Source organism: Agrobacterium sp. MA01 (assembly GCF_009650195.1).
GTDB lineage: Bacteria > Pseudomonadota > Alphaproteobacteria > Rhizobiales > Rhizobiaceae > Allorhizobium.
The window spans coordinates 4222501-4450886 of record NZ_CP045854.1 but is presented as its reverse complement, the minus strand read 5'-3'; the positions used below and the strand labels follow the sequence as shown (position 1 = coordinate 4450886).

The 228386-nt window shown below is 61.3% G+C and carries 215 protein-coding genes, 3 tRNA genes, 2 rRNA genes, 1 other RNA gene, 2 pseudogenes and 1 riboswitch (2 of these 224 only partly in view); of the genes and pseudogenes, 125 read left to right on the top strand and 98 right to left on the bottom strand.

Features of this window, described 5'->3' with window-relative positions:
- Positions 1 to 1463, bottom strand: the 5' portion of a protein-coding gene (locus GH983_RS21215; protein WP_153763421.1) for an N-acetylglutaminylglutamine amidotransferase. 313 nt of this gene lie to the left of the window's left edge; 1463 of the gene's 1776 nt are visible here — the first part of the coding sequence; it begins with the start codon at positions 1461 to 1463; the stop codon falls past the left edge of the window.
- On the opposite strand from GH983_RS21215, the gene GH983_RS24175 reads away from it, so the two are divergent.
- The gene (locus GH983_RS24175) at positions 1396 to 1596 is read left to right on the top strand and encodes a hypothetical protein (protein WP_194842845.1); all 201 of its coding nucleotides are present in this window, start codon (positions 1396 to 1398) and stop codon (positions 1594 to 1596) included. The two genes, GH983_RS21215 and GH983_RS24175, sit on opposite strands and share 68 nt — an antisense overlap.
- A 41-nt stretch (positions 1597 to 1637) precedes the next feature.
- On the opposite strand, the gene GH983_RS21210 is transcribed toward GH983_RS24175, so the two are convergent.
- The 6 genes from GH983_RS21210 to GH983_RS21185 all read right to left on the bottom strand — a co-directional run bounded on the left by GH983_RS21210 (position 1638) and on the right by GH983_RS21185 (position 7499).
- Positions 1638 to 3050, bottom strand: a complete 1413-nt coding sequence (locus GH983_RS21210) for a PepSY domain-containing protein (RefSeq protein WP_153763420.1) — start codon at positions 3048 to 3050, stop codon at positions 1638 to 1640.
- A gap of 28 nt (positions 3051 to 3078) precedes the next feature.
- Complete coding sequence (locus GH983_RS21205; RefSeq protein WP_194842764.1) at positions 3079 to 3759, bottom strand: Crp/Fnr family transcriptional regulator; 681 nt, start codon at positions 3757 to 3759, stop codon at positions 3079 to 3081.
- A 99-nt stretch (positions 3760 to 3858) separates the two neighbouring features.
- Entirely contained in the window at positions 3859 to 4251 is a 393-nt protein-coding gene (locus GH983_RS21200) for a hypothetical protein (protein WP_153763418.1), read from the bottom strand.
- Positions 4252 to 4388: 137 nt separating this feature from the next.
- A complete protein-coding gene (locus tag GH983_RS21195; RefSeq protein ID WP_054149465.1) occupies positions 4389 to 5375 on the bottom strand; it encodes a GlxA family transcriptional regulator in 987 nt (328 codons plus the stop codon).
- A 171-nt stretch (positions 5376 to 5546) separates the two neighbouring features.
- The gene (locus tag GH983_RS21190; RefSeq protein ID WP_153763417.1) at positions 5547 to 6704 is read right to left on the bottom strand and encodes an osmoprotectant NAGGN system M42 family peptidase; all 1158 of its coding nucleotides are present in this window, start codon (positions 6702 to 6704) and stop codon (positions 5547 to 5549) included.
- 96 nt (positions 6705 to 6800) lie between these two features.
- A complete protein-coding gene (locus GH983_RS21185; protein WP_054149463.1) occupies positions 6801 to 7499 on the bottom strand; it encodes a FadR/GntR family transcriptional regulator in 699 nt (232 codons plus the stop codon).
- A gap of 154 nt (positions 7500 to 7653) precedes the next feature.
- Between GH983_RS21185 and GH983_RS21180 the strand changes: the two genes are divergently transcribed.
- The 5 genes from GH983_RS21180 (at position 7654) to hydA (ending at position 12667) form a co-directional block, all read left to right on the top strand.
- On the top strand, positions 7654 to 8448 hold the full coding sequence (locus tag GH983_RS21180) for an ABC transporter substrate-binding protein (RefSeq protein WP_069042567.1): 795 nt from the start codon (positions 7654 to 7656) through the stop codon (positions 8446 to 8448).
- 63 nt (positions 8449 to 8511) lie between these two features.
- Positions 8512 to 9183, top strand: a complete 672-nt coding sequence (locus GH983_RS21175; protein WP_054149461.1) for an amino acid ABC transporter permease — start codon at positions 8512 to 8514, stop codon at positions 9181 to 9183.
- A complete protein-coding gene (locus GH983_RS21170; RefSeq protein WP_054149460.1) occupies positions 9183 to 9932 on the top strand; it encodes an amino acid ABC transporter ATP-binding protein in 750 nt (249 codons plus the stop codon). The genes GH983_RS21175 and GH983_RS21170 overlap by 1 nt, the downstream gene beginning before the upstream one ends.
- Before the next feature lie 28 nt (positions 9933 to 9960).
- Positions 9961 to 11232 (top strand): cysteine desulfurase-like protein, encoded by a 1272-nt coding sequence (locus GH983_RS21165; RefSeq protein ID WP_153763416.1) that lies wholly within the window; start codon positions 9961 to 9963, stop codon positions 11230 to 11232.
- Positions 11233 to 11257: 25 nt separating this feature from the next.
- Positions 11258 to 12667 carry a dihydropyrimidinase gene (gene hydA, locus GH983_RS21160; protein ID WP_153763415.1) on the top strand — a complete coding sequence of 470 codons (1410 nt, stop codon included), beginning with the start codon at positions 11258 to 11260 and terminating at the stop codon, positions 12665 to 12667.
- Positions 12668 to 12684: 17 nt separating this feature from the next.
- Here the strand turns inward: hydA and GH983_RS21155 are convergent, their stop codons facing one another.
- The 4 genes from GH983_RS21155 to dctP form a co-directional block, all read right to left on the bottom strand.
- Positions 12685 to 13614: a dihydrodipicolinate synthase family protein gene (locus GH983_RS21155; RefSeq protein WP_153763414.1), complete on the bottom strand. Its 930-nt coding sequence runs from the start codon at positions 13612 to 13614 to the stop codon at positions 12685 to 12687.
- Between the two features lie 32 nt (positions 13615 to 13646).
- Positions 13647 to 14942 carry a TRAP transporter large permease gene (locus GH983_RS21150; RefSeq protein ID WP_054149456.1) on the bottom strand — a complete coding sequence of 432 codons (1296 nt, stop codon included), beginning with the start codon at positions 14940 to 14942 and terminating at the stop codon, positions 13647 to 13649.
- Positions 14939 to 15502 carry a TRAP transporter small permease gene (locus tag GH983_RS21145; protein WP_069042571.1) on the bottom strand — a complete coding sequence of 188 codons (564 nt, stop codon included), beginning with the start codon at positions 15500 to 15502 and terminating at the stop codon, positions 14939 to 14941. Before GH983_RS21145 ends, GH983_RS21150 begins: the two co-directional genes overlap by 4 nt.
- A 78-nt stretch (positions 15503 to 15580) precedes the next feature.
- Positions 15581 to 16597, bottom strand: a complete 1017-nt coding sequence (gene dctP, locus GH983_RS21140; RefSeq protein ID WP_069042572.1) for a TRAP transporter substrate-binding protein DctP — start codon at positions 16595 to 16597, stop codon at positions 15581 to 15583.
- Between the two features lie 206 nt (positions 16598 to 16803).
- Here dctP and GH983_RS21135 point away from each other — a divergent pair, with 206 nt between their 5' ends.
- Complete coding sequence (locus tag GH983_RS21135; protein ID WP_069042573.1) at positions 16804 to 17481, top strand: GntR family transcriptional regulator; 678 nt, start codon at positions 16804 to 16806, stop codon at positions 17479 to 17481.
- A gap of 35 nt (positions 17482 to 17516) precedes the next feature.
- Here GH983_RS21135 and GH983_RS21130 read toward each other — a convergent pair whose 3' ends face one another.
- Positions 17517 to 19406 carry a bifunctional sugar phosphate isomerase/epimerase/4-hydroxyphenylpyruvate dioxygenase family protein gene (locus GH983_RS21130; RefSeq protein ID WP_069042574.1) on the bottom strand — a complete coding sequence of 630 codons (1890 nt, stop codon included), beginning with the start codon at positions 19404 to 19406 and terminating at the stop codon, positions 17517 to 17519.
- A gap of 213 nt (positions 19407 to 19619) precedes the next feature.
- Complete coding sequence (locus GH983_RS21125; protein ID WP_069042575.1) at positions 19620 to 20507, bottom strand: shikimate dehydrogenase; 888 nt, start codon at positions 20505 to 20507, stop codon at positions 19620 to 19622.
- Between the two features lie 185 nt (positions 20508 to 20692).
- On the opposite strand from GH983_RS21125, the gene GH983_RS21120 reads away from it, so the two are divergent.
- Complete coding sequence (locus GH983_RS21120; RefSeq protein WP_054149450.1) at positions 20693 to 21340, top strand: TetR family transcriptional regulator; 648 nt, start codon at positions 20693 to 20695, stop codon at positions 21338 to 21340.
- A 193-nt stretch (positions 21341 to 21533) separates the two neighbouring features.
- Complete coding sequence (ppsA, locus tag GH983_RS21115) at positions 21534 to 23945, top strand: phosphoenolpyruvate synthase (protein ID WP_069042576.1); 2412 nt, start codon at positions 21534 to 21536, stop codon at positions 23943 to 23945.
- Positions 23946 to 23980: 35 nt separating this feature from the next.
- On the opposite strand, the gene GH983_RS21110 is transcribed toward ppsA, so the two are convergent.
- Positions 23981 to 24070 (bottom strand) — tRNA-Ser (locus GH983_RS21110).
- Positions 24071 to 24241: 171 nt separating this feature from the next.
- Here GH983_RS21110 and GH983_RS21105 point away from each other — a divergent pair.
- From GH983_RS21105 to deoA, 10 genes are all read left to right on the top strand, one after another.
- Positions 24242 to 24562 carry a hypothetical protein gene (locus GH983_RS21105; RefSeq protein ID WP_153763413.1) on the top strand — a complete coding sequence of 107 codons (321 nt, stop codon included), beginning with the start codon at positions 24242 to 24244 and terminating at the stop codon, positions 24560 to 24562.
- Positions 24563 to 24737: 175 nt separating this feature from the next.
- Positions 24738 to 25397: a peptide-methionine (S)-S-oxide reductase MsrA gene (gene msrA / locus GH983_RS21100; protein WP_153763412.1), complete on the top strand. Its 660-nt coding sequence runs from the start codon at positions 24738 to 24740 to the stop codon at positions 25395 to 25397.
- Positions 25398 to 25652: 255 nt separating this feature from the next.
- A complete protein-coding gene (locus tag GH983_RS21095; protein WP_069042577.1) occupies positions 25653 to 26645 on the top strand; it encodes a BMP family protein in 993 nt (330 codons plus the stop codon).
- A 68-nt stretch (positions 26646 to 26713) separates the two neighbouring features.
- On the top strand, positions 26714 to 28234 hold the full coding sequence (locus tag GH983_RS21090; RefSeq protein ID WP_153763411.1) for an ABC transporter ATP-binding protein: 1521 nt from the start codon (positions 26714 to 26716) through the stop codon (positions 28232 to 28234).
- A gap of 7 nt (positions 28235 to 28241) precedes the next feature.
- A complete protein-coding gene (locus tag GH983_RS21085; protein WP_054149444.1) occupies positions 28242 to 29345 on the top strand; it encodes an ABC transporter permease in 1104 nt (367 codons plus the stop codon).
- Between the two features lie 10 nt (positions 29346 to 29355).
- Complete coding sequence (locus tag GH983_RS21080) at positions 29356 to 30327, top strand: ABC transporter permease (RefSeq protein WP_054149443.1); 972 nt, start codon at positions 29356 to 29358, stop codon at positions 30325 to 30327.
- Between the two features lie 2 nt (positions 30328 to 30329).
- Entirely contained in the window at positions 30330 to 30722 is a 393-nt protein-coding gene (locus tag GH983_RS21075) for a cytidine deaminase (RefSeq protein ID WP_069042579.1), read from the top strand.
- Entirely contained in the window at positions 30719 to 31525 is an 807-nt protein-coding gene (locus GH983_RS21070) for a purine-nucleoside phosphorylase (protein WP_069042580.1), read from the top strand. Before GH983_RS21075 ends, GH983_RS21070 begins: the two co-directional genes overlap by 4 nt.
- Positions 31512 to 32288 carry a deoxyribose-phosphate aldolase gene (gene deoC / locus GH983_RS21065; RefSeq protein WP_371418390.1) on the top strand — a complete coding sequence of 259 codons (777 nt, stop codon included), beginning with the start codon at positions 31512 to 31514 and terminating at the stop codon, positions 32286 to 32288. Before GH983_RS21070 ends, deoC begins: the two co-directional genes overlap by 14 nt.
- Positions 32289 to 32291: 3 nt before the next feature.
- Positions 32292 to 33608 (top strand): thymidine phosphorylase, encoded by a 1317-nt coding sequence (gene deoA, locus GH983_RS21060; protein ID WP_153763409.1) that lies wholly within the window; start codon positions 32292 to 32294, stop codon positions 33606 to 33608.
- Positions 33609 to 33620: 12 nt separating this feature from the next.
- Here the strand turns inward: deoA and GH983_RS21055 are convergent, their stop codons facing one another.
- The 7 genes from GH983_RS21055 to GH983_RS21025 form a co-directional block, all read right to left on the bottom strand.
- Positions 33621 to 34142, bottom strand: a complete 522-nt coding sequence (locus GH983_RS21055) for a TIGR02281 family clan AA aspartic protease (protein ID WP_054149438.1) — start codon at positions 34140 to 34142, stop codon at positions 33621 to 33623.
- Positions 34143 to 34265: 123 nt separating this feature from the next.
- Entirely contained in the window at positions 34266 to 34895 is a 630-nt protein-coding gene (gene upp / locus GH983_RS21050; protein WP_006725188.1) for a uracil phosphoribosyltransferase, read from the bottom strand.
- A gap of 106 nt (positions 34896 to 35001) precedes the next feature.
- On the bottom strand, positions 35002 to 35970 hold the full coding sequence (locus tag GH983_RS21045) for an adenosine deaminase (RefSeq protein WP_153763408.1): 969 nt from the start codon (positions 35968 to 35970) through the stop codon (positions 35002 to 35004).
- On the bottom strand, positions 35967 to 37187 hold the full coding sequence (locus GH983_RS21040) for a phosphopentomutase (protein WP_153763407.1): 1221 nt from the start codon (positions 37185 to 37187) through the stop codon (positions 35967 to 35969). Before GH983_RS21040 ends, GH983_RS21045 begins: the two co-directional genes overlap by 4 nt.
- A gap of 90 nt (positions 37188 to 37277) precedes the next feature.
- Positions 37278 to 37901, bottom strand: coding sequence for a TadE/TadG family type IV pilus assembly protein (locus tag GH983_RS21035; protein ID WP_246727451.1), 624 nt, complete (start codon positions 37899 to 37901; stop codon positions 37278 to 37280).
- Complete coding sequence (locus GH983_RS21030) at positions 37898 to 38536, bottom strand: TadE/TadG family type IV pilus assembly protein (RefSeq protein WP_054149435.1); 639 nt, start codon at positions 38534 to 38536, stop codon at positions 37898 to 37900. The genes GH983_RS21035 and GH983_RS21030 overlap by 4 nt, the downstream gene beginning before the upstream one ends.
- Positions 38537 to 38645: 109 nt before the next feature.
- Positions 38646 to 39017 carry a pilus assembly protein N-terminal domain-containing protein gene (locus GH983_RS21025; RefSeq protein ID WP_245280847.1) on the bottom strand — a complete coding sequence of 124 codons (372 nt, stop codon included), beginning with the start codon at positions 39015 to 39017 and terminating at the stop codon, positions 38646 to 38648.
- A gap of 502 nt (positions 39018 to 39519) precedes the next feature.
- Here GH983_RS21025 and GH983_RS21020 point away from each other — a divergent pair.
- The 9 genes from GH983_RS21020 to GH983_RS20980 all read left to right on the top strand — a co-directional run bounded on the left by GH983_RS21020 (position 39520) and on the right by GH983_RS20980 (position 48447).
- Positions 39520 to 39702 carry a Flp family type IVb pilin gene (locus GH983_RS21020; protein WP_153763406.1) on the top strand — a complete coding sequence of 61 codons (183 nt, stop codon included), beginning with the start codon at positions 39520 to 39522 and terminating at the stop codon, positions 39700 to 39702.
- 140 nt (positions 39703 to 39842) lie between these two features.
- Positions 39843 to 40355 carry a prepilin peptidase gene (locus tag GH983_RS21015; RefSeq protein ID WP_153763405.1) on the top strand — a complete coding sequence of 171 codons (513 nt, stop codon included), beginning with the start codon at positions 39843 to 39845 and terminating at the stop codon, positions 40353 to 40355.
- 116 nt (positions 40356 to 40471) lie between these two features.
- Complete coding sequence (cpaB, locus tag GH983_RS21010; protein ID WP_153763404.1) at positions 40472 to 41284, top strand: Flp pilus assembly protein CpaB; 813 nt, start codon at positions 40472 to 40474, stop codon at positions 41282 to 41284.
- Between the two features lie 13 nt (positions 41285 to 41297).
- Positions 41298 to 42857 (top strand): type II and III secretion system protein family protein, encoded by a 1560-nt coding sequence (locus tag GH983_RS21005; protein ID WP_153763403.1) that lies wholly within the window; start codon positions 41298 to 41300, stop codon positions 42855 to 42857.
- A 59-nt stretch (positions 42858 to 42916) separates the two neighbouring features.
- Positions 42917 to 43594 carry a CpaD family pilus assembly protein gene (locus GH983_RS21000; RefSeq protein WP_054149429.1) on the top strand — a complete coding sequence of 226 codons (678 nt, stop codon included), beginning with the start codon at positions 42917 to 42919 and terminating at the stop codon, positions 43592 to 43594.
- 33 nt (positions 43595 to 43627) lie between these two features.
- Positions 43628 to 44917 carry a CpaE family protein gene (locus tag GH983_RS20995; protein WP_153763402.1) on the top strand — a complete coding sequence of 430 codons (1290 nt, stop codon included), beginning with the start codon at positions 43628 to 43630 and terminating at the stop codon, positions 44915 to 44917.
- A 26-nt stretch (positions 44918 to 44943) separates the two neighbouring features.
- A complete protein-coding gene (locus GH983_RS20990; RefSeq protein ID WP_153763401.1) occupies positions 44944 to 46428 on the top strand; it encodes a CpaF family protein in 1485 nt (494 codons plus the stop codon).
- Positions 46429 to 46433: 5 nt separating this feature from the next.
- Complete coding sequence (locus GH983_RS20985; RefSeq protein WP_054149426.1) at positions 46434 to 47450, top strand: type II secretion system F family protein; 1017 nt, start codon at positions 46434 to 46436, stop codon at positions 47448 to 47450.
- Positions 47451 to 47460: 10 nt separating this feature from the next.
- On the top strand, positions 47461 to 48447 hold the full coding sequence (locus GH983_RS20980) for a type II secretion system F family protein (protein WP_054149425.1): 987 nt from the start codon (positions 47461 to 47463) through the stop codon (positions 48445 to 48447).
- An 18-nt stretch (positions 48448 to 48465) separates the two neighbouring features.
- On the opposite strand, the gene GH983_RS24170 is transcribed toward GH983_RS20980, so the two are convergent.
- The 11 genes from GH983_RS24170 to GH983_RS20930 form a co-directional block, all read right to left on the bottom strand.
- Positions 48466 to 48621 carry a hypothetical protein gene (locus GH983_RS24170; RefSeq protein ID WP_167494934.1) on the bottom strand — a complete coding sequence of 52 codons (156 nt, stop codon included), beginning with the start codon at positions 48619 to 48621 and terminating at the stop codon, positions 48466 to 48468.
- Positions 48622 to 48713: 92 nt separating this feature from the next.
- Positions 48714 to 49175: a CoxG family protein gene (locus GH983_RS20975; RefSeq protein WP_153763400.1), complete on the bottom strand. Its 462-nt coding sequence runs from the start codon at positions 49173 to 49175 to the stop codon at positions 48714 to 48716.
- A 103-nt stretch (positions 49176 to 49278) separates the two neighbouring features.
- Positions 49279 to 50583: a nicotinate phosphoribosyltransferase gene (pncB, locus tag GH983_RS20970; RefSeq protein WP_054149518.1), complete on the bottom strand. Its 1305-nt coding sequence runs from the start codon at positions 50581 to 50583 to the stop codon at positions 49279 to 49281.
- A 139-nt stretch (positions 50584 to 50722) separates the two neighbouring features.
- Positions 50723 to 51019 (bottom strand): hypothetical protein, encoded by a 297-nt coding sequence (locus GH983_RS20965; RefSeq protein WP_054149423.1) that lies wholly within the window; start codon positions 51017 to 51019, stop codon positions 50723 to 50725.
- 92 nt (positions 51020 to 51111) lie between these two features.
- Positions 51112 to 52074, bottom strand: a complete 963-nt coding sequence (locus GH983_RS20960; protein WP_153763399.1) for a glyoxylate/hydroxypyruvate reductase A — start codon at positions 52072 to 52074, stop codon at positions 51112 to 51114.
- 12 nt (positions 52075 to 52086) lie between these two features.
- On the bottom strand, positions 52087 to 53715 hold the full coding sequence (locus GH983_RS20955; RefSeq protein ID WP_153763398.1) for an ABC transporter ATP-binding protein: 1629 nt from the start codon (positions 53713 to 53715) through the stop codon (positions 52087 to 52089).
- The gene (locus GH983_RS20950; protein ID WP_246727593.1) at positions 53712 to 54119 is read right to left on the bottom strand and encodes a PIN domain-containing protein; all 408 of its coding nucleotides are present in this window, start codon (positions 54117 to 54119) and stop codon (positions 53712 to 53714) included. Before GH983_RS20950 ends, GH983_RS20955 begins: the two co-directional genes overlap by 4 nt.
- 80 nt (positions 54120 to 54199) lie before the next feature.
- Complete coding sequence (locus tag GH983_RS20945; protein WP_069042597.1) at positions 54200 to 54448, bottom strand: hypothetical protein; 249 nt, start codon at positions 54446 to 54448, stop codon at positions 54200 to 54202.
- Between the two features lie 67 nt (positions 54449 to 54515).
- Positions 54516 to 55652, bottom strand: coding sequence for an ABC transporter permease (locus tag GH983_RS20940; RefSeq protein ID WP_054149418.1), 1137 nt, complete (start codon positions 55650 to 55652; stop codon positions 54516 to 54518).
- Positions 55652 to 56746 (bottom strand): microcin C ABC transporter permease YejB, encoded by a 1095-nt coding sequence (locus GH983_RS20935; protein ID WP_054149417.1) that lies wholly within the window; start codon positions 56744 to 56746, stop codon positions 55652 to 55654. Before GH983_RS20935 ends, GH983_RS20940 begins: the two co-directional genes overlap by 1 nt.
- 142 nt (positions 56747 to 56888) lie before the next feature.
- Positions 56889 to 58727: an extracellular solute-binding protein gene (locus tag GH983_RS20930; protein ID WP_153763396.1), complete on the bottom strand. Its 1839-nt coding sequence runs from the start codon at positions 58725 to 58727 to the stop codon at positions 56889 to 56891.
- Positions 58728 to 58914: 187 nt separating this feature from the next.
- Here GH983_RS20930 and mepA point away from each other — a divergent pair, with 187 nt between their 5' ends.
- The 6 genes from mepA to GH983_RS20900 all read left to right on the top strand — a co-directional run bounded on the left by mepA (position 58915) and on the right by GH983_RS20900 (position 64907).
- Entirely contained in the window at positions 58915 to 59988 is a 1074-nt protein-coding gene (mepA, locus tag GH983_RS20925) for a penicillin-insensitive murein endopeptidase (protein ID WP_153763395.1), read from the top strand.
- 141 nt (positions 59989 to 60129) lie between these two features.
- The gene (locus GH983_RS20920) at positions 60130 to 60456 is read left to right on the top strand and encodes a methylglyoxal synthase (RefSeq protein WP_371418502.1); all 327 of its coding nucleotides are present in this window, start codon (positions 60130 to 60132) and stop codon (positions 60454 to 60456) included.
- Between the two features lie 27 nt (positions 60457 to 60483).
- The gene (locus GH983_RS20915; RefSeq protein WP_153763394.1) at positions 60484 to 61524 is read left to right on the top strand and encodes a glucokinase; all 1041 of its coding nucleotides are present in this window, start codon (positions 60484 to 60486) and stop codon (positions 61522 to 61524) included.
- A gap of 131 nt (positions 61525 to 61655) precedes the next feature.
- Positions 61656 to 63419 carry an ABC transporter ATP-binding protein gene (locus tag GH983_RS20910; RefSeq protein ID WP_371418501.1) on the top strand — a complete coding sequence of 588 codons (1764 nt, stop codon included), beginning with the start codon at positions 61656 to 61658 and terminating at the stop codon, positions 63417 to 63419.
- Between the two features lie 18 nt (positions 63420 to 63437).
- Complete coding sequence (gene dapB, locus GH983_RS20905) at positions 63438 to 64250, top strand: 4-hydroxy-tetrahydrodipicolinate reductase (RefSeq protein ID WP_371418500.1); 813 nt, start codon at positions 63438 to 63440, stop codon at positions 64248 to 64250.
- Positions 64251 to 64271: 21 nt separating this feature from the next.
- Positions 64272 to 64907: a 2,3-bisphosphoglycerate-dependent phosphoglycerate mutase gene (locus tag GH983_RS20900; protein WP_069042601.1), complete on the top strand. Its 636-nt coding sequence runs from the start codon at positions 64272 to 64274 to the stop codon at positions 64905 to 64907.
- 70 nt (positions 64908 to 64977) lie between these two features.
- On the opposite strand, the gene pcaD is transcribed toward GH983_RS20900, so the two are convergent.
- Positions 64978 to 65772, bottom strand: coding sequence for a 3-oxoadipate enol-lactonase (pcaD, locus tag GH983_RS20895; RefSeq protein ID WP_054149412.1), 795 nt, complete (start codon positions 65770 to 65772; stop codon positions 64978 to 64980).
- Between the two features lie 60 nt (positions 65773 to 65832).
- Entirely contained in the window at positions 65833 to 68817 is a 2985-nt protein-coding gene (gene polA / locus GH983_RS20890) for a DNA polymerase I (protein WP_153763391.1), read from the bottom strand.
- A 440-nt stretch (positions 68818 to 69257) separates the two neighbouring features.
- Here polA and GH983_RS20885 point away from each other — a divergent pair, with 440 nt between their 5' ends.
- The 7 genes from GH983_RS20885 to dnaJ all read left to right on the top strand — a co-directional run bounded on the left by GH983_RS20885 (position 69258) and on the right by dnaJ (position 78218).
- A complete protein-coding gene (locus GH983_RS20885; protein ID WP_153763390.1) occupies positions 69258 to 69704 on the top strand; it encodes a MarR family winged helix-turn-helix transcriptional regulator in 447 nt (148 codons plus the stop codon).
- 106 nt (positions 69705 to 69810) lie between these two features.
- Positions 69811 to 71199, top strand: a complete 1389-nt coding sequence (locus tag GH983_RS20880; protein ID WP_153763389.1) for a dipeptidase — start codon at positions 69811 to 69813, stop codon at positions 71197 to 71199.
- A gap of 316 nt (positions 71200 to 71515) precedes the next feature.
- Positions 71516 to 71974, top strand: coding sequence for a YbaK/EbsC family protein (locus tag GH983_RS20875; protein WP_069042604.1), 459 nt, complete (start codon positions 71516 to 71518; stop codon positions 71972 to 71974).
- Between the two features lie 185 nt (positions 71975 to 72159).
- Positions 72160 to 74385, top strand: a complete 2226-nt coding sequence (locus GH983_RS20870; RefSeq protein ID WP_153763388.1) for a transglycosylase domain-containing protein — start codon at positions 72160 to 72162, stop codon at positions 74383 to 74385.
- Positions 74386 to 74675: 290 nt separating this feature from the next.
- Positions 74676 to 76589 carry a molecular chaperone DnaK gene (dnaK, locus tag GH983_RS20865; RefSeq protein ID WP_153763387.1) on the top strand — a complete coding sequence of 638 codons (1914 nt, stop codon included), beginning with the start codon at positions 74676 to 74678 and terminating at the stop codon, positions 76587 to 76589.
- Positions 76589 to 77059 carry a hypothetical protein gene (locus GH983_RS20860; RefSeq protein ID WP_054149406.1) on the top strand — a complete coding sequence of 157 codons (471 nt, stop codon included), beginning with the start codon at positions 76589 to 76591 and terminating at the stop codon, positions 77057 to 77059. The genes dnaK and GH983_RS20860 overlap by 1 nt, the downstream gene beginning before the upstream one ends.
- Positions 77060 to 77063: 4 nt before the next feature.
- Positions 77064 to 78218, top strand: coding sequence for a molecular chaperone DnaJ (gene dnaJ, locus GH983_RS20855; RefSeq protein ID WP_069042607.1), 1155 nt, complete (start codon positions 77064 to 77066; stop codon positions 78216 to 78218).
- A 68-nt stretch (positions 78219 to 78286) separates the two neighbouring features.
- On the opposite strand, the gene GH983_RS20850 is transcribed toward dnaJ, so the two are convergent.
- Positions 78287 to 78538 carry a hypothetical protein gene (locus tag GH983_RS20850; protein WP_246727450.1) on the bottom strand — a complete coding sequence of 84 codons (252 nt, stop codon included), beginning with the start codon at positions 78536 to 78538 and terminating at the stop codon, positions 78287 to 78289.
- A gap of 98 nt (positions 78539 to 78636) precedes the next feature.
- Between GH983_RS20850 and GH983_RS20845 the strand changes: the two genes are divergently transcribed.
- Entirely contained in the window at positions 78637 to 79251 is a 615-nt protein-coding gene (locus GH983_RS20845; RefSeq protein WP_069042609.1) for a TetR/AcrR family transcriptional regulator, read from the top strand.
- Here GH983_RS20845 and GH983_RS20840 read toward each other — a convergent pair.
- Both GH983_RS20840 and GH983_RS20835 read right to left on the bottom strand, forming a co-directional pair.
- The gene (locus GH983_RS20840; protein ID WP_054149513.1) at positions 79245 to 79454 is read right to left on the bottom strand and encodes a SlyX family protein; all 210 of its coding nucleotides are present in this window, start codon (positions 79452 to 79454) and stop codon (positions 79245 to 79247) included. The genes GH983_RS20845 and GH983_RS20840 overlap by 7 nt on opposite strands.
- Positions 79455 to 79533: 79 nt before the next feature.
- On the bottom strand, positions 79534 to 79821 hold the full coding sequence (locus GH983_RS20835; RefSeq protein WP_069042610.1) for a hypothetical protein: 288 nt from the start codon (positions 79819 to 79821) through the stop codon (positions 79534 to 79536).
- Between the two features lie 161 nt (positions 79822 to 79982).
- On the opposite strand from GH983_RS20835, the gene recF reads away from it, so the two are divergent.
- From recF to GH983_RS20820, 3 genes are read left to right on the top strand one after another with little or no spacing between them, the layout of a single operon-like run.
- A complete protein-coding gene (recF, locus tag GH983_RS20830) occupies positions 79983 to 81110 on the top strand; it encodes a DNA replication/repair protein RecF (protein ID WP_054149401.1) in 1128 nt (375 codons plus the stop codon).
- Between the two features lie 42 nt (positions 81111 to 81152).
- The gene (locus tag GH983_RS20825; protein ID WP_153763385.1) at positions 81153 to 81911 is read left to right on the top strand and encodes a molybdopterin-synthase adenylyltransferase MoeB; all 759 of its coding nucleotides are present in this window, start codon (positions 81153 to 81155) and stop codon (positions 81909 to 81911) included.
- Positions 81908 to 82384 carry a GNAT family N-acetyltransferase gene (locus tag GH983_RS20820; RefSeq protein WP_153763384.1) on the top strand — a complete coding sequence of 159 codons (477 nt, stop codon included), beginning with the start codon at positions 81908 to 81910 and terminating at the stop codon, positions 82382 to 82384. The genes GH983_RS20825 and GH983_RS20820 overlap by 4 nt, the downstream gene beginning before the upstream one ends.
- 6 nt (positions 82385 to 82390) lie before the next feature.
- Here the strand turns inward: GH983_RS20820 and GH983_RS20815 are convergent, their stop codons facing one another.
- Entirely contained in the window at positions 82391 to 83395 is a 1005-nt protein-coding gene (locus tag GH983_RS20815; RefSeq protein ID WP_054149512.1) for a D-glycerate dehydrogenase, read from the bottom strand.
- A 200-nt stretch (positions 83396 to 83595) separates the two neighbouring features.
- On the opposite strand from GH983_RS20815, the gene GH983_RS20810 reads away from it, so the two are divergent.
- The gene (locus GH983_RS20810) at positions 83596 to 84138 is read left to right on the top strand and encodes an SH3 domain-containing protein (RefSeq protein WP_150127470.1); all 543 of its coding nucleotides are present in this window, start codon (positions 83596 to 83598) and stop codon (positions 84136 to 84138) included.
- On the opposite strand, the gene GH983_RS20805 is transcribed toward GH983_RS20810, so the two are convergent.
- On the bottom strand, positions 84131 to 85123 hold the full coding sequence (locus GH983_RS20805; protein ID WP_153763383.1) for an adenosine kinase: 993 nt from the start codon (positions 85121 to 85123) through the stop codon (positions 84131 to 84133). The genes GH983_RS20810 and GH983_RS20805 overlap by 8 nt on opposite strands.
- Positions 85124 to 85444: 321 nt before the next feature.
- On the opposite strand from GH983_RS20805, the gene GH983_RS20800 reads away from it, so the two are divergent.
- Entirely contained in the window at positions 85445 to 86389 is a 945-nt protein-coding gene (locus GH983_RS20800; protein WP_153763382.1) for an AEC family transporter, read from the top strand.
- 76 nt (positions 86390 to 86465) lie between these two features.
- Here GH983_RS20800 and GH983_RS20795 read toward each other — a convergent pair whose 3' ends face one another.
- Positions 86466 to 87191: a cytochrome c family protein gene (locus GH983_RS20795; RefSeq protein WP_069042614.1), complete on the bottom strand. Its 726-nt coding sequence runs from the start codon at positions 87189 to 87191 to the stop codon at positions 86466 to 86468.
- Positions 87192 to 87346: 155 nt separating this feature from the next.
- On the opposite strand from GH983_RS20795, the gene GH983_RS20790 reads away from it, so the two are divergent.
- The gene (locus GH983_RS20790; RefSeq protein WP_054149511.1) at positions 87347 to 88114 is read left to right on the top strand and encodes a 3-deoxy-manno-octulosonate cytidylyltransferase; all 768 of its coding nucleotides are present in this window, start codon (positions 87347 to 87349) and stop codon (positions 88112 to 88114) included.
- Positions 88115 to 88172: 58 nt separating this feature from the next.
- Positions 88173 to 88970, top strand: coding sequence for a prephenate dehydratase (locus GH983_RS20785; RefSeq protein ID WP_246727591.1), 798 nt, complete (start codon positions 88173 to 88175; stop codon positions 88968 to 88970).
- A 113-nt stretch (positions 88971 to 89083) separates the two neighbouring features.
- Here the strand turns inward: GH983_RS20785 and nudC are convergent, their stop codons facing one another.
- Positions 89084 to 90043 carry an NAD(+) diphosphatase gene (gene nudC, locus GH983_RS20780; RefSeq protein ID WP_153763380.1) on the bottom strand — a complete coding sequence of 320 codons (960 nt, stop codon included), beginning with the start codon at positions 90041 to 90043 and terminating at the stop codon, positions 89084 to 89086.
- Positions 90040 to 90447, bottom strand: a complete 408-nt coding sequence (locus tag GH983_RS20775; RefSeq protein WP_153763379.1) for an HIT family protein — start codon at positions 90445 to 90447, stop codon at positions 90040 to 90042. The genes nudC and GH983_RS20775 overlap by 4 nt, the downstream gene beginning before the upstream one ends.
- A 170-nt stretch (positions 90448 to 90617) precedes the next feature.
- Between GH983_RS20775 and ffs the strand changes: the two genes are divergently transcribed.
- The 3 genes from ffs to GH983_RS20760 all read left to right on the top strand — a co-directional run bounded on the left by ffs (position 90618) and on the right by GH983_RS20760 (position 93048).
- Positions 90618 to 90714, top strand: an RNA gene (gene ffs / locus GH983_RS20770) — signal recognition particle sRNA small type.
- 80 nt (positions 90715 to 90794) lie between these two features.
- Positions 90795 to 92675, top strand: a complete 1881-nt coding sequence (locus tag GH983_RS20765) for a DNA polymerase III subunit gamma/tau (protein ID WP_153763378.1) — start codon at positions 90795 to 90797, stop codon at positions 92673 to 92675.
- Positions 92676 to 92724: 49 nt separating this feature from the next.
- Positions 92725 to 93048, top strand: a complete 324-nt coding sequence (locus GH983_RS20760; protein ID WP_054149392.1) for a YbaB/EbfC family nucleoid-associated protein — start codon at positions 92725 to 92727, stop codon at positions 93046 to 93048.
- Positions 93049 to 93088: 40 nt separating this feature from the next.
- Here the strand turns inward: GH983_RS20760 and GH983_RS20755 are convergent, their stop codons facing one another.
- Both GH983_RS20755 and GH983_RS20750 read right to left on the bottom strand, forming a co-directional pair.
- Complete coding sequence (locus GH983_RS20755) at positions 93089 to 93979, bottom strand: alpha/beta fold hydrolase (RefSeq protein ID WP_153763377.1); 891 nt, start codon at positions 93977 to 93979, stop codon at positions 93089 to 93091.
- An 80-nt stretch (positions 93980 to 94059) separates the two neighbouring features.
- Positions 94060 to 94680, bottom strand: a complete 621-nt coding sequence (locus GH983_RS20750) for an MOSC domain-containing protein (RefSeq protein ID WP_153763376.1) — start codon at positions 94678 to 94680, stop codon at positions 94060 to 94062.
- 56 nt (positions 94681 to 94736) lie between these two features.
- On the opposite strand from GH983_RS20750, the gene recR reads away from it, so the two are divergent.
- Entirely contained in the window at positions 94737 to 95342 is a 606-nt protein-coding gene (gene recR, locus GH983_RS20745; RefSeq protein WP_069042621.1) for a recombination mediator RecR, read from the top strand.
- Between the two features lie 23 nt (positions 95343 to 95365).
- A complete protein-coding gene (locus GH983_RS20740) occupies positions 95366 to 96628 on the top strand; it encodes a lytic murein transglycosylase (protein ID WP_153763375.1) in 1263 nt (420 codons plus the stop codon).
- A gap of 9 nt (positions 96629 to 96637) precedes the next feature.
- Here GH983_RS20740 and GH983_RS20735 read toward each other — a convergent pair whose 3' ends face one another.
- On the bottom strand, positions 96638 to 98272 hold the full coding sequence (locus tag GH983_RS20735) for an MFS transporter (protein WP_153763374.1): 1635 nt from the start codon (positions 98270 to 98272) through the stop codon (positions 96638 to 96640).
- Positions 98273 to 98514: 242 nt separating this feature from the next.
- On the opposite strand from GH983_RS20735, the gene rimP reads away from it, so the two are divergent.
- The 11 genes from rimP (at position 98515) to GH983_RS20680 (ending at position 111362) form a co-directional block, all read left to right on the top strand.
- Positions 98515 to 99111: a ribosome maturation factor RimP gene (gene rimP / locus GH983_RS20730; RefSeq protein WP_153763660.1), complete on the top strand. Its 597-nt coding sequence runs from the start codon at positions 98515 to 98517 to the stop codon at positions 99109 to 99111.
- Positions 99112 to 99168: 57 nt separating this feature from the next.
- Complete coding sequence (gene nusA / locus GH983_RS20725; protein WP_054149388.1) at positions 99169 to 100782, top strand: transcription termination factor NusA; 1614 nt, start codon at positions 99169 to 99171, stop codon at positions 100780 to 100782.
- Positions 100782 to 101462 carry an RNA-binding protein gene (locus tag GH983_RS20720; RefSeq protein WP_069042624.1) on the top strand — a complete coding sequence of 227 codons (681 nt, stop codon included), beginning with the start codon at positions 100782 to 100784 and terminating at the stop codon, positions 101460 to 101462. Before nusA ends, GH983_RS20720 begins: the two co-directional genes overlap by 1 nt.
- A gap of 101 nt (positions 101463 to 101563) precedes the next feature.
- Positions 101564 to 104275 (top strand): translation initiation factor IF-2, encoded by a 2712-nt coding sequence (gene infB / locus GH983_RS20715; protein WP_054149386.1) that lies wholly within the window; start codon positions 101564 to 101566, stop codon positions 104273 to 104275.
- Positions 104276 to 104430: 155 nt separating this feature from the next.
- Positions 104431 to 104835: a 30S ribosome-binding factor RbfA gene (rbfA, locus tag GH983_RS20710; RefSeq protein ID WP_054149385.1), complete on the top strand. Its 405-nt coding sequence runs from the start codon at positions 104431 to 104433 to the stop codon at positions 104833 to 104835.
- A 12-nt stretch (positions 104836 to 104847) separates the two neighbouring features.
- Positions 104848 to 105777, top strand: coding sequence for a tRNA pseudouridine(55) synthase TruB (gene truB, locus GH983_RS20705; protein WP_006725259.1), 930 nt, complete (start codon positions 104848 to 104850; stop codon positions 105775 to 105777).
- 150 nt (positions 105778 to 105927) lie between these two features.
- A complete protein-coding gene (gene rpsO, locus GH983_RS20700) occupies positions 105928 to 106197 on the top strand; it encodes a 30S ribosomal protein S15 (RefSeq protein WP_006725260.1) in 270 nt (89 codons plus the stop codon).
- Positions 106198 to 106513: 316 nt separating this feature from the next.
- Positions 106514 to 108658, top strand: coding sequence for a polyribonucleotide nucleotidyltransferase (gene pnp / locus GH983_RS20695; RefSeq protein ID WP_069042625.1), 2145 nt, complete (start codon positions 106514 to 106516; stop codon positions 108656 to 108658).
- A gap of 76 nt (positions 108659 to 108734) precedes the next feature.
- Positions 108735 to 109751 carry a class I SAM-dependent methyltransferase gene (locus GH983_RS20690; RefSeq protein WP_069042626.1) on the top strand — a complete coding sequence of 339 codons (1017 nt, stop codon included), beginning with the start codon at positions 108735 to 108737 and terminating at the stop codon, positions 109749 to 109751.
- 116 nt (positions 109752 to 109867) lie between these two features.
- Positions 109868 to 110890, top strand: coding sequence for an AraC family transcriptional regulator (locus GH983_RS20685; protein ID WP_069042627.1), 1023 nt, complete (start codon positions 109868 to 109870; stop codon positions 110888 to 110890).
- A 283-nt stretch (positions 110891 to 111173) separates the two neighbouring features.
- On the top strand, positions 111174 to 111362 hold the full coding sequence (locus tag GH983_RS20680; protein ID WP_236759254.1) for a LuxR C-terminal-related transcriptional regulator: 189 nt from the start codon (positions 111174 to 111176) through the stop codon (positions 111360 to 111362).
- Positions 111363 to 111449: 87 nt separating this feature from the next.
- Here the strand turns inward: GH983_RS20680 and fabB are convergent, their stop codons facing one another.
- Positions 111450 to 112673, bottom strand: a complete 1224-nt coding sequence (gene fabB / locus GH983_RS20675) for a beta-ketoacyl-ACP synthase I (RefSeq protein ID WP_054149381.1) — start codon at positions 112671 to 112673, stop codon at positions 111450 to 111452.
- Positions 112674 to 112717: 44 nt separating this feature from the next.
- On the bottom strand, positions 112718 to 113233 hold the full coding sequence (gene fabA, locus GH983_RS20670; protein ID WP_054149380.1) for a 3-hydroxyacyl-[acyl-carrier-protein] dehydratase FabA: 516 nt from the start codon (positions 113231 to 113233) through the stop codon (positions 112718 to 112720).
- Positions 113234 to 113537: 304 nt separating this feature from the next.
- Here fabA and irrA point away from each other — a divergent pair, with 304 nt between their 5' ends.
- On the top strand, positions 113538 to 113954 hold the full coding sequence (gene irrA / locus GH983_RS20665) for an iron response transcriptional regulator IrrA (protein WP_006725267.1): 417 nt from the start codon (positions 113538 to 113540) through the stop codon (positions 113952 to 113954).
- Between the two features lie 18 nt (positions 113955 to 113972).
- Here irrA and GH983_RS20660 read toward each other — a convergent pair whose 3' ends face one another.
- Entirely contained in the window at positions 113973 to 114608 is a 636-nt protein-coding gene (locus tag GH983_RS20660) for a trimeric intracellular cation channel family protein (RefSeq protein ID WP_054149379.1), read from the bottom strand.
- Between the two features lie 125 nt (positions 114609 to 114733).
- On the opposite strand from GH983_RS20660, the gene GH983_RS20655 reads away from it, so the two are divergent.
- Positions 114734 to 115207 (top strand): hypothetical protein, encoded by a 474-nt coding sequence (locus GH983_RS20655; RefSeq protein ID WP_054149378.1) that lies wholly within the window; start codon positions 114734 to 114736, stop codon positions 115205 to 115207.
- 3 nt (positions 115208 to 115210) lie between these two features.
- Here the strand turns inward: GH983_RS20655 and GH983_RS20650 are convergent, their stop codons facing one another.
- Complete coding sequence (locus tag GH983_RS20650) at positions 115211 to 116002, bottom strand: YdcF family protein (RefSeq protein WP_054149377.1); 792 nt, start codon at positions 116000 to 116002, stop codon at positions 115211 to 115213.
- A 140-nt stretch (positions 116003 to 116142) separates the two neighbouring features.
- Here GH983_RS20650 and GH983_RS20645 point away from each other — a divergent pair, with 140 nt between their 5' ends.
- The gene (locus GH983_RS20645; RefSeq protein ID WP_153763373.1) at positions 116143 to 116340 is read left to right on the top strand and encodes a hypothetical protein; all 198 of its coding nucleotides are present in this window, start codon (positions 116143 to 116145) and stop codon (positions 116338 to 116340) included.
- Between the two features lie 106 nt (positions 116341 to 116446).
- Here GH983_RS20645 and GH983_RS20640 read toward each other — a convergent pair whose 3' ends face one another.
- The 3 genes from GH983_RS20640 to GH983_RS20630 form a co-directional block, all read right to left on the bottom strand.
- Positions 116447 to 118012: a hypothetical protein gene (locus GH983_RS20640; protein ID WP_153763372.1), complete on the bottom strand. Its 1566-nt coding sequence runs from the start codon at positions 118010 to 118012 to the stop codon at positions 116447 to 116449.
- 242 nt (positions 118013 to 118254) lie between these two features.
- Positions 118255 to 118330 (bottom strand) — tRNA-Ala (locus GH983_RS20635).
- 155 nt (positions 118331 to 118485) lie between these two features.
- Positions 118486 to 118872 carry a TIGR02300 family protein gene (locus tag GH983_RS20630; RefSeq protein WP_054149375.1) on the bottom strand — a complete coding sequence of 129 codons (387 nt, stop codon included), beginning with the start codon at positions 118870 to 118872 and terminating at the stop codon, positions 118486 to 118488.
- 220 nt (positions 118873 to 119092) lie between these two features.
- Here GH983_RS20630 and cmk point away from each other — a divergent pair, with 220 nt between their 5' ends.
- Positions 119093 to 119719, top strand: a complete 627-nt coding sequence (gene cmk, locus GH983_RS20625; RefSeq protein WP_153763371.1) for a (d)CMP kinase — start codon at positions 119093 to 119095, stop codon at positions 119717 to 119719.
- A gap of 152 nt (positions 119720 to 119871) precedes the next feature.
- Entirely contained in the window at positions 119872 to 121575 is a 1704-nt protein-coding gene (rpsA, locus tag GH983_RS20620) for a 30S ribosomal protein S1 (RefSeq protein ID WP_054149374.1), read from the top strand.
- A gap of 71 nt (positions 121576 to 121646) precedes the next feature.
- Here the strand turns inward: rpsA and GH983_RS20615 are convergent, their stop codons facing one another.
- Entirely contained in the window at positions 121647 to 123359 is a 1713-nt protein-coding gene (locus GH983_RS20615) for a hypothetical protein (protein ID WP_153763370.1), read from the bottom strand.
- 213 nt (positions 123360 to 123572) lie between these two features.
- Between GH983_RS20615 and GH983_RS20610 the strand changes: the two genes are divergently transcribed.
- Positions 123573 to 124970, top strand: coding sequence for a nicotinate phosphoribosyltransferase (locus GH983_RS20610; RefSeq protein WP_194842762.1), 1398 nt, complete (start codon positions 123573 to 123575; stop codon positions 124968 to 124970).
- A 1-nt stretch (position 124971) separates the two neighbouring features.
- Here the strand turns inward: GH983_RS20610 and GH983_RS20605 are convergent, their stop codons facing one another.
- The gene (locus GH983_RS20605; protein ID WP_069042634.1) at positions 124972 to 125223 is read right to left on the bottom strand and encodes a hypothetical protein; all 252 of its coding nucleotides are present in this window, start codon (positions 125221 to 125223) and stop codon (positions 124972 to 124974) included.
- A gap of 154 nt (positions 125224 to 125377) precedes the next feature.
- Between GH983_RS20605 and GH983_RS20600 the strand changes: the two genes are divergently transcribed.
- Positions 125378 to 125701, top strand: a complete 324-nt coding sequence (locus GH983_RS20600; protein WP_153763369.1) for a DUF6665 family protein — start codon at positions 125378 to 125380, stop codon at positions 125699 to 125701.
- Between the two features lie 14 nt (positions 125702 to 125715).
- Here the strand turns inward: GH983_RS20600 and GH983_RS20595 are convergent, their stop codons facing one another.
- Complete coding sequence (locus GH983_RS20595) at positions 125716 to 126339, bottom strand: ribonuclease D (RefSeq protein WP_054149370.1); 624 nt, start codon at positions 126337 to 126339, stop codon at positions 125716 to 125718.
- Positions 126340 to 126514: 175 nt separating this feature from the next.
- Entirely contained in the window at positions 126515 to 126685 is a 171-nt protein-coding gene (locus GH983_RS24165; RefSeq protein ID WP_171901535.1) for a hypothetical protein, read from the bottom strand.
- A 226-nt stretch (positions 126686 to 126911) separates the two neighbouring features.
- On the opposite strand from GH983_RS24165, the gene GH983_RS20585 reads away from it, so the two are divergent.
- Complete coding sequence (locus GH983_RS20585; protein ID WP_153763367.1) at positions 126912 to 128336, top strand: phosphomannomutase; 1425 nt, start codon at positions 126912 to 126914, stop codon at positions 128334 to 128336.
- 52 nt (positions 128337 to 128388) lie between these two features.
- Positions 128389 to 129144, top strand: a complete 756-nt coding sequence (locus GH983_RS20580; protein ID WP_153763366.1) for an SDR family oxidoreductase — start codon at positions 128389 to 128391, stop codon at positions 129142 to 129144.
- A 36-nt stretch (positions 129145 to 129180) separates the two neighbouring features.
- Here GH983_RS20580 and GH983_RS20575 read toward each other — a convergent pair whose 3' ends face one another.
- Genes GH983_RS20575 through GH983_RS20565 form a run of 3 tightly spaced genes read right to left on the bottom strand, consistent with a single transcriptional unit; the run spans position 129181 to position 132532 of the window.
- On the bottom strand, positions 129181 to 130398 hold the full coding sequence (locus GH983_RS20575; RefSeq protein WP_153763365.1) for a cyclopropane-fatty-acyl-phospholipid synthase family protein: 1218 nt from the start codon (positions 130396 to 130398) through the stop codon (positions 129181 to 129183).
- Positions 130395 to 131189: a DUF1365 domain-containing protein gene (locus tag GH983_RS20570; protein WP_153763658.1), complete on the bottom strand. Its 795-nt coding sequence runs from the start codon at positions 131187 to 131189 to the stop codon at positions 130395 to 130397. Before GH983_RS20570 ends, GH983_RS20575 begins: the two co-directional genes overlap by 4 nt.
- Entirely contained in the window at positions 131186 to 132532 is a 1347-nt protein-coding gene (locus GH983_RS20565) for an NAD(P)/FAD-dependent oxidoreductase (protein ID WP_153763364.1), read from the bottom strand. Before GH983_RS20565 ends, GH983_RS20570 begins: the two co-directional genes overlap by 4 nt.
- A gap of 253 nt (positions 132533 to 132785) precedes the next feature.
- Here GH983_RS20565 and GH983_RS20560 point away from each other — a divergent pair, with 253 nt between their 5' ends.
- Genes GH983_RS20560 through GH983_RS20540 form a run of 5 tightly spaced genes read left to right on the top strand, consistent with a single transcriptional unit; the run spans position 132786 to position 137141 of the window.
- Positions 132786 to 133355 (top strand): sigma-70 family RNA polymerase sigma factor, encoded by a 570-nt coding sequence (locus GH983_RS20560; protein ID WP_006725285.1) that lies wholly within the window; start codon positions 132786 to 132788, stop codon positions 133353 to 133355.
- Positions 133352 to 134029 (top strand): ChrR family anti-sigma-E factor, encoded by a 678-nt coding sequence (locus GH983_RS20555; protein WP_153763363.1) that lies wholly within the window; start codon positions 133352 to 133354, stop codon positions 134027 to 134029. The genes GH983_RS20560 and GH983_RS20555 overlap by 4 nt, the downstream gene beginning before the upstream one ends.
- Before the next feature lie 39 nt (positions 134030 to 134068).
- Positions 134069 to 134470: a DUF2177 family protein gene (locus GH983_RS20550; RefSeq protein ID WP_054149362.1), complete on the top strand. Its 402-nt coding sequence runs from the start codon at positions 134069 to 134071 to the stop codon at positions 134468 to 134470.
- Between the two features lie 39 nt (positions 134471 to 134509).
- Positions 134510 to 135523 carry a ligase-associated DNA damage response exonuclease gene (locus tag GH983_RS20545; protein ID WP_153763362.1) on the top strand — a complete coding sequence of 338 codons (1014 nt, stop codon included), beginning with the start codon at positions 134510 to 134512 and terminating at the stop codon, positions 135521 to 135523.
- A gap of 1 nt (position 135524) precedes the next feature.
- Positions 135525 to 137141 carry a cisplatin damage response ATP-dependent DNA ligase gene (locus GH983_RS20540; RefSeq protein ID WP_153763361.1) on the top strand — a complete coding sequence of 539 codons (1617 nt, stop codon included), beginning with the start codon at positions 135525 to 135527 and terminating at the stop codon, positions 137139 to 137141.
- Between the two features lie 4 nt (positions 137142 to 137145).
- Here GH983_RS20540 and glpK read toward each other — a convergent pair whose 3' ends face one another.
- From glpK to GH983_RS20475, 13 genes are all read right to left on the bottom strand, one after another.
- Positions 137146 to 138639, bottom strand: a complete 1494-nt coding sequence (gene glpK, locus GH983_RS20535) for a glycerol kinase GlpK (protein WP_153763360.1) — start codon at positions 138637 to 138639, stop codon at positions 137146 to 137148.
- Between the two features lie 81 nt (positions 138640 to 138720).
- The gene (locus tag GH983_RS20530; RefSeq protein WP_054149359.1) at positions 138721 to 140439 is read right to left on the bottom strand and encodes an ABC transporter substrate-binding protein; all 1719 of its coding nucleotides are present in this window, start codon (positions 140437 to 140439) and stop codon (positions 138721 to 138723) included.
- A gap of 83 nt (positions 140440 to 140522) precedes the next feature.
- Positions 140523 to 140804, bottom strand: coding sequence for a DUF2160 domain-containing protein (locus GH983_RS20525; protein ID WP_054149358.1), 282 nt, complete (start codon positions 140802 to 140804; stop codon positions 140523 to 140525).
- Positions 140805 to 140814: 10 nt separating this feature from the next.
- Positions 140815 to 141633, bottom strand: coding sequence for a carbohydrate ABC transporter permease (locus tag GH983_RS20520; RefSeq protein ID WP_102020519.1), 819 nt, complete (start codon positions 141631 to 141633; stop codon positions 140815 to 140817).
- A gap of 11 nt (positions 141634 to 141644) precedes the next feature.
- Positions 141645 to 142511 (bottom strand): carbohydrate ABC transporter permease, encoded by an 867-nt coding sequence (locus tag GH983_RS20515; protein ID WP_147887230.1) that lies wholly within the window; start codon positions 142509 to 142511, stop codon positions 141645 to 141647.
- 3 nt (positions 142512 to 142514) lie between these two features.
- Complete coding sequence (locus GH983_RS20510; protein WP_153763359.1) at positions 142515 to 143585, bottom strand: ABC transporter ATP-binding protein; 1071 nt, start codon at positions 143583 to 143585, stop codon at positions 142515 to 142517.
- An 11-nt stretch (positions 143586 to 143596) separates the two neighbouring features.
- On the bottom strand, positions 143597 to 144676 hold the full coding sequence (locus GH983_RS20505; RefSeq protein ID WP_069043977.1) for an ABC transporter ATP-binding protein: 1080 nt from the start codon (positions 144674 to 144676) through the stop codon (positions 143597 to 143599).
- 48 nt (positions 144677 to 144724) lie between these two features.
- Complete coding sequence (glpD, locus tag GH983_RS20500) at positions 144725 to 146236, bottom strand: glycerol-3-phosphate dehydrogenase (protein WP_069042645.1); 1512 nt, start codon at positions 146234 to 146236, stop codon at positions 144725 to 144727.
- A gap of 91 nt (positions 146237 to 146327) precedes the next feature.
- The gene (locus tag GH983_RS20495) at positions 146328 to 147116 is read right to left on the bottom strand and encodes a DeoR/GlpR family DNA-binding transcription regulator (RefSeq protein ID WP_069042646.1); all 789 of its coding nucleotides are present in this window, start codon (positions 147114 to 147116) and stop codon (positions 146328 to 146330) included.
- 74 nt (positions 147117 to 147190) lie between these two features.
- Complete coding sequence (locus tag GH983_RS20490) at positions 147191 to 148186, bottom strand: iron ABC transporter permease (protein WP_246727449.1); 996 nt, start codon at positions 148184 to 148186, stop codon at positions 147191 to 147193.
- A 68-nt stretch (positions 148187 to 148254) separates the two neighbouring features.
- On the bottom strand, positions 148255 to 149211 hold the full coding sequence (locus GH983_RS20485; protein ID WP_069042648.1) for an ABC transporter substrate-binding protein: 957 nt from the start codon (positions 149209 to 149211) through the stop codon (positions 148255 to 148257).
- Positions 149212 to 149231: 20 nt separating this feature from the next.
- Positions 149232 to 150026 (bottom strand): ABC transporter ATP-binding protein, encoded by a 795-nt coding sequence (locus GH983_RS20480; protein WP_069042649.1) that lies wholly within the window; start codon positions 150024 to 150026, stop codon positions 149232 to 149234.
- Positions 150027 to 150227: 201 nt separating this feature from the next.
- Positions 150228 to 150459: riboswitch (cobalamin riboswitch) on the bottom strand.
- A 122-nt stretch (positions 150460 to 150581) separates the two neighbouring features.
- On the bottom strand, positions 150582 to 151826 hold the full coding sequence (locus tag GH983_RS20475) for an NAD(P)/FAD-dependent oxidoreductase (protein WP_246727448.1): 1245 nt from the start codon (positions 151824 to 151826) through the stop codon (positions 150582 to 150584).
- A gap of 160 nt (positions 151827 to 151986) precedes the next feature.
- Here GH983_RS20475 and GH983_RS20470 point away from each other — a divergent pair, with 160 nt between their 5' ends.
- Positions 151987 to 152190, top strand: a complete 204-nt coding sequence (locus GH983_RS20470) for a hypothetical protein (RefSeq protein WP_069042651.1) — start codon at positions 151987 to 151989, stop codon at positions 152188 to 152190.
- An 81-nt stretch (positions 152191 to 152271) separates the two neighbouring features.
- The gene (locus GH983_RS20465) at positions 152272 to 153096 is read left to right on the top strand and encodes a manganese catalase family protein (protein ID WP_069042652.1); all 825 of its coding nucleotides are present in this window, start codon (positions 152272 to 152274) and stop codon (positions 153094 to 153096) included.
- Between the two features lie 441 nt (positions 153097 to 153537).
- Here GH983_RS20465 and GH983_RS20460 read toward each other — a convergent pair whose 3' ends face one another.
- Positions 153538 to 153717, bottom strand: a complete 180-nt coding sequence (locus tag GH983_RS20460) for a hypothetical protein (protein ID WP_054149345.1) — start codon at positions 153715 to 153717, stop codon at positions 153538 to 153540.
- A gap of 13 nt (positions 153718 to 153730) precedes the next feature.
- Complete coding sequence (locus GH983_RS20455) at positions 153731 to 154276, bottom strand: DUF4142 domain-containing protein (protein WP_069042654.1); 546 nt, start codon at positions 154274 to 154276, stop codon at positions 153731 to 153733.
- Between the two features lie 141 nt (positions 154277 to 154417).
- Between GH983_RS20455 and GH983_RS20450 the strand changes: the two genes are divergently transcribed.
- The 17 genes from GH983_RS20450 (at position 154418) to hutC (ending at position 174081) form a co-directional block, all read left to right on the top strand.
- Positions 154418 to 155371 (top strand): sugar-binding transcriptional regulator, encoded by a 954-nt coding sequence (locus GH983_RS20450; protein WP_069042655.1) that lies wholly within the window; start codon positions 154418 to 154420, stop codon positions 155369 to 155371.
- Between the two features lie 147 nt (positions 155372 to 155518).
- On the top strand, positions 155519 to 156832 hold the full coding sequence (locus GH983_RS20445; RefSeq protein ID WP_153763358.1) for a sugar ABC transporter substrate-binding protein: 1314 nt from the start codon (positions 155519 to 155521) through the stop codon (positions 156830 to 156832).
- 144 nt (positions 156833 to 156976) lie between these two features.
- Positions 156977 to 157849, top strand: coding sequence for a carbohydrate ABC transporter permease (locus tag GH983_RS20440; protein WP_153763357.1), 873 nt, complete (start codon positions 156977 to 156979; stop codon positions 157847 to 157849).
- Between the two features lie 11 nt (positions 157850 to 157860).
- On the top strand, positions 157861 to 158685 hold the full coding sequence (locus tag GH983_RS20435) for a carbohydrate ABC transporter permease (RefSeq protein ID WP_153763356.1): 825 nt from the start codon (positions 157861 to 157863) through the stop codon (positions 158683 to 158685).
- Between the two features lie 11 nt (positions 158686 to 158696).
- Positions 158697 to 159695 (top strand): ABC transporter ATP-binding protein, encoded by a 999-nt coding sequence (locus GH983_RS20430; RefSeq protein WP_153763355.1) that lies wholly within the window; start codon positions 158697 to 158699, stop codon positions 159693 to 159695.
- Complete coding sequence (locus GH983_RS20425; protein ID WP_153763354.1) at positions 159692 to 160471, top strand: L-iditol 2-dehydrogenase; 780 nt, start codon at positions 159692 to 159694, stop codon at positions 160469 to 160471. The genes GH983_RS20430 and GH983_RS20425 overlap by 4 nt, the downstream gene beginning before the upstream one ends.
- Before the next feature lie 34 nt (positions 160472 to 160505).
- Positions 160506 to 161990, top strand: a complete 1485-nt coding sequence (locus tag GH983_RS20420) for a mannitol dehydrogenase family protein (RefSeq protein ID WP_153763353.1) — start codon at positions 160506 to 160508, stop codon at positions 161988 to 161990.
- Between the two features lie 6 nt (positions 161991 to 161996).
- The gene (locus tag GH983_RS20415) at positions 161997 to 162704 is read left to right on the top strand and encodes an HAD family phosphatase (protein ID WP_054149337.1); all 708 of its coding nucleotides are present in this window, start codon (positions 161997 to 161999) and stop codon (positions 162702 to 162704) included.
- Positions 162697 to 164322 (top strand): FGGY family pentulose kinase, encoded by a 1626-nt coding sequence (locus GH983_RS20410; RefSeq protein WP_153763352.1) that lies wholly within the window; start codon positions 162697 to 162699, stop codon positions 164320 to 164322. The genes GH983_RS20415 and GH983_RS20410 overlap by 8 nt, the downstream gene beginning before the upstream one ends.
- A 136-nt stretch (positions 164323 to 164458) precedes the next feature.
- Positions 164459 to 165832, top strand: coding sequence for a formimidoylglutamate deiminase (gene hutF, locus GH983_RS20405; protein WP_153763351.1), 1374 nt, complete (start codon positions 164459 to 164461; stop codon positions 165830 to 165832).
- Positions 165833 to 165875: 43 nt separating this feature from the next.
- Positions 165876 to 167384 (top strand): histidine ammonia-lyase, encoded by a 1509-nt coding sequence (gene hutH / locus GH983_RS20400; RefSeq protein ID WP_153763350.1) that lies wholly within the window; start codon positions 165876 to 165878, stop codon positions 167382 to 167384.
- Positions 167381 to 168601, top strand: a complete 1221-nt coding sequence (gene hutI / locus GH983_RS20395) for an imidazolonepropionase (RefSeq protein WP_153763349.1) — start codon at positions 167381 to 167383, stop codon at positions 168599 to 168601. The genes hutH (GH983_RS20400) and hutI overlap by 4 nt, the downstream gene beginning before the upstream one ends.
- On the top strand, positions 168598 to 170133 hold the full coding sequence (gene hutH, locus GH983_RS20390; RefSeq protein WP_153763348.1) for a histidine ammonia-lyase: 1536 nt from the start codon (positions 168598 to 168600) through the stop codon (positions 170131 to 170133). The genes hutI and hutH (GH983_RS20390) overlap by 4 nt, the downstream gene beginning before the upstream one ends.
- Position 170134: 1 nt before the next feature.
- Entirely contained in the window at positions 170135 to 170935 is an 801-nt protein-coding gene (gene hutG, locus GH983_RS20385; protein WP_153763347.1) for an N-formylglutamate deformylase, read from the top strand.
- A 12-nt stretch (positions 170936 to 170947) separates the two neighbouring features.
- Positions 170948 to 172621 (top strand): urocanate hydratase, encoded by a 1674-nt coding sequence (hutU, locus tag GH983_RS20380; RefSeq protein WP_069042666.1) that lies wholly within the window; start codon positions 170948 to 170950, stop codon positions 172619 to 172621.
- Between the two features lie 17 nt (positions 172622 to 172638).
- A complete protein-coding gene (locus GH983_RS20375; RefSeq protein WP_153763346.1) occupies positions 172639 to 173256 on the top strand; it encodes a HutD family protein in 618 nt (205 codons plus the stop codon).
- A gap of 87 nt (positions 173257 to 173343) precedes the next feature.
- Positions 173344 to 174081 carry a histidine utilization repressor gene (gene hutC, locus GH983_RS20370; RefSeq protein WP_069042667.1) on the top strand — a complete coding sequence of 246 codons (738 nt, stop codon included), beginning with the start codon at positions 173344 to 173346 and terminating at the stop codon, positions 174079 to 174081.
- 58 nt (positions 174082 to 174139) lie between these two features.
- On the opposite strand, the gene GH983_RS20365 is transcribed toward hutC, so the two are convergent.
- The 3 genes from GH983_RS20365 to GH983_RS20355 are packed head-to-tail and all read right to left on the bottom strand — an operon-like array spanning position 174140 to position 179399.
- Positions 174140 to 177193, bottom strand: coding sequence for an efflux RND transporter permease subunit (locus tag GH983_RS20365; RefSeq protein ID WP_069042668.1), 3054 nt, complete (start codon positions 177191 to 177193; stop codon positions 174140 to 174142).
- A complete protein-coding gene (locus tag GH983_RS20360; protein ID WP_069042669.1) occupies positions 177190 to 178275 on the bottom strand; it encodes an efflux RND transporter periplasmic adaptor subunit in 1086 nt (361 codons plus the stop codon). Before GH983_RS20360 ends, GH983_RS20365 begins: the two co-directional genes overlap by 4 nt.
- Positions 178272 to 179399, bottom strand: coding sequence for an efflux RND transporter periplasmic adaptor subunit (locus GH983_RS20355; protein WP_171901575.1), 1128 nt, complete (start codon positions 179397 to 179399; stop codon positions 178272 to 178274). Before GH983_RS20355 ends, GH983_RS20360 begins: the two co-directional genes overlap by 4 nt.
- Before the next feature lie 187 nt (positions 179400 to 179586).
- Here GH983_RS20355 and GH983_RS20350 point away from each other — a divergent pair, with 187 nt between their 5' ends.
- A complete protein-coding gene (locus GH983_RS20350; protein ID WP_069042671.1) occupies positions 179587 to 180198 on the top strand; it encodes a TetR/AcrR family transcriptional regulator in 612 nt (203 codons plus the stop codon).
- 21 nt (positions 180199 to 180219) lie between these two features.
- Here the strand turns inward: GH983_RS20350 and GH983_RS20345 are convergent, their stop codons facing one another.
- From GH983_RS20345 to cyoA, 5 genes are read right to left on the bottom strand one after another with little or no spacing between them, the layout of a single operon-like run.
- Complete coding sequence (locus tag GH983_RS20345) at positions 180220 to 180924, bottom strand: SURF1 family protein (protein WP_069042672.1); 705 nt, start codon at positions 180922 to 180924, stop codon at positions 180220 to 180222.
- A 14-nt stretch (positions 180925 to 180938) separates the two neighbouring features.
- Positions 180939 to 181337, bottom strand: coding sequence for a cytochrome o ubiquinol oxidase subunit IV (cyoD, locus tag GH983_RS20340; RefSeq protein WP_054149323.1), 399 nt, complete (start codon positions 181335 to 181337; stop codon positions 180939 to 180941).
- Positions 181337 to 181960 (bottom strand): cytochrome o ubiquinol oxidase subunit III, encoded by a 624-nt coding sequence (cyoC, locus tag GH983_RS20335; protein WP_371418499.1) that lies wholly within the window; start codon positions 181958 to 181960, stop codon positions 181337 to 181339. Before cyoC ends, cyoD begins: the two co-directional genes overlap by 1 nt.
- A complete protein-coding gene (cyoB, locus tag GH983_RS20330; RefSeq protein ID WP_153763345.1) occupies positions 181954 to 183966 on the bottom strand; it encodes a cytochrome o ubiquinol oxidase subunit I in 2013 nt (670 codons plus the stop codon). The genes cyoC and cyoB overlap by 7 nt, the downstream gene beginning before the upstream one ends.
- Positions 183967 to 183978: 12 nt before the next feature.
- Entirely contained in the window at positions 183979 to 185184 is a 1206-nt protein-coding gene (cyoA, locus tag GH983_RS20325) for a ubiquinol oxidase subunit II (protein WP_069042675.1), read from the bottom strand.
- Positions 185185 to 185421: 237 nt separating this feature from the next.
- Here cyoA and GH983_RS20320 point away from each other — a divergent pair, with 237 nt between their 5' ends.
- The 3 genes and pseudogenes from GH983_RS20320 to GH983_RS24390 all read left to right on the top strand — a co-directional run.
- Entirely contained in the window at positions 185422 to 186756 is a 1335-nt protein-coding gene (locus tag GH983_RS20320) for an MFS transporter (RefSeq protein WP_153763344.1), read from the top strand.
- Positions 186757 to 187004: 248 nt separating this feature from the next.
- Positions 187005 to 187187 (top strand): annotated as a pseudogene (locus GH983_RS24395) (two-component system response regulator); the annotation flags it as partial.
- 111 nt (positions 187188 to 187298) lie between these two features.
- A pseudogene (locus GH983_RS24390) lies at positions 187299 to 187510 on the top strand (IS3 family transposase); the annotation flags it as partial.
- A gap of 297 nt (positions 187511 to 187807) precedes the next feature.
- Here GH983_RS24390 and GH983_RS20315 read toward each other — a convergent pair.
- Together GH983_RS20315 and GH983_RS20310 are read right to left on the bottom strand one after the other, a co-directional pair.
- Positions 187808 to 188203: a nuclear transport factor 2 family protein gene (locus tag GH983_RS20315; protein ID WP_069042677.1), complete on the bottom strand. Its 396-nt coding sequence runs from the start codon at positions 188201 to 188203 to the stop codon at positions 187808 to 187810.
- A 30-nt stretch (positions 188204 to 188233) separates the two neighbouring features.
- The gene (locus GH983_RS20310) at positions 188234 to 188860 is read right to left on the bottom strand and encodes a TetR/AcrR family transcriptional regulator (protein ID WP_069042678.1); all 627 of its coding nucleotides are present in this window, start codon (positions 188858 to 188860) and stop codon (positions 188234 to 188236) included.
- A gap of 142 nt (positions 188861 to 189002) precedes the next feature.
- Here GH983_RS20310 and GH983_RS20305 point away from each other — a divergent pair, with 142 nt between their 5' ends.
- The 6 genes from GH983_RS20305 (at position 189003) to GH983_RS20280 (ending at position 195236) form a co-directional block, all read left to right on the top strand.
- Positions 189003 to 190076, top strand: a complete 1074-nt coding sequence (locus tag GH983_RS20305) for a PotD/PotF family extracellular solute-binding protein (RefSeq protein ID WP_069042679.1) — start codon at positions 189003 to 189005, stop codon at positions 190074 to 190076.
- A gap of 229 nt (positions 190077 to 190305) precedes the next feature.
- On the top strand, positions 190306 to 191169 hold the full coding sequence (locus tag GH983_RS20300) for an ABC transporter permease (RefSeq protein WP_153763343.1): 864 nt from the start codon (positions 190306 to 190308) through the stop codon (positions 191167 to 191169).
- A 2-nt stretch (positions 191170 to 191171) separates the two neighbouring features.
- Positions 191172 to 191960: an ABC transporter permease gene (locus GH983_RS20295; protein WP_153763342.1), complete on the top strand. Its 789-nt coding sequence runs from the start codon at positions 191172 to 191174 to the stop codon at positions 191958 to 191960.
- Positions 191957 to 193042 (top strand): ABC transporter ATP-binding protein, encoded by a 1086-nt coding sequence (locus GH983_RS24575; protein WP_153763341.1) that lies wholly within the window; start codon positions 191957 to 191959, stop codon positions 193040 to 193042. Before GH983_RS20295 ends, GH983_RS24575 begins: the two co-directional genes overlap by 4 nt.
- Positions 193043 to 193052: 10 nt before the next feature.
- Entirely contained in the window at positions 193053 to 193790 is a 738-nt protein-coding gene (locus GH983_RS20285; protein WP_153763340.1) for an MBL fold metallo-hydrolase, read from the top strand.
- 12 nt (positions 193791 to 193802) lie between these two features.
- Positions 193803 to 195236 (top strand): aldehyde dehydrogenase family protein, encoded by a 1434-nt coding sequence (locus tag GH983_RS20280; protein WP_153763339.1) that lies wholly within the window; start codon positions 193803 to 193805, stop codon positions 195234 to 195236.
- Positions 195237 to 195300: 64 nt separating this feature from the next.
- Here the strand turns inward: GH983_RS20280 and GH983_RS20275 are convergent, their stop codons facing one another.
- From GH983_RS20275 to GH983_RS20250, 6 genes are all read right to left on the bottom strand, one after another.
- On the bottom strand, positions 195301 to 196194 hold the full coding sequence (locus GH983_RS20275; protein ID WP_153763338.1) for a dihydrodipicolinate synthase family protein: 894 nt from the start codon (positions 196192 to 196194) through the stop codon (positions 195301 to 195303).
- 26 nt (positions 196195 to 196220) lie between these two features.
- Positions 196221 to 197840 carry an ABC transporter ATP-binding protein gene (locus GH983_RS20270; protein WP_153763337.1) on the bottom strand — a complete coding sequence of 540 codons (1620 nt, stop codon included), beginning with the start codon at positions 197838 to 197840 and terminating at the stop codon, positions 196221 to 196223.
- Positions 197833 to 198750 carry an ABC transporter permease gene (locus tag GH983_RS20265; RefSeq protein ID WP_153763336.1) on the bottom strand — a complete coding sequence of 306 codons (918 nt, stop codon included), beginning with the start codon at positions 198748 to 198750 and terminating at the stop codon, positions 197833 to 197835. The genes GH983_RS20270 and GH983_RS20265 overlap by 8 nt, the downstream gene beginning before the upstream one ends.
- Before the next feature lie 9 nt (positions 198751 to 198759).
- Positions 198760 to 199674: an ABC transporter permease gene (locus GH983_RS20260; RefSeq protein WP_054149307.1), complete on the bottom strand. Its 915-nt coding sequence runs from the start codon at positions 199672 to 199674 to the stop codon at positions 198760 to 198762.
- Between the two features lie 82 nt (positions 199675 to 199756).
- A complete protein-coding gene (locus GH983_RS20255) occupies positions 199757 to 201256 on the bottom strand; it encodes an ABC transporter substrate-binding protein (protein WP_194842761.1) in 1500 nt (499 codons plus the stop codon).
- A gap of 23 nt (positions 201257 to 201279) precedes the next feature.
- The gene (locus GH983_RS20250; RefSeq protein ID WP_069042688.1) at positions 201280 to 202155 is read right to left on the bottom strand and encodes a DMT family transporter; all 876 of its coding nucleotides are present in this window, start codon (positions 202153 to 202155) and stop codon (positions 201280 to 201282) included.
- A 232-nt stretch (positions 202156 to 202387) separates the two neighbouring features.
- Here GH983_RS20250 and GH983_RS20245 point away from each other — a divergent pair, with 232 nt between their 5' ends.
- From GH983_RS20245 to GH983_RS20235, 3 genes are read left to right on the top strand one after another with little or no spacing between them, the layout of a single operon-like run.
- Complete coding sequence (locus tag GH983_RS20245; protein ID WP_153763334.1) at positions 202388 to 203578, top strand: exo-alpha-sialidase; 1191 nt, start codon at positions 202388 to 202390, stop codon at positions 203576 to 203578.
- A 1-nt stretch (position 203579) separates the two neighbouring features.
- On the top strand, positions 203580 to 204536 hold the full coding sequence (gene pdxA / locus GH983_RS20240) for a 4-hydroxythreonine-4-phosphate dehydrogenase PdxA (protein WP_153763333.1): 957 nt from the start codon (positions 203580 to 203582) through the stop codon (positions 204534 to 204536).
- Between the two features lie 5 nt (positions 204537 to 204541).
- Complete coding sequence (locus GH983_RS20235) at positions 204542 to 205654, top strand: iron-containing alcohol dehydrogenase (protein WP_194842760.1); 1113 nt, start codon at positions 204542 to 204544, stop codon at positions 205652 to 205654.
- A 76-nt stretch (positions 205655 to 205730) separates the two neighbouring features.
- Here the strand turns inward: GH983_RS20235 and GH983_RS20230 are convergent, their stop codons facing one another.
- Positions 205731 to 206456, bottom strand: a complete 726-nt coding sequence (locus tag GH983_RS20230; RefSeq protein ID WP_153763331.1) for a FadR/GntR family transcriptional regulator — start codon at positions 206454 to 206456, stop codon at positions 205731 to 205733.
- Positions 206457 to 206458: 2 nt separating this feature from the next.
- Positions 206459 to 207487, bottom strand: coding sequence for a four-carbon acid sugar kinase family protein (locus GH983_RS20225; protein ID WP_194842842.1), 1029 nt, complete (start codon positions 207485 to 207487; stop codon positions 206459 to 206461).
- A gap of 298 nt (positions 207488 to 207785) precedes the next feature.
- Here GH983_RS20225 and GH983_RS20220 point away from each other — a divergent pair, with 298 nt between their 5' ends.
- The 7 genes from GH983_RS20220 (at position 207786) to GH983_RS20190 (ending at position 215312) form a co-directional block, all read left to right on the top strand.
- Entirely contained in the window at positions 207786 to 208499 is a 714-nt protein-coding gene (locus GH983_RS20220; protein WP_153763330.1) for a FadR/GntR family transcriptional regulator, read from the top strand.
- A gap of 58 nt (positions 208500 to 208557) precedes the next feature.
- On the top strand, positions 208558 to 209532 hold the full coding sequence (locus tag GH983_RS20215; RefSeq protein WP_054149300.1) for a sialic acid TRAP transporter substrate-binding protein SiaP: 975 nt from the start codon (positions 208558 to 208560) through the stop codon (positions 209530 to 209532).
- Between the two features lie 68 nt (positions 209533 to 209600).
- Entirely contained in the window at positions 209601 to 210176 is a 576-nt protein-coding gene (locus GH983_RS20210; protein ID WP_054149299.1) for a TRAP transporter small permease, read from the top strand.
- A gap of 3 nt (positions 210177 to 210179) precedes the next feature.
- Positions 210180 to 211586 carry a TRAP transporter large permease gene (locus tag GH983_RS20205; protein ID WP_069042692.1) on the top strand — a complete coding sequence of 469 codons (1407 nt, stop codon included), beginning with the start codon at positions 210180 to 210182 and terminating at the stop codon, positions 211584 to 211586.
- 56 nt (positions 211587 to 211642) lie between these two features.
- Complete coding sequence (locus GH983_RS20200) at positions 211643 to 212713, top strand: L-idonate 5-dehydrogenase (RefSeq protein WP_153763329.1); 1071 nt, start codon at positions 211643 to 211645, stop codon at positions 212711 to 212713.
- Entirely contained in the window at positions 212710 to 213909 is a 1200-nt protein-coding gene (uxuA, locus tag GH983_RS20195; protein ID WP_153763328.1) for a mannonate dehydratase, read from the top strand. The genes GH983_RS20200 and uxuA overlap by 4 nt, the downstream gene beginning before the upstream one ends.
- Complete coding sequence (locus GH983_RS20190) at positions 213909 to 215312, top strand: mannitol dehydrogenase family protein (RefSeq protein ID WP_153763327.1); 1404 nt, start codon at positions 213909 to 213911, stop codon at positions 215310 to 215312. The genes uxuA and GH983_RS20190 overlap by 1 nt, the downstream gene beginning before the upstream one ends.
- A gap of 87 nt (positions 215313 to 215399) precedes the next feature.
- On the opposite strand, the gene otnC is transcribed toward GH983_RS20190, so the two are convergent.
- From otnC to GH983_RS20175, 3 genes are read right to left on the bottom strand one after another with little or no spacing between them, the layout of a single operon-like run.
- Positions 215400 to 216041, bottom strand: coding sequence for a 3-oxo-tetronate 4-phosphate decarboxylase (otnC, locus tag GH983_RS20185; protein WP_153763326.1), 642 nt, complete (start codon positions 216039 to 216041; stop codon positions 215400 to 215402).
- Positions 216038 to 217303, bottom strand: coding sequence for a 3-oxo-tetronate kinase (gene otnK, locus GH983_RS20180; protein WP_153763325.1), 1266 nt, complete (start codon positions 217301 to 217303; stop codon positions 216038 to 216040). Before otnK ends, otnC begins: the two co-directional genes overlap by 4 nt.
- A gap of 27 nt (positions 217304 to 217330) precedes the next feature.
- On the bottom strand, positions 217331 to 218332 hold the full coding sequence (locus tag GH983_RS20175) for a LacI family DNA-binding transcriptional regulator (protein ID WP_083229627.1): 1002 nt from the start codon (positions 218330 to 218332) through the stop codon (positions 217331 to 217333).
- A gap of 198 nt (positions 218333 to 218530) precedes the next feature.
- On the opposite strand from GH983_RS20175, the gene GH983_RS20170 reads away from it, so the two are divergent.
- From GH983_RS20170 to GH983_RS20140, 7 genes are all read left to right on the top strand, one after another.
- A complete protein-coding gene (locus tag GH983_RS20170; protein WP_194842759.1) occupies positions 218531 to 219649 on the top strand; it encodes a sugar ABC transporter substrate-binding protein in 1119 nt (372 codons plus the stop codon).
- 71 nt (positions 219650 to 219720) lie between these two features.
- Positions 219721 to 221241, top strand: coding sequence for a sugar ABC transporter ATP-binding protein (locus GH983_RS20165; protein ID WP_069042697.1), 1521 nt, complete (start codon positions 219721 to 219723; stop codon positions 221239 to 221241).
- Positions 221238 to 222206 (top strand): ABC transporter permease, encoded by a 969-nt coding sequence (locus tag GH983_RS20160; protein WP_069042698.1) that lies wholly within the window; start codon positions 221238 to 221240, stop codon positions 222204 to 222206. Before GH983_RS20165 ends, GH983_RS20160 begins: the two co-directional genes overlap by 4 nt.
- Positions 222203 to 223177: an ABC transporter permease gene (locus tag GH983_RS20155; RefSeq protein WP_069042699.1), complete on the top strand. Its 975-nt coding sequence runs from the start codon at positions 222203 to 222205 to the stop codon at positions 223175 to 223177. The genes GH983_RS20160 and GH983_RS20155 overlap by 4 nt, the downstream gene beginning before the upstream one ends.
- The gene (gene ltnD, locus GH983_RS20150; protein WP_069042700.1) at positions 223177 to 224091 is read left to right on the top strand and encodes an L-threonate dehydrogenase; all 915 of its coding nucleotides are present in this window, start codon (positions 223177 to 223179) and stop codon (positions 224089 to 224091) included. The genes GH983_RS20155 and ltnD overlap by 1 nt, the downstream gene beginning before the upstream one ends.
- Position 224092: 1 nt before the next feature.
- Positions 224093 to 224860, top strand: coding sequence for a 2-oxo-tetronate isomerase (gene otnI, locus GH983_RS20145; RefSeq protein WP_069042701.1), 768 nt, complete (start codon positions 224093 to 224095; stop codon positions 224858 to 224860).
- A gap of 22 nt (positions 224861 to 224882) precedes the next feature.
- On the top strand, positions 224883 to 225770 hold the full coding sequence (locus GH983_RS20140) for an SMP-30/gluconolactonase/LRE family protein (RefSeq protein ID WP_153763323.1): 888 nt from the start codon (positions 224883 to 224885) through the stop codon (positions 225768 to 225770).
- 91 nt (positions 225771 to 225861) lie between these two features.
- Here GH983_RS20140 and GH983_RS20135 read toward each other — a convergent pair.
- The 3 genes from GH983_RS20135 to GH983_RS20125 all read right to left on the bottom strand — a co-directional run.
- A tRNA-Met gene (locus GH983_RS20135) sits at positions 225862 to 225938 on the bottom strand.
- Positions 225939 to 226115: 177 nt separating this feature from the next.
- A 5S ribosomal RNA gene (gene rrf, locus GH983_RS20130) occupies positions 226116 to 226230 on the bottom strand.
- Between the two features lie 117 nt (positions 226231 to 226347).
- Positions 226348 to 228386, bottom strand: a 23S ribosomal RNA gene (locus GH983_RS20125) (it continues 760 nt past the right edge of the window).

Here is a 228386-nt window from a genome sequence, read left to right as displayed (position 1 = left end):
GGAATGCGGGCGGCGAGTTCGACCAGTTCGTGATCGAGGAAGGGCACGCGCGCTTCCAGGCCCCAGGCCATGGTCATGTTGTCGACGCGCTTGACCGGATCGTCGACGAGCATGACATTGCTGTCGAGGCGGAGTGCCTGATCGACCGGGCTGTCTGCACCGGCGCGCAGGAGATGTTCGCGGAGCAGGTCGCCGCTGACATCGCGCTCAGTGATCCAGCGGTCCCGGAGCTGGGTTGTCAGCGTTTCATGCGAGCGATCGCGGAAGGCGCGGCCGTAGTCGCCGACGACATCGGTGGAGCCGACCAGCGGCGGATACCAGTGATAACCGCCGAAGACCTCGTCGGCGCCCTGGCCTGACTGGACGACCTTGATGTGTTTCGAGACTTCCTTCGACAGAAGGTAGAAACCGACATTGTCATAGGAGACCATGGGCTCGGACATGGCAGCGATGGTGCCGGGAAGCGCGCCCATCAGATCGGCCGAGGGTACGAAGATCTTGTGATGGTCGGTGCCGAAGTGCTTGGCGATCAGGTCGGAATAGACGAATTCGTCGCCCTTCTCGCCATTGGCTTCCTCGAAGCCGACGGAGAAGCTCATCAGGCCCGTCTGACCTGCTTCCGCCAGCAGACCGACGATCAGGCTGGAATCGACGCCGCCCGACAGAAGGACGCCAACGGGGACATCGGCAATCATCCGGCGCTTGACGGCGAGACGCAGCGCATCGAGCAATTGCTCCTGCCAGTCCTCGCGGCTCATGCCTGCATCTTCGGCCCGGCGCGTATAGGCCGGGTCCCAATAGCGTTTGTCCTCGAAGCTGCCATCAGGCTGGTAGACCCTGATCGTTGCCGGGGGAAGCTTGCGCACGCCCTTGTAGATCGTGCGCGGCGGAGGCACGACGGCGTGGAAGGTCATGTAGTGATGAAGCGCCGTGACATCGATCGCGGTGTCGACGCCACCCGCCTTGACGATGGCGGGAAGCGAGGAGGCGAAGCGCAGACCACCGGAGACTTCGGCCAGATAGAGCGGCTTGATGCCGAAGCGGTCGCGCGCTATGGCCACGCGACCGGTGTCGCGCTCGTGGATGACGAAGGCGAACATGCCGTGGAAGCGCGATACGCAGCCCGTGCCCCAGGCATGCCAGGCCTTCAGGATGACTTCGGTGTCGCCATCGGAGAAGAAGCGGTAGCCCTTGGCTTCCAGTTCGCTGCGCAGCTCACGGAAGTTGTAGATACAACCGTTGAAGACGAGCGAAAGGCCGAGATCGGGATCGACCATCGGCTGCTGCGATTTGTCGGAAAGATCGAGGATGCGCAATCGTCGATGGCCGAGCCCGACATTGCCCCTGACCATCACGCCGGCCGAATCCGGCCCTCGTGGGGCCAGAACATCCGCCATGATCGAAACTGCTGCTACCGACGGCGACGCGCCATCGAATCTCACTTCTCCACAAATGCCACACATGAACCGGGCTGAAACCTCCGTTGAAAGACCAAACGAAAAGGTGCCGGCAAACCGTTCCTCGGTTTACCGGACACATGATTTGCAAATGGCCGAGAGGTTCCATTGTTCCATTCTTTTTTCAGAAGATGGATGACGGCGACTCGGCGCCCCGCTTTTGGGGGCGCCGATATTCAATCAGCTCAAGGCCTTTTTCAGCGGCCTGATGTGGCGAAGGACGAGGAGGTCAAGGAGAAGCACCGCCAGGAGGACGGCGCCTGAGAGCGGGAAGAGCAAAGCCGTTCCCAGCATCACCAGTGCTCCGGTCTTCCAGAGGGGGCCGGGCTCGCCAACGTTGGGGGCCATAAGACGACCGGCACCTTTGGGGCGGCGCTTCCACCACATGACGAAACCGCTGACCGAGAGGAAGATGATCGACAGACAGACGATATTGACCAGCACCAGGTTCCAGAGACCCATATCGCCCTCGTGGAAGGCGATACCGGCGGCCATGGCCTTGCCGGCTGGACCGTAATCACTGAAGCCGACATCGGCGAGGATGCGGCCGGTATACTGGTCGACATGAACGGTGCGATCGTCAAGCGGATTGGCGCTGTCATTGCTCATCGTGTCGCGCGCGATGGTCCAGACGGCCGTCTCGTCACCCGGGAAAGCCAGCTGGAAGCGCTGATCGAAGCCAAGCGTGCGGGCGAGCGTAACGATGGCATCGAGCGAAACGGGCTCGCCTGCAGGTGTGCCGGTGACACCGGCATCCGAGCCGGAAGCCGGCATCGGGGTCTGTTCCAGCGTCCACGGCACCTCCTTGACGCCGCCATGGTTCATGCTGGCATGGGTCTTATCCGACAGGGGCACATTGTCCCATTTTTCCGCCGGGAAGGTGCTCCAGGCCTGGGTGAACTTCTCGCCCCAGATGCCGGCCCAGGTGAGGCCTGACAGCAGGAAGACGACGAGAAAGAGCGAGGCATAGAAACCGATCGTCAGATGCAGCGACTTCCAGAACTGACGCCCCCTGGCGGAAAGCTGCGGAAGCAGCACCGAGCCGAAACCGCGGCCATCGCGTGGCCACCAGAGATAGAGGCCGGTGATCACCAGAACGATCCCGAAGCCGGCGGCGATCTCGATCAGACGGTCTCCGAGAGTGCCGATCAGCAGCGTGCCATGGATGTTGTCGGCGAGATCGTAGAGCCCGGTGCGCCGATCCCAGTGGCCGAGGACTTCGGCACGGTAGGGATCGACCGCCACCATATAGGAGGCGTCACCCTGGTTGATGCGAAAGAGGGCGGCCTGTTCGGGCGTGCGCGGGGCGATGTACTGGATGATCTGGCCGGGGATTTCGAGGGTCGCGGCTCCCGCCTGGTCCGAGACGGAGGAAATGGCGGCCTGCGGCTCGACGGTATAGGTCTTTTCGCCATCGCGGCCGAACAGGGTCGCCGTCCACAACATCATCAGGCCGGTGACGGCGAGCATGATCATGAAGGGCGCGACATAGAGGCCGGCATAGAAATGCCAGCGCCACGCGGTGATGTAGAAGCGGCGCGACAGATCCTTGTCTGTCGCCTGGGCGGGGGTGAGGTCGGAAATGATGGTCATCCTAATTCTCTGTTGGTTATGGGAAAATTCAATTGGCGAGCGCACGAGCGCCGGCAGCAACGCCTGAGAGCTGTTCCGGATCGAGCACGGTGACGAGATCTCCGTGCTTGATCTCGATGAGCCCTGCCTTCTTCAGACGGGTGAGGCAGCGGCTGACGGTCTCGATGGTGAGGCCGAGCCAGTCGGCGAGATCGCCGCGTGTCGGGTAAAGATGGAAGGTGACGGACCTCCGCTTCCTGTCACGCGCGGCGCGGCCAAATTGCTCCGCAAGATCGATGAGGGCGGAGGCGACACGCTCCGGTGCGGTCTTGAGACCGAGCAGCATGACCAGCCTTTGCGAGCGGGCCAGCATTTCGCTCAGCGCCAGATCACGCTCGCCCTGGGCCATGCTTTCAGACACGGCCTCCAGCCGGGTGAAACCCAGCGTTTCCGCGGAATAGCGGTTCTGATCGTCAAAACCGAGGCCGATCAGGCGTCCGGGGCCGACGAGATCGATGATCTGGCGCCGACCATCGACCAATGTCTGGGCGGTGGCGACACAGCCATCGACGACGCGGTATTGCGGGGAGCGGGCCAGACCTTCGAGAAAGACGACGGTGCGCGGTGGCAGGAGCGGACCGGCGAGCGACATCGCCCGTTGTGGCGACAAGGCTGAAGAAACAGGCGGGAACGCAGGCGGCGCCCCGCAATCGGCAAACATTTGGAGCATGACAGACATCCGATTTCGACCGGAGCTGCGCGATTGCTAGCTCACCGGCCTGACGACACGGACAGCCGGGCGCAGACATGCGCCGGCCATGGTTTTCGCTCAGGCGGTGATAGGGGGCGCGCGGGGATGGCTGTCGGGAGGGAAAAGCTGGCGAAAGTGAGCCTCTGCCGGTTGCGGCAGGGTGATGGCTGCGATGAGCGGCATGCGGATGCCGACCGAATCCGCCGGCGCAGGCAACAGCGCCGACGCTGCGATGCGGCAAGCTTCACAATCGGACGAGGCGGCGTGCCCCTTGGCCTTGCCGTTCTCTGTGGGCAGGCAGAGCTCAGGCAGACTGCCATCCGGCAGGGTAAGGGCTGCGATTTCCTGCGGGGAAAGCTGCGGTGTGGGTTGAACGGCAGGGCGATGCGCGAGGCCGAGCAGCACAAGCGCGATGACGCAGATCATGCGTATCGCCCGGTCAAAGCTCAACTCAAAGCCACGTTCGGCCATTCTATCCCCCGACAGATGTCCGCTGGATAGCACCGGCCGAGTCGGCTCACAAGCGGGCGGCCGGGGCCTTTGCGTCGCAGGCAACAGACCTAAAAAAGGCACTCCTAACGCAGCTGGTGCGCGAGCCTCGATCGCGGTCAAACCGTCGGATGACTGCGCATCTGGCCCGGTGTCCGGCCATAGGTGCCCTTGAAGACGCGGGTGAAATGGGAGGTGTTCTGGAAGCCGACCTGAAGGGCGATATCGATCAGCGACGCATTGGTTTGGGTGACCAGCATCTTGGCACGCTCCATGCGCAGCTTGGTGTAGATGCGGGCGGGTGAGACATCGATCTTCTGGGCGAAGAGGCGTTCGAGCTGGCGGCGCGAAAGGCCGACCGAGCGGGCAAGCTGATCGATGGTCAATTCGTTTTCGAGGCTCTGCTCCATCAGGATCAGAACCGCTTTCACCCGGGGATCGTCGCATTCGATGGTGAGCGGGCGACGGACCTGGATGTCCCTGTTGGTGCGGGCCTTCTCGATCTGCAGGACTTCCAGCGCGTTTCGCTCGGCATCGTGGCCGAGATACTGTCGGACGATGAAGGCAGCGAGGTCGGCGGAGCTGCTGCCGCCGGCACAGGAGCCGCGGCGGCGATCGAGATTGAACAGACGGTCGGAGCGGACCTCATGATCGGGAAAACGGTCCCGGAACTGCTGGTAGTGGAGCCAACTGACGCAGGTCTGGTGGTTCTTCATCAGACCCGCGTCCGCGAGGATGAAGGTTCCCGTGCAAAGGCCGATCAGTGGCACCTTCTGGGCATCGGCCCTTTTCAGGAAGGCGATGGTCTGATCGTCCACGGCGGCCTGGCGCCCGAGAAGGCCGCCGACCACGACGATGTAATCGAAACGGCTCGGATCGACGAAGTCGCTGGTCGGTGCGACCTGCACACCGCAGCTCGAACTGATCAGGTGGCGCGTGCTGCCGAGCACCTGCCAATCGGCGAGCACGCGGCCCGAGCGATCATATTCGTCGCTGGCAAGCCGGATTGTATCAATGAAGAGGGCAAAGGCGGACAGAGTGAAGGAGCGCGACAGCACGAAGCCGATCTTCAGCCGCGGCCTTTTCGTTGCCTCGTCGCCCGACATTGTCTCACTCTCCGCAGGTTCGGCGCATCCGCCATTCCGAACGCTAGCAGGGGGAAACAACCGCCGCAATCGGATGTCAAGCCATGCGCGAAACTTCGCAACAATCGCGCCTCAAAAGCGGCTTCAACTGTGGCGATCCGCGACGTGGGCGGATGGTTCGAAGTGCCGGAATTATGGTTCGTCGGGTTCGTTTGCTCGAAGCACCTGCTCGGCCGGTGCCACCTTCTGACGGGTGAAGCCGCGCAGACCGGAAACCTCCTCGGAATCGCGCTCGATCTGGACTTCGCTGGCGGCGTAATGGACCACCAGCTTGGCCACCGAGATCAACGCATGGAGATGGATGCGCTCGTAGCCGTGCGAGGCATCGACGCCGAAGGCGAGCAGTGCGGTGCGCACATCATGACCGGCCTCGACCGCCGAAGCGGCATCGGAGCGATAGTAGCGGAAGACATCCTTCTGAACGCGGATGCCATGTTCGCCGCACAGTTCGAAGAGCTTCTTGGACAGGTGATAGTCGAAGGGGCCGGTCTGGTCGGCCATGGCAAGCGTTACGCCGAATTCGTCGGAAGCCTGACCGGGTGCTGTGGTGCCATTGTCGATGGCGACCAGGGAGGCGATTTCCGGCACGAGCGCGGCTGAGGCGCCGACCCCAACTTCTTCGCCGATGGTGAACAGCCAATAGGTATCGACCGGTGTCTCGATTTCTTGCCGCTGCATCGCCTCGAGTGCTGCCAGCATGATCGCGACGCCGGCCTTGTCGTCGAGATGACGCGAGACGATGAAGCCGTTTTCGAGAAACTCCGGCTGCGGATCGATCGCAACGATGTCGCCGATATCGATGCCCAGCTGCACGATGTCCTTGCGGTCGCGCGCCAGAGCGTCGATGCGCATTTCAATGTGCCGCCAGCCGGTCGGCTGTGTGTCGACCTCGTCGTTGAAAGTATGCCCGGATGCCTTCAATGGCAGGATGGAGCCACGGTAGATGCCCTTGGTCGAAAAGATCGAGGCGCGGGCGCCCTCGGCAAAGCGCGCCGACCAATGGCCGATCGAGACAAGCTCCAGACGTCCGTTGTCTTTCAGCGCCTTTACCTGGGCGCCTAGGGTGTCGAGGTGGGATACGATGCCCCGGGCGGGTCTGACGGCGGCTCCCGGTCGACGGGCGCGGATCGCACCCCTGCGGGTCAGCTTGACCTCGAGTCCGAGACGCTCGAGTTCGCGAGCGGTGTGCCGGACGGCTTCGTCTGTGAAGCCTGTAGGGCTCGGAATGGCGAGCAATGCCTTCAGCCGAGACCTGAGATAATCCGGGTCGATATCGATCGGTGTATGCATCCGTGCCTTGTCGCAGTCATTGGCCAGTGGGTCAACACCGGGACGGACTTGCCGATCCAGGGCCGGGCCGCCTCTGCATGGAAGGTGGTCTGTCGCTTACGGCTCGAGGCCGGCGCAACGCGCGGTGTTGCGGATATGGGTTTCCATCTCGAGCTTGGCGCCTGCGCCGTCATTGGAGCGCAGGGCGAGAATGATCCTGCGGTGTTCGGCGATGGATTCCCGCATGCGCTCAGGATCGGTGATCGGGATCGGCTGGCGCTGCGTTTCCGTCACAAGATCGCGGACGGTCTGGTAAAGGGCCTTCAGCATGGCATTCGAGCAGGCCGAGACAATCAGCCCGTGAAACTCGAGGTCTGCCTCGACATTGGCGAGGAGATCCTGATTGGCCCAGCACTCTTCCATTGTTCGCGTCGCCTGCTCCATCTTGTCGAGCTGCAGCTGCGTCAGGCGGCCAGCCGCCAACCGGGCAATCTCGCCTTCAAGCAGGATGCGGGTCTGGAAGACATCGAAGACCGAATGGCTGTCGGAATAGCGCCAGGGGGCCATGTGACCGGTGGCAGCGGAGGCTGGCGTGGCAGGACTTGCGACGAAGGTGCCCCTGCCCGCCTCCGTCTTCAACAGACCGAGTGTTTCCAGCGTCAGCAGCGCTTCGCGCAGGGAGGCGCGGCTGATACCGAACTTCTGGGAAAACTCCCGCTGCGAAGGGATCTTTTCACCAGGCTTCAGCTGCCCGGACTGGATCATGCCCTGGATCTCGCGTGCCACCGATTGTGGCACGAGCGTCTTGTTGAACATGCGGTCCCTTCCCCGGCGGCGTGCTTCGGCACCTAATCTATTTTTTTCGGCATCCCCTTGCCAAGCGGAAAGCCGCATGCTTGTTTGGCCTGACTGGTCTGACCAGTTAGACCAATGTAGATTGAGTCATGTTCAAAAAACAAGGGGAACTCTCATGACACGTTCAACGACATTTAAAGCATCCATCTTCGCGGGCCTGCTTGCCGCATTCGGCACGTCCGCCCATGCAGCAGATCTGACCGTCGGCGCCAATATCGGCAACGTACCCTGGGAATTCGAAGACGCCAGCGGCAAGGTCACGGGCTTCGAGGTCGATCTCGTCAATGAGATCGCCAAGCGTCTCGGCAAGACGGTCGAATTCGTCAACACGCCGTTCAACGGCCTCTTCCCGGCCGTGCAGTCGGGCCGCATCAACATGGCGATCTCGTCGATCACCATCACCGAAAAGCGTCTGGAATCGGTGTCCTTCGCGCAGCCCTATTACGACAGCGACCAGTCGCTGACCGTGACTGCCGCCTCCGGCATCATGGGCCTCAAGGACATGGGCGAGAAGGTCGTCGGCGTCGACACCGGCTCGACCGGCGACATGTGGTCCGAAGCCAACAAGGGCGAATATAAACTCGGCGAAATCCGCCGCTTTGAAGGCCTGCAGCCCGCGATGCTCGACCTGGTTGCCGGTCGCATCGATGGCTATATCTCCGACATCCCGGCGCTTCTCTATTACGCGAAGGACAAGCCGGAACTGAAGGTGGTCGAGCGTATCCCGACCGGCGAGAAGTATTCGATCATGTTCAACAAGGACGATCCGCTCGCAACGGAGGTCAATGCCGTGATCACCACGCTCAAGCAGGAAGGCTTCATTGCCCAGCTGCATGAGACCTGGTTCGGCGCCAAGGCCGAAGACACGACTTCGACGGTCACCGTACTCGACATGCCGAAAGCCATGTAACGCTCAAAACGCGATCGGCGGGACGCTCTTGTCCCGCCGACGTGCCAAGGGAGCCGATGCGGCATGACACTCCTCAATACCTTCTTCAATCTGCAGGTCCTGGCTGACAGCATGCCGGCCCTCCTCTGGGGTCTGGTGGTGACACTGCAGATCGGTGTGACCAGCATTTTGGTCGGCCTTGCCGGCGGACTGTTTCTGGCCGTCGCCCGCCTTTACGCGCCGACTTTCTTCAAGCTTTTGATCCGCGTCTACATCGACATCTTCCGCTCGATCCCGCTTCTGGTCCTGCTGATCGTCGTCTACTACGCGCTGCCATTCGTCGGCATCCGGCTATCTCCATTTCTGTCTGCGGTCACGGCGCTCTCCCTGGTGTCCGCAGCCTACACCGCCGAGATCTTCCGCGCCGGTATCGAGGCGATCCCGCATGGCCAGTTCGAGGCATCGGCTGCACTCGGTCTTTCCAATCGCCACACCATGATCGACGTGATCCTGCCGCAGGCGATCCGCATCGTCATTCCGCCGCTGACCAACAACTGCATCAACGTGATGAAGGATACGGCACTCGCCTCCGTCGTCGCCATGCCGGATCTTCTGAAACAGGCGACCCAAGCGCAGGCGCTCGCTGCCAATCCGTCACCGCTGATCGGGGCGGCTTTGATCTATATCGCCCTGCTCTGGCCGATGGTTGCCATCGTCTCGCGTCTCGAGAAACATTTCAGCCGGGGGAAACGCTGATGACCGGAACCACAGCCCCGCTCATTTCGATCCGCGGGCTCACCAAGGCCTATGGCACCTTCACCGTGTTGCACGACATTGACCTCGATATTGCCGAAGGCGAAGTCGTCTGTGTTATCGGACCCTCGGGCTCGGGGAAGTCGACGCTGATCCGCTGCATCAACCACCTCGAAGCTTTTGCGCCGGAAAGCCGGATCACCGTCGACGGCATCCGCGTCGAGCCGGGCCCGGCGCTTGCCAAGGTGCGGGCAGAAGTCGGCATGGTCTTCCAGTCCTTCAACCTCTTCCCGCACATGACCGTGCTCAAGAATGTCATGCTTGCGCCGATGCGGGTGCGCGGCACCTCGGTGGCGGAAGCAGAACGCAAGGCGCGCGAACTGCTCGCCCGCGTCGGGATCTCGGAGCAGGCGGAGAAGTTTCCCGGGCAACTGTCGGGCGGCCAGCAGCAGCGCGTGGCGATTGCCAGAGCGCTCGCCATGGAGCCCAGGGTGCTGCTCTTCGACGAGCCGACATCGGCGCTCGATCCGGAAATGGTCGGCGAGGTGCTCGACGTGATGCGCAAGCTTGCAGGCTCCGGCGTCACCATGATCGTGGTGACACACGAGATGGGCTTTGCCCGCCAGGTGGCCGATCGGGTGATCTTCATGGATGGCGGTCGCCTCGTGGAAAGCGGAGCGCCCGAGGATATCTTCGACACGCCCAAACACGAACGGACGCGGGGTTTCCTGCGCGCCGTCCTCAACCACTGAACAAAAAAAGACCGGAGGACACCCTGCCATGGCAACCCCAACCCCAAAGGCGCTCGATCTCGATTATGTGCGGAGCCAGTTTCCGGGCCTCGCCCGCGGTTGGACCTTCTTCGACAATGCGGGCGGCTCCCAGATCCTCAAAGGCGCTGTCGAGCGCATCAACACCTTCCTTCTTGAGAAGAACGTTCAAATCGGCGGTTCCTATGAGGTCTCGCAGGCGGCGGCCGCAGCCCTCCATGAGGCGCGCACTGCGGCCATGCATCTGGTCAATGCCGGCCGGCCGGAAGAGATCGTCTTCGGCAACTCGACGACCGCGCTGTTGCAGAACCTCGCACGGGCTATGCATAGCCAGCTATCGGCAGGCGACGAGATCATCATCACGATTGCTGACCACGAATCCAATATCGGACCCTGGGACCGGCTGCAGGAGCGCGGCGTGGTGTTGAAGATCTGGCCGCTGAACAAGGACACGATGACGCTCGACCTTGCCGATCTCGCACCGCTGATGACAGAGCGGACGAAGCTCGTCTGCGTCACCCATTGCTCGAACCTGCTGGGCTCGATCAACCCGATCCGCGAGATCGCCGACTTCGTGCATGCACGGGGCGCCAAGATCTGCGTCGATGCCGTCGCCTATGCACCGCATCGCGCGGTCGACGTGCAGGCCTTCGACGTCGATTATTATGTCTTCAGCCTCTACAAGACCTATGGTCCGCACTACGCGCTGATGTACGGCAAATACGACCTGCTTCTCGAGCTCGACCCGATCTACCACTACTTTTACGGCAAGGATAAAGTGCCGGCCAAGCTGGAGCCGGGCAACCCCAATTACGAGCTCGCCTATTCCACATGCGGGATCGTCGACTACCTCGTGAGCCTTGGCGAACAGGCCGGCGAAACCGGCAGCGTGCGCCAGAAGATCGAAGCCGCCTATCTGGCGATCACGGCGCAGGAGGACGCCCTGACCGAGCGTCTGCTCACCTATCTGCGCTCGCGCAACGACTGCATGATCGTCGGGCAGTCAGCCAATCACGAGAGCCGCCGGGTGCCGACCATCGCCTTTCGTTTCGACGGTCGCGAGGCCGGCGAGATGTGCAGGGCGATGGACGCAGAAAAGATCGCGATGCGCTTCGGCGACTTTCACTCGCGCCGGCTCGCCGAATATCTCGGCCTGACGGATCATGGCGGCATGCTGCGCGTCTCGATGGTGCATTACAACACCCTGGAGGAAGTGGACCGTTTCACGGCAGCGCTTGACCGGATCCTGGCCGGACAAGCCGGGCTCGCCAAGGCGAGCTGAACCGCAACAGAGAAGGACGAGCCCCATGCATTTCGACACGGTGATCCGCAACGGAACGGTGGTGACCGCAAGCGACAGCTTCGTCAGCGATGTCGGCATCAAGGATGGCCGGATCGTGGCGCTGGCAACCGATCTGACGGATGCCGACGAGGTCATCGATGCAACGGGGCTCTTCGTGCTTCCCGGCGGGATCGACAGCCATGTGCATCTCGACCAGCCCTCCGGTGAGGGCATCGTCATGGCCGACGATTTCGACAGCGGCACGCGGTCGGCTGCGATCGGCGGCAACAGCAGCGTGCTCGCCTTCTGCATGCAGGAAAAGGGTCAGTCACTGCGCGAGGCGCTCAAGATCTATCACGGCAAGGCCGAGGGGAAATGTCATATCGACGTGTCCTTCCACCTCGTCCTGACTGACCCGACTGCCGAAGTTCTCGGCCAGGAACTGCCGGCGCTTGTCGAGGATGGCTACACCTCGCTCAAGGTCTTCATGACCTATGAGGGCCTGCGTCTGCGTGACGACGAGATTCTGGCCACGCTGGATACGGCAAGGCGCACCGGTGCGCTGGTCATGGTCCATTGCGAGAATGAGGATGCGATCCGCTACCTGATCGGCCGGCACGAGGAAGAGGGCAAGTTCGCCCCGAAATACCATGCCACCACCCGCCCGGTGGCGGCCGAACGCGAAGCGACCCACCGGGCGCTGTCGCTCGCCGAAATCGTCGATGTACCCATCGTGATTGTGCATGTCTCCAACCGCGAGGCGATGGAGGAAATCCGGCGCGCCCGCCAGCGTGGCCAGAAGATCGCTGGTGAAACCTGCCCGCAATATCTGATGCTGACGGCTGACGACCTCGATCTCGAAGGTCTGGACGGCGCAAAATTCGTCTGCTCGCCGCCGCCGCGCGACAAGCCGAGCCAGGATGCCTGCTGGGAAGGTCTCGAACAGGGCGTTTTCGACCTCTTCTCGTCCGATCACTGCCCGTTTCGTTTCGACGATCCGGAGGGCAAGCTGAACGAGAAGGGCAAGCGGCATTTCCGCTGGATCCCGAACGGAATACCGGGCGTGGCAACGCGCCTTCCCATTCTGTTTTCCGAAGGGGTGATGAAGGGGCGGATCGATATCAACCGCTTCGTTGCGGTGACGTCGACCAACCACGCCAAGCTCTACGGCATGTATCCGCAGAAGGGCACGATCGCGATCGGCTCAGATGCAGACATCGCGCTGTGGGACCCGAAGAAGCAGCTCACCCTTACCAATGAGATGCTGCAGCACGGGGCAGATTACACACCCTATGAAGGGCTTGCGGTGACGGGGTGGCCGGTGCGCCTGCTGGTCCGCGGCAAGACCGTGATGGATCAGGGATCCATCGTTCGTGCGGCAGAGGGACGTTATCTCAGTCGCAAACGATCGGCCTTGAGCACCGCACCGGCCTAAGTTGGGCGAAAGCCAGATCAGGCTCTCGCGATTTTCGAGCGGAAACGGTCCGCACCCGTCACGATATGATCCAGAACGGTTTCCACGGCCCAGTGGCGTTCCGTGATGTCATGCGGCACGGCGCGGCTGTGAACATTGGCGAATGTGCCGATGCGGCGATGGAAATGCTTGGCGAGCTTGGGATAGCCGTAGCTCTCCGACATGGCCGAGAGGACGAGGAAGGTGTCGAGTTCGGCGGCAAGTTCCGGATGGGATTTGCCGTGATCATAGAGCCAGCGATAGAGATCCGGGTGGAAGTTGTTCATGACACCGGAAAAGCCGTGGCCCCCGGCCTGAAGGAAGGGCCAGGCAATCGCTGCATTGGCATTGTTGATTGCAAGCGGCGTGTTTTCGACCAGAGCAAGCCGGCGGCGGATGTGGTCGAGATCGCAGGAGACATCCTTCAGGAAGGCGAAGCGACCGCTCTCGGCGCACCAGCTGACCTCATCATCGGTCAGCAATCTGCGATAGGGTGCGGGGCATTCGTAGAGCCCGAGCGTCATGTCTGCCGGGATCGCACCGAGCAGGTCCTGCATCCGCGAGCGGAAGACGGTGGCATCTTCGTCGGCAGCCGCCAGGCGGTTTGTCACCAGCACGACGGCATCGACGCCCGTCTCAGCCATGGCCCAAAGTTCTGCCTTCTGGTCGTCCATGCTCTGAGAGATATGCCCGGAAGCGACGACCGGGACGCGGCCCTTGACTTGGCGGACCGTGAATGAGGCGAGCGCGGTGCGATCCTCGAGCGTCAGAAACAGCATTTCCGAGGACTGGCACACGGCGAACAGGCCATGGGAGCCATTGTCGATGTACCATTCGATCAGCCTGGCATAGCCGTCCCAGTCGATCCCGTTGTTGTCGGTAAAGGGCGTGATCATCACCGGGACGATCCCGTGGAAGTTATGCGTCATGGAAGCGGTCCTCGAAACAGGGGCAGTTGCGGTCAGCCGGCATAACCGAGGGCACGCGGCAGCATCAGGGTGATGTCAGGAATGAGGATCAGCAGCAGCAGGGCAACCATCAGGGCCGCCAGGAAGAGCCAGATCTCTCGGATGATTTCAGCGAGCGGTATGCGCGTCACGGCATTGATGACGAAGAGCAGAATGCCATAGGGCGGCGTGATCAGGCCGATCATGCAGTTGACCACGGCCACCACACCGAAATGCACGAGGTCGATGCCGAGCGCACGGCATGTCGGAATGAACAAGGGAATGATGACCAGGATGATCGTCGAGGCATCGAGGAAGCAGCCGAGCACGAGCAACAGAAGGTTGACGGCGAGCAGGAAGACCAGCGGGTGCACATCGAGGTCGACCAGGGCGTTGGCGACGACGGTCGGAATGTTCTCCGAGGCGACGATGTAGTTCAGGATCAGCGCGCCGCCAATGATCAGGCCGACGGCAGCGGAGGAACGTGCGCTGGTGACCAGGATCTCGTAGAAATGCTTGAAGCTGAGCGACCTGTAGAAGATCGTCGCCAGGATCAGCGCATAGAAGGCCGCCACAGCCGCCGCCTCGGTCGGCGTCGTGACGCCGCCATAGATGCCGTAGAGCAGGATCGCCGGCATCATCAATGCAGGGCCGGCATTGATCGTCAGGGCCGGGAATTCCCGCAGCGGCACGGGCTCATGCTTGGCAAAGCCACGCCTGTGCGAAATCCAGGCATTCATGGCCATCAACATGGCACCCATCATCAGGCCGGGGACGATACCGCCGAGGAAGAGGAAGCCGATGGAGGTGTTGGAAACGAGGGCATAGAGCACCATCGGGATCGACGGCGGGATGATCGGGCCGATGGTGGCGGAAGCGGCCGTGATCGCGGCGGCATAGCCGCGCGTGTAGTGGCCGGACTTCACCATCATGTCGATGATCATCTTGCCGATGCCGGCGGCATCGGCAATCGCAGAGCCGGACATGCCGGAAAAGACCAGGGACGAGAGGATGTTGACATGGCCAAGGCCGCCGCGGAAGCGGCCGACCAGGGCGACGCAGAACTGCAGCAGACGATCGGAGACCGAGCCGGCATTCATGATATTGGCCGCGATGATGAACAGCGGCACGGCCAGCAGAATGAAGCTCTGGTAAAGGCCATCAAGCAGGATCTTGCCGCTGATGCCGATGCTCTGACCGCTGGCTGCAAGATAGGCGAATGAGGCGACGAGGATCGCATAGGCGATGGGCGTACCCATCACGGCGAGGCCAAGCAAAATGACGATGCAAAGGAGGAAGGCGATGCTCATGCCTGGCTTCCCGTCTGTCCGGTATCACCAGAGCCGCTGAGGCTCTCGCGCAACGCCTGCCAGACCTGCCACAGATAGCGGCCGGCGACGGCGACGAGGAAGACGATATAGATCATGTAGACATCCCGCATGCGGATCCAGTCGCCGAAGAGATCACCGAGAGTGGCCGTCTTTTTCAGGCGAAGAATGGCGAGGCGATCCCAGGTGGGCGCTACCGACAAGAGAAGCGCGATGGCGACCGCAAGGCCGGTGACGATGGTGAAGATCCGCCGGACACGCGGGGAGACGGAAACATAGAGGACGTCGAAGGTAACGTGATCCTCGACCCTGACGACGAAACTGTTGCCCCAGAAAATCAGCCAGACCCAGATGGCGAGACAGAATTCCAGCGTCCAGCCAAAGTTGGTCGGCTGGAGAAAGGGCATGTTCTCGGCGACCCAGGGCAGACGCGCCGTGTAGCGAACGAGGACCTGCAGAATGAAGGTCGCAAACATGGCGGCCATCAGCGCGGCAGCCACGGCCTCCGCCGAAGTCCGAAACAGTCTGATTAGAGAAGACACACCATCACCTTCGACAGGACATCATGTTCGACGAAGGGCCGGAGATCACTCTCCGGCCCGGTTCAGGTCAGATCGGGATCAGTCGGCGAGCGCATTGACCTTTTCGAGAACACCTTCCGGCCAGGCCTTGGCGAAGTCGGAGCCGACATACTGTGCCTGGACATGGGTACGGAACGCGTTCAGATCGGGCTCATAAACATCGAGGCCCTGTTCCTTGAGGAAGGCGACGAGTTCGTCTTCCTTCTTCAGCTGGCCTTCCCGGCCCGACTGCGCCGCGTCTTCGGCGGCCTTCTGGACCGTTGCCTGCTGCTCCGGCGTCAGCTTGTCCCAAACAGCCTTGGAAAGGGCGATGTAGTTCAGGTCAACGAGGTGGGCGGTCAGGCTCACCTGCTTGGTGACTTCGTAGAACTTCGCATCGACAACCGTCGGCAGCGGATTGTCCTGACCATCGACCGAGCCAGTCTGCAGGCCGGTGTAGATTTCGGTGAAGGCCACCGGTGTCGGGTTTGCGCCGAGCGCGCGGCCGAGGAACTGCCAGGCGTCGCTGCCTGGCATGCGCAGGTTGACGCCGGCCAGGTCGGCGGGAGTCATGACGTTCTTTTCGGAACGCGGGAAGCGCAGGTTCACATGGCGCTTGCCGAGATACATGACGGCAAGCAGCTTCACGCCGAGTTCGCTTTCGACCTTGTCCTTGAACGGCTGCATCAGCGGGTCGTTGAAGACGTTGACCTGATGCTGGGCGCTGCGATGAACATAACCGGTGGCGAAGATCGAGAATTCCGGCAGGAAGTTTGCCAGTTCCTGGGCCGAGGTGATCGACATTTCCAGATCGCCGGCTGCAATGGCCTCGAGTTCCGAGCCCTGCGGCACGAGGGAGGCATTGTAATGCGGCTGGTAGGTGGCGAACTCGCCGATCGCCGGGCCGAAGACGGTTGCCAGCGCAACGGATCGCTGATCGGTCTCGGAGGCCGGTGTGGACATGCGGATCACCGGCTTGTCCTGGGCGACGACGGTTGCGAGCGGGCCGCTCGCGGCGAGTGCCGTGAAGGTGATGGCGGACGCCATCAGGAAGCGGCGGGTCAGTGTGAGTTTCATTGCGTAGTCTCCTCCCGTTTGACTATGGAACTTCTGGTTGTTTTTCCGCCCCAGCACGCTTCCGGTCCTCCAAACCTGTGAAAACGCGCTGCTGGCAGAGATCCTGCCTTACTGATATCGAACTAACATGTTAGTGTGCTGTTATCAATCCCGAACAACGACAGTGTGACCCCATGAGAGACAAACCGAGCGCCCGGCAGGCAGTTATGTCGACGACAGGTGAAAGCTCCCTCAGGCAGCTCGCCTATAATCGAATTGAAGAACTTCTGAATTGGGGCCGGCTGAAGCCGGGCCAGGTCATCTCCCAGCGCGCGCTGGTCGAGACGACGGGTCTGACCTTGAGCGCCATCCGCGAAGCCATCCCGCGGCTCGAGGCCGAAGGCCTTTTGCAGACGCTGCCGCAACGCGGCCTGATGGTGCCGAGCCTCGACGTGACCTTCGTGCGGGAAGCGTATCAGATGCGTCGCATCATCGAACTCAGCGCCATTCCGGACATGATCCAGCGCCTCGACCGCGCCGTGATCGCGAACTGGCTCGACTGGCATATCCAGGCGCGCGAACGGCTCGGCGGCGACGACATCACCGACCTTCCCGCCTTCCTGCGCGAATTGCAGGTCTATGACTGGCAGATGCATGCCGACATGGTCGATGCCATGGAGAACAGCCTGATCGCCAATGTCTACCGTGTCACGGCGATCAAGATCCGGATGACGGCGCAAACCAGAGTGCGCGTGACCCGGGACAATGCCAAACGGGTTATCTCCGAGCATCTGGCCTTCCTCAACCCGCTGCTGGAGGGGTCTTCGGAGCTGGCTGCCGCAGCTCTGTCGCGTCACATCGACCAGTCGCTGACGATTGCACTCGGCGGCACGGTGGCGAACTGAACGGCTGCGACCGGCTGCGTGGATAATCCGGGCGCTCATTTCGGCATTCCCTTCGGACGCAGATGGCGCTTGAGGGCAGCGATGCGGAAGATCGCATTCGGCGCTCCATAGCCACGATAGCCCCGACGCTCGACGATTTCGAAGAAGAAACCCTCGCCATAGGTTGGCGAGTAAAGCTGGAAATACTCCCCCGCTTCATCCTGATCATAGAGGATGTTCGCCGATTTCATCCGCTCGACGAGATCGGGATCGAGACCGAAGCGGGCTTCGATGTCGTCATAATAATTGGGCGAGATCACGAGGGATCGGAAACCCTTGGCGGCAAGTGCCTCGGCCGTGGCGAAGATATCGTCGCTCTCGAAGGCGATGTGCTGGATACCCGAGCCGAAGGTTTCGGCGATAAAGCGGCCGGCCAGCGTGTTGCGGTTTTCAGCGCCGTTCAGGGTGATTCGCAGGCGTCCGTCAGGGGTCTCGACCACCTGGCTTCTGACGAGGCCGGCCGGATCGATGATGTCGACCATCGGCGTCTTCCGGGCATCGAGCTGCGATGTGTAGAAGAGCAGCCAGGTGAGCATTTCCTCATAGCGCGTTGTCTGGGCGATGTGATCGACCCGGGTCAGGCCGATGTCGACGCTGCTCTCCGGCGTTTCATCGAGAGGCATGAACTCGACGTCGAATATCCGCGCGAGTTCACTCTTTTGGTCGAGGAAGTAGACGAGCCCTCCCCCGACGCCGCGGATCGCCGGGACCTGCAGCTCGCCTGGACCGACGGACTGGCGGAAATCCTCGGCACCGAGCTGAAGCGCGCGCCTGTGGGCCTCTGCCGCGTCATCGACCATGAGCCCGAAGGCATAGGCATTGGCCCCATGGACGAGATAGGAGGCGTTGGCGAAACCCGTCTCTTCCCTGTTGATGACGAGGTTGATGTCGCCCTGGCGATAGAGGGTCACGGCCTTGGAGCGATGCCGGGCGGTGGGCACGAAGCCGAGCAGCGTGAAAAGGGCTTCGAGTTCGCGCTCCTCGTCCTCGCCGGCGGCGAACTCGATAAAGGCGATGCCGGATACTTTGGCGCGATCGGGCATGGCCGGCACCGGTATGCGGATCTTCGGTTCAGCGCGGGCCACCTGATCCATGAGGTTGACCAGCGAGCGACGCCCGTCCCGCGAGATCGCATCGGGTGAGCCGCCACGAAACTGGTCGTTGAAGATTTCCAGCGACAGATAGCCGTTGTACCCGGTGGCCGCGACGGCCTGCATGAAGGCGGTGACGGCCAAGTCACCTTCGCCCGGCATGTTGCGGAGATGGCGCGACCAATAGAGGAGATCCATCTCGATCAGCGGCGCATCCGCGAGCTGGACAATGAAGATGCGATCGCCTGGGATCGACCGGATCGAATTCAGCTCGATCTTGCGAGACAAGGTGTGGAAGCTGTCGAGGATCAGGCCAATGCTGGGGTGGTCGGCGCGGCGCACGATCTCCCAGGCGTCGCGGTGGTCGTTGATATGCCGACCCCAGGCGAGCGCCTCGTAACCTACCCGCAAGCCGCGGCGCGCGGCACGTTCGCCAAGCGCATGGAAATCCTCGGCGGCGCGATCGATCCCGCCCAGCGCGACCGGTGAGGCGTTCGAGCAGATCAGCATCAGATCCGTGCCGAGCTCGGCCATCAGATCGAATTTGCGCTCGGCGCGATCGAAATTGCGAGACCGGAAGGGTTCCGGCATGCCTTCGAAGTCGCGAAACGGCTGGAAAAGCGACACGGCAAGCCCGTGATCACGAACCATCTGTCCGACCTCTGCCGGCGAACGGTCAAAGGCGAGGAAGTCGTTCTCGAAGATCTCGACGGCATCGAAGCCGGCGCGCGCGATGGCGGCGAGCTTTTCCTCGAACTCACCGCTGATGGAGACTGTCGCAATCGAGGTCTTCATGCGAGCCTCCTCGCACAGGCGGGAACAGCCAGCACAGCGGATCGCATGCAAGGAGTTGGAGCATGGGACAGCGACAGGTGGCGCACAGCCCGGGAGTACAGGATGTCGATGATGCCGGACATGTCTTCCTCCTCCCTGCCCTTTCGGGCCACCAGTTTCAATCCAGACAGGCTGCCAGCGCCTGACGCCCGCACTCCAAATGCACTCTCCGCCTCAAGCCGTCTGAGGCTGGCGCGTGACACCACCCTCCGTCAGCACTTCAAAATGGCGAAGCATGCGACCGACCTCCGGCTGGAGGCCCGTGAACAACGAGAATGCGCCGACGGCCTGGAAGACGGCCATGCCGCCTCCGTTGGCCACACGACATCCGCGCTGGCGGGCGGCCTGCAGTAGCGCCGTGTCCAAGGGGAAGTAGACCACCTCGGCGACCCAGAGGCCGGGGGGCAACAGTTCTGCGGGCACCGGCAGGCCGGGATGCTTGTCCATTCCGATCGGCGTGGCATGGACGAGCCCGGTTGCGCCGCCAATGACAGCCTGAATATCGGAGGCCACGCTGACCGATGCTTCCGGGAAATGTCTGGCCATCAGGGACGCGAGTTCCGATGCCTTCTCTAGTTCAATATCGAAGATCGCCAGTGACCGCGCGCCCATTTCGAGCACGGCATAGGCCGTCGCCGCGCCGGCGCCGCCGGCACCGATCTGAATCACAGACGACAAGTCTGCGTCAGGCAGTTGGCGACTAAGCCCTTGGGCAAATCCCCACCAGTCGGTGTTGTGGCCGATGCGCTTTCCGTTTCGCAAGATCACCGTATTGACCGCGCCGAGCTTTCGCGCGTCCTCGGAGAGGTCGGTCAGCAAGGGCAGGATCTTCTGCTTGCAGGGGTAGGTAATGTTGAGGCCGCAGAAGCCGCGTTGCTCAGCCTCGGCGACAAGCGCGTCGAGGTCATCGGGGCCGAGCTTGCGCTCGTTGAGGTCGATGAGCTCGTAGCGATAGTCGACGCCCTGGGCCTCGCCTTCGCGCATGTGCATGGCAGGGGTCAGCGAGCGCTGAATGCCGAACCCGATCAGTCCGGCGCGCAAGATATCGCGCTTTTGCGTCATAACCGCCTCCCAATGTCGAAGCCCGGATCTCGTCCAAGCTTCCGGCCTCCCAACCTGGCAGGAACGATAATGTACTAACTAGTTAGTGTCAACACTGGCCGGCTTGAAGCGTGGGGCCGAGATCACTATGAACTGAAGGCGCGCTGCGTCGGCAACGGCCGCAATCGCGATCGGGGATGGAAACTATGGCGAAAACGGCGAGGGAAACGCGCAGGAACGACCCTGAGCGGACGCGGGAAGACATCCTGGATGTCGCAACGGAGGAGTTCGCCGAATTCGGCCTGTCGGGCGCGCGGGTGGATCAGATCGCCGAGAAGACGCGCACCTCCAAGCGGATGATCTACTACTACTACGGCAGCAAGGAAGGGCTTTACCTCGCGGTGCTGGAAAAGGCCTATCGCAAGATCCGATCGCTCGAAGCGGATCTGCAGCTGTCGGAACTGGAGCCCGACGAAGCTCTGCGCCGGCTGATCAGCACGACCTTCGACCATGACGAACACAATCCCGATTTCGTGCGGCTCGTCAGTATCGAGAACATTCATCACGCGATGCACATGAAGCGATCGAGTGAAATCGCTGATCTCAACATCTCCGTCATTCGCACGCTGCAGGACATCATCGACCGTGGCCTGAAGAGCGGCCTGTTCCAGCGAAGGGTCGACGCGATCGATCTGCACATGCTGATCAGCGCCTTCTGCTTCTTTCGCGTCTCGAACCGCTACACCTTCGGCACGATCTTCAAGCGTGACCTTTCCGAACCTGACCTCTACGACCGTCACAAGTCGATGATCGCCGACGCCGTGCTCGGATATCTGCGCAGCACCGACCCTTAAGCGTCCAGCATTCAGCGGCATGTTGCAACAGACCGGACAGCCAAGTGCTGGCCGCCTCGGAGTTGCATGACGAAAACCGGAGGATCCGGGCCGAGCCGAACTCTCCTTGATGTGTATCAACCGCAGGTCGGCGCTTTGCCGATAGTCTTCCCTTGGGTTCGCTTGAAACAACCCGTCCTTGGAGGAGGTAGGCATGCATCATGTAACCGCTCATGTCGTCTGGTTTGATGACCTCAAACGCTCTGATGTCGCCAAGGTCGGGGGCAAGAATTCCTCGCTCGGAGAAATGATCCAGGAGCTGGGTCTCCAGGGCGTCGATGTTCCGCCGGGCTTTGCGACCACGTCTGATGCCTACTGGCATTTCGTCGACGAAAACCAGATCCGCGAATCGATCGGCAAATCGATCGCCGACTGGACAGCCGGCAAGGCAAGCCTATCCGAGACGGGGGCAGCCATCCGCCAGCTGTTCCTCAGGGCAGACTGGCCGGCCGCCACGGCCGCTGCCATCGTCGAGGCCTATCGCGGCCTGGCAGACAGAGCCGGTCAACCTGATGTCAGTGTCGCCGTCCGCTCCAGCGCCACGGCCGAAGACCTGCCGGATGCGAGCTTTGCCGGACAGCAGGAGACCTTCCTCAATATCGTCGGGGAGACGGAACTCCTGCAGGCCTGCAAGCGCTGCTTTGCCTCGCTGTTTACCGACCGGGCGATCTCCTATCGCCAGACGAAAGGCTTCGACCATATGAAGGTCGCGCTGTCTGTCGGGATCCAGCAAATGGTGCGTTCCGACATTGGCGGGTCCGGCGTCATGTTCTCGATCGACACGGAAACGGGATTCGACAAGGTCGTCCTGATCGATGCCGCCTGGGGGCTCGGTGAAAACGTCGTCCAGGGTGCCGTCGACCCGGACGAATATCAGGTCTTCAAACCGCTCCTGGACGATCCGACGCTCAGCCCGATCATTTCAAAGAAGTGCGGCAGCAAGACCATCAAGATGATCTATGGCTCTGCCGAGCAGCCGACGCGCAACGTGCCGACATCGAAAGCGGAGCGCGCCGCCTTCGTGCTTTCAGACGCCGAGATCCTGACACTTTCGCGCTGGGCCACGACCATCGAACGCCATTACGGCTGCGCCATGGATATGGAATGGGCCCGGGACGGGCATTCCGGGCGCCTCTACATCGTCCAGGCCCGACCGGAAACGGTCCAGTCGAACCGCGAAACCGCAGTGTTCAGCTCCTACGAGATCAAGAGCAAGGGCAAGACACTGCTTAAGGGCCTGTCGATCGGCGACGCCGTCGTCTCCGGCCAGGTCTGCCTGATCGAGAACGCCCGCGACATCGGACAATTCGTCGACGGTTCGATCCTGGTGACGTCCACGACCGACCCCGACTGGGTTCCGATCATGAAGCGGGCGGCTGCCATCGTGACAGATCATGGCGGCCGCACCTCGCATGCTGCCATTGTCAGCCGGGAACTGGGGCTGCCCGCCATTGTCGGGACAGGGACAGCAACCCAGGTCCTGCATTCCGGCCAGGAAATTACCGTGTCCTGCGCCGAAGGCGACGAGGCGTCGATCTATGAGGGCCGCGCCGACTACGAGGTCCAGACACTGGACATGGAGGATATTCCGGCGACAAAGACCAAGGTAATGCTGAACCTCGCCAATCCGGGTGCCGCATTCCGCTGGTGGCGACTGCCGGCGGACGGCGTTGGCCTGGCGCGCATGGAATTCGTCATCAGCAACGCCATTCGTATCCATCCCATGGCACTGGTGAATTTCGACAGCCTGACCGATCAGAGTGCCAAGGCCGAAATCGCCGAACTGACGGCGGGCTATGCCGACAAGTCCGCCTATTTCGTCGACAAGCTCGCCGAAGGGCTGGCGAGGATCGCAGCAGCCTTCTACCCGCAGCCTGTCATCGTCCGGATGAGCGATTTCAAGACCAATGAATATGCGGGGCTTCTTGGCGGTGCCGCGTTCGAGCCGACCGAGGAAAACCCGATGATCGGTTTTCGCGGCGCCTCGCGCTATTATTCGCCGCGATACCGGGACGGATTTGCTCTCGAATGCAGGGCAATTCGAAAGCTGCGCAACGAACTTGGCTTCAAGAATGTCGTGGTGATGATCCCATTCTGCCGTTCCGTTGCGGAGGCTGAAAAGGTACTTGGCGTGATGGCCGAAAACGGACTGAAGCGCGGGGAGAGCGACCTGCAGGTCTTCGTCATGTGCGAGATCCCCTCGAACGTCATCCTTGCCAAGCAGTTCGCCCAGCATTTCGATGGGTTCTCCATCGGATCAAACGACCTGACCCAGCTGACACTCGGGGTCGACCGCGATTCCGGCGAGCTGGCCGATCTCTTCGACGAGCAGGACGACGCGGTCAAATGGATGATCCGCAGCGTGATCGGCGAAGCCAAGGCTGCCGGAGCCAAGATCGGCATTTGCGGCCAGGCACCGAGCGACCATCCGGAATTTGCGAAGTTCCTCGTGGAGTGCGGCATCGACAGCATCTCGGTCACGCCGGACAGCTTTATCGCGGTCAAGCAGAGCGTTTCGGAAGCCGAGAATGCAGGGGGAACCGCCAACACTGTGCCATCGGGGTGAATGGCATCATATAGTCGAATGGAGATGGGGAAGAATGGCGGACAGGGTGGGATTCGAACCCACGGTACGCTTTCACGCACACACGCGTTCCAGGCGTGCGCCTTAAACCACTCGGCCACCTGTCCAGGGGGAACGCGGGGAAAACCACCGCGGTTGGTCGGGCGGGATATATACCGAGGAATTTCGGCGGATCAACCGAAATCTATCAGAATTTTGACATCGGCCGACAATTCCCTATCTATAGGCTCAGTGCGGCAGGCCCTAAAGGCCGTGCCGGGCTTCAGCCGGAGACATTGGTGGTGCGCTTCCTGTTCAGGGTCTTGAGTTTGCTTGCGCTTTGCGTCGGCGTCGTATTCGGCGTGATCGATGCAATTGCCTCGGTGTCTGCATCGCAGGTCATCATGACCCCGATTTCGGAAGCCTGGATCGAGACGCATCCGGGCTCTCTGATGACACTCGAGGAGCTTGTCGTCGGGCGCCTCGGCGACGGTGCCTGGCTCGCGCTTCGCGATGTTGTCCTGCCGCAGCCGGCATTTGCCGCCATGCTGGTGCTGTCGCTCGCCTTCTGGATGATCGGCTACAAGAAACCTTCGCTGGCCGGACGATTTGCGGCTTGAACCAGGCCTTCGGCGCGCCAAAGGCTTGATAGTGCCCGGCAGATTGCAAGTTTCGGTGGGTGCCGACGACCAATGATCGAAGACCGCAGCCGGTTGACGCGGCGGGCGGTGATCTGCCGCAGTGGCAGAACAAAGTGGAAAAACAGGCCGAGAAACGGCCTCAGGAGGTTTCAAGATGTTCCTGATCGACATGTTCAACAAGAAAACCGTCATGCCGACGGCAGAAAACGCCCTGCCCGGCCGATCCGAGCCGATCCCGACCGCATCGACGCATTTCATCTCCGGCCTGCCGCTGAAGGGCCCAGTGCCCGAGGGCATGAAGACCATCTATCTCGGCATGGGCTGCTTCTGGGGCGCCGAGCGTCTGCTCTGGCAGACGCCGGGGGTCTATCTCACCGTGTCCGGATATCAAGGCGGGATCACGCCCAATCCGACCTATCAGGAGACCGTCACGGGTCTCACAGGGCATACCGAAGTGGTGAAGGTCGTCTACGACCCCGCGAAAATCTCGCTGGAAGGGCTGCTTAAGATCTTCTTCGAGGCGCATGATCCGACCCAGGGCATGCGCCAGGGCAATGATATCGGCACCACCTATCGCTCCGCGATCTATGTCGAGGATGACGAGGACATGGCGCTTGCCATCGCCGTTCGCGATCGCTTCCAGGAGGCGCTGGTGAAGGCTGGACGCAGCAGCCGGGTGACGACGGAGATCGCCCATGCCGGACCGTTCTACTTTGCCGAGGAGTATCACCAGCAGTATCTGGCGAAGAATCCGAATGGTTACTGCGGCCTGCGCGGTACGGGCGTTTCCTGCCCGATCTCGCCCGCAGCCTAAGGGCGAATGCTCAAAGACGCAGCATAAATCCTATTGATCTGACTGATTTTTCAGCGTCCTGCGCTGAAAAATCAGCAGGCTTGTGAATCTTTACCAGATGAAAAAAATCTGGTGAATTTTGAAGCGAGCCATGCAAGGATGAAAGCCAGCCAGGACCTCCGGAAAAGGGGGCGGCGGTTCCGCAGACATGTCTTTCTCATGAGGAAGGCTTGCGGGAGGACCCAACAAGATCAATAGCAACAACAGGGCTGCACCATGAAGAAAACCCTCCTCAGTCTCTTTGCCTTGGCCGCGATGTCGGCGACCGCGCTTGCGGCCGACGTCAAGCCGGCGCTGGTCTACGGCACGGGCGGCAAGTTCGACAAATCCTTCAACGAAGCCGCTTACGGTGGCGCCGAGAAGTTCAAGGCCGAAACCGGCATCGACTACCGCGACTTCGAGCCGACCAGCGACACGCAGGGCGAACAGGCAATCCGCAACTTCGCTTCGCGCGGCTTCAACCCGGTTGTCGCCGTTTCCTTCGCCTGGACCTCGGCCATCGAAAAGGTTGCCGCTGAATTCCCGGATACCCAGTTCGTGATCGTCGATTCCGTCGTCGACAAGCCGAATGTCCGTTCGGTCGTCTATAAGGAAGAGGAAGGCTCTTACCTCGTTGGCCTGCTCGCCGGCATGGCTTCCACCACCGGCAAGGTCGGCTTCGTCGGCGGCATGGACATTCCGCTGATCCGCAAGTTCGCCTGCGGCTACGAGCAGGGCGCACGCGCTGCCAAGGCCGACATCCAGGTCTTCCAGAACATGACCGGCACCACGGGCGCTGCCTGGAACGACCCGGTTCGCGGCGGTGAGCTCACCAAGAACCAGATCGACCAGGGTGCGGATGTCGTTTACGCGGCAGCCGGTGCGACCGGTCTCGGCGTTCTGCAGACCGCTGCCGACAACGGCAAGCTGTCGATCGGCGTCGACTCCAACCAGAACCACCTGCATCCGGGTTCGGTTCTGACCTCGATGGTCAAGCGCGTCGACCTCGCCGTCTACAACGCTTACGCAGATTCGAAGAACGACAAGTTCACGCCCGGTCTGCAGGTTCTCGGCGTCGCACAGGAAGGTGTCGCCTACGCTCTGGACGACAACAACGCCAAGCTGATCACCGATGAGATGAAGGCTGCCGTCGAGAAGGCCAAGGCCGACATCGCCGCCGGCACCATCAAGGTCCACGACTACATGTCGGACAATTCCTGCCCGAAGTGATCTAGAATCCGGGCGCAGGACGGCGACATCGTCGTTCTGCGCCCTTTTTGTATGTCTGGGGGACCGGAATGAACGCAACGAACCAGGCACCCGCGATCGAATTGATCGGCATCGACAAGAAGTTCGGTGCGGTGCATGCCAACAAGAATATCAATCTGACGGTCGCCAAGGGCTCCATCCACGGCATCATCGGTGAAAACGGCGCCGGCAAGTCAACGCTGATGTCGATCCTCTACGGCTTCTATCAGGCCGATCAGGGTTCCATTCAGATCGACGGAAAGCCGATCACGATCAAGGACAGTCAGGCCGCCATCAGTTCCGGAATCGGAATGGTGCACCAGCACTTCATGCTGGTCGAGAATTTCTCAGTGCTCGAGAACCTGATGCTCGGTGCCGAAGGCGGCGCCTTGCTCGGCAAGGGCACGGATGCCGCACGCGCGGCGCTCAAGAAGCTGGAAGAAGACTACGAGCTGGACGTGGATCCCGACGCGATCGTCGAGGAACTGCCTGTTGGTCTGCAGCAGCGCGTCGAAATTCTGAAAGCGCTCTATCGCGGTGCCGAGATCCTGATCCTCGACGAGCCGACGGGCGTGCTGACACCGGCTGAAGCCGACCATTTGTTCAAGATCCTCGGCGTGCTGCGCGACCAGGGCAAGACGGTCATCCTGATCACCCACAAGCTGCGCGAGATCATGGCGATTACCGATACCGTGTCCGTCATGCGCCGCGGCGAAATGGTTGCGACCCGCAAGACGGCCGAAACCACGGTCGAAGAACTCGCCGAGCTAATGGTCGGCCGCCGGGTGCTGCTGCATGTGGAGAAGAAGCCGGCCAATGCCGGCGAGATTTTCCTCTCGGTGCGCAATCTGACCGTCAAGGACAACAGGGGCGTCGTCATGGTCGACAACGTCTCCTTCGACGTGCGCTCCGGCGAGATCGTCGGTATTGCCGGCGTCGCCGGCAATGGTCAGAGCGAGCTTCTCGAAGCCATCACCGGGATTCGCAAGCCGACCTCGGGCGAAATCTGGATCAACGGACAGAACGTTGCCGGCCTCGACCCGGCCGAACTGCGCGGCATTGGCGTGGCGCATATCCCCGAAGACCGCCACCATATGGGCCTCGTGCTTCCCTTCGAGGAAAGCCAGAATGCCATTCTCGGCTACCATCGCGACGAACGCTATGGAAAGGGTCTGTTCCTCAATCCAGACCTGATGCGCAAGGCGGCGGTCGAGGAAATCGAGAAATACGATATCCGTCCGCCGAACCCCAGACTGAAGACCGCCAATTTCTCGGGCGGCAACCAGCAGAAGATCGTCGTTGCCCGCGAAATCGAGCGTGATCCAAAGCTGTTGATCGTTGGCCAGCCGACGCGCGGCGTCGACATCGGCGCGATCGAGTTCATTCACAAGCGGATCGTCGAGACGCGCGACGCTGGCAAGGCCGTGTTGCTCGTCTCCGTCGAGCTCGACGAGATCCGCTCGCTCTCCGACCGCATTCTGGTGATGTTCGCCGGCAAGGTCGTCGGCGAAAAGACGCCTGATACAGGCGAACAGACACTCGGCCTGATGATGGCCGGCATTGCCGCTTGAGGATTTGATGAGCACTGCATCCGTACCCCTGCCGAACTGGATCAATTATGCGCTGCTGCCGCTGATCAACCTCACGCTTGCCTTTCTCGTGTCCGGCCTCGTGGTGTGGATCATCGGGGAGAACCCGTGGGAGGCGCTGAAGCTGATGCTGGAAGGCGCGCTTGGCAGCGGCGAAGGCATCGGCTTCACGCTGTTTTATGCGACGAACTTCATCTTTACCGGGCTCTCCGTCGCGGTCGCCTATCACGCCGGCTTGTTCAACATCGGCTCGGAAGGCCAGGCCTATCTCGGTGGACTGGGTGCCGCACTCGCAGCGCTTGCGCTCGACCATTACGTACCGTGGTATGTCACCATGCCGTTTGCGATCATGGCGGCCGCCCTTTTCGGCGCGGCCTGGGCCTTCATCCCGGCCTGGCTGCAGGCCAAGCGTGGCAGCCATATCGTCATCACGACGATCATGTTCAACTTCATCGGCGCAGCGCTGATGGTCTATCTGCTGGTCAACGTGCTGATCGTGCCGGGCAAAATGGCGCCGGAAACCCGCACCTTCCTCGAAGGCGGCCAGCTGCCCAAGCTCGACTGGCTGATCGCGATGTTCGGCGGCACGCTCGGACCTGCCCCGTTCAACGTCTCCTTCCTGATCGCGCTCGTCATGTGCGTGCTGGTCTGGATCTTGATCTGGCGCACCAAGCTCGGCTTCGAGATGCGCACGCTCGGCATCAGCCGTTCGGCCGCCGCCTATGCCGGCATTCCCTATGTGAAGATCGTCATGATCACGATGCTGATCTCCGGCGGCCTTGCCGGCATGATGGCGCTCAACCCGGTGCTCGGCGCGTCTGCCCGTCTGCAGGTGGAATTCGTCGCAGGCGCGGGCTTTGTCGGGATCGCGGTGTCGCTGATGGGGCGCAACCATCCGCTCGGCATCGTGCTTGCCGCCATCCTGTTCGGCATTCTCTATCAGGGTGGAGCCTGGCTCTCCTTCGACATGCCGAACATCACCCGCGAGATGATCGTGGTCATTCAGGGTCTTGTGATCCTGTTTGCCGGCGCGCTGGAATTCATGTGCCGCCCGATGATCGTGCGGATCTACCAGACAATGACAAAGGCCTGAGGACGCGACCATGGAATCCTTTGACATGCTCATCAGCATCCTCGGCTCGACGATCCGACTGTCGATCCCGCTGATCCTGGCAGCCCTTGCCGGCCTCTATTCCGAACGGGCCGGCGTCTTCGACATCGGGCTTGAAGGCAAGATGCTGGCAGCGGCCTTTGCCGCGGCCTGTGTCGCCTATCTCACCGGTTCGGCCTGGCTCGGGCTCTTCTCCGGCATCGCCGTCTCGCTGGTGTTCTCGCTGATCCACGGCTTTGCCTCGATCACCAATCGGGGCAATCAGATCGTTTCGGGCGTGGCGCTGAACTTCGTCGCGGCTGGCCTCACCGTGGTGCTCGGCCAGGCCTGGTTCGGCCAGGGCGGCCGTACGCCGCAGGTCTCCGGCGACGGTCGTTTCTCCCCTATCATCCTGCCGGGTGCCGACATGATGCGCGACGTGCCCTTCATCGGGCCGATCTATTCGAACGTGATCTCCGGCAACAACATGCTCACCTATATCGCGTTCCTCGCCGTTCCGATCTCCTGGTGGGTGCTCTATCGCACGCGCTTCGGCCTTCGCCTGCGTGCCGTGGGCGAGAACCCGGGTGCGGTCGATACCGCCGGCATTTCGGTCACCTTCCTGCGCTACCGCGCGGTGCTGATGGCCGGTCTGCTCTGCGGCATCGCCGGTACTTACCTCGCAATCGCCCAGTCGGCTGCCTTCATCAAGGACATGTCGGCCGGCAAGGGCTTCATCGCGCTTGCAGCGCTGATCTTCGCCAAGTGGAAGCCGGTGCCGGTCATGTTCGCCTGCCTGCTCTTCGGTTTCCTCGATGCCCTCGCCAACTTCATGCAGGGCAAGGAGATACCGCTCATCGGGGAAGTGCCGGTGCAGCTCTTCCAGGCCCTGCCCTATATCCTCACCTGCATTCTGCTTGCGGGCTTCATCGGCTCTGCCAACCCGCCGAAGGCCGGTGGCGTCGCATACTCCAAGGAGCGTTGATCATGGCACATGATCTTTTCGAAGCCGCGCGTGACGCGATGAAATTCGCGCATGCGCCCTATTCGAAGTTCCCCGTGGGGGCTGCCATCCGCGCGGACGACGGTCGCATCTATACCGGCGCCAATATCGAGAACCTCTCTTTCCCTCAAGGGTGGTGTGCCGAGCCGACGGCGATCGGCTGCATGATCATGGGTGGCGGCAAGAAGATCGTCGAGATGGCCGTGATCGCCGAGAAGCTGGCGCTCTGCCCGCCCTGCGGCGGCTGCCGGCAGAAGATCTCGGAATTCGCGTCTGCCGATACCAAGATCTATCTCTGTGACGAAGTGGGTGTGCAGAAGACCATGACGATGGACGAGCTTCTGCCGCTCAGCTTCAAAACGGACATCCTCGGATGAAGGCGGCCGTGGATCTGCTGGTCGAGCGCCTGAACGGCCTCATGCCGCGCTTCGGCATCGTTCTCGGATCGGGCTTGGGATCACTGGTCAACGAGGTTCGTGATGCCATCCGCATCCCCTACTCCGATCTGCCCGGTTTTCCCTTAAGCGGTGTGTCGGGCCATGCCGGCGAGATCGTTGCGGGCTATCTCGGGCGCACGCCGGTCATCATGCTGGCCGGCCGCATGCACTATTACGAACACGGCGATGCGAATGCGATGCGCATGCCGATCGAGGTTCTCATGGGGCTCGGCGTGAAGTCGCTGATCCTCACCAACGCGGCGGGATCGCTGCGCGAGGACATGCCGCCTGGTTCGGTCATGCAGATCACCGATCACATCAACTTCTCCGGCAAGAACCCGCTGATCGGCGAGCCGAGCGACGGGCGCTTCGTCGGCATGACCTCGGCTTATGATGCCGAGCTGCAGGCCGCGATGCGGGCAGCTGCTGAAGCAGAAGATGTGCCGCTCGCGCAGGGTGTCTATATGTGGTTCTCGGGCCCGAGCTTCGAGACGCCGGCGGAGATCCGCATGGCGCGTATTCTGGGTGCAGATGCCGTGGGCATGTCGACCGTGCCGGAAGTCATTCTCGCCCGTTTCTGTGGCCTGAGGGTTGCAGCCGCCTCGGTGATCACCAATTATGGGGCAGGCATGACCGGTGGCGAACTCAGCCACGAAGAAACCAAAGACATGGCGCCGATCGGCGGCAAACGTCTGGCCACCATCCTGAAACGGATGATCGGCGGAGGAAATGACATTGGATAATCAAGAACTGCGCGCTGTCGCATCGCGGGCGCTTTCGCTGCTCGACCTCACCAATCTGAAAGACGACTGCACGCCCGACCAGATCGTGACGCTGTGCGGTCGCGCCCAGAGCGCGTTTGGTCCGACAGCTGCGATCTGCATCTGGCCGCGCTTCGTCATGCAGGCACGCACGCTGCTCGGTCCCGATAGCCCGATCCGCATCGCAACGGTGGTCAACTTCCCTTCGGGCGAGATGAAGACCGAGGACGTGCTGGCCGAGACGCGCGATGCGGTTGCTGATGGCGCCGACGACATCGATCTCGTCATCCCCTACCGGGCGCTGGCGGCCGGTGACGACAAGGCCGTGACGAACATGGTTTCGGCGGTCAAAGACGCCTGTGGCCCAGCGATCCTGAAGACGATCCTGGAAACGGGTGAGCTCAAGGACATTTCCCTGATCCGACGTGCATCGGATCTTTCGATCGCGGCCGGTGCCGACTTCATCAAGACCTCGACCGGCAAGGTTGGCGTCAATGCGACGCTCGAGGCGGCCGACATCATGCTGCAGGCGATCCGCGACAGCCGCAAGAAGGTCGGCTTCAAGCCGGCCGGCGGCATTGCGACAGTAATGGACGCTGGCCATTATCTAAAGCTCGCCGACACCATCATGGGCGAGGACTGGGTGATGCCATCGACCTTCCGCTTCGGCGCTTCCGGCCTGCTCGACGACATCATCGCCGTGCTCTCGGGCGAGCGCTCAACCGCTGCGGCATCGGGGTACTGAGCCATGCTTCCCCAGGAGATCATTCGACGCAAGCGTGATGGCGGGACCCTGAGCGCGCAGGAGATCGCCGGCTTTATCGAGGGCCTGTCGAAGGAAAAGATCTCCGAGGGGCAGGTAGCGGCCTTTGCCATGGCCGTCTTCTTCAAGGGCATGACGCCGGATGAAATCGTGGCGCTGACGCTTGCCATGCGGGATTCCGGCGACGTGCTTTCCTGGGCAGGCGTCGGCAAGCCCGTGGCCGACAAACATTCGACGGGTGGCGTCGGCGACAATGTCTCGCTGATGCTGGCTCCGATCGTGGCGGCCTGTGGGCTGGCCGTCCCGATGATTTCAGGGCGCGGGCTTGGCCATACCGGGGGCACGCTCGACAAGCTGCAGTCGATCCCCGGTTACGACGTGATGCCTGACAATGTCACCTTCCGCCGGACGGTCGATCGTGCGGGCTGCGCGATCATCGGCCAGACAGGTGATCTGGCCCCGGCCGACAAGCGGCTCTATGCGATCCGCGACGTGACGGCGACGGTCGAATCCATTCCGCTGATCACGGCCTCCATTCTGTCGAAGAAACTCGCGGCCGGGCTGGAAAGCCTTGTGCTCGACGTGAAGGTCGGCAATGGCGCCTTCATGGCGAAGAGCGAAGATGCGGAGGCCTTGGCGCGCTCGCTAGTGCGTGTCGCCAATGGCGCCGGCGTGAAGACCACGGCGCTTTTGACCGACATGAACGAGCCGCTTGCCGACTGCGCCGGCAATGCGATCGAAGTGCTGAATGCCGTCGATTTTCTGAAGGGCTTGAAGAGCGGTACGCGACTCGAAGAGGTGACGCTGGCGCTCGGTGCCGAGATGTTGATCAATGCCGGCGTCGAGAGCAATCAGGCGGCCGCGCTTGCCCGTTGCAACCGAGTTCTGGCATCGGGCGAGGCTGCGGAGATCTTTGGTCGCATGGTGTCGGAGCTCGGCGGTCCCGCCGATTTCATGGAGAAGGCAGAAACGTATCTCCCACGGGCCAAGGTTGAGATCGCCGTTCTTGCCGATGAGGACGGCTATCTTGGGGAATGCGATACGCGCGGTCTCGGTCTCGCTGTTGTGTCGCTCGGTGGTGGCCGCCAGCGCCCCAGCGACAAGATCGATCACGGCGTGGGCATCGCCGGCTTCAAGCCGCTTGGCACAAAGGTCGAAAAGGGCGAGCCAATCGCCTTTGTTCAGGCGAATGACGAGGCTACTGCCACTCAAGCCGCCAGGACGGTGGCGGAATGCTATCGCATTTCGGGAACGAAGCCTACGGCAGCACCGGTCATCGGGCTCAGGATCGCTGCCGAGTAACGGGCGAAAACCTCACTGGATCATCCTCAGCGTGCGCTTCTCCGCCGTATAGGACCTGAGTTTTGTCATGAAGCTCATGCCGACAAGCGTGGATGAAAGCGCCTCATCACCCAGAACGACAGCCTCGACGTTACGCACCCGGATACTGCCGATTTCAACCCGGTCCAGGGTCACGTGTGCAGCCTTGGTGACGCCGTTTGCAGTTCTCACCTGGTAACGGAAATCGAGCGCTGCCGGGCTGAACCCGAGGCGGCGGGCGGTCGAGACATTGATCGCCACCCTGGAGGCTCCGGTATCGACCATGGCATCCACCGGCTTGCCGTTCATCTTGAACGTTCCCGAATAGTGGCCATGGCGACCCATCGTGAGAACCGTCTGGCCGGATGGAACCGCTGCGGCAGGCTTTGCCACGACGGCAGCGGGTTCGGTCGTCTCACGCTCGTCCAGCATGGCCTGAACCTTCTCCGCGATCGTCGGCCATTGGCTAGCGGACAAGGCGAGCATCATGACTGTGAACAGCGTGCGAGCGAACATCTGTTATCCCCGTGAGCGACGCCGGATCGTAGCAGCGGATCCGAAGAAGTTGGATAACGCAGGACGCAAAACGGCCCGAAACCGGGGTTTCGGGCTGTCAAAGCTTGCGATCTGGTTAAGAAATCACTTCGTTCCGTACATCCGGTCGCCGGCATCGCCGAGGCCGGGCATGATGTAGCCCTTCTCGTTCAGATGGCTGTCGATCGATGCGGTGAAGATCGGCACGTCAGGATGGGCTGCGTGGAAATTCTTGATGCCTTCGGGGGCAGCCAGCAGGCAGAGGAAGCGAATGTTCTTCGCGCCGCGCTCCTTGAGCTTTTCGATCGCGGCGATCGACGAGTTGCCCGTGGCGAGCATGGGGTCGACGACGATGATCAGTCGTTCCGACAGGGCGTCGGGTGCTTTGAAGTAGTATTCGACGGCCTGCAGCGTCTCGTGGTCGCGGTAGACGCCAACATGGGCGACGCGGGCGGCTGGCACAAGTTCCAGCATGCCTTCGAGCAAACCATTGCCGGCACGCAGGATCGAGGCGAAGACCAGCTTCTTGCCCTCGAGGATCGGCGACTGCATCTCGGTGAGCGGCGTCTCGATCGTCTCCATGGTCAGTTCGAGATCGCGGGTCACTTCATAGCAGAGGAGAGTCGAGATTTCGCGCAGCAGCCGACGGAAGCTCGAGGTCGACGTTTCCTTGCGGCGCATGATCGTCAGCTTGTGCTGCACGAGGGGGTGATCGATGACTGTTACGCCGTCCATGGTCGAGCCTTCTTTTCTTGTTTTCTGAGGTGCTTCTATTTTCACGTTCTCTTGGACGCCCGCAAGAGCGATGCCGGAATTTAGCCGGTCTTCAACAGGCGTAGCATCAAAGACGGGCGAGAAGCCGCGCTCGCGTCTCCTCGTCGACGAAAGCGGCCTCGATGGCTGTGCGCGTCATGCCGTCGATCTCGGCATCGGTAAAGCCGAATTCGCTCGACGCCCAGTCGTATTCCTGGGCAAGTGATGTACCGAAGAAGGGTGGATCGTCGGAATTGATGCAGACCTTCACACCGGCCTCGTGGAACTTCTTGAGCGGATGGCTGGCGAAATCGGGGAAGACCTTGAGCGCAATGTTGGAGCCCGGGCAGACTTCCAGCACGGTGCCGAGATCAACGAGGCGGCGGACGAGTTCGGGATCCTCGATGGCGCGGACACCGTGGCCGATACGAGCGGGTTTGACGAGGTCGAGGGCATCGGTGACGCTGAAGGCACCGCAGACTTCACCGGCATGGATGGTGAGGCCGAGGCCAGCCTCGCGGGCGATGTCGAAGGCGCGGGCGTAATCCGCCACGCGGCCCATGCGCTCCTCGCCGGCCATGTTGAAACCCGTGACCAGCGGATTGTTGCTGCGGGCGGCATATTCGGCAGCGGCAATGACGCTTTCCGGGCCGAAATGGCGCTCGCCGGTGACGATGATGCGGGCCTCGATGCCAGTCGCAGCCTTGGCGGCCTCAATGCCGGCGGTGATGCCGGAGAGATAGGTGTCGGCGCCGAGACCGATGCGATCGCCATGGTCAGGCGAGACGATGATCTCGCTGTAGATCGTATCGACGGCTGCAAGCTCGCGCAGATAGGTCTCGGTCAGGAGGGCATAGTCCTCTTCCGTACGGAAGAGAGCCGCCACACGGTCATAGGCCTTGATGAACTCGGCGAAATCGCTCCAGGCATAGGTGCCGTCGCGCATGAAGGTCGTGGGATCAACGCCGTATTTCTCGGCCTGGGCAAGCGCCAGCGCCGGCGGCGCCGCACCCTCGATATGACAGTGCAGTTCAGCCTTCTTCATTCGTCTCGTCACAGGAAGCTCCGTCCGTGGCGGCCGGGGGCGATCCCCAGATGCGCCGCGATGGTTTCGCCGATATCGGCATAGGTATTGCGCACACCGATGTTGCGCGAGCGCACGCCGGGGCCGAAGCACATGATCGGTACGCGCTCGCGGGTGTGGTCGGTGCCGCGCCAGGTGGGATCGCAGCCGTGGTCCGCGGTCATGAGAACCATGTCTCCCGGCTTCAGCTTGCGATGGACCTCCGGCAGGCGGCGGTCGAAGGCTTCGAGCGCTGCGGCATAGCCCGGCACGTCACGCCGATGGCCGAAAAGCATGTCGAAATCGACGAAATTTGTGAAGACGAGATCGCCGTCTTCGGCCTCGTCCATGACCTTCAGCGTCGCGTCCATCAGCGCCATGTTGCCATTGGCCTTGATGACACGGGAGACACCCTGATGGGCGAAGATATCGCCGATCTTGCCGACGGCATGGACCTTGCGGCCGGCCTCGACGAGGCGGTCGAGCAGGGTCGGCTCGGGCGGCAGGACGGAATAGTCGCGGCGATTGCCGGTGCGCTCGAAGGTCTGGACGGTTTCGCCGATGAAAGGCCGCGCGATGACGCGGCCGATGTTCAAGGGATCGAGAAGCTTTCGCACGATCTGGCAGAGTTCGAGCAGGCGTTCGAGACCGAAATGGGTTTCATGGGCGGCGATCTGGAAGACGGAATCGCTCGAGGTGTAGCAGATCGGTTGGCCGGTCCGGATATGCTCCTCGCCAAAGCGGGCGATGACCTCGGTGCCGGATGCATGGCAATTGCCGAGGATGCCCGGCAGGTTCGCTTCGCGACAGATCGCTTCCACCAGATCTGCCGGGAAGGCTTCCTCGCCTTCCGGAAAATAGCCCCAGTCGAACATCACGGGCGTGCCGGCGATTTCCCAGTGACCAGAGGGCGTGTCCTTGCCGTGCGAGACTTCGCTTGCAGCACCATGCAGGCCGAAGACCCGCTCGGGGACGGCCATGCCGTCGGGCGCCTTGCCGGTGGCGAGCCTGGCGGCCTCGATGAGGCCGAGTGCCGACATGTTCGGCACGACCAGCGGCCCATGCCGCAGCCCCTTGCGATTGCCGGCGCCGGCAGCACAGAACTCGGCGATATGGCCGAGTGTATCGGAGCCATGATCACCATAGGCGGGCGCATCGGGCGCGCCGCCGATGCCAAAGGAATCGAGAACGAAAAGGAAAGCACGTGCCATGTGAACACCACGGCCGGGTCTGGTTTGTTGTTCTGCCGGCCTTTGATCGCATCCTTAGCGCCTGGGCGAAGGCTTGGCAAACGCCTCAGATCAGCAGTTGCCGCATTTGATTTCGGTGCCGAGGCGCTGGCGGAAGTAGTATTCCCGCGCAATGGTCAAGTTCTTGGCTTCGGTACCCGACAGGCCCGGCAGATACATCATCAGTTCGTGGCTGACGCTGAGTTCGCTGCGGATCAGAAATGTATCGGCAACGAGCATGTCAGCTGGCACGGGTGCATCCGTGCCGGCGGCATAGGGGGCGACGCCTGTGGTCGACCAGGACCACAAGACTTTCGCCGCTTTCGAGGAATCGATCTTTATCGCGCTGACGTTGATCAGCAGATCTTTCGACGGATAGGGCACGAAGATCGCGCCGGAGACATCCGCCATGCCCGCAAGGAATGTCTTGTCGACTGCCTCTTCGCGCGAAACGAGGTCTGCAATCGTGCTGCTTGCCATCGACGCCTTCTTGGCAACGCTCAAGCCCATGGTGAGCTCGAATGCCATCAGATAGAGCACGATCAGCATCGGCGCGACGAGTGCAAACTCGACCCCACCGACGCCCTGCCTGTCGCCCATCAGGCGCTTCAAATTGCAGACAACGCCGAAGCAACCCTGGCGAAGGCTGGCGATGCTTCGTTTCAGCGCGGACATATCTCTGCCGTTCGCGGTCATGGATATTTCTCGTTCTGGAAGGCGGTGGTGGCGACGATGAGGAAGTCTGACGGCAGGGACCCATCTGCGGGTCTGATGGTCGTGATGTAGGGGCGGACGAGATCGGTGATCACCTGCCAGCGATAATAGGCACGCAGCATGTTGACCGTGTCGGGCCCTCCGGGCGTGAACTTGAAGCTCGTCGGGTCGATGTCGGCGAAATTGGCCGTCGAGACACGCGGGATGGTTTGCGGAATGTCTGCAAACTTGGGGAAGGTTCGGGCGTCGATATAGAGTTTGCTCGGCGTGGCGATTTCCGCCTCCGAGCACTGAATCATGATGTCTATCTCGTCACAAAACGCCTCCCGGAATTTGGTGACATCCATGTCCGTGGCAGGGCGGTTCATCTGATAGGTGATCTGTCCGGTGCGTATCTGCCGGCCCAGCGTGTTGACCGCATTGGTCACCAGCTGCTCGGCAGCGAAAGCGACGAAGGTTTCGATGATCGCGAAGATGATGAGGAAATAGGGTACAGCGAGAATCGCGAATTCGATCGCTGCGGCGCCGTCTTTCGATCGCGCAAGCTTGCGCCACAGCCGGAAGCGTGGTCTGCGGCGCTCAATGTGATGATCTCGATCGATATCCTGGCTGGTCATAGCCTTCTTCATCCTCAAAGCTCAGGAGAAGCTACGAGCCAAATATTGATTTTCCGTTTCCCGAATATTTACACTTTGCCACGCCGTCTGAAAGCGAAACTCAAGAGTATTACGGCGTAGCGCCGGTCTTTGCGTGTTCTTCGCAGTTCGGCGTGCAGGAGAGAACGGTGCGCGCGGTGGACTTAAACACCCGCACGGTGCTGGCCTCGTCGATGGATACGAGGATGCGTTCGTCCACGATGGCATTGCCGTCGGCATCCAGCAGGACAAGGTTCGTCGTGCCGTAGGAACGGCCGGTCAGGACAATCGTGCGTGCGTCGGCGACGGTTGCATCGGCAACCTCGGCATTGCCGACGATCACCTTGCTCACCGGGCGATCCAGCTTCAGCACCCGTGCGCTGTTCATATAGACGCGCAGGATGCCCTCATCTTGCGCATGCACAACGGTTGCTGACGAGAGCGTGGCCAGGACCATGGCCATGGCGGCGGCTGCAGCAAGAAGACGATCGGACATGAACGTGCCTTTGAATACGCGCGTGGGGATGTTGCGGGAAGCATGCCGGCTTTTGGTGAACGAAGGGTTAAATGCATTTTTGCAGCGCCAGACAGAGCACTCGATCGGCTCGGCTAACAAATTTCGCCTGCGGCTCGAGAGACGGATTAATCGAATGTGTGCCATTCGGGCGCAGCCGGGCGAGGAGATGCGTTAACATTTGCTCTCAAGGGGAAAGACCTTGGAACGCCGCACCCGTCATGAGGATGGAAAAGCCCCCGACAATGCGCCGTTTTGGCTGAGATCTGCGGCATCTTATCGGTCGATGCCAACATTCATTTACCACGCCGGAGGCTTGCGCCGTTTCACGATCTGGTAACCGTTTTTCTTAAGCCGATGGCAATAGGCCGCCGCTTAGGTTGGCGACATCCGAGCAACGGCAAACAGTTGCCGGCAGTGCTGATCAACCTCGCGGAGTAGGAGAAATAACATGACCAAGCTTTTCGCACGTTTCGTCAAGGACGAGTCCGGCGCAACCGCAATCGAATACGGCCTCATCGCCGCCCTCATCTCGGTCGCCCTGATCACCGGCGCCACGACCCTGGGCGGTGCCCTGAACAACACCTTCCAGGGCATCTCTGGTAAGATGTCTACGGCCGAAGGCGGCCTGTAAAAACGTTCAATTGTGATAATGAAGGCCGCCTCGACGGGGCGGCCTTTTTGCATTTGCGGCATGTCCAGAAGCTAGAACGACGCTTTGTTTTCGGAATCTCAATACATGTCGGGTAGTGAGGCGGACAAGGAGTAACGGCCATGTATCCAGCAATCGTCTTTATCGTCCTTCCAGCCTGCCTTGTCTTGGCGGCGCTCACCGATTTTCTCGAAATGACGATCCCGAACTGGATCTCGTTGCTGCTGATCGGCGCTTTTGTGCTGATCGCACCCTTCAGCGGATTGTCCGTAGTCGAACTCGGCTGGCATCTGGCGGCGGCTCTGCTGGTATTCTTCGGATGCTTCGCTCTTTTCGCGTTCAATGTCATGGGCGGCGGCGATGCGAAGCTGCTGACGGCTGCGGCGCTCTGGTTCGGTTTCAACACCTCTCTCTTCGAGTTCCTCGTCTATACGGGATATCTTGGCGGTGTGCTGACCATCTTGGTCATGCTCCTGCGTGCCAACTGGGACAAGCTCGCGACTGTCGGCGTCCGACTTCCACAAACCTTGATGGTCGCCAACAAGATCCCTTACGCCATTGCCATTGGCGCAGCAGGTCTACTGGCCTATCCGAGTTCACCGCTTGTAGTCTCAGCCATTCAGAAAGCGCTCTGACGAGGACTGAAGAAACCTTCCGTTAACTACAAATGTAAGCGGGTCATTAACCATAAGTACACCAATTCCTGATCAACCTTGCCGGTAGAACCTATTGCGTTGCCCGAGGATCGATCATGAAACCCGCCCGCCTCATCATACTCGCCGTCGCCGTCGTGGCTGCCGGTATGGCCGGTCTGCTTGCCATGCGGCTAAGCGGCAACCAGACCGTGATCGTGCAGGATGCAGTCATCGAGAAGGAGCCGACCGTAGAGGTGCTCGTCTCAGCGGCGAACCTTCCGGTCGGTGCCCGCCTCGATGAAAACTCCATGCGCTGGATGGCCTGGCCGGAAGGCAGCGTGGTGGATGGCTTCATCACATCATCGACGCGGCCGGATGCGATCGCGGAGCTGTCCGGCGTCGTCGTTCGCCTGCCCGTCTTCGAAGGCGAGCCGCTGCGGCGTGAGAAGATTGCCGATTCCTCTTCCCGTATCCTCTCGGCGCTCCTGCCATCCGGCAAGCGGGCCGTCTCGACCGAAATTTCGGTGGCAACCGGCGCCGGCGGTTTCATCCTGCCGAACGACCGCGTCGACGTGATCATGGTCCGCAAGGGTGAGGAAGACAATTTCCTGACGGAGACCGTTCTCTCCAATGTTCGCGTGCTGGCGATCGACCAGCAGATCGAGGAAGCCCCTGATGGCTCCAAATCCGTTATCGGCACGACGGCAACCCTCGAACTGACGCCGGACCAGACCAAGGTCATCGCTGTTGCACAACAGATGGCAGATCGCCTGTCGCTTGCCCTCCGTTCGGTCGCCGACGCGCAGGAGGAAGACACCTCGGCTGCCGACCATCTGCTCAGCGGTGGAGACGGTCAGCCGATCATCCAGGTCATCAAGTCTGGCGAGGTGGTCAAGTCGACCTCATCGACCGCCAATTCCATGCAATGAGTGGAGACCCATCGTGGCCAGTCTGACACAGAAACTCAAGGTATCGCTGACCGCAAGCATCGCCTTTGCCATGGCGATCACTGGCGCTCCGAGCTCCTTCCTTGACCACGGAACAATGGTGCCTGCCGCAGAGGCTGCGCAGCAGACGGTCTTGCGCATCACCAATTCCGGTCCGGGCGCCCGCCGGGCGGTAAAGCTTGGCCTCAACAAGGCGCTCGTCGTCGACCTGCCCGCAGACGCTCACGACATTCTGGTGGCAGACCCGGTCATGGCCGATGCCGTGACGCGCTCGTCGCGCCGCATCTATCTGTTCGGCAAGATGGTCGGCCAGACCAACATCTTCATCTTCGGCGCCAATGGCGAGGAGATCGTCAGCCTGGACATCCAGATCGAGCGCGATATCTCGGGTCTTGAAACCAATCTGCGCCGCTTCATTCCAGAATCCGACATCAAGGTCGAAATCGTCTCCGACAACATCGTCCTGACAGGCAGCGTGCGTACCCCGCAGGACGCCGCCCGTGCAGCCAGCCTTGCAGAGGCTTTCCTCAAGGGCGGTGAAGCAACGACGCGCAATACGACTGCCACCAGCGAGAGCAGCGGCGACGGCGCTGTGGCGATCTATGCCGAGCAGAGACAGACGTCGCAGATCGTCAATCTCTTGACCATCGAGGGCGAGGACCAGGTGACGCTGAAGGTCACCGTGGCAGAAGTCAGCCGGCAGGTGCTGAAGCAGCTCGGTTTCTCGGGCAGTATCTCCGACGGATCGACCGGCATCAGCTATGCCAATCCGTCGAACCTCGGCAATGCCATCGATCCGACAGGGACGGCTGTGATTTCTGCTGGTATCGGCGGCCTCGGGCTCAATACCTACATCAATGCCATGGAGCAGGCCGGCGTGATGCGCACGCTGGCCGAACCGAGCCTGACCGCAATCTCGGGCGAGCCCGCGAAGTTCTATGTCGGCGGCGAATTCCGACTTGCCGGACCGCAGGAAGTGTCGAGCGACGAAGAAGACGGCATTTCCATCGAACGCACGACGCAGAGCATCGACTACGGCATCGAGTTGAACTTCCGCCCGGTCGTTCTCGCACCTGGTCGTATCAGCCTGCAGATCGAGACCAATGTCTCCGAGCCGACCTGGGAATCCTCGCAGGTCACGGGTAACGTTCTCAACCAGGTCCCGGGCTCGACCTTCCTGTCGATCCGCAAGCGCGAGGCCTCGACCACCGTCGAATTGCCGTCCGGTGGCTCGATCGTGATTGCAGGTCTCGTTCAGGACAATATTCGCCAGGCGATGTCCGGTCTGCCGGGTCTCTCCAAGGTGCCTGTGCTCGGCACGCTGTTCCGCAGCAAGGACTTCCAGCGCAACGAGACAGAACTCGTGATCATCGCGACGCCCTATCTGGTTCGCCCCGTTGCACGCGGCGCCCTGTCGCGACCGGATGACAATTTCAACCCGGAAAACGACGGCGCGACCTTCTTCCTGAACAAGGTGAACAAGGTCTATGGCCGCCGCGAGAACAACCAACCGACCGGCCAGTACCATGGCGCTGTCGGCTTCATCTACAAGTGAACGGCGTGAGGATCGAAATGAAACATTCGGCACGTCAAGTCAGGGAAAGTCGGCCAGCCATGGCATCAGTGGGTCATTCATTCCAGCGTATCCTCCTCGCCGGCCTCGTTCTCGGAACAGCCGTCGCACTTTCGGGTTGCGGCAGCACGAAGGACCGGATGACGACGTCCGCCATCCCCGACGACTACCGCACGCGACATCCCATCATGCTAAGCGAAGTGGAACATACACTCGATGTTCCGATCGCATCCGGCGACCGCAGACTGACGGTTGGCGTGCAGGATTCGATCGCCGGTTTTGCCGCAGACTATCTGTCGGCGTCGACGGGCACGATCCAGGTCATGGTGCCGCACGGCTCGCCGAACTCCGGCGCGGCGTCGGCCATGCGCAAGCAGATCCGCCAGGTCCTGACCACCCGGGGCGTTGCGGCCAACAAGATCATCGAAACGTCTTACCAGGCAGAAGCCAACAGCAATGCGGCCCCTGTCAGGATCAGCTATGTCGCGATCACCGCGATGACAAATCCCTGCGGCGAATGGCCGGAGGACCTGCAGAACAACACCTTCAGCAACAAGAACTATCACAATTTCGGCTGCGCGACGCAGAGCAACCTCGCCGCACAAATCGCCAATCCGATGGATCTCGTCACCCCCCGCGACATGGCTCCGATCGACGCCACCAGGCGCTCGACCGTGATCGGACTTTATCGCCGGGGCGCCGACACCTCCACGAATTGATGCGACTGCGGTCCAAGAGGACAGGATGAGAGCATGAACGCGATCGACTATGACATCGGCGAATCCACTGAGGGATATCGGAGCGCTTCCGAGAGCGTGATCGCAGGCGACGTCGAGAACCTGCGTCCGCTGCCGCGCATCTCGATCCATGCCTTCTGCATCAGCGAAGGCGTGCATCGGACGATGGAGCAATGCGCCGGCGACCGACGCATGGCGCGTGTCAGCATGCGCATCACGCATGGCAATATCGCCGCTGCCGCGAACATGTTCTCCTCGACGCCGACGCCGAACCTCATCATTCTGGAAACCGACGCCGGACCGCGCGACCTGATGACGGAGCTGGCACCGCTGGCCGAAGTCTGCGATCCGAGCTCGCGGGTGATCCTCGTCGGCCGGCACAACGATATCGCGCTCTACCGGGAACTGATCCGCAGCGGCATTTCCGAATACATTGTGGCGCCCTTCACCATGGCCGACATGATGAGTTCCATCGCCTCGATCTTCGTCGACCCGGAGGCCGAGCCGCTCGGCCGCAGCATCGCCTTCATCGGCGCCAAGGGCGGCGTGGGGTCCTCGACCATCGCACATAACTGCGCCTTCGGCATTTCGTCGCTGTTTTCGACGGAGACCGTGCTTGCCGACCTCGATCTGCCTTTCGGCACCGCGAATATCGACTTCGACCAGGATCCGGCCCAGGGCATGGCAGAAGCCGTATTTTCGCCAGAGCGTCTCGACGAGGTCTTTCTCGACCGACTGCTGACGAAATGCGGCCAGAACCTCTCGCTGCTCGCAGCCCCGTCGATGCTCGACCGCGGTTACGACTACGAGGGCGGCGCCTTCCAGCCGATCCTCGACGTTTTGCAGCGGAGCGCTCCCGTGACGGTGCTCGACCTGCCGCATACCTGGGCCGACTGGACCCGTGCTGTGCTCTCCGACGTCGACGAGATCGTCATCACCTGCGCACCGGACCTCGCCAATTTGCGCAACATGAAGAACATGATCGACGCCTTGAAGAAGCTGAGGCCGCAGGACAAGCCGCCGCATCTGATCCTCAATCAGGTGGGCATGCCGAAGCGGCCGGAAATCGCGCCATCCGACTTCTTCGAACCGCTCGAGCTCGATCCGGTCGCAATCATCCCGTTCGACGCCCAGCTTTTCGGCACCGCTGCCAATAGCGGCCGGATGATCAGCGAGATGGACGGGAAATCTCCGACGGCGGAGACATTCTCGCAGCTCGCACATCTCGTGACGGGCCGGGCCACGATCAAGAAACCCAAGAAGGCGGGTCTCGGCTCGTTCATCGAAAAGCTGCGCAAGAAGTAGACCGCTAACAGGAACAGGTAGAGCTCATGTTTGGCAAACGCGGAAACGACGGTTTCGGCAAGGGCGGGGCGGGCGTCGGCACGATCCTGACACAGCCGGCTGCTGCTGCGCCCGCGGCACGCTCCAGCACGCTCATCGAACCCGGCAGCCCGGAGGTCAGCACGCGTCAGCAGGTGACGCCGCCGTCGATGCAGACGCCCGGCCGCAAGAAACCGCCGCGGACAGAAGACTATTACGACACCAAGAGCCAGGTGTTCTCCGCGCTCATCGACACGATCGATCTGTCGCAGCTCGCCAAGCTCGACGGCGAAAGCGCGCGTGAAGAAATCCGCGATATCGTCAACGACATCATCACGATCAAGAATTTCGCGATGTCGATCTCCGAGCAGGAAGAGCTGCTCGAAGACATCTGTAACGACGTTCTGGGTTATGGCCCGCTCGAGCCGCTGCTGGCCCGCGACGACATCGCCGACATCATGGTCAACGGTGCCGGGCAGACCTTCATCGAAGTCGGCGGCAAGACGATCGAATCGGAAATCCGCTTCCGCGACAATTCTCAGCTCCTCTCGATCTGCCAGCGTATCGTCAGCCAGGTCGGTCGTCGCGTCGACGAATCGAGCCCGATCTGCGACGCCCGTCTGCCCGACGGCAGCCGTGTCAACGTCATCGCCCCGCCGCTGGCCATCGACGGTCCGGCGCTTACCATTCGTAAGTTCAAGAAGGACAAGCTGAACCTCGCCCAGCTGGTCAAGTTCGGCGCGATCACGCCGGAAGGCGCAGAAGTGTTGCAGATCATCGGCCGCGTCCGCTGCAACGTGGTCATATCGGGCGGTACCGGCTCGGGCAAGACGACGCTTCTGAACTGCCTGACGGGCTTCATCGACACCGACGAGCGTATCATCACCTGCGAAGACACGGCCGAACTGCAGCTGCAGCAGCCGCATGTCGTACGTCTGGAAACGCGCCCGCCGAACATTGAAGGCGAAGGCGAAATCACCATGCGTGACCTCGTCAAGAACTGCCTGCGTATGCGCCCAGAACGCATCATCGTCGGTGAAGTGCGCGGACCTGAGGTTTTCGACCTTCTTCAGGCGATGAACACAGGTCACGACGGATCAATGGGCACCATCCACGCCAACACGCCGCGCGAATGCCTCAGCCGTATGGAATCGATGATTGCCATGGGCGGCTTCTCGCTGCCAGCCAAAACCGTGCGCGAAATCATCTCCGGCTCTATCGACGTCATCATCCAGGCAGCACGTCTGCGTGATGGTTCGCGCCGCATCACCCACATCACCGAGGTAATCGGGATGGAAGGCGACGTGATCATCACCCAGGACCTGATGCGCTACGAGATGGACGGCGAGGACGCCAACGGCAAGATCATCGGCCGGCACATGTCGACCGGTATCGGCAAGCCGCATTTCTGGGATCGTGCGCGTTATTACAACGAAGATCGTCGACTGGCGGCAGCACTCGACGCCATGGAACAGAAGTCCAAGGGGATCTGACCAGCATGTTCGGCATCGATCCTACCATTCTGGCCATTGTCCTCCTCGCGGCCGTCTCGACAGGCGCGATCGCCTATGGTGTGCTCTATTCGAAGATCGAGACCGAGAAAAAGACGGCAACCCGCATCAACCGCGTGCGGTCTGCCGAAACCGACACCAACCAGATGAAGGCTGCCCGCGACCGCGTGCAGGAGATTTCCAAGCGACGCAAATCGGTGCAGGACTCGCTCAAGGAACTCGAGAAGAAACAACAGCAGGACAAGACCAAGAAGGCCAATGCCGCCAGCCTGAAGGCGAAGCTGGTGCAATCGGGTCTGGCGATTTCCCTGTCCCAGTTCTATATGGTGAGCGTCCTGATAGGACTGGTCGTACTGGCGGTGACGTTCCTTGCGGGCATGGGACCGCTGGTGATCGCAGGTGCCACATTCGTCGCCGCTTTCGGCCTACCCCGCTGGTTCGTCGGGTTTCTCGTTGGCCGTCGCCAGAAGAAGTTTCTCGAAGAATTCCCCAATTCGCTCGACGTCATGACACGTTCCATCCGCTCGGGCCTTCCGCTCAATGACGCAATCCGGATGATTGCGTCGGATGGTCAGGACCCGGTCAAAACGGAGTTTCGGCGCATCGTCGAGTCCCAGCAACTCGGCCTGAGCGTGCCCGATTCCGTGGCCCGCATGCATCAGACCATGCCGCTGAGCGAAGTCAGCTTCTTTGCCATCGTCGTCGCGATCCAGGGCCAGGCGGGCGGCAACCTCTCCGAAGCGCTCTCCAACCTCTCGCGCGTCCTGCGTGACCGCAAGAAGATGAAGGCCAAGGTCAACGCTCTGTCGATGGAAGCGAAGGCATCGGCCGCAATCATTGGCGCACTGCCCTTTATCGTGGCCCTGCTCGTCTACCTGACGTCGCCGGACTACATCATGATCCTGTTCACGGATTCCCGCGGACACCTGATCCTCGGCGTCTCGGCTGTCTGGATGAGCATCGGCCTTCTGGTCATGCGCAACATGATCAACTTCGAGATCTGAGGAGCGGGCGATGACGGAAGACTGGGCCGCACAACTGACAGATCCGACGCTGCTGATCGCCGTTCTCGTGGGGCTCGCGGTGTTCGGCACGTTCTACACCTTCGCCATGCCCTATCTGGAACGTGGCGACCTGAACAAGCGCATGCGTGCTGTCTCGACCGAGCGCGACCTGATCCGCGCACGGGAGCGGGCAAAACTTAACGCCGAAGTTGCCCAGAGCCGGGCATCACTCAGAGCGACGAACAACAAGTCGGTGCGGCATATCGTTGAACGGTTCAACCTGCGCAAGGCGCTGGTGGACGACAACACGGTCGACAAGCTGAAGGCTGCAGGCCTGAGATCACAGAACGCGTTGAACATGTTCCTCGTGGCGCGTTTCCTATTGCCGTTCGGAACACTCGCTCTTACGGCTTTCTGGATCTTCGTGCTCGGCAATCTGGCGGAAAAGGCGCTGCCGATTCGACTCTTCGTCACCATTCTTGGCGGCTATCTCGGCTTCTACCTGCCGAACATCTACGTTTCGAACCGCATCACAAAACGCCAGCAGTCAATCAAGCGCGCCTGGCCGGATGCGCTGGATCTCATGCTGATCTGCGTGGAATCGGGTATCTCGCTGGAGGCTGCAATGCGGCGCGTATCGGACGAGATCGGTGAGCAGTCGCCCGAACTCGCCGAGGAAATGGTGCTGACCACGGCCGAACTTTCATTTCTTCCCGACCGCCGCCAGGCGCTCGAAAATCTTGGCACACGCACGCAGCTCGACGGCGTCAAGAACGTGGTTCAGGCGCTCATTCAGGCCGACCGATACGGTACACCTGTCGCGCAAGCTCTGCGCGTGCTTGCGCAAGAGGGACGCGACGAACGCATGAACGAAGCGGAGAAAAAGGCAGCAGCCCTTCCGCCGAAGCTCACCGTTCCGATGATCCTGTTCTTTCTGCCGGTGCTGATCGCCGTCATTCTGGGCCCCGCAGGGATCCAGGTCTCCGACAGGTTCTGATGGGCCGACTGGCCGCTATCAGTGGACGGTCGCGAGTTCTTCTTCGAGCAGCTTCAGTGCATCCTGCAGCGCTTCAACCAAGATGTCCGTCAGTTCGTCGGATTTGTTCTCGAGAAGCATCAGCTTGACCGCCATGTCCTGCTGCTCGAAATACTGGTCAGGTCCTTCGTTCATCATCATGTCCCCTTAAGGCCGAATCATCTCGGCTGGTTCCACGATGCCGCCGCTTCCTTGTGCCGGGCTTTCACCCGATCCTGCGTCATCCGTCAAGCGTCAGTCTCGACCCCACCGGTCACTGCGGAATTGAAGTTCGAGAAAAACTCGCCTGCGAGCTTCTTCGAGGTCGATTCGATCAGACGGCTTCCCAACTGGGCGATCTTGCCGCCGACCTCGGCCTTTACCGTAAAGGTGAGCAAGGTCGCTCCGTCCTCTTCCGGTGTCAGGGTCACATCTGCACCACCCTTGGCAAAGCCGGCAAGGCCACCCTTGCCTTCGCCTGATATCGTATAGGAATGCGGCGGATTGAGATTGTGCAGCTCGACGGCCCCTTCGAACTTTGCCTTGATCGGCCCGATCTTCAGAACGACCTTGGCGGCCATCTGACTGTCAGAGGTCTTTTCCAGGCTTTCGCAGCCCGGAATGGACTGCTTGAGGATTTCGGGATCGTTCAGCGCACGCCAGACGGTTTCCACCGGCGCCTCGATGCGCTCGCTGCCTTGCATGTCCATCCGGTCGTCCTCCCTTGCAGATCGCGGGCTCCCTCCCGCAGTCCCAGACTGCATGGCGAAGGCGGCGGATGCAAGACTGCTAAAGCATCAGTGCAACCGACCGTCAGACGAGTACGGCCTGCTCGACGCGGTCCTGAGAGCCGAAGAAGCGGAGGTAACGCTCGACTTCCTGCGGATCCCCGGTCGCCTTGCGCGGGTTGTCGGAAAGCTTGACCGCCGGGCGACCGTTGGCTTCCGAGACCTTGCAGACAATGGAAATCGGCTTTAGGCCAGCGATCTCCACGGGCGCGCAGCCGGCGAAATCATTGGTGAGATTGGTACCCCAGCCGAAGGACATGCGAACGCGGCCGGCGAAATGGCGGTAGGTGTCGATGATCGCGTCGACGTCCAGACCGTCCGAGAAGATCAGGAGCTTCTTGCGCGGATCGCGGCCCATCTTCTTCCACCATTCGATGATCTTCTCGCCGCCTTCGATCGGGGGCGCGCTATCCGGTCGGAAACCGGTCCAGTCGGCGACCCATTCCGGTGCATGCTGGAGAAAGGACGTGGTGCCGTAAGCATCAGGCAAAACAATCAGCAGATTGCCGCCGTAGAGGCGATTCCAGTCTTTCAACACCTGATAAGGGGCTGCGGCCAGTTGCTCATCGGTCTTTGCCAGTGCTGCAACGACCATGGGCAATTCATGGGCATTGGTACCGACGGCTTCGAGATCGGAATCCATGGCAAGCAGCACATTGCTCGTGCCGGTGAAGGCCGGGCCGATACCTTCCTTCAAGGCTTCCACGCACCAGCGCTGCCAGAGGAAGCTGTGCCGGCGGCGGGTGCCGAAGTCGGAAATGCGCAGACCCGGCAATTCGCCTAGGCGCTCGACCTTCGACCACATCTTCGCCTTGGCACGCGCATAGAGCACGTCCAGAGTGAAATAGCCGAGCGAGCGCATGGCGGCCCGCGAGCGCAGCTCGTTTATGATGGCAAGCGCCGGAATTTCCCACAGCGTGGTTTCCATCCAGGAGCCGTGGAAGGTCAATTCGTATTGGCCATCGCGCTTGGAAAGTTCGTATTCAGGGAGCTGGAGATTGCCGAGCCAGGCGAGGAATTCAGGCTCGAAGATCTGAGCGCGACCGTAAAACGTGTTACCGGCCAGCCAGATCATTTCCTTTTTTGTCAACCGCAGCGAACGAACATGATCGAGCTGGTCGCGCAACTCCTGCTCGTCGATCTCGTCGGCGAGCCTGACCGAGGTCGTGCGATTGATGAGCGTGAAGGTCGCGTTCACCTGCGGATAGAGCTTCCAGATCATCTGGAGCATCAGCAGTTTGTAGAAGTCCGTATCGATCAGGCTGCGGATGATGGGATCGAGCTTCCAGGCATGATTGTAAACCCTGGTCGCGATATCTGTCTTGGTCATGATCGATTGCCTTGCCATCCGCAGGGGGACTGCGGGGGACGGCCGAAACGCTTCGGCCGTTTCCGCTGCAGTTATCGGCAATCACCGGAGGAATGTCCAGAGAGCGCCATTACGCCGCTCTCCGCAAGATTTAACCGAATTACTGGCTGGGTGTCGGGCTGGACTCCGGCACGATCTGACCCTGGCCGTTGTTCTCGCTCGGCGACGGGGCCGTCTGCTCGACCGGCTGATTTGCCGGCTCACTCGGTGCAATCGAATTGCCCCACCATTCGGCCGGGATCCAGACGAGCATGGCGAGGATCAGCCCGCCGAGCAGCACGATGAGGACCGGTTTGCCTTTAGAGCCCTGACGCGCATCCGTCGGCGTCATCGGTTCCGGCTTCAGGCCCCGCGTTCGGCGGTCGGTCGTGTCTGGAAGATCGGTTCGGCTGCTCATGTCGTTGCTCCCTGTGTCCTGAGGCGCGCAAAGCGCGAATTCTCAGGGGAAACGGGAGCTCCAGCGGGTTTGTTCCCGCAATTCTCGGGCGGCTAGTAACCAGCTGTCCGGTCGACAACGAATTCAAGGGGCTTGCCAGCCTCGAACAGGCCGATCTGCGCTTCGACATGGCGGAAGAGCGCACGAACATCGGAGGCGGCTGCGGCGTGGGGCGTCACGATCACGTTCGGCATCGACCAAAGCGGGCTGTCGGAATCGAGCGGCTCCTTTTCGAACACATCGAGGGACGCCGCCTTCAGCGTGCCGTCCTTGAGGCATTCGACCAGCTCTGCTTCCTTCTGGCTCCCGCCGCGACCGGCATTGAGAAAGATTGGACCGCCCAGGGGGCCGGAGCGACGCAGCTTGGAAAACAGAGCGCGGTCGTAGATGCCGCGTGTATCGTCCGTCAGCGGCAGCAGGCCGACCAGGATATCGGTGCGGCCGAGGAAGGCGTCGAGCCCGTTTGCATCGAAGGTTTCGACGCCATCGATCTCTTTTTCGCGACGAGACCAGCCTATGACATCGAAGCCGATGATCTTGAGCTTGTGAACGGCATCTGCGCCCAAGACCCCGAGGCCCATGACGCCGACCGTGACATCCCGGGCTTCCGGTTGATCGGCAATCTCATGCCAGACGCGATGCTGCTGCTGGCCAGCATAGGCAATGCCGTTGCGCAGATGATGGAGGCATTGCCAGACGACCCATTCGCTCATGCGGTCCGTCAGGCTGCGATCGACAAAACGGACGATCGGGAGATCCGGCAGTTCATAGGCCGAGAGGATGTGATCGACACCGGCACCGCCGGAGAAGATGGCCGTGAGCCCGGTTGCACGACGGAAAAGGGCCGGATCCGGTTTCCAGACCACGGCGAATTCGGCATCCGATAGGTCTCGGTCCGCATGCGCCGGGTCACCCATGTCGATAACCGGACGATCGGGGAAGGCCGAGCGAAGAGCATTGACGACGCTTTCGCGCGCAAAGCGGAGATCGACGACGACGGGGCGTTTTTCGGACATTGCAGACTCACATTATTGGCGGATGCCGCCGGCTTCGACGGCTTCGAGATTGAAGGCGGCGGCCATCAGGGCGCGGGTATAGTCGGCCTTGGGGGCGGCGAAGACCTCTGCGGCCGGACCTGTCTCCACCACCTTGCCGCCGCGCATGACGATCAGCTCATTGGCCAGCGCCTTCACGACCTTCAGGTCATGACTGATGAAGAGATAGGCGAGGTCGTGTTTGGCCTGAAGATCGCGAAGGAGATCGACCACCTGGGCCTGGACGGTCATGTCGAGGGCGGAGGTGGGTTCATCGAGCATGACGAAACGGGGTTTCAGCACCATGGCGCGGGCGATCGCGATGCGTTGGCGTTGGCCGCCGGAGAATTCATGTGGGTAGCGCCAGCGGGTGGCGGGGTCGAGGCCGACTTCCTCCAGCGCCCATGCAACGCGGCTGTCGCGCTCGTCTGCCGTCAGCTGCTTTTCGTGAACCTTCAGACCTTCCGCGATGATCTCGCCCACGGACATGCGCGGGCTGAGCGAACCGAAGGGGTCCTGAAAGACGATCTGCAGGCGATCGCGCAGCGGCCGCATCTCGCTGTAGGAGAAGGCATCGATGTCCTTGCCGATGAAGCTGATGCGCCCCTTCGAGGAGATGAGGCGTGAAAGGGCAAGACCGAGCGTCGTCTTGCCGGAGCCGGATTCGCCGACGACGCCGAGCGTCTGGCCGGCGCGGAGCGTGAGATCCACGCCATCGACGGCCTTCACGTGATCGACTGTGCGGCGCAGGAAGCCGGCCTTGATCGGGAACCAGACACGGATGTCTTTGCCCTGCATGACAACAGGCTTTGTCTCGTCCAGGACAGGCGGTTCGCCGCGCGGCTCCGAGGCGAGCAGCTTCTTCGTGTAAGCATGCTGTGGCCGTTCGAAGATATCCTCGACGGCGCCGGCCTCGACGATCTTGCCCTTGGTCATGACGCAGACGCGATCGGCGAACTTGCGGACGATGCCGAGATCATGGGTGATGAAGAGCATGGACATGCCGTGCTCGGACTTGAGGCGCCCCAGGAGTTCCAGGATCTGGGCCTGCACGGTGACGTCGAGAGCGGTGGTCGGTTCGTCGGCGATCAGAAGCTTCGGCCTGTTGGCGAGCGCCATGGCGATCATCACGCGCTGGCGCTGGCCGCCAGAGAGTTCATGCGGGAAGGCTGTCAGCCGCTTTTCCGGCTCGCGGATGCCAACCTGGTGCAGAAGTTCGAGCACGCGGGCGCGGGCGGGTGCGCCTTCGAGACCCTGATGGAGCGCCAGGATTTCGCCGATCTGCCGCTCGATCGAGTGAAGCGGATTGAGCGAGGTCATAGGCTCCTGGAAGATCATGGTGATGTCGTTGCCGCGCACCGCGCGGAGCTCGGGCTCGCTGGCGGTCATCAGATCGCGTCCGTCGAACAGGATCTGACCGGATGGGTGGCTCGCTGCCGGATAGGGCAGGAGCTTCAGGACCGAGGCGGCGGAGACCGATTTGCCGGAGCCGGATTCGCCAACCAAAGCAACGATCTCGCCGCGCTGGATGTCGAACGAGACACGGTCGACCGCCAGGCTCTCGCGGCCACCCTGGTGGAAGGCGACGGAAAGATCGCGCACGGAGAGCAAGGGTTCGGTCATGCGGTGAGGCTTTCGATCAGGGAGGTTAGAGAGCGGGCGTCCAAGCGGCAAACTTCAAACAAGTCAGGCTCTTTTGAGGACGAATTTGTCACAGAGCTGGAGATGCCTTGGTCATCGGTCAAGAAATGCGTGGTGGCGACAGCGAGAGCTGATGCGACATGGATGGCATCTGGCAGTTTCAGGCTGTTCCGGCGCGCCCGCAATTGTGCGGCGGTATCCAGAATGCTGCTCGCTACGGGAACGATCTGCAGCCACGGCAGACCCGAGCCCCAAGCCCTGTAGACTTCAACGAGCCTCATATCGCCATCGCCCAATGGCTTCACCAGCAGTTCCGAGATGGTCAACGCGCTCGTAGACAAGATCGCGCTCGGTCGAGATGATGCCTTGCTGGTCAAGTTTCGCATCAAGTCACGTAGAGGGCCATCACCCTCAACGAGCAAGATCGCAGCATTCGTGTCGAGGTGGATTTGGTGCCGTTGCGGCATCAGTCGTCCCATTCGTCGCGAAGTTCCCGAATACGCGCCACAGCTTCAGCGGCCGTAACGCGGCGGTCGTCCTGGCGACGGTAGGCCTCTACTTTTTTCATGAACTCTTCAAAGCTCGTTTTGGCCGGGCTCGGGGCGTTGCCTTCCATCTCCAGCACGACGCGCACTGTGCCGCCCGCTTCCAACCCCTCCCTCAGGTCGGCAGGCAGATTCTCAACCGGATAATGCTCTCTGACGATCTTGTTCATCGCATCATGCTCCTGATCAGGCCTGCGCCCATCATGCCACAGATGCTGTCTTTTGACGAACCCGCGCTCATCGGAAGGTTTTCCTGGGATCAAACGCATCGCGGACGGCTTCGCCGACGAAAATCAGGAGCGAGAGCATGATCGACATGGTGAAGAAGGCGGTGAGGCCGAGCCAGGGGGCCTGGAGGTTGCGTTTGCCTTGCGCGATCAGTTCACCGAGCGATGGCGAGCCGGGCGGCATGCCGAAGCCGAGGAAGTCGAGCGAGGTGAGCGTGGTGATCGAACCCGAAAGGATGAAAGGCAGGAAGGTGAGCGTTGCGACCATGGCGTTCGGCAGGAGATGGCGGAACATGATCGTCCAATTGCCAACGCCGAGCGCCCGGGCCGCATTCACATATTCGAAATTTCGCGCGCGCAGGAATTCGGCGCGCACGATGCCGACGAAGCCGACCCAGGAGAAAAGCAGCATGATGCCGAGCAGCACGAAGAAGCCGGGCGGCAGGATGGCCGCGATGATCAGCAGGATGTAGAGAACCGGCATGGACGACCAGATCTCGATGAAGCGCTGCATCAGGAGATCGGTCCAGCCGCCGAAATAGCCCTGCACGGCACCAGCCGTGACGCCGATCGCAGCGGAGGCAAGCGTAAGTACCAGGCCAAAGAGGATCGAGATGCGGAAGCCGTAGATCATGCGCGCCATGACGTCGCGGGCCTGATCATCCGTGCCGAGCCAGTTCATGTTGCCGAGCACGCAGTTCGGATCCTCGGCCTTCAGCGGATAGGCGGCGCAGCGGGTCTCCTTGTCCATCAGCCAGAAGGGCGCTGTTGGTGCCGAATGCGGGACCTCGGAATTGACCGTGCGGTAGGAATAGCGGATCGGTGGCCAGACCATCCAGCCATTCGCGTTGATCTCGTCGGATATGAAGGGCGAGCGATAATCGGTGACGGCAAGGAAGCCGCCGAACTTCTCTTCCGGGTAGTCGACGATGACGGGGAAGAGGATTTCGCCCTTGTAGGAGGCGATAACAGGTTTGTCGTTGGCGATGAACTCGGCAAACAGGCTGAGCACGAACAGAACCATGAAGATCCAGAAGGACCAGAAGCCACGGCGGTTCGCCTTGAAGTTCTCGAGCCTTCGGCGGTTCGTTGGGTTCAGCCAGCCCTTCTTCGGCGGGGCAATGATGGTGGTTTCGACGGCGGACATCAGACGTCCCTCCGGTCGAAATCGATGCGCGGATCGATCCAGGTGTAGATCAGGTCGGAAATCAGGCCGATCACGAGGCCCATCAACGAGAAGATGTAGAGTGTCGCAAAGACGATCGGATAGTCGCGGTTGACGATGGCGAGATAACCGAGGCGGCCGAGGCCATCGAGCGAGAAGATGTTTTCGATCAAAAGCGAGCCGGTGAAGAAGGCGGAGATGAAGGCACCCGGCAGGCCGGCGATGACGATGAGCATGGCGTTGCGAAAGACATGGCCATAGAGCACCTGGCGCTCGCCAAGGCCCTTTGCCCGGGCCGTGACGACATATTGCTTCTTGATCTCGTCGATGAAGGAGTTCTTCGTCAGCAGCGTGGTCGTAGCAAAGGCCGAGAGCAGGAGTGCTGTGAGCGGCAGAGCGAGATGCCAGAAGTAGTCGAGGATCTTCTGCCACCAGGAGAGTTGGTCGAAATTGTCGGAGGTGAGGCCGCGGAGCGGGAACCAGTCGAAGAAGGATCCGCCGGCGAAAAGCACGATCAGAAGGATGCCGAAGAGGAAGCCGGGAACGGCGTAGCCGACGACGATGATGCCTGATGTCCAGACATCGAAGCGGGAGCCGTCGGCGACCGCCTTGCGGATGCCGAGCGGGATCGAAATCGCGTAGGAGATCAGGAGCACCCAGAGGCCAAGCGAAATGGACACCGGCAGCTTCTCGATGATCAGGTCGATGACGGAAGTGTTGCGGAAAAAGCTCTCGCCGAAATCGAAGCGGATGTAGTTCCACATCATCTCGAGAAAACGCTCGAGCGGCGGCTTGTCGAAACCGAATTGCTTTTCGAGCTTGGCGATCAGTTCCGGATCGAGGCCCTGGGCGCCGCGATAGCGGGAGCCCCCCTCCTCTGCACCGGCGGACTGGCCCAGCATGTCCCCACCGCCTGACAGGCGCGCATCCGCGCCATCAGCCTGGCCGCTGAGCTGTGCAATGACCTGCTCGACGGGGCCGCCCGGGGCGAACTGGATAACGATGAAGGAGATGCCCATGATACCGATCATTGTGGGTATCATCAGCAGCAGACGCCGGAGAATATAAGCGGTCATGCGCGGCGCCCCCGTTCAGGATCACATCTGCCCACGATGTCCAGGCTCGTTTGGTCAGCCAATATCAGCCGCTCCGTTTTCCAGCGATTCGTTCCCTCCATTCCTAGAGTCTCACACAAGAGGCGCAAGCCCCGAGCCGGAATCACGGAGCCTTGGCCCACCAGATCGAGGGGAAGCCGGTGCTGTAGGTCGGGAGCTCGGCGGGGTGCTCGAACTTGTCCCAGAAGGCGTAGCGTGCCGTACCGCCGTAATAGAGCGGAATGACGTAGTCATGGGCTAGCAGCACACGGTCCATGGCCTTGGTTGCGGCGACCTGCTCCGCGCGGTCGGCCGGGAAGATGATCTTCTCGATCAGGGCGTCCACAGCCGGATCGGCAATGCCGGCATAATTCTGCGAGCCTTCACGATTGACGGATGTCGACCCCCAGTAGTCGCGCTGCTCGTTGCCGGGGTTGAGCGTCTGAGCCCATACGGTCCAGGTCATGTCGTAATCGAAGCTTCGAGTTCGATTGGTATATTGCGAGGGATCGACCGTGCGGACCGACATTTCCACCCCAATCTTGCGCAATTGCTGTTGGTAGGGGACCGCGACCACCTCAAGCTGGGGGCTGGACAACAGGAGCTCGAAGCGGAAGGGCTGGCCGGTCTGCGCGTTGACCATGGCATTGCCACGAAGTTCATAGCCTGCCTGTTTGAAGAGCTCGACGGCCTTGCGCAAATTGTCGCGAGACGCCTGCGGTGAACCGCCGACAGGGTTCGTGTAGGGCGTATCGAAGACCGAAGCGGGAACCTTGTCCTTAAGAGCGGTCAGCAGTTCGAGTTCCTGGCCTTGAGGCAGCCCGCTGGAAGCAAGTTCGGTTCCGTTGAAAAAGCTGCTGACGCGGAAATAGGCATTGTAAAAGACGGTGCGGTTCAATTCCTCGAAGTCGAGCGCGTAGTTGAGCGCCTTGCGGACCCGCTGGTCCTTGAACATCTCGCGCCGCATGTTCGGCACCAGCGCCTGCATCACGCCCGTCGCACGGAAGGGATTTTCATATTCCTCCTTCTTGACGCGGCCATCCTGTGCGGCCGGAAAATCGAAGCCAGTCGCCCAGCGCGCGGCCCGCGTCTCCTGCCAGAAGTCTGTGTTGCCGGAACGGAAGGCCTCGAACTCGACGTCTCGATCGCCGAACATCGTGTAGCTGATGTTCTTGAAGTTGTTGTAGCCCAGATTGACGTTGAGATCCTTGCCCCAGTAGTCGTCCCGCAGTTCGTAGCGGATGGTCGAGCCAGCCGTGAACTCGGCGATCTTGTAGGGCCCCGACCCCATCACCGGCTCCAGCGTGGTCCGTCCAATATCCCGAGACTGTCCATCAGCCCCGCTTGCCTCCCACCAGTGCTTCGGGACAACCGGGAACTGGCCAAGAATCATCGGCAGTTCCCGGTTGTTCGTCTGGTCGAAGCGGAATGTGACGTCACGATCGCCCGTCTTCTCAGCTGCAACCACATGGCTGTAATAGCTCATGTAGAGCGGGTTCAATTCCTTGAGCTTCTCAAAGCTGAAAATGACGTCTTCCGGCTTGACGGGCTCACCGTCAGCGAAGCGGGCCTCGGCGCGGAGACGGAAGGTTGCGCTCGATATGTCTTTGGGGAATGAGACGCCTTCTGCGAGCAACCCGTAGCCGGTGGAAATCTCGTCACTCGTGTCTTTCAGAAGCGTATCGAAGACGTTGATCAGGCCGGGTGCGGCTTCGCCCCTGTCGAGCACCGGGTTGAAGCTGTCGAAGGTTCCGGTCGACGACATGCGCAAGGTGCCGCCCTTCGGCGCTTGCGGATTGACGTAATCGAAATTGGCAAAGCCGGGCGCATATTTGAGCTCGCCCAGAAGCGAGACGCCATGGCGGAACGGCTCTGCGTTTTCCTGCGCCATCGCATGAGACGGCGCAAACGCCAAGACTGCCATAAAGCCCCAGATTGCGAAGCTCGACTTGTTGCGATCCATCCGCCTATTTCCCCGTATCTGCTTTTGTTGCGAAGCAGGATAGGGCAAAACCAGGCAAAAAACAGGGGACTGACAGAGATGTGAGCGCCGGGCCTTCCGCAGATTCACCCCAATTCCGTTTCAGGCTAGAGTGACCTGTGATTCACCCGGCCATCCGGCGGGGAGCGAATCCGGACCGACCGGGGACATGCACACGATGAACAAAACCAGGGGCGCACGCCCGCTCGCCATGGCACTGACGTTTGCCTGCGCATTCGCGACCGTCGTCAGCGATACGGCATCCGCCGAAGGACGTCCGGCCAAGGAGCTCTTCGGCGGCATGGCGCTGCCGGCCAAGGCTGCCCCCTCCCCTTATGGTTCCTATGCCAAGGGCTGCATTGCCGGCGCCGTCGCCATTCCAACCGATGGACCAACCTGGCAGGCGATGCGCCTGTCGCGCAATCGTCGCTGGGGTCATCCCGAGATGATCACGCTCCTCGAGCGTTTCTCAAAAGATGCAGTGCAGCTCGGCTGGGGCTCGGGCATCCTGATCGGCGACATCTCGCAACCGCGCGGCGGGCCGATGCTTTCAGGCCATGCCTCGCATCAGATAGGGCTTGATGCCGATATCTGGTTCACGCCGAAGCCAGCCAATGCGCTTTCCCCGCAGCAGCGCGAGGACCTGCCGTTCACCTCCATGCTGGAGAAGGACAAGTTCCTGACCGTCGACAAGCGTCTCTGGACCAATACCCACGCACGCCTCGTCGTGCAGGCCGCGAGCTATCCGCAGGTGGAGCGCATCTTCGTCAATCCGGCGATCAAGAAGAAGCTCTGCGACACCTGGACCGGTGACCGCGCGGTCCTCGGCAAGATCCGGCCGATCTATGGCCATGACGCGCATTTCCATATCCGCATGCGCTGCCCTGACGGTGCTACCGGCTGCAAGCCGCAGGCGGCCGTGCCGCCCGGCGACGGCTGCGACAAGTCGCTGGCCTGGTGGTTCACCAAGGAGCCTTGGGCAGCACCGAAGAAAGACCCCAACGCAAAGCCAGCGCCGAAGCCCCGAGCCATGCAGGTCGCCGATCTCCCCAAGGCCTGCGCCCTGGTTCTCGACGCGCGTGGACCGTCGAGCGAGTACGAGGTGACCTATCAGGCAGCGGGTGGGTCGATGCCCGGCAGCGCTGCGTCGGCGTTCGCGGCACCGCCGGTCGCGACGATGGCTGAGCCTTTCGAATTGCCCACCATCGTTCCGGTTCCCCCCGCTCGGCCGGCCGGTTGGTGAAGGCAGGTTCCGCAGGGTGCTTTTCAAGTGATCCTGGCTGCGCTAGATGGGTCTATCAAATCGATTTAAATCAGCTGGGGTCCCCTCTTGAGCCGCACCCGTTGCATCGCCCTGATCGCGCATGACCAGAAGAAGGACGACATGGCGGATTTCGCCCGGCGTCACCAGGCAAAGCTCATGGGCTGGCGGATCGTGGCGACCGGCACGACGGGTGGACGGATCAAGGATGCTGTCCCCGAGCTCGATGTGACGCGGCTGAAAAGCGGTCCGCTCGGCGGCGACCAGCAGATCGGCGCATTGATCTCCACAGGTGAAGTGGACATGCTCGTCTTCTTCGTCGACCCCTTGACTCCCATGCCCCATGATGTGGATGTCAAGGCGCTAATGCGGCTGGCGACCGTCTATGACATTCCGATGGCGCTGAACCTCGCAACCGCCGACATCCTGATGCAGACCCTGACTGCCTGAGCAGCGGGGCCCAAGACCGGACAGACCATGGCCCAGACACATCGCGACGACACCCTCCCCTTTCCGATTCTGATCGGTGACATCGGCGGCACCAATGCGCGCTTCTGGATCCTGCTTGACGAAAGCGGCGAGAAGATGAGCTTCCCCAATGTGGTGAACAAGGATTTCGCCACGATCGACGACGCCATCCGCGCGAGTGTTCTGGAGACGACCAGCCACAAGCCGCGCTCGCTGATCCTGGCGCTGGCTGGCCCGATCAAGGGCGACGAAGTGCCGCTCACCAACTGCCCGTGGGTGGTGCGCCCTAAGGTGCTGATGGCTGATCTCGGTTTTGCCGAAGTGCTGCTGCTCAATGATTTCGAGGCCCAGGCGCTGGCTGCGGCGACGCTCGGCGTCGACGATCGGCAGCATCTCGGTTCGCTCAGCGAGGCCCCGCTCGGCTCACGCGTCGTGCTCGGCCCCGGCACGGGGCTCGGCGTTGCCGGTCTGGTCCGGGCGCGCGACATGTGGTTTCCGGTTCCAGGCGAAGGTGGACATGTCGACGTCGGCCCGCGCACCAGCCGCGATCACCAGATCTGGCCGCATCTGACCCCGGTCCGCGACCCCAACGCCACGCTCGGCCGGATTTCGGCGGAAGAACTGCTCTCCGGGCGCGGCCTGATGAATGTCTACCGTGCGCTTTGCAAGGCGGAGGGGAACCTGACGCCGCGTTACGAGGATCCGGCACAGGTTTCGTCTGCCGGTATTGCCGGGGCAGATGCGCTGGCGGGCGAGGCGCTCAGCCTGTTTGCAACCTATCTCGGTCGGGTTGCCGGCGATCTAGCCCTGATCTTCATGGCCAAGGGCGGCGTGTTCCTCGCCGGCGGCATATCGCCGAAAATCCTGCCGGCGCTGCAGAGCGGCGAATTCCGCGCCGCCTTCGAGGACAAGGCGCCGCATCAGGCTCTGCTGCACAGCATTCCGACCTTTGTCGTGACCCATCCGCAGGCGGCCCTGCATGGCCTTGCCGCCTTTGCGACGGCACCTTCGGATTTCGGGCTTGCGACCGAGGGGCGCCACTGGCGCTGAGCGGACCTGCCCCGCTATGGTCAAAGGCGCTGCGACTGGCTATAGAGCGGCGGCGCCTGCCGAGGCGTGACAGGCAATAGGACAGGACACTCTTTTTGGACGCTCACGATAGCCAGACCCGCCAGCCAGACATGGACAGCGTCTCCGCCGTCCTGAAGCGCGTCATCGCCGAGAACGGGCGGCAGCATGTGGGCGGTTATGCCTTTGCCATAGTCTGCCTGCTCACGGTTGCCCTGACGACCGCATTTACCGCCTGGATCATGGAAGCCGTGATCAACGAGGCCTTTGCCAACCGGCGCGCCGATCTCGTCTGGATCATCTGCGGCTCGATCTTTGCGGCTTTCGTGCTTCGCGGCTTTGCCGGATACGGTCAGGCCGTGACGCTCTCCAGGATCGGCAACAACATCGTGGCGCGCTACCAGCTGCGCCTGTTTTCACATCTGATGTCGCTCTCCATCGGCTATTTCAGTGAAGCTCGGTCCGCACGGCTCGCAGCGCAGATCAACGAGAACATCAACGGGATCCGTGACGTCCTCAACATGACGATCACGTCGCTCGCCCGCGACCTCGTGACACTGATCGCGCTGCTGGGCGTGATGTTCTATCAGGACATTGTCCTGTCGTTGATCGTCTTCACGGTTGCGCCGCCGCTTTTCCTCGGCCTTCGCTACATTTCCCGTCGCCTGCGTAGCGCGACGAAGGAATCGGTCATTCTGAATTCGCATGTGCTCGGGGCCATCCAGGAGGCCGTGCAGGGGATTGCGATCGTCAAGGCCTTCACGATGGAAAGCCAGCTGGAGAACAAGATCCAGTCGACGATCGATGCCGCAGAAGGACGCGCCAACAGGATCGCCCGCCTCAGCGAACGCAACGGACCGCTGACCGAGAGCCTGGCGGGCCTGTCGATTGCCGGTGTCATGGCTTATGCCGCCTATCAGTCGATCTATGGCGGTGTGCTGCCAGGGGCCTTCTTCTCCTTCGTCACGGCCCTGCTGCTCGCCTATGAGCCCGCCAAGCGTCTGGCGCGTCTGCAGGTGTTCATGGAACGCGCCGCCGTCAATGCGCGGATGATCTACGAGATCCTCGACACGGAGCCGAACCAGCGGGACAAGGACGGCGCCAAGCAGATTTCGGTGTCCGAGGCGAAGATCGAGTTCCGCGACGTGACCTTTGCCTATGGCTCGAACGAGCCTGTCTTGCGCAAACTCAATTTCACCGCACAGGGCGGCAAGACAACCGCGCTTGTGGGTCCGTCAGGCGCCGGCAAGTCCACGGTTATTACACTTGTTCCGCGCTTTTATGATCCGGCCGAAGGCGAAATCCTGATCGACGGGCAGAATATTGCCGACATCACGAAATCGTCGCTGCGGCAGCAACTCGCCTATGTGTCGCAGCAACCCTACCTCTTCGAAGGCACGATCCGCGAAAACATTCGCTACGGACGCCCGGAGGCGACCGATGCGGAGATCGAGGATGCGGCACGGCTGGCCAATGCCCATGACTTCATTCTGGCGCAGGCGCAAGGATACGATACGCCCGTCGGCGAAAACGGCATCACGCTTTCCGGTGGCCAGCGGCAGCGGCTCTCGATCGCCCGCGCGCTGGTGCGCAACGCACCGATCCTGCTCCTCGATGAGGCAACATCCTCGCTGGACACGGAATCGGAAGCGGCCGTGCAACAGGCACTCGATGCGGCCATGGCCGGTCGCACCGTGATCGTCATCGCGCACCGCCTCTCGACTGTCGTCAATGCCGACAAGATCATTGTCATGCAGGACGGCGAGGTGGTGGAAGAAGGCACGCATGAGAGCCTTGCACAGCGGCAGGGCGGTCTTTACGCTCGCCTCAACAATCTGCAGGCCGCTCCGAACGGCCAGTTCATCAGCCAGGAATAGACCCGCATGAATACGCCCATGAAGCTCGTCGTCGTCGGTGCCGCCGGTCGCATGGGCAAGACGCTGATCAAGCTGATCAGCGAGACAGAGGGCCTTGTGCTGCATGCGGCAGTCGAACGGGCCGGCTCGGCCGTGCTCGGCCAAGATGCAGGCGAACTGGCAGGCGTGCCGAAGCTCGGCGTTGCCGTGACCGACGATCCGCTGGCAGCCTTCCTGCATGCCGATGGCGTTATCGATTTCACCACGCCGGCTTCGACCGTCGAATTCGCGGCGCTGGCGGCCCAGGCGCGCATCGTGCATGTGATCGGCACCACCGGCTGCCTGTTGGAGCATGAGGAGAAGATCGATGCGGCCGCACGGCATGCGCGGGTCGTGAAGTCGGGCAATATGAGCCTCGGCGTCAATCTGCTGTCGGTTCTGATCAAGCAGGCGGCCCAGGCGCTCGACGCAGCCGGCTGGGATATTGAGGTGCTCGAGATGCACCACAAGCACAAGGTTGACGCGCCTTCCGGCACGGCGCTTTTGCTCGGCGAGGCAGCGGCCGAGGGCCGTGGCATTTCGCTTGCTGATCATTCCGTTCGGGTGCGCGATGGCCATACGGGCCCGCGCGAAGAGGGTTCGATCGGCTTTGCCACGCTGCGCGGCGGCTCCGTCATCGGCGAACACTCCGTGCTGTTTGCCAGCGAAGGCGAGATGGTCACGCTGTCTCACAGTGCGACCGACCGTTCGCTCTTTGCTCGTGGTGCGCTAAAGGCCGCCACCTGGGCCCGGGACAAGAAGCCCGGCCGCTATACCATGCTCGACGTGCTCGGGCTCAACTCCACCCCCTGATCGTCAAGAGAGGAATTGTCGATGACCGGTACCCTCGTGCTCGTGCGCCATGGCCAGAGCGACTGGAACCTGAAGAACCTGTTTACCGGCTGGCGTGATCCTGATCTCACCGAACTCGGTGTGCAGGAAGCCAATGCCGGCGGCAAGGCGCTGGCCGACTACGGCATCAAGTTCGATATCGCGTTCACCTCGGTGCTCACCCGTGCGCAGAAAACCTGCAACATCATCCTCGAAAATGTCGGCCAGACCGGTCTTGAGACGATCAAGGACGAGGCGCTGAACGAGCGCGACTACGGTGATCTCTCCGGCCTCAACAAGGATGATGCGCGCGCCAAGTGGGGCGAGGAGCAGGTGCACATCTGGCGCCGTTCCTACGACATCCCGCCGCCGGGTGGCGAAAGCCTGCGCGACACTGGTGCCCGCGTGTGGCCTTATTACATGACCGAAATCCTGCCGCGCGTGCTGCGGGGCGAGAAGGTGCTGGTCGCAGCCCACGGCAATTCGCTGCGCTCGCTGGTGATGGTGCTCGACAAGCTGACCAAGGAGCAGATCCTCGGCGTCAATCTCGCGACGGGCGTTCCCATGGTCTACAAGCTGAACGCGGATTCGACGGTGGCTTCCAAGGAAGTGCTGGGCGACATGTCCGCCGCGCATTGAGCGTCACCACCCTCCCCGAAATGAAAGAAGCCGCCCATGAGGCGGCTTCTCTCATTTTCAGTGACTATTCTCAGTTCGCCTGCTTGCGCATGAAGCCCTGGATCAGCTCGGCGAGCGCTTCCGGCTGCTCGACCGAGGGGATATGGGCGCAATCGTCGATCACCTCGAAACGCGCGTCAGGCACCAGCTGGGAGCCGGCCTCGACAGTGGCGGGCGGCGTCGAGCCGTCCTGGTCGCCGACGACGAAGAGCGTGGGAACCGTGATGGTCGGCAGGACGTCGGAGAAATCCGTGTCGCGCAGGGCGGCACAGGTCGAGAGATAGCCGGCCTTTGACTGGCGGGTCATCATCAGGCGGTAACCGGCCAGTTCGTCGGCACGGTCGTCATGGAAGGCCGGCGTGAACCAGCGCGCCATGGCGCTGTCGGCAGCACTTTCGATCCCGTCTTTCTCGATGCCTGCGATGCGCTCGGCCCAGATCTCGGCAGAACCGATGCGGGGGGCGGTGTCGCAGAGGATGAGCTTGCGGAACAGATCCGGCCGTTCCTGCCAGAGACCCTGGCAGACGAGACCGCCGACGGAGAGGCCACAGAAGGTGGCCTTGCGGATGCCGAGTTCGTCGCAGAGGGTCGCGAGATCCGAGACCAGATCGGCCATGCCGAAGGGCTTGTCGGCACCGCCGGACAGGCCGTGACCGCGGCTGTCGTAAAACAGGACCGAGACGTCATCGCCGAGTTCATCGAAGAGCGGCAGCCAGATGCGGAAGTCGGTGCCAAGCCCGTTGGAGAAAACGATCAGGTTCTTGGCTTTCGCCTCGCCGATCAGCTCGTAGTGGACGACATTGCCGTTGATGGTGGTGAAGGCCAAATCTTTTACTCCTGTGGGGCCTGCGCCCCGTTGTTGTGGTTCCGGCCAGGCCGGGAATTCTCAGTGTGCCTCGTCCCAATTGTGGGCGGCGCGAGCGTCGACCTTGAGCGGCACGCGCATCGAGACGGCCGGCATGGCGGCATTTTCCATGATGTCCACGATCACAGGCATGGCGGTATCGACCGCCTCGTCCTCGACCTCGAAGATCAGTTCGTCATGCACCTGCAGCAGCATGCGGCAGCGTTCGGCAAGACCGGCAGCCACGAGTGCAGGTTCGATCTGGATCATGGCGCGGCGGATCACGTCGGCGGCCGAGCCCTGGATCGGGGCATTGATGGCGGCGCGTTCGTTGAAGGCGCGCATCGAGGGGTTGGACGACTTGATCTCCGGGTAATGGGCGCGGCGGCCGAAGATGGTTTCCACATAGCCGTGCTCGCGGGCGAAGGCTTTGGTGCTCTCCATGTAGTCCTTGATGCCGGGGAAGCGCTCGAAATACTTCTTGATGTAGTCGCCGGCTTCCGAGCGCTCGATGCTCAGCTGATTAGCCAGACCGAAGGCCGAGATGCCGTAGATGATGCCGAAGTTGATCGCCTTGGCGCGGCGGCGGACTTCCGACGGCATGCCCTCGACCGGCACGCCGAACATTTCCGACGCGGTCATGGCATGGATATCGATGCCGTCGGCGAAGGCCTGACGCAGCTGCGGGATCTCGGCGACATGGGCGAGCACGCGCAGCTCGATCTGGCTGTAGTCGGCCGAGAGCAGCTTGTGGCCCGGCGTCGAGATGAAGGCGGTGCGGATCTTGCGGCCTTCGGCGGTGCGGACCGGGATGTTCTGCAGGTTCGGTTCCGACGATGACAGGCGGCCCGTCGTCGTCGAGGCGAGCGAATAGCCCGTGTGGACGCGCTTGGTCTGCGGATGGATATAGCCGGGAAGCGCGTCGGTATAGGTGGACTTCAGCTTGGTGAGCTGGCGCCAGTCGACGATCTTGCGCGGCAGCGGCGCGCCCTCGGCGGCGAGATCTTCCAGCACCTGGGCTGAGGTGGACCACTGGCCGGTCTTGGTCTTGGAGCCGCCGGGCAGGCCCATGCGGCCAAACAGGATATCGCCGAGCTGTTTCGGCGAGCCGATGTTGAAGCGCTCGCCGGCGAGTTCGTAAACCTCGTCCTCGGTGGCGGCGGCCTTCTGGGCAAGCTCGCCCGACAGGCGGGAGAGGATCTGGCGATCGACGGTGATGCCGCGCTCTTCCATATGGGCGAGCACCGGCACCAACGGGCGCTCCAGACGCTCGTAGATACGGGTGAGGCCTTCGGCTGCCAGACGGGGTTTCAACACCAGCCAGAGACGTAGCGTCACGTCGGCATCTTCGGCCGCATAGGCGGTGGCGCGATCGATGTCGACGAGATCAAAGGTGACGGAGGATTTGCCGGAACCGGCGACGTCCTTGTAGGGGATCGGGGTATGGCCGAGCCACTTCTCCGACAGGCCGTCCATGCCGTGATTGCCCTTGCCGGCGTCGAGCACGTAGGACATCAGCATGGTGTCGTCGAAGGACTGGAGCGTAACGCCGTGGCGCTTCATCACCAGGTAGTCGTATTTGAGGTTCTGCGCGACCTTCAGGACCGACGGATCTTCGAGCAGGCCCTTCAATGCGGCAAGCGCATCCTTCATCGGGATCTGGCCTTCGGCATGACCGCCGCCGAGGAGATCGCCGACACCGGTCTTGTGGGTGAGCGGAATGTAGGCCGCGCGGATGTCCGTCGAGCCGGGTGACAGGACGTTGTCCTGGATGGCGAGCGAGACGCCGACGAGTTCGGCCTGCATGGGATCGAGCGAGGTGGTCTCGGTGTCGAAGGCGACGAGGCCGGTTTCCCGGGCAGCAGCAATCCAGAGCTCGAGGGTCTCGATATCGCGGATCGTCACGTATGCGCTTCTGTCGATCGGCTTGCCGGCGAATGCATTGGCGCGGCTTGCGGCGAGATCGGCGGGTGTCTTGCCGTCGGGGCTTGCTGCCGGAGCCGAAGACGATGCGGCTGACAGCGCCGAGGTCGGCGTCCCGGACGAGGCGGGAACGTCGCCGGCGTCGAGATCGGGCCCGCGGGCGGCGTCACCCCATTCGACCGGAACAACAGCGGCGTCGATGGCACCCGCATCACAATCGCAGACCTCCGCGACGCGCCGGGTCAGGGTGGTGAATTCCATCGCCTTGAGGAAGCCGATCAGCTTTGGTCCGTCCTGCGGCTCCAGCACCAGGTCTTCGAGCTTCATGTCGATCGGCACGTCGGTGCGCAGTTCGACCAACTGGCGGGAGACTCGGGCGAGCTCGGCATTGGCGATGATGTTTTCGCGGCGCTTGACCTGCTTGATTTCGCCGGCCCGGGACAGCAGCGTTTCGAGATCGCCGAACTCTTCGAGAAGCTGGGCGGCGGTCTTCGGACCGATGCCGGGGATGCCAGGCACGTTGTCGGTCGAATCGCCGGTCATCGCCTGCAGGTCGATCATCTTTTCCGGCGGCACGCCCCATTTCTCGATGACGTCGGGAATGCCGATCTGCTTGTCCTTCATCGCGTCGTACATGTGCACGTTCGCGGTCAGGAGCTGCATCAGGTCCTTGTCGGAGGAGACGATCGTCACATCGGCGCCGACGGCCTCGGCCTGGCGGGCATAGGTGGCTATGATGTCATCGGCCTCGAAGCCTTCGGTCTCGATGCAGGGCAGGTTGAAGGCGCGCGTCGCATGACGGATCAGGCCGAATTGCGGGATCAGATCTTCCGGCGGGGCCGAGCGATTTGCCTTGTAGAGTGGATAGATTTCCTTGCGGAATGTCGTCGAGGAGTAGTCGAAGATAACAGCGAGATGGGTCGGCGTGACCCCGACATCTGTATTGCGCGCATCGCGCAGCAGCTTCCACAGCATGTTGCAGAAGCCGGAAACCGCATTGACGGGCAGGCCGTCCGATTTGCGGTTGAGGGCCGGGATGGCGTGGAAGGCGCGGAAGATGAAACCCGAGCCGTCGACGAGGAAGAGATGATCGCCTTTTTTCATGTCGGCATGGATAGCGCGGGGCGGCTGAAACGTCCATGACGGTTTGGGCCGAATGCGGCGAAATCGCTCGCCTTAGCAGGCAGCCCTTTATCGTTGGATCACCGACGGATCACGGGTAAACCATCACGAAAAGCTTACCGATTTGTAATCCCGTCTTCCCTTGAAAAACCACATTCCAGATCACAAATCCTAGTCATCGGCGCCTGATCACGCCGTAGTCTGAAAGAGGCTCGTCCCCCGCCGCTTCAGACTCGGGCAAAGGCCTTATCCCCCTCTCCGGGCCTTTGTCCCCATATTCCGGAGCCGTCGTGGCAGTCCCCCCGCCTAACGCCACGGCGGCTTCCGTTCCCCTCGCATGAAAACCCAAAATTAGTCAGCCTCGGAAATGGATCGCATGCGATCATTCCCGAACGACGAACCACGACGACGTGTCGAGCGCCATGGCCAATGACCGTACGATCCCCGACCGCTCCGAGTCCGCCACTTGGCTGGCGAGCCAGCTTGCGCGCGGGTTCACACGGGCGCTGCAGGCACGGGCGGCCAAGCTCGGCTTCTCCCCGGGACAATTCCCAATTCTGCTCGAGCTCTGGGAAGAAGAAGGGTTGACGCAGCGGCAGCTGCTCGACCGGGTCGATGTCGAACAGGCGACGATCGCCAATACGCTCGCCCGGATGGAGCGCGACGGGCTGATAGAGCGACGCGTTCACCCCAAGGACAGACGCGCGCAGCAGATCTTCCTGACCGACAAGGCGCGGGACATGCGCGAGGAAGCACTGGCTGCCGCCGAAGCGGCGGAGCAGGCCATCTTCCAGGGTTTCCGGCGTTTCGAGAAGGAATTGCTGAAGGAATACATCCGCTGGGCGATCGCGAATGCCCGCAAGCTGTGAGCAGATATTGATGCGCAGTTGAGAAAAATTCGCGGTCAGAACGCCTCGAAACATCAGGAGCTTTGGTCTATCGTCCGCCGCACTTTCAAATTTGCAGGACATGACCATGACCGATCTCTCCCCCATCCTCGCCAAGGCCGACGAGGCCCTGCCGCAGAGCCTCGAACGGCTGTTCGATCTCGTGCGCATTCCCTCGATTTCGACGGATCCGGCCTACAAGGCCGATTGCCGCAAGGCCGGCGAGTGGCTGGTATCCGTGCTCACCGAGCTCGGCTTCGATGCCTCGCTGCGTGATACGCCCGGCCATCCGATGGTGGTCGCCCATCACGCAGCTGAAACGGCCGACGCGCCGCATGTGCTGTTCTACGGTCATTACGATGTGCAGCCGGTCGATCCGCTCGATCTCTGGGAAGACGATCCCTTTGCGCCTGCGATCAAGGAGAAGGATGGCCGCAAGGTCATCATCGGTCGCGGTACGTCCGACGACAAGGGTCAGCTTTTGACGTTTGTTGAAGCCTGCCGCGCCTACAAGGCGGTAAAAGGTTCGCTGCCGGTCAAGATCACCATCCTGTTCGAGGGCGAAGAAGAATCCGGCTCGCCGTCGCTGAAGCCCTTCCTCGCTGCGAATGCCGACGAGCTGAAGGCCGACTTCGCGCTGGTCTGCGATACCAGCATGTGGGATCGCGAGACGCCGGCGATTGCTGCGGCCCTGCGTGGCCTGGTCGGCGAAGAAGTCACCATCATCGCCGCCGACCGCGACCTGCATTCGGGTCTCTTCGGCGGTGCAGCGGCCAACCCCGTTCATATCCTGACGAAGATCCTTGCCGATCTGCATGACGAAACCGGCAAGGTCACCCTTCCGGGCTTCTACGAAGGTGTCGAGGAGACCCCAGCCAACATCAAGGCCTCGTGGGAGAGCCTGGGGCGGACGGCGGAAAGCTTCCTCGGCGAGGTGGGCCTGTCTGTCCCGGCGGGTGAAAAGGGCCGTTCCGTGCTGGAGCTCACCTGGGCGCGGCCGACGGCGGAAGTGAACGGCATCATCGGCGGCTATACCGGCGAAGGCTTCAAGACCGTGATTGCTGCCAAGGCCTCTGCGAAGATTTCCTTCCGCCTCGTCGGCACCCAGGATCCGGCCAAAGTGCGCGAAAGCTTCCGCGCCTTTGTACAGGCCCGCATTCCCGCCGACTGCAAGGTCGAGTTCCATGAGCATGGCGGCTCGCCGGCCATCCAGCTCTCCTATGATTCGCCTGAACTGACCAAGGCGAAGAACGCACTGTCGGATGAATGGCCGAAGCCGGCCGTGATCATCGGTATGGGCGGCTCGATCCCGATCGTCGGCGATTTCCAGAAGATGCTCGGCATGGATTCGCTGCTGGTCGGTTTCGGCCTGACCGACGACCGCATCCACTCTCCAAACGAGAAGTATGACCTCAACTCGTTCCACAAGGGCATCCGCTCGTGGATCCGTATTCTTGACGGGCTCGCAAACGGCTGAGGCCAGAAAAGCAAAAAGGCCGGTCAAAAACCGGCCTTTCCTTTACGTTTCTACGCTTGCCTGCCAGTACATCCGTGGTCAGGGACGGAAACGTGCCATTCGATGTCTCGGATGTTGGCCCACCTTCGTGAACCGCATCCCGGATCTAGATGATCGCTCTGGATGCTTAACAACCGGTTAAGCGTTTTGAAGTTCCTGAAACAGGGTCTCCGCAAACGCTCTATCGCATGGTGATCCAGAGATGGGGATGCTCGACTGCCCTTTCAAGAGGCAAGGGCGCTTGAAAAGCGGATGTGGCTGCGGATAGAGTTTCATCATGAGCCTCGAATCCGTCCGACAGTTCTTCCGGGAAAACGCACCCGACATCTCCGTCATCGTCACCGAAGCAAGCTCCGCCACCGTGGCGCTTGCGGCCGAAGCGCATGGCGTCGAGCCGGACCAGATCGCCAAGACGATATGCCTGAGGATCGGCGAAGACGTCGTGCTCGTGGTCACCGCGGGCACAAAGCGTCTGGACAATCGCAAGTTCAAGGATCGTTTCGGCGTGAAGCCGCGCATGCTCGATGCCGAAGCCGTGGTCGAGGCGACGAGCCATCCTGTCGGCGGAGTATGCCCCTTCGGCCTGCCCTCGCCTCTCAAGGTCTATTGTGATCTCTCGCTCCGGGCCTTCGACGAGGTGGTTCCGGCCGCAGGTGCGACGAATGCTGCGGTGAAGATTGCGCCGGAGCGCATGAGGTCACTGGTCGATGGCGTCTGGGCAGATCTCTGCCAGTAGCTTCACGCGTCGTTCAGAGCTTGTTTACCGGGCTTTAACCACCCCTTAAATCGCCGCAATTACTGTGCAATTGCGCGATCATCGGCTCGACGAGAGTAGATGATCGTCCGAGATTTCTTGAAGCCATTTCCGCGCCTGTCTTCCTTTGGCAGCGCATAACGAGCATCTGGAGCAAGATCACCGCAATGGTGAGCAGAGGCAAATCCCGCGACCGTATTGAACCGAGCTTCGGCGACGAGCGCGAGGACGAGGATTTCCGTCTGGATGCAGATGATCGTGTCATCGGTGGCCGGCCGGTACGCGCCGGTGGCAAGAAGACGGCGGGTGCGGCGAAGCGCGGCAAGTCCGGCAACCAGAGGAGCCGGAAAGCGAAAAGCAGTGGCGGCGGATTTGGGCTTGGAAAGCTGATCTACTGGGGTTTCGTGCTGTCTATCTGGTGTGGCATCGGTGTGGTGGGTCTGGTCGCCTACTATGGCTCGCAGATGCCGAGCGCCAGCAGCTGGTCGATCCCCGAGCGTCCGCCGAACATGAAGATCGTGTCCGTCGAAGGCACCGTGATTGCAAACCGCGGCGCGACCGGCGGCGAAGCGCTGCCGCTTGAGGAAATGTCGCCCTTCATTCCGCAGGCGGTGATGGCGATCGAAGATCGGCGCTTCTATTCGCACTTCGGCGTGGATCCTCTCGGCCTCGCCCGCGCGATCGTCACCAATGTGACGAATGGGCGGGCGGTGCAAGGTGGCTCGACGCTGACGCAGCAGCTGGCCAAGAACCTTTTCCTGTCTCCGGAGCGCACCATCGAGCGCAAGGTGCAGGAAGTGCTGCTCGCCTTCTGGCTGGAGCAGAAATACACCAAGGACCAGATCATGGCGATGTATCTGAACCGGGTGTTTTTCGGCTCGAACGCCTATGGCGTCGAAGCGGCATCGCGGCGTTATTTCAACAAGTCGGCCCGCGACGTGAACCTCGGCGAGGCCGCACTCCTGGCAGGGTTGCTGAAGGCACCGTCCCGGCTCTCGCCGGCGCGCGACCCGGAGGCGGCCGAAGCGCGTGCCCAGGTCGTTCTCCAGGCAATGCTCGAAGAGGGTTATATTACGGCCGACGAAATCAAGACGGCGATGTCGCAACCGCCGACCAAGGCGAAGCGCTACTGGAGCGGTGCAGGCCAGTATGTCGCCGATCTGGTGCGCGACGAGGTGACATTGCTGATCGGCAAGGTGACCGAAGACATCGTGGTCGAGACGACGATCGACATGACGCTGGAGAAGAAGGCCGAGGCCGCACTGACGGAATCGCTTGAGGCTGAGGGCGATAAGGTCAATGCCTCGCAGGCAGCCCTCGTTTCCATCGACGGGACCGGTGCTATCCGGGCCCTTGTCGGCGGGCGGGACTATGCCGAAAGCCAGTTCAACCGGGCGGTCAAGGCAAAGCGCCAGCCCGGTTCGGCGTTCAAACCCTTTGTCTATGCCGCTGCGGTGGAGAATGGCTTGCGTCCGACTTCGGTGCGCAACGATGCACCGATCCGCATCGGCTCCTGGACGCCTGAGAATTATGACCAGAAGTATCGGGGACAAGTGACCGCGACTCAGGCACTTGCCGAATCGCTGAACACGATAGCCGCCCAGTTGGTCATGGAAGTCGGACCCGATCAGGTGATCAAGGTCGCGCACCGGATGGGTATTGAATCGGAGTTGCAAAAGAATGCTTCCATCGCGCTCGGCACCTCGGAAGTCTCGCTCCTCGAACTGACGGCCGCCTATGCGCCCTTCATGAATGGCGGCTACAAAGCGACGCCGCATATCGTACGGCGGATCTCCAAGGCCGATGGCACACTGCTCTACGAGAACAATTATCTCGAGCCGCCGAAGGTGCTCAACGACGGAGTGGTCGCTGCGATGAATGCGATGATGCGCGATGTCATCGATCATGGCACGGGAAAGAATGCACGGCTAGCCGGATGGGAAGCGGCGGGCAAGACGGGCACGACGCAGTCCTTCCGCGACGCGCTGTTCGTTGGCTATACGAGCAATCTGACCACGGGCATCTGGTTCGGCAATGACGACGGACAGTCGATGAAGAAGGTGACCGGCGGAGGGCTTCCTGCCAAGGCCTGGCATGATTTCATGACAGCGGCGCATCAGGGGCTTGCGCCGGCCCCGCTGCCGGGTGGTGACTTCATCGAGCCGGCGCCGGCGGAAGATCCGATGACAATCGGCACGATCATATCAGACGTCTTCCAGGGTGGCGGTGAAGAGCGGTATTCCGGCGATCCCGTCTATGCCGAAGACTATCCCGCAGGTGCTGCTCCCTCGCAGGATGTGACTGGTTCGGCAGGCCCCATACCGCCGGCCGAGGTCGGCGGAGGGCAAGGCACGCGCAGAACCACTCTGCTCGACTTGATCCTGGGACAATAAGGGCCACATGAGGACGGCGAGATGCCGTCGGCCTGACGCAAGGCCGCGACTCTAGTATAGCCGGTCTGTCAAGGACCGAGGGGTGCGGCAAAGCCCATGAAAACGCTGCACCAATCTGTTCTTTTTTACGGGTTTCCAGCGGATTTCCAGCCTTGCAGTCAGAAATTCCGCTTCTTATATACGCGACATAACCGCAGCGGCGCTGCAGTGTATCCCAGACCATCCACGTCGAGGGGCTGTCAGGAATGCCTGATTGGGGTTCCGACGGCCTGCTTCAAGGAGAATATGACATGGCAAAAGTAATCGGTATCGACCTTGGAACGACCAATTCCTGCGTCGCCGTCATGGACGGCAAAGATGCAAAGGTCATCGAGAATTCGGAAGGCGCACGCACCACGCCGTCCATGGTGGCGTTTTCGGACGATGGCGAACGCCTCGTCGGCCAGCCGGCCAAGCGCCAGGCGGTCACCAACCCGACCAACACCCTGTTCGCCGTCAAGCGTCTGATCGGTCGTCGCTACGAAGATCCGACCGTCGAGAAGGATAAGGGCCTCGTGCCGTTCCAGATCGTCAAGGGTGACAATGGCGACGCCTGGGTCGAAGCACAGGGCAAGGGTTATTCCCCGTCGCAGATCTCTGCCATGATCCTGCAGAAGATGAAGGAAACGGCAGAAGCCTATCTCGGCGAAAAGGTCGAAAAGGCCGTCATCACCGTTCCCGCATACTTCAACGACGCGCAGCGCCAGGCCACCAAGGATGCCGGCCGCATTGCCGGTCTTGAAGTTCTGCGCATCATCAACGAGCCGACGGCTGCAGCACTTGCCTATGGTCTCGACAAGACGGAAGGCAAGACCATCGCCGTCTACGACCTGGGTGGTGGTACCTTCGATATCTCGGTTCTGGAAATCGGCGACGGCGTCTTCGAAGTGAAGTCGACCAATGGCGACACATTCCTCGGCGGTGAAGACTTCGACATGCGTCTCGTCGAGTATCTCGCAGCCGAGTTCAAGAAGGACCAGGGCATTGATCTGAAGGGCGACAAGCTGGCCCTGCAGCGTCTGAAGGAAGCCGCTGAAAAGGCAAAGATCGAGCTGTCGTCCTCGCAGCAGACCGAAATCAACCTGCCGTTCATCACGGCAGATGCCTCCGGTCCGAAGCACCTGACGATGAAGCTGACCCGCGCCAAGTTCGAAAGCCTGGTCGACGATCTCGTCCAGCGCACGATCGCGCCGTGCAAGGCAGCCCTCAAGGATGCTGGCGTCTCTGCAGCCGATATCGACGAAGTCGTTCTCGTCGGCGGCATGAGCCGCATGCCAAAGGTCCAGGAAGTCGTGAAGCAGCTGTTCGGCAAGGAGCCGCACAAGGGCGTCAACCCGGATGAAGTGGTTGCTCTTGGCGCCGCCATCCAGGCCGGCGTTCTGCAGGGCGACGTCAAGGACGTGCTGCTGCTCGACGTAACCCCGCTGTCGCTCGGCATCGAAACGCTCGGTGGCGTCTTCACCCGTCTGATCGATCGCAACACGACGATCCCGACGAAGAAGAGCCAGACCTTCTCGACCGCCGAAGACAACCAGCAGGCCGTCACCATCCGCGTATCGCAGGGCGAGCGCGAAATGGCGCAGGACAACAAGCTGCTCGGCCAGTTCGACCTGGTCGGTCTGCCGCCGTCGCCGCGTGGCGTTCCGCAGATCGAAGTCACCTTCGATATCGACGCCAACGGCATCGTCCAGGTTTCGGCCAAGGACAAGGGCACCGGCAAGGAACAGCAGATCCGCATCCAGGCCTCCGGTGGTCTCTCCGACGCCGACATCGAGAAGATGGTGAAGGACGCCGAAGCCAATGCCGAGGCCGACAAGAAGCGTCGCGCCGTCGTCGAAGCCAAGAACCAGGCTGAAAGCCTCATTCACTCCACCGAAAAGTCGGTCAGCGAGTATGGCGACAAGGTTTCGGAAACGGATCGCAAGGCGATCGAGGATGCGATTGCGGCCCTCAAGGGCGCCATCGAAGCCTCCGAGCCTGATGCAGACGACATCCAGGCCAAGACCCAGACCCTCATGGAAGTTTCCATGAAGCTGGGCCAGGCCATCTACGAGTCCCAGCAGGCCGATGCCGGTGCCGGCGACGCAGATGGTGGCAAGGACGACAACGTCGTTGACGCCGACTACGAAGAAGTGAAGGACGAAGACGCGAAGAAGTCGGCTTGATGCAGGGCCACTTCGGACGCCGTTCCAAGACCTGGCTGGCCTTCGGGCCAGCCGCATTTTCGTTGATTCTGGCGACTGGTGCCGTGGCACAGGACAGGGGACAGGTCAGCGCCGTTCACCGCCAGGTGAGCGCCGCCGAGGCCAAGGTGGCCAAGGCGATTTCCGCGAAGGACAGCAATTCCCTTTCCCGCATCGGCAACGATCTCGGCAAGATCATCGAATCGGCGCTTCAAAGGCGTGAGAACGGTGGCGAAGTCTCGTCCTGCGACATGGCTGCGCATTCGCTGGCCTTTGCGGCGGTGACGTCCGCAGACGGACTGATTAGCAATGGCGAAGCACGCACGCTTCTGATGCAGGATGCGATCTTGGCTGCGTCCGACTTCCAGAAAGACATGCAGGCCTGTGACAAGCAGGCCGGCAAGGCGACGGGCAGCCACACGAGCGTTGGGAAAGCTTTGAGAGCTTTGTAAAACCATGGCAAAAGCAGATTTCTACGAGACCCTCGGAGTTGGCCGGACGGCGGACGAGAAGGAGCTGAAGAGCGCCTTCCGCAAGCTGGCCATGAAATACCACCCGGACAAGAACCCGGGTGACGATGAGGCGGAAAAGAAGTTCAAGGAACTCAACGAGGCCTATGAAACTCTGAAGGATCCGCAGAAGCGTGCGGCCTATGACCGCTTCGGCCACGCCGCCTTCGAACAGGGCGGCATGGGCGGTGGCGGCTTTGGCGGCGGCGGCGGCGGATTTGCCGGTGGCGGCTTCTCCGACATATTCGAGGACATCTTCGGCGAGATGATGGGTGGCGGCCGCGGCGGGCGTGCCCGATCGACCGGCGGTCGCGAACGTGGTGCAGACCTGCGCTACAACATGGAAATCAGTCTCGAAGAGGCCTTTACCGGCAAGACTGCGCAGATCCGGGTTCCGACCTCTATCACCTGCGATGTCTGCACGGGTTCGGGCGCCAAGCCCGGAACGCAGCCGAAGACCTGCACGACCTGTCAGGGCTCTGGTCGCGTACGTGCGGCCCAGGGCTTCTTCTCGATCGAGCGCACCTGCCCGACCTGTCACGGTCGTGGCCAGACGATCTCAGACCCTTGCGGCAAGTGCCACGGCCAGGGCCGCATCACCGAAGAGCGTTCGCTTTCGGTCAGCATTCCCTCTGGTATCGAGGACGGCACGCGCATCCGCCTGCAGGGCGAAGGCGAAGCCGGACTTCGCGGTGGCCCTTCGGGCGATCTCTACATCTTCCTGTCGGTGAAACCGCACGAGTTCTTCCAGCGTGACGGGGCGGATCTCTATTGCTCCGTGCCGATCTCGATGACGACGGCGGCACTGGGCGGAACCTTCGACGTGGTGACGCTGGATGGGACTAAGTCGCGTGTGACGGTTCCGGAGGGCACCCAGCCCGGCAGGCAGTTCCGCCTCAAGGGCAAGGGCATGCCGGTTCTGCGCTCGACGCAGGTCGGTGACCTCTACATTCAGATCCAGATCGAGACGCCGCAGAAGCTGACCAAGCGTCAGCGCGAGTTGCTGCAGGAGTTCGAACAGCTGTCTTCGAAGGAGAACAATCCGGAATCGACGGGCTTCTTTGCCCGGATGAAGGATTTCTTCGATACGCTCAGCGACTGAGCGAGCGATCGTCAGAGACAAGATTTGCAAGGGGCGGTCCGAAAGGGGGCCGCCCCTTTTGCATGAGGTCAGGCCAGCAGACGCGGCTGGCGCAGGATGAACCAGGCAAAGTGCCTGTGGATCGCCGGAGCGATACCATAGACGATCGACAGCACCATGATCGGCGCCAGAAGTGCCGTGCGAGCCCAGATCGGCCAACCTTCGGTCAAGGGCATGAGGACGTAGAGAATGGCGGTGACGAAGGGATAGATGACGAGCAGCATCAGCAGGGCAAGGCGATGCTTGGACGGTGTTGGGCGGGATGCAGACGAAGTGGACATGGGAGGCTCCATAAGAACGGTACGTTCCGTTTATATTGAAACGAGCCGTTTCGTTCAATAGATTTTTCTGGTATGGGAATAGCAGAGGAGTAAAGACTGTGACGACAACTGCACCTGACATCACAAAGCGTACATCGATCGGTGCACAGCGGAACCCGGCCAGCGAGGACGCCATCCTGACGGCAGCGGCCGAGATCCTGCGCGAGGGCGGGTTGTCAGCCTTCTCGATCGAAGCAGTGGCACGACGGGCCAAGGCCGGAAAGCCGACGATCTATCGCTGGTGGCCTTCGAAGGCAGCGCTGCTTCTCGATGTGTACCACCGGCAGAAGGGCGAGACCTTCTATCCTGATACCGGAAACGCACGCGGCGACCTGATCGCCTTTCTCGAGACGTTGCTCGGCTTCTGGCAGAGGAGTGGCGGCGAGGTCTTCCGCTCGATCATCGCCGAGGCACAGAGCGATCCGGCGGCTCTGGAGGCGCTGCGCGACTACGCAGTGACGCGCTGCCGGGCAAGCGGCGTGATCCTGGAGCGGGGCGTGGCGCGCGGTGATATCCGCTCCGGCCTCGACATCCCACTCGTCATGGAACTGTTCTCGAGCTTCTGCTGGCAGCGGCTGTTGACAGGTCGGCTCAACCCGTCACGCGATCAGATCGCACACATCGTCGATGCCGTGCTGACCGGCTTTGCGACGACAGGTCGTGACGCTCAGTAATGCGGCGGGCGGGTGATGGCCGGGGCTTCCAGGCCCTGCTCTTCCAGTGACAGGAAGCGCTCCGTGAGCCGATCCAGCTTGGCCCGGGTCTGTTCGACCACCTTCCATTGCTCGGTCAGCTGGTCCGACAGTTCCTCGATGACCCGCGTCTGATGGGCGACGGTCTCTTCCAGACGCGTGATGCGCTCGTCCTGCGTGTCCATGATCTTCTCCATCGTCTCTCAAGCGGCCTAGATGCCGCAAGACGGACGCCCCGTCAAACGTGGCGCTGAAGGGATCGGATCAGCGCTGCTTCTTCTTGCGATACGGCATGGTCATGACGGCAGAGGCGGTCACGGCCGCGGCAAAGATCAGCGCCAGCGGCACGGCCATCATGACCGTCGGAAGCACGGGGTGGCTGGAGCGCGAGAGCGAGGTGCCAAGGCCGCCGAGGTCAAGCCAGACGATGGCAAAAGCGACCAGGAAACCGATTGCTGCACCGAGCGATGCGTTGAGGGCAAGAAAGCCGAGCATCTCCCAGTGGTCGCGTCGGGCTTCTTCGGGCGTGAGATCATCGGAATGCAGAGACATGGCCTGGCTCCAGAGCGGCGGCAATAACGTAAAACTAACGCGTCTGAAAAAGAGTTCCATGTCGCCAAGCGCCGCACACCTCGGCAAGTTCCAGAAAGCGCGCTTGCGCCTTGCCTTCACGACACATTCGGCCTAGCTCAAGGCGACAGCGAATCCGACCGATGACCCAGAAGACACAGATCCAGCGGCTCAAACTCACAGACTTCCGCAACTATGCGCAGGCAGGCCTTGCGCTGGACGGACGGCATGTGGTGCTGGTCGGCGACAACGGGGCCGGCAAGACCAACTTCATGGAAGCGATCTCCTTCCTCTCGCCCGGGCGTGGCCTGCGCCGTGCGGTGCTCTCTGACATTCCGCGTATTGGGGCCTCCGGAAGCTTCACCGTCTTTGCCGCCATTGACGGCATGGCTGGCGAGGCCGATATCGGCACCGGCACAGAGACCACGGAGGAAGGCAACCTCGTCCGGCGTCTCCGGATCAATGGCGGCCCGGCAAAGTCGGTCGACGAACTCACCGACCACCTGCGCATCCTCTGGCTGACGCCGGCCATGGACGGGTTGTTCACCGGCTCCTCTTCCGATAGACGCCGTTTCCTCGATCGGTTGGTCCTCTCCCTCGACCCAGCGCATGGACGACGAGCCAGCGATTTCGAGCGCGCCATGCGCAGTCGCAACAAGCTGCTCTCGGAAGGGCGCTTCGATCCGACCTGGCTGTCCGGCATCGAGCAGCAGATGGCAGCGCTGGGCGTTGCCATGGCGGCCGCACGGCGCGAGATGCTGGGATTGCTCTCCGGCCTGATCGAGGCGGACAGGGAAACCTCCGCCTTTCCATCTGCCTCCCTCGCCCTGACCGGCTTTCTCGATGATCTGGCCGATCTACCGGCGTTCGAATTCGAAGAGCGCTACATCGAGATCCTCGCACAATCCCGCCATCGGGATGCGGCAGCCGGTCGGACATTGGATGGACCGCACCGGGCCGATCTCATGGTGCGACACATCGAGAAAGACATGGACGCCGAGCGCTGCTCAACGGGAGAGCAGAAGGCTCTCCTGATCGGGCTCGTACTCGCCCATGCCCGGCTGGTGGCGACCATGACGGGCTTTGCGCCGATCCTGCTGCTCGACGAGATCGCCGCGCATCTTGACGAGGGCCGGCGAGCATCGCTCTTTGCCCGCATCGATGCACTCGGCGGCCAGGCTTTCATGACGGGCACGGACAAGGCAATGTTTTCTGCACTGGGCGACCGGGCGCAGTTCGTGACGGTGACAGACGGTGAGATCGATGCGTGAGCGCGCTTTTCATCTTCATGTTCGGGTGGCAAGGTAGCGCCCATGGACCCGCTCTCGCCCGAAGAACTCTCCCGCTATCATCGCCATATACTGCTGCCAGAAGTCGGCGGCCATGGACAGCAACTGCTGAAAGCCGCACGCGTGCTGGTGATCGGCGCTGGCGGGCTCGGCTCGCCAGTGCTGCAGTATCTGGCAGCGGCCGGCGTCGGCACGCTCGGAATCGTCGATGACGACGGGGTGTCGCTCTCCAATCTCCAGCGGCAGGTGATCCACGACACGGGAACGCTGGGTGAAATGAAGACCGAGAGTGCAGCGCAGGCAATCGCGCGGCTCAACCCCCATTGCCGTGTCATGAGATACGAGCAGCGGTTCGATGCTGACTTCGCACGCGATTACCTGCCCCGCTTTACGCTGCTGATCGACGGCTCCGACAATTTTTCGACGCGCTATTCGGCAGCGGATGCTGCGGAACTTGCGAAGGTGCCGCTGGTAACGGGGGCCGTCGGGCGCTTCGACGGAACTGTGACAGTGTTGAAACCCTATGAGAGCGGGCCGGACGGGGTGGCGTATCCGCGCTATACCGATCTCTTCCCCGAACCGCCGCCAGAGGGTTTGATCCCAGCCTGTGCAGAAGCCGGTGTCATCGGCGCGCTAACGGGTGTCATCGGCACCCTGATGGCCATGGAGGCGATCAAGGTGATCACCGGGATCGGCGAGCCATTGGTCGGACGGCTGTTGATGTATGATGGGCTTGCGGCCCGTTTCGATACCATCCGCTACAAACGCCGGGCAGGAACATGAGCATCGTCATCCGTCAGATTGATCCGAGCTATTCGCAGTACGAGGAACTGCTGGCGCTGATCATGGCGTCCTTCGCCTATATGGACGGCGTCATCGACCCTCCCTCCTCCGCGCATCGCCTGACCATCGCCTCCCTCACGGACAAGGCCCGTGACGAAATCGCACTGATCGCAGAGATGGACGCAAACCTCGCGGGCTGCGCCTTTCTGCGTCCCGAACCGGATTTTCTCTATCTCGGCAAACTCGCGGTTGCCGCAGAGGCGCAAGGCAAGGGGATCGGCGGACGTCTGCTGGCGGAGGGCGAGGCGATCGCCCAACGCTTAGGCAAACAGGCGCTGCGGCTAGAGACCCGGATCGAACTGACCGGCAACCATGACCGGTTCGGCGCCTGGGGGTTCATCAGAACCGCCGAGAGAAGCCATGCCGGCTATGACCGCCCGACCTATATCGAGATGCAGAAGCGACTGACCTGACGCGGCTCAGTTGCGGTTCGGCAGCACCCTGTTCGGCGGGCGGTGGCCGTCGAAATAGGTTCTGATATTGATGATGACCTTGTCGCCCATATCGATGCGGCCTTCGATCGTCGCCGAACCGGTATGCGGTAGGAGCACCACCTTGCCCTCGTTGGCGAGCTTCACCAGCTTCGGGTTGACTGCTGGCTCGTTCTCGAACACGTCGAGACCCGCACCGGCGATCTTGCCGGCACGTAATGCCTGGACCAGCGCGTCCTCGTCGATGATGTCGCCACGGGCGGTGTTGACGACGTAGCTTGTCGGCTGCAGCAGGGCGAGGCGACGGGCCGAGAGCAGGTGGAAGGTTGCCGGCGTCGAAGGGCAGTTGACCGAAACGATGTCGACGCGGGCGAGCATCTGGTCGAGGCTGTCCCAATAGGTCGCCTCCAACTCGTCCTCGGTCGCCGGACTGACCCGCTTGCGGTTGTGATAATGGATAGACAGGCCGAAGGCCTTGGCACGGCGGGCCACGGCAGTGCCGATGCGGCCCATGCCGATGATGCCGATGCGCTTGCCCCAGATTCGGCGTCCGAGCATCCAGGTGGGCGACCAGCCCTCCCATTCGCCAGGCTTGTCCATCAGCACGCGCGCGCCTTGAACGAGACGGCGCGGCACGGCGAGAATGAGCGCCATGGTCATGTCGGCCGTGTCTTCGGTCAGAACGTTCGGCGTGTTGGTGACGGTGATGCCCTTTTTCGCGGCGGCATCGATGTCGATATGATCCGTACCGTTCGAGAAGCTGGCGATGAGCTTCAGTTGCGGGCCGGCTTCGGCAATCAGGGTTGCATCGATTCGGTCGGTCACGGTCGGCACAAGCACGTCTGCCGATTTGACGGCGGCGATCAATTCTTCGCGCGTGCGAGGTTTGTCATCGACATTCAATTCCGCATCGAAGAGCTCGCGCATGCGCGTTTCCACGGCATCGGGCAGTTTCCGCGTGATATAGACCTGGGGTCTTTTCCTGTTCGTCATGGGCCGCATCGATGCCTTCTTCAGAACTCGTTAACCAAGTCGCGGGATACTTCGCTTCTCAGGAAGGCAATTTCTACCAAACCCGTCGGCGAAGACAAACAAAACTCGTCGGATGACGGCGGATTTGTCCCTGATACGCGCGACGCGTCTCGGGGTGGTCAGAAAGCCCTTCATTTCCACAGCTTAAGCCCGGAATGACCATGTTTCATAATCTGTGCCGCGTCAGCATTGCATTCAGCGTTCTTGCGCTGTCTCTCGTGGCCGGCCCGATCGCCGGTCATGCCCAATCCACGACCAAGGGTTCGAGCGGGCTGCCGCTGCCGCGGTTCGTCAGCCTGAAGGCCGAAAGGGTGAACCTGCGTATCGGTCCGAGCACCGACTACGCCGTCTCCTGGCGCTACATGAAGTCGGGACTGCCGGTCGAAATCATCCGCGAATACGAAAACTGGCGGCAGATCCGCGATGCTGACGGGACCGAGGGCTGGGTGAACCAGACCCTACTCACCGGGGAGCGCACGGCGGTTGCCGCCCCGTGGATGCGCGGCAACGGCGACGCTGTCTACGTCATGATGCGACGCGATTCCAACTCGTCCGCAGCCATCATTGCCAAGCTCGAGCCCGGCGTCGTGCTCAGGCTCAAGGAGTGCAACGGCAATTGGTGTCAGGCCGAGGCCGGCGGCGTCAACGGCTGGATCTCGCAGAATGAGATCTGGGGCGCCTACCCGGGCGAGGCCTTCAAATAAGGCCGATCGCCGAAGCGCCCTTCGCAAGCGACATCATCGGTCGGGGGCCGATCTGCTGGATGACGACGCCAGCCGCATAGCAGCCAAGATGGCCGCAATCCTCGAAGCTTCGACCATTGGTGTAGCCATACAGGAAGCCGGAGGCGAAGAGATCGCCGGCACCTGTCGTATCGACCACCGTCTCGACCTTGGTGGCAGGGACACGGATGCGCTGCTCCCCCTTCACGATGACGGCACCCTGATCGCCCATGGTAACGGCGGCCAGCTTGCAATCCTTCGAGATCAGATCAAGCGCGTGAGCGAAATCGTCCGTTTCGTAGAGAGACAGGGCTTCCTGCTCGTTGGCAAAGACGATGTCGACCGTGCCGGAGCGCATCAGGTCCAGGAATTCGGCACGGTAGCGACCGACACAGAAGCTGTCGGAGAGCGTCATCGACATTTCCCGGCCCGCCTCGTGGGCAATGCGGGCGCAGTCGAGGATCGCCTGCTTGGCGCGCGGCGGATCCCAGAGATAACCCTCGAAATAGGTGACCTTGGATTTGGCGACGACGTCGGGCTCGACATCCTCGGGGCCGAACTCGACGCAGGCGCCGAGATAAGTGTTCATCGACCGCTCGCCGTCTTCGGTGACGAAGATCATGCTGCGGGCCGTCGGTGGCTGGCTGCCCAGGGGACGGGTCTGGAAATGGACGCCCTGGGCGCGGATGTCATGGGTGAAGATCTCACCGAGCTGATCCTCGGCAACCTTGCCGAAATAAGCCGCCTTGCCGCCGAAATTGGCGATACCGGCCGCCGTGTTGCCGGCGCTGCCGCCAGAGGCTTCCACAGCCGGCCCCATCATGCCGTAGAGCCGTTCGGCACGCTCGGCGTCGATCAGGTTCATTGCGCTTTTGGTAATGGCATTGTCGATCAGAAACTGGTCGTCGCAGCGAGAAATAATGTCGACGATGGCGTTGCCGATCGTCAGGACATCGAACTGGCTCATGAGGTCCGGGGCTCCGTTTGCTTGGCCTGACGGTCATAGCCGTTTTTCCGCCGATGGGAAGGGAAAAGCAGGCCGACGTCATCTGGTCGTTACATCGGGCGGGTATCAAATTCGCCGTGGATGACCATCTCCCCTGGAGTCCACCGGGACATGAACGGTTCCGTACGGGAAAGCCGACCACGGATGTACTGGCGGCAGATCCCACCCGGGTGTAACCGGGCGTCGAAGCAGGCTCCCGCCTGCTTTTGTCGTTTCTGATGGATTGGCCGGGCGCGGCAAGAAGCCTAAGAAGGGCTTTCTTGCCATGACGAGTCGATTTTCATGACCACCGTTGCCCAGGACGTCCTTCCCATCTTCATTCTCATTCTCTTTGGCTGGGCGGTCGTCCGGTTGAAGATCCTGACCGCGGAGATCGGTGACGGGTTGGGCGACTTCGTGTTCAAGGTCGCGGTGCCGCTCCTTCTGCTTCGGACGATCGCCAATGCCGACTTCCACGGCGCCTCTCCGTTTCGGTTGTGGATCGCCTATTTCTCCGGGGTTCTGATCACCTGGATCATTGGCCATCTTCTGGCAACGCGCATCTTCGGACGTGACCAAAAGGTCGGCGTGCTCGCTGGCGTTTCCGCAGCCTTTGCCAACAATGTCTTCATCGGCCTGCCGCTTGTCGAACGCACCGTCGGACCGGAAGGGATCGTCGCCATGTCGATCCTGCTCGCCGTGCACCTGCCGCTGATGATGATCGCCGGCGTTCTGGCCATGGAACGGGCAGAGCAGAGAAGCGGAGGACGCAATGCCACAGGCATTCTCGCTGTTTCCAAACAGGTGGGCGGCAATCTTGTGCGCAATCCGCTGATCATTGGCCTCGCCGGCGGGGTCCTTCTGCAGCTTGTAGGCACCCCTGTTCCGGCGCTGATCGACGGCATCGTCGCTCAGGTAGCCGGCATGGCAGCACCGGCAGCACTGATCTCGCTCGGCATGACGCTGAACAAATACGGGATGGCGGGAAACATAAAAATTGCTGGCAGCATTTCGCTGCTGAAGCTCGGCTTGATGCCAGCCGTGGTCTGGCTCGCATCCACGCTGCTTGGGCTCTCACCGCAATGGACGGCAGCACTCGTTCTGACCTCTTCCGTTCCGACGGGTATCAATGCCTGGCTGATTGCAAACCGCTTCGGTGTGGGCCAGGGACTGGCAGCCTCGGTCATTACCCTCTCGACTGCTGCCGGCGTGGCAACCGTTTCACTTTGGGCGCTGTTCCTACTCTGACGCTGACAAAACAAACGCCCGACCACAAGGGCCGGGCGCGTGTCTCAGTAGCGTCAATGCCAGCGGGCTATGACGATCAGGGCGTTGCAGGCTGTGCAGGAGCAGGCTCTGCCGGGGCAGCTGGCGCGGGCTCAGCTGGAGCCGCAGGCGCCGCGTCTGCCGGGGCGGCTTCCGCCGGAGCCTCTGCAGGTGCGGCAGCGGCATCTGCCGGAGCGGCGTCAGCAGGCGCAGCAGCATCTTCAGCCGGTGCAGCAGCTTCAGGCGACGGCAGCGGAACCGGGCTGTCGGCCATGGTGTGCAGATACACGATCACGTTGGCGCGTTCGTCGTCCTTCTTGAGGCCTGCGAAACCCATCGACGTGCCGGGGATATGCTGCTTCGGAGCGAGGAGGAATTCGTTCAGGTGGTCCCAGGTCCAGAGCTCGCTGCCGCCCTGCGAAAATTCCTTGATGGCAGCCGAATAGCTGAAGCCTTCATGCGAGGCGATCGGACGGTCGACAAGGCCATAGAGGTTCGGGCCAACCTTGTTGGCGCCACCCTTGTCGACGGTGTGACAGCTCGCGCACTTCTTGAAAGAAGATTCACCCGCGGCTGCATCGGCGCTGGCCAGCAGGACTGCGATGGGAGTGGCAGCGACTTCCGGTGCTGCGTCAGTCGGAGCAGCCTCTTCGGCCACGATGGCGAAGCCTTCCTGCTCAGGCGCTTCAGAATGGAATATCCCTTCCGACGCGATGGACACAGACATCAGGACGAAGACGGTGCCGAGAAAGGCACCCACGCCCATGTTGGTATAAGAGTTCATCTGCAAAGCTCCCCGTGCAGCCGGCCGATGAGCAACCGGACGATCTTGAAATCGCGCGGAACCTATGTCTTTTGCATAACACTTGCAACACGATTATGGTCCCGCGGCTGGGACTATTTGACACTTCTGTATGGTGATTTGAAGGGGTTATGGACATGAATGAAGGCAGAGCTGCCAAAACCTTGATCCTGATCCCGGCACGCATGGCGTCGACCCGTCTTCCGGACAAGCCGCTGGCCGACATCGCAGGTCTGCCGATGATCGTGCAGGTCGCAAAACGGGCTCAGGAGGCAGAGGTCGGGCGAATCATCGTCGCCGTCGACGACCAGAGGGTCTTCGACGCCGTTGAGGCCGCAGGTTTCGAAGTGGTCATGACCCGTGGGGATCACCAGTCCGGTTCCGACCGCATATTCGAGGCGCTGACGAAGGTAGACCCCGATGGCGTGGCCGAGATCGTCATCAACGTTCAAGGCGATCTGCCGACGATCGATGCGCAGACCATCCGCGCGGCACTTGAACCACTGGAAGATCCTGCAGTCGACATCGCCACGCTCACCGTCGAAATCGAGGACGAGCAGGAGAAGACGAACCCGAACGTGGTAAAGGTAATCGGCTCGCCGCTTTCCGAGGACAGGTTGCGTGCACTCTATTTCACGCGTGCCACCGCGCCCTACGGTGCCGGCCCGCTCTACCACCATATCGGGCTCTACGCCTATCGGCGCGCCGCGCTCGAACGCTTCGTTACTCTGCGCCCGTCCACGCTCGAAAGGCGGGAATCGCTCGAACAGCTCAGGGCGCTGGAAGCGGGCATGCGGATCGATGCCCAGATCGTGAAAACCGTGCCGCTCGGCGTCGACACGCCCGCAGACCTTGAAAAAGCACGCCGCATCCTTTCCGCATCCTCCTCAAACGCAGGACACTGATCCCTTGGCACCGACGAACAAGATTTCCTTCCAGGGCGACTACGGCGCCAATTCCGACATGGCCTGCCGCGACATGTTCCCCAACATGGAGCCCCTGCCCTGCCCTACCTTCGAGGATGCCTTCGTGGCGCTGGAGACGGGAGAAGTGGATCTGGCGATGATCCCGATTGAAAATACGCTCGCCGGTCGCGTCGCCGACATCCACTACCTGCTGCCGCTGTCGCGCCTGCATATCGTCGGCGAGTATTTCATGCCGATCCGCTTCCAGCTGATGGTGCTGCCGGGCGTCAAGCTGGACGAGATCCGCACCGTTCACAGCCATATCCATGCGCTCGGCCAATGCCGCAAGATCATCCGTAGCCATGGCTGGAAGGCAGTCGTCGCCGGCGATACGGCGGGGGCTGCCAAGCTCGTTTCGGAGAAGGGCGACCGCACGATGGCAGCCCTTGCGCCGCGGCTTGCGGCACCGCTCTACGGGCTCGACATCATCGCTGAGAATGTCGAGGATTCGGAAAACAACGTCACCCGCTTCGTCGTGCTATCCCGCGACGAGGACGAGCCGAAGCGCGTGAGCGATGACGAGCACTTCATCACGACGTTCGTGTTCAACGTGCGCAACATTCCGGCAGCCCTCTACAAGGCAATGGGCGGGTTTGCGACGAACGGGGTCAACATGACCAAGCTCGAAAGCTATCAGATCGGCGGCAAGTTCATCGCCACACAGTTCTATGCCGATATCGAGGGGCACCCGGACGATGCGCCGGTCAAGCGGGCACTGGAAGAGCTGCGCTTCTTCTCCGAGAAGGTGCGCATCCTCGGCGTCTACAAGGCGCATGAGATGCGCGGCAAGCTCTGATCACTACGGTGGCGGCATAGAGCGTTCCGGCGAAAAGAAGCGCCGGAACGCTCTATTTTTTGTTTTCGCGCAATTCCGGCCGCAGAACCGCTACGCACTTTGGCGGAAATTGCTCAGTGCCGCCACTCGTACCAATCCTCGATCAGACGACGGGCGATCGTGCCGTGGATCGGCAGGGTCCTGCCATCGGCTGAACCCTCCGACAGCATCCGGCCAATCTCGTCGCGGGTGAACCAGCGGCAGTCTTCGAGTTCGGCGGTATCGAAGGTGATGTCGAAATTCATCGCCTCGCCGTAACAGCCGATCATCAGCTGGTGCGGCATCGGCCAAGGCTGTGAGGCGTGATAGCGGACGCGGCCGACTGTGATACCGGATTCCTCGCGTGTTTCGCGGCGGACGGCGTTTTCGATCGTCTCGCCCGGCTCGACGAAACCGGCGAGCGAGGAATACATGCCTGCCGGAAAGCGCGGGCTCCGCCCCATCAGGCAGCGATCCTTCTTTTCATCGACGACCAGCATGATGGCGACCGGATCGGTGCGCGGGAAGATTTCGTGGGCGCAGGCGGTGCATTTGCGCTTGTAGCCACCGATGAGCATGTCCATCGTGCCGCCACAGCGACCGCAAAACTTGTTGTCGGCGTTCCAGCGCAGGAGGCTGAGTGCCTGGGCGACTTCGCCGAGCAGTTCGTCACCGATCAGGGCATCGCGGAAAAGCGCACGGGGGTCGGCGGGCTTGTATTGGGCGGCGAGCGCTTCCGGCGCGACACTGACGGGGATTGCAAGACGCGGCTCACCAGAGGCCTGGTGGCCGAGCAAAATGGCGTCATCGAAGTTCGGCTGGAGATCCGCGAGCTCGTAAGGGGCAAAGAGCGGATCGAGAACCTGGCCATCATGCTTCAGTACGAGCTGAGTGCCGGAAAAGGCGAGGATGTGCATGCCCTCGACCTTGAGTGCCTGCTCAAGCGAGGTCTCGTCGCGATGTTCGCTGTCACGGTCGAGCTTGTTGCCGGAAAAGGCCGTAAGTTCGCTGGGTTCAAGATGGGGGGCACGGTTGAGGAAAATCGAGTTCTTCATTGGAATGCTTCAAGTATCCTGTGCTTCATGGCCTCGAAGGCCTTTTCCTCATACGGTACAGACTGGCCAAAGCCCCAGATGGGGCCGGGCCAGTTCGGGTCATTTTCGCTGCGTGCGACGACATGCACGTGAAGCTGGCGCACGATATTACCGATCGCCGCGATGTTGATCTTCTCGGCACCGGTCGCCTTTTTCAGCGCCGTGCCAACGGTCACTTGCTCGAAGGTCAGCATGGCCTGGTCGAGTGGCGTCAGGTCGAAGATCTCCGATACCTCAGGGCGCTGCGGGACGAGAATCAGCCACGGCCAGCGGCTATCCCGGGCAAGCCGCAGGTCGCAAAGGCCGAGTTTCAGGATCGACTCGCTGTCTCTGCCAAGACGCTCATCCAGGGTGAATGGCTGCACGGTGTTTCTCTCCGCTTTGTTTTTTTTGATGCCAGGCAATGCTGTCTGGCGATCTTTCTTTGTCGCAGGTTCTGATCGGAAAACCGCAGGACATTTTTCCGGAACCTGCTTAGCAGTTTTTTTGGCGCTTGGCTTGCATTTGGCGACGTTATTGCCGATATGTCTCCTTGGGAGGTTGGTGGTGGACGAGCCACTCGCCAACCGGGTCAGGTCCGGAAGGAAGCAGCCCTAACGAGCGCGGCACGGGTCATCGTGCCAGCCTCCCACCTCATCTTCATTTCCGGCCTTTGTTTCCAACACGGGCCGTGCCATGCCCGGAGCCGGGCGACGGGGAAGCTGGCAACGCGATGAGCGATTTCGAGCCGACTGCAGAGGCCAAGCCCGCCCCCGGCGGCTACCGCGTTCTCGCCCGCAAATATCGCCCCAAGGATTTCACGGACCTGATGGTCGGCCAGGAGCCGATGGTGCGGACGCTGACCAATGCGTTCGAAACCGGCCGCATCGCCCAGGCCTATATGCTGACCGGCGTGCGCGGGGTGGGCAAGACGACCACGGCCCGTATTCTGGCGCGTGCACTGAATTACAAGACCGCTGAGATCGACAAGCCGACGATCGACCTTCGCATCCCCGGCGAACATTGCCAGGCGATCATGGAAGGCCGGCATGTCGACGTGATCGAGATGGATGCGGCATCGCATACCGGTATCGACGATATCAGAGAGATCATCGAGCAGGTGCGCTACCGCCCGGTTTCAGCGCGCTACAAGGTCTACATCATCGACGAAGTGCACATGCTGTCGACGGCGGCCTTCAACGGGCTGCTGAAGACGCTCGAAGAGCCGCCGGAGCATGTGAAGTTCATTTTCGCGACGACCGAAATCCGCAAGGTCCCGATCACCGTGCTCTCCCGCTGCCAGCGCTTCGACCTGCGCCGCATCAGTGCGGGGGATCTTGTCGGGCTGTTTTCGACCATTGCGTCGAAGGAAGGCATCGAGGCGGACGAAGACGCGCTGGCGATGATTGCGCGTGCTGCAGAAGGCTCGGCACGTGACGGGCTCTCGCTGCTCGACCAGGCGATCGCCCACGGCAGCGGCGTGGTGCATGCCGATGCCGTGCGTTCCATGCTGGGTCTTGCAGACCGGGCCCGTATCGTCGACCTTTTCGACCATATCGTGCGCGGTGATGTGGCAGCAGCCCTTTCCGAATTCGGCAGCCAGTATGAGGCGGGTGCCAACCCGACCGTGGTGCTGACCGATCTTGCCGATTTCACCCATCTGGTGACCCGGCTCAAATACATTCCCTCAGCCGCACAGGATCCCTCGCTTTCCGAAGTCGAGCGCGTGCGCGGCGCTGACCTCGCAGAGAACGTGGCAGTGACGACGCTGTCGCGCATGTGGCAGATGCTGCTCAAGGGCATCCCGGAAGCGGAGGCCTCGTCGCGACCGGCAGGGGCTGCCGAGATGGTGCTGATCCGGCTTGCGCATGCCGCCCATCTGCCCTCGCCCGAAGATGCTGCGCGACGCCTGCTCGAATTGTCGAATGGTGAAGGTGGCGGAGATCGCGCGCCTTCTGCGCCGCGGCCGAATGGCGGCGGCGGTGGGGCCTCGATGGCGATGCGCGTGCAGGCCGTGGGCCAACCTTCGCAGGATAGCGCCCCGCGCCCGGCAATGAGCCAACCGGTTGCGCATCTGCAGAGCGTGCCGGCTGGTGATGCGCTGCCGCAAGCGATGGAGCGGCGGGAAGCCAAGGTCGAGGAAGCGCCGGTCCCGGGCGTTCGCGTTGAGACACTCGACGATATCGCTGATCTCTGCACCAAGAACCGGGCGCCCGTGTTGCGGGCTCAGCTTCGCCAGTTCGTGCATCTCGTGAAGATCGAGCCGGGCCGGCTGGAGATTCGCCTCGAATCGCAATGCCCGCCTGGTATCGTCAACGAGCTGAAGATGAAGCTCAGCGAGTGGACCGGCATCACCTGGTGGGTGACGCTGTCCAACGAGGCGGGCGCGCCGACTCTGGTCGAAGTCGAAAAGACGACGCGCGAGGCGCGGCTGGTCGATGCGCGGCAGGACCCCGACGTAGCGGCGATCCTCGCACGCTTTCCCGGCGCCAAGGTGACCGACGTGCGGATCAAGGCAGCTGCGATCGAGGACGACGACATCGTGGCGGCACCGCCGGCAGCAGCCGAATCCGCCGATGGCGACATCCTGCCGGGCGACGACATCGAATTCTAGGGTTCGGACCCCTTCCCGCAGAACAAGACAACAATCCAAGGAGACGGTAATGCGCGACATCATGGGCATGATGGGCAAGGTCAAGGAAATGCAGTCCAAGATGGAGAAGATGCAGGAAGAGATTGCTGCACTCGAAATCGAAGGCAAGTCTGGTGGCGGCATGGTGACCGTTGTCCTGAGCGGCAAAGGCGAGATGCGCAGCATCAAGATCGATCCGTCACTGTTCAAGGAAGACGATGTCGAGATCCTCGAAGACCTGATCGTTGCCGCCCACAAGGATGCCAAGGACAAGGGCGAAGCCCAGGCGCAGGAAAAGATGGCGGCACTGACCGCCGGCATTCCGCTGCCGCCGGGCATGAAGTTCCCGTTCTGATCAAGCAGTTCATTCTGCTCGAAAAAGGTGATCGGGTCTGTCAGCGATAGACCCGATCACCCCAAGGATTCTCCCCTTCGCGTAGAAACACCAGGCTCTCACTCCAGAAGCCACCCTCATGGCGGGCGTGGAAGAGATCGAAGTGACCGATACGGTCAAAACCGAGGTCTTGTGGTGCGAGCAGCACCTTGGTCACCGCCGCGCGGCGATAGTAACGCATCGCACGATCTATTGCCTTCGGCGTCGCGATCTCGTCATCCGACATGGCGACACTGAGGATCGGGCAGGCTGCGGTCGCGAACCGGTCGCGCATGACTTCGGCCGCCTCTCGCGACAGGCCCTGTTCCGCCCGGCCCTGCTGCAGCCCCCAGCCATAGGCGACCCCTTTCGGCAAATCCTCCAGCCAACCCAGGCGCTTGCCCGGAAAATGGCCGAGTGCAAGGGTAATGGCCGGCATCGCGACATGCCATTTCAAAAAGAGCGGCAGGCGTCGTGCTGGCAGATAGTCCCCCCAATAGCCGTATTGCCCGCCGACCGAGAGCATGGCCGAGACGCGCCCGACCGCCGGCGAATAGCCCGGCAGGAAGCCACCGATGCTGTGGCCGACGACAAGAACGCGTCCCGTCTTGTCCTCCTGCAGCGCTTGGCGCAGCGCGGCATCGAAATCCTGCTCGCCCCATTGGCGCCAGGTGAAGGTCGATCCTTCAAGGCTTTCGGGACGGGAGAGCCCTATACCGCGATAATCATAGGTGAGGACGGAGAAGCCGTTTGCCGCGAGGTAGGCGGCATAGCGATGGTAATAGCGGGCTTGGACGCCAGTTGCCGGATTGACGATGACGGTCCCAACAGGCGCTCCGTCAGCGGATCGCCACCAATGACCGGTCAGCCGCACGCCATCGGCTGCGGTCAGCTCTGTTCTCCTCGGGTCCATCACTCCTCCAAGCGGGCGGCATGATGGCGAGAAGCATGGGGCGGGTAAAGCCGGGCGGCTTTACGACCTTTGGCGGAGGCTCACATCTCCCCGGCGCGGATCGCGTCGCGAACCTTGTAGTGGACGGGAGCCGCCATGTAGCGGGCTCGATCGGCGTCGCTCAGCCTGCGGCCGAAGGTCGCCATCATCTCGCGCATCGTCACGCGGTCGCCGCTCCAGGGAGTGAATTCGACGGCCTGGCCGGCTTCGACCATGCCACCCAGAAGGACGCGTGCATAGGCGCCCGGGCGGGCTGCGCGGGTGTAGCGCTTGACGATGGTCGGATCGCCCATCTTGGCGGCGAAGGTGGCGCAGGGCATGCGGGCGGAGGTGACTTCAAGAAGCACTTCGCCGATCGCCAGCCTGTCGCCGGCCGCCAACTGGGCGCTTTCCAGGCCTTCGATCACGAGGTTCTCGCCGAACGTGCCATAGGGCAGATCGCGGCCGAGCTCGGCCTGCCACCAGTCGAGATCGATGGAGCCCTCGATATAGACGGCCTGATCGACGCCGCCATGGTGTTTGCGATTGAGGATGGCGTCTCCGACGAGGCCTTCGGCATCGACCATGATCGGACCCTGGATGGCGAGCTTGTTGATGCCGGTCTTGTATTTCTTCCCCGGCAGGATCTCGGGTCGACCAAGGCAGACGGCGAGGATTTTCATCTGGGGCGCTCCTTCGGCGATTCCGTTTGGCGTCTATATGGGCTAGAAACGCCGCCATGGCAAAACGAGTCACCGGCCCCGAAATCGAGAAACTCATCCAGCTCCTGGCGAAAGTCCCGGGGCTTGGACCACGCTCGGCACGGCGTGCAGCACTGCATCTGATCAAGAAGAAGGATCAGCTTCTCGGCCCCTTAGGTCACGCCATGGGCGAGGCCTATGACAAGGTGAAAATCTGCTCCTGCTGCGGCAATGTCGACACCGTCGATCCGTGCACCGTCTGCACTGACGTCGCTCGCGACCAGTCTGTCATCATCGTCGTCGAGGACGTCTCAGACCTCTGGGCACTGGAGCGCGCAGCCGCGATGAATGCCGCCTATCACGTGCTGGGGGGCACGTTGTCGCCACTCGACGGGATCGGGCCTGATGATCTCAACATCAAGGGGCTGATCGACCGGGTAGCGAAAGGCGGGGTCCGCGAGATCATTATCGCTGTTAATGCGACCGTCGAGGGGCAGACCACAGCACACTATATAACCGACCACCTGACAGGGCTTGATGTGAAGATCACGCGGCTTGCCCATGGCGTACCTGTCGGTGGCGAGCTCGACTATCTGGACGAGGGAACACTGTCTGCGGCGATCAGGGCACGCACTGCAATCTGACTGTATTCCGGGAGGAACGATCGATGGCACGACTTCGAAAGCCGTTTCGCTTGATACTGACCACCGTTTCACTGGTTCTAGCCGGGAGTTTCGCCTCGTCGGCCGCCGCCGCGTCGCGCAGCGCCGTCGAGGCACAGTTCCGGCAATGGATCGCCAGCGACCTTTGGCGCGCCGCTCAGGAAGGCGGGATCAGCAAGGAGATATTCGACCGGACGCTTCAGAACGTCCAGCTGAACTGGGACCTGCCTGATCTCGTGCCTCCGGGCACAGCGCCGCCTAGGGAGCGCACGCAGAGCCAGGCAGAGTTCAGCTCACCAGCCTCCTATTTCAATGAGAAGCGTCTGCAGGGACTGGCCGCGACCGGTCGGACCCTTGCAAGTCAGCATGCGGCGACACTGCGCAAGGTCGAGGCGACCTATGGCGTTCCCGGCTCGATCATCGTTGCGATCTGGGGCCGCGAGTCGGGTTATGGCCGGGCAAAGCTGCCGCATCCGGCGATCGACGTGCTGGCGACCAAGGCCTTCATGTCGACGCGCAGGCCGATGTTTCAGCAGGAGCTGATTTCGGCGCTGCATATCGTCGAAAGCGGGGATGTCAGTGCCGAGAAGCTTATGGGCTCCTGGGCGGGGGCTTTGGGACAGCCGCAATTCATGCCGGGAAGCTACCTGAAATACGCCGTCGATTTCGACGGCGACGGCAAACGCGACATCTGGAATTCGGTGCCGGATACATTGGCATCCATAGCCAACTATCTGGTGAAGAGCGGCTGGCAGAGGGGTCGCGACTGGGGTTACGAGATCACCATTCCAGACGGCGTTTCCTGTGCACAGGAAGGGCCAGACAGAGCAAAGGCTGTCTCAGCCTGGGCAAGCGGCGGGCTGACCCGGATTTCTGGTCGAGCATTCCCTTCGTCGGAGGCGTTTCAGCCGGCGATGATGCTGGTGCCGGCCGGCACCTATGGTCCGGAATTCCTGGTGACGCCGAATTTCTACGTGCTCAAGGAATACAACAATTCCGACCTCTATGCCTTGTTCATCGGCAATCTCGCTGACCGAATTGCGAGCGGTGGCGGTGCGTTCAAGGCGCCCTGGGGCGATGTCGGCAAGATGCTGCGCTCGGATGTGCTTGCCATGCAGCAGGCGCTGGTGGCGCAAAGCTATGATGTCGGCAAGGTGGATGGCCTGCCCGGTTTCAAGACGCGGCGGTCGCTCGGCGAATGGCAGGCGAAGAACGGGATGAAACCCACCTGCTATCCGAGCGCCGACCTCAAGGCGAAGCTGCGCTGAGACCCGCCATCAGTGGTGATCGATGTGCGACTGGTGGAAGACGTCGTCGGCCGGTGGGATTGCCTGACGTTCGATCATCCGGTGCACCTTGGGCGGCCTGTCGCCGCGATGCAGTTCGATCAGGCGGTCGGTGATCTCGGCATCGGCCTTGGTGCGGCGCTGGTTGTGGCGGACGTAGTCCACCCAGGTCGGCACGTGATAGGTTTCCGTCCAGATGTCAGGGTTCTCCAGATCGCGCATCAGCGTCCAGTTGCGCGCACCGTCGCGCAGGCGGATGCGGCGACGCTCGACCATGATCCTTAGGAATTCTGGAACGTCTTCGTCGGCGATCTCGAAATCGACATGAATGACGATCGGGCCGCTGCGCGGGCGGATGTCGAGCTTGAGGGCCGGCTCGTTGAAACGGTTCAGCGGATCGAGATCAAGGGTGGCGAAAGCGGGCATGGGAAGAAAGAAGCCGATGAAGACGCCGACCATCATCAAAAGGCTTGAGGCCACCAGCGCATGGTCGGACCCGTAGCTTTCGGCGACGCTGCCCCAGAGCCAGCTGCCCGTTGCCATCCCGCCGAAGGTCGCGGTCTGGTAGAGCGAGAGGGCCCGACCGACGACCCAGCGGGGTGCCGAAAGCTGGACGACGGTGTTGAACAGCGAGAGCGCCAGAACCCAGCAGGCGCCAGCGACCATCAGCGCAATCGCCGTGATCCAGACCGAGGTGCTGATGCCCGTGACGCCGGCGGCAACGGCAAAGCCGGCGAAGGCGGCGCGGACGATGTCTTCACTCGACAGCAGTTCCCGGGCGCGCTGGTTGGCGAGTGCGCCGAAGATGGCGCCGAGGCCGAAAGCACCGAGCAAGCCGCCGAAGGTGAGCGGGCCGCCCAAAAGCTGGTCGCGAGCAACAATCGGCAGGAGCGAAAGAATGGCGGTCGCGGTGAGACCGAAGACAAAGCCGCGGAACAGCACCTTGCCGAGATTGGGCGACATGGCGACGTAGCGCAGGCCGGCGCCGATTGCCGAGCCGAGCTGCTCGCGTGGCAGCGGGTTCTTCGGAATGTTCGGCTGCCAGCGGAAGAGGGCATAGGTAATGGCGAAGTAGGACAGCGTGTTGACCGCAAAGGCGGCTGCCGCACCTGCGGCGGCGACGATTGCACCGCCAATCGCTGGGCCAACGCTGCGGGTGATGTTGAAGCCCATGCTGTTGAGCGATACGGCGGCAGGCAGATCCGCCCTCGGGACGATATCGCCGACAGAGGCCTGCCAGGACGGGTTGTTGAGCGCGGTGCCGCAGCCGATGAGGAAGGTGAAGGCGAGGAGCGCCCAGGGCGTGATGAGATCAAGCAGGGCAAACAGCGTCAGAAGCGCCGAGACCACGATCATGAAGAGCTGGGCGGCGATCATGACGCGGCGTCGATCGAAGCTGTCGGCGATGGCTCCGGCGATCAGGGACAAGAGCATGATCGGGCCGGTGTTCGAGGCCTGAACCAGCGCCACCATGTTTTCGGAGGTCGAGATCGAGGCCATCATCCAGGCGGCTCCAACACCCTGGATCAGACCGCCGAGATTGGACGAGATGCTGGCAAGCCAGATCCGGCGATAGGCTTCGTTGCGCAGCGGCAGGAGCGGGGAACGGCTTTCGTGTGTGGACATGTCTTGAACTTCTCTGGCCACAACCATGTTTGGAAACAGCTGTGGCGGGTCAAACCTTGCCTTGCGCAACGCATGGATGGCAAGTTTGTTTTCACGCTTCGGCTAAAAGCTTGCAAAAGCCGGGGCGGTCGGCTATATGAGCTTCAAATTCTTGATCGACAGATGAAGGGTGGGCCCGAAAGGACCCGCTCTTTTTTATTGGCGATCACAGCCAATCGGGAGTAAAACGATTGTCCGAAGATATGCCGAAGCCGGAACTCGGCGAAGCACGGATCATCATCGAGACGGGCCTTGACCGTCGTATCGCAGAGATTATCGAGCCCGTGCTCGTCGCGATGGATTTCAAGCTGGTTCGCGTGCGTATGATGAACCAGAACGGAATGACACTGCAGATCATGGCAGAACGCACCGACGGCACGATGACCGTCGAAGATTGCGAAGCCGTATCGATGGCAGTTTCCCCGGTTCTCGACGTCGAGGATCCGGTCGACAAGGCGTATCATCTGGAAGTGTCGTCGCCGGGCATCGACCGCCCGATGGTTCGCAAGTCGGATTTCAGCCGCTGGCAGGGCCATATCGTGAAGTGCGAGACGTCGATCCTGGTCGACAACCGCAAGCGCTTCCGCGGCAAGATTACCGACGTGAACCAGGACGGCTTTACCCTGGAACGCGATCAGGTGGCCTATGGCGAAGAGCCGAAGGTGGCTATCCCCTTCAACACACTCGCTGAAGCCAAACTCATTCTGACGGACGATCTGATCCGTGATGCGCTGCGTGCCGACAAGCTCGCCAAGGCGCAGGCCGCGAACCAGAACGACGAAGACGACAGCGAAGAATAACGTTTTGACCTATAGCCCGAGGCCGATGCCCGGGCGTGAAGACGGAGACCTAAGACAATGGCAGTCAGTGCTAACAGGCTTGAGCTCTTGCAGATCGCAGATGCCGTCGCCCGTGAAAAGGTGATCGACCGCGAAATCGTGCTCGCCGCCATGGCCGACGCGATTCAGAAGGCTGCCCGGTCGCGCTACGGCAGCGAAACCAACATCCGTGCCGACATCAACTCCAAGACCGGCGAGATCCGTCTGCAGCGCCTTCTGGAAGTGGTCGAGAAGGTCGAGGACTACGCAACCCAGATCGCACTTGAGCTGGCCCGTGACCGCAATGTCGACGCCAAGCTCGGCGACTTCATCGCCGATCCGCTGCCGCCAATGGACTTCGGCCGTATTGCCGCCCAGTCGGCCAAGCAGGTCATCGTGCAGAAGGTTCGCGAAGCCGAGCGTGACCGCCAGTTCGACGAGTTCAAGGATCGCGTTGGCGAAATCGTCAACGGCACCGTCAAGCGCGTCGAATACGGCAACGTAATCGTCGATCTCGGCCGTGGTGAAGGCATTATCCGTCGTGACGAGATGATCCCGCGCGAAGCCTTCCGCTACGGCGACCGCGTCCGCGCCTATGTTTACGATGTTCGCCGCGAGCAGCGTGGCCCGCAGATCTTCCTGTCGCGTACCCATCCGCAGTTCATGGTGAAGCTCTTCACCATGGAAGTTCCTGAGATCTACGACGGCATCATCCAGATCAAGTCGGTTGCCCGTGACCCGGGTTCGCGCGCCAAGATCGCCGTGATTTCGAACGATAGCTCGATCGATCCGGTCGGCGCCTGCGTCGGTATGCGCGGTTCCCGCGTTCAGGCCGTCGTCGGCGAACTGCAGGGTGAAAAGATCGACATCATCCCGTGGAGCCAGGATCCGGCCTCCTTCATCGTCAACGCCCTGCAGCCGGCTGAAGTCGCCAAGGTCGTTCTCGACGAAGATGCAGAGCGCATCGAAGTCGTCGTTCCGGACGAGCAGCTGTCGTTGGCCATCGGCCGTCGCGGTCAGAACGTTCGCCTTGCATCGCAGCTGACCGGCTGGGACATCGACATCATGACGGAAGCGGAAGAATCCGAGCGTCGTCAGAAGGAATTCAACGAGCGTACGAACCTGTTCATGGATGCGCTCGACGTTGATGAAATGGTCGGCCAGGTTCTGGCGTCGGAAGGTTTTGCTGCGGTTGAAGAAGTTGCCTATGTCGAGCTCGACGAAATTGCGTCGATCGATGGCTTCGACGAAGACACCGCGCAGGAAATTCAGACCCGCGCCCGTGAGTACCTCGAGAAGATCGAGGCAGAGATGGATGCGAAGCGCCGCGAACTCGGCGTTGCGGACGAACTGCGCCAGATCGACGGCATGACCTCGCAGATGATGGTCGCGCTCGGCGAAGACGGCATCAAGACGGTCGAGGACTTCGCCGGCTGCGCTGCCGACGACCTGGTCGGCTGGAGCGAACGCAAGGACGGCGAGACCAAGAAGTTCGAGGGCCTGTTCTCGAAATTCGACATCTCGCGCGCCGAAGCTGAAGCCATGATCGTGCAGGCCCGCCTCGCAGCCGGCTGGATCACCGAGGAAGACCTCGCGGCCGAAGTCGAAGCTGAAGGCGTACTCGAAGGCGAAGAAGCCGAGCAGGCAACGTGATGGGCGCGCAGACGCCCGACGCGACAGAGGCCGAAGACGACTTCGACCTCTCCGACGTGAACGGACGCATGTGCATCGTCACCCGCGAAAGCGGATCGCCCGAGACGCTTCTGCGTTTCGTGGCGGCACCCGACGGGACCGTGGTCCCTGATCTGAAGCGGGCGCTTCCGGGCCGGGGCTGCTGGGTCAGCCCCAGCCGCGAGGCCGTCGACAAGGCCGTGGCGAAGAAGCTCTTCGCCCGGGCACTGAAACGGGATGTGAAGGCGGATCCGGAACTCGGGTCCGTGGTCGAGCGGCTTCTGGTCACGCAGCTGATCGGGATGATGAATATGGCCCGCAAAGCCGGCCAGTTCATCACCGGGGCGGCGAAGGTCGAGGCGGCGGTGCGCAGCGGAGAAGCCATCGCGGTCTTCCATTCGCAGGATGCCGCGCCAGATGGCGTGAGAAAGATCGACCAGGCCCGAAAGGCCTGGCACCTCGGAACAGGGGCAGAGGCGGAAGTTCCCGCCTTTCACCTGCTCACCGGGGCGGAATTGGACGAGCAGATGGGCCAGAATGCGTTTATCCATGCTTGCGTGCTTGCAGGGCAGGCAGGTGAAGGTGTAGTGAAGCGCGCAACTCTGCTCGAAACCTACCGCGGCACGCCGCGGGTATCGGGCGCTGGCCCGAAATCACAATGACGCGGTCACCGGCACAGGTCGGCCTCCGTGGTTTAGGACAGTATGTGAACGGCGAGGCCTGATGCTCGGCATCCGGCCCCGCTCGAAGGAACGGGAACGGAATGACCGACAACAAAGACGACAAGACTATCGGCGTGAAGAAGACTCTCACCCTGAAACCATCGGGGATGAGCCAGGGTACCGTGCGCCAGGACATGGGGCGCGGCCGTACGAAGTCGGTCGTCGTCGAAACGGTGAAGCGCCGGACGACCAGGCCGCTCGACGAAAAGCCACCGATTACGCCGATCACCCCTGTTCGTGCGGAACCGGCCGCGGCAGCTCCGACGCCGGCGCCGACACAGGCACCTTCGCCGGTTGCGGCACCCGTTGCAGCTGCGCGCCCGGCACCGGCACCGGCACAGCAGCATCGCCCGCAGCAGCCGCAGCGCCCCCAACAGCCGCAACGCCAGCAGCCCTCGCAGCCGCAGCGCCAACCGGAACGTCCGCGTGGTGCCGTTCTGCACGACCTGTCGGCCGGCGAGATGGAAGCGCGTCGCCGCGCCCTTGCCGAAGCCCAGATTCGTGAAGTTGAGGAAGCCAAGCAGCGCGTGATCGACGAAGCTCGCCGCAAGGCCGAAGCCGAGGAAGCCGCACGCCTGGCCGCCGAAGAGGCAGCACGCCGCGCCGCCGAGCCGCAGCCCGAGACACAGCCGGAAGCTGAAGTTGCCGCTGAGCCCGCTGTGGCGCCGGTGGCTGACGCGCCCGTCGTCGTGAACCGTACGGCCATTCCGGCACCCGGCGCACCTGGGTTCGTGCGTGGACGCAAGACCAATGACGAAGACGAGGGCCGCGCATCCCCGCGGACGATCCCCGGTCGGGGCAAGGTCGCCATGCCCGTGGCCCCCAAGGTCCCTGCCCGTCCGAAGGTCGAAGAGGACCGTCGTCGTGGCAAGCTGACCGTCACCACGGCCAATGTCGAGGATGACGGCACCGCCCGTGGCCGCTCGCTCTCTGCCATGCGCCGCCGTCAGGAGAAGTTCCGCCGCAGCCAGATGCAGGAGACCCGTGAAAAGGTCATGCGCGAGGTTATTCTGCCTGAGACCATCACCATTCAGGAACTGTCGCAGCGCATGTCCGAGCGCGCCGTCGACGTCATCAAGTACCTGATGAAGGAAGGTCAGATGATGAAGCCGGGCGACATCATCGATGCCGACCTTGCAGAACTCATCGCCACCGAATTCGGTCATACCGTGAAGCGCGTATCGGAATCCGACGTTGAAGAAGGCATCTTCAACGTCAAGGACGACGAAGGCGAGCTGGTATCTCGTCCGCCCGTGGTCACGATCATGGGTCACGTCGATCACGGCAAGACCTCGCTGCTCGACGCGATCCGCAAGACCTCGGTCGTATCGGGCGAAGCCGGTGGCATTACCCAGCATATCGGTGCTTACCAGGTCGAGCAGAACGGCCAGAAGATCACCTTCATCGACACCCCCGGCCACGCAGCGTTTACCGCAATGCGTGCCCGTGGCGCCCAGGCGACCGACATTGCGATCCTCGTGGTTGCAGCAGACGATAGCGTGATGCCGCAGACGATCGAATCCATCAGCCATGCGAAGGCTGCCGGCGTTCCGATCATCGTAGCGATCAACAAGATCGACAAGCATGAGGCTAACCCGGACAAGGTTCGCCAGCAGCTTCTGCAGCATGAAGTCTTCGTTGAATCGATGGGCGGTGAAGTGCTCGACGTCGAAGTCTCGGCGAAGAACAAGCTCAACCTCGACAAGCTGCTCGAAGCCGTGCTTCTGCAGGCCGAAATCCTCGACCTGAAGGCCGACCCGACGCGGACTGCCGAAGGTACCGTTATCGAAGCACAACTCGACCGCGGCCGTGGTGCCGTTGCGACGGTTCTCGTCCAGAAGGGCACCTTGAAGCCCGGCCAGATCATCGTTGCCGGCGACCAGTGGGGCCGCGTTCGCGCCCTCGTCAACGACAAGGGTGAGCACGTCAAGGAAGCGGGTCCTGCCATGCCGGTCGAGATCCTCGGCCTGTCGGGCACGCCTGCTGCCGGTGACAAGTTTGCCGTCGTCGAAAACGAGAGCCGCGCTCGCGAGATCTCCGAGTATCGTCAGCGTCTCGCCCGCGACAAGGCTGTCGCCCGCCAGTCGGGTCAGCGCGGTTCGCTGGAACAGATGATGAGCCAGCTGCAGAACACCGGCTTCAAGGAGTTCCCGCTGGTCATCAAGGGCGATGTTCAGGGCTCTGTGGAAGCGATCGTCGCGGCACTCGACAAGCTTGGCACCGACGAAGTGCGTGCCCGTATCGTCCATTCGGGCGCCGGCGCCATCACGGAATCGGATATCTCGCTCGCCGAGGCATCCAATGCCGCGATCATCGGCTTCAACGTCCGTGCGAACGCCCAGGCTCGTACCGCTTCCGAGCGTGCCGGCATCGAGATCCGCTACTACAACATCATCTACGATCTGGTGGATGACGTGAAGGCAGCGATGTCGGGCCTGCTCTCTCCGGAGCGTCGCGAAACCTTCCTCGGCAATGCCGAGATCCTGGAGGTGTTCAACATCACCAAGACCGGCAAGGTCGCAGGTTGCCGTGTTATCGAGGGCAAGGTCGAACGTGGTGCGGGCGTTCGCCTGCTGCGCGACAATGTCGTCATCCACGAAGGCAAGCTCAAGACGCTCAAGCGCTTCAAGGACGAAGTGTCCGACGTGCCGATGGGTCAGGAATGCGGTATGGCCTTCGAGAACTACGAAGACATCCGCGCCGGCGACACGATCGAGTGCTTCCGCGTCGAACACATCACGCGTACGCTCTGATCTCAGGCGTTTCGAACAACGATCCTTTCGGGCGCCGGATATTCCGGCGCTCGCTGTTTATGGGATCGTGACATCCGGCATTGGCCGGATGAACCACAATTACGGCATGACGCAGCAGGCAAGCGCCCCCGATGTCATGCGAAAGGCTTTGAACCATGACAAAACCAACCTCTTCGGCACCTTCGCAGCGCATGCTGCGCGTCGGCGAGCAGGTGCGTGCCGCCATCACCCAGGTCCTGCAGCGCGGCGAAGTCCGCGACGAGGTGATCGAAAAAACCGTCATCTCCATCTCCGAAGTCCGCATGTCGCCGGACCTCAAGATGGCCACCGCTTATGTCACGCCGCTCGGCGTCAAGGACCATGATACGGTCATTGCGGCCCTCAACAAGCACGCCAAATACATTCGCGGCCGGCTGGGCAACCAGCTCCGGCAGCTGAAATACATGCCGGAAGTCCGTTTCCGCGACGACACCAGCTTCGACAACTATCAGAAGATCGATGCGCTGCTGCGTTCGCCGGAGGTCCAGCGCGACCTCGGCTCCGACGAAGATCAAGACTGAGAAAAGACCTAGATGTCCAAACCCCGCAAGCCCAAGGGCCGCCCGATTTCGGGCTGGCTCATTCTCGACAAGCCGGTGGATTTCGGCTCGACCGAGGCCGTCGGCAAGATCAAGTGGCTGTTCAACGCCCAGAAGGCCGGTCATGCCGGCACGCTCGATCCGCTCGCATCAGGCATGCTGCCGATTGCACTCGGCGATGCGACGAAGACTGTCCCTTACGTCATGGACGGCCGCAAGATCTACGAATTCACGGTGACCTGGGGCGAGGAGCGCTCGACGGACGATCTCGAGGGCGAGGTGACGCAGAGCTCCGACAAGCGCCCTGCAAAGAGCGACATCGAGGCGTTGCTGCCCAACTACACCGGCACCATCAGCCAGATCCCGCCGCAGTTCTCGGCGATCAAGATTGCCGGCGAGCGGGCCTATGATCTCGCCCGCGATGGCGAGACAGTCGAGATCCCCTCTCGCGAGGTCGAGGTTCACCGCCTGACGCTGCTGAACTGCGAAGGCGACAAGGCACATTTCGAGGTTGAATGCGGCAAAGGCACTTACGTGCGCTCGCTGGCCCGCGACTTTGGTCGCGATCTCGGCTGCTACGGCCATATCTCCTCGCTCCGCCGCACCTTCGTGGCCCCGTTTGCCGAGGAGATGATGGTGCCGCTCGCGGAGCTCGTGGCGCTCGAAGCCATCGAGGACCGGGATGAGCGGCTGGCCGCTCTCGATGCATTCCTCGGCGATACGGCAGAAGCGCTTTCCGCCCTGCCGCAGCTCAGGATCACCGATGACCAGGCGCATCGGCTGCGCATGGGCAACCCGATCATCCTGCGCGGCCGCGATGCACCCGTTGCAGAGCCTGAGGCCGTGGCGCTTGCCGGCGGCAAGTTGATCGCCATCGGCGAGATCGCGGGCGGCGAGTTTCACCCGCGGCGCGTCTTCGCCTGACGCCTTCCCGCCGCCTGCTCTTTCCTTTCTTGAGGGAATGGAGTATAGGCGGCGGCAGCTGGCCCTTCGGGTGCCTGCATTCACGGCCAATGCTGGACGACATCCCGGCGTTTGGCGACCTGTTTCTCCTTATTCTAGAAAGGATTCACGATGTCGATCACTGCAGAGCGCAAGGCCGCCCTCATCAAGGAATACGCAATCAAGGAAGGCGACACCGGTTCTCCGGAAGTTCAGGTCGCAATCCTGACCGAGCGTATCACCAACCTGACGGAACACTTCAAGGGTCACAAGAAGGACAACCACTCGCGTCGTGGCCTTCTGACCATGGTTTCGACCCGCCGTTCGCTTCTCGACTATGTCAAGAAGCAGGATGAGGCTCGCTACACGACCCTGATCACGCGCCTCGGCATCCGCCGCTAACGACTTCCCGGCGGACCTTCTTCACGAAGGTCCGCCGGTTGCCTTTCCGGGTCAGGCTACAAGACCCGCGACTGGTTCCGCGCGAAGACCGCCCGGAACGAACGACAGGCCGGATGGGCCGGATCTGTCGACGACAACCGATGACCTGTCATGGGGCAGGATTGTTGGATGCTTCCGCACCCTGTCGGGTGCTCGAACCGGCCAATGCCGAAACCGAAGCCTCCCACTGTCTTGCCCGTGATTGCGTCAGCACATTGCAGACCAACCGCCCCCTGCCCATTCGGCAGGACGAAGGTCCGCATATGAAGGACAAGATATGTTTGATGTTCACAGCGTTGAGATCGAGTGGGCAGGCCGCCCGCTGAAGCTCGAGACCGGCAAGATCGCCCGCCAGGCTGACGGTGCCGTTCTCGCCACTTATGGCGAAACCGTCGTTCTCGCCACCGTCGTTTCGGCCAAGTCGCCGAAGCCGGGCCAGGATTTCTTCCCGCTCACCGTCAATTACCAGGAAAAGACCTACGCCGCCGGCAAGATCCCGGGTGGCTACTTCAAGCGCGAAGGTCGTCCGTCGGAAAAGGAAACGCTGGTTTCCCGTCTGATCGACCGTCCGATCCGCCCCCTCTTCCCGGAAGGCTACAAGAACGACACCCAGGTCGTCGTCACCGTCGTCCAGCATGACCTCGAAAACGATCCGGACGTATTGTCGATGGTTGCCGCTTCGGCAGCGCTGACGCTCTCCGGCGTGCCCTTCATGGGCCCGGTCGGCGGCGCTCGCGTCGGCTACATCAACGGCGAATATGTTCTGAACCCGCATCTCGACGAGATGGACGAGTCGGTTCTGGATCTGGTCGTCGCCGGCACCCAGGACGCCGTCCTGATGGTCGAGTCGGAAGCCAAGGAACTCAACGAAGACATCATGCTCGGCGCCGTCATGTTCGGCCACAAGGGCTTCCAGCCGGTCATCGACGCGATCATCAAGCTCGCTGAAGTGGCTGCCAAGGAGCCGCGCGAGTTCGAACCGGAAGATCATTCCGCTCTCGAAGCCGAAATGCTCTCGATCGCCGAGACCGAACTGCGCGCAGCCTACAAGATCACCCAGAAGGCTGATCGCTACACCGCCGTCGACGCCGTCAAGGCCAAGGTGAAGGCACATTTCTTCCCGGAAGGTGCAGAACCGAAGTATTCGAACGAAGTCATCGGTGCCGTCTTCAAGCACCTGCAGGCGAAGATCGTTCGCTGGAACATCCTCGACACGAAGAGCCGCATCGACGGTCGTGACCTGTCGACCGTTCGTGCGATCGTGTCGGAAGTCGGTATCCTGCCGCGCACGCATGGTTCGGCCCTCTTCACCCGCGGCGAGACGCAGGCAATCGTTGTTGCCACGCTCGGTACCGGCGAAGACGAACAGTATGTCGACAGCCTGACCGGCATGTACAAGGAACGCTTCCTTCTGCATTACAACTTCCCGCCCTACTCCGTCGGTGAAACCGGCCGCATGGGTTCGCCGGGTCGTCGCGAAATCGGTCACGGCAAGCTCGCATGGCGCGCTATCCGTCCGATGCTGCCGTCGGCTGAGCAGTTCCCCTACACGCTGCGCGTCGTCTCCGAGATCACCGAGTCGAACGGCTCGTCCTCGATGGCAACCGTCTGCGGCACCTCGCTCGCACTGATGGACGCTGGCGTTCCGCTGGCCAAGCCGGTTGCCGGTATCGCCATGGGTCTGATCCTCGAAGGCGAGCGCTTTGCGGTTCTCTCCGACATCCTGGGTGACGAAGACCATCTCGGCGACATGGACTTCAAGGTTGCGGGTACTGCCGACGGCATCACCTCGCTGCAGATGGACATCAAGATCGCCGGCATCACCGAAGAGATCATGAAGGTTGCACTCGGCCAGGCTCAGGGTGGCCGCAAGCACATCCTGAACGAAATGGCGAACGCCCTTTCGGAAAGCCGCGGCCAACTCGGCGAATTCGCACCGCGCATCGAAGTGATGAACATCCCGGTCGACAAGATCCGTGAAGTCATCGGCTCGGGCGGCAAGGTCATCCGCGAAATCGTCGAAAAGACCGGCGCCAAGATCAACATCGAAGACGACGGCACCGTGAAGATCGCCTCCGCCTCCGGCAAGGAGATCGAAGCGGCCCGCAAGTGGATCCATTCGATCGTGGCCGAGCCAGAAGTTGGCGTGATCTACGAAGGTACCGTTGTGAAGACCGCCGACTTCGGCGCATTCGTCAACTTCTTCGGTTCGCGTGACGGCCTCGTTCACATCTCGCAGCTGGCTTCCGAGCGCGTGGCCAAGACCTCCGACGTCGTCAAGGAAGGCGACAAGGTCTGGGTCAAGCTCATGGGCTTCGACGAGCGCGGCAAGGTCCGCCTGTCGATGAAGGTCGTCGATCAGGCAACCGGCCAGGAAATCGCTGCCGAGAAGAAGAAGGAAGACGGCGAAGCAGCTGAGTAAGCTGACGTCGTTCCCGATCCGAGGCGCGGGAGAATTTCCCGCGCCTTTTTTCTTCGCCGAGAAAGAAGACCGAGCCATGAGCCGCGAAACGCTGAAGACCCTGTTCCACCCCTTCGTCACCGAAACCGTCGCCCTTCCCGAAGCTGGAAGTCGCTACCTGTTTCTCGGCGCTGAAGCGGGATTTGCCAAGCCCGAGGGCTTTGCCGCCGAACTGACCGTGGTTCAGGATTTCCGCCCGGAATTCCGGCGCCTCGAAGCCAGCCACCTCCAGCCCGTCCCGATCGTCGATGGCGAGGGCTACGACGGTGCCCTCATCCTCTGCGGCAAGCACAAGGGCGTCAACGAGGACCGCGTTGCCGAAGCGCTGCGGCGGGTGAAAGCCGGCGGGATGATCCTGGTTGCAGGCGCCAAGGAAGACGGCATTCTGCCGCTGCGCAAGCAGCTGGACCGGCTCGGCCTTTCGCCGGAATCCATGCCGAAATACCACGGCGTCGTCGTCTGGTTCAGCACGCCCGAGGATTCCTCGGCAATCGTTTCGACGCTTTCCGCCAAGCCGGTCACGGTCGACGGACGTTTCGAGACGCGCTCCGGTCTCTTCTCACATGCCCATGCCGACGAAGGCTCCGAACTGCTCGCGAGCCGCCTGCCGACGGCCTTCGACGGCAATGCGGCCGATTTCGGCGCTGGCTGGGGATATCTCTCGGTCATGCTGGCTGACGCTTCGCCCCGTACCAATCGCATCGATCTTTTCGAAGCGAGCCACGAGGCACTCGAGCATGCCAAGCGCAATCTGGCGCGCAACTGCCCTGATCTGACGACACGGTTTTTCTGGCAGGATCTCGGCAACGAGCCGCCGAAGGAAAAATACGACCTCGTCATCATGAACCCGCCCTTCCATGAGGGTCATGCCGCCGAGCCGTCTATCGGCGCTGCGATGATAAAAGCTGCAGCGGATTCGCTGCGCGGCGGCGGCGATCTTCTGATGGTGGCGAACCGGGGCCTGCCCTATGAGCCTGTCCTGGCTCAGCATTTCAAGCAGCATGGCGAAGTCTGCCGAAATGCTCGCTTTAAGGTCCTCTGGGCAAAGCGCTGATGCCAAAGCGATCGTGATCGGGAGCGGGCGGCCTTAGACTACGCGCCCCTCGACTCCGGATCGCACCTACCTTAGCATCTGGCGCCATAAGCTTCACTTCTGGCGCCAGCGGTCTCATGCCTTCTCGGAATCTCACCGATGAATTGACCACCGTGGCCGGCCTCGCCTCAGCGGTGGTCGAGCATGCCCAGTCCTATGGCATCGACATAAAGCCCATTTGCAAGGCGCTGGAGATCGATCCGGAGATTTTCCAGAGCCTCACTGCGCGCATCAGCCTCGACCGCCTGTGCAGGCTCCTGGAGACCTGCGCGCTCCTGTCCGACGATGAGGCATTCGCGCTTACAAGCATCACGCGATATGAGGCAGGCTCGACCGGTCCGTTCGGATATGGATTGATGGCCGCGCCGACAGGGCTGGATTTCGTCCAGTTTCTCGACGACCACATCCAGTATGCCACCCAGACCAGCTATTCCAAGCTTACGCTTGGCGACCGAGGCGCGTATATCGCCTGGACCTTCGCTCCCATCATCGTAAAACGCGACCAGTATGTCGATATGTCGGTCGGGCTGGTGATGCAACGAGCCCAGGCGTTTGCCACCAGCGACAGTATCGAGGTACAACTGGAAAGACCGGCTCCCCGCAATCACAAGCCCTTTCGACAATTGCTGTCGCGACGCGTCAGTTTCGGGGCGCGCGTGAACTGCGTGCATTTCCCGCCAAGCTTCCTTCAAGCCCAGAATCCCACGGGCGACCGCAGGCTTTTTGAACTGATGGATCTGCAGTGTCGGAGCCTGAGGCCACCGACGCCGGAGAAAAGCGCCGACTTCCTCGACCAGGTCCGTCGCTACCTGCTGCTGCACGTGTCGGATGACGATTATCCGCTCGCCGAGATCGCACCCTATTTCGGCTTGTCGGAGAGAACGTTCCAGCGCCGTCTGGCGGGTCACGGGACGAGCCTCAACGAGCTGCGGGATCAGATCCGCAAGGAAGTCAGCTTCAATCTGCTGACCGAAAGTGAACTGCCGATTTCGGAAATCTGCTACCGGCTCGGCTATTCCGCGCCGAGCGCTTTCACGCGCTCGGTCACGCGATGGTTCGGCACCACACCAACGGAAGTGCGGGAGCGGAAGTCGGCATGAGAGCTTCAGAAACTTGACAAGTGCAGAGTGATCCGGCGTAATCAGGCTATCAAAGCGCTTGGAGCGCTGAATTTCTCTTCTTTTAGCGTGTTCGGATAAGCGGTTGGCGTGCGATGTCAACGACGCAGGTCCGGCAGAATGCTATGAGCGCCGCCTGACGACCTGATGGATATCAAGTCGACCTTTCTCCAGTGCGGCAACAAAAATCATGAAAACCGATACCAAACGGGCAATCGGAAGATCGCCTGCTATTTCGATCCTTTCGGATCGGGAAATCCTCTGCTTGCAGCTCGTTGCCGAAGGCATGCGGTCGGACGAGGCGGCGAATGCGCTCGTGCTGTCACGGGAAGAGGTGAACCAGGCTCTGGTCAGCGCTCAAGATAAGCTTGAAGCGAGCAATCTGATGCATGCGGTGAGCCTCGCCATGCTGATCGGCGTCATTGACCATACCGATCCTCATCAACCGAAGTAAGCCGTACTCCCACGGCTGGCGGACCACTTCGGATGAACGCCTGGCGCGGCAACGCGCCAGGCTTTTTTTATTCTGACGTCTCGACGATCAGCCTTGATGGCGCTGGAAGACCAGCGTCGCGTTGGTACCGCCGAAGCCGAAGGAATTCGACAGCACGGTATCGATCTTTGCGTTGTCGATGCGCTTGCGAACAACCGGCACACCTTCGAACTCGGGATCGAGTTCGGTGATGTGCGCGCTTTCGCCGATGAAGCCGGCCTGCATCATCAGGAGACCATAGATCGATTCCTGCACGCCGGCAGCACCGAGTGAGTGACCGGTTAGCGACTTGGTCGACTGGATATGCGGGATCTTGTCGCCGAAGACTTCGCGGATTGCGCCGATTTCCTTGCTATCACCCACCGGCGTCGAAGTGCCATGGGTGTTGATGTAATCGACATCGCCCTTCACAGTCGACAGGGCCTGGCGCATGCAGCGGATCGCGCCTTCGCCCGAGGGAGCGACCATGTCGTAGCCGTCGGAGGTGGCACCATAGCCGACGACCTCGGCATAGATCTTGGCGCCGCGGGCCTTGGCATGCTCGAGCTCTTCGAGGACCAGAACGCCAGCGCCGCCGGCGATGACGAAGCCGTCACGCGAGACGTCATAGGCGCGCGAGGCGGTCGAAGGTGTGTCGTTGTACTTCGACGACATGGCGCCCATAGCATCGAACAGGCTGGACATCGTCCAGTCGAGATCTTCGTGGCCGCCAGCAAAGACCATGTCCTGCTTGCCCCACTGGATCATCTCATAGGCGTTGCCGATGCAGTGCGCCGAGGTCGAGCAGGCGGACGAGATCGAGTAGTTGACGCCGTGCAGCTTGAACCAGGTGGCAAGCGTTGCGGATGCCGTCGACGACATCGCCTTCGGAACGGCAAAGGGGCCGATGCGTTTCGGGCTGTTGTTCTGGCGGACGATATCGGCAGCTTCGACGATCTGCTTGGTCGACGGACCACCGGAGCCCATGATGATGCCGACGCGCTCATTCTGCTGATAATCGGCCTCTTCGAGACCGGCATCGGCGATGGCCTGCTTCATGGCCACATGGTTCCAGGCACCGCCCTGGGACAGGAAACGCATGGCACGACGGTCAACCAGATCGGTCGGGTCCAAACCGGGCTTGCCCCAGACCTGGCACTTGAAGCCGTGTTCGGCGAAATCGGGAGAAAAGGTGATGCCCGACTTGGCGTCGCGCAGCGATGCTGTGACTTCGGCGGCATCGGCACCGATGGAGGACACGATGCCAAGACCTGTTACTACAACCCGTCTCATCTCTCAGACCTTCTTTATAAACTTCAGGTGCGGACCGGGCCGGTTCAGGCCGCCTTGTCCTTCGACAGACCGACGCGCAGGTCGGATGCCTGGTAGATAGTTTCGCCATCGGCCTTTAACCAGCCATCGGCCGTGCCGAGCACCAGGCGACCGCGCATGACGCGCTTGAAGTCGATGCCGTATTCGAGAAGTTTCGTCTCGGGGCGCACCATGCCCTTGAACTTCACTTCGCCCGTTGACAGCGCCATGCCGCGGCCGGGTTCTCCCAGCCAGCCGAGGAAGAAGCCGGTCAGCTGCCACATGCCGTCGAGGCCAAGGCAGCCCGGCATGATGGGGTTGCCCTGGAAATGGCAGGGGAAATACCAATCATCGGGACGGACATCGTATTCGGCACGAATATAGCCCTTGTCGAAGGCACCGCCGGTTTCGGAAATGTCTGTGATCCGGTGCACCATCAGCATGGGCGGCAGGGGGAGCTGCGCGTTGCCCTCGCCGAAGAGTTCACCGCGGCCGCAGGCGAGGATTTCGTCGTAGTTATAGCTGGACTGTCTCGTAACCATTGTTCTTCTTCTTCCCCCCTCTGCTTCAGATATCCGGGACCCATTAGAGCAAGACGGTGGCAAATTGAAGCCCCGCAGCCGCTCCGCCGGTTTCCTAGAGGCCTTACCGGCCTCATCCTCATATCATCGTCGCATACAGTAAGGAAAAGGGCATCACCAGACCCGAAACATCAAAAACCGCCCGACAGCAGGCGTCACAAGGCTTCTCGTTACCGTATCTATTGAAAGAGCCTGATTTTGCAGCTATATCCACACGTGTGGAAGCTCATGCATGCCACGCAACGACTGGAGTGCGTCTTTGACGATGGCAACCTGCCAAACGGGTATCGAATTGAAACTGCGCCGCTCGGGCCTTCGCCCGACGAAGCAGCGTATTGCGCTGGCCGGCCTGCTGTTCGCAAAGGGTGACCGCCACCTGACCGTCGAAGAACTGCACGAAGAAGCGATCTCCGCCGATTTTCCCGTCTCGCTTGCGACCGTCTACAACACGCTGCACCAGTTCACCGAAGCAGGGCTGATCCGCGTTCTCGCGGTTGAAAGCTCCAAGACCTATTTCGACACGAACGTGTCCGACCATCACCATTTCTTCGTCGAAGGCGAGAACAAGGTGCTGGACATCCCCGTCAACAACATCAGCATCGACAATCTGCCGCCACCGCCGGAAGGCATGGAAATCGCGCATGTCGACGTTGTGATCCGGCTGCGCCCCAAGCAGGGCTGATCTCTCCCTCGCCTCGCCTCACATGACTTCATCCGGATGCCGGCCCGGCTTGTGTTTGTAGGTCGGAAACGTCCATCCGAAGTACAGCGCGCCGCCTCTGAGCGCAAAGGCTGCCAGGGCTCCGATCGCGGAGGCTGCATAAAGCGGCATGCCGAACTCGTTCGCCGCCGTGAAGACCGCCGCACCGACCAGAGCTGCGGTGATGTAGATCTCCGGCCGCAGAAGCACCGAGGGCTCATTGGCCAAGAGATCGCGCAACACACCGCCGAGGCTTGCCGTCAGGGTTCCCGTCACGATCGCAATTGTCGGGGAACCGGTTGCAGCGAGCCCCTTGGCCGCGCCCATGACGCAATAGGCCGAGAGCCCGATGGCATCGAGCCAGATCAACAGGCGATAACGCGATTCGACGAGATGGGCGGTGAAGAATACGACGACGCCGATCGCGCAGCAGATCAGGATGTAATCCGGATTCAGGACCCAGAACACCGGCACACGACCGAGCACGATGTCGCGCACCGTCCCGCCGCCGAGCCCGGTCACCACCGCGAAGAACAGAAAGCCGATCATGTCGAGCTGCTTGCGCGACGCCGCAAGGGCGCCGGTGGCAGCAAACAGGGCAATGCCCGCATAATCGAGATAAGACAGGAGCGACATGGCTTCTTTCCTCGCTGGAGCCTCCGGTCCGGGCGAGATTTGCCGCACGCCGTTAAGGGTGAGGCAAGACGCAGCCGCTAGACTTCCCCCTCGTTCAGCACAGATTGCGATCCGGAGTCCAGACCGTGCCATTCCTATTCCGCCTCCTCCTCGTCGTCGCGACCGGCATTTTTGCCGCGCCCGCCTTCGCGCAGCAGGAATTGCTGACCGATCCCGAGATCTACGAGAAGAACCACTACGCCAAGCGCTGTGATGCCGTGCAGTTTGGCGGTCGCTTCATCGACCGAATCGACATCAACAACGACGGCATCACCGACGTCGTCACGAATAGCAGCGAAATCGTCTGCGACGGCGTGCGCGGGCCCGATTGCACAGCCGAAGGATGCCCCTTCAACTTCTATCTTCAGGTGAAGGAAGGTGGCTACTTCATGATCGCCACGGCGCAGATGTACTCCTACGACTTCATCCAGCGCTTCGGCAACATGGTCTTCATCCTGAAGATGCATCCGCGCTATTGCGAGCGGGAAGAGGGCCAGGAGCCTTGCGCGATGACGGTTCGCGTGCGTGGCACCAAATTCCTCACGATCTCGAAAAAGTGACGTTTACGGCGCGGGAAAGACGTCGTCGATCCTGCCGAGAATTCGATAGGCGGCAAGCCCCACCCACTCGCGGACGGCTGTCGACATCTGCTGCGCGTTCAGGGTCGGCTGCGTGAAGTCGAGCGCGAAGGACAGATTGCCGGCGGTGCGATAATCGACCGGCCAGGGCGCCACATCCACACCTGCCTTTCGAAACAGCCCGACGGAGCGTGGCATGTGGAAGGCAGACGTGATCAGCAGGCATTGACCCAGATCGCGCTCGGACAGAAGTTCGCGACTATTCTTTGCGTTTTCATCGGTGTTTCTGGATGTCGTTTCGGCGATGAGCCGGTCGCGTGATACCCCGAAAGCCTCGAAGAAACGGATCGAGGCCGCGGCGTCGCCCTCATAGACGCCACTCAGGGATCCGTCGCCGCCAGACACGAGAATGCTTGCCTCGGGATATCGTATTGCCAGGCGCAGCGCTTCGACGAAGCGGTCGGCCGCCTGATTGAGATCCACGCCGCCACGGGCTGTCGTGACTTCGGTCTCGAAGGCACCACCCAGCACGATCATGCAGGATACGTCTGAGGGATCCACCACCGGCCGGGGAAATCGAGCCTCGAGGCTTTGCAGCAGCACGGAGCCAAGGGTCGTATAGAGGGTGAGGAACAGAATCAGAAGCGAGAGCGACAGGGCGGCCACGGCCGACCGGAGCCAGCGGAACCAGATCAAGGCCAGCGCAAGCAGCCCAAGCAGGAAAACGAGCGAGAGCGGCTGGACGGCATTCCAGAACAGCTTGGAAATGACAAACACCGCGCGCGCTCCTCACAAACATCTCAGGCCGTTGCGCGAGTTCCCCGCCCTTAGGGGAGGAAAGCTTCGCTCAAGCAGGCGTTACTAAACCCTCGTCCCACTGTCACCCATTTCGATTCTAAATTTTCCGGGAGGAAACCATGCGATTTGCCATCGACACCGTGGACGACTCCGGCAATGACCGCCTCTACATCGGCACGCCCGTGCATGTCAGCGACGACAAGCTGCATCTGAAGCTGCGCGACGGCGAGGTGAAGCTCGACATTCGCAAGATCATCGACTGGTTCCAGATCGATCTCTCGGAGAGCGGCGAGCGGGTGGAATTGTTTCGGCGGTGAGGGGGGATTGCACGGCGCCAAAGGCTAACCCAAGCACCCCTATTCTCACGCTTTAGAACTGTTGTTATACAAGCAGAGCTTGGCGGTAATTGCTCGACATTCTAAATTACCTTTTTGCGCGACTGCGAGCCCTTGCAGCGGCGGCTCTCCTTGACCTTCGATTGCCCCCCGGGGACCCTGCTCGTCCATGCCCAGGAACATCAGGATACTCTTTGTCCCGATATGGCCGCTCCTTTATTTTGGTCCAAATTCTCAGGTTCTGGCAAAGCTCCTCGTGCTCCCGCCTGTCTTCCACGGTCCACTCCTGCTGTAGCATCAGAAGGTTGTCTTCCGAAGCACCTCCGCCTTGGCCCGGGGGCTCCATAGCCACCCCCACCACTCTCTTCAGGTGTGGCTTATCCATGAGAACGGCTTTTGCGTAGGCTTGGAGATACCCAGTTCTGACTTGGCGATAGGCATCGTAACCGCCACGGGATTTCATCCAATCCATGAACTTCAGAGTAACAATGAAAAAGCCCGTTTCCGTTGACCCAGCACTCCCGGCAACGAGGCGGAAGAAGATTTCTTTGGTGCGCCCTATCTCAAGAGCGCCTATCACTGCCCGGCTCAGGCCGCGCCTCATGAAACGATTCTCAAGTGCCATGTAGCGAACGGCTTGCTCACTGCCTTTGAGCGAGTACTCATAGCCCGGCAACACAATTGAAGTTCCGTCTAGAAGATGGGTGGTGAACGCCTCGATTAGTCGATCCCACACATACGAGACCTGATCGACCTCCTTTTTCGCGAGATACTGTGGCTCCCGCAACATCCGAGAGTAACCGCCCTCTATGCTGATGGAACCAATAGCTTCCCAACTTTCGCCGCCGGGCGCTGAGAAGTCATGCTGCCCATCGTCGTTTATACGGGTCGCATAGTAAGCAAGGAGATCTTCCTCGCCGGACGCCAGATCAAGTCTCCCCGACCGAATGAACGCGGCCCTCTTGTCGAGATACTCGGTGAAATCCGTGATGGTATCCAGCTCCTGCAACACAACATCCAAAGCGACCTCATCGAAGACATGTACAAAGTCCTCTTCCGGTTCTATGTCGCCAACAGCGAAAGGCGCAAAGCTTGGATGATCAGCATCAAGATGGTGCCGCCCCAACAGTCCAGGGCGTATAGGCAGTGTCCCTGAGCCACCTCTAAAGTAGGTGCGGGAGGCATTGGCTGCGCCCCCGGCAACGATGACGCGATGTATGCGGCGGCGATTGGGACTTGGTAAGTCGAGCGGAAACGCTTCGGTACATTCCTTGTCGAGAAAGATGCGTTCGGGAAATTCCTTGATCCAGCGCTCGGCGCCACGCAACTGCTTCGCAGCATCGAACACTGCTCGCTTCAACCAGCGCGTCCAGGCAACCTCAACCGGTGCATCTGTCCATTTGATCTGCTTCTCGCTGAAGATGACGATATGCGGATCACATACTACCAAGAGATCGCAGAGCTCTTTGCCGTCTCCTGCTCCCTGTAGCTTTTGCTCCCGGTATGGACTCGGATACGACCAGAGGTTCAGAAACGTCCGGTCACCCAGACGAGCAAGATAGCGCTCTGTTTCAGTGAAACCTGATGATTTTGTTATCGGAGGCCGCAGTTGCTCAATGAACTCCGACATGCCTTCTGGCTGGTCATCCTGCATCTAAGCGCCCTCCTCAGCCGAGAAGATCATAATCGACGCTGGCCGTCACCCTAGGCGTTACCAGAGGCGGAGGGCATCCAGAATGGTCCCGCTTATGCGATCAGCGAAACAGGCCATATCATGCTTCGTTGGAACCAAATGTGGTCGGACATTTGACGTAGGTACTTTGTTGGGTACTTACAGCGAGCCAAAAAGCCACCAATCCGTTGAAATCGTTTATGATTTATGGAGTACTGGAAATTTGGTGGAGCTAAGCGGGATCGAACCGCTGACCTCTTGCATGCCATGCAAGCGCTCTCCCAGCTGAGCTATAGCCCCATCAGGGTACCGGGTTTATTCCGGCTCCGGGAACCCGTTTGAAAGCACCGCTTCCGTCGGGGTGGCGGCTTGATACTTCCGGTAATCGGAGATGGCAAGCCGAAAAATGAAAGCCCGGGCATTTTTTTAGGCCCGGGCTCGAAATGCTTGAAATATCAGACTTCGTCGTCGTCGCCGGTGACGCCGATCAGGCCGGTCATGTCATCGTCGTCGTCGTCTTCGTCAGCTTCCAGGAAGGTGTCGTCATCGTCGCCGTCGATCTCGACGTCGTCGTCGCCCATATCAGGGATGTCGTCGCCGCTGGCCGTTTCGTCAGCGTCCTCGAGCGAGACGAGCTCGACATCGGTGTTTTCGGTATCGACTTCCGCGACGTCCTCTTCCTCAGCCTTTTCCATGATGGCTGCGACCGAGGTTTCCTCGAAATAGGAAAGCGGCCAGGACTTGTTCGTGTACGGCGACACGATCGGGTCCTTGTTCAGGTCGTAGAATTTCTTGCCGGTGTCGGGGCAAGTCCGTTTCGTTCCAAGTTCTGCCTTCGCCACTGTCAAAGCCTCATGAAGTCGTGAAGAATAAGGGCATGCGCCAAGCGCCCGGCGCGAGGCCGGCCAAACTGTAGTCGGTCCCCTTAATCGCTGATGCCCTTCCTGTCAAAGGCTATCTGCGCAGGTATTTTGGCAACCGGGGGTTCACATGCTTCGCTTGGCAAGGGCTGCCAAGATTTGTATCAGCGATGGCATCAACGATAGAGACAATGAGGACCGGATGATCATTGCAATCGACGGACCGGCCGCCGCCGGCAAGGGGACGCTGTCGCGCCGGATCGCGGAGACCTACGGGTTCCACCATCTCGACACCGGGCTCACCTATCGCGCGACCGCAAAGGCGCTGCTCGACGCCGGGTTATCCCTCGATGATGAGGCGGTGGCGGAGCGCATGGCGCTTGCCGTGGAGCTCGCCGGTTTGGACCGCGACGTTCTCTCGGCGCACGAGATCGGCGAAGCAGCGTCGAAGATCGCGGTCATGCCGGCCGTTCGCCGGGCGCTGGCCGAGGCACAGCGTGCCTTTTCGAAGCGCGCGCCCGGCACCGTGCTCGACGGCCGCGATATCGGCACCGTCGTCTGCCCGGATGCTCCGGTCAAACTTTACGTGACGGCGTCACCCGAGGTTCGTGCGAAACGCCGTTATGACGAGATCCTGTCGAAGGGCGGCAGCGCGGATTTCGACGCGATCTTCGCCGATGTGAAGAAACGCGACGAGCGGGACATGGGACGGGCCGACAGCCCTTTGAAACCAGCTGAAGACGCGCACTTGCTAGACACTTCCGAAATGAGTATAGAGGCCGCATTCTCGGCGGCGAAGGTTATCATCGACGCTGCCCTGACGAAATGAAGTGACCAGGTTTCGGACAAGCCGGAGCCTGAGGGCCGACATCCAGTCCCCGCGCCGGAATTGCTCTTCTAAAAGAGCGGATCGGTTGTTGGCCAAGATCAACACTAGCCCCCGGCGCTCACGCATCCAGATGGATGCGACCAGGAGATTTCATGTCTGTTTCTACCCCGTCGCGTGAGGACTTCGCAGCCCTCCTCGAAGAATCCTTTGCCAAGACCGATCTGGCAGAAGGCTATGTTGCCAAGGGCATCATCACGGCCATCGAGAAGGACGTCGCAATCGTTGACGTCGGCCTCAAGGTCGAAGGCCGTATCGCACTGAAGGAATTCGGTGCACGCGCCAAGGACGGCACGCTGAAGGTCGGCGACGAAGTCGAAGTTTACGTCGAGCGCATCGAAAACGCTCTCGGCGAAGCTGTTCTGTCGCGCGAGAAGGCTCGTCGCGAAGAAAGCTGGATCAAGCTCGAAGCCAAGTTCGAAGCTGGCGAGCGCGTTGAAGGCGTTATCTTCAACCAGGTCAAGGGCGGCTTCACGGTTGACCTCGACGGCGCTGTTGCCTTCCTTCCGCGTTCGCAGGTCGACATCCGTCCGATCCGCGACGTGACCCCGCTGATGCACAACCCGCAGCCCTTCGAAATCCTCAAGATGGACAAGCGTCGCGGCAACATCGTTGTTTCGCGTCGTACGGTTCTCGAAGAGAGCCGCGCCGAGCAGCGTTCGGAAATCGTGCAGAACCTCGAAGAAGGCCAGGTTGTTGACGGCGTCGTCAAGAACATCACCGATTACGGTGCGTTCGTTGACCTCGGCGGCATCGACGGCCTGCTGCACGTCACCGACATGGCATGGCGCCGCGTCAACCATCCTTCGGAAATCCTGTCCATCGGCCAGTCGGTCAAGGTTCAGATCATCCGTATCAACCAGGAAACCCACCGCATCTCGCTCGGCATGAAGCAGCTCGAGTCGGATCCGTGGGATGGCATCGCTGCCAAGTACCCGGTTGGCAAGAAGATCTCCGGTACCGTCACGAACATCACCGACTACGGTGCATTCGTCGAGCTGGAGCCGGGCATCGAAGGCCTGATCCACATCTCGGAAATGTCCTGGACGAAGAAGAACGTTCATCCCGGCAAGATCCTTTCGACCACGCAGGACGTCGACGTCGTCGTTCTCGAAGTCGATCCGTCCAAGCGCCGTATCTCGCTCGGTCTCAAGCAGACCCTCGAGAACCCGTGGCAGGCATTTGCCTTCAGCCATCCGGCCGGCACTGAAGTCGAAGGCGAAGTCAAGAACAAGACCGAGTTCGGCCTGTTCATTGGCCTCGAAGGCGACGTGGACGGCATGGTTCACCTGTCGGATCTCGACTGGAACCGTCCGGGCGAGCAGGTCATCGAAGAGTTCAACAAGGGTGACGTGGTCAAGGCCGTCGTTCTCGATGTTGACGTCGAGAAGGAACGCATCTCGCTCGGCATCAAGCAGCTCGGCCGCGACGCTGTTGGCGAAGCCGCAACTTCGGGCGAACTGCGCAAGAACGCTGTCGTTTCGTGCGAAGTCATCGGCATCAATGATGGTGGCGTCGAAGTGAAGCTCGTCAGCCACGAAGACATCACGTCCTTCATCCGCCGCAACGACCTGGCCCGCGATCGTGACGATCAGCGTCCGGAGCGTTTCTCGGTTGGTCAGGTTTTTGACGCTCGCGTCACCAACTTCTCCAAGAAGGACCGCAAGGTCATGCTGTCGATCAAGGCTCTCGAGATCGCAGAAGAGAAGGAAGCCGTTGCTCAGTTCGGTTCGTCCGACTCTGGCGCTTCGCTCGGCGACATTCTGGGTGCAGCCCTGAAGAACCGCAACAACGACTAATCCTCGCTGTTCGCTGAATGCAAAGAACCCGCCGGGAGCGATCCCGGCGGGTTTTTCTTTGGTCTTGAGTATCAGTTGAGACCGGCCATCCGCAGGTAGAGCTCGTGAGCGGGCTCGGGCGGGAGCGGCAAAGCCGTCTCTGCAGGCGCCGGGAGGGCGGACCGCTCAGCCACCATGCTCTCCTGCATATACGTCTCCGCTGGTTCACCGGCCGGGCGCTCGTCTTCGGGCATCACGACGTCTGCGGCATCCTCGTCACCATCGACAGCTTCGTCCCTGTCATCGTCCTCGGCATCCGTCTCCCCATCCCGATTGCCGGAATCCTCTTCTTCCTTTTCCTCGACGCGTTCCACGTCGAATTCGTCTTCCACTTGGTAGGGAATGAAGGGTAAAGGCATGCCTTCCCGCGCAATCGGAAACCTCGCCAGCGCCTGCTCCGACAACGGGATTGCGCCGGGCGTTGAGCGCTCCTCTGTCGTTTCCGTCAGGGCTGCATCCTGCATGCGCGCTAGCTGCTCGGCTGAATCGCTCATTTCGTCGGATGAAGCCGGCGGCGCGGCAGGTGTCGCCGCCAGTTGCGTTTCCATGCCGGGAGAGATGCCCGGCCGGGCTGTGGCTTGCGGCTCGGTCGAAAGGCTCTTCAGTTGCAGGAGTGTCCGAACGAAATCCGATTCGAGCAGTTCGGCGAGCCAGCCCGCCGGCATCGGTGGTGTCGGCCTCGCCTGCCCCGGCACGGCGATCACCGGCATGGCTGCGGGAGATCCAGCGGAGGGCGTCTGGCGATCAGGGGTGCCGATCCCACCAGGAGCCCGTTCTTCCGGCTGTCTGGCGGCCTGGCTTGCTGGCATGAGCAGTCTTTGGCCGCTTTCGGCTTGCGTGGCTGGGCTGCCGGTGGGCGATTGCGGCAGGCCTGCGAACGGTGCCGCTCGGCTCGTCTGCGGTTCCGTCCCGGCCTTCTGCAGCGGCTGGCTTGCGCCTGTCGCCACCTGCAAACTTTCGGGTCGACCGGACGCAGTACCGAGGCCCGGCAGGGAACCGGATGGCGTTGCCGTTGTGGCTCGAGCGGAGCGTGCCACATCCAAGTCTGGGCGCTGCGGCGGACCAGCATTCGCGGCGCGCACTTCGGCATTGCCTTTGGCTTCGGCGGCGGCTGGCGTGTTCAGAGGTCTGTTTTGCCCGGCTGCCGTCTGTGCGGTGCGTTGAGGGTCGTTCGGCGCACGTCCGACATCGTTTGCGGCCATGGGACGGCTGACGCTCTGAGCCGTCGGGCGAGCTTCGCCGGCCGCCTCCCGATAGGACGAGATGACCGAGCGCGCCGCTCCGTCCCTGTCCGTCTGACGATAGAGTTCGAGATAGAGTGCCAGGGTTGCCCGTTCTGGGCCCGAGGGGGTGGCCATGGCCGCCAGCAGTGTGCGCAACTGCAGTCCGGCAAATGACTGGGTCAGAAGCTTCTGCAGCTTCAGGCGATCGGCGGCCGGCAGTGCCGCGATGCCTTCGATCAAGCGACCCATGTAGTCGCCAGGCGTCTCGTCGGCCCGCCGCTCGATCTTCAGGGCGGCGCCGAGGACGTCTGCCAGAACAGAAAGATTCTGAGACATGCGCTCCGGACCCGACAGGAGCATGATGTTCAACTGACCGGCGATTGCAGCGCTCTGGTTGATGGCCGTTGGCATTGGCGGTGAGGCAAGCGCTGTTGCGCGAGAGCCGGCCGGTTGCTCCGGTCGCGGCTTTGCCTCGGTCGCAGACGTGTAGGGCACAGGGGACGCAAGGACTGGAGGAAGCATGGCAACCTCTCCGGTTCTGGTGCCTCGGGACAATAGTTTCGGGCGATGTCTTAAGCCGTACCACGGCTGCCCGATCCTCAATCCTTGCCTGATTTGGTTAATGAAGCACTAAGACGCAATCTCAACGGGCGACACCAGCCTCGCGCATTGATTGGCGTGCACGATGGACGAGGCGGCGCACTGTCGCCGATTCGATCCAACACGGACGCAGGCATGACACGCAATCTTCTCCTGAACACCGACAGCTACAAGCTTGGCGTCTTTCTGCAGTATCCGAAAGATACGCGGGCCGTCAGCGCCTTCGTCACCACGCGGGGCAACTCCTTCCGTCCCGAGGTGATGTTCTTTGGTCTGCAGATGTTCCTGAAAGACTACCTGTCGAAGCCGATCAGCCGTGGTGACATCGAGGAAGCCGAAGAGATTGCACGCCACCACGGCCAGCCTTTCGATCGCAAGGGGTGGGAGCATATTCTGAATGCGCATGGCGGACTGTTGCCGCTGCGCATCGAGGCACTGCCCGAAGGCGCCGCAATCCGCCGCGGGGTGCCCGTCATGCAGGTGGTCAACACCGATCCTCTCGTGCCGTGGCTCACCTCCTATATGGAGACCGCGCTGCTTCGCGCCGTCTGGTATCCGTCGACTGTCGCGACGACGGCCTGGCGCATCCGGATGGCGATACAACCCTTCCTGGACCGGACAACGGACGATCCAGACGGGCTGCAACCGAGCCGGATCAGCGACTACGGTTGCCGCAGCACATCCAGCGTCGAACAGGCGGCGATCGGCGGGGCGGCGCATCTCGTGCACTTCCACAGCTCTGATTCGCTTCCCGCCATTCTGCAGGCCCGTCGCTTCTACAAGGCCTCGATGCCGGCCCAGTCGATCCCGGCTGCCGAACATGGAACGATCATTGCCTGGGGCCAGCCGCACGAGACGGAAGCCTATTCCCACATGATCGACAATTTCGCGAGTTTCGGCGGCTATTCCGTTGTCTCCGATAGCTTCGACCTCCACAACGCCGTTTCAGAGATCTGGGGCAAGAAACTGCAGACCAAGGTGCGCGCTGCCGGTGGCGTTCTCGTGGTGCGGCCGGATAGTGGCGATCCGATCGAGACACCGGTCCAGGTCGTGGCCCAACTCGCCTACGCCTTTGGCACACGGCTGAACGGCAGGGGTTTCAAGGTGCTCGACGGCAATGTCCGGGTGATCCAGTCGGACGGCGTTTCGATCCAGGATATTCAGATGATCCTGGGCCGGCTCGAAGGCATGGGCTTCTCCTCCGAAAACATCTCCTTCGGCATGGGATCGGGCCTGCTGCACAAGATCAACAGGGACACGATGTCCTTCACCATGCGCACGAGCGCCGTTCAGGACGATAAAGGCCAGTGGCGTCCGGTTGTGCGCCGCCCGTCCAATCCGCAGCAGAAGGTGTCAATGGCAGGCCGTGTGGCCACGATCGCCGATGGCTATGACATCATGCCGATCCAGCTGGAAGATCTCGGGAACCGCCCCAACCTCTTGCAGCCGGTCTGGCAGGACGGGGAGCTTCTGGTGGACTGGAGCCTGGACGAAATCCGGGCGAGGGCAACGATCGCCAGCCTGCCGCGCTAGCTTAATCGACGAGACGCATGAACCGCGGATAGAGGCCAGCCTCATCCGAGGGGACTGGAACGCGCTCGCCAAAAGCCTCGTCCGAGCGGCTGCGCTCATCGACGATAAATGCGTCCAGCCAGTTGGCTGGCGCATATTGCGGGCCCTGGTCTTCAATGTCAGCTTGTTCCGCAGGCGCTTCGATCAGATCGAGATCATAGCTGGATGAACTACGCGATACCGAGTCTAAGAGGATAGTAGCTGCTTCCGTCATGGTCGCCTGATCAACGCCTTATGTGCAACGAGCAACTTGAAAGGCTCGCCGCGTCACCAATTTCCATGCGGGGATCATGCGAAGTCTCGGTTAATGAAACCTTGGCGAAATGGGCAAAGCTCCCCTCAAATCTCACCCATGAGAAGATCTAGCCATGAGCTTCAAAACTCCAGCCTCTCTGCTTTCTCCGGCGCTTCACGACAGCGTCACGCCCCTCGACCTGGAACTGGCCGGTGAAAAGGCCGATGCCTTGGCACGGGCGGGCCGGAAGGCTGAGGAGGCTCTTGAGACGCTGGCTGGCGCGCGCGGTGTGGACGGCACCCCGATTGAGGCCCTGCGCCATGCAGCAGCCGACGCGGTGTTTTGCTTGATGATCCAGCGGGAGCTTTGTGGTTTGCGAAACCAGGGCGATATGATCCGACGGTATGCCATCCCGGCCGATGTCATGTCCCGGGTCGGCATTGTCAGGCGCGGCTGAGGCCGCCAGGCAGGTCAGCTATGCGCGAAGATGTCGGTTTCTTCCCAGCCGAGAAGATCGAGCTTGGACCGCGTGGGAAGGAATTCGAAGCAAGCCTTGGCATGTTCCATCCGGTCGTCGCGCAAAAGGCGCTGCGTGAGCTTGTCGCGGAGGGCATGCAGATGCAGCACGTCCGAGGCCGCATATTCGAGCTGCGCCTGGCTCAGGGTCTCGGCAGCCCAGTCAGACGATTGCTGCGCCTTGGAGATATCGACCTCTAGCATTTCCTTGAGATTGTCCTTGAGACCATGCCGATCGGTGTAGGTGCGGGTCAAGCGGGATGCAATCTTGGTGCAGAACACGTTGGTCGTGGTCACGCCGAAGGTTTGAAACAGGACCGCAATATCGAAGCGACCATAATGGAAGATCTTCTGTCGGGCCGGGTCCGCGAGCATCGCCACGAGGTTGGGCGCATCCTTTTGATTTTTGGCGATCCGGATTACGTCGGCGGTTCCGTTACCGGGAGACAGTTGGACGACGCAGAGACGATCGCGGCGAGGGACGAGGCCGAGGGTCTCCGTATCGATCGCAATGGCGTCGATATAGCGACCGGCGGCATCGGACGAGATGTCCCCCTCGTGATAGCGGATCGTCGTCATCGGTTACTCCAGAAGTCAGATGTTGTCCCTGCCCGCTATAGACCAAAGCACACCCTTGCACCATCCCGCGCCTGCCCGGACCACTCAAGGCGGTCACAGCCTTGTGATAGGTGCATGAGAAACTGCTAAGCAGGATAGAGATTTGCTCAATTGCTACGCAAACGCGCTTTTGTTTTCAGAGAAACGCGCCGATGCGAAAGATACGAAAGCGTGTCGCTGCAAAAATCGTAGCAGCGCGTTCCTGCCCGGACATCAAGCCATGCATTTTACGCACTGCTGCGTTGCAACAAGCGCGCTTGGCAGAATCGAGCGCCGTGGATATAACCAAAGCATCGAAGCGGCGCACTCCTCCTCCCAGTGCCGCTCGGTAGGATCGGCAATACTCCTCCTCCTCCCAATTGCCGATCAAGTTTAAGAGCCTGGCGCATCCTCCTCCCGCGCCAGGCTCTTTTCGTTTCTGGACCCCCCCACAGATTTGGACTTGCCTGACGGCCAAGCGATACTTCCGCTTGATGCCTTGGGTCACAGGCCCATATAACGCCATCTGTTCGCGAGACCCTCAGGAGGCATGCATGACAGTAAAGTTCGGTACGAGCGGCTTGAGAGGGCTTTCGACAGATCTCGTTGGCTCGGTCTCAGCACTTTATTCAACCGCCTTCGCAAGACACATGCTGGAAAGCGGCGCACTGCAGCCGGGATCGCCTGTCGTGGTCGGAAGCGACTTTCGTCCGTCGAGCCCGGAAATCTCATCCACGATCATGGCCGCGATGAAGCGCCTTGGCCTTGTTCCGATCGACTGCGGCACCATCCCAACCCCGGCGCTGGCGCTCTACGGCGCCTCGATCGGGGCGGCCGGGATCATGGTCACCGGCTCCCATATTCCCGCCGACCGCAACGGCATCAAATTCTACCGGCCCGATGGAGAGGTCAACAAGAGCGACGAGGAGGCGATCACGCGTCTCGCAGCCGCATTGAAAGACGATGCAGACGCCAACAAGGTCGAGGCCGGTTCCGGAACGGCTGGCGAGGCAGAGGCAACGCAGCTCTTCATCGACCGCAATCTCGGCATCCTTGCGCCCGATGCGCTGAGGGGAAAGCGGATCGGCATCTACCAACACAGTTCGGTCGCCCGCGACATGCTGGTCACGGTGTTTGAGCGTTGCGGAGCAACCGTGTTTCCGCTGGGGCGCTCGGAGCAGTTCATCCCTGTCGATACCGAAGCGGTATCGGCGGACACGGTCACGCAGCTTGCGCATTGGAGCGACGAACTCGCCCTCGACGCGATCATCTCGACGGATGGCGACGGGGACCGGCCGCTGGTGGCCGACGAGCATGGCAGGCCGCTGCGCGGCGATCTGCTCGGCCTGATCGTTTCCCGCTTCCTCAAGGCGAAGGTTGTAGCAACGCCTGTCACATCGAATTCCGGCCTCGAGCAGGACGGCGGCTTTGCCGTGCGCCGCACGCGCGTCGGCTCGCCTTTTGTCATCGCCGCCATGGAGGACGCGCTCTCGGCTGGAGAAGCCGGCGTGCTCGGCTTTGAGGCGAATGGCGGTCTGATGCTGGGATCAGATTTCACCATCGGTGAAAAGACCATCGCGGCTCTGCCGACCCGGGACAGCTTCCTGCCGGCGCTGGCCGTGCTCGGAACCGCGGCAGAACGCGGCCTTTCGCTTTCAGAACTGGTTGACGATTTCAATCTCCCGGTGGCGCTTAGCGACCGCCTGGAGAACTACGCAAGTGAACGCAGCGCCTCGCTTATGGCGCATCTCAGGGCATCGGGAGATCACTTGTCGGCTTTCCTCAGCCCAATCGGTGCCGTCGAAAGCGTCAGCGACATCGATGGATTGCGGGCAACGCTGGCCGATGGCCGGGTTATCCACTTTCGGCCCTCTGGCAATGCGCCGGAAATGCGCTGCTATGTCGAGGCCGCCAACAAGGAAGACGCAGAAGATCTGCTGAAGCAGGGGCTTTCGGTGCTCTCCAGCTGGACGGCCTGAACCGAGCGCGCCCCCGGGGCGTATTGTTCAGGAGATCAAGCAAGAGGATATCATGAACAAGATTGCCTGGATTACGGGTTCCAGCACCGGCATTGGCCGCGCGCTCGCCGAACGCCTGCTTCGAGACGGATACCGGATCGCCGTCAGCGCCCGCAGTGTCGATGCCCTTGCGTCGCTCTCAGCCAGTCATCCCGGCAAGGTCGGCGTTTACCCGCTCGACGTCACCGACCCCGCAGCCGTCAAGCAGGCATTTGCGGCGATCGAGAGCGAAATGGGCCCGGTCGATCTCGCCGTCTTTGCGGCCGGTTCCTACACCCGCGACTATGCCGATGACTTTGACAGCGCGCGGACCCGCCAGATGTTCGAGCTCAACGTGCTCGGCACCGCCTCGTGTCTGGAAACGGTGATGCCGGCGATGATCGCGCGGCGCCGCGGACACATCGCAGTCGTCGCCTCGGTGTCAGGATATGTCGGGCTCCCCGGCGCTGCGACCTATGGCGCGACGAAAGCCGCGCTCAACGTGATGTGCGAAGCGCTCTATCCCGAGCTCGAGCGTCATGGCGTGAAGATGACCATCATCAACCCGGGTTTCGTCGACACACCGCTCACCAAGAAGAACGACTTCCCGATGCCCTTCCTGGTTTCCTCGGAAGAGGCTGCCGACACGATCGCCAAGGGGCTTGCCAAGGGCAAGTTCGAGATCATCTTCCCCTGGAAGATGGCACTCGCGATCCGTTTTCTGCACGCCCTGCCCCACGCGCTGCGCTTTGCGCTGACGCGCAAGATGCTCCGGCCGAAGGGCTCTTGACCGGAGTACAAACTGCAAATCTGGGAAACCTGACGTTCAGGCTGGCTTGTCCAGCCTGAACTGCACGACGTCGATGCGACCGAAGCGGAAGCCAACCGCGCAATAGTGCAGGTAGAGACGCCACATGCGGTAGAAGCGGCGGTCGAAACCGAGAGGCTCGATCTTCTGCCAGTTGGCCGTGAAAGCGCTGTCCCAGGCGATCAGAGTACGGTCGTAATCGCGGCCGAAGCGGAAGCGGTCACCGACCTTCAGGCCTGCAGCCTCAGCGTCCCGCTCGAAAACGGTCACCGAAGGCAGCATGCCGCCGGGGAAGATATAGGTCTGGATGAAATCGGCGCTGCGGCGGTAGTAATCGAAGCGGCTCTCATCGATGGTGATGGTCTGGATCAGCGCCTGCCCGCCTTCGACCAGCAGGTTCTGAACGGCCTTGAAATAGACCGGCCAGTTTTCTTCACCCACCGCCTCGAACATCTCGATCGAAACGATCTTGTCGTATTGCCCGCGACAATCGCGGTAGTCCTCGAGCCTGATGTCGACCCTGTCGGCGAAACCGGCCTTATCGAGCCGCTCGCGGGCGAATTTCGCCTGCTCGGTCGACAGCGTCAGCCCGGTGACCCTGCAGCCGGTCTTGCGGATCGCATGTTCGGCGAAGCCGCCCCAACCACAGCCGATTTCCAGAACATGATCCTCGGGACCGATCTTCAGCTCGTCGACGATGCGGGCGTACTTCGCCTCCTGCGCATCGGCAAGGCTCATGCTGGGTGCGCTGTAGAGCGCGGAGGAATAGGTCATGGTGCGGTCCAGCCAGAGGCCGTAGAACGCATTGCCGAGATCGTAGTGATAAGCGATATTTCGCCGGCTACCCTTCTTCGAATTGCGGCGCAGCTTGTGACGCAGGCGGGCGAGCGTCATGAAGATGGATGAGGAGGACAGAACTCGCCCGAGCTGCGCTTCGTTGGCCAGCGCCAGTTCGAGCACCGCGCCAATATCAGGAGAATCCAGATCTCCGTCCATATAGGCCTGGGCAAATCCAAGGGTCCCGCTGGTCAAGAGGCGAAAGACCGGGCTCGCATTGCGGACACACAATACGGCATTCGGGCCCGGGTTTGCACCGATCGCGACATGTTCACCATAGCCTTCGAACTGAAGTGTCAGGCGGCCCACGGCGATCCGGTCGGCCCAACGGCACATCATGCGCTGCCAGAATGTGAGAGAGCTAACCACAGGGTGCATTTCCTGCTCAGCGTGACTCATGACTTGTTCATCCCATTCTGCACGACGATCGTAGACGCTATTCTGGCTGCTGCTGGCTTATGTCGGTAGATGGGTACGCCCTTCCACCAAAGCTTCAGTGCCTCCCAATGAATGCCACCCATCACTTTGAGCGTCATCAAAGGATACTTCAGCAACATGTGCAACAAACCTTTGTCTGACAAAGGACGGCGCCGGCCGGAAAAAGTTGCAAACAAAAGTGGCCCTTCCGGATCGCTCTCGCCGATGTTGATGGTCACATCATCGGTCGGCGGGCTGATACGGAAATTGTATTCGCAGTTCATGGGCATGAATGGCGAGACATACATCTCCTTTGCGCAACGATGGCGCAGGATGCCGTTCTCTTCAGCCTCGACCGGGATCACATAGGTGTGGCGCTCATTGAACGTGTTGCAGACCTCGTAGAGGACTGCGGCAAGCTCACCTTCGGCGCGATAGCAAAAAAACACCGTGATCGGATTGAAGACATAGCCGAAGATCCTGGGATAGCAGAGCATGTGGATCTTTATGCCATCGGCCTCCACGCCGGCCGCGGCCAGGCGCTCTTCAACCCAGGCTCTCAGTTCGCCGGTGCGACCATTGCCATGGTCCGCGTCATGCACCGAATAGAGCGCCGCCCTGTTGTAGCCGAATAGGCGCAGGCCTTCATTCAACTGGTCGATCTCATCGAGGTCGACCAGAAGCGAAAACACACTATAGCGCAGGCTGTGCTTCTTGGGCCGGCTGCGGGCATGCAGCACATGCCCGGCATAGATTGCGGAGTTCAACTTCATTCCGCCGCCTCGAGCTGGCGACCGATGACGATGCGACCCGATTCGTTCTCGACCAACCATGGACGACGGACACCGCCGAGAGCTTCGGCTACGGCAAGCCCCGCCTGCAGGCCATCTTCATGGAACCCGCTACCGAAATAGGCACCGCAGAACCACGTATTGCGGCGGCCCTGAAGCTGCCAGATACGGCGCTGGGCGCGAATTGCGGCGACATCGAAGAGCGGGTGTTCATAGTTGAAAGTCTTGATGATCTTGGACGGATCGATCGGACGGCAGGGATTGAGGGTGACGAAGAGAGGCGTTGCCGGATCCAGCGACTGCAGCTTGTTCATCCAGTAGGTGACGCAAAGGGTTTCGCTCGAGTCTGCCTGTTTCTCCGCCACATAGTTCCAGCTGGACCAGACCGACTTTCGCTTCGGCATCAAAGTCTCGTCCGAATGCAGCACGGCGAGATTGGGCGTATACTGGAAGGACTCGAGGATCTCTATCTCTTCGCTGTCCGCGTCTTCCAGGAGATCGATGCTCTGGTTTGCGTGGGTGGCGAGAACGACGTCATCAAAGACCTCTACGCCACCATGTACATCGGTCACCTGAACGCCGGCAATACCACGGCGGACACCCGTCACGGCCGTTCCCAGGCGCACTTCCCCGCGGAAATCGGCCAGGATACGGGCCACATATTCGCGGCTACCGCCCTTGACCGTGCGCCATTGCGGCCGATCCTTGAGAACCAGCAATCCATGGTTTGCGAAGAAGCGGATGAAGGCATGCAGCGGATAAAGCCGCATCTCCGACGCCGTGGTCGACCAGATCGCAGCGCCCATCGGCAGGAGATGATCCTCGATAAAGGAAGGCGAATAATCGGCGGATGCGAGGTAGTCGCCAAGCGACACGCCTTCGAGTTCACGACGCTCAAGAAGGCCGGGGGCTTCCTTGTAGAAGCGAAGAACGTCCTTCACCATGCGCCAGAAGCGCGGACGCAGAATGTTCGACTTCTGCCCCAAGAGCCCCGAGAGCCCCGAACCCGAATATTCGAAGGCGCCACCGCCGAGAGAGGCGGCAAAAGACATGTTCGACGGCAGGGTTGGCACATCGAGATGCTCGAAAAGCTTCACGAGATTGGGGTAGTTCCGGTCGTTGTAAACGATAAAACCGGTGTCGACGGGGATGTCTTTCTGGGCGCCGGGGGCGATCACCGTATTCGAATGGCCGCCCGGGCGGCTCTCGGTTTCGTAAAGAACGACATCGGCGCTCTTTGACAGCAGCCAGGCGGATGAGAGGCCCGAAATCCCCGATCCGATGACCGCGACCCTGCGTTTACCGCCGGATGCGGCCTTCGTCATACCAGTGTCCATTTCCCGCCCTTTGCCACATCTTCAATTCAATCTGTTTGTCGCTGATTACGCAAAGCAAATCTCAATGGATTGATCGCAGCGAATAAATTCACAGGCAGTGATCCGAGCCGAGAACCGCGGCGTAGACCGCTGCATGATGAACGCGATACACATCTCGGCAGATGCGTGCCACAATGACCCCGGGCGAATTGCACGGCAACAGGTCGTTGCGCCGCTCAAACGAGGGAAAAAAAGCGTTTCGATGACCGAGTCGGTGGAAGAACTGGACCAGCGTAACTTCTCGCAGCTTTTGGCCGCCGTCGGCCGCGATAGAGACATCGAAGCCTTCGAGACGATTTTCAAGTTTTACGGTCCGAAGGTGCGTGCCTATATGGCGAAGCTTGCCCGTGACGGACAGGCGGCCGAAGAGCTGATGCAAGAGACGATGCTTGCGGTCTGGAACAAGGCCGAGCAGTTCGACCCAACAAGGGGAAATGTCTCAAGCTGGATCTTCACCATCGCCCGTAACCAACGCATCGACGCATTCCGTCGCGAGAGGCGTCCGACCTTTGACCCGTCTGATCCGGCCTTCGTGCCGGACGACGTACCACCGGCCGATGTCGAATTCGAAGGCAAGCAGGAGGCTGATCGCCTTCGGCGCGCCATGGAAACCCTGCCACCCGAACAGCTCGAACTCCTCAAAATGTCATTCTACAGAGAAGCATCCCACAGCACGATCGCAGCCGAACTCGGACTGCCGATGGGGACCGTGAAATCACGTATCCGCCTCGCTTTCGCGAAGCTGCGTGCAGCATTGGAGGAGCGGGCATGACCCTCCACGTCCAACACCACATCAGCGACGAGCTTCTGCTCGATTATGCGACCGGAAATCTGGCCGAGGGCTGGAGCATTGCCGTTGCGACACATCTGGCGCTTTGCCCGTCCTGCCGCAACAGGCTCTCCTTCATGGAGCATACCGGCGGTCAATTGCTCGAGGCGACCGAGGTGACCGCCGAAGAGACGCCAGCGTCAGACAGCTGGTCGTCAATGAAGGCAAAGCTCAAGTCGCAGGGCACGTCGCGGCTCGCCGCGGCAAAGCCGGTTGCCACTCCGACCGATCTTCCGGTTTTGCCTGAGCCGCTGCGCTCCTATCTTGGCGGCGACGTCGAGGCCTTGAAATGGAAGGCACTCGGCCGCGGCGCCTATCATATCCCGATCAAGACGAGAGATACTGAGAGCCAGGTTCGCCTCTTGAAGATTCCGGCCGGCAAGCCGGTTCCGGAGCACTCGCATGGCGGCCGCGAATTGACGCTGGTGCTCAAAGGCGCGTTCACCGACGGTGCGACCGTATTCAAACGCGGGGACATCGAGGAAGCCGACGAGACGCTGACGCATCAGCCGGTGGCGACACCGGACGAGGATTGCATCTGTCTTGCCGTGACCGACGCACCGCTGAAGTTCAAGAGCCTTCTGGTCCGCCTGGTTCAGCCGGTTCTTGGAATTTGATGGGAGGCCGGGCAGGCGCCCGGTCGAGAGGGAAGACAAATGCCTTACGTGATCGCCTACATCTCCACGGCCGTTGTTTTCTTCGCCATCGACTATCTCTGGCTGACGCGGATTGCGATAGGTTTTTACCGCGAGCATATCGGCAGCCTGCTGCTGGCGACCCCCAACTTTGCTGCCGCCGGGATTTTCTATCTCTTCTACGTGGTCGGACTTGTCTATTTTGCGGTCATGCCGGCCGTGTCCGCCGGAAGCATCGTCACCGCATTGTTCAACGGGGCGCTCCTTGGACTTCTGGCTTACGGCACCTACGACATGACCAATCTCGCCACGCTGAAGGGCTGGTCGCTGCAGGTCAGCCTCGTTGACATGGCGTGGGGTGCATTTCTCTCGGCAACCGCTTGCGCTGCAGGTTATCTCGCCGTTTCGCGCTTTACGCAGTGAGTGCTGGAAGGGCGTCTTCGGGCGCCCTATGTTCACGGCATGATCAAGCCGGACCTTCTCCTTCACCCAACGCCGGGCGGGCTTTACTGCCCGCTCGGCGACTTTTATGTCGACCCGGTCCGGCCAGTTGACCGGGCGCTGATCACCCATGGACATTCGGATCATGCCCGTTCGGGGCACGCCCATGTGCTCGCCACGCGCCAGACACTCGACATCATGGCGATACGCTACGGCGAGGACTTTTGCAGCACCTCACAGAGTGCGACCTTCGGAGAGACGATATCGGTGAACGGCGTGACCGTCCGCTTTCATCCGGCAGGCCATGTGCTCGGCTCCGCACAAATCGAGATCGAAGCGCAGGGGACCAGGATCGTCGTTTCCGGCGACTACAAGCGTGGTGCAGATCCGACTTGCGCCAGCTTCGAGCCGGTGCCCTGCGACGTGTTCATTACCGAAGCAACCTTCGGTCTGCCGGTGTTCCACCACCCCGATCCGCGGCTGGAGATCCAGAAACTGCTGACCTCTCTGCAGCAATTTCCGGAACGCAGCCACTTGATCGGCGCCTATGCGCTGGGAAAGGCCCAACGGGTGATCTCGCTCATTCGGCGGGGTGGCTATGAAGAGCCGATCTACATTCACGGTTCGATGGCGCGGCTCTGCGACTATTACACCGAACAGGGCGTGGAGCTCGGCGAGCTTCGCCCGGCGACGACCGAAGACAAGAAGTCTGGCGCCTTCAAGGGCGCCGTGGTGATCGGCCCACCCTCCGCCTTCAACGACCGCTGGGCACGGCGCTTCGAGGATCCCCTCGCGATCTTTGCGTCCGGCTGGATGATGGTGCGCCAGAGAGCCAAGCAGCGCGGCGTGGAACTGCCGCTCGTCATCTCCGACCACTGCGACTGGCCGGAACTGCTGGACACGATCCGCGAGGTCGGGCCCCAGGAGGTCTGGGTCACCCATGGGCGCGAGGAAGCGCTGGTGCGTTGGTGCGAACTTGAGGGTATCAAGGCTCGGCCACTGCACCTCGTCGGCTACGAAGACGAGGGAGACTGACATGAGGGCCTTTGCTCGCCTCCTCGATCGCCTCGTGCTGACCCCCAGCCGCAACGGCAAGCTGACGCTGCTCGTCGACTATCTCCGGCAGACGCCTGATCCGGATCGCGGCTATGCGCTGGCCGCGCTCACTGATGGGCTCAACATCAAGGGCGTGAAGCCGGCGCTGCTGAAAGAATTGGTCCTGGAGCGGATGGACCCGATCCTGTTTCAATATTCCTATGACTATGTCGGCGATCTGGCAGAAACCATTTCGCTAGTCTGGGAGCCGCAGACGCTTGAGGCCGAAGGCGAGGAAGATCTCGAAAGCCTGTCAAAGATCGTCGAACGGCTTCAGCGGCTCGGGCGCAACGAAACGCGCTCCGTCATGCGCGACCTCTTTGACCGGCTCGATACGTCGGAGCGGTTCGCGCTGATAAAGCTCGTCACCGGGGGGCTTCGAATCGGTGTCTCCGCTAGGCTCACCAAGCAGGCACTGGCGCTCTATGGCGACAAGGATGTCGTCGACATCGAGAGCCTCTGGCATGGGCTAAAGCCGCCTTATACCGAACTCTTCGCCTGGCTGGAGAACCGGGTCGAAAAGCCAGTTCTGTCGACGCCGGCGATCTTCCATTCGGTGATGCTGTCGACGCCGATCGAAGACAGGGATCTCCCCAATCTCGATCCGAAGGATTTCGCCGCGGAATGGAAGTGGGATGGTATCCGCGTGCAGCTTTCCTGCTCCGGCGGGAGAAGCCGGCTCTATTCGCGCTCCGGCGACGATATTTCCGGTGCCTTCCCCGATATCGTCGACGCAGCGCGGTTCGAGGGCGTGATCGACGGCGAACTGCTCGTCGGCGGGACGTCGCGGACCAATGCGCCGACGCGAACCTTTTCGGATCTCCAGCAGAGACTGAATCGCAAGACGGTGACGGCCAAGATGCTGGAAGAGTATCCGGTCTTCATCCGCGCTTACGACATCCTGTTCGATGGTGAGGCAGACGTTCGGTCCGAGGCTTTCCTCACACGCCGTGAGCGGCTAAGCGCGCTTGTCGAGCGGCAGGAGCCACGGCGGTTCGATCTGTCGCCGCTCGTTTCCTTCTCGACCTGGGAGGAGCTGGAGCAGTTGCGCGCTGACCCACCCGATCCGGTGATCGAAGGGGTGATGCTGAAGCGGCTGGACAGCAGTTACCAGGCCGGGCGGGCCAAGGGGCCCTGGTTCAAGTGGAAACGGGACCCGATGAATGCCGATGCCGTGCTGATGTATGCGCAGCGCGGGCACGGCAAACGGTCCAGCTACTATTCGGACTTCACCTTCGGGGTCTGGACGGCGATCCCCGGCGAAGGGGATGTGCTGGTGCCGGTGGGCAAGGCTTACTTTGGCTTCACCGACGAGGAGCTTGAGGTGCTCGACCGGTTCGTGCGCAACAATACGGTGGAGCGCTTCGGCCCGGTTCGCAGCCTGAGGGCAGAACCCGAGCATGGCTTTGTCGTCGAGGTGGCCTTCGAGGGGCTTGCTCGCTCGACGCGGCACAAGTCGGGAGTCGCGATGCGGTTTCCTCGCATCGCGCGTCTCCGTCAGGACAAGCTTCCGAAGGACGCCGACCGGTTGGAGACCCTGGTCGCGCTGATCGCCTAGTCGGTTAGCGCGTGGTCAGGCAACGGGACACGCTGTCCTGCCAGCCGGCAATAGCTGCTTCCCGTTCGGTCACATTCATGCCCGGTTCGAAACGGCGGTCGCGCTTCCAGGTCGCGGCGAAGCCCTTCTGGTCGGGCCAGAGGCCGGCGCGGGATCCTGCGAGCCAGGCGGCGCCGAGGACCGTGGTTTCCAGCACGACGGGACGATCGACGGGGGCGGCCAGGATGTCGGCCAGCCGCTGCATCGTCCAGTCGGAGGCGACCATGCCACCATCGACGCGGAGCACCGTCTTCGATGCGCTGCCGTTCCAATCCTTCTTCATGGCTTCCAGGAGATCATGGGTCTGGTAGGCGACGCTTTCGAGTACGGCGCGAGCGAGTTCCGCCGGGCCCGTTCCACGGGTCAATCCGAAGATGGCGCCACGGGCATCGGCATCCCAATGGGGTGCGCCAAGCCCGGTGAAGGCCGGCACAAGATAGACGCGCTGATGCGGGTCGGCCTTGCTCGCGAGCGCATCCGTCTCCGAGGCGACCTTCACAAAGCCCATCTGGTCGCGAAGCCACTGGACGGCGGCACCGGCGATGAAGATCGAGCCCTCAAGAGCGTAAGTGGTTTCGCCATTCATGCGATAGGCGATGGTCGTGAGCAGGCGGTTCGACGAAGTGACACGGTCGGGGCCGGTGTTCAACAGCGCGAAGCAGCCCGTGCCATAGGTCGACTTCATCATGCCCGGCTCAAAGCATGCGTTGCCGATGACGGCGGCCTGCTGGTCGCCAGCAACGCCGAGGATCGGGATTTCGGCGCCGAGCACAGAGGCATCGGTGATGCCGAAATCGTCGGCGCAATCCTTGACCTCCGGCAGCATGGCGCGCGGGATTTCGAGGATCGAAAGGAGTTCGTCGTCAAAGCGGTTTTCGCCGATGTCATAGATCAGCGTGCGCGAGGCATTTGTCGCGTCGGTCGCATGAACCTTGCCGCCGGTCAGCTTGTAGATGAGCCAGCTATCGACCGTGCCGAAGCAGATCTCGCCATTTTCGGCGCGGGCCTTCAAGCCGTCGGCATTTTTCAAGAGCCAGGAGAGCTTGGTGCCTGAGAAATAGGGATCGAGTAGCAGGCCGGTCTTTTCGGTGAAGAGCGGTTCCAGGCCCTTATGTTTCAGTTCGTCGCAGAAACGGGCCGTGCGGCGGTCCTGCCAGACAATGGCACGGTGGACCGGCTGGCCGGTCTCGCGGTCCCAGACAACGACGGTTTCGCGCTGGTTGGTGATGCCGATCGCGGTGACATCGCCGATCTTGATCTTGGCAGCAGAGAGTGCCTTCTCGATGGTCGCCAGCACGCTCTGCCAGATCTCGTCCGCATCATGCTCGACCCAGCCGGAATCCGGGAAATGCTGGGTGAACTCCTGCTGGGCGACGCCGACAATATGCATCTCGTGATCGAAGATCATCGAGCGGGTCGAGGTCGTTCCCTGGTCGATGGCCAGAATGTAACCGCTCATCAGGCTGAAACTCCTTAAGTGAAGAAGCCGGGGCGTAGTTTGCGCCCCGGCGATTGTCAATTCAGCGGCGATCGCCGGTCGTTACTGCCAGCTCTTGACGAGCTCGTCGTAGTTGACCGTCATCGGCTGTTCTTTTTCGTTCTCGATCTTCAGCTGTGGCGCGATATTGCCCTTGGCAACGGCATCGGCGTTCCACTCCTCGAGGGTCTTTTCCTCGGCGAGCTTCGGACCGATATCGCCCTGGACGCCAGCGCGTTCGAGACGCTCAAGGACCTTTTCCTGCTCGGCGCAGAGCGAGTCCATGGCTTCCTGCGCAGTCTTTGCACCGGAAGAAGCATCACCGATTGCCTGCCACCAGAGCTGAGCCAGCTTCGGATAATCAGGAACGTTGGTGCCAGTCGGCGACCACTGCAGGCGAGCCGGCGAGCGGTAGAATTCGACCAGACCACCAAGCTTTGGAGCGCGCTCGGTGAAGGACGGATGGTCGAGCGTCGACTGACGGATGAAGGTCAGGCCGACATGGCTCTTCTTCACGTCGACGGTCTTCGAGGTGACGAACTGGGCATAAAGCCAGGCCGCCTGGGCGCGATCGACCGGGGTCGAGGTCATCAGGGTCCAGGAACCGGCATCCTGATAGCCGAGCTTCATGCCGTCCTTCCAGTAGACGCCATGCGGGCTCGGAGCAAAGCGCCACTTCGGCGTGCCGTCCGCGTTGACGACCGGCAGGCCTTCCTTGACGAAGTCGGCGGTGAAGGCGGTGTAGGTGAACATCTGCTGGGCGATTTCACCCTGCGACGGCACCGGACCGGATTCGGAGAAGGTCATGCCCTGGGCGGCCGGAGGGGCGTACTTCTTCATCCACTCGAGATACTTCTCGATGGCGTAGACGGAGGCCGGGCCGTTGGTGTCACCACCACGGGCGACGCAGGAGCCGACCGGGCGCGAGTTTTCATCGACCTTTATACCCCACTCGTCGACCGGAAGGCCGTTCGGGATGCCCTTGTCGCCGTTGCCAGCCATGGAGAGCCAGGCGTCGGTGAAGCGCCAGCCGAGCGACGGGTCCTTCTTGCCGTAGTCCATGTGGCCGAAGACCTTCTTGCCGTCGATTTCGCGACCGGTGAAGAATTCAGCGATGTCCTCATAAGCCGACCAGTTGACCGGAACGCCGAGGTCGTAGCCGTACTTCGCCTTGAAGTCGGCCTTGTTCTTCTCGTCGTTGAACCAGTCGTAGCGGAAGAAGTAGAGGTTGGCGAACTGCTGGGTCGGCAGCTGATAGAGCTTGCCATCAGGGGCGGTCGTGAAGGACTTGCCGATGAAGTCGTCGATGTCGAGGGTCGGGCTGGTGACGTCCTTGCCTTCGTTCGCCATCCAGTCGGTCAGGTTGCGAACCTGCTGATAGCGCCAATGGGTGCCGATCAGGTCGGAGTCGTTGATGTAGGCGTCGTAGATGTTTTCGCCCGACTGCATCTGCGTCTGCAGCTTTTCAACGACGTCGCCTTCGCCGATCAGGTCATGGGTGACCTTGATGCCGGTGATGGCGGTGAAGGCCGGAGCGAGGACCTTCGATTCATATTCGTGCGTGGTGATGGTTTCGGAGACGACCTTGATCTCCATGCCGGCGAAAGGCTTCGCGGCATCGATGAACCACTGCATCTCGGCTTCCTGTGTGGCACGATCGAGTGCCGACATGTCGCCGACTTCGGCGTCCAGGAACTTCTTCGCCGCTTCCATATCGGCGAATGCGACACCCGTCATGGCAAGAAGCATGGCGGCCGTCGTCGTCAAAAGGTGCTTTCGCATTATGTCCTCCCTAAGGTTGCGATTGCATTCGGTTTGCAGTCTCGAGAATGGCGACCTCCCGCCGCCATCCCGTCTTTTCTGCTCTAGACGTAGCGGAAAACGCCGATGGCGTAGACCACGGACAGAGCAAGAGCCCACCACAGGTTCGGTCCAACGAGACCGAGCCAAGCGAGATTGATGAAAGCCGACCCGAGCAGCGACACGAAAAGGCGGTCACCGCGGGTCGTCTCGAAGCGTAGAATGCCGGTTCGCGGATTGCCGCCCGGGGACAGATATTCCCAGACCGCCATCGACAGGATCAGGCACAGAATCACGATGAAGAAGATCGCGGTCGGCGTGGTCCATGCCATCCAAGTGAAATCCATCGAACCCTCCTCAGACCCGGCCCAGGGCAAAGCCCTTGGCGATGTAATTGCGAACGAAATAAATGACGAGCGCCCCGGGTATGATCGTCAGCACCCCGGCTGCTGCGAGCACACCCCAGTCCATGCCCGAGGCCGAGACCGTGCGCGTCATGATCGCTGCGATCGGCTTGGCATCCGTCGTCGTCAGCGTGCGAGCGATCAGGAGCTCCACCCAGGAGAACATGAAGCAGAAGAAGGCGGCGACACCGATGCCGGATGCGATTAGCGGCATGAAGATCTTCACGAAGAACTTCGGGAAGGAATATCCGTCGATATAGGCCGTCTCGTCGATTTCCTTCGGCACGCCCGACATGAAGCCTTCCAGGATCCACACGGCGAGCGGCACGTTGAAGAGGCAGTGTGCAATGGCGACGGCGATATGCGTGTCGATCAGGCCGAAGGCGGAATAGAGCTGAAAGAAGGGCAGCGCGAAGACAGCCGGCGGTGCCATGCGGTTTGTCAGCAGCCAGAAGAACAGATGCTTGTCACCGAGGAACCTGTAGCGCGAGAAAGCATAGGCTGCCGGCAGCGCGACGGCAACCGCGATCACGGTGTTCATGCACACATAGATGATCGAGTTGATGTAGCCCTTGTACCACGACGGATCGGTGAAGATCACCGCGTAGTTGGCAAGTGTCGGGTTGACGGGCCAGAGTGAGAAGGCGCCGGTGATCTCTGCATTCGTCTTGAAGCTCATGTTGACGAGCCAGTAGATCGGCAGCAGCAGGAAGATGATGTAAATCGTCGGAACCAGGAAGCCGAGACCGGTGCGGTTATCAGTGCTTTTCATCGGTATCTCCCTCAGCCCTTCGCGTCACTGTTGGTCATGACGGTGTAGAAAACCCAGGACAGAGCCAGGATGATCAGGAAGTAGATGATCGACATGGCCGCCGCCGGGCCGAGGTCGAACTGGCCGACCGCCATCTTGACGAGGTCGATCGACAGGAAGGTGGTCGAATTGCCGGGGCCGCCGCCGGTCAGGACGAAGGGCTCGGTATAGATCATGAAACTGTCCATGAAGCGCAGCAGCACGGCGATCAGAAGCACGCGCTTCATCTTCGGAAGCTGAATGAAGCGGAACACGGACCAGCGCGATGCGCCATCGATCTTGGCGGCCTGGTAATAGGCATCCGGGATCGAGACGAGGCCGGCATAGCAGAGCAGCACGACAAGGCTCGTCCAGTGCCAGACATCCATCACGATGATGGTGACCCAGGCGTGGATCGGGTTCTGGGTGTAGTTATAGTCGAAGCCCAGGGCGTTCAGCGAATAGCCGAGAAGACCGATGTCGACGCGACCGAAGACCTGCCAGATGGTGCCGACGACATTCCACGGAATAAGCAGCGGCAGCGCCATCAGCACGAGGCAGACCGGAACGCCTAGTCCGGTTTTCGGCATGTTGAGCGCGATAAAGATGCCAAGCGGCACCTGGATCGCAAGAATGATCATGGAGAAGATCAGGTTGCGTCCGAGCGCATCCCAGAAACGGTCCGACGACAGGATGTCGGAAAACCAGTCGGTACCGGCCCAGAAGAACTGGTTGTTGCCGAATGTATCCTGGACGGAATAGTTGACGACGGTCATCAGCGGGATGACGGCCGAGAAGGCCACCAGCACCAGGACCGGGACGACCATGAACCAGGCCTTGTTGTTCCAGGTTTTTTCCATGGGTCAGCCCTCCATGCCTACGCGCCAGGAATCGGCGAAGATGCCGAGACCTTCTGGGACGAATGTGATGCGGGGATCGGCGGGAATATCTGCATCTTCGGGCACAACGACAGACATTGACTGGCCGGCAAAGCGGGCGCGCACGATCTTCTGTCGACCGATGTCCTCGACCTTGTCGATGGAGATCGGAATGCCTTCCCGTCCGAGGCGGATGAATTCGGGCCGGACACCGAGCTCGATCTTGCTCTGACCGGAGAGCTTCGGTGCGCCCGGCAGGTTGATCGCCTGATCGCCAATCATGGCGGTTGCGCCGCTCACCTTTGCCGGCATGACATTCATACCAGGAGAACCGATGAAATAGCCGACGAAGGTGTGGCTCGGCCGCTCGAAGAGTTCGGCCGGCGTGCCGATCTGGACGATCTGACCGTCATACATGACGACGACCTTGTCGGCGAAGGTGAGCGCCTCGGTCTGGTCATGGGTGACGTAAACCATGGTGAAACCCGACTGGCGGTGCAGCCGCTTCAACTGAGAGCGCAGGACCCACTTCATGTGCGGATCGATGACCGTCAGCGGCTCGTCGAAGAGGATCGCGTTAACGTCGGAGCGGACGAGGCCACGGCCGAGCGAGATCTTCTGCTTCTGGTCCGCCGTCAGGCCTTGCGCCTGTTTGCGGGCCATGGGCTGCAGGTCGATCATGTCGAGGATCTCGTTGACCCGCTTGTTGACCTGATCTTCGGGGACATGGCGGTTGCGCAGCGGAAATGCCAGATTGTCGTAAACCGTCATGGTGTCGTAGACGACCGGGAACTGGAAGACCTGGGCGATGTTGCGTGCGGCCGTCGGTAGGTTGGTGACGTCAACGCCGTCGAATTCGATCCGGCCGTCGGACGGATGCAACAGGCCCGAGATGATGTTGAGCAAGGTGGTCTTGCCGCAGCCCGAGGGCCCAAGCAGCGCATAGGCGCCGCCATCGTCCCATTCGTGATGGACTTCCTTCAAAGCGTAGTCTCCGGCCGCACGGGCAGCCGGGGTGTAGGCGTGGCGGATATGGTCGAGATTGATGCGTGCCATGACGTTGCTCCTCACGCGGCCATTTCGGCCGGCGCGCCGAGCGCCTTGCCGTCGGCGCCGAACGCCATCAGGTGACGGGTATCGATGAAGACATCGATCTCGCGATCGGGATCGATGTCGTGGATGCCATGGGCCAGGCACACCCAGCGGGCGGTGCCGTATTCGACATGGATGAAGCTCTCCGAGCCTGCGATTTCAGAAACCAGCGTCCGCGAGCGCATCGGCATGGCGCCAGGCAGAGCGGTGAGCGACAGATGATGTGGGTGGAAGGCGACCGTTACGGGGCCGTCCGCGATCGACGCCAGATGGGCCGGTACCGCGAGAACTGGCTGACCGTTCAGCTCGAAACTTGCGCCCCGCTTGACGAGCGCGATGGTATTGAGCGGCGGATCGGCGAAAGTTTTGGCGGCCAGGAGGTCCAGGGGGCGGCGATAGACGTCGATCGTCTGACCGAACTGGGTAATCCGGCCTTCTGACAGGGTCGCGGTGTTGCCGCCGAGCAGCAAAGCTTCAGATGGTTCGGTTGTCGCGTAGACGAAAATCGCACCGGATTCGGCGAAGATCTTCGGAAGCTCTTCGCGCAGTTCCTCGCGCAGCTTGTAGTCGAGGTTGGCGAGCGGTTCGTCCAGCAGCACAAGGGTGGCGTTCTTGACGATGGCTCGGGCCAGCGCCGTACGCTGCTGCTGTCCACCGGACAGATTGAGCGGTGTGCGATCGAGATAGGGCGTCAGACGCAAGAGATCGGCAGCCTTGCGAACCTCGCGATCGATTGTGGCCGCATCCTTGCCGGCGACCCGCATCGGCGAGGCGATGTTTTCGTAGACCGTCAAAGCCGGATAATTGATGAACTGCTGGTAGACCATCGCGACATTGCGCTTCTGGACCGCCATGCCGGTGACATCCTTGCCGTCGAAATGGACGGTTCCGGAAGTCGGCTTGTCGAGGCCTGCCATCAGGCGCATCAGGGAAGTCTTGCCCGAAAGGGTGGGCCCGAGCAGGACATTCAGCGTACCCCGCTGCAATGTCAGATCGGTCGGGTGAATGTGATATTCACCTCCCGCCATTTTCGAGACTTTACGCAGTTCCAACATATGCCCTCGGGCCTCCTCCAAACCGTCGGTCTTCATCAGGATGGGCGATCAGGCCGCCGCCAGCATCCCCAAATAGGCATCCAGCCCCTTCGCCTCCTCCGGCGTCAGGAATAGTCCCTGTTTCGTCCGGCGCCACAGCACGTCTTCGGCCGTGACCGCCCACTCCGTTTCCACCAGCCAGCGAACTTCGACCTCGTACAGCGTGCCGCCGAAATGGCGCCCGAGATCGGCCGCGCTCTTCGCCTTGCCGAGGATCGCTCTTGAATCTGTGCCGTAGCAGCGAATCAGGCGCTCGGCATGGATGCGATCCAGGAAAGGATAGGCTTTGATTAGTCCGTCGACCGTCGGCTCGAAGGCCGTGGCCGAGAAATCGCCACCCGGCAGACGGCTACCCGCCGTCCAAGAGGCGCCTTTTTCGCCGATCGCTTCACCGATCTTTTCCAGCGCATGTTCGGCCAGACGACGATAGGTGGTGAGCTTGCCGCCGAAGACATTGAGCAAGGGGGCGTCGCCGCTATTACCCTCGACCTTCAGCACGTAATCGCGCGTCGCCTCCTGAGCCTTCGAGGCGCCGTCATCGAAAAGAGGACGCACGGCCGAATAGCTCCAGACGATGTCGTCTGGGCGTACCGGTTCCTGGAAATATTCGCTTGCCGCATCGCAGAGATAGTTCACCTCTTCGGGGCTGATGCGAACGTCCTTCGGGTCTTCGGTGAAATCCCGGTCCGTCGTGCCAATCAGGGTGAATTCACCCTCATAGGGGATGGCGAATATGATGCGGTTGTCGGGGTTCTGGAAGAAGTAGGCGCGTGGATCGGTGAACTTCTTGCGAACCACGATGTGGCTGCCCTGGACAAGACGGACATTGTGCACATTGTTGCGGCCGAAGGCACCGGCCAAAACCTGATCGACCCAAGGGCCGGCCGCATTGACCAGCATCCGGGCCTTGTGAGTTACGACGGAGCCGTCGCGCTGCGACTTTGTTGTGACAACCCAGTGGCCGTCTTCGCGATGGGCCGAGACAACACGGTTACGGCTCAGGATCGTTGCGCCGCGGATCTGTGCATCGCGGGCATTGAGAACGACCATGCGCGCGTCATCGACCCAGCCGTCCGAATATTCGAACGCCTTGGAGAAGACCGGCTTCAGAGGCTTTCCGGCCGGATCGCGGCGCAGATCGAGGGTCTTCGTCGGCGGAAGCAGCTTTCGGCCACCGAGATTATCGTACAGGAAAAGGCCTAGGCGAATGAGCCAGGCGGGGCGAATGCCGCCCTTCTGGAAGGGCAAAACGAACCGCAAAGGCCAGATCACATGCGGCGCCATGGCCCAGAGGACTTCGCGCTCCATGAGCGCTTCGCGGACCAGGCGAAACTCGTAATGCTCGAGATACCGAAGACCACCATGGATGAGCTTCGTTGCGCCCGAGGAGGTGCCGGAGGCGAAATCGTTCATTTCAGCCAAGGCAACGGAGTAACCACGGCCGGCCGCGTCGCGCGCGATCCCAGTCCCGTTGATCCCGCCGCCGATCACAAAGAGATCGTATATTGGCTGCCCCGACATCATTCCTCCGCATGTTCGCACCTGCAGCATTTACTGCTATTGCGAAAGTCCAGCTATCTTTTTCGAAATTTAAACGAATGTCAAACGAAAGTTATTCCGCCGCTAGATCGCGGTCGACCGGTGCGGTTTCGATGATCCTGACATCGCGCTCGGCGCAAATGTCCCGGATGCTGCTGGACGGACAATTGTCGGTGATAAAGGTTTGAACTTGCGAAATATGCCCGATGCGGACCGGCGCGGTGCGCTCGAATTTTGATGAGTCCGAGACCAGAATGACATGCCGCGCGTTGGCGATGATGGCCTGGGCGACTTTCACTTCGCGGAAATCGAAATCGAGCAGTGCACCATCTTCGTCGATCGCCGAGACGCCGATAACAGCGAAATCCACCTTGAACTGACGGATGAAATCCACGGCCGCCTCGCCGACGATACCGCCGTCCGATCCACGAACCACACCGCCGGCGATCACCACCTCTATCGAGGGATAGACACGCAAGCGATTGGCAACATTGATATTGTTGGTGATGACCATCAATTCCCTGTGGTCAACAAGCGCTTCGCCCACGGCTTCCGTCGTGGTGCCGATGTTGATGAACAGGGAGGAGTTGTCCGGGATCAGGTTGGCGGCGGCACGGCCTATCGCCTGCTTCTCCCCGGCCGCCATCGAACGGCGCGCCTCGTATTTAACGTTTTCGTTTCCGCTCGGAAAGACGGCGCCACCGTGGATACGGTTGAGTGCGCGTGCGTCGCAAAGGTCGTTCAGATCCTTGCGAATGGTTTGTGGCGTGACCGCGAAGCGCGCAGCGAGCTCGTCCACCAGAACGCGGCCCTGCTCCTTGGCCAGCGTCATGATCTCGGCCTGTCTCGCGGAGAACATCATGCCGCCCCCTCCCCCTATTTCGTTTTTTCTTCAGTCTAGGCAAAAACGAAACAGGAGCAATAGGCAGGCTCCAACTATCGCCGTCGCAGGAGAAGAATGAAAGCGAGCCCGCCTGCCAGACCGGTAATCACCCCGATCGGGACATCCTCGGGCGCCATGATCGTGCGCGAAACGATATCGGCCAGAATGAGGATAACGGCACCGGCCAACGCCGAAAGGGGAATGACCCTGATATTGTCGCTGCCGGCGGTCAGGCGGACAAAATGCGGAACCAGCAGGCCCACAAAGCCGATGGCACCCGAAAAGGCGACCATCACACCAGTCAGAAGCGCGGTGATCACAAAAAGCTCCGCGCGGAACCGGGCGACGGGAATGCCGAGCGTCGCTGCCGTCTCATCACCCATGGCCATGGCGTTGATTTCCCGGGCGCGAACGACAAGGAAGACGAGGCAAACTGAAAGCACCGCCACTGGATAGAGAAGATGCGACCATTGGGCGAGGCCGAGCCCTCCCAACATCCAGAAGACCACCGTATGAGCGGCGCGCGGGTCGCCGAGGAAAATCGCGAGATTTCCGAGCGAGGTCGCCACGAAGGCGATGGCCACACCGGTCAATACGAGACGATCGGCGCCCGCGCCGGTGAAGCGCGTCACGGTGACAACCGCGAGCGTCGCAGCCAAGGAGCCGCCGAAGGCAAAGAGCGGTACGGTGACCAGACCGAAGACAAGGCCGGTATGGAGAAGAGCGATAATCGCACCTAGGGCGCCGCCGGATGAGACGCCGAGCAGATGCGGATCGGCCAGTGGATTGCGAGTCACGGCCTGCAGGACGGCTCCGACCGTCGCGAGTCCGGCTCCGACGAGGCCAGCCAGGATGACGCGCGGGAAGCGAACGTCCCAGACGATGCTCTCGCGACCGGGCGACCATGTCACTTCAAATGTACCGGGTGCGAGTTTGTTGGCCACGATCGACCAGACAGTGCTGACCGGAATGGGAGCCGAACCCAGGGACACGCCAGCGGTGAGGCAGAGGGCCAGCAGCACGATAGCCAGACCCATCCAGAGAAACATGCGACCGTGCATCATTCTGCCTTGAATTTCGTACTGGGCGGGACCGGTTCGCGGTCCCGCCTTGAGGATTACATGTTGCGCGGATGGAAGGTGTTCGCGAGCCGCTCGATTGCCTGGACATTGCGCGGTCCAGGTGTTGCCTCAACATATTCCAGAACCACAAAGCGATCCTGCTTGACGGCATCGAGATTCATGAAGGCCGGGTTTTCCTTCATGAAAGCGATCTTCTGTTCGGCCGTTACATCGCCGTAGTTGACGATGACGACGACTTCCGGATTGCGCTCGATGACCGGCTCCCAGGACACTTCCGTCCAGCTCTTTTCGACGTCTTCCATAATGTTCACGCCGCCAGCCGCCTCGATCATGGCTGTTGGGATGCCAAAACGGCCGGAGGTGAAGGGCTTTTCGGTGCCGGAATCATAGACGAATACGCGGACCGGCTTTTCGATGTCGCCGATGCGGGTGGTGATGTCGTCCAGTTGCTTGCGGTAGCCGACAACCAAGGCCTCGGCGCGGTCCTCGACGTCGAAGATCTTGCCGAGGTTCAGCAGGTCGATGAACATGTCGTCCATCGTCGGCTTGTTCTTCGCCATGATATGGATGCAGGATTCGGTGAGTTCATAGACCTTGATCTTGAAGGGTTCGAGCGTTTCGGGCGTCACCTCGCCGCCGACCTTCATGCCGTAGTTCCAGCCGGCGAAATAGAAATCGGCATCGGCGTTCAGCAGCACTTCCTTGGTCGGGTATTTCGGCGAAAGTTCAGGCATTTCCTTCACGCCGTCCCGCAGCCCCGCATCCAGCGTCTTCCAGCCGGAGATCCCGGTATAGCCGACCATGCGGTCCTGCAGTTTCAAGGCCAGCATCATCTCGGTCAGGTTGACGTCATTGGAGACCGCGCGCGCCGGAGGTGCGTCGAACGTAACGTCGCGATCGCAGCTCTTGACCGTGATAGGATAGGCAAAGGCCGATGAGGCGGCGAAGACCGAAGCAAAGAGCGTGGCGGACAAAAGAAGACGGGCAGCCATATGGGCGGATCCTTCTAAAATCAGGTCAAGGCAAGGGAAAAGGAAAAACGATGGGATCGAGCGCCCTCCGCCTGCTGGCGCGCGGCGAGGACACCGAAGGTTCCGGACAGGGCCTGTTCGGTCAAAACAGCTTCCGGTGGGCCGAACGCATTCATCCGGCCGCCATGCATCAGGGCAATATGCGTTGCAAACTCGGCGGCGAGGTTAATGTCGTGCAGCGTGGTGATGATCGTCAGGTTTAAAGCGCCGAGCAGATCGAGGATCTCGAGCTGGTGGCGGATATCCAGATGGTTGGTCGGCTCGTCGAGTATGAGGATTTCAGGCTTCTGCGCCAGCGCACGCGCCACCAGGACACGCTGCTTCTCACCTCCTGACAAGGTCGAGAACTGCCGGTTCGCCAGCCGCAGCAGATCGAGATGGTCGAGCGCGTGCTCTGCTTCGGCCCGGTCTTCTTCGCTCCAGCCCGCAAGGCCTTCGCGCCAGGGAACGCGCCCCATCATCACTACGTCGCGGACGGTGAAAGGGAAGTCGCCCGGCATTTCCTGCAGAACGACCGCCACCCGACGGGCAAGCTGGCGGGCACTCATCTGCCAGATATCCTGGCCGTCGACCTCGACGCGCCCCTCCAGCGGGCTAACACCGCGATACAGGCAGCGAAGAAGCGTGGTCTTGCCAGCCCCGTTCGGCCCGACGATTGCCAGCCGGTCGCCGGCATCGAGGGAAAAGGAAACGCCTCGGACCAAGTACTGGGATGGCTTCGGTCCCCAGCCGATATCGGTGACCCGGATCGGGCAGCCCTTGCTGGTACAGCTCATGGGCGTGCCCCCTCGAACGACGAAACGCCGAGCGTTACGCCATGGCCAAGGCCGATCGCCCGTCCCTGCGCTTCATGATCTGGAAGGAAATGCATGCCAGTCCTCCGCAGGATTTCTCCGGAGGCAAAATGGCATGCGGTCGGCGCGCCAGACGGCGCAGCGCAAAAGCCAGTTCGTATCCATCGGAACACCCCGTCCGCTTCGTTTTCTTCACTTGACGGCAGGTCTCCTGGCTCGCGGATATGCGCTTTCCATTTGCCTTCCCACGGTGACCCGCAGTGGCCCGGCGCTTTCACGCCGCGAGAATGGACAGCAATCCGCTTACAGTTGCGGGGGCAGCCACGGTCTTGGTCCCTATTGGGTCGTCCTCACCGTGTTCCCTATTAATCCCCTCGGAGTCATCCGGCGGGGAACCGTCACTGCTTGCATAGGACCTGCAGCCCCTGGCGGTCAAGCCTGGATCTTTTTGTTATGTAATATCGTTACGTGTATAGATCCGAATCCGGGTTGTCCACCTTCAAAGCGCATCCGCCCTCAGATTCTCAACGGAGGTCATTACCTCTCAGGGGCAACGAAGTTCTCATCGATCAGACGCGCGCCTCTCTGCCGGGTGGTGTAGCGCCAGATCCACTGAACACTGACAAGCAGGCGTTTCTCGAAATTGACCAGCAGATAGACATGGACGATGGCCCAGAGCAGCCAGGCGAGACGGCCCTTGAGCTGCCAGGAGCCGAAATCGAAGATGGCTGCGTTTCTTCCGATGACCGCCGTGTTGCCGCGATTACGGAAACGGAAGTCTGGCACAGCCGCTCCTTTCAGGAGGTTGGCCTTGAGCGCTTTGCCGAGGAACGTCCCCTGCTGTTTGGCCACCTGTGCGAGCGCGGGCAATGCTTCGCCATTTTCTCCCAAAGCCAGCGCGGTATCGCCGATGGCGTAGACCCCGTCCATGCCATCAACCGAGAGGTCGCGCACCACCGGCAGGCGCCCGCCCGGGCCCGGCGAAAGGCCAAGCCATTCCGCGGCCGGCGATGCTTTGACCCCGGCTCCCCAGACGATGCAGCTCGCCGGCAGGAAAGCATCCTTGACCTTAACGCCCTCGGCAGTCACGTCTTCGACAGGCGTGTTCAGCCTGATATCCACGCCGATGTCGCGCAGATAGTCGGCCGCATAGGTCGAGAGATTTTCGGGGAAGGTTGCCAGAATACGCGGACCGGCCTCGACGAGGACGACGTGAAGTTGCTCTGGTCGCAGGCTACGGAAATCACGATCAATCATGAATCGACCGAGTTCTGAAATGGCGCCGGCCATTTCGACGCCGGTCGGGCCGCCACCGATGACGACGCTGGTCAACAGGCGGCGCATCTCTGCCTCATCCTGGCTTCGCTCGGCCTGCTCGAAGGCGAGCAGGAGGCGGTGACGAATCTGGCGGGCTTCGTGAATCGATTTCAGCCCCGGTGCATGTTTCTGCCAGTCCTGATGGCCGAAATAATTGTACTGCGAGCCGGTCGCGAGAACGAGGCGGTCGTAGGAGATCGCTGCGCCATCGGCGAGAGAGACTGCGCGGGCGTCCGTATCGATCGACACCACCTCTCCCATCAGCACGTGGATGTTGTCCGATCGTCCCAATGTACGGCGGATCGGCTCGGAGATATCCGCAGGCGAAAGCGCTGCCGTCGCGACCTGATAGAGCAATGGCTGAAACAGATTGTGATTGCGCCGGTCGATCACGGTCACGTCGACTTCTGCGTCTGCCAGAGCCTTTGCGCAGGCAAGGCCTCCAAAACCTGCGCCGACTATCACGATGCGCGGCCGGCTCCCGATACTGGATCGTTCTTCCATCATCACCTCACTGTCTGCGCGAATTGTTCCGGGACAACCTGAAGGCGTCCGGAATGTTCCTGGGGAACTGTTCGCAGTCGGGACGGTTGGTCACGGAGAGCTCAAGAAGAGGAGACCCAAGATGGGCATGAACGCACCGAAAGATGGCAAGCCGGGAACAACGGATCAGTCGCCCCGCTGGGAAGGACCGCAGGAGAATCGACCGACGGGATATCTGCCGGCCAAGGACAATCCTAAGGTCGACCGGGATGCCGTGGGCGAAAATTTGCAGGACCCGGAAAAGCGAAATCTCGGCGATTCGCTGAAGACCCGCGACGACCAATAACCCCACTCCTGATGGTCAGAAAATCAGGAACAAGCCGGTAGGGTCCTTTTTAGGCAACCGTCAAACACGAGGAAAGATGCGATGTTCTATACCGACAATAAGTTGCAATATCCCGTCCGAGTTGAGACCCCGGACCCTCTGTTTGCCCGCGCCCTACAGCAGGCGATCGGAGGCGTGGAAGGAGAAATCCGCGTTGCCATGCAGTATTTCTTCCAGGCCTGCGGCGCCCGGGGCAACCCGAAGTTTCGCGACCTGCTGATGAACACAGCAGCGGAGGAACTGGGGCATATCGAGATGCTCGCAACGGCAGTTGCCATGAACCTGGAAGGCGCCCCCCTGTCACTCAAGGAAGAGATCGCGGCCGATCCAGTCGGTGGCGGGGTTCTTGGCGGCATCAACCTCAAGAACCTTCTCTCGGCGGGGCTCTCTGCCATGCCGGTGGATTCGGACGGTGTGCCCTTCGACATGTCGCACATCTATGCGAGCGGCAATATCGCCGCCGACATGACCGCCAATGTTGCTGCGGAATCGACCGGACGCGTCCTTGCTACACGCCTTTACACCATGACGAACGATCCGGGCATGAAGGACATGCTGTCCTATCTCATCGCCCGGGACACCATGCACCAGAACCAGTGGATGGCGGCACTGGAGGAGTTGGGCGGGCCGACAGGCGTGTTCCCGATTCCGAACAGTTTCCCGCAGGAGCAGGAAAAGCAGGAGTTCAGCTACGCATATCTCGGATTTCAGCAGAACGGCAGCGCAGCTGCAGCCGGGCGTTGGTCCGAGGGACAGTCGGTCGATGGCAAGGGACAGTTCGTGTCCCAGCCGATGCAATCTCTCGGCCCCAAGCCGGATCTGGGACGAGCGAAACCCAACAGCGGCGCTCAGACCGAGCAGCTCTGATCACGCGAGTCATAGGCCGAAAATTCTTTGTTCCATAAATGGAACAAAGCTTCTCATTACCGGTTCAGAGAGGAGATCATTGTTCCCTCCCCCGAACCTCCCCCCCGGCCGCCCCAAGGGCGCCTACCTGAACCCCGCTTCGGCGGGGTTTTTTTTGGGGATTTGCATCAGATGGATCCCCTCGACGCGCTACCGCGAGACTGGCTGGAACCAGCCTCGGAGGGAGCGGCTGCCGAAGGCCTATTGCTGAACACTGTGGGGGGGATAATCCTTGGTGTCCTCATTGTCCTGGATGCCCCCGCCGCCCAGTGCGTAAAAGCTGGCAGCGAGGATCACGAGGAGGACGACAAGAGCCAAAAGGCGTAGGGGGGACATAGCTTTTGCTCCTTATGGGAGTTGTTTGGATGGGGCGCGACTTCCCTCTGCGTTACCCGTTTGGCGTTATGGTGTGCTGATGTCTCCGGTTGCGCTGGGCGGAACGTCCGGCACGGGCGCGTGACGCGTGGGGGCGTCAGTGGGAGCGGTCTCGGTCACCTCCTGCTGAAATTCGGCCATCAGTAGCATCACGATAGCGACGAGGATTGCGCCCAAGAGGGCGGCGAGTTGCCATGTTCTACTCATCTACAGCCTTCAATCACGGATTGGTTTGGGATTGCGCTCTGACCTTGTGCATTCGGACCAGCGGATAGTTGGCAATCGCATAGGTCTTCAGACTTCCGGCCGATCCATGATCGGCATAGGCGCCCAGCAGCCTGATGGCCTGATCATGCGCCTTCATCTGGGAGGACATATAGGCGGGGTCGAACTGGCTCTCCTCTGCCTGTTCCAGCGCGGTAAGCGTCTGTTTCTGTTCCATCGACAGTTCCAGAACCATCGCGATCGAATCGGCCTTGGCGGCTTCGGTCAACTGTTTCTGGGCACGCTTGTGGTCGTCCAGCATGGTGCGGGCGAAAGCCCTCACCTCCTCGTCCTGGCTTTGCTTCAGAGCGAGTTCCGCGGACAGTATTTCGAACTCGTTGGTAGCGGCGGCCCGTTGCGCGAAGCCTTTGGGGCCCAATGCTTCAGTCTCCGCAGAAGCCTGGGGGGTCGGCAGCTGCTGGATTGGTGCCGTCTGCTGGGCCGTTGCCGTGGAGACAAGGCAAAGTGCCGTTGCGGCTGCGAGCGAAATGGAACGTGTCATGATCGTTCTCCTTGAACAATGGGGTTAAAGGTTCAACCCGTCAGCCTTCAAACCGTTCCAACACATGCACGAGCGCGGAGCCCGGATTTGACAGGAGAGGGCAAAATTGGCAGCAGTGTTTCCACACGGAGAGGAGACCGCATGGCACGGCGTGGCGAGGGGCAGACAAGACTGGACGATGCAGCACGGGCCGGATGGCTCTACTATGTCGCCGGCAAAACCCAGGACGAGATCGCGGCTGCCATGGGCATATCCCGACAAAGCGCCCAGCGCCTCGTATCCCTTTCGATTGCGGAAAAGCTGATCAAGGTCCGGCTCGATCATCCCATCGCGGCATGCCTGGAACTTGCCGAAGCCGTGAAGCGCAAGTTCGGCCTGAAGGCGGTGGAAATCGTTCCTACCGATCCCGGATCCGAGTCCGCGACAGTGGGAGTGGCTGAAGCGGGCGCGGCGCAACTGGAGCGCTGGCTGAAACAGCCCGAGCCACTGGTCATCGCGATGGGAACGGGTCGAACACTCCGGTCGATGATCGATCAGTTGTCTCCGATGGAATGTCCGCAGCACAAGATCGTCTCGCTCACGGGGAACATCAGCCCCGACGGGTCGGCTGCCTATTTCAACGTCATCTTCTCCATGGCCGATGCGGTGAAGGCACCACACTTCCCGATGCCGCTGCCGGTCATCGTCTCCTCTCCCGCCGAGCGGCAGTTGCTGCATGACCAGCCTCTGGTCGCGCCGACAATCGCGCTCGCGCGCCGATCGGACGTCACCTTTGTCGGCATCGGCGAGATGAACATGCGTGCTCCGCTTCTCGTCGATGGCTTCCTGAAGGCCGACGAGATGGAAGATCTCCTGCAGGCCGGCGCGGTTGGAGAGATCTGCGGCTGGATCTTCGGGGACAACGGCGAGTTGCTGACCCATCCGGTCAATGAGCGGGTTGCGAGCTTGCAAATTCCCGCCCGGGAAACCTCGACCGTGATCGGTCTCGCACGGGGTCGGCGCAAGCATCCGGCCATCCTGGCGGCCGTCCGGGGTCGACACATCAATGGGCTGATCACGGACGAGGACGCTGCGCGTCACCTTCTGGCGAGCTAGGCTTCTATAAAATTTTAATTCCAGAACAGTTGGTTAGCTATTTCATGCGGCAGCGCAGCATGAAATGCGGATTGACATTTTCTGCTCTACGATTGAGTAATTGCCCATGAGCAAAGCGAATGCTCATTTTTCTTCTGGGAGGAAGACATGACATTGAAGACGATTTTGCTGGGCGCGTGCTCGGCGCTGGCGCTTGCCGGCATGGCCTCGGCCGAAACCCTCACGATCGCGACCGTCAACAACGGCGACATGATCCGCATGCAGGGCCTGACCTCGGAATTCACCTCGGCCAATCCCGACATCCAGGTTGAATGGGTCACACTCGAAGAAAACGTTCTGCGCGAACGTGTGACGACGGACATCGCCACGAAGGGCGGACAGTACGACATCATGACGATCGGCACTTACGAAGTTCCGATCTGGTCCAAACAAGGCTGGCTGCTGCCGCTCGAAAACCTTGGCGCCGACTACGATGTCGATGATCTGCTTCCGGCGATTCGCTCAGGCCTGACCGGCGAAGACGGCAAGCTCTATGCTGCTCCGTTCTACGGCGAATCCTCGTTCATCATGTACCGCAAGGACCTGATGGAGAAGGCCGGGCTCACCATGCCGGACGCTCCGACCTGGGAGTTTGTGGCCGACGCGGCGCGCAAGATGACGGACCGCGCCAACGACATCAACGGCATCTGCCTGCGCGGCAAGGCGGGCTGGGGCGAGAACATGGCCTTCCTGACGGCCACATCGAATGCGTTTGGCGCCCGCTGGTTCGACGAGACCTGGAAGCCGCAGTTCGACCAGCCGGAATGGAAGAACACGCTCGACTTCTACGTCAAGCTGATGAACGACGCCGGCCCGCAGGGCGCGTCCTCGAACGGCTTCAACGAGAACCTCGCGCTCTTCCAGCAGGGCAAATGCGGCATGTGGATCGACGCCACCGTCGCTGCCTCCTTCGTGACCAACCCGAAGGATTCGACCGTTGCCGACAAGGTGGGCTTCGCACTCGCTCCCGACACGGGCCTCGGTAAGCGCGGCAACTGGCTCTGGGCCTGGAACCTCGCCATTCCGGCAGGCTCCCAGAAGTCCGAAGCTGCCGAAAAGTTCATCTCCTGGGCAACCAGCAAGGCCTATGCGGAACTCGTCGCTTCCAAGGAAGGCTGGGCCAACGTTCCTCCGGGCACGCGGACCTCTCTCTATGAGAACCCGGAATACCAGAAGGCAGCCCCCTTCGCGAAGATGACGCTCGACTCGATCAACGCGGCGGACCCGAAGAACCCGACCGTCAAGCCGGTGCCTTATGTCGGCGTGCAGTTCGTGGCGATCCCCGAGTTCCAGAGCCTCGGGACCTCCGTCGGTCAGCTCTTCTCGGCAGCGCTGGCCGGGCAGATGTCGGTCGATGATGCGCTGGCCCAGGCCCAGAGCCTGACGGAGCGCGAAATGACCCGCGGCGGCTATATCAAGTAATCCACCCTCCCAAACCCACCTGCCCGGATTGCGATCCGGGCAGGACAGGCGCCGACCGTTTGCGGCCAATGCCGGTCGTCGTCACTTTGCCTCCAACGGGCCTGCGGAACTCACCTCCGACATGCCAACTGGGCGATCTTCACCATGGCTACTCAAAACACACGCACCCTGGCCCGTCTGATGATGGCGCCTTCCCTCGGGCTCCTGCTGATCTGGATGATCGTGCCGCTGGCCATGACCTTGTGGTTCTCCTTCCAGAACTACAATCTGCTCAATCCGGCCAATGTCAGCTTTGGCGGGCTGTTCAACTATCGCTATTTCTACACCGATCCGGCCTTCTTCCAGTCCGTCTGGAATACGCTTCTGATCGTGGGTGGCGTGCTTTTCATCACCATTGTCGGCGGCATTCTTCTCGCACTGCTGCTTGACCAGCCGATGTTCGGACAGGGGATCGTGCGTATCCTCGTCATCTCGCCCTTTTTCGTCATGCCGCCGGTTGCCGCGCTGATCTGGAAGAACATGATCATGCATCCAGGCTACGGCGTGCTCGCCGACATCAACCGGGCCTTTGGCATCAGCCCTGTCGACTGGTTCGCGCAATATCCGCTGCTCTCGATCATCATCATCGTTGCCTGGCAGTGGCTGCCGTTCGCGACGCTCATTCTGCTGACCGCCCTGCAGTCACTTGATGGCGAGCAGCAGGAAGCGGCCGAGATGGATGGCGCGCGCTTCATCGACAAATTCATCTATCTGACGCTGCCGCATCTCGCCCGCGCGATCACCGTGGTCATCCTGATCCAGACCATCTTCCTGCTCGGGGTCTACGCGGAAATCCTCGTCACCACCAATGGCGGTCCGGGTTATGCCTCGACCAACCTCGCCTTCCTCATCTACCGCACCGCACTGCTCGGCTACGATGTCGGCGGAGCCTCTGCGGGTGGCATCATCGCCGTCGTGCTCGCCAACCTCGTCGCCATCTTCCTGATGCGCGCCGTCGGCAAGAACCTGGACCGGTAAGGAGATCCGCCATGGCCCGTGCCACAAGCCCCCGCCGCAAGATCGTCTTCACGGTCCTCGCCTGGAGCATCGCCTTCGTGATCTTTTTCCCGATCCTCTACACGCTGATCACCAGCGTGAAGACGGAGACGGAAGCGATCCAGGGCTTCGACCTGATCCCGACCTTCACGCTGGAAAACTACGTGACGGTGCAGACGCAGCGCGACTACATCAAGCCGTTCATGAACTCGGTCATCCTGTCTGTGGGCTCGACGATCCTGGCACTTTTCGTCGGCATCCCGGCCGCCTGGGCCATGGCGTTTTCGCCGACCAAGCGGACCAAGGACATCCTGATGTGGATGCTCTCGACCAAGATGATGCCTGCAGTAGCCGTGCTCGTTCCGATCTACCTGCTGTTCCGCGACTTCGGTCTGCTCGATACCCGGATTGGTCTGACGATCATGCTGACGCTGATCAACCTGCCGATTGTCATCTGGATGCTCTATACCTATTTCCGCGAGATTCCGGGCGAAATCCTCGAAGCCGCGCGAATGGACGGTGCCTCGCTTTTCAACGAGATCGTCTATGTGCTCGCGCCCATGGCCCTGCCAGGCATTGCCTCGACGCTTCTCCTCAACATCATTCTCGCCTGGAACGAAGCCTTCTGGACGATCCGTCTCACCACCACCAATGCGGCGCCGCTAACCGCCTTCATCGCCTCCTTCTCCAGTCCGCAAGGGTTGTTCTGGGCGAAACTGTCGGCTGCCTCGACGATGGCCATTGCGCCGATCGTGATCCTCGGCTGGTTCAGCCAGAAGCAACTCGTGCGCGGCCTGACCTTTGGCGCCGTCAAGTAAGGAACCCGACCATGGGCAGCATCAAACTCGAACAGCTCTCCAAGTCCTTCGGCGAGCATGCGGTCATCCCGGGGATCGACCTTGAAATCAACGACGGTGAGTTCGTCGTCTTCGTCGGGCCGTCCGGCTGCGGCAAGTCCACGTTGCTGCGCCTGATCGCCGGCCTCGAAGACGCGACCGGCGGACGCATTGTGATCGACGGCAAGAATCAAACGCATACACCGCCGGCGCAGCGCGGCCTGGCAATGGTGTTCCAGTCCTATGCACTTTATCCGCATATGAGCGTGCGCTCGAACATCGGCTTTCCGCTGAAGATGGCGAAGGTCGACCCGGCCGAGATCAACCGCAAGGTCGAGGAGGCAGCGCGCATATTGAACCTCACCGATTACCTGGAGCGCCGGCCCGGGCAACTCTCCGGCGGTCAGCGACAGCGCGTCGCTATCGGCCGTGCCATTGTCCGCAATCCCCGTTGCTTCCTGTTCGACGAGCCGCTTTCCAACCTCGATGCGGCGCTTCGCGTCGCCATGCGTCTCGAGATCACCGAACTGCATCAGAAGCTCAAGGCAACCTCGATTTACGTGACCCACGACCAGGTGGAGGCCATGACCATGGCTGACAAGATCGTGGTTCTCAACAAGGGCCGCATCGAGCAGGTGGGATCGCCGCTCGACCTCTATCGCAGCCCGGCCAATCTCTTCGTCGCCGGCTTCATCGGTTCGCCGAAGATGAACCTGATCTCCGGCAAGGCGGCTTCCGCCCATGGCGCCCACACGATTGGCATTCGGCCGGAGCATGTCACGCTCTCGCTCGACAGCGGCATGTGGCGTGGTCTTGTGACAGTCGCCGAACATCTTGGCTCCGACACGTTCCTGCATGTCGAGGTGGATGGTGTCGGCACGATCACCACGCGGACAGGAGGGGAATTCCCGGTCCGTCATGGCGACACTGTTTATGTGACACCGGATCTCAATCGACTGCACAAATTCAATGACAAGGGACTGGCAGCATGACCGGCAGATTGAGCGGAAAATCGGCAATTATCACAGGCTCAGCCCGCGGCATCGGCCGGGCCTTTGCGGAGGTCTATATTCGCGAAGGTGCAACGGCGGTTGCGATCGCCGATATCGATTTCGACCGCGCATCGGCAACGGCATCGGAGATCGGCCCTGCGGCCTATGCCGTCCGGATCGACGTCTCCGATCAGGCATCGATCGACGCAGCGATTGCTGCCTGTGTCGAACGCGCCGGCGGCATCGATATTCTGGTCAACAATGCCGCAATCTTCGATCTCGCTCCGATCATCGAGATTTCCCGCAAGAGCTATCAACGCGTTTTCGACATCAATGTCGGAGGAACGCTGTTTACGATGCAGGCCGTGGCCAAGCAGATGATGGCGCAAGGGCGTGGTGGCAAGATCATCAACATGGCGAGCCAGGCCGGACGACGCGGCGAACCGCTGGTCGGCGTCTACTGCGCCTCGAAGGCTGCCGTCATTTCGCTCACCCAATCGGCTGGCCTCGACCTCATCCAGCACGGGATCAACGTCAACGGGATCGCGCCTGGCGTGGTCGGCAGCGAGATGTGGGACGAGGTCGACGCGCTCTTCGCAAAGTACGAAAACCGTCCGCTTGGCGAAAAGAAGAAACTTGTCGGCGAGGCGGTCCCCTTCGGCCGTATGGGCCGGGCGGAGGATCTGACCGGCATGGCAGTCTTCCTCGCCTCGGCGGAAGCCGACTACATCGTCGCCCAGACCTACAATGTCGACGGCGGAAACTGGATGAGCTGACGGCTCGTGCGGCCCCCAGCCAAGGAATGCACTCATGACGATCAAACTCTCGCTTGCAACTCTGGCAGATATCGGTGACCGGGCGTCCCTGCCCTCCTATCGCCGCGAGGACATCCGTCCCGGGATCCTGCATTTCGGCGTCGGCAATTTCCACCGCGCCCATATGGCGATCTACCTGCACGAACTCTTCAACAGCGGTCGCGATCTCGATTGGGGCATTATCGGCGCTGGTGTCATGGCCTCCGACCAGCGGATGCGTGACACGCTGAAAGCCCAGGATTTCCTCACGACCGTGGTCGAGCAGGATATCGATCGCTCGGCCGCGACCATCACCGGGCCGATGCTGGATGTCATCACGGCACCGGATTTCGATCGGATCATCGCGACGCTCTCCTCCCCCGATATCCGGATCGTTTCGATGACGATCACGGAGGGTGGGTATTTCATCGATGCGGCAACCGGCAAGTTCGATCATGATCATCCGGCGATCGTCGCCGACGCGAAGAACCCTGGCGAGCCGAAGACGGTCTTCGGACTGATCATCGCCGGCCTCAAGGCGCGCCGCGCTGCGGGCGTTCCACCCTTCACCGTCATGTGCTGCGACAATATCCCCGGCAATGGCGAAGTCACGGAAGCCACCGTCTGCGGGTTGGCGCGCCTGTCTGATCCTGATATCGCCGACTGGATCCATCACAACGTCGCCTTTCCGAATTCCATGGTGGACCGCATCACGCCTGCGACCGGACAGCGGGAGATCGACCTCACCCGCGAAAGTTACGGGATCGAAGACGGCTGGCCCGTGTTCTGCGAGGGCTTCAAGCAGTGGGTGCTTGAAGACAAGTTCCCGCTGGGACGCCCCGCTCTGGAAGACGTGGGCGTGACCTTTGTGCCCGATGTGGCACCCTACGAGTTGATGAAGCTCAGGATCCTGAATGGTGGCCATGCGGCAATCGCCTATCCGGCGGCGCTGATGGACATTCATTTCGTGCATGAATCCATGGAGAACCCGCTGATCCGGGCCTTCCTGGCGAAGCTCGAAAACGACGAGATCATCCCGGTCGTGCCGCCTGTGCCTAACACCAGCTTGCAGGACTATTTCGCGCTCATCGAGAACCGCTTCGCCAATCCGAAGATTGGCGACACCATCCCGCGCCTGGCGCAGGATGGCTCGAACCGTCAGCCCAAGTTCATTCTACCCTCGACAGCAGATCGTCTGGCCCAGGATCTGGACGTGCAAGGCCTTGCTCTCGTCTCGGCCCTCTGGTGTCGCTACTTCGAAGGCACGAGCGACGGCGGAAAGCCGATCGCCTTCAACGATCCAAGCGCGGAGCGGCTGCACGCGGCTGCACTCACCTCTCGGAATGATCCCATGGCTTTCATCGGGATTACCGACATCTTTGGATCCGTCGGAGCCAATCCGCAGTTCCAGAAGCGATTCGGTGAAGCGATCGCAAGCTTGCGGAGCCAAGGCGCCGCCGCTACGCTCCAGCGCTATCTCGACGGAACCCTTGCAAGCTGAGTGACCATGGACCCGCAGCCGATCCGCCTGGTGATCTTCGACTGTGACGGGGTTCTCGTCGACAGCGAAGGCATCGCGCTCGAGGTTCTGGTCGAAGCGCTGGCCGAAACGGGAATTGGATTGACGACCAACGAGGCGGCGGAGCGCTTTCTCGGGCGAAGCCTTGGTTCGCTGACAGAGGTGGTTCGATCCGAATTCGGTGTCGAAATCGATCCCGCTTTCCTGGCCGGCATGCGGGATAGGCTTTACGCGCGGTTTCGTGCGGAATTGGCAGCCCTTCCAGGGGTCGCATCCGCCATCGATTCGCTCAAGGCCATGCAGGTCTCCTGCTGTGTGGCCTCGTCCAGTCAGCGGGAACGGATCGAGCTCTCCCTGTCCGTGACCGGACTTCTTCCCCGTCTCAGCCCACATATCTTCAGCGCGACCATGGTCGAACGCGGCAAACCCGCACCCGATCTCTTCCTGCATGCTGCCGCCCAGATGGGTGTCGCGCCGTCGCAGTGTCTCGTGATCGAGGACAGTCCCGCCGGTATCCGTGCGGCGCAAGCCGCCGGCATGAAGGTCATCGCCTTTACCGGCGGATCCCATACCGGGAATGCCAGCTACCGGGAGGCGCTCACGCATCTGAAGCCGGATGGGCAGTTTGACGCGATGGAGAATTTGCTCCACTTTGTGCGCGGAGCGAGGAGACCGGAAGATCTGACTGATGCGTGAGCACCTCTTGGCCGTGGATGTTGGCACGGGCAGTGCACGGGCCGGGGTGTTCGATCTCAGCGGTCGGCAACTTGCCCGCTGTGTCGTCCCGATCAGCGTTCACCAGCCTCTGCCCAAGCATATGGAGCAGGACAGCGAAGAGATCTGGGCGGCAGTCTGCAGCGCGGTTAAGTCTGCCCTTGCCGAGAGCGGAATTTCTGCTGCTCAAGTCCTGGCCCTCGGGTTCGATGCCACATGTTCGCTTGTCGTGCGTGACCGCGATGGACGCCCGCTTTCGGTCTCAGAAACACGCTCGCCGAACCTCGACACCATCTTGTGGATGGACCATCGGGCGCTCGAGGAAACCGAATACTGCAACGCGACCGCCGATCCGCTGCTCGAACGCTTTGGCGGGCGGCTTTCGGTCGAGATGCAGATCCCGAAACTGCTCTGGCTCAAAAGGCACAGAGCGGATCTCTGGGCCGAAAGCGCACAAATCTTCGATCTCTGCGACTTCCTGACCTGGCGCGCGACCGGCTCCGAGAAACGCAGCCATTCAGCGCTCGCCTCGAAATGGGGCTATATGCCGGAGGCGCCCGGTGGGCCACCGATCGACTACTACCGGAAAGTTGGACTCGGCGATGTCATGGAGCGAGCGGGGCTGCCGCCCCTTTCGGAACAGCCGGGTCAGGCGATCGGCTGCCTCTCCCGAACCAGCGCCGCGGAACTTGGTCTCGACGAGCAGTGCCTTGTCGCCCCGGGGCTGATCGATGCTTACGCGGGAACTGTAGGCCTCTTCGCCGCGGGGGAACGGCCGAACGTCACGCTCGATGCCGAAGCCGTGCTGATTGCAGGCACTTCGAGCTGCATCGTGCGGCTTTCGAGCGAGCCTGTGTCCGGCATCGGCTGCTGGGGCGCCTTTCGGGATGCCGCGATCGCCGGCCTCTGGTTGACCGAGGCCGGGCAATCCGCCTCGGGTGCCTTCCTGGACCACATTGTAACGCAACATCCGGCTGGCGGGATTCCGGTGAAGGCACGCCACCGGGCAATCCTCGACGGGATCGCCGAGTGTCTGGCGAGCGAGGGACCAGATTTCGGTCTGCCGATCAGCGTCCTGCCGGACCTGCACGGTACACGCTCACCCGTGTCCGATCCGATGCTCACCGGGACAATCGCGGGGCTCGATCTCGATCGCAGTGAGCGCTCCCTTCTCAGGCTCTACTGGAGAAGCTGCGTGGCGCTTGCCTGCAGCATCCGCCATATCATCGACCATCAGCCGCGCCGTGCGGGAGCGCCGAGACAGCTTCTGTTGGCCGGCGGCCTGGCCGACCATCCGCTTCTGGCGCAACTCTATGCCGATGCGACCGGCTGCGATGTCTTCGTGCCGATCGACTGCGACGCCGTTCTGCTCGGCTGCGCACTGCATGCGGCTGTTGCCGCTGGCGCCTTTTCGACTTCTGCCGAAGCGGGGAGCCGGATGCGGTATGCCATGAAGCACTTTCCTCCATCGCCGAAGCGGCAACAGGCTCTCGCGCGAGATCACGCGCTGCTCTTGGCCATGATGCGGCATCGCGAAGAACTCGCGACGCTTGCAAGCCCTCAAGGCAGAACGCAGGACGCCGTTTCCCTGGCCATCTGATCCCACGCGGCCTCAAGAGTCGAGGTCTCGGCCGCGTGCAGTCAACGGAACACCGGATCCGACGGCGCATCGGTGCCCTCTTGCGCCGAAGCTTGGAACCTGCCATGTTGCCTATACAACTTGCAAAGGTTTCGAGATGAAAGCTTCTCAAAGTCTGTTCTGTGAGCGCGTGCTTCTGCCCGAGGGCTGGGCAAGCGATGTGACAATCGGGATCGATCAGAGCGGCTCGATAGCCACGATCGAACGCGGCACGGTGTATGGGCCAGATTCAACCATGCTGGCCGGACCCGTGGTTCCAGCACTGCAAAACCTGCATTCTCACGGGTTTCAGCGGGCAATGGCCGGTCTCGCCGAGATCGCCGGCTCAACCGATGACAGCTTCTGGACATGGCGTGACACCATGTATCGGCTGGTCGGGCAGATGTCGCCTGACGATGTCGAGGCTGTTGCAACGAAGTTGTATAGTGAACTTTTGAAAGGTGGTTTCGGTCATGTCGCTGAATTTCACTATTTCCACCATGCTCTGCCTGAGGTCGGCACGTCCGACGGCTTCGAGATGTCCAGCCGTATCCTGCGTTCGGCCGAGACGGCCGGGATAGGCCTGACGCACCTGCCGGTCTTCTATGCCCATGCCGGCTTCGGAGGGATCGAGCCCAATGCAGGACAGCGTCCGTTCATTCATAGCGTCGACAGTTTCCTGGCTCTTCTCGATCGGCTGGCGCCTGCTTGCACGACTGCCGATGTGCGCCTTGGTCTGGCAATCCATTCGCTGCGGGCGGCGACGCCGGACGAGATGCGCGCGGTCCTCTCGGCGGAGCAAACTGGCGGGCCCATCCATATTCATGTGGCCGAACAGGAACGGGAGGTGGAGGACTGCCTTGCCTGGAGCGGCCGCCGGCCGGTCAGCTATCTGCTCGACGAGTTTGCGCTCGACGAGCGCTGGTGTGCCATCCATGCGACGCACATGACGGCGGAGGAAACGGCACGGCTGGCGAAGTCAGGTGCGGTCGCGGGTCTCTGCCCGGCCACCGAAGCCAATCTCGGCGACGGGATCTATCCCGCAACGGAATTCACGGCCCTGGGCGGGCGCTTCGGGATCGGCACGGACAGCCATGTCGCAACCTCGGTGGCGGAAGAATTGCGCGTGCTGGAATATGGGCAGCGGCTGCGCGATCGACGCCGCAACCGGCTTGTATCCGGTCCTGGCGCCTCGGTCGGCCGCACGCTGATCGACGCCAGCCTCTCCGGCGGGGCCCAGGCTGCGGGTCTCAAGACGAGCGGTCTCCGCGTCGGCGCGCGCGCCGATCTTGTCGTACTCGACGGCGCTAACCCTTTCATCGCCGCTGCCAAAGACGATCAGATCCTCGACCGCTGGATCTTTGCGCTCGGCAGCGAGGCCGTGCGCGACGTGATGGTTCGTGGAGACTTCGTGGTTCGGGAGGGTCGCCACCGTGCCGAAGAGCGCATCGACGGCGACTTTGCCCGCGCGCTGAAGAGGATCCTGCAATGAGTTTCATTAGCCGGCGAATTCTTTTCAGCAGATGGAGCGCCTGATGGTGCAGACGATCACTCTCGATAAGGTGCTGACTTCTGATGCGATCGCCGCGATTGCCGAGGGCGCCAGGCTGGCCTTAAGCGAAACGGCGCGGCAGCGGATCCTCAAAGCCCGCGCAATCGTTGAAGCCCTGGTCGACCAAGGTATCCGTGGCTATGGGATCAATACCGGCGTTGGCGCACTTTGCGACGTGGTCATCGATCGCGAGGACCAGGCATCGCTTTCCCGCAATCTGCTGTTCAGCCATTCCTGTGGTGTCGGTGAACCGCTCGGGCTGCTGGAGACCCGCGCGATCATGGCAGCCCAGATCGCCAATTTCGCGCATGGTTATTCGGGCATCCGGCTTGAGGTCGTCGAGACGCTCATCGCCCTCCTGAACGGCGATGTGCTTCCGGTGATCCCATCCAGGGGCTCCGTCGGTTACCTGACACATGGCGCGGCGATCGGGCTTGTCCTGATCGGATCAGGCGAATGCCGTCATGACGGAAAGCTACTGTCCGGCGCAGAAGCGCTGGCATCACTGGGTCTCAAGCCTCTGATACTCCAGGCGAAGGAGGGCCTGAGCCTGATCAACGGAACACCCTGCGCCACGGGTCTTGCTTCGCTTGCCGTGACCAGGCTCACGCATCTTGTCGATTGGGCAGATGCGGCTGCCGCGATGAGCTATGAGAACCTCGGCACGCAGACAGGCCCATTTGCGGAAATGCCGCTTTCCCTGCGGAAGTCCGATGGGCTGCAGCAGGTCGGGCAGAACTTGCGGACATTGCTGGCCGGAAGCGTGCTTCTGGCGGAATCTGCGGGCAAGCGGACGCAGGATCCGCTCAGCCTCAGGGCCGTGCCGCATGTGCATGGCGCGGTGCGCGATGCGCTCGCGGAGGCGCGGGCGGTGGTGGATCGGGAGCTTGCGAGCGTCACCGACAACCCCGCTGTCAGCGGATCGCCTGAAGACCCGAAAGTGCATTCGCAGGCGCATGCGGTCGGTGCCGCCCTTGGGCTCGCCATGGATCATCTGGCGACGGCCGCAGCCGAACTCGCCGCCATTTCCGAGCGGCGGATCGACCGCCTGGTCAACCCGCTGGTGAGCGGTCTGCCGGCCTTTCTCGCATCGGGCAGCGGCGTCGAATCCGGCTTCATGATCATTCAGTATACAGCGGCAGCACTGGTGGCGGAAAACCGCCGGCTGGCGATGCCGGCAAGCCTTGACGGTGGCATCACATCCGGCCTGCAGGAAGACATCCTGACCCATGCGACGCCAGCAGCTGCCAAGGCGCTCGCCATCCTCGACAATCTCGAGACGGTGCTTGCCATCGAACTGACCGCCGCCGCGCAGGCCCATGACCTGCAGCCATCCAAGGCCAAGAGAGCTGCGATGACGCAAGGGATCTACGAGCGGCTTCGCCATGTGGTGCCCGTCTACCAGGACGATCGGCCCATGAACGGCGACATCCAGCAGATCCGGATACTCCTGAAGACGACGGCTGCATGGTCGGAGAGCGAGGGCGCATGACGACTGTACTCACCAATGCTCGGCTCGCGACCATGGCACCGGGCCTGCCAGGGCTCGGCGTGATCGAGAATGGCAGTCTGGTGATAGATGGCGGGCGGATCGTGGCCGTCGGCGCGGCGAACGATATCACGACCCCCAGCGGTGCCGACGTCATCGACTGCGAGGGGCGCTGCGTGACCCCGGGCCTGATCGATTGCCACACCCATCTGGTGCATGCCGGCAATCGGGCCAAAGAATTCGAGATGCGTCTTGCCGGCGCTTCCTATGAGGAAATTGCACGCGCTGGCGGCGGTATCGTCTCGTCGGTGCGCCAGGTGCGCGAGGCGAGCGAGGAGGATCTTGTCACCCAAACCCTTCCCCGGCTCGATGCGCTGATCGCCGAGGGTGTGACGACCGTTGAGGTCAAGTCCGGCTATGGGCTGACCGTCGATGACGAGCTCAAGATGCTGCGTGCTGCGCGTCAGCTCGGAGACGAGCGTCGGGTCGCCGTCACGACGACCTATCTCGGCGCCCACGCAACGCCTGCCGACTACAGGGGGCGCAATCGCGCCTTCATCGAGGAGGTTGTGCTGCCGGGCCTGAGGGCTGCCAAGGTGCAAGGACTGGTCGATGCGGTGGACGGCTTTTGCGAAGGCATCGCCTTTTCTCCTGAGGAGATGCGGATTGTCTTCGACGCGGCGAAATCTCTCGGACTGCCGGTAAAACTGCATGCGGATCAGCTGTCGAACCTCCATGGGGCAGCCCTTGCAGCCGAGTACCAGGCGCTGTCGGCCGACCATCTGGAATACACGGATGAGGAAGGTGCTGCCGCAATGACGCAGGCCGGAACCGTCGCGGTGCTGCTGCCAGGCGCCTACTACTTCATCCGCGAGACGAAGAAGCCGCCGATCGAGTTCTTCCGCAAACACGGAACGGCCATGGCGCTTGCCACGGACTGCAATCCCGGGACCTCGCCGCTCACCTCCCTGCTGCTCACCATGAACATGGCCGCCACGCTGTTTCACATGACGGTCGAGGAATGCCTTCTTGGTGTCACCCGCAATGCCGCCCGCGCGCTCGGGCGTCTCGATACGGTCGGCACCATTGAGGTCGGCAAGCAGGCCGATCTTGCCATCTGGTCGGTCGAGAGCCCGGCTGAGCTTGTCTACCGCATCGGGTTCAATCCGCTGCATCAGCGCATCTGGAACGGCCACATCACCAAAGGAATTCTGTCGTGACCATTACGCTTCACCCCGGCCGCGTCTCTCTCGCCGAACTGGCCGAGATCTACTGGAGCGGCGAAAGTGCCGTGCTCGACCGCAGTTTCGATGCCGGCATCGAGAGGGCGGCCGCGCGCATTGCCGAAATCGCCGCCGGCAATGAGCCGGTCTATGGCATCAATACCGGCTTCGGCAAACTCGCCTCGATCAAGATCGATGCTGCCGATACGGAGACGCTGCAGCGCAATCTGATTCTCTCGCATTGCTGCGGCGTGGGCCAGCCGCTGGCGAACAATATCGTGCGCTTGATCATGGCGCTTAAGCTGATCTCGCTCGGTCGCGGCGCCTCCGGCGTTCGCCTGGACCTGGTGCGGCTGATCGAAGGCATGCTGGACAAGGGTGTCACCCCGCTCATTCCAGAGAAAGGCTCCGTCGGTGCATCCGGCGATCTCGCACCGCTTGCGCATATGGCCGCTGTGATGATGGGAGAGGCCGAGGCCTTCTATCAGGGCGAACGGCTTTCCGGCGCCGAGGCGCTGAAGCGCGCGGGGCTGACGCCCGTCGTGCTGGCGGCCAAGGAAGGTCTGGCGCTGATCAACGGCACGCAGGCCTCGACGGCGCTGGCGCTGGCCGGCCTGTTCCGCGCCCATCGGGCTGCACTGGCGGCACTGATCACCGGCGCGCTCTCGACGGATGCAGCCATGGGCTCGTCAGCGCCCTTCACCGCTGACATCCATACGCTGCGCGGCCACAAGGGCCAGATCGATACGGCAGCGGCATTGCGTGGCCTGCTCGCCGGTTCGGTGATCCGGGAAAGCCATCTGGACGGCGACGAACGTGTGCAGGATCCCTATTGCATCCGTTGCCAGCCGCAGGTCGACGGCGCCTGCCTCGACCTGTTGCGCATGACGGGCCGGACACTCGAAATCGAAGCGAACGCCGTCACCGACAATCCGCTGGTGCTTTCCGACATGAGCGTCGTCTCTGGCGGCAACTTCCATGCCGAGCCGGTGGCCTTCGCTGCCGACCAGATCGCGATTGCCGTCTGCGAGATCGGCGCGATCGCACAACGGCGCATCGCGTTGCTGGTCGATCCGGCCCTCTCCTACGGGCTGCCGGCCTTCCTCGCCAAGAAACCGGGGCTCAACTCCGGTCTGATGATCGCGGAGGTCACGTCGGCTGCCCTGATGAGTGAAAACAAGCAGATGGCCCATCCGGCCTCTGTCGATTCGACGCCGACATCCGCCAATCAGGAAGACCATGTGTCCATGGCCTGCCATGGCGCGCGGCGCCTGCTGCAGATGACCGACAACCTCTTCTCGATCATCGGCATCGAGGCGCTGACGGCTGCCCAGGGCGTGGAATTCCGCGCGCCCCTGACGACAAGCCCGGAACTGCAACGCGTGATCTCCACCTTGCGTGCCCATGTCGCCACCCTGGAGGAGGACCGCTACATGGCCCCCGATCTGGAGGCCGCCGGTCGCCTGGTGGCGGATGGGACCTTGGTTTCGGCGGTCTCCGCCGGGATACTGCCGGGGCTGGAGGGCTGAGATGGCCGTCTTCGAAATCACCCAAGGCAACTCGCCCGTCATTCTCGCCTTCCCGCATACGGGCACGGATGTCCCACCCGCGATCTGGGATCGGCTTGATGATAACGGCAAACTGCTGGCCGATACCGACTGGCATATCCATGAACTCTATGCCGGCCTGCTGCCGGGTGCGACGGCGGTCAGGGCCACGTTCCATCGTTACGTGATCGATGCGAACCGCGACCCTGATGGCGTGAGCCTCTATCCGGGGCAGAACACCACCGGCCTCGTTCCGGAAACGGATTTCGACGGGGTGGCGATCTGGAAAAGCGGCGAAGAGCCGACCGAGGGCGATATCGCCGATCGGCTGGCAGGCTTCCATCAGCCCTATCATGCGGCGCTGAAGGCTGAAATCGAGCGCGTGAAAGCGTTGCATGGCGTGGCGGTGCTCTATGACTGCCATTCGATCCGTTCGTTGATCCCCTTCCTGTTCGAAGGGCCTCTGCCGGACTTCAACATCGGCACGGACATGGGCCGCACCTGCGATGTCAGGATCGAGAAAGCCGCCGCCGAGATCGCCGGTCGGGCCGAGGGATACACGTCTGTGGTCAATGGCCGCTTCAAGGGCGGCTGGACGACACGGCATTACGGGCAGCCGGAGACCGGCGTGCACGCCATCCAGATGGAACTGGCGCAGGTCACGCATCTGGCCACCGAAGCACCACCCTTCGCCTATGACGCCGGGAAGGCCGAGGCGCTGCGACATCATCTCAAGAAGATTCTGACATCAATCGAAGCCATCGCGCTCGATCTGAAACGCTGAGGAGCGAGGACCATGAGCAATCCCAGACACAATATCCGCGACGTCCGCGCCGCCACCGGAACCGAACTCTCGGCCAAGAGCTGGATGACGGAAGCGCCGCTGCGCATGTTGATGAACAATCTCGATCCCGATGTTGCCGAGCGGCCGCATGAGTTGGTCGTTTATGGCGGCATCGGGCGTGCGGCCCGCACCTGGGACGATTTCGACAGGATTGTCGAGACGCTGAAGACGTTGACCGAAGAAGAGACGCTGATCGTCCAGTCGGGCAAGCCGGTCGGTGTGTTCCGCACCCACAAGGACGCGCCGCGCGTGCTGATCGCCAATTCCAACCTCGTGCCGCATTGGGCGACCTGGGATCACTTCAACGAGCTGGATAAAAAGGGGCTGGCCATGTACGGCCAGATGACCGCCGGCTCGTGGATCTATATCGGCACGCAGGGCATCGTGCAGGGCACCTATGAGACCTTCGTGGAGGCTGGCCGCCAGCACTACAACGGCAATCTCAAGGGCAAGTGGATCCTGACCGGAGGCCTTGGCGGCATGGGTGGTGCCCAGCCGCTCGCCGCCGTCATGGCCGGCGCCTGCTGCCTTGCCGTCGAATGCGACGAGACCCGCATCGATTTCCGCCTGCGCACCCGTTACGTCGACGCCAAGGCGCATACGCTGGACGAGGCGCTTGCCCTGATCGACCAGTGGACGAAGGCCGGCGAAGCCAAATCCGTCGGCCTCGTCGGCAATGCCGCCGAGATCTTCCCGGAACTCGTGCGTCGCGGCGTGCGCCCTGACATCGTCACCGACCAGACCTCGGCCCATGATCCAATCCATGGCTATCTGCCGCTCGGCTGGACGGTTGCCGAATGGCGGGCAAAGCAGGAAAGCGATCCGAAGGCGGTGGAAGTCGCCGCACGCGCCTCGATGAAGACCCATGTGCAGGCCATGGTCGACTTCTGGAACAGGGGCATTCCGACGCTCGACTACGGCAACAACATCCGCCAGGTCGCCAAGGAAGAAGGCTTCGAGAATGCCTTTGCCTTCCCCGGCTTCGTGCCGGCCTATATCCGCCCGCTCTTCTGCCGCGGCATCGGCCCGTTCCGCTGGGCGGCACTTTCGGGCGATCCGGAGGATATCTACAAGACCGATGCCAAGGTGAAGGAGCTGCTGCCCGACAACACGCATCTGCATAACTGGCTGGACATGGCACGCGAGCGCATCGCCTTCCAGGGTCTGCCCGCCCGCATCTGCTGGGTCGGCCTTGGCGATCGCCACAAGCTCGGCCTCGCCTTCAACGAGATGGTGCGGACTGGCGAGCTGAAGGCACCCGTCGTCATCGGACGTGACCATCTCGACAGCGGCTCCGTCGCCTCGCCGAATCGCGAGACGGAAGCGATGAAGGACGGCTCGGACGCCGTGTCCGACTGGCCGCTTCTGAACGCACTCCTGAACTGCGCCTCGGGTGCGACCTGGGTCTCGCTGCATCATGGCGGCGGCGTCGGCATGGGCTTTTCACAGCATTCCGGCATGGTCATCTGCGCCGATGGCACGGACGATGCTGCACGCCGGCTGGAGCGGGTGCTGTGGAACGATCCGGCGACCGGCGTGATGCGCCATGCCGATGCGGGCTATGACATCGCGCTCGACTGCGCCAAGGAAAAAGGCCTTCGTCTGCCCGGCATTCTCGGCAATTGAGGGGACGCGAAACGCCCATGTCCATCCGCATCCAGCGCTTCGACGAGCACCTGAAGATGCCCTGGAAAAACGGGCTGGGGATCACCCGCGAGGTGATCTCCAGGCCTGCTTCGGATGGAGCCGGCGGGTTCGACTGGCGAATCAGTCTTGCGACCGTCGGGACCTCCGGTCCGTTCTCGGTCTTTGCCGGGATCGACAGGACGATAGCCGTTCTGCAAGGCGACGGCATGCAGTTGACGGTCGATGGGAGGCAGGAGCCGCCGCTACTCGTGGAATCGCCTCCCTTCGCCTTTTCCGGCGATTCGGAAGTGCAGGCCGATTGTCTTGGCGGCGAAACCCTCGATCTCAATGTCATGAGCCGTCGCGGGTTTTTCGTTCATCGCATGACGAAGATCGACGTCTCAGCCGCACAGACGCTTTCGGTGTCGGGGGACACCGTCGCAATCGTGTTTCGGGGTGATGCCCTTGTTGCGATCGATAGCATGGGATCGGAAGTCGGGCTCGGCGATATCATGATCTCAGAGCAGGTACCGTTTGAGTTCACCGTCGAGCCTCGCGCGGCTGATTGCACGCTCTACCGCGTCGAAATGATTGCCGTTCTGGATCGGGCCTCCGGTCCCGAACCGGTTGCCTAGACAAGGCATGTGCCGATAAGGGAATGCCCGAAGCGCGGCGGCTAGAAACCCGCAAGATCGCTTCGCTACCATCAGGATCGACCCACCATGTCCGACGACCAGCCAGGCTTTGCACTCCCCGAGGAACGGCAGGATACGCCGCTCTACGAGCAGATGAAGGCCGAGATCAAGGCGCGGATTGAGCGTGGCGAATGGCCGATCAATTACCGCATTCCCTCCGAGAACGAGCTGGTCGAGATGCTGGGGGTCAGCCGGATGACGGCGCATCGGGCGCTCAGGGAACTGGCCAACGAAGGCGTCATCGTGCGTGTCCAGGGGCGAGGCTCCTTCGTTGCGCCGAAGAAGCGCCGGGCCAATGTCAGCGACGTGCGCAACATCGCCGAGGAGATCGCCGAGCGCGGCGGCGAGCATTCCGTAGAGATCGTGCTGATGCAGGCGGAAGTTTGCGATCACGATCTGGCGGACAGGCTGGAAGTGGAGGCCGGCACATCAGCCTTTCATTCGGTCATCGTGCACAAGGAGGACGACCTGCCGATCCAGCTCGAGGATCGCTTCGTCCATGCGGAGCTTGCGCCCGCCTATCTCGATCAGGATTTCCTGGCGATGACGCCGAATGCCTATCTGAGCGGTATCGCGCCGATTTCGCGTGCCGAGCAGTTCGTTGAGGCGGTACTTCCACAGCCCTGGGAATGCCGGCTGCTGGCCATCGCAAGGTCCGAACCCTGTCTTCTGGTGCGGCGTCGGACCTGGTCCGGCGACCGGCTGGTGACATCCGTTCGGCTTCTCTATCCGGGTAGCCGCTACAGTCTCGAAAGTTCTTATTGAGCCGAGAAGAAAACCGGCCGCAAGCTTTGTCGAGGCCGGTCGAAGTTGGCCCAGTCGGTCAGGCTGTGACCGAGGGCTCCTTGATCCGGAACCAGATCAGATAAAGCGCCGGCAGGAAAAGCAGCGTCAGCACCGTACCGACAATGATGCCGCCCATCATCGCGAAAGCCATTGGCCCCCAGAAGATCTCAGAGGCGATGGGGATGAGCGCGAGACTGGCTGCGGCAGCCGTCAGCATGATCGGTCGCATGCGGTGCTCGGTGGCCTCGCGTACGGCGTCCCAGGCATGCCGGCCGTTGCGTTGCAGCGTATCGATCTCGACCACGAGGATGACCGAGTTTCGGATGAGGATACCGATCAGGGCCAAGACGCCGAGAATGGCAACGAAGCCGAGAGGCGCCCCGCTGGGCAGGAGGGCTGCGACAACACCGATCAGTCCGAGCGGGGCGACAATCACCACCATGAAAAGGCGCTGGAAGCTCTGCAGCTGGAACATGAGGATCGTCGTCATGGTCAGAAGCATCAGCGGCACGACGGCCGCAATCGGTGCCTGGCTTTTGGCGCTGCTTTCGACCGAGCCGCCGACCGCGACATGATAACCCGCAGGAAGATCGGCGGCAAAGGTTTCGACCTTGCCCTTCAAGGCCGCATCAATGGTGGCCGGCTGCGTGGCATCGGTAATGGCAGCTTTCAGCGTGATCGTCGGACTGCGATCACGACGCCAGATCACGGGCTGCTCCATGCCGTAGGAGAAGGTGGCGATGGAGGCGAGCGGTACGGACTGGCCATCACCGCCGGGTAGCTGCAGATTGCGGAGTGTTTCAACAGACTGACGCTCGTCGCCCGGCGCACGGCCAACAACGTTGATCAGATAGATACTGTCGCGCAGCTGGGTCATGGTGGAGCCACCGGCCATATTGTTGAGCGCCGTCGCGATATCGCTCGAGCTCACGCCGAGAAGGCGGGCCTTGTCTTGAAGCACATCGACCTTGACGGTGCGAGCCGGCTCCATCCAGTCGAAGACGATGCGACCGAGACGTGGCTCCGTGCCGATGACGGCTGCAAGTCCGGCTGCGTATTCGCGCACCTTTTCCGGATCCGGGCCGCTGACGCGGTACTGGATCGGCCGACCGACCGGCGGCCCAAGCTCCATTTCCTTGACCAGAATGTCCGTACCCGGATAGCCATCTGCGGCAACCGCCTTCAGCTTTTCCTTGAGAGCCTCACGGGCTTCGATGCTCTTTGTCACGATGACCATCTGGCCGAAATATGGGGCCGACGGCTGCACGTCGAATGAGAGAACGAAACGCTTGGCGCCTTGCCCAACATAGGACGTCCAGTGGTCGATACTGTCGTCATTGGCGAGGTAGGCGGCCTCGAATTCATCCATGTCGGCCTTGGTCTGGGCCAGCGTGGAGTTCTGCCGCCCGGTCCAATCGACGATCAGCTCCGGACGATCCGATGCTGGGAAGAACTGCTGCTGGACGAAGCCCATGCCATAGACGGAGAGGAGGAAGACGCCGAATGTGGCGGCGACCGTCATCTTCGGCCGATGCATGCAAGCCGCCAGAATGCGCGAGAACATCTGGGCAACCCTGCCCTTCTGCTCATGATGCCGCTCCATCTTTGCCGGAAGGATCAGCACCCCGAGAACCGGCGCGAAGAGAACGGCCACAATCCAGGAAACGATCAGGGCAACGGCAATGACGACGAAGAGCGAGAAGGTGAACTCGCCGGCGGCGCTGTCGTTTAGACCGACGGGAATGAAACTCGCGACGGTGACCAGGGTGCCGGTCAGCATCGGAAACGCCGTCGAGGTCCAAACCGCTATCGCTGCCTTGGACAGGGGTTCGCCCTGTTCAAGCTTGGACACCATCATCTCGATGGCGATCATGGCATCGTCGACCAGGAGGCCGAGCGCGATGATCAATGCACCCAGCGAAATGCGCTGGAGGGAGATGCCCAGATACTCCATGGCGACGAAGGTGATGGCGAGGACCAGCGGGATCGACAGAGCGACCACGAGCCCGGCTCTGGCGCCGAGACTTATGAAGCTGACGACGAGAACGATGGCGATCGCCTCGAAGAGGGCCTTGGTGAAACCGCCGACCGCCTCGTCGACGACAACTGCCTGATCGGCCACATGATGAATGCCAATGCCGATGGGCAGGTTGGCGGTTACCTTTTCCATCCTCTCGGACAGGGCTTCGCCGAATTCGAGCAGGTTGGAGCCCGGCTTCATGCCGATCGCAAGACCGATCGCCGGCTCGCCATTGACCCGGAACAACGCCTGTTGCGGGTCGACATAGCCGCGCGTGATGGTCGCGACATCGCTCAGTCGAAAGAAGCGGTCGTTGACGCGAAGGTTGACCTTTCTCAGATCGTCTTCGGTGGAGAACTGACCTGAGACGCGCATGCTGATGCTCTCGGACGCGGTGCGCAGAGTGCCTGATGCGACGACGGCGTTCTGGTTCTGCAGTGTCTCGACGATCTGTTGCTGGGTGATGCCGAGCGCGGCCATACGCCGGGTGGAGAATTCCAGATAGATCACTTCGTCCTGAGCGCCGATGAGATCGACCTTACCGACATTGGGAACGGCAAGGATCTCGGTTCTTGCCGCTTCCAGATAGTCCCGGAGCTGTCGCTGTGTCAGTCCGTCCGCCGTGAAGGCATAGATATTGCCATAGACATCACCGAAGCTGTCGATGAAAAAGGGACCGACCACACCCTGAGGGAGGTTGGGAACGATGTCATTGATCATGTTCCGGACCTTGACCCAGGTCTGGCTGACGTCCGCCGCCTTCGTGTTCTCGAGAAGGTTGACGTAGATCGTCGCCTGTCCCGGCGCATTGATGCTCTTGGTGTAGTCGAGGGATTCGAGTTCCTGCAGTTTCTTCTCGATCCGATCGGTGACCTGACTGGTCATTTCGTCGACCGATGCTCCCGGCCACTGGGCCTGGATCAGCATCGTCTTGATCGTGAATTCGGGATCTTCTTCCCGTCCGAGATTGAAATAGGCCATGATCCCCGCAACCGTGGAGAGGATCATGAAATACCAGACGAGCGACTTGTGCCGCAGTGCCCATTCGGAAAGATTGAATTTGCTGTTCATCGGGCGATCTCGTCGGTGAAGGAAACGATCTGATTTTCGGTGAGGGAGTTCACGCCGGCGCTGACCACGCGCTCTCCGGCCTGCAATCCCGAAACAATGTCATAGCCGCCGCCATCGGCCTTTTCGGCTTCGACAGGCCGACGCGCCACGGCACCGCTGGCCGGGTCGATGACCCAGACAAATGCGCCGCCTGACTGATCGGCACCCATGGCCGTTTCAGGCAGCCAGATGGCGGTGGCGACGGCTGCGATTGGTCTCGCGACCACGGTGCTGCCGAGGCGAAACGCTTTGTCCGGGGCAGAAAGCGCAAGCTTGGTTCGCCGCGTCCGGGTTGCGCCATCAGCCTCGGGTGCGACCTCCCGCACGCGACCTTGTGCCTTGATTTGCGGGTTCGACAGGAGGGTGACCTCGTATTCCGTGTCGGGCAGTTGAAGCGCCTTCAGCGTGTCGGGGACATCGATGACAGCATCGAGGGCCTCCAGCCGGGCGATCGTCACGGCCGATTGACCGGCTGCAACGACCTGTCCGACTTCCGCGCTAACGGCCGAAACGACACCATCGGTTTGTGCGACGACAGTGGCATAGGTTGTCTGCTCACGCGCTTTCGTCAGATCGGCTTCCTTTTGCCGGACAGTCGCCTCGGCGGCTTCCGCGGTCTGCTCGGCTTCTTCCAGTCGCTCACGCGTGGTCGCCTGGGTTCTCAGAAGTGTCGCCTGACGGCTGGCATTGACCTGCGCCAGATCGAGTTTGGCATTTGCGGATGCAAGATCTGCTTCGGCCTGGCGGACAGCGAGCTGAAGGCTGGTCGTGTCGAGCGTCATCAGAACCTCGCCGGCACGAACGACATCGCCGACATCGACCATGCGCGCGGTGACCCGACCGAGCAGACGAAAGCCGATGTCGACATTCAGCTTGGCCTCGACGGTCCCGGTGAAGGTCGATCCAGGCTCACTCGCGCGCGGCCCGGCGATGACCGAGAGAGCCGGACGCTCCTGCGGCGCGGCCTGTTCTTCGGCCTCGCTGCAGGAACTCAGCGCAACGACCGCAAGGCACAGAAATGCAATTGCTTTCACTTGCTTCATTGCGCGTCTCCCTGAACCGTACGAACCTTTTGTTTCGGATAGAGAAACTGCGTTCCCTCGACGACGAACTGATCACCGGGTTCAAGCCCGTTGGCGACGATGATCCGGTCGGCGTCGTAGCGCAGCACCTCGATTTGACGGGTCTCGACTGTCTCCGTGGCCGGATCGACGACGAAGACTGCGGGCTTTCCGTTGGCACTGGTCAAAGATTGGGACGGAATGGATATTCGCCCCACTTCCGAGAGCTTCGCATAGGCCACAATTGCCGAACCCAGCGTGATCTCCGGTGGCGGATCGGTGATCGACAGCTTCAGTCGTACTGTGCCGAGCTTGCGATCCACCGAGGGGCTGATCTCCTGAATGTGCGCGACTGCGCGAATATCCGGCCGATCGACAAGGGCGACTTCGACCGATTCAGGCGGCGTGTCCCTGGTCAAGGCACTTTCATCCACGTTGAAGACAGCATCGAGCTCGCCATCATGGGCGAGCTTGAATGCGGCCGATGATGGCTGCACGACTTCTCCCGGCTCGATGCTCACAGCCGTGATGAGGCCATCGGCATCGGCTTTCAGCTCGGTCTGAGCCAGGCTTTCCTGCACGCTGGCGAGATTTGCCTGTGCTGCATCGAGATCATTGACTGCCGAATCATATTGCTGGATCGCCTCGTCCAGCTGCTGCTGTGGCAGAGCACCTGTCTGTGTCAGGGTGCGACGGCGGTTGAGATAGGATTCGGCGGTGCGCAAGGTGGCTTGGCGGGCGCGGATGGCCGCTTCTGCCGCCGCCAGATCCGCCTTCTGTTCCGTCGGATCGATGCGGGCAAGCACCTGACCGACCTTCACCCGATCGCCGACCCCGACATCACGGGCGATGACGCGGCCGCTGACCTTGAAGGACAGGACGCTTTCGACCCTCGGCTTCACCTCCCCGGTACCGGAGACCGTGACGGCATCGGACACGGTGGCTGCGGTCGCGACCCTCACCGTCGGCACATAGCCGGCCTTTTCCGACGCCTCGTCGCTGCAGGAGGCGAGAAGGAGGGGCAGAACTGCCGCCAGCAGCCATGGGAGTTTTCTTGACGTCGGGGGCAACCGACCCATCTGGCGCGTTACCAACGGGGTGGGCATCGCAGGCTCCTGAAAACGAGGGAGGATTTTATTCATCGTCTGTTGAATATATGCCGGAATGCGGCTAGGCTTGTCAAGCGAACGAATTGAGGGTGGTGTGAAACAGGTTAAGAACGTGCCAGAGCGGAAACGGGGTCGGCCTCGCCGGGGCGCAGAACAGAATGCCGAAGGCCTTCTGGAGGCTGCAATGGAGACCTTTGCGGCAAATGGTTTCGAGCAGACATCACTGCGCGCAATCGCAGCGACCGCAGGTGTCGACGTCGCGCTGATATCCTACCGCTACGGATCAAAAATGGGCCTTTGGCAGGCGATCGTGACCGAAGTGGCGCGCGAAACCGTGGAATTGCTCGAGGCAGCGATTGCTCGGGCCCAAGACCGCCCGCAAGCAGAGCGTGTCGATTTCATCAGTTCCGAAGTCGTGGACGTGATCTGGCGGCGAACACATTTTTCGAGAATTATGTTTTCGGAAATCATTCAAAGCCGGGACGAGGAACGAAAGGATTTCATCGAGGAGGCCTTGGCGAAGCCATTTCTCGAAGTCGTCTATCCTTTCGTGCAGTCAAGCCTTGAGGCGGCGGGGCAGAAGCGTCCGTTCGATATCAAACTGGGCATGATGGCGTCGATCGCGCTTGCGGGACTCTTGAGTTCAACGCGCGAGTTCACCGGCCGCTTCGTGGAGGTGGCGAGACATGACGAAATGCTGCAATACCAGGTGAAGCAGATCATCAAGAGCATGTGGACCGGCCCCGCTAACAACGCGGTGCCCACCCCTCAAGCAGCTGGAACGAAGGGATCCTGACCAACCGTTGCAAGGGCTCTATCAGCGGTGTGGTTCGCCGGGTCCCGTTGCACGGTAAAGCAGATAGGCAAAGACGGCAGCCAGACCGAACCATGTCATGGCATAGCCGAAATGCTTGTTCGGGAAGGAGACGACGGTCAGCCCGCCAATCGGGAGTGCGTCGCCGCGTTCGTCAGAATCGATGAAATAGGGCGCCACGTCACCTAGCCCGAGCGTACCGGCCATCGCAAAGGTGTCGCGAGAGAACCAGCGGCCATTGGCGGGATCATTGTCCCGCAAAAAGGCGCCGCCGGGTTGGGTGAGCCGCAAAAGCCCCGTCACCTCGGGCTCGCCAGCAGGTCGCTGACGATCTGCCGGCGACGTGCGATCATCAGGTACGAAGCCTCTGTTGACGAAGAGCCGCCACCCTTCGAGCGTTTCGAAAGGCGACATGACCCAGAAACCGGACCCGCGGGCCGTAACGGCCTTGACGAGGATATCGTCGCCCGGAAGATAGCGGCCTTGTACCTCGACGCGGCGATATTCCGCGGTGTCGAAGGAGACGGCAGCCCAGTCATTAGGACCGGGCGCAGAGACCGGCGGGGCAAGAAGCCCCGCTTCGACCCGTTCTATGAGTGCCGTTTTCCACTGAAGACGCTGGAGCTGCCAGACGCCCAGCCCGAGGAGCAGGGCGATGGCGAGCGTGCCGAGCCCGATGATCCACCATGGTCGGCCCGCTCGCGTCATGTCACCTCGCTGTCTCAGGAGCCGAAGCCCTGGAAGCTCTCGTGATCCATTGATGGCATCATGTTGGTGTTGAGGTTGTACATGACCCAGACGGAGCCAGCGATCATGATCACCACGACGATGACAGTGAAGATCATCGACAGCATGGTCCAGCCTTCGTCCGACCGGGTGTTCATGTGCAGGAAGTAGACCATGTGGACGAGAACCTGGACGACAGCGAAGGCGATCACGGTCACCGCGGTCAAGACGCGGCTTTCGAAGCCACCGCTCATGACAATCGCAAAGGGAATGATCGTCAGGATCGCGGCCAGCACGAAGCCGGTCAGGTATGACCGGTAGCTGCCATGATCATGACCGGTGCTGTCGTGACCATGGTCGTTGTGGCCATGGGGCTTGATGGAGTGTTGCGACATCAGATCATCCCCAGAAGATAAACGAAGGTGAAGACCCCGATCCAGATGACATCGAGGAAGTGCCAGAACATGCTCAAGCATTCCATGCGTCGGGTGTTGGCAGGGATCAGGCCTTTCTGATTGACCTGGATCATCAGCGTGACAAGCCAGATGCAGCCGAACAGCACGTGCAGGCCGTGCGTGCCGACCAGCGCGAAGAAGGCCGAGAGGAAGGCCGAGCGCTGCGGACCAGCGCCGAGCTCGATCAGGTGATGAAACTCGTAGATCTCGAGCGCCAGGAAGGCGATGCCGAGCAGGAGAGTGATGGCAAGCCAGATCTGCATGCGGGCCTGCCTGCCCTCATACATGGCGAGCATGGCGAAGCCGAAAGTGATCGAGGAGACCAGCAGGAAGCCAGTGTTGATCGCAATCAGGTTCAGCTCGAAGAGCGCCTTTGGGCCGGGACCGGCCGCATAGCTCTGGCCGACCACGGCGAAGACCGCGAAGAGGACTGCAAACATCAGGCAGTCGCTCATCAGGTAGATCCAGAAGCCGAGCCGCGTCGACGCGCCTTCCGGATGGTGATGCGGCTCGGTTTCCCAATAGACGGCAGGCGTATCGGTTTGGGTGACGGTGCTCACGATTGTTGCGCTCCTACGCTTGCCGGTTCGCGCTCACGCGCCTTTTCGACACGCTCGACCTCGTCGACGGGGACGTAATAGTCCCGATCGTAGTTGAAGGTATGGGCGATCGACACGGCGATGATCGCGAGGAAGGACACGGCCGCCAGCCACCAGATGTACCAGACCAGCGCGAAGCCGCAGAGCGTGGCAAGCGCGGAGATCATGACGCCTGAGCCGGTGTAACGCGGCATGTGGATCGGCAGATAGGGTGCCTTCGGGCGTGTCTGGCCAACCTGCTTCATGTCGTGCCAGGCGTCGAGATCGTGGACGACAGGCGTGAAGGCGAAGTTGTATGCCGGCGGCGGGGAGGACGTCGCCCATTCGAGCGTGCGACCATCCCAGGGGTCGCCGGTGACATCCATGTTGTCCTTCCGGTTCCAGATCGAGACTGCGATCTGGATGAAGAAGGCGGCGATGCCGACAGCGATCAGCACGGCGCCCAGCGCTGCCAGAATGAACCATATCCTGAGATCCGGATCATCAAAGACGCGCATGCGGCGGGTGACCCCCATCAGGCCGAGCACGTAGAGCGGCATGAAGGCGAGCCAGAAGCCGCTGACCCAGCTCCAGAAGGAGACCTTGCCCCAGAAGACATTAAGCTGGAAGCCGAAAGCCTTGGGCCACCAATAGGCGATCGCCGCAAAGCAGCCGAACAACACACCGCCGATGATGACGTTGTGGAAGTGCGCCACCAGGAAGAGCGAGTTGTGCAGGACGAAGTCTGCCGGCGGGACAGCAAGAAGTACGCCGGTCATGCCACCGATGGTGAAGGTCAGCATGAAGGCGACCGTCCACATCATCGGCAGATCGAAGCGCACCCTGCCCTTATACATGGTGAAGAGCCAGTTGAAGATCTTGGCCCCCGTGGGCACCGAGATGATCATGGTGGTGATGCCGAAGAAGGCGTTCACCGAGGCGCCCGAGCCCATGGTGAAGAAGTGGTGCAGCCAGACGACATAGCTCAGGATCGTGATGCAGACGGTGGCATAGACCATCGAGCTGTAGCCGAATAGACGCTTGCCGGAAAAGGTCGAGGTGATCTCCGAGAAGACGCCGAAGAGCGGCAGGATGAGGATGTAGACTTCCGGGTGACCCCAGATCCAGATGAGGTTGATATACATCATCGGGTTGCCGCCGAGATCATTCGTGAAGAAGTTCGTTCCCACGTAGCGATCAAGCGTCAGGAGGATCAGCGTCATCGTCAAAACCGGGAAGGAGGCGACGATGAGGATGTTGGTGCAGAGTGCCGTCCAGGTGAAGACCGGCATGCGCATCAGGGTCATGCCCGGGGCACGCATCTTGACGATGGTGACGAGCAGGTTGATGCCGGACAGCGTCGTTCCAACCCCGGCGATCTGGAGGCCCCAGATATAGTAATCGACCCCGACCCACGGACTGTAGCCGATGCCCGACAGTGGCGGGAAGGCAAGCCAGCCGGTCTGCGCGAACTCACCGACGAAGAGTGAGGCCATGACAAGCACGGCACCGCCGACGGTCATCCAGAAGGAGAAGTTGTTGAGGAAGGGGAACGAGACGTCTCGCGCGCCGATCTGCAGCGGCACGACGTAGTTCATCAGTCCCGTGACGAAGGGCATCGCCACGAAGAAGATCATGATCACGCCGTGGGCGGTGAAGATCTGGTCATAGTGATGGGCGTTAAGATAGCCCTCCGAGCCATTGAAGGCGAGCACCTGCTGAAGGCGCATCATGATGGCATCGGCGAAGCCTCGCACCAGCATGACCAACGCCAGAATTATATACATGATGCCGATCTTCTTGTGATCGACAGAGGTCAGCCATTCCCGCCAGAGATAGCCCCAAAGGCGGTAATAGGTCAGCGCGCCCACCGTTGCAGCGCCCCCGACCGCAACCACAACGAAGGTTGCAAGCACGATCGGGTCCGACGGGATCGCACTCCAATTGAGGCGACCGAGAAGAAGCGTGGTGGAATGGTCTATCGTAGCCATGCCAAATTCCTGTCAGAGTTGCGGCGCATTGCCGGATGCCTGCCGGACGAGCGTGAGAAAACGTTCGGCCTCACCGCCGAAAGGCGATACCGGCTGCGGCATGTTGTGTCCCATCAGTGGACCCGAAACGACGGGCTGGTCGTTGTAGGAAGCAGGCTTTGCGGCCAGCATCTGCTCCAGCTCTTCCGCCGAGCAGAAGCCGAGAACCTTGAAGGGTTCCCAGCCGAAGACCGGCTCGCGCGTGCCGCGGCGTTCATGCTTGTCGTAGATCAGGGCGCTCATGTTGACCGTTCCGGCGAGACCCGTTCCGCCTTGGGCGTCGAGCGCCATCATTTCGGCCATGCAGATCTTGCCGTCTTCGACGCACATGTTGACCACGCGCGGAAATAGCTGCGGATCGACACTGGCAAACGTGATCGGCGTGACGTTCTCGGTGGGACGCTCGAGCTCGAGATACTTCGCCCGGTCCAGCTTGTCGCTGCCCGCGCGCGCCTCCTCGACCCAGGCCTCGAAGGCGGCAGCGTCGGTTGCGTTTGCCTTGAAGCGCATGCCAGAGAAGCCGGCACCCGAGTAATGCGAGGCGAGCCCCTGGAAGGTACCTTCCTTATTGAAAACACCGTGCAGCGTCGTCTGCATGCCGGGCATGGCGTAGATCATGCCGGCCATGTGCGGGATGTAGAAGGCATTCATCACCGAAGAGGAGGTCAGCGAGAATCGGATCGGCCGATCGACCGGGACCGGAAGTTCGTTCACCGTGGCGACGCCGTATTGCGGGTAGATGAAGAGCCATTTCCAGTCGAGTGCCACGACCTGAACCTCAAGCGGCTCCTGCTGCGGATCGAGCGGCTGCTCCTCAGACACGCGCGCCAGTGGCCTGTAGGGATCGAGAAGATGGGTACCGACCCAGGTCAGCGCACCGAGGCAGATGATGATCATCAGGGGGATCGCCCAGATGATCAGCTCGAGCTTGGTCGAGTGGGACCAGTTCGGCCTGTAGATCGCCTGACTGTTGGATGCACGGTAGTGCCAGGCGAACCAGCAGGTGAGCGCCATCACCGGAATAATGATGATCAGCATCAGAAGCGTGGAGATGACCAGAAGGTCACGCTGCTGGGCGGCGACGTCGCCGGTGGGAGCAAGGACTTCAGCCTTGCAGGCGGACAGGAAAAGGACCGCCACCACGGCGGCCAATATTTTCGGGAGGCGAAGCTCTTGCATCTCTTACCCTGATACGCTGACGGGTCACAGAGCAGGGGTCCCCCCGAACACCACTCGACGACCATTGACATTCGCCAAGCTAGTTAGTTGGGTTTTGCGGTGCAGCACATACGACAATTTGTCACCTGTCAATTTGGCCGCACCTGCGGCATTTCATTTAAGCATGTTAGACTAAGGCGAACGCTGTATCCCCCGGTGCGCGCCCGCCCAGTACAATCGAGAAAGTGATCCCGCGACATGGCGAGCATGACCGGTTCTGCACCCCCGGCCGCACAGAACGGCCGCACAACTTCAGACGATGACCATCACGTTTCACCGTCCGATATCGCTGTCGGCGTCATCATCGGGCGCACGTCGGAGTTCTTCGACTTCTTCGTGTTCGCGATCGCGTCCGTCATCGTCTTTCCGGCGCGCATCTTTCCGTTCCTCGATCCGCTGACCGGGACGCTCTGGTCCTTCGTGCTGGTGGCGCTCGCCTTCGTGGCACGACCGCTCGGCACTGTGATTTTCACAGCCCTCGACCGCAGACATGGCCGCGTGACCAAGCTGACGGTGGCGCTTTTCCTGCTGGGAACTTCCACTGTCGCCATGGGGCTGGTGCCGTCCTATGAAACCGCCGGATGGTGGGCAATCGCCATGCTGGCGCTCTTGCGCATCGGCCAGGGTCTGGCGCTTGGCGGGACCTGGGATGGCCTTGCACCGCTGCTGGCCATCACTGCGTCGAAGGACAAGCGTGGTTTCTATGCCATGATCCCGCAGCTCGGCGCTGTGGTTGGTCTTGCCGTCGCCGCCGTGCTGTTCGCCTACCTCGTCATGACGCTGTCGGCCGCCGACTTCCTCGACTGGGGCTGGCGTTATCCATTCTTTGTCGCCTTCGCGATCAATGTCGTCGCGCTCTTTGCGCGTCTGCGCATCGTCGACACGCCCGAGTTCAAGGAACTCTTCGAGACGAACGAGCTAACCCCGACGGGATTGCGCGCCACCCTGTCGCAGGACGGACGCACGGTTCTGCTCGGCGTTTTCGTGCCGCTGGCGAGCTTTGCCATGTTCCACATGGTCACGGTCTTCCCGCTTTCGTGGATTTTCCTCTACACGGACGAGGCGCCGGGCACCTTCCTCCTGATCGAAGCGGCCGGTGCTGCCGTCGGCATCCTTGCCATGCTGTTCTCCGGCTGGCTTTCGGACCGTATCGGCCGTGACAGGATCCTCGTCTGGGGGGCCTGGGCCATCGGTGCCTTCGCGCTGACGGCGCCTCTGCTGCTGAACGGCGGCCAGGCCGGTGTCGTCGCCTACATGATGGTTGGTTTCGTCATTCTCGGCTTCAATTTCGCCCAGTCCTCCGGAACCATCGCCTCTCTGTTTGACCGTCGAAATCGCTACACGGCCTCCGCGATGGTCTCGGCACTCTCCTGGATGTTCGGGGCAGGGTTTGCACCTTTGGCAGCACTGTTGCTGTCTACCTGGTTCGGTCTGTTTGCAGCCGGCCTCTACCTTCTGTCGGGGGCCGTCTGCACGCTGATCTCGCTCGCGCTCGCACGGCAGATATCGCTGCAGCCCAGGGGGCATGACTGAGCGAGAACGAATATCGGCCTAACCTGCGCTTCACCGCCAGCCCCCCGGAATAGACCACTCCGGGGGTTTGTTTTTTGGCCTCGCTGTTCAGTCAAGCCGCCGATCTGCTCTAAAATCAGTTAGCATGGCCGCAGGCTCAAAACTTAGGCCGCAAGCTTGCCAACCTTGCAGCATTGCGTCCTCAATCGCTTAAGAACCACCTCGACCTCACTATCCTTGTGATCCATGACAACGCTGTTCGCGCAGCGATGATCGAGCACGGTTTGCTGCGCGAGGCAGGTCGTTAGCACGTCACAGCTGCTCTCGAGGGGCAGGGAACTGCCAAGACGGAGCAGACACTGCCGCCAGACGTCATCATCATCGACATCGACAATCCGAACCGTGACATGATGGAGCCTCTCTTTCAGCTCACCCGCTCGGTGAGAGGCCCATGGCCAAGCTGCCGCCGCTATCTTTCGACCTTCAGGGCAAAAGGGGGCTCGTGGCCGGCGGATCAACTCACAGATGGCCGAAGGTTCCGGTGCGCTCGGTCTCGGATCCGTGATTGCGAAGCCATTGCCCATGTCGAGACAACTGAGTGCATCGAGAGCGAGGACGTCCAGAACCTGGTCATCGCGGCGGTGGAGAACCGCATTCGTTTCATCAACACACTTCCAAGCCAAATGAATGGCTGACTGACGACGATTCCTGCTTCAACGCAGACAACACGACATCACTGCTCATCGTTATCGGCATGGAGCCGTGCTCCACACCATTCGCAGGCGTGTCGAGATGCTTCTGCCTGCCCCCATCTTTTGTGTGGCTCAGTATGTTTATGCTTTTGGGCTCGGTGGATCAGTTCGTCTTGCTCAAGGTCTCCTGGATCACAAAGCCTGAGCAGAACCGGCGAGTGACCCGCCCCCAGCCAGGCCGCAATGGGCAATCTGGCTTTTCTTTCGTGTCTCACATTGTAGGAGCGGTACATCACATAAAGAATTCAAATGCAGACCATGCGTTGGCAGCCGATGGCGTCTAACCAATGAACCGCAGGTAGCCCAGTCACAAACAACAACTACATCGGGAGCGGGGAAAGATGCTCATGAATGGCGAGCCATCGACCGTCCGGCTGGTGGGCAAAGACGATCGTCTCACGCTCGTGGTTCGTCATCGCTTCGCCGCCGATCACGAGATCGGTCTCCACCGCATGGGTGAAGATGGCGACATCGCCGACGATGTGTACGCTGCGGTTCGTTGAGCGGCAGGCCTTGACGCTAAAGCCGTCGCGGGTTTCCCACAGCGCCCATTCCGCCTCATAGGCCGCGCGATCCGCGAGGGTGCGATCGAGATTGTAGAAGATGAAAGTCGCCGACGGCGCGAAGGCATCGAAATAGGCCTTGGTGTCGTGGCGACCGAAGGCTGCCACCAGGGCATCGGCTGCGGAAAGCACTGCGGTCGTATGATCTGTCATCTCTGTCATTTCTTCGGGATTTCGGTGGCGTCAGACGCGCTTGACGCTGCTGATCAACTCGGCGATCGGGCGGTTCTGCTCGGCGACACGGGCCTTGAGCTCTTCAAGCGGCATGCTCTCGTGCTTGCAAAACTCGATGAACATCATGTTGAGATTGTTGAAGAAGACCTCTCCGAGCGCCCGCGCGTCGACGCCGGCGATGACTACGCCACGCCGCTGGAGCGTCTCGATCAGCTGAACGACCTGGGCACAGAGGCGCCCGTCAAGTTCCGTATAGCGCTTTGAGAGCGGCGTCTCAGGCTGCTGGATCGCAGATGCCATGGCGGTGCGCCACATCTCCTTGCTGAGATAGACGAGCGAGTGATCGTAATACTGGTTGATCAGGGCACCGAGCGCCTCGATGACGCTGAGTGGCGGGTTCGCGACAATGCGTTCGCCGGCCTCGAGCACTTCGGTCACTTCCATCGAAACCGTGGCGACGAGAACATCGCCCTTGTTCTGATAGTAGTTGTAGAGCGTGCCGACCGAGACCTCTGCCATCTCGGCGATGTCCTCGATGCGCGCACTGTCGTAACCCTGTTCGCGGAACAGGGTGGTGGCCGCTTCCAGGATGCGACGGTTCCTGTCGGCCTTCTGTCGGGCGCGCAATCCGGTCATGGCTAACTCCGTTGGAATCTCCTCAAATTTGAGATTGACTTAAAAAATGAATTCACTCAATCTTTTTCTCAAGGCGCCGAAACGAGCGCTATTCTGATCAACGCGAGGGTCCGCTCGGGGCCTTCGACAAGAGGGTGAACTTATGGAAAAGACCGTACTGGGCGGGCTCTCCCGCCGCCTGCTTCTTGCGACCGTTGCCATCTCCGCCTTGTCCGGCGGGGCTCATGCCCAGGAGGAGCTGAACGCCCTCGTCTGGTGCGACCACACCGACCCGGCACTGATCGAGCCTTTCGAAAAGGCGAACAACGTCAAGGTGAATCTCAAGGAATACGAGGGAACCGGCGCCGGTCTCTCGATCGTCGAGCAGTCGCGCCCGGGCGACTGGGACGTCTTCGTGATCGATGGTGTCGACGTGCCGCGCGCCGTCGAAATGGATCTTCTCGCCGAAATTCCGGCCGACAAGCTGCCGATGGCCGACATTTTTCCGGAAGTCCGCATGGAGGCCAACAACACCAAGGACGGCAAGATCTACGCCGTGACGGAAAAGTTCGGCTACAACACGATTTCCTACGACAAGAGCAAGGTCGATCCGAAGGACATGGAAGACCTGTCGATCTTCTGGTCCGAGAAATACAAGGGCCGCATCGCTCTCTATGACTACTACCTGCCGATGATCGGTCTGACGGGCCTTGCCATAGGCAAGAACACCGCCGACCTGACGGAAGCCGATCTCCCGGCGATCAAGGAAAAACTCTTCGAGATGAAGAAGGTCTCGCGCCAGGTGAGCGATGTCGTGGCCTCGCAGACGGCGCTCGTCAGCGGCGAAGTCGACATCATCCTCGGCGGCGGCGAATGGGTGACCGCAGGTCTCACCGCCGAGAAGCCGGACCTCGACTGGACCGTCCCGAAGCAGGGCGCCCTGCGGTGGGCGCAGTCGATCGGCGTGTTCAAGGATTCAACCAAGCAGGATCTGGCCATCAAGTTCGTGCAGTACATCCTGAGCCCCGAAGGCCAGGCCCGTCTTGCCACCTCGTCGTGCTACTGGGGCATGCCGGCAAACGCGAAGGCCGGCGAGCAGCTCACCGACCAGCAGAAGACGGCGCTCCGTTGGGACAAGCAGCCCGAATACCTGAAGAACACCCAGCTCTATCCGGTGGCCAATGCCGATCTCGACGCGGCCATGCAGGACGTCTGGACCGAAATGCTGCAGCAGTAGGCGCTGCCCATAAAGGGCGCGGGAGGTGTCTTCCGTCCGCGCCCCAAGCCTTCCCTCACGTAGTTATTTCTTGACGAGCATCGCGGCCCGGGCGGGTCACATGCTCGGGTAAAGAACTGCGCGCATTCGGCAGAATTGAGCCCTGAAGTTTGTCGCTGCCTTTGAGATCGGCCATCATGAAAACCCGCCAGCCGAGCCGATTGCCATGAAAGAACGGAGTGTCCCGTCGATGACCGCCACCGCGCTCGAGCGCAGAGAACGCCGCAAGGCCTGGGGATTTGCGCTGCCGGCAGTCCTGTGGACCGTGGCCTTCTTTCTCGTGCCCTTCCTCTACATGGCGGCAATCAGCTTCTGGAAGCGCGAGGGCCGCGAGATCGTCGCCGTCTGGGCGCTCGACAATTACGCGGCCTTCTTTGGCAAGCCGCATCTTCTCAAAGCGCTGTTCAATTCGCTCGAAGTGACGCTCACCGTCACCGCCATTTCGATTCTACTAGCCTATCCGCTGGCCTGGATTATCGCCGAGCGCGTGCCACGCCGCTGGCAGCGCTTTGCGCTGATCATGGCGATCCTGCCATTCTGGACTTCCTATGTGGTGCGCTCCTATTCCTGGCTGTTGGTGCTGTCCAAGGGCGGTGTCGTCAACCAGGCCCTGATGTGGACCGGCCTGATCGCCGAGCCGCTCGAACTGTCAGCAACGCGGACCGGCACGGTGATTGGCTTCGTGCATTTCTTCGTCATGCTGCTGACGCTAACGATCTATGCCAATCTCGTTCAGCTCTCGCCGAACTACCGCCGTGCAGCAGCGGATCTCGGCGCAAACGGTTTTCAGACCTTCTGGCACGTGATCCTGCCACTGACGCTGCCCGGCATCATGGTCGGTGCCTTTCTCACCTTCGTTCTTTGCATAGGCGACTACATCACCCCGCAGATCCTCGGTGGCAACAACGAGCTCGTATTGCCGCAGGTGATCATGCTGCAGCTCGGCCGCCGCGCGGATTTCCCCATGGCAGCCGCCCTGTCGCTGGTGTTGATGGTGGTCGTGACGATCGCCTATCTCGCCTGCGCCCGCTGGCTGAAGATGGAGAGGACGTGACCATGCGACATCTCAACATGGCACTTGCGATCCTTTATGCCGGCGGGCTCTATCTCTTCATCTTCCTGCCGGTCGCCGTTCTCGTGATCTTCTCCTTCCAGGACGGCACGCTACCCGTGCCACCCCTGCATGGACTGACCTGGAAGTGGTATGGCGAGATCTTCGCCGATAAAAAGCTGATGGCAGCGCTCTTTAACTCGCTCGTCGTTGCCATCGTATCGTCTGCAATCTCCTGCCTGCTCGGTTTCCTCGCAGCCTATGCATTTGCCCGCTACAAGCTTCCCGCATCCGGCCTGCAGCGCGCCCTGATCGTCGCGCCGATGACGGTCAGCACACTGATCATCGGGCTCGGCCTGCTGTCGATGCTGTCCAGGCTCAATGTTTCGCTGTCGCTATGGACCGTCGGCATCGGTCATGTCGTGATCAACCTGCCGCTGTGCTTTGCGATCATCTACGCCTCCATGGGCGGCCACCAGGTCAACATCGAACGCGCCGCTCGCGATCTTGGGGCCCGGGACTGGCAGGTCATGACGCTTGTCACGGCGCCGATGCTGATGCCGTCCATCCTCGCCGCCTTCTTCCTGTCGGTCACATTCAGCTGGGACGAATTCATCATCGCATTCCTGCTGTCGCGCTTCGACGTGACGCTGCCGGTCGAGATCTGGAGCATGCTGCGCTCCGGCCTTGACCCCAAGACCAATGCCATCGGCAGCGTCGTCTTCCTCATCTCCGTCGCATTCCTCATCGTGATGGAGCTCGCCGTTTTCAGAAAATCCGGAAAATCCCAATGACTGCAGACGTCTCGATCCGAAACGCCACGAAAGTCTTCGGTGCCTTCCGCGCGCTCGACGATGTCTCGCTAGAGATAGCCGCCGGCGAGTTCATCGTGCTTCTCGGCCCCTCTGGCTGCGGCAAGACGACCCTGCTCTCGATCCTGGGTGGCTTTATCGAGCCGAGCGCTGGCACGATCGCCATCGGCGGTAAGGACATGACGCATGTTGAGCCGGCAAAACGACCAACCACGACCATGTTCCAGGACTACGCGCTGTTTCCGCACATGAAGCTCATCGACAATGTCGGCTTCGGTTTGCGCATGCGCGGTATGGGAAAGGCCGAGCGCAGTGAAAAGGCGCTCGCCATGCTCGATCTCGTGGGGCTCAAGGCCTCCGCATCGAAGAAGCCGCACGAGCTTTCCGGCGGCCAGCGTCAGCGTGTGGCGCTTGCCCGCGCACTTGCCGTCGATCCTGATGTGCTGCTGCTCGACGAACCGCTCGGGGCACTGGATCTGAAGCTTCGTCGTCAGATGCAGGACGAGTTGAAAGCCATACAGAAGCGTGTCGGCACCACCTTCATCCATGTCACCCACGATCAGGAAGAGGCCATGGCGATCGCCGACCGGATCGTGGTGATGAACCACGGCCGGATCGAGGATGTCGGCAGACCCTCGGACATCTACATGCGGCCGCGCTCGCTCTTTGCCGCAGGTTTCATGGGCGAAGCCAACTTCCTGCCCGGTCGGGTGATCTCTATTGCGGAAGGCGAAGCGCAGGTGGAAACGGCGCTTGGCTCAGCGATCATCCCCATCACGGCTTTCACCGGGGACACGCCTTCGCCAGAGCAGAAGATCACCTTGTGCATTCGCCCCGAACATTTTCGGTCCGCCGGCGAGGAGGGCGCAACAGTTGCGCTCGGCCATGCGCGGATCATAGACAGTGCCTTCTTCGGAGCGCATCACCGATGCCACCTTCAGCCACATGGCAATTCCGAGATCGTGATAACCGCCCATCTGCCGCAAACCGCACACCCGCAGCCGGGCGATGAACTCGAGTTGACGGTCAAGGCAGATACCATCGTCGCTCTGGTCGACGCTTAGGAGACACGTGATGAAACCCCGCATGCGCCCTGAAGACTGGTACAGTGTCCGCCGTCTCGACGACGATGTGACCTATATCTGCGAGCCGCATATCCAGGAATTCTATCGCTGCAACATCTGGCATGTGCGCGGGCGCGATCGCGACATGCTTGTCGACAGTGGCATGGGTGTCGTTTCGCTTCGTGAGTGGGTGCCGCTTGTTACCGAGCGCGAGTTGATCGCGGTGGCAAGCCACACCCATTTCGATCACATCGGCTGCCACCACGAGTTCGAATGCCGTGCGGTCCATTCGGCAGAGGCAGATCTGCTCGCTGATCCGACACGCGAAAACACGCTGGCCGACCCCTATGTTACCGACGACATTTTCGACGCCCTGCCGCCCGAGCCCTATTGCTCGAAGTGTTATGCGGTGAAGCGGGCGCCGGCGACGCGCCTACTGGAGGACGGCGACATGGTCGACCTCGGCGATCGGCAATTCGAGATCATTCACACTCCCGGCCATTCCCCCGGGGGCATCGCGCTCTACGAGAAGGCGACGGAAATCCTGTTTTCCGGCGACATTCTCTACGACGGTCCGCTGATCGAGGACACCTACCACTCGAACGCCAATGACTATCACGCTTCGATGGAGCGCCTGCTGCGGCTGAAGGTGCGGCTGGTTCATGGCGGCCATTTTCCAAGCTTCAGCGGCGAACGATATCGGGAGCTGATCACCGGTTGGCTCGACGCAAAACACAAGACAATCTGACGGGAGGCAATCATGCTCGACAAGCGCAAGTTCTACATCAACGGCGAGTGGGTCGACCCGATCGCGCCTCACGACCTTGAGGTCATCAATCCCGCGACCGAAAAGCCGATCGCCGTGATCTCGATGGGCACGGCCGCCGATATCGACCGCGCGGTTGCCGCTGCCAAGACGGCATTTCAGAGCTACAGCCGCACCAGCCTCGATGAACGCATTGCACTTCTCGAAAAGCTGCTTGAGATCTACACCCGCCGCTACGACGAGATGGCACGGACGATCACGCTCGAACTCGGCGCCCCGATCACCATGAGCACCGACCAGCAGGCACATGTCGGCGTCGGCCATCTCGAAGGTTTCATCGAGGCCCTGAAGCGCATCAAATTGCGCGAAGAACTACCGAACGGCGACATCGTGCTGCGCGAACCGATCGGCGTCTGTGGCCTCATCACCCCCTGGAACTGGCCGATCAACCAGATCGCCCTGAAGGTCGTTCCGGCACTGGCGACAGGCTCGACCTGCGTTCTGAAACCCTCCGAGTTCACGCCTCTCAACGCCCTGCTCTACGCCGAGATGGTACACGAAGCGGGCTTCCCGGCCGGGACCTTCAACCTTGTGAATGGCGATGGCGCCAATGTCGGTGCAGCGCTCTCGAAACACCGGGATATCGACATGATGTCCTTTACCGGCTCAACCCGCGCCGGCACAGCCGTCAGCAAGGATGCCGCCGATACCGTGAAGCGCGTAACCCTGGAGCTCGGCGGCAAGTCGCCCAACATCGTCTTCGAGGATGCGGATCTCGAAGAGCGCATTACCGGCAGCGTGCTCGAATGCTTCAACAATTCGGGCCAGTCCTGCGATGCTCCGACGCGCCTGCTGATCCAGCGTTCCGTTTACGATCAGGCCGTTAAAATCGCCCAGCGCGTCGGCAAAGAGGTCAACGTCGGCAATCCGGAAGAAGCCGGCGAACATATCGGCCCGCTGGTCAGCGACATCCAGTATGGCCGCGTCCAGACCCTGATCGAGGCAGGCATCGCTGAAGGCGCCGAGCTTCTCGTCGGAGGCCCGGGCAAGCCCGAAGGTTTCGAGACAGGCTACTACGTCAAGCCAACCATCTTTGCCGGCGTCAACAACCAGATGCGCATCGCCCGCGATGAGGTCTTCGGTCCGGTGCTGGCGATCATTCCCTTCGACACCGAGGAGGAAGCGATCGAGGTCGCCAACGACACCAATTACGGCCTGGCCGCCTATATCCAGTCCGGGGATCTCGACCGCGCCGAACGTGTCGCCGCGCGCCTTCGCGCCGGCATGGTGCATATCAATGGCGCGCCACATCGCTATGGCAGCCCGTTCGGCGGCTACAAGCAGTCGGGCAATGGCCGTGAAGGCGGTATGTTCGGTCTTGAAGACTTCCTCGAGATCAAGACCGTGCATCGGCCTAGCGCGGCCTGAGGATCAAATCCTTACCGACCGCGGATACCATCAAGGCCGCGGTCGCCAAGGTACCTAACGTGCTCTAGTGGGACTGGACCGAGAGACCAAATCGCCGAAGAATATCCGCGATCTTTGCGTCCTGCTCCGGATCCGGCAAGAGTGCCGGTTGGCGGCTGGCGCCGACCGAACTGTCCTGGAGGAAGAGCGCCCGCTTGACCATGGCAGGCGCAAAGCCAAGGGCGTAGAGATCGGTACGGAAGGCCGTGAAGATCGCCTGCTGGCGCTCAGCCTCTGCAATGTCACCGATGTTGTAGCACTTGAGGATACCGGCGAGCACATCCGGCAGCGCATTGCCGAGACCGGAAATGCAGCCGGCAGCGCCATTCTGCAACGCCCAGAGCACGAGATGGTCCGGCCCGGAATAGACATCGAAGCCAGGCATGTCGCGGGACACCGCAAGATAGGCTTCCAGCGTCTCCTTGGCGCCGCCCGAATCCTTGATGCCAGCGATGTTGCCGTGGGTTGCGAGCTTGCGCGCGGTCTCCGGTTCAATGTGGTTCTGGGTGCGGGCCGGGATATCGTAGAGATAGGTCGGCGTCTTCACCGCATCCGCAACCGTCGAGAAGTGCCGGATGAGACCGTCCTGAGTGCAGGCGATGAAGAAGGGGGTGATGACGGCGATTGCCGTTACGCCGATCCGGTCGAATTCCTTCGCCAGCTTGATCGTCTCGAAGGTCGCCGGCATGCCGGCATTGACGATCACGTCGACCTTGCCGCCGACTTCATCAACCACGGCTTCGGCGAGCTTTAACTTTTCCTCGAAGGTGAGTGCGGTGAAATCGCCATTGGTGCCGGCGCACATGATGTTGTTGCCCGCAGCCACCTGGCGGCGCACCTGAGCTCGGGTGGCTTCGTAATTGATCGTCTCGTCCTCGTTGAAGCCGGTGACGAGCGCGACGAAGGCCTTTTTCGACATGACGATGTTCTCCGGAATTTTCTGACTTACGAGGCGCGGCTTAGACGTGCGGCACGGTTCTGCGCCTGCACGTCGGGATCGGGATCAAGCCCGGCGGCGAGCAGCGCCCGGGTATAGGCTTCCTTGGGCGTCTCGAAGATCTCTCTGACCGTGCCGAGTTCCACGACCTCACCTTTCTGCATGACCATCACGTGGTCGGCGAAATCTCGCACGACCGGCAGGTCATGGGCGATGAAGATGAAGGCGATGCCCATCTGCTTTCGAAGCCCGTCGAGAAGCGCGATGACTTGCGCCTGGACCGAGACATCGAGCGCCGATACGGCCTCGTCGCAGATGATCAATTGCGGTTCGAGCGCGAGAGCGCGGGCGATCGCGATGCGCTGGCGCTGGCCGCCCGAGAATTGGTGCGGGTAACGGCCCATATGCTCAGGTCCGAGCCCGACCTGGGTCAACAGTTCGGCCACCCGCTCCCGCCACTTCGCTTTGGGCAGGATATCGGGATGGATGACCCAGGCTTCCGAGATCAGCTGGTAAACGGTCATGCGCGGATTGAGCGACTGTGTCGGATCCTGGAAGACCATCTGCAGATCGCGACGCAGCTTGTAGAGTTCGGCGGGCGACAGCTGGAAAAGGTCCCTGCCCTTCCACAGCGCCGACCCGGAATCCGGTTCATCGAGCCTGAGCAGGATGCGGGCGAGTGTCGATTTTCCCGAACCGCTTTCGCCGACAACAGCCAACGTCTCACCGGCGAGCAGGTCGAAGGAGACGCCCTTCAAGGCGGCAAAGGCGCCATAGTTCTTGCGCACGTCTCGCACGCTCAATACGGGTTCGGTACCCTTCAGCGGCTGATGCATTTCGCCTTTGCCCGGCGCTGCCGCGATCAGCTTCTTCGTGTACGGATGCTGCGGATTCTTGTAGACCTCGCGCACCGTGCCAGCCTCGACCAACACGCCCTTTTCCATCACCACCACCCGATCCGCAATCTCGGCCACGACGCCGAGATCATGCGTGATGATGAGAACGGCCATTCCGGTCTCGCGCTGCAACTCCTTGAGAAGCGCCAGCACCTCGGCCTGCACGGTGACATCAAGCGCGGTCGTCGGCTCGTCCGCGATCAGGAGATCGGGACGTAAGGCCAGCGCCATGGCGATCATCACACGCTGGCGCTGACCGCCGGAAAACTCGTGCGGATATTTGTCGAGGGCGTGTTCGGGATCGGGAATGCCGACACGACCGAGAAGGCGAAGAGCCTCTGCCTGGGCTTTCGTGCTGTCCGTGCCATGCGTGGTGAGCGCCTCGCGGATCTGCCAGCCGACGGTATAGACCGGATTGAGATGGCTGAGCGGATCCTGGAAGATCATCGCGATGCGACGCCCGTTGATCGCGCGCCGTGCCGCCAGTGGCAACGTCAACAGATCCACCCCATCGAGCAGGATTTCACCCGAGCTGATGCGACCCGGCGGCATGTCGATCAAATTCATGATCGCCGAGGACGACACCGACTTGCCCGACCCGCTTTCGCCGAGGATCGCGAGCGTCTCGCCACGGTCGAGATGGTAGGACATGTCGCGCACGGCTTTCACGACGCCGACTGCCGTGTGGAACTCTACCGAGAGGTTGCGGACTTCGAGAAGATGGTCAGCCATTCTTGGCTCCTTTCATTTCCAGACGCCAGCGCTGCACCGGATCAAGCGCGATCCGTAGCCAGTTGGAGAGCAGGTTGAGCGACATCGTCGTCAGGATGATCGCGAGCCCTGGCCAGAAGGAGAGCCACCAGGCATTGGTGAGGTATTGTCGCCCCTGGCTGATCATCAGGCCCCAGGTGATCTCCGGCGGCTGAATGCCGATGCCGAGGAACGACAGCGCGCTTTCGGCCAGCATGACATAGGCAAAGTCGAGGGTTGCGAGCGTGGTCAAAGTGGGCAAGACCACCGGCAGGATATGCCGGAACAGGATGCGCTTGCTCGACGCGCCCATGACTCGCGCCGCCTGCACGAACATGCGTTCGCGGATCTCGAGCACTTCGGCCCGCGTGGTGCGCAGATAGACCGGGATGCGGGTGATCGCGAGCACCATCATCAGGTTCAGGATCGAAGACCCGAGAATGTAAAGCACAATGACCGCAATCAGCAGCGATGGAAAGGACATGATAACATCCGCGAGCCGCATGATGACCTGGCTGGCGCGCGGTGAGGAAAAGCCGGCGATTAAGCCCAGAACCGTTCCAATGACAGCCGAGATCAGCACGGCACCGGCCGCGACCATCACGGTGTTCTGGGTAGCGACAATGATGCGAGCCAGCAGCGGCCGGCCGAGCGCATCCGCGCCCATCCACCAGACCCATGCTCTCTCGAAATCAAAGGGCGCTGCATTGCGACCGCGCAGGTTTTGCTTGGTGGCGAGGTCGCCCAGCCAGCTTGGGCCGATTATGGCCATCAGGAGAATGATGAGCAGAAAGATCGCGGCGCAAAGCGCAAACTTGTCGGCAAGCAACATGCGACGCATGCGCTTGAGGAACGGCGGTTCGTCGATGATGGCGGTTGCTTCGATGGACATGCCTTCTCCTCAATTCCGGATGCGGGGATCGAGAAGCGCATAGGCAAGATCGATCAGCAGGTTCATGAGGAAGATGGCGAGCGCCGTGACGAGGATCGCGGCCAGCACGACATTGAAGTCGCGCTGCAAGATGGAATCGATCATCAACTTGCCCACGCCCGGAAAGCCGAAGATGGTTTCGATGATGACGGCACCGTTGAGCAGGCTCGCAGCCTGATCGCCGATCACGGTGATGACCGGCAACATGGCGTTGCGCAGCGCGTGGATGAAGATGATCGGGGTCGACTTCACACCCTTGGCCCGCGCGGTTTTGACATAGGCCGATGAGAGCGCCGATATCATCGAGCCCCGCACGACCTGCACGATGATGCCGAAAGGCCGGACGAAGAGCACGCCGATTGGCAGGATCCAATGCCAGACTGACCCAGTCCCCGACGTCGGCAGCCAGGAGAGGTTCACAGCAAAGATGACGATCGCGACGATGGCCAGCCAGAAATCCGGGACGGAGGCTCCCACCAGCGAGACGATGGACGAGAAGCGGTCGAAGAAGCCGCCGGCCCGGAAGGCGGCGAGTGAGCCGACAACGATGGCGGCAGCGGTCACCAAGCTCATGGTGATGACGGCGAGCCATAGCGTCCAGACGAAAGCTTCGAGGACCACGTCGAGCGCCGGCCGCGCCTTGCGCAGGGATTCGCCGAGATCACCCGTCACGACATCGCCGACATAGCGGCCAAACTGGACCAGCAAGGGATCGTTGAGGCCATGCAATTCCCGGAACTGATTCTTCATCTCCTCGGAGGCTTCGACCGGCAGGAACAGGGCTGCCGGATCACCTGTCAGGCGAGAAAGGAAGAAGACCATGACCACAAGTCCGACCAACGAGATCAAACTGGCCACGGCGCGTTTTCGGATGAAGCTCAGCATGGCGTCCTCTAAGAAAACGGTGCGGCGGGATCATCCCGCCGCATGACTTGCTTTGAATAGGACGGCGCGTGCCGCCCGACGATTACTTGATCTTGATCTCGGAGAGCTGGAGCATGGAATTCGTCGCCATTGTCGGCTTGAAGTCCAGGCGCTCGGACACCCGCGAGAAGCCGACCATGTGGAAGAGAAGCACATCGGCGACCACTTCGTCATGAAGATAGGCGATCAGTTCCGACCAGAGCTTGGCACGCTCGTCGCCAACGGCAGCGGAGGCACGCTTGATCAGATCGTCGACCTTCGCGTCGGAGAAGCCGGACTGGGTACCTTCAGTCGCATACTTGAAGAACATCGAGAAGGACGGATCCCCCTTCGAGTTGTCGTGCATGGCAGCCACCAGCTGCGGGCCACGACCTTCAGCGAAGGGTTTCGAGTAATACTGCTCGTGCTCGGCGACTTCGACGAACTTCAGTTCGACCTTCAGGCCGACTTCCTGCATCTGCTGCTGGATCGCCTCCATGATCTCGGTGACGTTCGGGAAGTTGGCCGAACGGGCAATGATGGTGATCGGTGTATCGACCTTCACGCCATCCGCCTTTGCCTCTTCGATCAGCTTCTTGGCTGCCTCTGGATCATAGGACGGCACCTTGACGTCTGGATTCCAGCCGAGTGTCGGTGGCGGCACGATTGCGGTGGCGAGCAGTGCGCTCTCCGGCAGCAGCGTGCCGAGGAAGGCCTCGCGATCGACTGCAAGGTTCAGCGCCCGGCGAATGCGGACATCGTTCAGCGGCTCGATGTTGTGATCGACACGCAGATAGACGGTTTCGCTGTCCAGATAGGAGAAGTCGGTCGCCGGGTTGGTGGCTTCGACCAGGGAAATGGACGGAGAGAGATCGGCTTCGCCTGCCTGAACCATGGCCGCACGGACCGCTGGGTCAGCGCGGAACAGATAGGTTGCTTCCGTCACCTCGGGCTTCGCACCCCAGTAGTCGTCGCGACCCGTCAGAACGATCTGCTGGCCAGGGGTCCAGTTGGTGAGCTTGTAGGGACCTGTCCCGACCGGCTCGCGAACAAATTCCAGCGGTGTTTCTTCCGGAACGATCGTGACCAGAGTGAGGAGCAGCGGCAGAATCGGCTGGACCGGGTCGGCCTTGAAATCAACCGTGTAGTCGTCGACGACGGTCGGCGTGACCGTCATGCCGCCGAAGTAACGACGGGATTCGCAGGTGTTCTTGTCGCTCATGATGCGGTCAAAGCTATGCTTGACGTCCTTGGCATCGAAGGCGGTGCCGTCGGAGAACTTGACCCCCTGACGCAGATGGAAGCGCCAGCTGCCGTCGGTATTCTGCTCCCACTTCTCGGCGAGGCGCGGCTGAACACCAGCACCGCCGCGCACATCGAGTTCGGTCAGCGTTTCGCTGACATTCTCCATGATAATACGACCGATATTCGAGCGCGTCGCCATGCAGGGTTCGAGAAGATCAGCCTCTTCGGCCAGCACGACCTTGATCGGGCCGGAACCGGCATAGGCTGGTGACAGGGACGTGCCCATGGCTAGGGCACAAAGCAATGCAGTCTTTCTCATTTTCATTCTCCTCCCAGATGAATTCAGTTTGAAGCTTTCACGCCTCGCGAGCGCGCAGCCATGAGAGCCGCGAGGCAGATCAGAACAGCGCCGACCACGGTGGTCAGGCCGATGGTTTCGTTGAACAGGGCAAAACCGCCGACGGCCACGAGGGGCAACCGCAGGAAATCGACCGGCGCGACAACGCTTGCGGGGGCAAGCGACATGGCATGCGTCATCAACCCCATGCAGCTGGTGCCAACAACGCCCTGAAGGGCCAGCAGCGCCAGCTCCCGGTTTCCCGGCATGGCGAAGAAGGGTACGGCGAGCGCGAGCGAAATCGGCACGGTCAAAAGAAGGTTCCAGACCACCAGGGTCGAGGTCGTGTCACCGCGCGACATCGATTTCAGGATCAGCTGGATTGCGGCTTGCAGAAACGCACCCGCCAAAGCGAGCCCGACTGCGAGCGTGAAGCCCGAAGGTGATGGCCCGACGATGACCATGGCGCCGGAAAAGCCGACCACGACGGCAAAGAGCATCGAAAGGCCGGGTAGCTCCCCCAGAAGGACTGTTGCGCCAAGCACGACGAAGATCGGGGACATGAAGGCAATGGCCGTGACGTCCGCAAGCGGCCCCATGCTGAAGGCAGCAAAGAAGGCGACCATTGCCAAAAGCTTGAAAAGCGCCCTGATGGCGTGCTGCCCGAGCGTATGCGTTGATTGCAGCACCTTTGGCCGCAGAACGACGAAAGGCAGGAGCACGGCGGCACCGAACAAGGCGCGGAAAAAGGCAATCACGAAGGGATGCACGGCACCATCCAGAGCACGCACGATGACGGCATCGGATGCAGCCAAGACCGCCGCTCCGACTGCAAAGAGCACTGCAGCGGGAACCCGCTCGCCTTTCCCTTCTGCATGCATACCGTCCTCCCGAACCGACCTCCACGTCGGCATGCTCAAAACATCCAACTTCCGGCCATCTTTGTCAAATGATTTCCCGATGTAAAATTCACCGGCTCCAAATCTCAGAATTTATGTCAACAATTACAATGCTATAATGGACGTACGAAACCTGTATCCGCCAGTTTACAACATAAACAAACTTGACAACTTTGGAAAAATGATCGACTTCGGAGGACAAGAGGAGCATTCCATGACACCTGATGACATTGCCCGGCGCATGACCGGCATACTCACCACGTCGGATTCCGATCGGACCGAGGCCTATCTTCCGTCGCCGATGGTGCAGAACCACGCATCCTTCCTGCACAGACAGGCAGACGGCAGTCTGATTTGCGCTTGGTTTGGCGGATCGCTGGAAGGAAAGTCGGACATTTCCATCTACGCTTCCGTCCTTGCAGCGGGTGCGTCTGCCTGGGGTCCGCCGCAGCAGCTGAGCTCCGACCCCGATCATTCCGAGCAAAACCCCGTTTTGTTTCAGGCACCCGATGGGCGCCTGCTTCTGTTTCATACCTCGCAGCCCTCAGGCAACCAGGACGAATGCCGGATCCGCATGACCGAAATCACCACCGACGCGTCGGACCCGACGGTCTTGATGGCGTCCGACGGCCGCTATCTAGACCTGCCCCGAGGCAGCTTCGTGCGCGCGCCGGTCGTGATCCGCGCAGACGGCGCCTGGCTGCTGCCGATTTTCCGTTGCATCCCACGCACCGGCCAGAAATGGAACGGCAGCCACGACACGGCGGCCGTTGGCATCAGCGAAGACGGCGGAGTAACATGGCGACTTGAGGAACTCGGCCAGTCGATCGGCTGCGTGCACATGTCCCCCGTCGCCCTTGGCGTGACGACGATGGCCGCATTCTTCCGACGTCGCCAGGCAGATTTTATCTATCGGACTGAGAGCAGCGATGAAGGCCGGACCTGGAGCATTCCAGCGCCGACCGATCTGCCCAACAACAACTCTTCCATCGCGGCCATCGCTTTGGACGGCGGACGTGTTGCCATCATCTGCAATCCCGTCAATGCCACGGCCTCCCCGGACCGTCGCACCTCCCTCTACGATGAACTCGGAGAGGAAGACGACAGGCCGGAGGCGGACCCGACCGGGGGTTGCGCCCCCATCTGGGGAGTGCCGCGTGCCCCCGTATCCGTCTGCATTTCCAGCGACGGCGGTGCGAGTTTCACTCAGCGGATCCTGATCGAGGATGGTCCGGGCACCTGCCTGTCCAACGATTCCACTGACGGGCGGAACAAGGAAATGTCCTATCCCTGGCTGCTGGCCGGTGCGGATGGCGCACTACATATTGCCTATACATATCACCGGCGTGCGATCAAATACGTCCGGCTGGCCCCCGGCTGGGATCGCCTCGAAAATGGAGAATGACATGAGCGGCACTATCGGCATCACCATGGGCGATCCCTGCGGCGTCGGTCCCGAGATTTCGGTCCGGGCGCTGGCCGAGATGTCGGCCGAAGATCGCGCGGCCACGCGGATCTACGGCAACCTTGCGACACTCGACGCTGCACGCGAGGCACTCAAGCTCGACCTGGACCTCGCCCCTTACGTTGTCGACATCGAGGTCGAGGGTGCACCGCTGCCCTGGGGGACGCTCAGCCCAATCGCCGGCGATGCAGCCTTCCGCTTCATCGAGCAAGCCGTGCGCGATGCCCAGGCTGGAACGATCGGCTGCATCGTCACGGCCCCGATCAACAAGGAAGCGCTGAACCTGGCAGGCCATCACTATGACGGCCATACCGGCATGCTGCGCAGCCTCACCGGCTCGAAGGCGGCCTATATGCTGCTCGCCTCGGAACGCCTGAAGGTGATCCACGTATCGACCCATGTCTCTCTTCAGGAAGCGATCCGCCGGGCGACCACCGAACGGGTTCTGGCGACCATCAAGGCCGGCAACGAACACCTCAAGCGCATCGGTTACGACAAGCCGCGCATCGCAGTCGCCGGCATCAATCCCCATTGCGGCGAAAATGGCCTCTTTGGCACCGAAGACGACGACCAGATTGCGCCGGCCGTTGCCGCAGCGCGCGCCGAGGGCATCGACGTACAAGGGCCGATTTCCGCCGACACTGTTTTCCACCGCGCCTATTCCGGGACCTTCGACCTCGTGGTCGCGCAATATCATGACCAGGGCCACATCCCGATCAAGCTCGTCGCCTTCGACACGGCGGTCAATGTCTCTGTCGAATTGCCGATCGATCGCACATCCGTGGACCACGGCACTGCCTTCGACATTGCCGGCAAGGGCATCGCCAATCACGGCAACATGAATTCCGCCATCGCCTATGCCCGCAAGCTGGTCGCCGGCCGGACCCAGCAAGGATGACACCGATGACCGCATCCATCACCCTTCACCAGCCGCGCCGCCTGATCGTCGGCGCCGGAGCGATCGGCCAGGTCGGCGGCCTCGTGGACGATGCAACGTCCGTTCTCGTCATCGCGACCCCGATCACGGCAGGCTTCATCGATCGGCTCATGCTGCCGGGCAAGATCGAGATCTTCGACGCGATCCCAGGCGAGCCTGACGTGGGGACGTTGGATGCGGCCCTTGCCGTTGCCCGCAGGGTCAGGCCCCAGGTCGTTGTCGGACTTGGCGGCGGTTCGGTCCTCGATGTGGCCAAGCTCGTTGCAGCGCTCTGGGATAGCAAGCAGACACTCGCCGACGTCGCCGGCCCCAACAGGGTGGCTGGCCGCAACACGCGCCTCGTGCAGGTCGCGACAACCGCCGGGACGGGTTCCGAGGCCGGCATCCGTTCGCTGATCACCGATCTGGTGAAGGGCGCCAAGATCGCGGTCGAAAGCCCGCACATGATCGCCGATATTGCTGTCCTCGATCCGCAACTGACCTTCTCCGTACCGCCGGCCGTCACCGCCTCAACAGGCGTCGATGCCATGGCCCATTGCGTCGAGGCTTTTACCAACAAGCGCGCGCATCCGATGATCGACGGCTTTGCCCGCATGGGCTTCCGCCTCGTCGGCAAATATCTTGCCCGCGCGGTCAAGGACGGGTCTGATACCGAAGCGCGCGAAGGCATGATGCTTGCGTCGTACTATGGCGGCATCTGCCTCGGGCCGGTGAACACGGCGGCCGGCCACGCGATCGCCTATCCGCTCGGGACGCGTCTCGGTCTGCCGCATGGGCTCGCCAATGCGATCGTCTTTCCCCATGTGCTCGCCTTCAACCAGCCCGTCGTCCGCGACAAGACCGCGGAGGTGGCCGAAGCCCTCGGGTTTGGTGCGAGCGCGCCCGACGCCCTGTTGGAAAATGCCTGCCGCTTCTGCACGGACCTCGATATCGAGATGCAGCTCTCTCGCCACGGTGCCGAAGAAGACGCGCTCGCCGGCTATGCGGCAGAGGCCCATGGCAACCGTCGTCTCATGGATAACAATCCGGCCGACATGGCGGTCGAAGACGTGCTTGCGATCTACAGAGCGGCCTTCTGACGGGCCACTAATCGTCTGCACAGAAAGAAGGGGCCAAACCGGCCCCTTTTTTGTTTCTGCGTAGAGCAATCTTCGCTCATCCCTCGGAAACCGCCGCCAGCGAAGCACTGGACTGGAACAGGCGGGCACGCGATCCGGTCAGATGTGTGTGCATCAACTCCCTGGCACGGGCGCCCTCGCCTGCCGCGATTGCCTCGGCGATCGCCTCGTGTTCGGCAAAGACCCGAGAAAGGCCGGCATTGTCCCGTTTGACCGAGACGCCATGGAAGCGCATGCCAACGGCGATGTGATCCTTCAGCGCCTCCATGGCGGTCGAAAAATACGTATTGTTGGCAGCGCGTGCGATCGCGAGATGGAACTGGAAGTCAGCGTCTTCGCGGTGCGCCTGCCTGTTGGTCGCATCCCGCATCAGTTCGAGCGCGTCGCGGATTGCGGCGAGCATGCCGGGCGTGTGCCGCAGGGCTGCGGCTTCTGCCGCCGCCGGCTCGAGGTTCAAGCGGAATTCGTAGCAGTTCAGCAGATCGGCAACATTTTCCAGCTGACCGAAGCCGAGCGGCTGCTTCATGCCGACAGAGCGCACGAAACTGCCCGCGCCGCGGCGGGAATAGATGAAGCCCTGCTCGCGCAAGCGCCTGAGCGCTTCACGAATGATCGGACGGGATACCTCGAATTCGATCGCAAGATCGTGTTCGGTGGGCAGCCGTTCGTCCGGCTGGTAGGAGCCGGATTTGATCGCCCTGTGCATGCGCTCAAAAACCAGATCCGCCAGGCTTTTGCGTGCCGTTCCGCTTTGCAGTCCCATTCTCAGCCCCTGCCCCCATGCAGCTTTTCGGCGAGCATCACCAATGTTTCCGGCACTCCGAATCCGCCTGATTTGGCGATGATACATTGCCCACCGGCATAGGCCAGCCCGAGCCCTGGCAGACATTCACCCTGCAAACGAAAACACTTGATCCCCATGCGAGCCATAACGGCTTCTGCGGTCGCCCCCCCGCAAAGGAGCAGAGTGCGAGCGCCCACAGTCAACTCGGGGTGCACTGAGGATGCAAGGTTTCGAGCGACCTCCTCCGAGCTTATCTCTGTGTCGCCGGAGACCGCCTGCACAAGTATTGGGAACGTATGCGGTTGGGCGACAATCTCCAGCAAGCCGTTGGGTGCCGGATGGTGATTCACAGCCTCCATCTCGCGCAAGCGATCGACCTGCTCCACGGTGATGCGATCATACGACCCGATGACAAAGAGTGCGGGGCCGATGGGAGGCTCAACCAGCTCGGACATCGGCTGGCCGGTCATCTCGACAGCCAATGCCTCGGCAAGCCCTCTTGCGCCGATGAAGAGATCGATGCCCTCGGCGTGGGCGCCCGCCAGAGCATCACGCATGTCCTGATCCGTCGCTGCATCGACGATGCTGCATCGCGCTGCATGGTGACCCAAGGCGTTCGCCACGGAAACGGGCGTCGGCACTCCAAATCCCTGGACATGTCCGTCGCGGACGACGCGGCCAAAGGCAGGAATAGCGGGCGCGACAAGTGCGCGCTTGAATGGAATGGCATCAAGCTCGACTGCGATATGCCCCTTGAGGCGCGAGTCGACCTTTTTGAACAGCGTGACATTGGGCTGCAGTGCTTCCATCACCTGACGCATGGCTTGGAACGCATCTTCTGCAGACCGCTCCCGAGAGGCCAGATTGATCGACAGGACAGCTGGCAACTGTGAAAGCCCTGACGGGACCGCATTCGGCGTCAAGGCGACTTCGGTATGCAGCCCGCGCGCGGCAAAGGGGGCAGCTGTGTCCAATGCTCCGGTCAGATCATCGGCAATGATGACAAGCACCATCATGCTCCATGTTGTTATCTTCTTGATCGAAATATGATCGTATTTCCAGAAGGATGCAACAGCAAGATAACAAATCATAGCCTGAGAACGCCTGCTTCTCCAGACATGCTAACCTGCTCGGCGCCCGTTCGAGCGCAGCCCTTCCTCCAGCGCAACTGAGCACCCTCCCACGAACCGCCACACTCGGCCCTGTTGCAAACCCGCTTGACAGGATCGATTAAAAAATCATACTCAAAATTGGTCAGACAATCTGACCGCCTGCGTATCAGGGGAGTGATACGCTCGGAGGATTTTCATGTTCGTGGCTTTGGAGCCGCGCCGGCTTTATCGCCAGGTCGCGGAGCAGATCCGTGCGCTCATCGAAACGGGTGAATTGAAGCCGGGCTCACGGCTTCCGCCCGAGAGGGAGCTCGCAGACCGCTTTTCGGTCTCAAGACCGACTGTCCGTGAAGCGCTGATCGTGCTCGAGGTCGAGGGACACATTCAGATCCGCATGGGCTCTGGTGTCTACATCAGCAGCCGGCCCGGGCCGACCCTGCATGCGATCGACGATGATGACAGCGAAGGACCGCTGGAAATCCTGCAGGCGCGCTGCCTGATCGAAAGCGGCATCGCGGAAGAGGCCGCAAGGCTTGCGACGGCGGAAAGTCTCATTCGTATCGACGCCATCCTGGACCGCATGGAGGGCGCACTGGACGATGGCGCGGTGGCGCTGGCGTGCGACCGCGATTTCCATACGGCGATCGCCGACATCATCGGCAATTCGGCGCTCAAGCACTTTACTGGCCTGATCTACGATTCGCGCATGTCGCCGTATTTCAAGAAGCTGGCCAGCTATTTCGAGGGACCACATACCTGGAAGCTGGCGCTCGAAGAGCACCGCATCATTCGCAACGCGATCGCAGCCCGGGACCCGGACGGTGCCCGAGAGGCCATGCGGCGCCATCTGACGCTGGCGCAGAGGAGATTCTCGGAAAGCTTTGAGGAGGAGCCGACCAGAGAAGACTGACCGTTCAGGCCTTGCGCCGACGGTTTTCCAAAGAGTTCTGTTTCAATGGGAGGAATACATGAAACTGACACTTAAGACGCTTCTTGGAGCAGCGGCAGTGATTGTCGCGTCCACGGTCTCGGCCCATGCCGAGACCGTTCTGAAATGGGCCCATGTTTATGAAACCTCGGAGCCCTTCCACACGGATTCCGTCTGGGCGGCAGAGGAGATCGCCAAGCGAACCGAAGGCCGGTACAAGATCGACGTCTTTCCGGCTTCGCAACTCGGCAAGGAAGCCGACATCAACCAGGGTCTCAAGCTCGGCACCGTCGACATCATCATCTCAGGTTCGAGCTTTGCCGCACGCGACCACAATCCGATCGGCGTCACCTACTATCCCTATATCTTCCGCGACCCGAGCCATCTCCTGGCCTACACGAAGAGCGACGTCTTCAAGAAACTGACCGCCGGATATGAAGAAAAGACCGGCAACCATATCGTCGCCGTCAGCTACTACGGAACGCGGCATACGACCTCAAACCGCCCGATCGGCAAATGCGCCGACATGGAGGGCTTGAAGATCCGCGTGCCGGATGTGCCGGCCTATCTTGCAATGCCGCGGGCCTGCGGCGCTAACACAACACCGATCGCTTTTGCGGAAGTTTATCTCGCTCTGCAGAATGGCACGGTCGAAGCCCAGGAAAACCCGCTGACGACGATCGAGGCCAAGAAGTTCTACGAAGTCCAGAAGAACATCGTGCTCACGGGCCACATCGTTGACCACCTGAATACGGTGGTTTCCAAGACCCGTTGGGCAAGTCTGTCGGATGAAGACAAGGCGATCTTCACCGAAGTGATGCTGGAAGCAGCAGCCCGCACGACAAAGACCATCGAAGCCCGTGAAATGGCGCTCGTTGACGAGTTCAAGGCGAAGGGCATCACAGTTACCGAAGTCGACAAGGCTGACTTCGAAGCGAATGTCATCGCCAAGGCGAAGTTCGAGGACTTCGGCTACGACAAGGCTGATTGGGAAGCCATCCGCGCCATCAAGTAATGGCGCCGTCCCGGCGCCTGTCCGGCGCCGGGACCCATTTTCAAATCATAGAGAATTGGAGCCGACCCATGACGGAGCACCCGCACGCGCCGATCAGTGTGGAGGAGATGGCGCATGCTTTCGAGGAGGAAGCCACGCCAATTGATCTATCGCATCACGCCATCGAAGACTGGGTAACGCTGGCCGTCTTCTGGGGCATGGGCCTAGCCGTATTTCTGCAGTTCTTTACACGCTACGTTTTGAACAACAGCTTTTCCTGGACCGAGGAAATCGCAGCCAACTGCCTCGTCGTGGTCGTCTTCATGGGGTCAGTCATGTGCGTGCGCACCATGCGGCATATCCAGGTGGACCTGCTCTACCGCTTTCTGCCAACGCGGGCGGTCAGGGTGCTCGAAACGGTCGTCGATGCCATCGGCATCGCCTTCTTCGCCTACATGACCTGGTTGATGTGGCGCTATCTGGAGATTGTCGGCGGGGAGCGCATGGTCACCGTGGACCTGCCACGTGGCATCGTCTTCTATACCGTCTTTGCAGCCTTTGCGCTGATGTCTGTCCGCTCCATCCATAACCTCGTCAAGGATCTGACGGGGACGAAAACCGCGCGCCAGAGGGCGCAGGAAGACATTCACGCAGGGGGGATCTAGACTATGCTGCTTCTCATCGGTTCCTTTCTGTTTCTGTTGATCCTCGGCACGCCGGTTGCGGTCTCCATGGCCGTCGCATCACTCGCCTATCTCGTGATCTATGGCGTTGCCCCTGACATCATCGCGGCCCAACGCATGATCGCCGGTGTCGAGAGCTTCCCTCTGATTGCGGTGCCCTTCTTCATTCTGGCCGGCAATCTCATGAACATTGCCGGGGTGACGGGCCGCATCTACAAGTTCGCCCTGTCACTCGTCGGCTGGATGAAGGGTGGCTTGGCACAGGTCAACATCATCGGCTCCGTGGTTTTCTCCGGCATGTCCGGAACGGCGCTTGCCGATGCCGCCGGCATTGGGACCATCGAAATCAAGGCCATGAAGGACCATGGCTATCCGGTGGAGGCTGCCGTTGGGGTTACCGCGGCCTCGGCCACTCTGGGTCCCATCTTCCCGCCATCTCTGCCCTTCGTCATTTACGGCATGATGGCCAATGCCTCCATCGGGGCGCTGTTCATGGCTGGCATCATTCCAGGGGTCGTCATGACGATCCTGATGATGCTGACGGTTTACATCTTCGCCAAGCGCAAGGGCTGGGGCTCTGATACCCCATTCGAGCTGAAGCAATTGCTGGCTGCCTCGCTGGAAGTGGTGATCGTCCTCGCCTTCCCTGGCGCCATCTACCTGATGATCCTGGCGGGAATGTCGGTCAATATCGCGGTGCTGATCGGACTTGCGGTTCTCGTGGCGCTCGACTGGTATTTCGACTTTTCCGCGGTCATGGCGCTGATGACACCCGTGCTGCTGATCGGCGGCATGACGATGGGCTGGTTCACGCCGACAGAGGCGGCCGTCGCGGCCGTTCTGTGGTCGTTGTTTCTCGGGCTCGTCCGCTACCGGACAATGACGGTGAGGACGCTGGCTAAGGCCTCGTTCGACACCATCGAGACCACGGCCTCGGTGCTGTTCATCGTCACCGCCGCGTCGATATTCGCCTGGCTGTTGACGGTGAGCCAGGCAGCGCAGCTGTTCGCAGACTTCATGTTCAACCTGACTGACAACTGGTGGATGTTCCTGATCATCGTCAACGTCCTTTTGTTGGTCGTCGGCGCCTTCCTCGATACGATTGCCGCGATCAGCATCCTTGTGCCGATCCTGATGCCGATTGCGGCCCGCTACGGCATTGATCCGGTACATCTCGGCGTGATCATCACGCTCAACCTCATGATCGGGCTTCTGACCCCACCCGTCGGCATGGTGCTTTTCGTGCTGTCGCGCATCTCCAAGCTGTCGGTGGAAAAGACGACGCTGGCCATCCTGCCCTGGATGATCCCGCTCTTCCTGGCGCTCGGACTCATCACCTTCATCCCAGCCATCACCATGTGGCTGCCGACGCAACTCGGTCTGATCCGTTGATCTGCCGGTCCGCACTGGCGGGCTGATCTCGGTCTTGAACGAAAGGTCTCTGTGCGATGCAAACTCGCGTTGCCCGCCTTCATGCTGAGCGCGACCTGCGCGTTGAGCATCTCGACTATTCGACATGTCGAGCTGGAGAGGTTCGGCTTGCCATGGCGGCAGGCGGCATCTGCGGCTCGGACCTGCACTATTACCAGGATGGCGGCTTTGGCCCGGTCCGTGTCCGCGAACCGATCATCGCCGGTCACGAAGCCTCCGGCTTTGTGGAGGAAATTGGCGACGGTGTTTCAGGTCTTGAACTTGGGCAACTTGTGGCGGTCAATCCGTCCCAACCCTGCGGCCAGTGCCAGTATTGCCGGATCGGGCAACCCATTCACTGCCTGGACATGCGCTTCATGGGCTCGGCCATGCGCTTGCCGCATGAAGACGGCATGTTTCGCGAGCACTTGGTCGTGCCCGCCATTCAATGCCATCCGGTGGGTGGGGGCGTCACACCGGGAGAAGCGGCCTGCGCAGAGCCGCTGGCGGTCTGCCTCCATGCAATTGCTCAGGCCGGCGATCTCAACGGCAAGGCCGTTCTTGTCACGGGCGCGGGGCCGATCGGTATCTTGACCGTGGCCGCCGCGCATCATGCAGGTGCCGGCCAGATCGTGGTCACGGATCTGGCCGACTCCGCCTTGTCGCGTGCGCTCTCGATGGGCGCCACGCAAGCCATCAATGTGAAAAGCGAGCCGGACGGACTTCTGCCCTTCACGGAACACAAGGGCTATTTCGACGTGGTCTTCGATTGCTCAGCGGCTGGACCTGCCCTGCGCTCCGCGTTTACGGCGATCAAGCCGCGGGGCATTCTGGTCCAGGTCGGCGTGACTGGCGACGTCACCATTCCCCTCAACGCACTGGTCGGCAAGGAAATCGTCTGGCGTGGCTCGCAGCGGTTCCATGAGGAATTCTCTGAGGCCGTCGCCTTGATCTCGACGCGCCAGATCGATGTGCGTCCGATCATCTCCCACAGTTTCCCACTCGATGCGGTGGTGGAGGCGTTTGAACAGGCCGGTGACCGCTCGAAGGCCTGCAAGGTGCAGATCACATTTCAACAGACGGATAAAAGCCTAAAGGACGAGAGATGAGACATACCTGGCGCTGGTTCGGCCCCATCGACAAAGTCAGTGTGAGAGATGCGGCGCAGGCCGGCGCCGAGGGCATCGTGTCGGCATTGCATCACATCGCAACCGGAGAGCTCTGGCCAGAAGACGAGATTGCCAGACGGCATGACGCGATCCGCGCCGGGGGCCTGGTTTGGGATGTGGTCGAGAGCATTCCGGTGTCCGAGGACATCAAGACACAGACCGGCGACTGGAAGCGCCACATCGCCAACTGGCAGGAAACGCTCAGACGCCTGTCGGCCTCGGGCATACGAACAGTCTGCTATAACTTCATGCCGATCCTCGACTGGACGCGGACGGATTTGCGGTGGGAGACGGGTCACGGCGCCAAAGCCATGCGCTTTGATCTCGTCGATTTCGCAGCTTTCGACATCCATATCCTGAACCGCCCCGAGGCTGCCGCAGACTATCCGGACTGGCTGACCGACGAGGCAGCACGGCGTTTCTCCGGGATGGAGGATGCCAAGATCACGGCCCTCGGCAAGAATATCGGTGCCGGCCTGCCGGGCTCGGCCGATGGCTACACGCTCGAGCAGTTGCTTGAGAAGCTCCGCTCCTATCAAGGCGTCAACCGCGAACGGCTGCAGCAAAACCTCGTCGATTTCCTGAGCGAAGTGGCGCCGGTCGCCCAGCAGGTCGGCATCAATATCTGCGCACACGGCGATGATCCACCCTGGTCGCTGCTCGGTCTTCCGCGCATACTTTCAACAGAGGCCGACTATGCGCATATGCTGGATGCCGTCGATATTCGCGCCAACGGCGTAACCCTCTGCACCGGATCACTCGGCGCGCGCCCTGACAATGATCTGCCTTTTCTTGCCAAGCGCTTTGCCGACCGCATCCACTTCGTCCACCTCCGCAACGTGACCCGCGACACCGACACAGTCCCCTGCTCCTTTTTTGAGGACGAACATCTGGAAGGCGGGACCGATATGGTGGCTGTCATCGCAGCCTTGATCACGGAGGAGGCAAAACGGCGTAAGGAAGGGCGTGAAGATCACCAAATTCCCATGCGCCCCGACCATGGACAGGAAATCCTCGATGACCTGACGCGTGGGGCACAGCCGGGCTACCCCGCCATCGGCAGGCTCAAGGGCCTGGCAGAGCTTCGCGGCATCGAGCGCACGCTGTCGCATGCCCAATACGGGCTGGGAGGCTGATGATGCAAAGGCTCTCCAGCACGACAGGTCTTCCGGATAGGGTTCGTCAACCGCAATTTGACCGGACGAAACTGAAACCCGGCATCGTACATATCGGGATCGGCGCCTTCCACAGGGCGCATCAAGCAGTGTTCACGCAGCATGCTCTGGAAGCCGAATTCGGACCCTGGGGCATCATTGCCGTAAACCTGCGCTCGCCCGAGCCGGTCGAAGCGCTCGCAGCACAGGATGGCCTGTATTCCATCACTACGCGGAGCGAGGCGGGCGATCAGTCCGAAGTCATCGGCGCGACTGTCGACTGGATCTGTGCCGCTAATGATGGCGCCCGGGTGCTTTCAGCCCTGGCCGATCCGGCGATCCGTGTTGTGACGCTTACCGTGTCGGAAAAGGCCTATGGTCTTGATCCGGCAACGGGCGGGTTGGACCACGCTCATCAAGCCATTGCCGCGGACCTTAAGTGGCCAGATGCGCCCGTTGGTGTGCTGGGCTTTCTCGTTGAGGGGCTTGCCCTGCGGCGCGCTGCAGGGCTTGCACCCTACACGGTTCTCTGTTGCGACAATCTACCATCCAACGGCAATGTCGTGCGTCGCCTGGTTCTGGAGATGGCGCGGTTGCGCGATCCCGCGCTGGCCGACTGGATCGCCGACAAGGGTCGGTTTCCCTGCTCCATGGTCGACCGGATCGTGCCCGCCGCCACCGGCGCCACCCGGCTTCGTGCCGAAAGACTGCTCGGAGCCCAGGACGCACTGGCAATCGACACAGAGCCATTTTTGCAATGGGTCATCGAGGATGACTTTGTTTCCGGGCGCCCCGCCTGGGAGGCCGGCGGCGCAATCTTCGCCGGGAATGTCGAGCCCTATGAGAAGATGAAGCTGCGATTGCTCAACGGCACGCATACGCTGCTCGCCCATCTCGGGATCCTTGGAGACCTTGACTATATTCGCGACGTGATGGCCGTACCGCATCTGGCGGCAAAGGCACGCCTGCATATGGAAGAGGTTGTCTCGACGCTCGATCCGGTGCCCGGCATCGACCTTCCCGCCTATATCGACGATCTCCTGGCGCGCTTTTCCAATCCGACAATCGACCATCGCAATATCCAGATCGCGCTCGATACCACGCAAAAATTACCGCAGCGGCTTTTGGCGCCCACCGTCGACATGTTGGCGAAAGGTCAGACAGCGGGCGCGACGGCCTATGCAGTGGGGGTCTGGATGGCATCGGTGAAGAAGCGAGGTGATTGCGGTGATCCCCGTCGCAGCGAGGTGATTGCGGCGGCGGCAAGCATGGGCGCCACCGACCCCTCCGCACCGTTTTTCGCAATAGCTGGTCTATTCCCGCAGGAACTGATCGATGCACGCGACTGGCGCGACAGGATAAACGCAGCGATCCTGTGGTTCTAGCTGATCAGGGCGAAGACATGGAGAAGCGGGAAGAACAGACTCGCAGCTAAAGGTCATCGAGGCCTGCCCGCGCAGCAGACGATTGGGCTAGGTCGAGCGCAAAGCGTCGACCTGCGCGGAGGTCAGCGGCCTTAAGCGTTCGCCTCGCAGCATCAGGAAGAGCTTGGCGGTCTCTTCCAGCTCCTCCATCGCATACTGTGCTTCTTTCAAAGTCTTGCCCGCAACGACGGGGCCGTGGTTGGCCAGAAGGACCGCATGGCTATGCTCAGCCCTTTCGCGCACGGCTTCGGCGAGCGCTGCATCCCCTGGCGGATAATAGGGGGCCATCGGCAGGCGCCCGACCCGCATCACGTAATAGGCCGTCAGCGGCGGCAGAACATCGTTGGGATCAAGACCGTCGAGAATGCTGACGGCTACCGCATGGGTGGAATGCAGATGCACGACGGCGCCCGAGCTTTCCCGCGCGCAATACATGCATTGGTGCAAGAAGGCTTCCTTGGTCGGCTTGTCGCCGCTGACATGCACGCCCTCGGCGGTGAATTTCGACAGTCGGCCGGGATCGAGCGACCCCATGGAGGCATTGGTCGGCGTCATCAGCATTTCGCCATTCGAGAGCCGCGCGCTGATATTGCCGGTCGATCCGAAGGTGAAGCAGCGATCGAAAAGGGATTTGCCGACCTCGGCGATCTCGTCGCGCAGGCGGGTTTCCTCGGAAAGAATTGACGTCATGGCAGGATCTCCCAGGCCTTGAGGAAGAAATCGGGCGCACCAAAATTCCCGGACTTCAGCGCCAGTGCCATCGGCTCCGTCTGTCCGAGTGTCAGCGTCCACGGTACGCCAGGATCTATCTCGGGACCGATAAAGAGCGCGTCGGGTGCAAGCGCCCCGACCACGGCACCCGAGGTCTCGCCACCGGCAACGATCAGGCGACGGACACCGGCGGCCTCGAGCCCGAGCGCGGTCTCGGCGAGGAAATGCTCGATGAGCGATCCGGCCCTCTCGCGACCGAGGGCAGCCTGGGCTGCCTTTACCTCGTCCGGTTCGGCACTCGAATAGATCAGTGGTGCCCGTGCCGACTGGCCGAGTGCCCAGGAAAGAGCCTGCTCAACCCGGAAACGTCCCTCGGCGATCTCGATAGGATCAAGCTTGAGCGCGGGCACGCCCGCCTCGATCGCCGTGCGGATCTGGCTGCGGGTCGCATCCGAACAAGACCCGGCAAGGATCATCGACCGTCCCGCCGGCGCGGAAAAGGCGAGCGCGTCTCCAGAAGAGCGCAAGCAGCCGGCGCGACGGAAATTTTCAGGCAGACCGAGCGCTATACCGGAGCCGCCGGTGATCAGGGTCAGTCCGGCAGCGGCCTCACCGATCACCCGGAGATCGGCATCGGTCAACGCATCGACGACCAGCGCCTGTTCGCCCTTGTCACGCGCAGCTTCGAAGGCTTGCGCGACGGCTGAAGCTCCCTGCCCGACCGTTTCACGGGTCACCAGCCCCACCTTCAGCTGCGACTGGCCGGCCATCAGGCGAACCAGCGAGCTGTCGGTCATCGGGGTCAGCGGATGATTGCGCATCGGGCTATCGGACAGCAGCTGGTCGCCGACAAACAGATGGCCCTTGTAAATGGTTCGGCCATTGGCCGGGAAAGCCGGGCAGACAATCGTCAGCTCCGTGCCGAGCGCCTGCATCAGCGCCTCGGTGACGGGACCGATATTGCCTTCCGGACTGGAATCAAAGGTCGAGCAATATTTGAACAGGAACTGCATCGCACCCGCCGTTTGCAGGAAGGAGAGGGCTTCGAGCGACATGGCGACAGCTTCAGCTGCAGGATTGGTGCGCGACTTCAGCGCAACCACCACTGCGTCGACGCCCGAGAGATCAAGGCCGGCCTTGGGAACGCCGATCGTCTGGATGGTTCGCATGCCCTCCCGTGACAGCATCAGGGCAAGGTCGGTGGCTCCGGTCAGGTCGTCGGCAATGGCGCCCAAAAGCATGGTAGTCTCCGGTGAAGTGGCGCGCGGTCAGGCCGTTGCGCCGTCGATGATGGCAAATCCGGTATCGATGATCTGCGCTTCGCCCGGCCGTTCGGCCTGAGCGAGCAGCGCTTCGACCGCTGTCTTGCCGATGTTGAAACGGTTCGAGCGGACCGTCGACAGGGGCTTGGGCAGCGCCTGGCCTATTTCCAACCCGTTGAAGCCGAAAAGGGCGAGCCGCTCCGGCACCGGAATACCGGCGCCCAGACAATGCATGAAGCCACCGACCGCCATGTCGTCGTTCGAGAAGACGACGGCATCGGCCACAGCGCCATCGGCCAGCAGACCGGCCAGCGTGTCGCGGCCGGCAATCGTTGAGCTCGGACCGTCATGGCGCTTCTCGACGGAGAACGACAGGCCGGCTTCAGACAGCGCTTCGCAGAGGCCGTCATAGCGGGCGCGGGCGCGGCGGTCGGCTGTCCAATCGTGACCGACATAACCGATACGGCTATAGCCGCGCCGCACCAGATGCTCGGCTGTCGCGCGACCGGCCCGTCGATGAGACAGGCCAACCGCGAGATCGATCGGCGTATCGTCGATGTCCATAAGTTCGGCAATGCGAATGCGGCTGTTCTCCAGCATGCGGCGCGCAGCGTCTGTGTGTTCGAAGCCAGTGGTGATCAGGGCTGTCGGCTGCCAGGCGAGCAGCGAGGAGACGAGTTGCTGCTCCTTGCCGAGGTCATAATCGGTGACGCCGATCATCGGCTGATAAGGCGTGTCGGCGAGACCGGCATGGATGCCGCGCAGCACCTCAGGAAAAACGATGTTGGAGAGCGACGGCAGGATCACGCCAATGATCAGCGAGGCCGAGGAGGCGAGCGAGCCGGCCGCGCGATTGGGCACGTAGCCGAGCGTGTCGATGGCGTCGAGAACGCGCTTGCGGGTTTCCTCCGCAATCGAGCCCTTGTTGCGGATGACCCGTGACACGGTGTTCTCGCTGACATTCGCCAGGCGAGCCACATGAGTGAGCGTCGGCGTCTCCGGCTGCATTTGTTTCGTCTCCTCCCCTGCCGCATTGCCCGATTGGCCAAGACGGCGACACGCGATCTGCTCTTCAGGACCGTGCCATGAACTTTATCTCAGCGCTAACATATTTCGCTTGATCGTGGCTAGAGGATGTGCTTAAAAAATTATGTTAGCGCTGAGATTAGCGCTTTCTGGGAGATTACACTTCGGGAGGAGTTCACCGTGAGAACCTTTAACAAGGCCGCGCTTGCCGCGTCGGCCGCGATGCTCTGCGTCTTCAGTTTCAGTTCGGCCGTCCGCGCCGAAGACACCCATCGTCCGGAGTGCTTCTCTGCAGCACCCGACAATGCCAAGGTCATCAAGTACGAGAAGCGGGATGGCCCCTACAAGGTTGCGTTCGTCAACGGCTTCGCCGGCAATGACTGGCGCGTGACCGCCATCCAGGGCGCGAAGGCCTGGGCGGCCCGCGAAGAAAACAAGGCAAAGCTGTCCGAATTCACCGTCGTCTCGGTCGGCAATGACAGCGCCGCCCAGATCGCTGCGATCGACAACTTCATCGCCGCCGGCTACGACGCGATCACCTTCATCGCCGTCAACCCGACCGCCTTCTCCTCCGTCATCAAGCGCGCCGAACAGGCCGGCACAGTGCTTGTACCCTTCGACAACGTGCTCGACACCGATGCCATCGTGCAGGTGAACGAAAACCAGTTCGAGCTCGGCGCGATGAAGGCGGAAGCCGTCGTGCGTGAGATCGAGAAGGCGAAGGGCAAGGTCGAGGGCAGCGTTCTCGAAGTCTCCGGCCTGCCGGGCAATGCGACGGACCGTGACAACCATCTCGGCATGCGCTCCGTTTTGGACAAGCATCCGGGCCTCAAGGTCGTTCAGGTGGTGGGCAACTGGGATGCCGGCACCGTCCAGAAGGTCACCGCCGACGCGATCGCCACCAATGGCAACTTTGACGGCGTCATGGTCCAGGAAGGCACAATCGGCGCACTGAACGCCATGAAGAATGCCGGTCACCCGGTCGTTCCGATCGGTGGCGATGCCGGCAACGGCGCCCGCAAGCTGATCGCTGAAGGGAAATATCCGGGCCTCACCGCAGCCCAGGCGCCTGTCATGTCGGCCGTCGCACTCGAAGCCGCTGTCTCGCTGCTTGAAGGCAATGCCTTGCCGCAGAAGGTGTTCCTGCCGATCCCGAACAAGGACAATGCAGAGCTGAAGGAAGGCACCGACTACTTCCCGAACCTGCCGGACACCTTCTACACAACGACAGGCTATCCGAACTGCTTCCCGGTCTTCACCCCGGAAGAGCTGCTCGGCCAGAGCCCCGACAATACCTGATCCTCCCGGCTGGGCGGCGGGGCCTGACCTGTGAAGGTGCCGCCGTCCGACCCATCCCAGGACATGCCAGAATGACGACAGCTCCGCTCATCGAGCTTTCGGGGATTTCGAAGTCCTATGGGCCGATCCAGGCCCTGAAGACGATCGATTTCTCCGCCCGACCGGGCTCCGTGCACGCCATCCTCGGCGAAAACGGCGCCGGCAAATCGACCCTGATGAAACTGCTTTCCGGGGCCATCCAGCCAACGACCGGCGAGATCCGCCTCGAGGGCAGGCCCATCCGGTTTTCCGGAACGCGCCAGGCGTCTGCCGCCGGCATCGTCTGCATGTTCCAGGAACTCTCGCTCCTGCCGACACTCTCCGTTGGCGACAACATCACGCTTGCCCGCCCGCAAACACGCTTCGGCTTCATGCTCGCCAAAGCCTATGACGAAGCCCGTGCAGCCCTCGACCTGATCGGTGCCGAGAGCATTTCTCTCGACACGCCCGTGGAGGAACTCTCTCTCGCAGACCGGCAGCGGGTGGAAATCGCCAAGGCGCTCTACCAGAAACCGCGTCTTCTCATCCTCGATGAGGCCACCTCCGCACTCGGCGCCTCCGCCGTCGAGAAAGTGTTCACCGTCATCCGCAAACTGCGCGACGAAGGTTGCTGCATACTGTTCATTTCCCATCGTTTCCACGAGGTCGAGGCCCTCGCCGACACGATTTCTGTGTTTCGCGCCGGACAGCATGTCCACACCTTCCCGGCAGGCACGATCGACAACCAGAGCATCGTGTCGCTGATGATCGGCGAGACAATGGACCGGCTTTTCCCGCCACCGCGTCCGGCCATGCCCGCAAATGTTGCGCCGCTTCTTTCCATCAAGGACTTGTCCTTCGCCGGTGAGCTCTTCGACGTCGGCTTCACGGTACGCCCCGGCGAGATCTATGGTCTCGGTGGCCTCGAAGGCCAGGGCCAGCAGCGCGTGCTCGAAGCGATCTTTGGCACACTCTCGGGCGTCAGCGGGTCGATCGAGCTCTCCGGCAAAATCTATGAGCGCCGCTCGCCGCATCGGTCGAAGTCACCGGAGATCGGCATCGCTCTGGTTCCCGAGGACCGCAAGACCGAGGGCATGATCCAGCCGCTGTCGATATCAGACAACATGCGGCTTGCCGGCATCGGACTTCACGGCGACAGCGAAGCGCTCGACGCCCGCTGCCTCGCCCTTCTCGAACGCCTCGAACTGACCTATGGCCAGCTCACCGACCCCGTCATGTCGCTGTCGGGTGGCAACCAACAAAAGGTGCTGCTTGCCAAATGGCTGGCGCTTGGACCACGCTGCCTGCTGCTGCTCGATCCCACCCGCGGCATCGACGTGAAGACCAAGGCGCAGATCTACCGCCTGCTCACCGACCTTGCCGGACAGGGCATCGCCATCGTCATGCAATCGACGGATTACGAAGAGCTCGTGCATCTCTGCGATCGGGTCGCAGTCTTCTATCGTGGCCGCATCGCGCGGGAACTCAACGGCGACACACTGACGCCTGAAAACCTGATTTCAGCCGCCATGGGCCTCAGCACTGCCCCATCAGCGCCGGAGACCGTGCAATGACCGCGCTCTACATCCGACGCAACCTGCGCGTCATCATCCCGACCATCGCTTTTGTCGCCCTCTTCGTGCTCTACATCGCCACCCATCCGCGGGGGCTCTCCACCTATGTACTGACGATCTGGTCCAACCAGTCCGCGCTCCTGGTGTTTGCCGCCTTCGCTCAGTTCTTTGTTGTCCTGGTACGCGGCATAGACCTCTCGGTCGGTGCCGTCGTGGCACTCACCAATGTCACGGCTTCCTTCGCACTGGCCGGCGACGGCGGATCGCTTGTTTTCGGCATGGCTGCCGTTCTTTTGGTCGGCATGGCCTGCGGGTTGTTCACGGGCCTCTTCGTCTGCTTCGGCAACGTGCCGCCGATCGTCGCGACCCTCGCCACCGGCGCGATCTATTCCGGCATCGCGCTTTACCTCAGGCCGACGCCAGGCGGCGGTGTAAACTCCGAGCTTTCCGATGCCTTCACCTACGCGATCGGCCCTATCCCGACCTCTCTGATACTAATCATTGTCACCGTGCTTGTGATCACCATCGTGCTGCGCAAGACGAGTTTCGGCATGGCGCTGAAAGCACTTGGAGCCAACGAGCATTCGGCGCAGCTCACCGGCATCAACACGACATCCATGCGCATCTCCGCCCATGTACTGGGCGGGCTGATGGCCGGCATGGCGGGGCTTTATGTCTCCATGGTCACGATGACCGGCGATGCCGGCATCGGTCCGACCTACACTCTGAACTCGATTGCAGCGATCGTGCTTGGCGGTGTGTCGCTTGCCGGTGGCATCGGCACGGCAATCGGCGTCGCCGTCGGCGCCATGCTGTTGAAGACCGTCGCCTCGCTGATGTTCTTCTCCGGCCTTCCTCCCCTCGCCCAGCCCTTTTTCGAGGGGCTGATCCTGGCGCTCGCGATTGCCTTCGGCTCCGTCGGCGTGCTGCGCATCCGCAACAAACTGAAGTTGTTCGCCCAATGACCGACCGCACGATATCAGGGCCAACAAGGCCCAGCCTTCCCGTCGATCCTGCCGTTCTCATTGTTGCAATCGGCTGCGGCCTGCTGCTGGCCGCCGGCGGAACCATTCTGCCGACATTTCTGACAGCGGGTTATATCCTGCAGCAACTGCAGATCGCCTCTTTCCTCGGGATCATTGCGGCCGGCGCCACGCTGGTTATCCTGCTTGGCCATATCGATCTTTCGGTGCCGGCCGCAATTACAGCAATCGCCATCGTCACTACGACGGTAGCGGGCTCCCAGGATCCGACATTGGCTGCTCTTGCTATTCCGATCGGGCTACTCACCGGCGCCCTGATCGGCCTGATCAACGGCATTGGCGTGGCCTTCCTGCGCCTGCCGTCGATGGTTTGGACGCTGGCGATGAACTCAATGCTGATCGGGACCGTGGTCTTCTTCACCGGCGGCTTCAAGCCGCGCGGCATGGCTCCACCACTCTCGATCACGCTGTCACTCGAGCGCAGTTTCGGCATCCCCAATGCCTTCCTGTTCTGGCTGGTGGTGATGGCGGCCATGTTTTACCTACTGCACCGGACCGTCTACGGCAAATATCTGATTGCCATGGGCAATTCGGAAAAAGCCGCCTACCTCTCCGGCATTCGCGTGCGGCTCGTCACTACCCTCACCTTCGTCGTCGCCGGCGTCTTTACGGCGATTGGCGCCATCCTGCTCGCCGGCTATGCCAACCAGGCCTATCAGGGCATGGGCGACCCCTATATGCTGCCTGTTATCACCGCTGTGGTCATCGGTGGAACGTCGATCATGGGAGGCCAGGGTGGATATGGCGGCACCATCGTTGGGGCCATCTTCATCACACTCCTGTCCTCTATCCTCTCTGTGCTGCAGATGCCGGAAGCCTTCAGGCAGATTGTCTTCGGTGTCATCATTCTGGCCATGCTTTTGATCCGTGGCTACAAAAGGAGCTTTCGCTGATGTCTCACCTTCCGTCCGTCGCCGTCGTCGGCCTCGGCTCCATGGGCCTCGGCATGGCGCGCTCGCTGGTCCGGGCCGGACATGCCGTGCGTGGCTTTGACATCAGTGCCGATGCGCTGAACGCGCTTGAAGCCGCTGGCGCCGCCGCTACCAAAAGTCCCGCCGATGCGGCAACCGGCGCCGACATTGCCGTCGTCGTCGTGGTCAATGCGGCACAGACCGAGACCGTGCTGTTTGCCGAAAACGGTGTCTTATCTGCCATGAAGCCCGGCGGAGTGGTGATCGCCTGCGCCACCATCTCGCCGTCAGAGGCCAAGCGCTTTGCCGCCTGCGTCGAGGAAGCTGGCCTTCTTTATGTCGATGGTCCGATCAGCGGCGGCTCGAAAAAGGCCGAAGCTGGTCAGCTGACCTTTATGGCCTCCGGCTCGAAGGCAGCCTTTGCTGCAGCACGACCGGCGCTCGATGCGATGGCGGGAACAGTCTACGAACTCGGTGACCAGCCCGGCATCGGCTCCTCGTTCAAGATCGTCAACCAGCTGCTGGCAGGGGTACACATCGCTGCTGCCTGCGAGGCGATTACCTTCGCCAAGAGCCTCGACCTCGACATTTCACGCGTCTTCGACGTGATTACCAAGTCGGCCGGCAACAGCTGGATGTTCGAAAACCGAATCCCGCATGTGCTGGAAGGCGATTACACGCCGCACAGCGCGGTTGCGATCTTCACCAAGGATCTCGGCATCGTCTCCGATATTGGTCGCCAGACGAAGTTCCCTCTGCCGATCGCAAGTGCTGCGCTTCAGCTCTTCATCATGACCGAGGCCGCCGGCATGGGCCGGGACGACGACAGCTCGGTGGCGCGCCTGCTCGCGAAGGTTTCCGGCCTCAAGCTGCCCGGCATGGAAGACGAGGACTGACATGCCCAAATTTGCTGCCAATCTGTCGATGATGTTCAACGAGGTGCTCTTCCTCGACCGTTTCGCGGCCGCAGCCGACTGCGGCTTCACAGCGGTGGAATATCTCTTCCCTTACGACCATCCGGCCGAACTCGTCGCCGAGAGGCTGCAGGCTGCGGGCCTTGCCCAGGCGCTGTTCAACATGCCGCCCGGCGACTGGGTGGCTGGCGAGCGCGGCATGGCCGCACTGCCCGGACGCGAGGCGGATTTCGCAGCAGCCCTGGATATGGCCATCGCCTATGCCAAGGTCATCGGCACGCCGCTTCTGCACATGATGGCGGGAATTGCACCGGCCACCGATCCGGCCGCGATCGTCACCTATCGCAACAACCTGAAGCACGCGACCGACCGCACTGGCGAGGCTGGCATCGGTCTCGTGATAGAGCCAATCAACGGTCGCGACATGCCGGGTTATTTCCTCAACGACTTCAACCGCGCGGTCGACTTCCTCGGCGAAATGGATGCGGCACATGTGAAGCTGCAGTTTGACGTCTATCACCGGCAAATCCTGCATGGGGACGTGATTATGGCGCTGCGGCAGATGGCGCCAATCATCGGTCATATCCAGATCGCCTCGGTGCCGGAGCGGCACGAACCTATGACCGGAGAGCTCGATGACCGCAGGATCTTCGGCGAGATCGATGCGGTCGGCTACCTCGGTTATGTCGGCTGCGAATATCGCCCGGCTGCGGGTACCCGCGAGGGGCTTGGCTGGATGAACAAACTCTAATCTTGTCGGGAGCTTGGGTGGAATGCGTTACACGGATTGGTTCGAGATCGTTGACCCGGCGTTCAAATCGCTGATCCTGCCGAATGTGCATGTCGACCAACTCTACACCGGCGGACGCTGGCTGGAGGGGCCAGTCTACGTGCCGGCGGCACGCCATCTGCTCTTCTCGGACATCCCGAACAATCGTGTCCTGCGATACGACGAGGTAAACGAGACGGTCGCGATTTTCGAAGCTCCGTCCAACTTTGCCAACGGCCATACTCTCGATCGTGAAGGACGGGTAATTTCCTGCGAGCACTTTACTCGGCGCGTCACTCGCCGAGAGCATGATGGTAGCCTGACAACTCTCGCCGAGAGTTTCGGTGGCAAACGGCTGAATTCGCCAAACGACGTGATTGCGGACAGCAAAGGCAGTATCTGGTTCACCGATCCAAGCTATGGCATCTCGACCCCTTATGAGGGATCTCTCGCGGAAAGCGAAATCGGAAGCCGAAACGTCTACCGGCTCACACCCGACGGTCAGCTTGAGGCCATCATCACCAATTTGCAGCAGCCGAACGGGCTCGCCTTGTCGCGTGACGAACAGACCTTGTACGTGGTCGACAGCGGTGTTCAGCCGGCTAAGCTCATGGCCTATGCTTTGGATACATCGGCGAAGCCAGCCTCCGGTCGTGTGTTTTCCGAGTGCCCTAACGGCATGTATGATGGCGTTCGCATTGATCAATCAGGACATGTATGGACGAGTGCGGGCGATGGCGTCCATTGCCTTGGGCCTGATGGGACGCTCATCGGCAAGATCCTGATTCCCGAGACAGTGAGCAATGTTTGCTTTGGAGGGCGGGAGAGAAACCGCCTCTACATCACTGCCACGCGATCCCTGTTCGCTGTCTACCTCAATGCGAGAGGCTAGCTTGAGGAGTTGACGGAGCCTACGAAACGCCAAAAGCTCCTCGTGTTTTGCGAGGAGCTTTTCAGTATATGGCGGTTTTTTTTCGAGATTTTGGTTGCGGGGGCAGGATTTGAACCTGCGGCCTTCAGGTTATGAGCCTGACGAGCTACCGGGCTGCTCCACCCCGCGCCAAGAGCGCAACTATGATTGTTGCGCTTGAGAGTTCTTACCAAGCAAAAAGGGCCGCTTTATGCGGCCCGATGTTTTCGGCTTGGGCCGATTGTGTGTTGAGAAGATTGTGGTTCTGCGGTGAGCAAAACGTGAGGTATTTGCTTTTACAAAACCTGACAACATTGCCTTTAGCAGACCTGGCAGCGACCTACTCTCCCGCGTCTTGAGACGAAGTACCATTGGCGCTGGGGCGTTTCACGGCCGTGTTCGGAATGGGAACGGGTGCAGCCACCCCGCCATGACCACCAGGTCGGCTAAGGGCAATGTTGTTGAGAAGCTGGCACAGGGATTACCTGTTTGTCTTTTTGAACACGTATTTGGCATCATCGCCCGGTTTTGTCCGGGCCGATGAGCATGGTCAATGAGAACGATCAAGCCAATCGAGCTATTAGTAACGGTAAGCTTCATGCATTACTGCACTTCCACACCCGTCCTATCAACGTGGTCGTCTTCCACGGCTCTGATAGGGAATACTCGTTTTCAGGTGGGTTTCCCGCTTAGATGCCTTCAGCGGTTATCCCTTCCATATATAGCTACCCTGCTATGCCCTTGGCAGGACAACAGGTCCACCAGAGATATGTCCATCCCGGTCCTCTCGTACTAGGGACAGATCCTGTCAATATTCCTACACCCACGGCAGATAGGGACCGAACTGTCTCACGACGTTCTGAACCCAGCTCACGTACCGCTTTAATTGGCGAACAGCCAAACCCTTGGGACCTGCTCCAGCCCCAGGATGCGATGAGCCGACATCGAGGTGCCAAACAACCCCGTCGATATGGACTCTTGGGGGTCATCAGCCTGTTATCCCCGGCGTACCTTTTATCCGTTGAGCGATGGCCCTTCCACACGGGACCACCGGATCACTATGACCGACTTTCGTCTCTGCTCGACTTGTCAGTCTCGCAGTCAGGCGGGCTTATGCCATTGCACTCGACGACCGATTTCCGACCGGTCTGAGCCCACCATCGCGCGCCTCCGTTACTCTTTCGGAGGCGACCGCCCCAGTCAAACTACCCACCATACACTGTCCCGGATCCGGATGACGGACCGCGGTTAGACATCCATGACGATAAGGGTGGTATTTCAAGGATGGCTCCACAGAAACTGGCGTCCCTGCTTCAAAGCCTACCACCTATCCTACACATGCCGACACGAATGCCAGTGTAAAGCTATAGTAAAGGTGCACGGGGTCTTTCCGTCTGACCGCAGGAACCCCGCATCTTCACGGGGAATTCAATTTCACTGAGTCTATGTTGGAGACAGCGGGGAAGTCGTTACGCCATTCGTGCAGGTCGGAACTTACCCGACAAGGAATTTCGCTACCTTAGGACCGTTATAGTTACGGCCGCCGTTTACTGGGGCTTCGATTCAAAGCTTGCACCTCTCCTCTTAACCTTCCAGCACCGGGCAGGCGTCAGACCCTATACGTCGTCTTGCGACTTCGCAGAGCCCTGTGTTTTTGATAAACAGTCGCTACCCCCTGGTCTGTGCCACCCCATTACACTTGCGTATAAAGGGGTCACGCTTCTTCCGAAGTTACGCGTGCAATTTGCCGAGTTCCTTCAACATAGTTCTCTCAAGCGCCTTGGTATACTCTACCTGACCACCTGTGTCGGTTTCGGGTACGGTCTGTACGGTGGAGCTATTTCCTGGAACCGCTTCCTCGCCCATTCAATCCAATAAGAATGAACAAGTTACGCGATCCGTCACTACCACCAGGCCCACGAATATTAACGTGGTTCCCATCGACTACGCATTTCTGCCTCATCTTAGGGGCCGGCTAACCCTGCTCAGATTAACTTTAAGCAGGAACCCTTGGTCTTTCGGCGAGGGGGTCTCTCACCCCCTTTATCGTTACTCATGTCAACATTCGCACTTCCGATACCTCCAGGGCCCCTCACGGGTACCCCTTCACAGGCTTACGGAACGCTCCGCTACCACTTGCAGTAAACTGCAAATCCTCAGCTTCGGTGCATGGCTTTAGCCCCGTTACATTTTCGGCGCAAAGACCCTTATTTAGACCAGTGAGCTGTTACGCTTTCTTTAAATGATGGCTGCTTCTAAGCCAACATCCTGGTTGTTTTGGGATCCTCACATCCTTTCCCACTTAGCCATGACTTGGGGACCTTAGCTGGAGGTCAGGGTTGTTGCCCTCTTCACGACGGACGTTAGCACCCGCCGTGTGTCTGCCGACTAGTACTCCCAGGTATTCGGAGTTTGGTTAGGATCAGTAAGACGGTGAGTCCCCATAGCCCATCCAGTGCTCTACCCCCTGGGGTATTCGGTCGACGCTCTACCTAAATAGATTTCGCGGAGAACCAGCTATCTCCGAGTTTGATTGGCCTTTCACCCCTAGCCACAAGTCATCCCGATCTATTGCAACAGATATGGGTTCGGCCCTCC

Coding starts and splice junctions, on each gene's coding strand:
- GH983_RS20430 (WP_153763355.1), top strand. CDS start 158,697: ATGGGCAGCATCAAACTCGAACAGCTCTCCAAGTCCTTCGGCGAGCAT.
- GH983_RS20440 (WP_153763357.1), top strand. CDS start 156,977: ATGGCTACTCAAAACACACGCACCCTGGCCCGTCTGATGATGGCGCCT.
- otnI (WP_069042701.1), top strand. CDS start 224,093: ATGCCCAAATTTGCTGCCAATCTGTCGATGATGTTCAACGAGGTGCTC.
- otnK (WP_153763325.1), bottom strand. CDS start 217,303: ATGCTTTTGGGCGCCATTGCCGACGACCTGACCGGAGCCACCGACCTT.
- GH983_RS20980 (WP_054149425.1), top strand. CDS start 47,461: ATGACGGAAGACTGGGCCGCACAACTGACAGATCCGACGCTGCTGATC.
- GH983_RS21195 (WP_054149465.1), bottom strand. CDS start 5,375: ATGTCGGGCGACGAGGCAACGAAAAGGCCGCGGCTGAAGATCGGCTTC.
- GH983_RS20940 (WP_054149418.1), bottom strand. CDS start 55,652: ATGTCCGCCGTCGAAACCACCATCATTGCCCCGCCGAAGAAGGGCTGG.
- GH983_RS20960 (WP_153763399.1), bottom strand. CDS start 52,074: ATGTCCGAAAAACGCCCCGTCGTCGTCGATCTCCGCTTTGCGCGCGAA.
- GH983_RS20750 (WP_153763376.1), bottom strand. CDS start 94,680: ATGAAAATCCTCGCCGTCTGCCTTGGTCGACCCGAGATCCTGCCGGGG.
- GH983_RS20235 (WP_194842760.1), top strand. CDS start 204,542: ATGACCGCATCCATCACCCTTCACCAGCCGCGCCGCCTGATCGTCGGC.
- GH983_RS21150 (WP_054149456.1), bottom strand. CDS start 14,942: ATGAGCATCGCCTTCCTCCTTTGCATCGTCATTTTGCTTGGCCTCGCC.
- rbfA (WP_054149385.1), top strand. CDS start 104,431: ATGACAAAACCAACCTCTTCGGCACCTTCGCAGCGCATGCTGCGCGTC.
- GH983_RS20915 (WP_153763394.1), top strand. CDS start 60,484: ATGGCCCAGACACATCGCGACGACACCCTCCCCTTTCCGATTCTGATC.
- GH983_RS21185 (WP_054149463.1), bottom strand. CDS start 7,499: ATGTTCAACAAGACGCTCGTGCCACAATCGGTGGCACGCGAGATCCAG.
- dnaJ (WP_069042607.1), top strand. CDS start 77,064: ATGGCAAAAGCAGATTTCTACGAGACCCTCGGAGTTGGCCGGACGGCG.
- GH983_RS20565 (WP_153763364.1), bottom strand. CDS start 132,532: ATGACGAAGGCCGCATCCGGCGGTAAACGCAGGGTCGCGGTCATCGGA.
- ltnD (WP_069042700.1), top strand. CDS start 223,177: ATGTCTCACCTTCCGTCCGTCGCCGTCGTCGGCCTCGGCTCCATGGGC.
- GH983_RS20190 (WP_153763327.1), top strand. CDS start 213,909: ATGATGCAAAGGCTCTCCAGCACGACAGGTCTTCCGGATAGGGTTCGT.
- GH983_RS20805 (WP_153763383.1), bottom strand. CDS start 85,123: ATGAGCCAGTTCGATGTCCTGACGATCGGCAACGCCATCGTCGACATT.
- GH983_RS20350 (WP_069042671.1), top strand. CDS start 179,587: ATGGAGACCTTTGCGGCAAATGGTTTCGAGCAGACATCACTGCGCGCA.
- dctP (WP_069042572.1), bottom strand. CDS start 16,597: ATGAAACTCACACTGACCCGCCGCTTCCTGATGGCGTCCGCCATCACC.
- GH983_RS20200 (WP_153763329.1), top strand. CDS start 211,643: ATGCAAACTCGCGTTGCCCGCCTTCATGCTGAGCGCGACCTGCGCGTT.
- GH983_RS20375 (WP_153763346.1), top strand. CDS start 172,639: ATGTCCATCCGCATCCAGCGCTTCGACGAGCACCTGAAGATGCCCTGG.
- GH983_RS20660 (WP_054149379.1), bottom strand. CDS start 114,608: ATGTCGCTCCTGTCTTATCTCGATTATGCGGGCATTGCCCTGTTTGCT.
- GH983_RS21015 (WP_153763405.1), top strand. CDS start 39,843: ATGTATCCAGCAATCGTCTTTATCGTCCTTCCAGCCTGCCTTGTCTTG.
- GH983_RS20875 (WP_069042604.1), top strand. CDS start 71,516: ATGAGCCTCGAATCCGTCCGACAGTTCTTCCGGGAAAACGCACCCGAC.
- GH983_RS20490 (WP_246727449.1), bottom strand. CDS start 148,186: ATGTTTCTCTGGATGGGTCTGGCTATCGTGCTGCTGGCCCTCTGCCTC.
- GH983_RS20800 (WP_153763382.1), top strand. CDS start 85,445: ATGACCACCGTTGCCCAGGACGTCCTTCCCATCTTCATTCTCATTCTC.
- GH983_RS20530 (WP_054149359.1), bottom strand. CDS start 140,439: ATGCGAAAGCACCTTTTGACGACGACGGCCGCCATGCTTCTTGCCATG.
- GH983_RS20555 (WP_153763363.1), top strand. CDS start 133,352: ATGACCCTCCACGTCCAACACCACATCAGCGACGAGCTTCTGCTCGAT.
- GH983_RS20870 (WP_153763388.1), top strand. CDS start 72,160: ATGGTGAGCAGAGGCAAATCCCGCGACCGTATTGAACCGAGCTTCGGC.
- GH983_RS20435 (WP_153763356.1), top strand. CDS start 157,861: ATGGCCCGTGCCACAAGCCCCCGCCGCAAGATCGTCTTCACGGTCCTC.
- GH983_RS20820 (WP_153763384.1), top strand. CDS start 81,908: ATGAGCATCGTCATCCGTCAGATTGATCCGAGCTATTCGCAGTACGAG.
- GH983_RS20140 (WP_153763323.1), top strand. CDS start 224,883: ATGCGTTACACGGATTGGTTCGAGATCGTTGACCCGGCGTTCAAATCG.
- GH983_RS21170 (WP_054149460.1), top strand. CDS start 9,183: ATGACCGGAACCACAGCCCCGCTCATTTCGATCCGCGGGCTCACCAAG.
- GH983_RS20645 (WP_153763373.1), top strand. CDS start 116,143: ATGCGATTTGCCATCGACACCGTGGACGACTCCGGCAATGACCGCCTC.
- GH983_RS20885 (WP_153763390.1), top strand. CDS start 69,258: ATGGCCAATGACCGTACGATCCCCGACCGCTCCGAGTCCGCCACTTGG.
- cyoB (WP_153763345.1), bottom strand. CDS start 183,966: ATGGCTACGATAGACCATTCCACCACGCTTCTTCTCGGTCGCCTCAAT.
- GH983_RS20600 (WP_153763369.1), top strand. CDS start 125,378: ATGAGCTTCAAAACTCCAGCCTCTCTGCTTTCTCCGGCGCTTCACGAC.
- pdxA (WP_153763333.1), top strand. CDS start 203,580: ATGAGCGGCACTATCGGCATCACCATGGGCGATCCCTGCGGCGTCGGT.
- hutH (WP_153763350.1), top strand. CDS start 165,876: ATGGTGCAGACGATCACTCTCGATAAGGTGCTGACTTCTGATGCGATC.
- GH983_RS20495 (WP_069042646.1), bottom strand. CDS start 147,116: ATGATGTTCTCCGCGAGACAGGCCGAGATCATGACGCTGGCCAAGGAG.
- GH983_RS20840 (WP_054149513.1), bottom strand. CDS start 79,454: ATGGACACGCAGGACGAGCGCATCACGCGTCTGGAAGAGACCGTCGCC.
- GH983_RS20445 (WP_153763358.1), top strand. CDS start 155,519: ATGACATTGAAGACGATTTTGCTGGGCGCGTGCTCGGCGCTGGCGCTT.
- GH983_RS20320 (WP_153763344.1), top strand. CDS start 185,422: ATGGCGAGCATGACCGGTTCTGCACCCCCGGCCGCACAGAACGGCCGC.
- GH983_RS20880 (WP_153763389.1), top strand. CDS start 69,811: ATGACCGATCTCTCCCCCATCCTCGCCAAGGCCGACGAGGCCCTGCCG.
- GH983_RS20580 (WP_153763366.1), top strand. CDS start 128,389: ATGAACAAGATTGCCTGGATTACGGGTTCCAGCACCGGCATTGGCCGC.
- GH983_RS20510 (WP_153763359.1), bottom strand. CDS start 143,585: ATGGCACGCATCAATCTCGACCATATCCGCCACGCCTACACCCCGGCT.
- cyoD (WP_054149323.1), bottom strand. CDS start 181,337: ATGTCGCAACACTCCATCAAGCCCCATGGCCACAACGACCATGGTCAC.
- GH983_RS20295 (WP_153763342.1), top strand. CDS start 191,172: ATGCGACATCTCAACATGGCACTTGCGATCCTTTATGCCGGCGGGCTC.
- GH983_RS20935 (WP_054149417.1), bottom strand. CDS start 56,746: ATGACCGCTTATATTCTCCGGCGTCTGCTGCTGATGATACCCACAATG.
- GH983_RS20795 (WP_069042614.1), bottom strand. CDS start 87,191: ATGAACTCTTATACCAACATGGGCGTGGGTGCCTTTCTCGGCACCGTC.
- GH983_RS21165 (WP_153763416.1), top strand. CDS start 9,961: ATGGCAACCCCAACCCCAAAGGCGCTCGATCTCGATTATGTGCGGAGC.
- GH983_RS21180 (WP_069042567.1), top strand. CDS start 7,654: ATGACACGTTCAACGACATTTAAAGCATCCATCTTCGCGGGCCTGCTT.
- GH983_RS24170 (WP_167494934.1), bottom strand. CDS start 48,621: ATGAACGAAGGACCTGACCAGTATTTCGAGCAGCAGGACATGGCGGTC.
- GH983_RS21205 (WP_194842764.1), bottom strand. CDS start 3,759: ATGCTCCAAATGTTTGCCGATTGCGGGGCGCCGCCTGCGTTCCCGCCT.
- GH983_RS20525 (WP_054149358.1), bottom strand. CDS start 140,804: ATGGATTTCACTTGGATGGCATGGACCACGCCGACCGCGATCTTCTTC.
- GH983_RS20520 (WP_102020519.1), bottom strand. CDS start 141,633: ATGAAAAGCACTGATAACCGCACCGGTCTCGGCTTCCTGGTTCCGACG.
- hutC (WP_069042667.1), top strand. CDS start 173,344: ATGTCCGACGACCAGCCAGGCTTTGCACTCCCCGAGGAACGGCAGGAT.
- dnaK (WP_153763387.1), top strand. CDS start 74,676: ATGGCAAAAGTAATCGGTATCGACCTTGGAACGACCAATTCCTGCGTC.
- fabB (WP_054149381.1), bottom strand. CDS start 112,673: ATGAGACGGGTTGTAGTAACAGGTCTTGGCATCGTGTCCTCCATCGGT.
- GH983_RS20300 (WP_153763343.1), top strand. CDS start 190,306: ATGACCGCCACCGCGCTCGAGCGCAGAGAACGCCGCAAGGCCTGGGGA.
- GH983_RS20410 (WP_153763352.1), top strand. CDS start 162,697: ATGCGTGAGCACCTCTTGGCCGTGGATGTTGGCACGGGCAGTGCACGG.
- otnC (WP_153763326.1), bottom strand. CDS start 216,041: ATGACGTCAATTCTTTCCGAGGAAACCCGCCTGCGCGACGAGATCGCC.
- GH983_RS20220 (WP_153763330.1), top strand. CDS start 207,786: ATGTTCGTGGCTTTGGAGCCGCGCCGGCTTTATCGCCAGGTCGCGGAG.
- GH983_RS21080 (WP_054149443.1), top strand. CDS start 29,356: ATGGAATCCTTTGACATGCTCATCAGCATCCTCGGCTCGACGATCCGA.
- rpsO (WP_006725260.1), top strand. CDS start 105,928: ATGTCGATCACTGCAGAGCGCAAGGCCGCCCTCATCAAGGAATACGCA.
- GH983_RS20165 (WP_069042697.1), top strand. CDS start 219,721: ATGACGACAGCTCCGCTCATCGAGCTTTCGGGGATTTCGAAGTCCTAT.
- GH983_RS20720 (WP_069042624.1), top strand. CDS start 100,782: ATGGGCGCGCAGACGCCCGACGCGACAGAGGCCGAAGACGACTTCGAC.
- GH983_RS20910 (WP_371418501.1), top strand. CDS start 61,656: ATGGACAGCGTCTCCGCCGTCCTGAAGCGCGTCATCGCCGAGAACGGG.
- GH983_RS21090 (WP_153763411.1), top strand. CDS start 26,714: ATGAACGCAACGAACCAGGCACCCGCGATCGAATTGATCGGCATCGAC.
- GH983_RS20250 (WP_069042688.1), bottom strand. CDS start 202,155: ATGCATGCAGAAGGGAAAGGCGAGCGGGTTCCCGCTGCAGTGCTCTTT.
- GH983_RS20215 (WP_054149300.1), top strand. CDS start 208,558: ATGAAACTGACACTTAAGACGCTTCTTGGAGCAGCGGCAGTGATTGTC.
- GH983_RS20785 (WP_246727591.1), top strand. CDS start 88,173: ATGGCCTGCCGCGACATGTTCCCCAACATGGAGCCCCTGCCCTGCCCT.
- GH983_RS20690 (WP_069042626.1), top strand. CDS start 108,735: ATGAGCCGCGAAACGCTGAAGACCCTGTTCCACCCCTTCGTCACCGAA.
- GH983_RS21075 (WP_069042579.1), top strand. CDS start 30,330: ATGGCACATGATCTTTTCGAAGCCGCGCGTGACGCGATGAAATTCGCG.
- pnp (WP_069042625.1), top strand. CDS start 106,514: ATGTTTGATGTTCACAGCGTTGAGATCGAGTGGGCAGGCCGCCCGCTG.
- GH983_RS20685 (WP_069042627.1), top strand. CDS start 109,868: ATGCCTTCTCGGAATCTCACCGATGAATTGACCACCGTGGCCGGCCTC.
- GH983_RS20900 (WP_069042601.1), top strand. CDS start 64,272: ATGACCGGTACCCTCGTGCTCGTGCGCCATGGCCAGAGCGACTGGAAC.
- GH983_RS21190 (WP_153763417.1), bottom strand. CDS start 6,704: ATGCATACACCGATCGATATCGACCCGGATTATCTCAGGTCTCGGCTG.
- GH983_RS20810 (WP_150127470.1), top strand. CDS start 83,596: ATGTTTCATAATCTGTGCCGCGTCAGCATTGCATTCAGCGTTCTTGCG.
- GH983_RS20790 (WP_054149511.1), top strand. CDS start 87,347: ATGAATGAAGGCAGAGCTGCCAAAACCTTGATCCTGATCCCGGCACGC.
- hutF (WP_153763351.1), top strand. CDS start 164,459: ATGAAAGCTTCTCAAAGTCTGTTCTGTGAGCGCGTGCTTCTGCCCGAG.
- GH983_RS20485 (WP_069042648.1), bottom strand. CDS start 149,211: ATGGCTGCCCGTCTTCTTTTGTCCGCCACGCTCTTTGCTTCGGTCTTC.
- cmk (WP_153763371.1), top strand. CDS start 119,093: ATGATCATTGCAATCGACGGACCGGCCGCCGCCGGCAAGGGGACGCTG.
- GH983_RS20605 (WP_069042634.1), bottom strand. CDS start 125,223: ATGACGGAAGCAGCTACTATCCTCTTAGACTCGGTATCGCGTAGTTCA.
- GH983_RS20280 (WP_153763339.1), top strand. CDS start 193,803: ATGCTCGACAAGCGCAAGTTCTACATCAACGGCGAGTGGGTCGACCCG.
- glpD (WP_069042645.1), bottom strand. CDS start 146,236: ATGTCGGGGCAGCCAATATACGATCTCTTTGTGATCGGCGGCGGGATC.
- GH983_RS20160 (WP_069042698.1), top strand. CDS start 221,238: ATGACCGCGCTCTACATCCGACGCAACCTGCGCGTCATCATCCCGACC.
- hydA (WP_153763415.1), top strand. CDS start 11,258: ATGCATTTCGACACGGTGATCCGCAACGGAACGGTGGTGACCGCAAGC.
- GH983_RS20480 (WP_069042649.1), bottom strand. CDS start 150,026: ATGAGCTGTACCAGCAAGGGCTGCCCGATCCGGGTCACCGATATCGGC.
- deoC (WP_371418390.1), top strand. CDS start 31,512: ATGACATTGGATAATCAAGAACTGCGCGCTGTCGCATCGCGGGCGCTT.
- GH983_RS20175 (WP_083229627.1), bottom strand. CDS start 218,332: ATGCAGCCGGAGACGCCGACGCTCACTCATGTGGCTCGCCTGGCGAAT.
- cpaB (WP_153763404.1), top strand. CDS start 40,472: ATGAAACCCGCCCGCCTCATCATACTCGCCGTCGCCGTCGTGGCTGCC.
- GH983_RS20355 (WP_171901575.1), bottom strand. CDS start 179,399: ATGCCCACCCCGTTGGTAACGCGCCAGATGGGTCGGTTGCCCCCGACG.
- polA (WP_153763391.1), bottom strand. CDS start 68,817: ATGAAAAAAGGCGATCATCTCTTCCTCGTCGACGGCTCGGGTTTCATC.
- hutU (WP_069042666.1), top strand. CDS start 170,948: ATGAGCAATCCCAGACACAATATCCGCGACGTCCGCGCCGCCACCGGA.
- GH983_RS21070 (WP_069042580.1), top strand. CDS start 30,719: ATGAAGGCGGCCGTGGATCTGCTGGTCGAGCGCCTGAACGGCCTCATG.
- GH983_RS21030 (WP_054149435.1), bottom strand. CDS start 38,536: ATGACCAGCCAGGATATCGATCGAGATCATCACATTGAGCGCCGCAGA.
- GH983_RS21040 (WP_153763407.1), bottom strand. CDS start 37,187: ATGGCACGTGCTTTCCTTTTCGTTCTCGATTCCTTTGGCATCGGCGGC.
- GH983_RS21125 (WP_069042575.1), bottom strand. CDS start 20,507: ATGACGCAAAAGCGCGATATCTTGCGCGCCGGACTGATCGGGTTCGGC.
- GH983_RS20425 (WP_153763354.1), top strand. CDS start 159,692: ATGACCGGCAGATTGAGCGGAAAATCGGCAATTATCACAGGCTCAGCC.
- GH983_RS20755 (WP_153763377.1), bottom strand. CDS start 93,979: ATGGACCCGAGGAGAACAGAGCTGACCGCAGCCGATGGCGTGCGGCTG.
- nudC (WP_153763380.1), bottom strand. CDS start 90,043: ATGAAGAACTCGATTTTCCTCAACCGTGCCCCCCATCTTGAACCCAGC.
- GH983_RS20315 (WP_069042677.1), bottom strand. CDS start 188,203: ATGACAGATCATACGACCGCAGTGCTTTCCGCAGCCGATGCCCTGGTG.
- GH983_RS20275 (WP_153763338.1), bottom strand. CDS start 196,194: ATGTCGAAAAAGGCCTTCGTCGCGCTCGTCACCGGCTTCAACGAGGAC.
- GH983_RS24575 (WP_153763341.1), top strand. CDS start 191,957: ATGACTGCAGACGTCTCGATCCGAAACGCCACGAAAGTCTTCGGTGCC.
- GH983_RS20210 (WP_054149299.1), top strand. CDS start 209,601: ATGACGGAGCACCCGCACGCGCCGATCAGTGTGGAGGAGATGGCGCAT.
- GH983_RS20575 (WP_153763365.1), bottom strand. CDS start 130,398: ATGAGTCACGCTGAGCAGGAAATGCACCCTGTGGTTAGCTCTCTCACA.
- GH983_RS20540 (WP_153763361.1), top strand. CDS start 135,525: ATGAGGGCCTTTGCTCGCCTCCTCGATCGCCTCGTGCTGACCCCCAGC.
- recF (WP_054149401.1), top strand. CDS start 79,983: ATGACCCAGAAGACACAGATCCAGCGGCTCAAACTCACAGACTTCCGC.
- GH983_RS20205 (WP_069042692.1), top strand. CDS start 210,180: ATGCTGCTTCTCATCGGTTCCTTTCTGTTTCTGTTGATCCTCGGCACG.
- GH983_RS20450 (WP_069042655.1), top strand. CDS start 154,418: ATGGCACGGCGTGGCGAGGGGCAGACAAGACTGGACGATGCAGCACGG.
- nusA (WP_054149388.1), top strand. CDS start 99,169: ATGGCAGTCAGTGCTAACAGGCTTGAGCTCTTGCAGATCGCAGATGCC.
- GH983_RS20930 (WP_153763396.1), bottom strand. CDS start 58,727: ATGGATCGCAACAAGTCGAGCTTCGCAATCTGGGGCTTTATGGCAGTC.
- hutG (WP_153763347.1), top strand. CDS start 170,135: ATGGCCGTCTTCGAAATCACCCAAGGCAACTCGCCCGTCATTCTCGCC.
- GH983_RS20470 (WP_069042651.1), top strand. CDS start 151,987: ATGGGCATGAACGCACCGAAAGATGGCAAGCCGGGAACAACGGATCAG.
- GH983_RS20965 (WP_054149423.1), bottom strand. CDS start 51,019: ATGAGCAGCCGAACCGATCTTCCAGACACGACCGACCGCCGAACGCGG.
- GH983_RS20550 (WP_054149362.1), top strand. CDS start 134,069: ATGCCTTACGTGATCGCCTACATCTCCACGGCCGTTGTTTTCTTCGCC.
- GH983_RS20955 (WP_153763398.1), bottom strand. CDS start 53,715: ATGACCGAACCCTTGCTCTCCGTGCGCGATCTTTCCGTCGCCTTCCAC.
- GH983_RS20850 (WP_246727450.1), bottom strand. CDS start 78,538: ATGTCCACTTCGTCTGCATCCCGCCCAACACCGTCCAAGCATCGCCTT.
- deoA (WP_153763409.1), top strand. CDS start 32,292: ATGCTTCCCCAGGAGATCATTCGACGCAAGCGTGATGGCGGGACCCTG.
- GH983_RS20505 (WP_069043977.1), bottom strand. CDS start 144,676: ATGTTGGAACTGCGTAAAGTCTCGAAAATGGCGGGAGGTGAATATCAC.
- GH983_RS20990 (WP_153763401.1), top strand. CDS start 44,944: ATGTTTGGCAAACGCGGAAACGACGGTTTCGGCAAGGGCGGGGCGGGC.
- GH983_RS20995 (WP_153763402.1), top strand. CDS start 43,628: ATGAACGCGATCGACTATGACATCGGCGAATCCACTGAGGGATATCGG.
- GH983_RS20765 (WP_153763378.1), top strand. CDS start 90,795: ATGAGCGATTTCGAGCCGACTGCAGAGGCCAAGCCCGCCCCCGGCGGC.
- pncB (WP_054149518.1), bottom strand. CDS start 50,583: ATGACCAAGACAGATATCGCGACCAGGGTTTACAATCATGCCTGGAAG.
- cyoA (WP_069042675.1), bottom strand. CDS start 185,184: ATGCAAGAGCTTCGCCTCCCGAAAATATTGGCCGCCGTGGTGGCGGTC.
- GH983_RS21200 (WP_153763418.1), bottom strand. CDS start 4,251: ATGGCCGAACGTGGCTTTGAGTTGAGCTTTGACCGGGCGATACGCATG.
- GH983_RS20265 (WP_153763336.1), bottom strand. CDS start 198,750: ATGTCCATCGAAGCAACCGCCATCATCGACGAACCGCCGTTCCTCAAG.
- GH983_RS20740 (WP_153763375.1), top strand. CDS start 95,366: ATGGCACGACTTCGAAAGCCGTTTCGCTTGATACTGACCACCGTTTCA.
- GH983_RS21000 (WP_054149429.1), top strand. CDS start 42,917: ATGGCATCAGTGGGTCATTCATTCCAGCGTATCCTCCTCGCCGGCCTC.
- GH983_RS20560 (WP_006725285.1), top strand. CDS start 132,786: ATGACCGAGTCGGTGGAAGAACTGGACCAGCGTAACTTCTCGCAGCTT.
- GH983_RS20420 (WP_153763353.1), top strand. CDS start 160,506: ATGACGATCAAACTCTCGCTTGCAACTCTGGCAGATATCGGTGACCGG.
- GH983_RS21130 (WP_069042574.1), bottom strand. CDS start 19,406: ATGAAGACCTCGATTGCGACAGTCTCCATCAGCGGTGAGTTCGAGGAA.
- msrA (WP_153763412.1), top strand. CDS start 24,738: ATGTTCCTGATCGACATGTTCAACAAGAAAACCGTCATGCCGACGGCA.
- GH983_RS21210 (WP_153763420.1), bottom strand. CDS start 3,050: ATGACCATCATTTCCGACCTCACCCCCGCCCAGGCGACAGACAAGGAT.
- GH983_RS24175 (WP_194842845.1), top strand. CDS start 1,396: ATGATCGAAACTGCTGCTACCGACGGCGACGCGCCATCGAATCTCACT.
- GH983_RS20465 (WP_069042652.1), top strand. CDS start 152,272: ATGTTCTATACCGACAATAAGTTGCAATATCCCGTCCGAGTTGAGACC.
- GH983_RS20230 (WP_153763331.1), bottom strand. CDS start 206,456: ATGGGACTGCAAAGCGGAACGGCACGCAAAAGCCTGGCGGATCTGGTT.
- GH983_RS20545 (WP_153763362.1), top strand. CDS start 134,510: ATGATCAAGCCGGACCTTCTCCTTCACCCAACGCCGGGCGGGCTTTAC.
- GH983_RS20615 (WP_153763370.1), bottom strand. CDS start 123,359: ATGCTTCCTCCAGTCCTTGCGTCCCCTGTGCCCTACACGTCTGCGACC.
- GH983_RS20570 (WP_153763658.1), bottom strand. CDS start 131,189: ATGAAGTTGAACTCCGCAATCTATGCCGGGCATGTGCTGCATGCCCGC.
- GH983_RS21025 (WP_245280847.1), bottom strand. CDS start 39,017: ATGGCCATGGTCCTGGCCACGCTCTCGTCAGCAACCGTTGTGCATGCG.
- GH983_RS20360 (WP_069042669.1), bottom strand. CDS start 178,275: ATGAAGCAAGTGAAAGCAATTGCATTTCTGTGCCTTGCGGTCGTTGCG.
- GH983_RS20815 (WP_054149512.1), bottom strand. CDS start 83,395: ATGACGAACAGGAAAAGACCCCAGGTCTATATCACGCGGAAACTGCCC.
- GH983_RS20825 (WP_153763385.1), top strand. CDS start 81,153: ATGGACCCGCTCTCGCCCGAAGAACTCTCCCGCTATCATCGCCATATA.
- rpsA (WP_054149374.1), top strand. CDS start 119,872: ATGTCTGTTTCTACCCCGTCGCGTGAGGACTTCGCAGCCCTCCTCGAA.
- GH983_RS21035 (WP_246727451.1), bottom strand. CDS start 37,901: ATGACCGCGAACGGCAGAGATATGTCCGCGCTGAAACGAAGCATCGCC.
- GH983_RS20860 (WP_054149406.1), top strand. CDS start 76,589: ATGCAGGGCCACTTCGGACGCCGTTCCAAGACCTGGCTGGCCTTCGGG.
- truB (WP_006725259.1), top strand. CDS start 104,848: ATGTCCAAACCCCGCAAGCCCAAGGGCCGCCCGATTTCGGGCTGGCTC.
- GH983_RS21085 (WP_054149444.1), top strand. CDS start 28,242: ATGAGCACTGCATCCGTACCCCTGCCGAACTGGATCAATTATGCGCTG.
- GH983_RS20975 (WP_153763400.1), bottom strand. CDS start 49,175: ATGGACATGCAAGGCAGCGAGCGCATCGAGGCGCCGGTGGAAACCGTC.
- GH983_RS20950 (WP_246727593.1), bottom strand. CDS start 54,119: ATGCGAAACTTGACCAGCAAGGCATCATCTCGACCGAGCGCGATCTTG.
- recR (WP_069042621.1), top strand. CDS start 94,737: ATGGCAAAACGAGTCACCGGCCCCGAAATCGAGAAACTCATCCAGCTC.
- rimP (WP_153763660.1), top strand. CDS start 98,515: ATGCCGAAGCCGGAACTCGGCGAAGCACGGATCATCATCGAGACGGGC.
- GH983_RS20585 (WP_153763367.1), top strand. CDS start 126,912: ATGACAGTAAAGTTCGGTACGAGCGGCTTGAGAGGGCTTTCGACAGAT.
- GH983_RS20640 (WP_153763372.1), bottom strand. CDS start 118,012: ATGCAGGATGACCAGCCAGAAGGCATGTCGGAGTTCATTGAGCAACTG.
- GH983_RS20305 (WP_069042679.1), top strand. CDS start 189,003: ATGGAAAAGACCGTACTGGGCGGGCTCTCCCGCCGCCTGCTTCTTGCG.
- infB (WP_054149386.1), top strand. CDS start 101,564: ATGACCGACAACAAAGACGACAAGACTATCGGCGTGAAGAAGACTCTC.
- GH983_RS20515 (WP_147887230.1), bottom strand. CDS start 142,511: ATGGAAAAAACCTGGAACAACAAGGCCTGGTTCATGGTCGTCCCGGTC.
- GH983_RS20285 (WP_153763340.1), top strand. CDS start 193,053: ATGAAACCCCGCATGCGCCCTGAAGACTGGTACAGTGTCCGCCGTCTC.
- GH983_RS20455 (WP_069042654.1), bottom strand. CDS start 154,276: ATGACACGTTCCATTTCGCTCGCAGCCGCAACGGCACTTTGCCTTGTC.
- glpK (WP_153763360.1), bottom strand. CDS start 138,639: ATGAGCGGTTACATTCTGGCCATCGACCAGGGAACGACCTCGACCCGC.
- GH983_RS20945 (WP_069042597.1), bottom strand. CDS start 54,448: ATGAACAAGATCGTCAGAGAGCATTATCCGGTTGAGAATCTGCCTGCC.
- hutI (WP_153763349.1), top strand. CDS start 167,381: ATGACGACTGTACTCACCAATGCTCGGCTCGCGACCATGGCACCGGGC.
- upp (WP_006725188.1), bottom strand. CDS start 34,895: ATGGACGGCGTAACAGTCATCGATCACCCCCTCGTGCAGCACAAGCTG.
- fabA (WP_054149380.1), bottom strand. CDS start 113,233: ATGGTTACGAGACAGTCCAGCTATAACTACGACGAAATCCTCGCCTGC.
- GH983_RS20270 (WP_153763337.1), bottom strand. CDS start 197,840: ATGGCTGACCATCTTCTCGAAGTCCGCAACCTCTCGGTAGAGTTCCAC.
- uxuA (WP_153763328.1), top strand. CDS start 212,710: ATGAGACATACCTGGCGCTGGTTCGGCCCCATCGACAAAGTCAGTGTG.
- dapB (WP_371418500.1), top strand. CDS start 63,438: ATGAAGCTCGTCGTCGTCGGTGCCGCCGGTCGCATGGGCAAGACGCTG.
- GH983_RS21055 (WP_054149438.1), bottom strand. CDS start 34,142: ATGTTCGCTCGCACGCTGTTCACAGTCATGATGCTCGCCTTGTCCGCT.
- GH983_RS21155 (WP_153763414.1), bottom strand. CDS start 13,614: ATGACGCATAACTTCCACGGGATCGTCCCGGTGATGATCACGCCCTTT.
- GH983_RS20255 (WP_194842761.1), bottom strand. CDS start 201,256: ATGAGAAAGACTGCATTGCTTTGTGCCCTAGCCATGGGCACGTCCCTG.
- GH983_RS21120 (WP_054149450.1), top strand. CDS start 20,693: ATGGCGAAAACGGCGAGGGAAACGCGCAGGAACGACCCTGAGCGGACG.
- GH983_RS20760 (WP_054149392.1), top strand. CDS start 92,725: ATGCGCGACATCATGGGCATGATGGGCAAGGTCAAGGAAATGCAGTCC.
- GH983_RS20310 (WP_069042678.1), bottom strand. CDS start 188,860: ATGACCGGATTGCGCGCCCGACAGAAGGCCGACAGGAACCGTCGCATC.
- GH983_RS20155 (WP_069042699.1), top strand. CDS start 222,203: ATGACCGACCGCACGATATCAGGGCCAACAAGGCCCAGCCTTCCCGTC.
- GH983_RS20260 (WP_054149307.1), bottom strand. CDS start 199,674: ATGCTGAGCTTCATCCGAAAACGCGCCGTGGCCAGTTTGATCTCGTTG.
- GH983_RS21020 (WP_153763406.1), top strand. CDS start 39,520: ATGACCAAGCTTTTCGCACGTTTCGTCAAGGACGAGTCCGGCGCAACC.
- GH983_RS20415 (WP_054149337.1), top strand. CDS start 161,997: ATGGACCCGCAGCCGATCCGCCTGGTGATCTTCGACTGTGACGGGGTT.
- irrA (WP_006725267.1), top strand. CDS start 113,538: ATGGCAACCTGCCAAACGGGTATCGAATTGAAACTGCGCCGCTCGGGC.
- mepA (WP_153763395.1), top strand. CDS start 58,915: ATGCACACGATGAACAAAACCAGGGGCGCACGCCCGCTCGCCATGGCA.
- GH983_RS20365 (WP_069042668.1), bottom strand. CDS start 177,193: ATGAACAGCAAATTCAATCTTTCCGAATGGGCACTGCGGCACAAGTCG.
- GH983_RS20245 (WP_153763334.1), top strand. CDS start 202,388: ATGACACCTGATGACATTGCCCGGCGCATGACCGGCATACTCACCACG.
- GH983_RS20460 (WP_054149345.1), bottom strand. CDS start 153,717: ATGAGTAGAACATGGCAACTCGCCGCCCTCTTGGGCGCAATCCTCGTC.
- GH983_RS20345 (WP_069042672.1), bottom strand. CDS start 180,924: ATGACGCGAGCGGGCCGACCATGGTGGATCATCGGGCTCGGCACGCTC.
- GH983_RS20610 (WP_194842762.1), top strand. CDS start 123,573: ATGACACGCAATCTTCTCCTGAACACCGACAGCTACAAGCTTGGCGTC.
- GH983_RS21175 (WP_054149461.1), top strand. CDS start 8,512: ATGACACTCCTCAATACCTTCTTCAATCTGCAGGTCCTGGCTGACAGC.
- GH983_RS20920 (WP_371418502.1), top strand. CDS start 60,130: ATGGCGGATTTCGCCCGGCGTCACCAGGCAAAGCTCATGGGCTGGCGG.
- GH983_RS20985 (WP_054149426.1), top strand. CDS start 46,434: ATGTTCGGCATCGATCCTACCATTCTGGCCATTGTCCTCCTCGCGGCC.
- GH983_RS20735 (WP_153763374.1), bottom strand. CDS start 98,272: ATGTCCACACACGAAAGCCGTTCCCCGCTCCTGCCGCTGCGCAACGAA.
- GH983_RS20595 (WP_054149370.1), bottom strand. CDS start 126,339: ATGACGACGATCCGCTATCACGAGGGGGACATCTCGTCCGATGCCGCC.
- GH983_RS21135 (WP_069042573.1), top strand. CDS start 16,804: ATGTCGACGACAGGTGAAAGCTCCCTCAGGCAGCTCGCCTATAATCGA.
- GH983_RS20835 (WP_069042610.1), bottom strand. CDS start 79,821: ATGTCTCTGCATTCCGATGATCTCACGCCCGAAGAAGCCCGACGCGAC.
- GH983_RS21095 (WP_069042577.1), top strand. CDS start 25,653: ATGAAGAAAACCCTCCTCAGTCTCTTTGCCTTGGCCGCGATGTCGGCG.
- ppsA (WP_069042576.1), top strand. CDS start 21,534: ATGCATCATGTAACCGCTCATGTCGTCTGGTTTGATGACCTCAAACGC.